Consider the following 230,686-nt stretch of genomic DNA (forward strand, 5'->3'; position numbering starts at 1 on the left):
GCGTCCTCCGTTTGCGTTAAGTACTTGTTCTGCTTCTTTTGCATCTAACCCCGATTTAATCATCATAATTGCCAACTTACAGTTCATAGATGCTTTTTCAAGTGTTTCTGCGGCGGTTGATGTATCTACACCAGTCGTGTTCATGATGATACGAATCGAGCGATCTACGAGCTTAAAATTACTAGCCTTCAGATCAACCATCAAGTTGTTGTACGTTTTTCCTAACTTGACCATTGTGCATGTTGTCAGCATATTAAGCACCAACTTCTGAGCAGTTCCTGCCTTTAATCGAGTCGAACCGCTAATGACCTCAGGTCCTACAACAGGTGTTATACAAACATCTACAATGGGTTCGAACTTTGAGCCTCTGTTGTTACAAACACCGATAGTGGCTGCTCCAAGTTCCTTTGCTTTCGCTAAAGCTGCAATAACGTAGTTTGCACTACCGCTTGCCGAAATCCCAATTAGTACATCTTTGTTTGTTACACCAATGCTTTCGATTAATGCGATCCCTTCATCCATATCGTCTTCACAGCCTTCAACCGCAGTACGCAAAGCAATATCACCACCAGCGATATAGCCCTGCACCAAGGAAGGATCTGTACCAAAGGTAGGAGGACATTCGGAAGCATCCAGAACACCTAATCTTCCTGATGAGCCAGCTCCTATGTAAAACATTCTTCCACCATTAGACAACCTATGATGTAGAATATCTACCGCCTTTGCAATCTGCGGAATCTCCTCAGTTATAGCTCTGGGGACCAGTGCATCTTGTTGATTCATTAACTGGATCATTTCTTCCGTAGTACATTCATCAATCATTAATGTGTCTGGATTCACAGCCTCTGTTGTCAATCCCGCAAGGTAGTCATTCATAGCCATCCTCCTTCTTCCCAGTCTCAATCTGTCACCTAGTTAACAAAACGTGTTATATTAACTTACAATTATTATGCTCTTATACTAATACAACACCATCGCTTCGTCAATAGATTTTGAAATATAATTTCATAAAGAAATTAAATTCTGATGTTTTATTTCATTTCTTACATACTATGTTATACCACATTTATAAAGCGCTTACAAGATACAATTTAAATTTTTACCAATTGCTTTGATCGCTATGGCTCTAAGGTTAAAGCGATTTAAAAAAATGTATTATTTGCTGATTACCGCTCCAAACGAAACATAAAGTTACATCATCCGCGTTCAACCGGATGATGTTTCGTCTTCGATTCCATTCATTTTCTTCCTCATTATTGTGTGCCAAGCTATTAATTATTGAATTAAACTACTTATTATATTCATTAGATCGACGTATTCATCATGTAGATAATCTAACATGGATTGATATGTAGTACATTTTAGTACACGAATAAGCGAATGGAATACAAAAAAAGGAAAGCATTGATCCATGATCAATGCTTTCCTTCACATTCATTCTATCAGAACCTAATTTCTAAGTTTTTTCTTTAATATATTATGCGTTTTTGTTAAGTAGGTTTTTACTTCTTCATATTCTGCACTTGCGACACCAGCAAATAATATGTCGATGATCGTAAGCATCGCAATACGCGAGCCCATAGCCCCACTGCGGATTGTTATTTCAGGTGTGGATATGCTCAGTACAATATCCGCCCGCTCCGCAAGCTCACTTTTATTGTACTTCGTAATCGCAATACATTTCGCTCTATTCTTTTGGGCAATTTCCAGTGCATCAATAATATCACTAGTTGCTCCAGAGTTAGAAATGAAAATGGCAACATCATCTTTCTCAAGTAAAGTTGCTGCCGTGAGCTGACTATGACCATCTGTATAGGCATGACACATCTTATTAATTCGCGAGAACTTCTGTTCCCCGTCCATACAAACGAGTCCCGAAGCACCTATTCCAAAGAAAACAATTCGCTTACTATGACATAGTAATTCTACAGCTCTTGTAATTTCTTTTCGATCAATAACACTAAGCGTATCCTCAATGGACTTGCAATTATTCAATGAAATATTTGATATAATTGTCGAGAGATCATCACCTGGCTGAATATCTGTATATTGAGCCTTTGAATCCTCATCACGAGAACCCAAAGATGCCGATATACTCACAATAAAATTGCGGTATCCGCTGTAACCCATCGTCTTACAGAAACGAAGGACAGATGCATCGCTTGTCTTACTCGATTGAGCCAATTCCTTAATCGACAAATGAGGGATCTCTTCCGTATTTTCTAAAATGTAATCTCCGACCAATCGTTCAACTGGTGTAAAACTCTCTCGCATATCACGAATTTTAATTAATACGTTGTCATTTAGACTCATAATCTACCTACTCTAGATTTAATTAACACCTTTATTAATATCATAAACAATATAAACAACCTATTTCAATAACAAAATACGTTTCGGCATATCAAAGCTAATATTAATTAATCTATTAAAATCATCCTACTCTTAGGTCATCTGGTGACTTTACGTTGATTATAGCGTAATAAAGTTGTAAGGTATAGTCGATAATTATATACTTTCTGATATGGTGAAACAAGGGACCACAAAGGTCCCCGAAGATTCTTTCTATTGTTCTCAGCATACGTAATACGCATGTATTTTTAAATTTTACTGCCGTCTAAATATGACTCGATTTGTCAACGACATTCTTTGATGTAGCACCGTACTTGAACCATTTAATTTGCTAGCAAGCTGCTTTAATGTAGTCAAGAACACCGGCATGGCCGCTACACTTAGTAATAATAGTGCAATGATTAATACGAATGCTACCTGTATAAGTGTCGTTACGCCCGAAGGAATCAACGCGGCGCAGGTGATCCAACATCCCCTTCAAGCTCGTTATACCGCATCATCAGGAAGTAATCAACGCCCAGGGCTGCAATCATAATGAAGCTGAAAAATGGAACGATCCAGCTCAAGATTTCACTGATTCCAAGAGAAGTAAGTACACTAGCACCAAGGAAGCAATAATGAACAGAGAACTGGACACAGAGCGCGTAATGACTATTAGCACAATTATGATTCCGACCAGCATAATCACGGCTGTACGTACAAAGTCATCCTGTGAAATATTCTGCAAATCAGCATTGGTTGCAGTTGTTCCTGTTAAGGCTGCTTGCACTCCTTGCAAGTCGCTGCAATCTATTGGCATTCCAAAAGCTGTCTGCAAGTTCTTCTTCGAGCTCAAGCGAATACAGTAACTCACCTTCTTCCATCATTTTAGCGAACATCTTCAAAGGGCCATATACAGTGCAGATCAATGCCATGGAAGGCAGGGGGCGTAACAATTTCTCCTCCTTACCTGATTTGTCTATATCTAGAATGAATTTTAATAAATGACCGAATATTGCTTTGCTATGTTCGTCTAAGTAATATCCATCTTCATGCAAGCCTTTCTTTTGCGATTTTTTTGCGCAAGAAATAAAGAGTTCTTTATAATGTAATAATGTACATAAAGACGGATTTGGAGGGAAATAAATGGCAAGTCGTAAATGGGTATTAATCATAGACGATGAAGATGATTTAGCGCGTCTGATGAAGGCTGTTTTACATAAAGAAGGTGTTCCAGACGTTGTAACTGCCGGGACCGTTGCAGAGGGTTGGGACAAGTTTCAGGAGTATAATCCTGAGCTTATATTGCTAGATATTATGCTCCCAGATGGAGAAGGATATGACTTATGCAGAAAAATTCGGGAAACATCAAATGCACCCATCTTATTTATGTCTGCAAAAGACGAGGAAATTAATAAGCTGTTAGGACTGGCGATAGGTGGCGATGATTATATTACTAAACCGTTCAGTCCGAAAGAAGTCGCTTATCGGGTAAAGGCACAACTGAGAAGAGCTGGCTTTACAGAAGAAAAAAAAGCTCCGAAAAGCTTACAAGCTGGCCCCTTTGAGCTTAGTGCCAATGAGACAGAATTAAAAAAGAATGGCGAGGTCCTCGTGCTAACCGCCAAAGAAGTCGGTTTAATGAGCTGTTTTATGCATCATCCCAATCAGATTCTAAGCAAAGAAACCTTGTTTGGACAGGCGTGGGGTGAGGACTTTTTTGGTTCCGATAATACAGTGATGGTACATATTCGGCGCTTACGCGAAAAAATTGAGGCAGACCCTTCAAATCCTTCCTTTATTTTGACGGTTAAAGGGTTAGGTTATAAATTAAATACCAAGGAGTGAGACTAGTTGAAATGGAAATTGACACTCCGCTTTTTAAGATCGGTTATGACTATTGTTGTGATCGTTGGTATTGTAAACGCGATTTTGTTCCTTTCCTTATTCGTTATAAAGGTAAATAATAATAACTTTGGCACTGAAGAAGCATCTGCAGAAACCTTTAGCCGGACCTTTTCACAATACGTAGAATTACAGGCTGGCAAACCTGTTGTGAACGAAGAAGGTCTCAAAAAACTGCAAGAAATGAGCGCCTGGGTACAATTCTTGAATGACCAAGGGGAGCAAGCAGCTGCCTTTTATACCCCTAAAGAATTGAAAACAGAGTATTCTCCTATTGAAATTGTACAAATGTATAAATATAAAGAATTAGATGCACGCACGACGGTTTTTGTCAGCGAAGCCCAACATTTCAGTTACTTTTTAGGGATTAATAATCCTAAAATAGGCCGCTACGTAATGACCTATGACTACGCTAAAATTTTCAAAGATGTTAATGTTTTTCTTTTCATTTTTTTAATCGTTGATGTGCTTATTGTAATCCTCATTGGATTTCTATTTGGGAAAAAGTTAACTGCACCCCTTCATACATTAATAGAGGGTATTCAACAGCTCAGGCAACGACGTTTTAAGAAAATGCCTACTCCCAAAGGTGTTTATGAAGATGTTTTTCGTAATATGAATGAACTATCTGAAAAGCTCGATCGACATGAAGAGGAACGTAAACGTCTCGATCAAATGCGTGAGGAATGGATTAGCAATGTTTCACATGACATGAAGACACCACTTGCTTCTATTCAAGGTTATGCAGAATTTATTAACGACAGTGCCACAGATTTAACAGCCCAAGAATTACAGGAATACACGTCAATTATCAAGAGTAAATCGATGTATATGAAAGATCTGTTAGATGACCTCAATTTAACGACACGTTTACGTAATCACCAGCTATCCCTGCAATTTGAAGAGGTGAATCTCGTTCAGTTTCTACGAGAAATGACGATTGAACTTTTAAATGACCCGACCTTTGGAGAACGGCAGATAGAGTTTGAGGCGAATATGGCTAAAGCAATGCATAAAGTAGATAAGAAGTTACTAAAACGAGCGATCCTTAACTTGATCTACAACGCGCTGGTGCATAACGATGAAAATGTCGTGGTGAAGATTCGAGTGGATACAGGTTCAGAATCTCATACCCGAATTTCGATTTCTGATAATGGCCAGGGTATTTCGGCTAAAGATCTGGAACAGATTTTCGAACGCTACTATCGGGGTACAAATACAGCCAGCAAGCATGGTACTGGTTTAGGAATGGCCATCGCAAGAGACATTATTTGGGCTCATGAGGGGAAACTCGATATGACGAGCATTGAGAATACCGGAACCACCATTACTATACTTTTATAATACAAATGCCTTACTTACTCATTAGGCAGAGAAAAGGGCTGTGCTCCATTACCTTTATTGGAGACAGCCCTTCTTCAATTTATTAGTTTTTTATTGCTTTTAGCGGAATATCCTCTACCTTCACTTCATCATACGAGGAGACTTGATCACCTTTTTTTACATACATTTTTAAGTAGGCGCCTTTACGAAGATTTTTTTGTGCATTAAATTCCAGTGGAATTGTATTCCCTTTGGCATTTGTAGCTTCTAGTGTATAGGAATAGGAAGTCATCACTGTACCATCACTCAGTTTATATTCATGGGGTTCCCCATCCTCTGTAATTTGTAAATAATAATTTTCGGCATTCATGCGATTGAAATCAATCTTTGCTAGAGCAAAGACACCTACAACCCCAATAACAAACAAAATACCCATAGTAATTAGAAATTTTTTCATCTCAATCATCCTTCTGTTCTATTATTTAGTGTGATAATACGATTGTATGAAGCTACGGTTAAGAAATAATACAACCTATAAATTATGGTATAAGCAATCATCCAGAGCAACACTGGCTTTGCTAAATCTATCATCAGTAGACTAGAGAATGCTTTTAAAGCCACTACACTATGCAATAACCCTACTATAAGCGGTACAACAAAGATAACGAATACCTGTGACGCAATGGATTTCCGCATTTCTTTTGCACTGACACCCATTTTATGCAGCATATTGTACTGTGCTTTATCTTCTTCTGCCTCAGTTAAAACTTTAAAGTAAATGATACTGCCTGTGGCAGCCAGAAATACGAGTCCAAGGAAACTTCCTATAAAAAGTAGAGAACCCACACTTTCCAAGCTTGATCGGTAATCTTGAGGCCTGCTTGAAAATAGCGCTTCTTCAGGTAATTGGTTTGCAATTTTTGCAGATAAATCCACAGAGGCATCCTCTACCCCAAGAACACGATAGCGTAGCACTTCTCCATCATTCCGTAATACTTTATACTGTTCATCCGAGACTACAACTGTTATACCTGCTGTACCTGCATTTAATACGGTTTGTGTTTTAAAGCTTTGGAATGTGAGTGGATGGCCGTTGCCTGTTGTTATAGTTTTTCCTGTATACATAGGTGAGAACCTTTTGTTATATCCGATATCTAAAATAACCGCGTAGCCATCCTTTACATTTAATTTTTCTTTATGCTGTACATTTGCTAAGTTGTTGTATGTTTTTTCATTGATAACTGTATACCCTCTTTTATCAGAGCTATCGAACGAGGATGGCGAGTTTAATTCTTTCGTATGAAACGTAATGGATAGCGCTTCGATATTTTCATCGTATTTTGTAGCTGGCAGTACAGCACTTACTTGTTTATCCATTTCTGCATCTGTTAATTGATACATAAAGGTATTCGGATTAATCGTTTTTGCCGAGTCATTCGTATTGTAATACAGGCTATAGACCGCTCCACCGGCAGTTACTGTTGTAGCACTCAACACAGCAATCACAGTTAATGTACGTGCATTCCCACGGATACGATAGAGCAGCTGCGAAATGGTTATTACATGAAGGCCCTTCCACAGCCACTTTTCATTTTTCTTAATCATTGCTAACACAAAGCCAGTCACACTGTGGAACAATAAAAATGTACCCACAATTACCGTTGTTAAAATAATTAATACGGTCATGAGAAATCCGATTTTTGCCCATACCTTAGAAGTGAAAAGGTCCTGCATTGCAAGCCAATAGCCCAAGACAATAAGTAACACTCCAAGAACAGCTACTATCATAGATGGTTTAGGCGCCACTTCTCCCTTTTTGGAAGCATGAAATAAATCAATCAGCTTAAATTGATAGATCAAACGGTAGCCTTGAAACGATGTCACTAAGAAAATAACCAGAAATACGATAGCCGTGTTCATCGCTGCCGCCATTGAAAAAGTAAAGGGTGCTACAACGTCATAACCCATTAAATGAATCAAAATCGTCATAAATCCTTTTGAACAAAGGAAGCCAAATACAATCCCTACTATTAAAGAGAATAATCCTAATAATAAATTTTCAAAAAAGAGCATAAAACCGATTTGACGATTACGTACCCCCAGCAACGCATACAGTGCGACTTCTTTTTTACGTTTTTTCATAAAAAATGAATTGGAATAAGCTATAAATATGAACACGAAAAAGATAAGAATGACTGCCGCCCCACTCATTAGGGAACCCAGTTTTTGGGATGAAGCCGTCTGTTCTGCTATCGTATCACTATATTTTAAGGTCACAAATGTAAAGTAAATGATGATACTAAACACCATCGATGCGATGTATAAAAAATATTGCGAGAAGTTTCTGGCTATATTTTTTCTTGCTAGACTAAATAACGTCATCTACCTCACCCCCAATGGCCGCATGAACATCTAAGATCTCTTGGAAGAAGGCTTTGCGTGTCTGATCACGACGATAGATTTCTGTTGAAAATGAACCATCCTTGATGAAAATGATCCGGCGGCAGAAGCTTGCGGCAAAGGCATCATGGGTCACCATCATAATGGTCGAATTGTTATTTTCATTTAAAGTACTTAAGCTTTCCAATAAATCTGTTGCTGATTTAGAGTCAAGTGCACCTGTTGGTTCATCAGCCAAAATCAGTGCTGGCTCTGTCACGAGCGCTCTAGCCGCAGCGGTTCTTTGCTTTTGACCCCCAGAGATTTGGTAAGGATATTTCCCCAGTAAATCTTCAATCCCAAATACTTTAGAGATCTGAGTCACAAGGTGATTAATTTTCTTCGCTGGAATTTTAGCAATCGCCAGGGGAAGCAATATGTTCTCCTTTACCGTCAAGGAATCGAGTAAATTGTAATCTTGAAAGATGAACCCGAGATGTTCACGCCGGAAGTCTGACAAAGCTGCTTCCTTCAGATCATGAATACTCTTGTTCTTCATATATATCTTTCCTTCTGTTGGAGAATCTATGGTTGCTAACAAATTTAGCAAGGTTGATTTTCCCGCTCCGGAAGGTCCCATAATCCCTACAAACTCACCTTCATGAATGTCAAAAGACACGTTTTCCAACGCTGTGTAAGCAGCACTTAACTTCCCGTACACTTTTTTTACGTTTTCTACTTTTAATAATGGTTCCATTCATTTCACCTCATAATTTGCTGATACTTATACTATAGGCACCGAACCTTACAGCAAATTCATGCCAACCTTACAACAAGCTTAAATCTACAAAAAAAAGATACCCAGTAGCCATTTAAGACTACGGAGTACCCCTTTACGATTGAAAAAAATTCATTTTTTTCTCGTTGTATATAAATCAGAAGCTTCATCAAAGTAAAAACGGCGTTTTTGTTTGCCAAACACGACTAATATAACATGAATGAACAACACGATCGTTAAGATGATAGAGGTCAATGCTGCACCTAACGTTAAGAATATAGATGCCTTATAAAATGGAGAATCCATTGATATTTCCACATTATTCAACGTTTTTGCAATGACTGTTATGAAATACATCGCGTAAATGGCACCAAAGCGTTTAAATAATCGCTTGTTAGTTTCCACTCGACTTATTTTACTGTCATAGCGATAACGCATTATTTTCGTACCGATTGTCGATCCATTCCAAATCATCGGAATAATAAAAAAGGTTACAGAAAATGTAATGGTGCTCGCAATAAATTCACTAACCATATTAACGTTGGTCATACTCAACACAACTTTAACTACTAGGTTGCTGATAAATAGATCAATAATAACAGCCAGTAACACAGACATCCCTCTTACTTCATCAAGCGCTAATAATCTTTCCGCTTTCTCCTTAATTTTCTTTTTTGACGGGAATAACGCCAACACAGCTGGAGCAATAAAGAACCCCAGTACACCGCCAGTAGTATTTAACAATAAATCATCCACATCAAAAATACGATAAGGGCAATTATAAATCCCGTAAATGCCGGTTACCTGTGTTATCTCATAAAATAAAGTTAATAAGAACGTGAAGCCTAGAGCTTTCTTCCAATATTTCTTATCTTGAAAAAAGTATCGCAGATAAACACCAAAAGGTAATAATAGTAAGAAATTAAAAAACGCTTGATAGAATGAGGGTTGGCTAAATAATAGCCTATAAGTTGCAGGCTGTGATAACACGATGCCACTATTTCCAAAGGTGCCCACTATAAATTGAAATGGCATAAGTGAATAATGTTGTGTACCCGGTTTTTGAAGAGAACAAGTGTTACGTATTTCCGGCAACGGCAACAATACTAAAAATAACGCTGCTAGAAAGTAAAAGATAAACGAAAACGAAATTAACGTGGTAGAAAAGGGAAGGTAATTATATTTTCTATAGGTATAAATGAGCCATGGGATAAATAAGGAAAATGCTAAAACCACAAAAAAGATCGCTGCCACAAAGATCGGTTGAGTATATGCTGACATTTCTAGTTCACACCCCAAAATGATTTAGTATTCATATTAACCATAAAACTGATTCTAATTCAACTGGAGTTGGAACATTTTATCAAATTTAAGGATCCTGTAATGTTGGCATCAATTTAATGTAAGGTTCGCAACTTATACTGACTCCTAGGCAAATAAAAATATTTTCAAAGGAGCACTATTAATGAATCCCTCCATTTCGCAAAAAGAAAGAATCATTTCACTCGACATCATTCGCGGACTTGCTCTTTTTGGCATTCTGCTTATAAATGTTGGAGCCTTTAAAGTTATTATGGAAGGAGATCCCTTACCAGACTATAGTGGCATTAATGGAATCATCCATAGCTTGATAATCATCTTCGTACAAAAAAAGTTCTTTTCTATTTTTTCATTCCTATTTGGTGTAGGTTTATACATTTTCGCCTCAAGAGCCGAAAGCCGGGGAGATAAACCCAGATGGCGTATGGCTAGACGTTTACTAATCCTTTTGCTGCTGGGAATCATTCATGTATTTATCTTTTGGGGAACCATTCTGCCCGCATATGCCATTATCGGATTGTTTCTGATCCCTTTTTATCACACAACGGTTTCTACACTTAAAAAGTGGCTTATGGGTATGACATCCATTTACATCATTTCCTTAGTGGTAAAAATATTCCTGCCTTCTCAAGGGGCAATCTCATCTATTCTTGATATTTTTTCTAATGACGCTATACAAATCTTTATTATGTTTTTAGCTGGTTTTTTAACCGCAAAGTCAGGTTGGCTGACACATATACAAGAATTAACAAGACCCATTAGATGGATTCAAATGGTATCATTTCTGTTGTTCATTGGTTTTTCACTATGGATTTGGAACGCTTCTCAAAATGGGAACAGCAATGTAGATTCAGTTACGGGCTTAGGATCTCTCCCAACCACTTTGTTCTACTTAACAACATTATTTCTACTATTAGAAAATAAACAAATGGTGAAATTCCTGAAACCCATATCACGGGTGGGTCAAATGGCGTTTACAAATTATGTAGCACAAAGCATTATAGGGACGGCAATCATTTCAATGATAGGTCTCGAAGTCGTTTCACCAAAAGATATTCTCTACATCGCAGTTCTGATTTATATGATTCAAATCATTTTTAGCACCATTTGGTTCAAGTTTTTTTCCATGGGCCCTTTAGAAAAGGTTTGGCGCTTGATGACCTATGGAACAAAGCCTGCAATAAAACGATAAAAGCTTCGCTTTCCTCGCCTCAATTCAAGTCGGAATTTCTTATCTAAACCCAAAAACCCCTTTTTAAAAGGGGTTCTCAAGTTTAAGCGCTTTAACTTTTAGGCGACAGATCACAACATGAACTTTAAGAATTAGAGAATTAAGTCCAAAGCATCCTGCGAAATCCACACTTTATCTTTAATCATTACTGTCAGCACATTTAGTTTCGTTGTTTTGCCATCCTGAATGGCGATATTTTTATCTATAGGCAGCTTGAGAACTTGGCCTGCTTTTTTCACTACAACCACCGGATTAGTCTTATCGGTCTTATCTAGGGTAATCGTAGCTCCTTTGGCCTTGAATTTATCACTGGATACGTACAGTGTATCCTGAAGCTGCGCCAGATTGAGTCCGGTTACTTCTTGAATATACTTATTCACATCCGTATTCTGGATTACACCGCTGTTCATGAAATCGGTCGGTTTAAAATTAGCCGGATGGTAGGCGAACAATCCAACTTCTTCCGATGTGTGATCATCCGTAGAGAAGGTTACTCCTATTTTATCCCCCAAAATTTTACCGATGACTGGCGAAAGGTTATCCTGCATTCCCAATCTGACTTGATCCGCTTCTTCTTTGGTTAGATCACTAAGTCCATAATTATCCGCAAGGACCTTTTTGAAATTGCTCTCATTAATACTGCCTTCAATGTAATAACTGGTGTGCTTCGCTTTCTTCAGCACGGAGATTAGGTCTTTGGTAGAATCATAGTTCGTCATATTGAGCCCGCCGGTAGCATGATCCGAAACCGATAAGACTGCTGTATTCCCGTCTTTTTCTGCAAAATCAACAGCGGCTTTGAAGGCTTTATCAAACGCTAAGGTCTCACTCATAATCCCCACTGGATCGTTATCATGACCATACCAGTCAATCTGGCTTGCTTCGACCATCAGAATAAAACCATTCTCGTTCTGTGACAACTTCTCTATCGCTACATTGGTCATTTCGGCAAGGCTCGGTTGCTTTTGCGGGTTCAGGTCAAAATCAGCATCCAGTGCTTCGGGGTTGAATAGTCCCCAGATTTTATTCGTTTTAGAATTCATTAAACCTGCTTTATCCGTTACGTATTCATACCCATTTGATTTCAGGATTTTGGTTAAATCTTCTCCGTCCTTGCGGTTAATGTCTTCTTTGCCGGGTACCAAATACCCGGAACCGCCCCCAAGTAGTACATCTACACCACTATAGACCATCTGTTCTGCAATAGACTGCGCATTGTCACGCGTGTATGCATGACTTAAAAATGTAGCTGGTGTCGCATCCGTTAATTCACAAGTGAATACTGTTCCTGTACTTTTCCCTGCCATTCTCGCTGCATCCATAAGGGTAGGCAGAGGTTTGTTCATGTCCTCTGGTTTAACTGCGCTTACGAAAGGCATCGTTATTCGGTCTGGAAGTATGGATACCGTCTCACTCTTAACCTTATGGCCTGTGGCATAAGCCGTAGCTCCCGCAGCGGAATCTGTGGTCAGTGAATCCGTAGAATAGGTTCTCACCAGCCCGCTGAAATACTTATCCATCGCAAGCGCCTGACCTCCCTGATACCATCTGGCCAAGTTCACATCGGATAAGCTCATCCCATCCGTAATAAACAGGATTACGTTTTTGACCGATTTGTTGGTAGGAGCATCAGAGTTATTGGCGTAGGATGTTCCGTTGCCTGCTGCAAGCAGACTGCAAACCATAACTGTACTGCAAATTGTCCCGATAACCTTTTTGCGCATTTGAATCCTCCTCTAGCAGATTTTGTTAAGTACGTTACTAGTTTAAAGGAGGATTGTATGCGGGAGCAGCACCTATTCTCTTATTTTATATTAAATTCTATGCATATTTTGTCTTGACCTGTGCTACTGATATTTGTAAAAAAGGGGCGCCCTAGGGGCACCCTTTGCATTATTATTGTCTTATTACGAGGACATCTCGAGGCGCTCTACCCGTGCTTTGAATTTGGGAAATTTCGGAGCTTGTAAGGATACGGTCTACCAATATCAACGAAGATGTGACATTGTTAAAGTTAAAATTATTCAAGTTCGCTACGTTTTGGCTGCCACGGAATACACGGAACGATCCCTGAAAGTTAATTCGCGAAAATAGTACAAGCGTTACTTGAGAGCTCTGCACAACATTTCTGAGACGGAAACTCGAGAGAACGTTGTTAAACCGAAACGCTCCAAGATCACGAACCGCAACTCCTCCACGTCTGAATCGAATCCGGCGATTGGTAAAATTAGTACCCGACCAAAGAGTAAGACGTATATCACTGTTAGCCAACTAAATCAACTCCTTCTCTGAGATTGATATAGTCTATTACTAACTTCAAAGAACGGTACAAGACAAATACAGTTGTACAAATGATTGTTTTTCAGATTTCCCTACAGTGGTATTATCCAAATCACCGGGTCGAGCCTCGGATAGGTTAGCAGTCGAAGTGATTTTCCAGTTATATTCATCTAACTATTAGGTAGTACAATGTTGGCTGCAGCTTTACTGTCATGGATCTGCGTATTTTTGATTCACGGCTTACCTGGGGTCTATGTATGGATGGCACTTAAATTTATCATCCCAATTCTAGGTTTCGTAGGACCCACCCCAAACCCTCTTGCCGATTCTGCTCATGATCTGGTAAAAAGTGAAGCTATCTTTCCGAGGAGTTACCCTAGGAGGAATGGACAGCTTCAACAACTATGAAAAAAAGGCGTTAACGGATGCCTAAGCCCCGTCAACGCCTCCTCTATCCATTCATTGCATTCCTGCCTCTGCTGGAAGCGAATTATTTCTTGTCCCCACTGCTTTAATCACGAAATTGTAGGCTTTAGCAGAATCTATGCCGTTTAATGTATAACTGTAACTCGTCTGACCGCTTACCGTCGGCACATACACGCTCCAATTTGTGCTGACTTTATCATTTTTCTCGTAAATCCGGTAACCTCGCACAGGCTCAGAGCTATTTGCTGGCGCTTTCCACGAAAGAACTGCACGGTTCCCTGACTGTCTTACTGCACTTGGATTTTCTACAATGCCGGGTTTGACGTCAGTCCGTTTAATACTGTAAGCATCATAGACGGCAAGAGGTTTATCTTTAACAGCTGTGTAGGATGTGAATTTCAGCACTTCGCTTGTAATGGAAACATCCACGAACATTTTCTTGTTGGGCTGGTCGTTTTTTGCTGCAAAAAAAGTGTCTGCATCTGGATTAATGGCATAAAATTTCGAAGCGGCCGAGTTGCCCATCAGATACACGGTCCCTTTGGGATTCAGCACATTTCCTTGCTCATCGGTAATAACATTCTTAATCGGAACATTGTTCAGCATTTGAAAAGACCTCATATACATATGGTCATGTCCCTCAAACACCATATCCACACCCAGCTCATCAAATACAGGAATTAGATATTTCCGGTAAAATTCTACCCGGTCACTTTCTGCCGAAGCATTATCCCCTGAAGAATACGCTCCCTTATGCATCGAGACGAATTTCCACTTCTTGTCGGTCTTTGCCACTTGATTCCGCATCCATTCCAATTGCTTCGTGAATTGAATATCCGCTTTATACGGCTTAACCTCCCCTTCGTACTGGGAATTGATCTGCATAAACAGGGCATCGCCGTATTCGAAAGCATATACCGACCCGTCATGAGCGCCCGTCCCGACATCTTTTGGAAGATTAAAATGGTTATAGAAGTTGTTATTCGGATAATCCTCTATCTCATGGTTGCCGATAATCGGTGCAAATGGCACATTGGCAAATTCTTTTTTCGGCACACCTAAGAACCACTGCCACAACTGCTCCAGATCACCGTCATCCGTTAGATCCCCTGTAAGAAGAACAAACTTGGGATCTACCGTTTTCTCAATAGCTCTCTTAAAAGTATCCTGCCACAGATCGAAATTCGATTTACTTGAGCCTTGGGTGTCGGTTACATAGAGGAAATGGAAATCCTGATTATCCGCCTTGTCCGTGGTAAAAGAACCCGCCTCGCTCCAGCCGTCCGCATCACCGTTACCGGCCCGGTAGATATACTTAGTTCCAGGCTTAAGACCGCTTGCAATAACCTTGTGGCTAGCGAACTTTTTATACTTTTTGGAGCTTCTGTCTCCTGATGTCATTAAGGTTTCAATAACTGTTACGCTGCCCTCATAAGAAGCTGCCAGTTGTTCCGGGAACTCGCTTCCTCCCGCATTGGCGGCCTCCACTACTTGCACTACTGTACCTCTGACGGTTTCGGCTGTATACCAGTCAAAGGCAATACTTGTCTTCGGGTCTCCATTAAAAGTCATGTTCAGAAGCGTTGGTGTTTTGATGCCGGTATCCGGAGACTTCGTCTTAAAGCTCCAGGTAATATCGTTCTCAGGTGTCCGGCCATCCGTAGTCCCCTTAACAAGCTCTTTAGGGACGGTCACGTTGTAAGTTTTGCCGGCAGTGAAAGTAGGGTGGCTGACTTTGACTGTGTCTTGACCGAGGAGTGAAGCAGAAATGTTGGTAAGAGGAAGATTGTTTTCTGTGATTACAACTTGATAACTACTGTCGAGACTGATGGCTTTGTTAAACTTCACGGTGATCTCTGCGTTAAGGGGAACATCTGCAGCCCCTGAAGCGGGAGTTTTGCTTACCTCAAGTGTGGGAGTGTTCCCAGGTTCGCCGCTGCTGCGTGTTCCTTTAATTATCACATCTTTGATTCTGCTTGAGCCTGAGCTGGACACCGTTCCCCCGCTTACGCTTTTCGCAGAGTTTACCACCCAGCGGATATAGAGTACATCTTGATTGTTTGTTCCGGCAGGTAAAGCGAGGTTAGTTAATTTGCAGGAATTATTGGAACAATTAAAATTGTTCTGGGCTAGAACAAGGTTGCCGCCCGTAACATCTATCCATTCCTGTTGATCTATACTGTATTGCACCTTAAAATCCCTGGGTCCTGTACTTGAAGAGGTTTGCTGGGAAGAGAGGAAGATACCTTCGAAGCCTTGGGTAGAAAGCGTGGCAAGCCAGTATTTTAGGCCCGTTCCTTCATGCCAGCCCTGGTTGCGTACGCTGTTCTCACTTGACTCATAGGTGTACGCATCCGTATTAGTTCCTACATCACGAATGGATGAAGACGTCTGATATACCCCGCCGGTAGCCGGAAATACACCGTTTTCGCCTTTGTCTTTAAAAATCCACTGGGCAATCGTTTCCTGAACTGCAGTTGCTTCACTTACAAGGTCTTCCTCAATTTCTTCCCTTCCTGCTGAGACAAAACCGGTCAATTCCACGGCAAGCAGCAAACCTATAACCATTAGACTGATTACCTTGTAAAATCTATTTTTGAGATAAGATTGGTTGTTATCCATTCAGCCCATCTCCCTCTTCCTTAATCTCACTTATCATCGAACCGCCGTCTCCGAGAAGAACGGCGGTTCTGCCCTTACCTTCCGGTTATTGGAGTTCCCAGTCAGTGACTTGAAGGATTGCCGAATCTGCACCCTTCAGGTCTGTCTCTCCCATGTTCAGCAAATTGCTCCACTGCTTCACACGGTTCTTGCCGTTAGGCGGAGAGTTGTACTCATTAGTATCCACAATCTTGGTCCGTTCTTTATAAAATTTGGTCATAAAAGTCTTCTCATCCGTGCTGCTTCCGGATTTACCCAAAAGCCCTTGAAGGGTCTCGGAGCCGCCGGTAGCTCCATGGTTCAGCGCTGCATCCACGAAGGAACCAATAGTTAATGCCGAGTTAAAGCCGCGTTTGCGGGCCTGCTCCACACTGTATTTAATATAGATATTGTAGAACGTTTTCCACATAGCCTCTCTCCACTCGGGATCATTTTGCAAATTGCCGATTTTTCTACAAAAGCTCTCTTCGCTTTCATTGATTTCGAGGATCTTCCCTTTCATCGAACCCTTAACACCGATCCGGGCCAATGCGCCTTTAACCGAAGGATTACTCGCGCCTTTGGCAGCGTCATATGCCTTGAACAGATCCGGACCGTCGGGACCGGTATCATTTGAGCCGCCTGTAGTCGCACCGAATATTCCAATCGTATACCCGCGGTCATCATCAATATCTTCACAATATCCGTAAAAATTGATCCAGTTCAGATCGTCCTGCTCCGGTTTGTTGACAAGCATCATAATATTGTTCCACTGCTCACCATCCAGACCTGTGTTGTCACGCAAGAATTGAAGTGTTGCCGGTGAGAAATTAGAATCAGGGTTCCCTGCCGCATAACTTTTCTGTTGAGATGTTTTGGACAGACAGCCATAAGAAAAAATCATTGAAAAACTGAGCAGAATCATCAATGAAAATTTCATCTTCTTGGAAACCTTACTCTTCGTTGAATTTAGCACAGCAATCTCTCCTTTAATTGAATAGTTTAAGCGCTTTAACTTTTAGTGGCAGTGAACCTTATCCCTAACCTATCTGAGCATGACAGCCCTCCTTTTTCCAACACTTGGTAATTCAATTTAAGCTTATCTCAAAAACTTTGTCCAAACAGCACGTATTTTCTTGTAAATATTAATTTTTATACATATGTTGCTACAAACCATAGATTAAGTCTACAATCCTCTTAGGAGGTGCTGAATGAAACCGGTATTTTATGAGTCTACTCTTTTTGACATCAGCCGCAAGAAACAGGTATACACCAGCATGCCTTCAAGACACTATCATGATGCATATGAGATTCTGTATTTAATATCCGGGGATTTTTATTATTTTATAGGGGACAGAACTTACCAGGTTGCGGGCGGAACACTGCTATTTATGGATATTCACGAAATGCACAAACTGGTCAATTCCGGCTGCAATATGTATGAACGGGTTACACTCCTGTTTAAAAAAGAATTCCTGCAGCATTTCTGCACCGGCAGTCAATGTGAGGAACTGCTCGAATTGTTCAAAAGTGATTACCGCGCTTTGAAGATGACCGGGATGGATCAATATTTCATCGAACAGCTTTTTCAGAAAATGATCCAGGAGGGGAAGAAGCAAGCCCGCGGATATGAACAGTACCAACAAATATTATTGGTGGAGCTGCTTCTCTATCTTAATCGTAAACTATTTGACAGCCGCGTAGCTTCATTTGTAGAATCCAATCGTACACATAAGAAAGTCCTGGACATCGTTAATTATGTAAATCAACATTATATGGAACCGCTTAAGCTCTGTGAGATTTCACGGCAATTCGAAATAAGCTCTTCCTACCTTTGCCGTACTTTTAAAGAATCCACCGGGTTCAGCTTCATTGAATATATCAATAACATCCGCATTAAAAAAGCGCGTGATTTGCTGGTTGGCTCTTCTTTTAATGTTACTGAAATTGCGGGAATGGTTGGGTTCGATAACACTTCCCACTTTGGACGAACCTTCAAATTAATAATGGGCATCTCGCCGCTCTGCTTCCGCAAACAATTTAAGTCTTAATAACAAATCACTGGAATACGTCAAGACATTTCATCAAGCCTAACAAATTGCAAGTTTCTTGCCTGTAGTTGGTTTAGCACTTCTTCTAAAGCTTGCAGCATAAAATAAGGAGCATGCCGGTCCGCGCCCGCAGTCTCTCCGCTGTCGTGAAGTAAAACAACGGAGCCATCGGTGATTCCACCTAATAAAATGGCCTGCATCCGGGTTTGACAGGCCCGGATGTTCCAGTCACTCGCCTTCAGCGACCATAGAACAATTCGATACTGCTTGTGCCGAAAGAAATCAAATAGATTGATTAATCCCCAGGGTGGACGGTAATGATTGGGTCTGATTCCGACAATAGACTCTATAATATCAGCGGAGCGTTCCAGATGTTCTCGCCTAATTGTACTGGGCAGCATCAGCCAATTAGAGGTATGGCAGTAATTATGGATGCCAATCTGATGGCCTTCCCGATCCATCCTTCTGATCAGATCTGGATACTGCTCCGCTCGCGATCCAAGCACGAAAAAAGTAGCCTTCACTTGATGTAACTTCAATAAATCCAGCAATTCCGGCGTATATTTCGGATGTGGCCCATCATCAAAAGTGAATGCCACCTGTTTTTCTACCGTTCCTTTGCGAAAAACACCAAAGCCGCTCACTCGCGTAATCAAACTTGGAATAAACATGTAAAGAGTAGCGGCACATAGTATTCCTCCTATCAGATATGTAAGTATGATTACACCTCCTTATAACAAGCATAAGACCTATCCAGAGTAGTTCTGTCCGGGTGAAAATCGATTTTTCAGTGAGGCGCGTGAATGGATCAGTAACATCGGGACCAGTTGCTCTGTTCGCCGATTGATTCTTTGTCTCCCTTCAGGATGCATGGCAGACAGCAGCAATCGAAGATAGATGGTGGTGATGCGTTCGAAAACGCCGGACTTTATATTTTGTTGTTCAAAACCAAGACCGTGCGTTAATCCCCGATGGAGCAGTGTAATCCCCAATAAAGCCTTGACCTGCCTGAACTCCGACTGCGATTCGAACGCTTCATTGATTTGCTGCATTGATTTGCGCAGCATGCGAGCCGTTTGCAGTGCGGCACGATCCGATCCTTCGGACCGGATCAACTTCAGGATTCTTTCATTGTCGAGGTGGAGTTCTCCCACCCACTCTCCCTGATTGATGACCGTGGCGTCTTGGCATACAATAGGCTGTCCCCGGTGCTTTTTTAGCATCACGGTACATATACCAAAGCGTGACTTATGTGATCCGCGAAAATGTGAAAGCAACGCAAAAGTTTTTTCCCACATCATCCAGACGGACTGCACCGTGGTTTTACGTATTTTGAAACCCAACTTTTTCACCATCCTTAAACCGGTTATTGTCTCTCATTTCATCCATTGTACCTAACGAAACTTTCTTTTTTCCTAACGTCTACTTCTATTTGACGCTATTCACCGGAATTTCTCTGCGTGTAAATCTAAATTTTTGGCATCTAGTTAAAAAAACTTTCTGACCTAAAAAAAGGACAAAATTTAGTAGGTCTTAAATTAGACAACTTCTGCAAGAAAATCCAACTACATAAAGAAAAACCCATGTCTCTTGGACATGAGTTTCGGATGTTATCTTTTTGACTAAATCAATCTGGTTTCACTATCATTCCAAACTACCCAACTCTACCACATCTCCGCTGGTGGCCTTCACGGCATAATCACAATCCAGCTTTCCGCACAGCACATACCTCTTCTGCCCAGGATCATACACATATACGGGTGTTAATTCGAACCATCCCTTGAGCTTGTCATAAGCTTCGTCATGGCTCACAGCAATTTTCCCTTCACTCTTGAATTCATCAAACGTATCGAGCATTAGCTTGTTATCCATATAATTTATAACCTTATAATTGTTCGTATCGATGAACAGAAGGAGCTTACGCTGAAAAATACGATTACTTGATACATTCTTCCTCAATGTCGCTTGAATATGTCCTCTTTCCCGATGTAAAGTCTTCAATATCCATTGTCCGGATTCTTCCGGATAGAGCTGGCTTAAACCAATTTCGACTGCGGTTATACATTGGGCTTGTTCTATGTCTGTGATTGAAAATGAATCTGGATGCGGCTCACGTGCTATTGCCTGTTCGATTGTAACCACTTCTTGCAGACGGATCTCCGTCCTTGCGAACTGTTTAGTGTCCGCTTGCTCCCACTGCATTACTTGATCAATATTCAGTCGTGCTCTCGTTCCTGATATCATCTCAAATGGAATTGTGGTTGTTCCATCATTTGTAATGTAGATTTCTTCTATCCCATAGATCGGCAGGAGATGCTTCATCTCGTACACTGGATATTCTATAAGCTGTAGTTGGTTTTTAGCCAGTAGCTCTACCGCTTGAAGCGTGAGAGAATAATCCTCTTTTTGCACAAGGGAGCTGGAAGGAAACTGGCCATAGACACTATAAAAAATAATCCTACCTTCCCCATCGAAGCGTAACTCCATTCGCCCGCCGGGAGAGATAGGTATACCGTCTATACATTCGGCAAAATAATATTCTCCTCTTTCTTCCTTCAATAGGTAGAATTGTTTACCATATTCAAGCCCTACTTCAGCTTCCATCCACTGAATAACGCCGTTTAATTCAATGTTTTGGAACGGTGTTCGATTTGCATAAGATTTCCCTCCAACAAAAATAACACTTTTATAGTTATTGGATAGCAAGTCAAGCGTAATGACTGCAGTTCCTTCCGGATTATAATCTTCCTTCCATTCCTTAATGTGAGAAGGAAACCATTCCATACTAAGCAAATAGTCGGTTTCTCCCAGCATCGTAACTTCGCGATAAATTTCATTTGTATGTAAATAGTAGTTGTCCAGTCCATAGGTTTGCTGTGTAGCATTAACTAGTTCTTTGATTCGGAAATCCATATCAGTGCACCCCACAAAATTGATACCTATATCATATCATTACTTAGCAATGATTATGAAGCGCAGCGAATCATATCTGCTACATATTCTACGATCTTATGTAACGGGTTTTGCTGGTGTTCAGAAAATGATCAGTAGCTTGGGGTTTAATAATGCAGAGTGTATCAATCGATTGGACAAGTCAGGAAAATTCACCCTGCTGACTCAGACCTTGCCAGAATACTAAACGTGTATAGTCAACACATATTTTAATGGAGGTATATCATCATGATTGACATCATCGACGGAAATGCTGCATTAATACATTTTTTTCCACTTCCGGCGCATCTTTATTCTAAGAATATTGCTTGTATTGTTGCTGTGGCGCATGCAGAAGAACGGGGTCCAAATTTAACAGGCCTCATAAATGCTCTATACTCGAAGGGATATACAGATCTTGAACATCTATTCAATTCCACATGGAAAAAACTATACCAAGTTCCGAGGTTGGGCCAGCAAAGACTGGTGCTTCTACTTAGTTTACTAGAACGAATTTCTGCAGATCCCAAGACTATAGAAACCTATACAGCTGTCCCTCATGTTACCATCCACAGTAAAAAGGAAATGAAAGAATTAACTTTAAAGAGGATCATTAAGAAGTATAACGAAACATCTGTAGAGGTATTAACTGAAGACACCGAAAAAGAAGCTCGTTTAAAGAAAATTAAAGATAGACTCCGAGAAATGGGGATGATCGTATAACAAAACCCCGTCAGTATAGTGAAGTGCACCCCTTAGAATAGACATTGGACAAACCTCTGGGTCATTCCGATTTCTATTCTAGGGGTGTGACTTTCAATTCATTTAGTAATCGCGCGCTGCATCGAACCAGCGTTGAGCCATCTCCTCTGTGATAGGCTGGCCAATCAGGTGGTCAGACTGGCTAAGTTGCCATACCGCTTCACCAAGGTCTTCTCGTTCGGTGGTTTCGATGCCCTTAAGATTGTTGAAGCGCACGGTGAAAGCGGTAATGGCGGCCTCGGCTTCAGCAAAGCTACGGGCTTCGGACAAGGTTACCTGTGCAACGTTGTAAGCTTCATTAGCCAGCTTGGCTAGACGTTTAGCCCAGGAGGAGAATGGGCGGCCAAACTCGGTCGTCCACCACTCTGGCTTTCGTAATTGGCTCACTGAAGCATGGTCGGTCCAAGGACGGGTTTCAGCGCGAGTTTTCATTTGCTTTTTTATACGCTTGCCAGCGCTTTCTTCGACATTGTAGGCGATGAATCTGTCAAGCAACGGCCACGCGTTCAAGGTCGGCAAGTCCCCCAGATCAGGCATGAAGCGCAGCTCCAGATTCGTTAACTGGGTATGATGAGCTAATAAATTCAGGTCGCAGAAGTTTCCCCACAAACTCAGTGATTTAAGGTTTGGATACCGGTTTAGACACTCTAGCGAGATGGGCTGTCCCAGCGGTGCGTTATGTAGCGTCAAACTCGTTACCTGGTGCAGCTCCCCCATATCGGGCAGCAAAAAAGGGGGATCATTCTTACGTCGGCCGGTGCGCGGTGCTAGTGTAAGAGAAGATGGCATATCGCCTGTGGCCGAGAAGCGTGATAGATCGCCGGACACACTCAGGCGGAAAGGCTGCTTCGGAAGTATTAGGCTAAGGGACCTCCCGGATGGTTCCAACTCGACATGCAAGCCATGCAAATTGGACTGACTGGCGTCCGCCACCGTGTCTGCAGACAGGATCGGAGTCCATGTCATCTCTTCAATGGGACGTTTCTGTGCCCAGTCAAAGAAGCCTGAATCACTGCCTGTATAATGCAGAAATCGCGGCCAGGGAGAGCCAGCCGGTGTGGCAAAGACATCGAATACGGTCCAATCGATAGGCGCATCAGACGCGACATGAAGGTCAACCTTTTTCCCCAATTGCGACGGACCCATGGATAGACTGCCCACACCGGGCTTAAGGACAAGAGTATGACTACGTGGACCTGTCAGGTTGATAGGATAACTACCAACTTCTCTAACAGAACCAGCTGAAGGACCAGCTTGGCTATCATTTGGCATTTCTATCATCCTTTCCTCTAATGCATATCAAGATCTAACCATTCACACCTGACTCTATCTTCTCAGTAATAAATTGTTTGAATCTTGTAAAATACCGCTCTGATGCTTCCCAGCGCCTAAGATCCAAATAGGACATGTCCTGCTTGCCATATTGATCGGGCGGCTGATAATGCCGGGAAACATAAGTTCCATTGTCCACTGTATAAAAATAATACGCTTCATCTGGAGTCCTGATTTCAATCCGACCATGTAGGAGGTCTCCGTCCTCGTCCGTATGCGTTTGACGGAAGCTGTAACATTTAGAGCCGTCCCAGAACCCGCCATTATCCTCCACTTCCGAATATAATTCCCGAATTACAGTGTGTTGCAAAATGTCTTGCACATACTGTACCTCAATGTTTCGTAGATAAAGCTCAGCCATATTAACGCAGGTCAGCAACATCGTCCAGCAATCGCTAATCTCTGCTAGTTGTTCCTGAGACTCTTCTGTAATGTCCTCCCACTCAGACCCTTCTTCTATGGTTCTCTTCAACAAACCGACAGAATGATCTTGCTCCAGCCAAATATAATAGTGATGCCGGTTATCATTCATATAAACGCTAAGATCCCGCTCATCCCCGTCAGCATCAATATGCTCCAGTTGAACTTTGAAAAAAACGTCTTGCTCCCGAAAATTAAAAGAAGGCTTGTCACTTGGCATTAAAATACACTGCGTCAACTTCAATATATTTTCTTCATTGATTGTGTTATGGGTGAAATATAAATGAATAGCTTTCTTGCTAGTGGGGGATTCCTTTATTTTTTTTAGAGCAGAACGGCCTTCTTTAATTACGTTCACCAGTGTGCCAAAGGAAAAGTCCTCCTCATCCTCTTCCATATCCAAAAAAACTTCATCAATCAACACTTCATGAATGTCTACCGGAAGCTCCTGAAATACGCCGTCCCCCTCCCACACATTTACTAAGCAGGTGATCGATTTATGTCCGTCCACTTTGAAACTGTACTCGTCATCCTGAACCAAAACCGCAGCGCTGAGATCACCTTTAACAATCGTTTCCCCATGATTGTAGGAGCCACATAATATTTCCTCAATCATCAGGTTGCCCGAAACATAAATTTCCTGACCGCCTACAGCTATATTTTTCGCACTCATATTACCGGTCACCAAAAGCCCTATGGCACCATCCGTTTCTTTATTATAAAGATTGTCTACAGTAAAATTTCCTTCTATAAAAATGATGATTACCTCTTTTTGTTGCGGGAAAGGTTGCTCCCAATCTAGATTAAGAGAAGGCAGCGTCAAATCCCCTTCATAGTAAGCGGCAAGTTGCTCGTCACTAAAATCTTGGTAAAACTTCGCCCACCAAGATCCTTCGGGAAATTTATCTGCTAGTTGGCTAATAGGAATGAATCTGAAAAGATTGCTCATAAATTATTTTCCTCTCATTTTAAATCCGAATATAGTAGACGATTTCCGAAAGCGGAGGCTTCTACTCCGCCGCTTCCGCCAACCATACTTGCATAGCTGGAGATTCTGCCCGATTCAAACGGAGGGCGATTTCAGTATTGATCTCATCCGGAGGCATGACTTCGACAAGGACGCATACTGACTCTCGCAGTTGATTCAAGGCAAACACACCTTCATCATCGAGTATTTTCATCGCTAGTTCCATGGCTTTCAGCCTCAAATCAAACTCGCGATTCCCTTCGTCATCCTCAAGAACCGCAATGAAAGAACGATCGGTAAATCGTTGTTTAACATTATCAAAGTTCTCATCGCCGAAACAACAATAGGGCGAATCCGCATAAGACCATTTGATAAGTTCCGCAATCGTCGATGCCGGTGTGTCACTTTCGACGCCTTGCCTGGCTGCTTCTAACTCCAAAGCTTCCCACGACCAGGCGGAGATACTTGGCGCATGTCCCTCACCAGTAGTGTAAAGGGTACAGTAATAGTAACGTTCGCCATTTTCAAAAAGAGCGCGAAAAGACGTTCTAGCAGCATCGGCGATCTCTATCGCCAGCCTCTCTATTTCTTGCATCTGCTTCCTCCTTTCCGTTAGTGGATCCGTTCAGGCAGGATGTCTTCTATTTGCTCCAGCCTTCTAGAAATGATATGGCGGTGCTTTTTCTACTACAAGGTTATCAGGATGAACATCAGTTGGCTCATAGTCATTCATACGGAGAAGGATATACTCAATCTCTTCTAATGGCATCTGCAATTTCTGGCTGACTTCATAAAGATCCATGTCTTGCGAAAGTAGGTCCCGTGCTTGATTTAACTTTCCATTTAGCCAATTGTTTTCGAGCATCCATTTTTTCACTAGGTCCAGTAGTTGATTTTGGTTTTCCTTAACTGCATGCTTATTATATTTAGCAACTGACTCTGACAAATAGTTAAAAAGGTGAATACCTAATCCCTCACGTTGCTCATGCTTGGACATCCGTTGGTACTGTTCATAACTTATGCTGATATCTAATTCGAGGGTATGATCCCTGCTATCAAACCGTCTGGATGTTTTTCGACCATAACCTTCAGGTAAAACACGCAACACAAAAAAGATATCATAGGGAAACTCCCATGTATTTGCTAATTCCTCTAAGGGCAGCAGTTCATCTCTCAATTGACCCACACACGTTCCATGTGTATCCAAAGTAAAAACTAGTTTCATGCATACCTCCCTCTCCCAGACTTATGGAGCCCCCAGATTAGCTGTTATTTTCTGAAATCGCTTCGCAGCCTTTCGACAAGAGCCACTGCTCCATTACGGCAAACGCCTGCCCCATATCCTGTTCATAGAAGATGGCCACCTCTTGCTGGTAGGCATAATTCAATCGTACATAGCCTCCCAGCTGCCGGTAGAACAGGAAACAAACATAGGCATTCTCAATAAACAAATCCGGCGGAAATTCATGTTGGCACAATCCAGCCAGTTCGGGTAGCGTAAGCTGGTCCTGCCCTTGTGGCAAACGCAAAAAGCGATGGCTGCGAGTGCCCGTCCACGGTTCATAATAGACGCTCTCCCCTTGACTGATTCCATACACCTGACGATAAATTTCGTCCAGCACCAAGGCGTACAACCCTTCGTCTTCCTGCTCCCCTGCTTGCAGGGAAATCGCCTTTACGTGCTCCGCATGCCGAGGTAGCCAAAGCAGCCCAGCTGTCTGGGGATGTATTGCCAGAAAATCTCCGTCCACCGTTGTACCTATAACGATACACTCACCGATCTGTTGCTCAGTAATGGGGCTATTCTCGTCATGCTCCCATAATCCGTACTCTGCAAAAGGTTTAAGCACCTCCGCATCCGGAAACTGAACATTCAGCCACCCTCTGTAAGTCCCTTCGCCGAATCGCCGCAAAAAACGGAGGTAGCCCGGTGGATAAACAGTGGCGTCTTCCTTTGCAAGTGCTTGGTTTTGACCATCAGACAGCGGTTTTGGCCGAGATACGATGTACATAAATACTCCTCCTGCTGCCCCCAACATGCAACTCTTCCAGATAAGAGAATTCTTTAAAATATTGCAGGTTGAGCAGCTTTTTTATCTAAGATAATACTGAAATTTTAGAGAGTGCAACATATCAATCCCAATTTTTGAATTCTCCAGCTTGGCCAATGCCTCGGTGTAATTTGCCCTGAACTATTTGCCACCCATCACAAGCCCATATTTATTGAAAATCCACGATTTGCTCAAATCGTGAATCGCACCATGGCTTATACGCACAGAAGGCTTTTGCTCCTTCATAGCATCTGCATCATGCGCCGAGAAGCGAAGCGGCTTTGTCATTTTTTTAATAGCACCCGTTATTTCATCGAAAAACGTATATGTTAACGGCTTATGATCCCGAATATCCTCATAGATATAATACTTCCCTTTTTCATCTTCCAAATCTATTTGAAAGCCTTTAGGAAATGATAGCAAGATACACGGCAGTTCATCCTCTGCCCATTGTCCGTAATATGGAAAATAGACACTCTCATTTCTCGCGAAAAATCCGGAGCTTTCATTATCAGACGTAACAGAAATGGAATAAACAAAGAAAGGGGGACCCTCATTCCTTTTTTTCTCTGCCGTAAAATAATGATAAAAGGTCTGATATGCTTCATACACCTGTTTCAGATCATGCTCTGTCTGGGCATAATTGGTTAGATGAAATTGCGCTTGCTTATGTTCAAAACGCTTCAAAACGCTTTCAAACTCTTCCGGCCTGATGAAGAATCTAAGTTTATAAAATCCGCTGTTCTTTAATTTATCCATTTCTTTTCGCTCACCGCCATGTATTAAAATGTCATCTCAGAGGTCCTTAGCCATTTACTCGTGTATTTTCAAAATTCATATTTCACAAATCGATTTTTGAGAGCTTCTTCGTACGGGATCCACTCCCAGTCACTCCATAAAGACATGCTTACGATTTCTGACAGCTTATCTACGGCTTGTCCCGGACTCGTAATGCCAATGAAGCCGTCAAAATCCTCATTACGGATATCCAACGCTTTTCGCAGGTAATCATCATTGAGACGCTCTTCCCGGAGTTGTTCATATTCATCCCTCGTCCACTGCTCACAAAAGATCTTTTCGGCTTGAATGTCTCCATTCTCGAACAACGACAACTCGAATATTTCCTCATTCATATATCCGGCGGTCATCACTGGCTCCCCGGTAAGCTGGGACAACGTTTTACCGGCCTTCTTCACCGTACCCCATACAAAATAATCGTGGAGCACGCTGATCCAGTTTTCGTTGCTTTTGCTTACATACATGACAACTTTGCTCTCTGGAGCTTCATGATTTTTCTTGCCTAATACTTTGGCATGCGCTTCGCTTAGCTCTCTTAATGCTTCGACAGTCTTCTCAAGGTTATTCGACTTGATATGCAAATTTGCAAATGATCTTCCCACGAAATGGCCTCCTCTAATCGCTTTTTTAATCAGCCGGATTCTTATTTATATCCTATTGATCGGTTCTATGAATGTCTCATATTTCCATTATAGTGATCGCTTGTCCTGAGTCTACCTACTTTTCACCTGGATTTTAGAAATAACCTTTGCACAAAAAGAATTATAAACTTGACCGTTCAGCACAATCTCTAGTCCCTTCCCCACTCCGCTCTTAAAAAAAGGAGGGTATCCCTCTGCCATTTTATGACGTTTAGGACACCCTCTGTCGAGCTATTCCGCACCCCCACAACACTCTTCATCTTTCCAAAACAAAATTTTTTCGTCGTCACTTATGGTAAGGATCAGCGCGCTGGCTGTAACGGCAAGTTCTGATTTTATATTACCGTTCGATCAATCCTTACTCTAGGCAGTTACCGACTCGCTGCCTCGATGATCCAGTCGGTCAAATCGTTGATTTGTCTTTTCACGGCGATTGGGTCGCGGTACCAGGATTGGTTCTCCGTCCATAAAAATACCCGATTGTTGCGAATCGGCTCTAGCGACCCCCAGATTGGATCAGCCTGCAGCGATTCCAAGCTGGCTTCCGTCGTCAGAATCAAATAATCACCCATGTACTCCGAAAGTTTCTCCAGCGAAAATTCATAGTAGGATTCCTTCAGCATAAATTCTGGAACCGTCGTCGGCGGCTTCAGCCCCATTATTTCATACATCAGCCGGCCGCCTCGTCCCGATTTCGGACCAAAAAGGCTCACGTTTCCATCGTACTCTTGCATAATCGAAAGCGTCTCTCCTTCGGGAACGGCTTGTTGGACTTTCTCCCGAATGTCTGCAATTTCCTTCTCGAATTGTTCGTTCCATTTCTCCGCTTCCTCACGTCTATCCAGCAACTCGCCAAAATACAGCATTTCTTCCTGAATGGATACAAACTGATTGTAAGGAACCGATACCGTAGGTGCGATCATCTGATATTTCTCGACTACCTCAGGCTGTGGATTATGCGTTATGATTAAATCCGGATTGAGTTCCAGCAGCTTCTCTAACGAGTCGCCTACATCCGTCACGACGTCCAGCATTCCCTCGAGATAAGGACTCGACATCAAGAACGATTCGGCTGCGATCGGCTGGACTTCCAGAGCAAGTACGGTGCCGAGATAAGAAATTGCCGCTACGCGCTGAGGGTGTGCAGGAACTTCGACATCGCCGAAAGCGGTCTTGACTACCTTGATCTCAGAAGATGCCAAAACCTCTGACTCTTGAGTAATCATGGTTGGAGAAGCGCTGACGGCAACCTGGCTGTTCGTTGCACCTCCGTTGTTCACCGACCCACCACAAGCTGTTAACATCACGGTCAAACATAACAGCATCACTGCATAAAAACTTCTGGTTGCTCTAGTCATTTTATTCGCCCCATCCTGTTGAAATTGATAATCAATATCACTCACATAAAAAGGATAGCTTAATGACCGGCTTAGAACAACGGACGATTGTGACATATTCCTTGCATAATCTGAAACGAACTGGCCGTATCGTTTACGATATTGACCTGGCGTCATGCCGGCATGCTTTTTGAACATGCGGCTGAAATAAATGAGGTCCGGATAACCGACATGTGATGCTATTTCCTGTTGTGTTGCTATCGTGCCGGCCAGCAGAGCCTTCGCATCTTCCATTCGGAAACGAATGACGTAGTCCAGCGGACTGAGCCCTGTCTGTTCTTTAAATTTTCGCGATATATATTGTTGGCTGTAATTCAATTGCCGAGCAAGCTCCTCAAACGAGATCGACTGGCGATAATTCCTGGACAAATGTCGAATAACTTGCTCCGATAAAGATGGCTCGCCGGCTCCGAACAGACGCTCCCTCAGGACAGCGTGAACGAAGCGGATAAAGTCTCCCTTGGCCGACAGCCGGGTCAATCCGTCGTCAGATTTAAGCCAACCGTCGCGTATCGTTTGAAGCAGCTCAAGCATGGCCAGCGGTTCGCCAGGCGGGAACCCCCAGCTTTCCAGAAACGGGTCGGATTCCTCCATCATCATATGAAATTCGCACGAGGCCGAAGCGGGGAGAAACGCTTTGTAGAGTACGATATATACATTCAGCGCTTCTCGGCTCCGAACCGTCACCAGAGAGCCTTTGCCGGCGTGCAGTACATGGAAACGATCGCACAGCCATACCTCATCGTCAACCCACAACTCGCCTTGTCCTTGAAAAGCGAATAAAAATGCGCTTGCCGGCAAACGGTATTGATTCAAATCGTTGTCGATTCCGGCCTGCTTTAGCCGTACGTCCAGTACACTCATAATCACCTGGTTCCATATTTGTATAAGTTTCAGAACATCCATAACTGATTCGCAAACTCCCTTTAAATTCTCAAGAGATAATCATTCTCAATTGAATCATGTTTCTAAACACAATAACGAATACGTCTAGCGCTGTCAATAAGGTGTTGCCGAATGAGACGAGGATGCGAATAGCGAGGCATACGGCTATTTTGCCGGAGCCTAGCCCAAAAGCAAAAGACGCTGATCCGCAAACATACGTGCGGAACTAGCGTCTATCAATGAATCGTGAGGGCCCTTTTTTTGATCTCACAATTATCGTAATCATTGGCATACTTTTATGTCGCCTGCTTAGTAAATGCCTGTCTCTTTCGCAAGGGAATTTTTGTAGGCTGCAATTTTGTCTTTCAACATCTTCTCTGTGGCTGTTAAGTTTCTGATTTGGCTCTGTATAGAGTTACTATGATTCTCAAGAAGGTTCAAGCGGGCTTGGGCCGTATGCTCTCCTTCTAAATATAACTGCGCATATTCTCTAATTTGTGAGATCGGCATTTGGGTTTGTTTCAACCTCATCACAAATCGCAGCCAAGCAAGATTGGAGTCATCATATATTCTTTCTCCATTCGCATTCCGTATCGGAGCAATAATCTTTTCCTTTTCATAATATCTCAGTGTATATGCGGTAATCCCTAGTAATTTGGCTACATCGCTGATCGTATACATACAAGCCCCCGAATCTATGTTGATTTTAAGAGTCCCCATAATTATAAAAAATATTTGACTTAGAGTAAACTCTAAGCTTTATGATTACATCGTTGTTGAAACACTAAATATTCTTGTAAAAACGGAGGAATTCACATGAAATATACTGTAATTACAGGCGCCAGTTCAGGTATAGGTTATGAAACCGCTCTAGCCTTTGCGGCTCGCGGTAAAAACTTAATTGTTACAGCCCGCAGAAGGGAGCAACTGGAGGAGCTAAAATCTGAAATCAATCATAACTACCCCGATGTAGATGTCGTTATTCGAGTAACTGACTTATCCGTTTCTAGTAATGCTTATAAGCTTTATGAGGATCTACAAGGGTTCGAAATCGAAACTTGGATCAACAATGCGGGGTTTGGAAATTTCGCTTCAGTGGCCAAGCAAGATTTAGATAAAATTTCTGCAATGCTGCATCTGAACATTGAATCGTTGACGATCCTTTCCTCTCTATTCGTTCGTGATTATTCCAATGTTGAAGGAACACAATTAATCAACGTTTCATCCGGTGGCGGCTATACGATTGTGGGAAATGCCATTACGTACTGTGCGACTAAGTTCTATGTGAGTGCCTTTACTGAAGGACTCTCTCATGAGTTGAAGAGTCAAGGTGCACTTATGCAGGCTAAAGTGCTAGCACCTGCCGCAACAGAAACAGAATTCGCGAAGCTTTCTTTCGATATCCCCGAATTCGAATATCATGGGACTGTGCCGAAATATCATACCGCGAAGGACATGGCTGGATTCATGCTTGACCTGTATGATAACGATCATGTTGTGGGGATTGTTAATGGTTTGACGTACGAGTTCGAGTTGAGAGATACCCTCTATAATTATGTGGCGAGCACGCGATAAGCTCATCTTGTAATGGCAAGTTAAGAAGCATTACCATCCATTACGGATCGCTATGCTTCGACAATGATGTATCACCTAAATCCCCTATCAAAAAAAGGCTGCCAATCCCTTATGGGCGGCAACCTTTGATTTTTACTCTACGACAACGCCAACATCGCGTTCATATCTTCTTCAGCAGTAGTAATTAGCTTCAATCCAAAAAGCTCTACCAGAACATCCAGTACACCTGGTGAAATGAACTCGGGTGGCTTTGGTCCGATGCGAATGTCCTGAATGCCGAGACTGAACAAGCCTAGCAGAATGGCTACTGCTTTTTGCTCAAACCAAGACAGCACGATGCTGACAGGCAGCTCGTTCACCGTACACTCAAATGCCTCAGCCAGAGCCATAGCAATCTTCACTGTAGAACCGGAATTATTACATTGCCCAAGGTCAATGTAACGTGGAATACCGGTGTCTCCAACGGTGCCATAATCTACGTCATTAAAGCGGAACTTTCCGCAAGAAGTCGTTAAAATGACAGTATCGTTCGGTAAGGAAGTCGCCAACTCACGGTAGTAATTCCCGCCAGTACCTGGCGCATCACAGCCAGCAATGACGAAAAACCGGCGGATATGCCCGTCTTTGACAGCTTGAATGATCTCTGGTGCTAACCCGATTACAGTTTCATGATGATATCCGGTCGTAAGTACCAGATCTGACTCTACATCAGCCGCAGGTAGGGACAACGCACGATTAATTAATGGGGAGAAATCGTCGCCCGTTATTTTCTCTACACCTTCCAGCCCCGCTACTTCATATGAGAAAAAGCGGTCTGCATACGTGCCTTTAATCGGCATTACACAGTTTGTGGTAGCAAGAATTGCACCGGGAAACTGCTCGAACAATCTACGCTGATCATACCATGCTTTGCCGATGTTGCCTTTCAGATGCTTATACTTTTTGAGTGCAGGATATCCATGCGCAGGCAGCATTTCTGAGTGGGTATAAATGTTGATGCCTTTCCCCTCTGTCTGCCGCAGTAATTCCTCCAGCGCATATAAATTATGTCCTGTTACAACAATACATTGACCTTCAATTTTGTTCTGACTGACTGTGATCGGTTGCGGAATGCCAAAGCGGTCCGTATGCGCACGATCCAGTACATCCATGATGCGAACCGCCGCTTCCCCGACCTTCATAGCCATCTCCAAATGTTCCTGTGTATTAAAGTTGGAATTGGTCAACGTCATATACAAAGCTTCGTGGGTGATACGATCCACCTCGGGATCGCTATATCCTAGCTGCCGGGCATGTGTCGCATACGCTGCAATTCCTTTTAATGCAAAAATCATCGTATCCTGCAAACTCGCAATGGTTTCATTTTTGCCACATACCCCTACAACGGTGCATCCGCCATTCGGTGTCTGTTCACATTGGTAACAAAACATATCGTTATCCTCCATATCTAGATAATCATTCGTTACTTCCAACGTAACAGAACACCAAAGCTTGAGTTGTGATTACACACACATTTTTTTAGATCAAGCAGATTTAAATGTCCTTCTATTTATAACAACCATTAATACAATAACGCTTAAACAAATGAAAATATTAATCTCAAAAACCAATTTGAACGCCTGCAACTGACTCCCTTGTCCTGTCTCTCCACTCATCACACCAAGTCCAAGTGCTGAGCCAAAGACCATACCCGCATTTCTTGTTAAAGCAATTAATCCGCCAATCGAACCCACGTGTTCCCGTGGTGTCTGCTGCATAATGAAGCTATTATTAGGAGAGGCAATGAGCCCCATACCAAGGCCAATAAGAGATAGAATCGCCGCGATTCCATAAATCGGTATATGATCTAAATACACCAGTAACAAGATAAACCCGCTTCCCATGCAGCTCAGTCCCATAAGCATCAAACGATGAGAGCCATAACGGTCGGAGCAGTAGCCTGCGAGAGGACCTGCAAACGCCAAGGCAATGGGATAAGCCGCCATAATATATCCTGTCGTAGATGACGAGAACGGAGCCGAAGTCCCCATCAAATAAAATGGAATGAGGACAAGCAATGTATTAGATAAAATAAAAGAGGCACAGCTAACGATCAAGCCTCCCGCTACAGTTGGAATTTTCAATGCTTGTAAGGGTAGAAAAGGATTCTTTTGCTTCCGCTCCCAGAATAGAAAAGTAATCAACAACAAGGAAACCCCCACCAAACTTGTCATTGTCCGCACGGACACCCAGCCCCATTTGCTCCCATTTGTTATTACGAGAAGGACCAAGGTGATGAATGCCATAAACAAGCTGGCCCCCACGAAGCTGATAGCACCCGGCTTGCGCTCTTGCACACGGTTCGGTATGTACCGATATGCCATAATTGTAGCCACAATCGCCACAGGAACATGGATTAAAAACAACCATTTCCAGCTCAGCCACTCTGCAATCAAACCTCCCGCTATAGGTCCCGTCATCCCGCCCAGCGCGACAGCTGTACTTAAAATTCCGAGTGCACGACCTCTTTGCTCTTTCGGCATATGAATGGTAATGAGTGCAATATTAGTTGCTTGAAACATTGCAGCTCCTACTCCTTGTACAACTCTGAGCGTTAGCAATATTGGCAGATTAGGTGAAAAAGCGACTAGGACAGAACCCACAGTAAAAATAATAAATCCAAGATTGTGAATCCGGCGAAAACCATAACGGTCGCCTAGTTTCCCCATAACAGGAAGAAGAGCCGTAATCACTAGCAGATAACCTGTTGTGATCCATAATCCCTTCCCAAGCTCTGTCTGAAAATAATTCACAATAAAAGGAAGCGACACATTCACAATTCCAGCTGTAAAATGGGAAATAAACGCCCCCATACAAATAGCCGCCATCATTCCCAGCCGCTGCCCGTGTGTGCTTTTAAACTCTATATCTTTTGCTGCCATCATGTTGATCCCGTCCCTACTCATATTGTTTAAGAATTACTAACAATTATAAGTAGATCCCTTGCAATAACAATCCCATAAAGATGGGATGGAAATGGTTTAGGCGAATATGTCTATCAGTATAGGTGAGGAAAATCAGAGGTCCTGCGAAACAGCAAAAAGCGGCACATTTAAGTGCCGCCACTGAATTATTATCTATAAGAGTCATGCGTTGGGCGAAACAAATCTTCTTCGGAACTTCTGACCATAGAAAAATGTTCGACATTGTAGTGCCCATGTAATGTTTTATTGTGATGCTTGATGATTTGTTCTGCACTTAAAACATCATTGTCCGTTGTAGAATGACCATCTCCGACCAATGTAACATCCATGCCGCTAACCGTAGCCGTCCGAACCGCAGTATCGATGCAGTGTTGAGTTTTACATCCCATAATCACCACATGCTCAATCTGCTGATCTTTCAGATATTGTAGCAGCTCAGTTCCGTGAAAAGAATTCGTTGCCAGCTTATCAAAGATTTTGGCATTTGCAGACCTGTTGATTTCATTGTGAACTTGAAAGCCTGTACCTGTTCCTTCAGCGACATCTAGATCCCTAACGAACACAACTTCGACATCGGCTTCTTTTGCTTGTTCAATCACTTTATTAATATTCCGGATAAGCTGCTCTTTATTGAATACTGCACTTTCCTTTTCGTTTCCATCCATTAATTCTTGTTGTGCATCGATGATTAATAATACCTGATTCAAATGATTTTCCCCTTTCGAATGGTGGGGAAACGTCAACACGCTTGATCAGTTAAACGTTATCCCCATATCATTTTGCAAGCTGACATTGTTTTTCATAATATCTACCTCCCAATAAAAATGGTATATAAACTTTAATCTTATAATTTAAGACTTTTTTAGTTTACCATATTTTTAAAATGTACTCTCTAAAAACTTTGATTGCTACATCCATTGATACATCATAAAAATGGTGGAAATCAGATTAGTCAGCCCGTGCAGAACCCAACCTGGAATGATCGAACCGCCGGATAATTTCTCATCCAACATTCCGATGCTCCAACCCACAAAACCTGTAAGAATCATTACAACAGCAGAATTCAATAATCCGGAACTGCTGTATAACAGTACAGCATGTACGACACCAAATAATAAAGCTTGAGCACAGTTTCCAATTCCGAATCCGAATTTCGAACTTAACCGTTTACCAATGAAGCCGCGGAACAGAATCTCTTCGGACAAGCTAGTCTGCAACCAAGAATAAATCAATGCCGGAATCAAACCTTTAAGACCTGTACCATAAAACTGTGAGCTGGCCAAAGTATTCTTATCCAGCATATAGATTGCTGTAAGCATTCCCAGGCTGGTGAATATAGTCATGGTAAGTATAAACCATAGTATGAACTGCTTCCTAGAAAGCAATTGGGGTTTCTTCCAGCCAATCCACATGGCAAAGGATGAAGTTGTTCTGCTTGTAAAAAACCAGTATGTATAGGGAATGATGCTGAATAAGATGAGCTGAAGGACTGCACTGATGAGCAATGACAATGTCAACGGAATACCCTCCCTTTAATAAGAACAGCCTCAATATATCATGGACCGCTGCTTACCAGCGGGAAGAGACCGTAACTTGCAGGTTAGGTGGAGTAGTTGGTTGCGGATTGCTACTCAGGCAGTGGTAATACCGCCAACATCATGAACTGCCCATTCTCATATCTGAAACTGACGCTTCCTTGAAGCTGTTGAACCGCATACTCAATGCTTTCGATTCCGAACCCTCTACGCCCAAAGTTCCGCTTGCTGGACAAAAAAGAGCCCTGCCCGTCCTCTGTAAGCAGAGATGCAGGATTCTTTAAAGAAATCACCAATAACCCGTCGCAATAAATCACTTCCAGCCCAATAACATTCTGCTCTGACTCTGGTAATCTCTGAACCCCTTCGATTGCATTATCTAATGCATTGCCTAAAATAATTGCAATTTCAACCTCTTTGCCTGCAAGTAACAGGTCTTGCGGGATGCAAAAATGAGATTGCATTGTAACTTGATGTAGCTCGGCTTTGGCGAACTTCTCATTATAGATGGCATCAATAGCTATATTTCCAGAAGAAATATACTTTTCTCCTGCCTCCTGTGTCGAAGCAAGCTCCGCAATATATCGCTTGGCTTCTTGTACAGCTCCTTCATCCAGCAGAGAATGAATAAGGATCAACACATGGTTCAGATCATGCCGCAAACGCTGTGCTTCCTGATTATCTTTCAGTTTACTCGTGTAATCCTTCACTTGCTGCTGAAGCAAATGATTATGCAATTCTATTTGCATCCGTTTCATTAACTTTTGATATATAAACATTACAGCCACATTAATTACAAGAATCCCAAGCAGGATGAATACAAAATCAAACGGAATATCAAAAGGTTTATCACTGGAATGTCTCAGATTCACAATAATAATAAGCAAAGAACCCGCCGAAACAAGATTCAGCACAGCCCAATCCTGATTCGACAGTAACGTTGTGGTATCCACTTTGAACAACCGCAGCAATAGCAGACATAACATGATGCTTAGCAAAACAACAAATAGGAAAGCAAAAGATAACCACCAGAAATTAACTGTATCTATTCCCTCGGCATTGAGTGGGATATGCTGAATCCCAGACCATACCAGCATCTCAATAACCACCGTAAACACTGTATAGAAACTGCTAAAGAACAGCTTTTGTAGCACACTGCCGCGGAAATAAATAATGGTAATCAGACTATACACAAGCAGGTGAAGGATGACCGAATCAACTAGAGGTAAGCTAGCAGCGGTAAGCGATTTAATTATATAAAAGATAATAAGACAACCTATAAATGACTGTTTGCTCCTGCTCAGGATCAGGAATTTCTTGAGAAAAATATAAAATGTGACCCCTTGCGGGACATATATAAGGACGAGCATAAATACACCAAAAAAGTAAGGACTAATCTCCCGGATGAAAGACATTTATCTTAAGAGCCTCTTTTCTATAAAGGCATGGTATGACCGTAAAGAATCAGAGCTTCTACTGCGGCTGACGGGAAGCTCCACCCCGTTCTTCAGCTGAATAAGTTCTTTGCTTAAAGAACGAACATACAGCCAATTTACTAGGAATCCCGTATGTACGCGACAAAAATCATGTGATCCCAGCTGTCCTTCCAACTCTCTCAGTTTGCCATAATACGAGTAAGTCCCTTGTTCAGTACAAAGGACCAATTTTTTGCCTCGTTCTACCGTGATATACATAATATCATCTACCCTTAAATTATAGCTCATATGATGGATTGAGAATGACAGCACGTTGTTTCTTTGCATGCATTGCTGAATGGCTTTGACTGTGGCGGTCTGCAGTTCATGTTCATCAATGGGTTTCAGCAGATAGCGATAGGGATGAACCGCAAAGCTTCTTCTCATATAACTTGTATGGCTGGTGACATAGATAATTAATACCCTGGCATCTTTGAGCCGGATCTTCTCTGCGACTTCTATACCGTTATACTCGGGCATCTCCATATCCAGATAAACTATATCGTATGCGGTATTCGTCATTGCCTGAAGCAGGGTTTGGCCTGATTCAAAAATCTCAATAGAGGCAGTCATCCCTTGCAGGCTGGTTATCTGCTTCATGAGTAATTCTTCCAACCGCGAGGCATCTTGCCTCTGATCGTCACAGATAGCAATGTGAAGATTCATATTATGTATCCCTCCAAGTGAACGTAATTCTATCATATTATAATTTGAAAAAATATGAAGAACCGCCAAAAAGCCGATCCTCTCGGACCGGCCTATAAACTCTTTTTTACAGGGAAGTTTTTACCCTAGTCAATTCATCGGAATCGCGGACGCCAGCCGCCGAAACTGGATGAAAATAAACAGAGCGGTCAGCATCACCACAATTCCTGAACCGAGGAACCATAGCTGCACACCGTATCGATCCACCACAGGTCCTGCCAACAGCAGCCCAATTGGCGAAGACAACATCATAATGCTGGTCACGAGTGAAATGACACGCCCAAGCATCTCGGGTTCAAAAGAACGTTGGATCATCGCCATGAAGGGACCATTGAAGAAGGGTGCCGCACTGCCCATCAAGAACGAGAGAATGGCAAAAATCACAAATGCATTCGGACCAATCAAACCACTGATCACACAGGTAAGACCGATGACTAGCAGACCTACGCTCATATAGCTAATGTCGCTCCATTTAGATGAGAACATCGACAATAGCAGACCACCTAAAATCATCCCGATGCTGAACACCGCTTCCACCAGGCTGGCACTGTATCCTCCACGGCCAAAATGAGACAATGTCATATAAGGAAACAGTGTCGCCAATGGCATAAATGCGATACTAAACACCGCAGTAGCCCCCGTAATCAACACAATGGGTTTCGCTTGAATGAGTGCGTTCCAACCCAAACGGAATTCTTGAACGAAAGACGGCGCAACTGTAGCCTCCACTTTAGGCTGATGGATCTTCACCATGAACAGCATCAGATTCGCAATCAAAGCCCCGGCCACATCGAGTAGTAATACTGCCCCGAGCGAAGTTGCCGAGTAAACCGCTATCCCAAGTGCAGGACCCATTACATTCGAGAAAGAGAACACCATCTGCTGCCAGCCCGCGACTCTTGTCAATTCTTCTTCAGGTGCAATCAACGGTACAGCCGCCTGAAAAGCCGGAGCATGAAAGGCTGATGCCGCCGAACGCAGGCTCAGAATGACATACACAAAGCCAAGTCCCGGTTCCCCCCACATGAAATAAATACCTAGTATCAGACTGAAGAGCGCAATTGCGCTATCAGCAATAATCATCGTTATTTTACGATTCCAACGGTCCAGCCAGACCCCTACAAAAGGACCCAAGACCGCTTGCGGCAAAAACGCTGCCAACCCAGCAATCATCAAAACTGCCGCTGACCCTGTCGATTCCGTCAAGTGCCAGATCACCGCGAATTGAACCATCGAACTCGTGAGAATCGAGAAAATCTGTCCGCTAAAAATAAGGGCGAAGGCTTTTTTCCATTGTATTTGCATAAGGTCATCTCCTTTGATTAAAAACTTAAATAAACTCATTCCATGAGCATAGGCACACTGAAACAGGCACATCACAAATAAACTCATTTCCATATCTCAAAAAAATGAATGAGTCCACTTGTCTTGCACCACTGATTACCATAAACGAATGGAATGGGTCACAAGGAGCACCTCCTGGAAAAAATTATGTTCATTATAACATCGCATCTCTTCCCTGAGCCAGTTCCAATTGTTCTTTTTACGAAAAATTTGATCTATCTCTATCTTCCGAATAAATTCCTAAATAAGGGAGAAGATAAAAATCACTTAACATCTCATTTATTTAAGGAGAATTGCATGCGGAAATTTTTTAACGCCAAGACACCTCCGTCTAATCCTAAGGTGCACCCTCAATTGGAAGCCGAAAATGAGCTTTCAATGAAGGATCTTTTTTCCCATGCTATCTCTGCGTCTCTCGAAGACAACTTACAGATTATTAATAAATGTTTTGCCAATTGTTCGGACCTAAAGGTTATTCCATGGCATTATGGCCCGGATCTTAAGTATGAAGCCTCATCCGTCTATTTCAATACACTTACTAAGTCTGACCCTACAAATTATTTTAAAGATGTCTTGCAGAATTTAGTTCCGCATGAGCTGGGTCCCACCTTGGACGTAACCGTTGAAGATGTCATCTCCTATTTTGAAAAAAATGGTGTTTCATCACCGCTGCTTGAATTAATGGACAATATCGGTCAAGCCATTAAGGGGATTCTTGATGGGAAAGTTGTCCTTTTCTTTACAGGTTGGCAAAAAGCCGTTGCCTATTATGCCTTCGATGTAGAACAGCGCCAAACCTCTGAGCCCATTTCAGAGCCTACTGTTCAAGGTCCCCACGTCAGCTTTATAGAAAGCTTGGAGCGTAATGTAGGTGTTATTCGTAGTTTGCTGAAATCTACTAATCTTAAGTTCGAGTTCTTTACCTCTGGTAAGCAGGTTCAAAGAACGTTGTCCTATGGTTATCTGGATGGAGTAGTCAAAGCAGAAACATTAAATCAATTCAAACAACGGATAGCAAGTATTGATCAGGAAGAAATTCTTGACGTCTCCTATCTCGAAGAGTGGATCGGTGATTCGCTCTACTCACCATTTCCACAAGTCCGCTATACAGAACGACCGGATACAGCTATAACAGCTCTGCTAGACGGGAAGATTATTGCTATGGTTAACGGAAGTCCTTCCATTCTGATCTGTCCCGGGAATTTCATGGAGTTTTTTACGAATAGCGAAGATTATTACTACCGGACTATTTTTTCATCATTGATAAGACTGATTAGGGTCGCTGCCTTCATCATCGCCCTGCTGTTACCCAGTACCTATATTGCCTTATCCAACTTCCATTCCGAACTAATTCCCACGGTTCTGCTGCTTGCTATTCTAAACACACGCGAAGGAATCCCCTTTCCGGCTATGGTTGAAGCTTTGATCATGGAGTTTTTCTTTGAGCTATTGAGAGAGGCGGGCATACGCTTACCCAGACCGATTGGATCGGCCGTCAGTATCGTTGGGGCTTTGGTCATTGGACAAGCTGCTATTCAATCGCAGATTGCCTCTCCGGTCATGGTCATTGTCGTCGCTTTGACGGGCATTGCCTCATTTGCGCTACCTCAATACAATATGGCAATTGCGCTGCGGATTTTACGGTTTCCCTTAATGATTCTCGCGGCAACATTCGGAGGACTTGGCATCATGGTCGGTTTTATTCTAATTTATCTCCATCTGGCTACCTTGCGCTCTTTAGGAGAACCGTATTTAGACTCGTTAGCTCCGTTAGATCTTAAAAGAGTACGTGATTCTATTTTTCTACTTCCGAGAAGACTGCTGCTTCATTCACCACGGAATCGACACCTATATAAAAAGACTTCGGGAAGGAAGTAGATATAGTGAAGCGGCTTACTACCATACTAATTTCCCTTCTTGTACTCACTCTAACTAGCGGATGCTGGGATAATAAAGAATTGGACGAGTATGGGTATGTGCAGGCGGTCGCCATTGACCAAAGCGAAGACAATCGGATTGTAATCACGACACATTTCTATAATCCTTCCACCAAAATAGAAATGGGACAAGCAGGGGATCCAGCGTCCAAGGGAATTAATATCGTTACGAGTGGAGAAACCTTTTTTGAAGCAATAAGGGAGATCCCGGCAAAATTTGGTCGAAAAGCCAAATGGGATCATATGCGTGTCATATTAATCGGGGAGCAACTAGCCAGAACCACGAACATCCGGGAGGTACTTGATTTTTTCTCCAGGGATCAAGAACCGCGTGGTACCGTTCTTCCTCTCATCGCTGAGCAATCTGCGGCACCATTTTTAGATATCAACCCGTTTATCGAGCAGACCATTGGTCAACAGTATAAGAGAATGGAGACGAGCGGTGCTCTATATGCCGCAAAAACTTCCAAGATTCCTCTCTATGAGCTGGCTATACAAATGTGTAGCCCCTCCAATACTTCCATCATCCCTTACCTGCATAAGACCAGTTTGGATCATAAACCATTGATATCTGGGCTGGCTGTAATTCATGACGGTAAAATGATTGACATTCTAAAGGAGAAGGATACCGAAGCATTCATGATGCTGACGGATAGATATATCTATGGAGTACTAGAATTTCCTTGCCCGGATGAGACCGAAGTACCGCTTCGGAAAAAAGAAACGCTTGAAGTGCTTACCTTCAACAGTACGCTTACTCCAATCGTAAAAAATGGTTCTGTGTCCGTCGGTGTAAACATTGCTATTGAAGGAATGATCGGAGAATTACGTTGCTCACATTTAAAAAACAATAAGGACATGAAGCTTTTTGAGCAGCGTATCATAACTCAGGTTGAACAACAGGTTGAGCACGCAACCAAGTTTTTGAAAACAAAAAAGATCGACGCACTCGGAATTGGCAATCAGATTTACCGGAAAAATCCGCAGCTGTGGAAACAACTAGAGCCTCAATGGAAGGATACATTCGCCCAGACTCAGTTCGATATCAACGTTGATGTCAAAGTGTTAAGCACTGGAATGAACTCAGGCACAATATTTGGAACAAAGGAGAAGTAGCTATGGTGGGAAAAATAATCTGCGTTCTCTTATTAGCTTCCGCTATGCTAGCCCATGACATCCCAAGGTTTAGACAAGCCTCCATCCGCGATCGAGTAGTTTATGGAGTATTATTACTACCCGTACTTTATCTCGGATTTATCTTTATTGCAGCTAAGCCATGGCCCAATTTAGATTCCATCTTCAATTTATTCACGGCTCCAGCTGAGCACATCGTCCATTGGATCAACCCTGCCATTTCATAAGCTTAAAGAATGAGGAGGAACGTATGAATAAGCAAGAACGTGTTAGTTCGATCCAAATGTCCATGCTGTTTCTCTTCTTTATGACCGGTTCCTCAATCGTTATCGTCCCTGCGTCACTAACTAACTTTGCTGGCAACGGAGCCTGGATATCCCTCTTAATCGCCTCTGCCATAGGAATGGCTCTGCTTTCCGGTATTCTATATTTGAACCGACGAGCGCCAGATCTTTCGCTTGTGGAACAAAGCCGCTCCGTACTTGGAAACGGACTGACCCTCGTCCTCCTGATTCCTTTCACTTGTGTGCTGTTTTGGAATGTCGCAGGAATTGTAATTGAGATCGGAACCTTTTTCAAAAGTACGATGTTAAAAGAAACGCCCACTTACGCGGTAAATACCATGTTTTTTATAACGATTGCGATGACAGCTCTAGCTGGAATCGAAGTAATTGCACGCATGGCAGCCGTCCTAATGTCACTAATGTTCGGATTTATCATCTTAGTCTGGATACTCGTAGCAGGGTTGTATCATCCCGAGTACCTACTGCCCATCATGCCTGATGGATTTAGGCCTATCCTAAGCGCTGCATATGTAGTCTATGGCTTCCCCTATTCCGAGCTTATCGTTTTTTCGATGATTTTACCGTTCGTGCGTAAAGAAGACAATTCTAAACTGGGAAAACAGATGTATCTTGCACTCATCATCAATGCCCTGACGTTAATTGCTTCTGTCATTAGCAGTATTATGGTATTGGGACCACTGTCCGGCAGCTTGAAATATTCATTATATCAGTTGGCGAGACTCATTTATTTTCAGGAAACCATTGAAAGAATCGAATCCGTGATTGGTTTTTCACTCATTATCGGCTTCTATTTCAAGGCTTCTATCCTGCTGCTTATTCTTATTAAAGTACTAAAGGAGCTTCTGAGATTGAAGGATGAACGTTTAATTGTTTTCCCACTTGCTTTTGTCTGCCTGCTGTTATCTGTAACGACTTACACACAGGAGTCTGAGCTTGAGAAAATCGTGAATACTACATGGCCCTTGATCACTAACCTAGCTTACATCCTGCCGTTTCTTCTAATTCTATTGGTCACTTTTATTCGTTATCATATAAATCAACACAAAAAATAACCCGTTCTAAACGGATTCAATATCCCCTATCTCATTTCGCAGACTTCAGCTTCTTCTTTTCTTGGATCCAGCCCGCCAGCAAAAGTATTGCTCAACATAATTGCTTGCCATCGCGATTGAAGATTCTGAGATTTCTGGACCCAGAGGACGTTATTTGCAATTTTTTGGCCTGTGGAGCAGAGTTTAGGACTCCACTGACGCTATCTCATATAAAAAGACTCATATTGAGTGTTTTTTTATGGGAATAGCTGCTATACAGTCCGCTAGGATGCAAAATATAGACCCATGACACGTTTAAGGTCAGCTGTGTCCGATGGGCTTGGTCTGTGCAAGTGTTATTGGATCAAACGAAGCAAAGTAGGGATGCCCAACAGCCACTTTTAGCTTATTAGGACACCCCTGTTAAGTTTATTACGTTACTCGCTCTAACCAATAAATTCTTGAACCCACTCGCTGTTATAGTAACCTATTCCAATTTCTGTAAAGCTACTATTCAGGATATTGGCACGATGACCAGGACTGTTCATCCATTGGTTCATTACTTCTTCTGCGCTCGACTGACCTTTGGCGATATTTTCCCCCGCTGAATTGTATGAGATCCCGAATGCTTTCATCATATCAAACGGAGATCCATACGTAGGAGACTGATGGTCAAAATAGTTATTGTCATACATATCCTGCGCTTTAGCCAAAGCCATTTTCGAAAGTTCGCTATTTAAGCTAAGAGGCTTCAAGCCTGCATTCGTTCTTTCTTTATTCACCAGATCCAATACTTGCTGTACCGATTGGGATGTATTGGTGGATGGTTGTGGATTTGCAGACTTCTGTGGGACAGCAGAATGTTGCGGATTTGCAGAATATTGTGGTTTCGCCGACTGCTGCGGATACGTTGTTTGATCTGTTGTGCTTCCTGTAGGTGGATTGGTACGGATGAACCCATCCAGCCATTTCGTTACATCGCCAGGAACTTGTTTAGTCTTAATTGTTGTATTCCCTGCATTCTCCGTGGAAATGGAAGATGCTTGCGTTAAAGTTGAACTTGAGGTAGTTTTACGAGCATGATTGTCAACCTTCGTTTGTTGAGTTGTCATTTGGTTGTTGGCCGAGTTATTACCCGAACAAGCAGTAACGAGTAATAGCGCTACTATTACGATAAATGGTTTAATAAGAACCCCTCCTGATTTGGCAAAGTAGTGACTTAATCGAATAAAGTTTTTGTAAAGTACCCCTGATTTATTCATCCCTAATTCAAAAATATAAAAAGCAAAAAAGTCCACTCGCAACATGGTTGCTGTGGACTTAATCTTAGTGGATATTTTAGATGCGTCGATATAGTTACATTTATAGTAAATTATAGAATTTTTTACTAATTAATGTTATGCTTTATTAAGATCATAAAGTATAACATCAAATAAGATTTGGACAAACAAGCTTATAGAAATAAGCAGGCTTTGTTAGGTAAATAGATACTTTTAGATTACTTAATGTAATGTGATTGCAAAATTATTACAAGGAGTGATCATGCTATGTTAGAAGGTATCTCGATAAAACAAGTCTCCATTTATTGTCCTGAAAGAGTGATTAACAACCAATATTTTATTGACCATTTTCAAAAGCAAGGTATAGATATTAAGCGGATTCTTAAAAAGACAGGCAGAAAAAACCGCCATGTTATTGAAGGAACGAAGGAGAACTCGTTGACGATGGCGATTAATGCCGCTCAACAGGCAATTGATGCTGCATCATTGAATTCTGCAGATATAGACCTGATTCTTTTTTCCAGCTCAACTCCGGAATATTTATCACCTACGAATTCATTGCTTATTCACAAAGCTATCAAAGGTAAAGATGATACGCTTTGCTATGACTTGAATGGTAATTGTATAGGAATGTTTATTGCGGTTGAACAGGCTGCTCGTACTTTATACGATGATCCTGATAGAGATAGAGCGTTGGTTATCGGTTCGGATTTTTTAAATTTATGGGCTGATCCTTCACATCCAATAACATATTCAATTTTTGGCGATGCCGCCGTAGCCCTCATTTTAGAAAAAGATCATTCAGAGAGTGGATTAATTGACGTAAGGTATCTTTCGGACAGCCGTTTTACAGAAGAAATTGTGTACCCCGCTCAAGGATTGGCTAAGTCTTTGCGTGATGGGGCTGAACACCGCTACTTACACTGGGGGAGATTCAGCGGAATAGACAGTGTACGATTTGCGGAAGCATCTATTGTTGAATTATTAAACAAACATCACCTAACATTCGAGGATATACAAGTTTTTTGTTTTTCACAATTTACATTGGCTAATATTAAATTACTTCAAGCTAAGCTGAACCTGGATCAACATAAAATTATTTATGTAGCCGACGAATATGGCTATACAGGCACAAGCAGTCCCTTTCTGGCCTTATATTGTGCTATTGAACATGGTTTGATCAAACGTGGCGACAACTTATTATTTTGGACATTGGGGTCAGGTTATCAAGCCGGTTCAATGTTATGGCGTTATTGACATGAGGCTCCATTCATTCATCCTATCACTATCGAAACTCCACAATACACTAACAACAATCCCATCAGTATATTAAATTGACTTCTATATTTAGATATCATTTTTTTGAAAAGAGAACCACATAAACACCAACTAAAAGTGCCCATAAACCCGATGAATGCTAAGACTATAGAGTAACTCAATAAGCTAAAATAGGAAGAATGAGAGGTAAGAATAAATGTAGATGTAACTGTGATTCCATATAATATCCCTTTAGGATTAATAAATTGTAAAAGCATACCCGCAATAAAACTGTTGTGTTTATCGCCACTTCCATCACTTTCTTGATGTTTACTTGTAATAATTTTAAATGCTAAATAAAACATGTAGACTCCGCCTATCACAGCCATAATAGATTCAATCTTAGGGATAAAATTGATAAGAAGTATATTAAAATAGCAACATAGCAATATAATCACGAAAAAACCTGTGCCCACTCCTAAACAAAATCTCATTGTTTTTCGTAAACCAAACTGGTTTGCAAAAGTCATTGCCATAATGTTATTGGGTCCCGGAGTAAAGCTAGCCACAAATGCATATAAAAACAAAGAAACAATCACTGAATTCCACCTCGTTGTATGTTATAATGTATTTATCAGACGCTATAACGTCCTTATGTGCGTTTTATTGTATATCCTGGTCGTTATAAAGTAAATAGGGATAGGAGAATTACCGTGGAAGAGATAAATCAAATCATTGCGGAGAATATAAAAAAGATTAGAAGAAGTAAAGATTTAAGCCTGGAAAAGGTGGCTGAATTAACAGGAGTAAGCAAAACAATGATTGGTCAAATCGAAAGAGGCGAATCGGCACCTACCATTACAACCATTTGGAAGATCGCCAATGGATTAAAAACTTCATTTTCTGCGCTGATAGATTACCCAAAGCCTGACACAAGAGTCGTATTAAGAAATGAAATTCAACCACTGCTTGAAGACAACGGAAAATATCGGGTGTACCCATCTTTCCCATTTGATGAAAGCAAACGATTTGAGGGTTATACAGTTGAGATAGACAAAGGTGGATACCTTGATGCCAATCCACATATGGAAGGAACTGAAGAATTAATCACTGTATTTGATGGTGAATTGTCTTTGCGTGTCAATGATAATGAATATCTATTAAAATCTGGTGATTCTATCACGTTTAACGCAGACAAACCCCATGTATATTATAATCCAGGACAATCATTGACCCGTTTAAGCATGATCTTATATTATTCTAGTTAGCAAAAAAACCAAGGTTCTTAAACCTTGGGATCAAATCTTACTATGATAACCTGCGGAGATAACACTCAGCCTCCCCATTATGAACCGTCCAGCATTAACTTATAAACCTTACCGTCTTTTGCATATTCATTATTAAAAAGCAGGGCATCCCCTTCTCTTTTCAGGAATTTCAGATTGTCTCCAAAAAAAGGAAGGTCGTTTGTTTCGGCATATTTTTGCTGCTCTACGTCAAGAAGTGCCTTGTACAACAATGTTTTGGCACCTGTTTTACGATCTATCATCATGAGGAAACCTTGCTGATTGGACCGAATCAGCAGAAAATCTTGGTTCTCCGTAAACATCTGTTACGGTCAGATAGATTAGGCCTTTCGGCGTCTTCTGAAAATCGAACTGAACAGCATCGAATAACTGCGAACCAAGGTTCGTTAGCAAACGAGTTTGTCCTGCGGAATCTGTTAGATATAAACCCCCTGTTTTTTTATCCACTGTATAAGTAGATCCAGCAAATTGTGCGCTGGCACTAGCATAGTTCAATAGCCCAGTTGCTGTATATATCCTCTTCGTCGCATCCCAGCTGACCGTTGTTCCTCCTAATGAATTTACAAGAAAACGGGCAGGTACATAGAGTTGACCATTAATTTCAAAAGGAACACCTTCTACACTTACCAATTTACCATCAAGGGCCCCCTGTTTACTTCCAATACGAACGGCTATCTTTTTTCCCCATCCAGTAAACTCCGCTCTTTGATGCGATTTATCCCATACAACCTTAAGTCCTGCCGCTTCCCAGTGACTGGCTGAAACATAAGTAATCCCATCCTTTACTAGTGCAGCGCTCGTACCTTTCCCGCCTCCATCCATAATGAAAGTGAAGTAAGCGGGCAATGCCGCATTCGCAACTGGAGCAGCAAGCAATGATGCAACAAGTATTGGAGCTAGCAACCATCTTTTATCCATATCTTGATCAACCTCCATGTTAAAAACATCATAAATTCTTCATAGGGTATAGACGCAGTTTAATTCCAAAGGTTCCTAGAAGTTAACAATAATAGTAAATTATAAGATCAAAGTCTCTCCTTCTATTCATCCTCTCATCTGCCTCTTTTTCTCTCATTTCGTTGTTCCCCCAAGAATCTGTGAAAGTTTTCTCATAAATTGATAGGGAGGTTGGCGCCAAACCTTAAACAAAAAAATTGAAAGAAGGCAATTACAATGGCTTTAGGTTGTGATACAGCTACAAATGTAACAGCAGCAAGATTAACTACACTTAAAAATAATAAATTCACATTCGTTTGCCGATATTTGAATCGCGTCGAAGGATACCAGGATGGTCTCACCTCAGCTGAGATTACACGGATTTCAGATGGGGGATTATATATCATATCCCTTTATCAAATCAGCAAATCGCTCGATCATTTTACGAAAGCCAATGGGGTTAAAGATGCTGAAACGGCTGTAGGATTAGCAAGTGATTTGGGACAAACCAGCAGCACTCCGATTTATTTTGCGATAGACCGCGATATGACCTCTACCGAAATCACAAACAATATAGTACCTTATTTTCAAGGCATAAAATCAGTGCTAGACAGCAGTACTAAAAATTCCAAAGGTTATAAAATGGGTATCTACGGATCACGAGCAGTCTGCTCTCATATTCGAGGCACTAATTCCGCCACAACACGTTACACCTTCATCGTAGATAATGACTGGCAGGGAACCTTCGAGGATTGGAACCTGCGACAATATAATTTCAACACTGAGGTAGGAACAAGCACTGGCAAAATCAACGTAGACTATGTAGAGTCCTCCTCACATAGCGGTGGAGGCTGGAAAAAGTAATTTATTCGACTTTTATCGGTGACGAGGCGGCGTTATACAAAAGCAGATGATGATAGATTTAAATAAAATCTCGTTATTATAAAAATAGTAAAAAGACAACCAGGCATGGATTATCCGATTAATGGAGAAGCTCTGCCTGGTGTTTTTGGTTTGTAGCGGTTTGTTTAAGCAGATAATCATAAATCGTAGCTATCCGATTTTAATGTCTTCTTTGGGCAACCCTCGGAGAAAAATACGCAGAATTTTCCAATTCCCAGCCGAATTACGATCGAGCATCCATTCCACACTGACAGCAACTCGCTTTCCTCACTGATAGCAGCTTGGTTTCTTCACTGACAGCAGCTTGCTTCCGCTATCCTCTCCCCGTATATTTTATCGCTGTAACTTTATGCAACCTATGAGATAACTGCACTTTATACACTTATTTCGTCTGTAAAAGGCTAACTTCTCACTTTAACTGTATTCTATACAATTAAAAATCACAGTTATCAAATTTAGCGGCAAAAAACTAAAAAATAGGTGTACAAAATACAACTATCTTCATGAGCGAGTTTTTCGAGCGAAAATAGCTGTACAAAATACAATTAAAAGCCGCTACATATTAAATTCGTCCGCTCTCCATATAAAAAAGGGGCGAGATCTTTGTAGATCACCCCCTGCTCCACTTGCTCCTATTTAGAATCGCCTATTTGATCATATGCTGGATCATACGTCCACTTCAGGCCGTTGTCCTTACTCGACAGATAGATGGTACCTACAGTGTTGCCCTCTTTGCTGAGCAGAATAGGATACAATCCTTCTTTTCCATTAAAAATAGGTGAAAGCGGCGTTTTTTGATATTCATTAAAGGTTTCCGGAAGGGATACCACGAGTTTTTCCCATGACTGTCCCTTATCTTTGGTCCAATAAATAACTGGCCCATTATCTTCATAATATCTGAACCCTAAGAATCCGATATCCTTGTTAGAAAACCCTGCCCCGGCTAAACTTTCCGCGTATAAATCGTTAGGATTTCCAAGCTCCGTCCATGTCTTCCCGCCGTCAGAGGTCTGGTATACATAATTTAATGAGCGTCCCACGCCTGCAGAACCTCCGGAGACGATCCATCCATTTTGTTTGTCGGTAAACCCGATGAACTTGGCGTCATAACCCTTGGCACCTGCAATGTTGTAGTTATTCCACGATTTCCCCATGTCATCACTGATTAATACATGTAGAGGGGATTCTTTACCATCCGCAAATCCATATACAATTGCAGTTTTGTCCTCGGAGATATAAAATCCGGTATCCGCTCTCCCCATCCCCATTTCTGTTCCAGTCGTATCAAGTTTTAAAGGCGTTTGCGCTTGGATCTCCCCTTTCCGATAGGAGACAGAGACATTACCATCCTCGTCCATGGAATACGCATTCCCAGCGTCATGCACAACCACTTGTTCGCCACTAGAGCTGTAGGAATAGATAGTACCTGGTTTGAGCGCGGTATCTGTAGATTGGCCGGTTAGGTTGGTACAGGCTGCTAGCACTGCTGTTACACTAACCACCATTAAGACCGCAAGAAATGCGCCTACTCCATTTCGTTTTTCTTTCATATTTAAAATACTGCCAAATCGCTGCTTCATCGAGTGTTTTCCTCCTGCAAAATTCGTTGATAAAGCTACATGCCGTGTAGCATTACTTTGCATAACCGATAAAATGGCTTCGCAGTATTTCTTTCGATATGCCGCATTTTGCTTACGTACAACGGTGTCATCACAATAAATTTCAATTTCGCGGACAGCTTCGCGTGCCATGAACCAGACCAATGGATTAAACCAATGCAGTGCCTGCACAATCAGTAGCAGTAGCTTATATATGATGTCATGCCTTTTGTAATGGACCAGCTCATGTTTTAAGATAAACTCCAGCTCTTCGTCACTATATTGATCATGCGGCAAGAATAGTGTTGGCTTGTAAAAACCCATTAGCATCGGATTCGGAACTTTACTGCTTATCAGAACCGGAATCGCGGGTGTTACATGCATTTCTTTAGCGACTTGTTTGAGCTTGGCGAACATATCCTCTCTCTGAAGAGGGCTGCTCCAACGTAATACCTGTTTTCTGAAAAAGAAATAACTCAGCAAATGATACCCTAAAAAAAGCACAGCTCCAGTAACCCAGATGTAAGCAAAAATATTAATTATAGAAGGGATATGGCTTACATCCCCTGTCTGGACCGGCTGAGAGATTACTGGCGTATCCGCCTGCAAATTCTGGGACACTGAGCTTTGAAAGACAGTTGCTATGGCCTGACCTTCGGGTAGGTGAATCGCCACAGGAGGATTGGTAAACGAAAAGTTGAATGGCAACAATAATCGCAGGGTTAGGATCAACCATATCCAATAGCTCAACTTAGCCGAATAATGTTTTCTTAACAAGGGAGTTAATGTGATTAAGCCGATAATAACTAAACTAAGGGTCACAGAAATAACCAGAAAATCTGTAAAAAGACCTGTTATCATCAGGATTCCTCCTTATCTACTCTATCGAGCATTTCCCGCAACTCAGCAAGATCGCTTTTATCAATCGCCTTCCCGTTGTATAAGGACATCACCATATCCTGCACAGAGTTGCCAAACAGCTTTTCAAGCGTAGACTTCCCTTCGCTCTCTTTATAATCTGTCTCAGAAATTGCAGCGAGATAACGGTTGCTCCGCCCTTCTTTTTCGCAAGATAGAAAGCCCTTTTCAACCAGCCGTGACAGCACTGTCATCAAAGTTGCAAGCGCCCACTTACGTTTATCCCCCAGTTGATTCAAAATATAAGAGGAGCTAACCCAACTCTCGGCTCGCCAAATCACCAGCATAATTTCCAGTTCAGCATCTGGCAAGCGTTTGATTTTGTTATTCATCCATATTTCTCCTTGTTATACATTTGTGTAATACATTCATTATACAAACGTGTAATTAAAAAGCAAGCACATTATTTCTAAAATATGTATACATTCTTAGACGTTTATTATTTTAATAAAGGTTTCACAAGTCCAGTAGCAAATAATAAATAGAACCCTAGGAATTTTTATAAGATTCCAACAATGATAACCAACGCACACTCAGCTGAAATTTATAACTATTTTGGAAACTAAGTGATTGGTCTGCATTATTCTTAAGTAAGGAGGTAGGTTATGAAAAAATTTAGTATTCTATCATTTTCACTGATAATTTTACTAATTTTATTATTTGTATTAGTCAGACCCACGCAAAAGATCGTAAGTGTCAATCTTGCATCCGAAACAACAGAAATTACTTATACTGACCGTGAAAGCCTTCAAATCTTCGAAGATGCTATAAGAACTGTAAAAAAAGTACGCGGGTCTGTTGATGTGGGTGAACCGACTTATCGAATGACCGTTACCTACGCTAATTCAAAGGTGGTCGGATTCAGCCTTTATATGGATTTTAAAACGAAAGATGGTTTCCTGATTAAAGCTAGCAATAGCGAAAAGATGCTGGATTTAAGAAATAAGAATTCGGTTGAGCTAGCTGATCTGTTAAGTAAAAAAAAGGAAGATTAAAATTTGGAAACTCAATCTAAAAATAGGCATGGTTATCATACAAATGTAAAAACAAGCCATCCTTTAGTACTAACTAAGGATGGCTTGTTCGTAATTATATTATTTTCCTGCGCTTCAGATATACTGTCCCGCTCCGCTCAGAGCGCTGCAATTCTCTGCTGGATGCGTGGGAATAATGCAAAGGCATTCTCATAAAATACTTTCTCGTGGTGCTGCTCAGGCACAAGCCGGCGGACGAACTCCGCATACAGGTCAATAGGCGCGAGTGGCCAATCGGTACCGAACAACATTTTTTCATAGTGATCAGAGTACACCAACGCCCGGCGAAAATGATCCATAAACAGGGTTTCATTCATGAACCGCTCAAAATGAGGCCGATCACCAACAACGAGACCGGACAAATCGGCATAGACGTTCGGATTCTTGGCGACCACTTCGGCAGCATCCATCACCCATGGATCGCCTAGATGGCAGATCATAAAGTTCACGTCGCGCCGTTGGAACGCCAGTTCGTCCACGGTAAGCGGATGCGCATACTTAAGCAATCCATTCATCGAATACGTATCACCGGTATGAATAACCACAGGTGTGCCGTACTTGGCGGCCAGCTCATAGATCGGCGAGTAGATTTTGTCATAAACGTAATGATGATAGTACCCGGCATAGAGCTTAATACCAGCTACCTCAGGAGCTTGCAGCCGTGCCTCAATTCGGTCCAGCTCATCCAAAGCATCCTTTCCTCCGAGCATATTCGGATTAATGCCCACGCATTCCATTAAGAATGGCGGCACACTGGCTTCCAAGTCGAGTCCCATCGGATTGGGAGAGGCAGAGTCAGGGAAGGCTCCCTTCGTCTGCTCCGTGACCCCCATACCAATGCCGAGAACAACGTCGTTCTTGTCAAACTCCGCTTTGAGCCCAGCAGCTGTGTAATCAACTTTGGAGAGGTCCAGTGCTGTCTGATGAAAGCTATCGATGTCCGACAGATGAATGTGAATATCAATGATTGGCATTTATAGTCTCCTTTTTGTCAGAAGCACTAGCAAAGGTCACCTTCATAAGATTACGAACTGCCTCTGGATCCAGAGCGAGCTCTCCCATGATCATGAAGGTCGGCTGTGTCCAAGCGGTTTCTCCGTTCAGAAGTAATAGATGGTGATTCACACCATATGTGAATACCTTATTGTTCACGTAAGACATAGCTCTCTGATTAGGATAACTATGCACCACATGCAGCATGTCTTTACGCGAAGTTGCACCGATTCGGATAAGCCCCTTGGATTCCAGATGGGCTTCGACCTTCCCGATAGGGAAGTTGCCTTCCTCTGGGAGCTCCATCCAGCCTTCCGAATAGATTGGTGAAGGCTTAAAGTAACTATCCTCGGATAGCGAATAATGCGGCAGCGTCATTCCACTTTCATTGGTTACTGAAATCAACACACAGAGCACAGGAACTCCGGGCAACATGAGGTAATGCTGATTGATCGTGATCTCCCGGTTTGCTTCCTGCTTCTCCATCGAAGTGGTCAGTCTCAATCCCTTCCAGACGTTACCGTGATCATCCATCTGCTCCGTCCAAGCTGCGCTTCTTGGCTCCTGCAACCGGCTAAATCCGCCTATGCCAGAAATACCCACACCGAGTCCACCATGCCAAGGATTCCACCAGGAACGTGGTTCAGCTTTCGGAAAGGTGCTGTCCAGCCACTCTTCTCCTTGGTGCTTCAAGGAATGCACAACGCTGCCGAAATCAGGAGCAGCTGCAATAGATAGAACTCCGTTGCTCACTGTGTAAATGGGACCCTCAGGTCCTTCTTCTATCCCACAAACAACGCTTGTTTCCGTTTGTGGAAACCAGAGGCCTGTTCGCTCTTGAATGCGATCCTCACCACGATAGACGACCCGGACCTTACGGCCAGATTCGTTGTGTTCTCGTGATTCTGTATCCTCAGTAGAGAGTTCAAAACCAGCGGAGTGCAAATTTTGTCCTCTTTGCAACTCCATCTCAGCGACACTTCGCTCCTCTTCTCCATCAGCCTGTACATACAATTCAAGGCTTCCATCAAGCGGTGTCATCTTTCGTTCGATTAGCTCGGCATGAAGTGCCCCTGCCGCAAAAGGATTTCCACCGCCGAGCGTTAGCTCAAGATGGTCATCCAACACCGGTATGACCGAATTCTGCTGTTTTAGGGCAAAGGCGCGGAATTCCGACCACTTAAGGAAGGTGTTAAGAGCAAACACCATAGTTTTTGTCCGTACGACATCTCCAGCGGAGATTCGGCCAAGATTATGCTCCAGCCCAAGCGGGTATTCCGGACGAAGCAATTTTAGCGAAGGATCCCAGCAGATTCCGCATGTGACGTTCTCTTCCTTGCAGAACAACCAGTTCTCCGTAATTTGTGCACTGTCCCAAAGACTTGGATCGCCTGAGTAAGCATCGCCCATGTCCACGTATTGGCCCTGATATGGCAAGATGAGCTGTTTACCGAAAAAGCCGAAATTCGTCAACAGATACATGTCTTCTTCCAGGATATCACTATTGGTATTGCAGACCTCACTATAAAACTCAGCGATTCCGTTGGCAAATAGCTTAGCCACTCTTTTTATCTCAAGACCCGGAAATTCTTCCGACTCGTAAAGAGCTTCGAGAACCTGACTCTCCCCTTCAGAATAGATCTTTACTTCTTTGGCCTGTTTCTTAGAGAATTCTTCTGCGAATGGCTTGCCTAACTTCGGATGGGTCAACCAGAAATTATGGCTCGAGCCGGGATATTCAATCCACATTCCATTGTCGGTATTATTAAGATGAATAGAGTAGGCGCCATTCACCGCCACCCACTGATCCCCGTTTTCCCCACCAAAGCGGCCATGCGTTCCCTTCATTAGAACGGATAGCTTGCTGATAAAGGTGACTGCCTTCTCTCCAACCGGAACGGCCGTTACCTCAATAGCCTGTGAATAAAGACCGTATGAATTTAGGGTAAAGGGTACTTGAATAGAAGCCTTACTCTTAGCTGGAACAGTAAAGCTTACTGTACGATCCGCCCACATCAGGAATTCGTCTTCGGGCAAATCAAAAGAAAATTCTGCTTCTGCAGCAAAATTATTCTCCACATTAAGGTACAGTTCCGAAGGAAGACCCAGATACAGTTCCCGGTGTGGCAGCGCTATCTTCATTTTGAGTGGGAATTTAGGAGCAACGCCAATGCGGAATTCAGCACGCTTGCCACCGATGATCCACTTGCTAAAAACAACAGGGTGTGTCTTCTTATCATTTTGCTCTTCCCGAACCGAATCAAGCTCAAAATCACCTTCCACGATAACCGTTTCACCTGGTGCTAATGTTCGCGCAGCAGATAGAGCAAACCGGATATTTTTATCGTTCTGGCCTTCGATCTCAATGGCCAGCTCAGACGTCGAACGATTCTTGATGCGATAGCGGATCTTGTAGGTCGAACCAAACACTAGATCATGATCATCTATCTCTGTAGAGATTTCATAGTCTGGTGTATCAAGAGCGGTCAGACCGCGGCCAGTCTTCTCGAATTCCGCCCTCAAGGAGAGTTCTCCCTTTTGCCAAGTGTAATCAAAGAAATCAAAGCCACGCTCCTGGCGGCCATCTGGCTGAATGGGAAGTTCACGGGTACTGTCTGCATACCAATCCAGTTCTTCAAAATAAGGAGCAAGTGCTTCCGTTTGCAGTACTGTTGGAATGAAGTTCATCAGATGGACGTAATCTTCATTTTTCTCCCAAAAAAATCCGCATTTCTTATACATTGGTACGGCTTTCGTATTACCTGCCCAAGTGAACAGATCAAGACGTGGCCAGCCCGCTTCTATTGTTTGGCGAACAGCGTTCAGAATCAGATTGCGGCCAACCTTGTATCCGTGATAATCGGGACGTACATTCAATAGCGGGACATACAAAGCCCCTTCATCTTGACGGTAGTGGGCGAAGCTGCAGAAGCCGACTACCTCTTTGCCATCAACGGCAAGAAAGGCATTAAGATTGGACGAGATCTCCATCTCACGGCGCACACTGTCCTCAGTTCTTTGATTGGTGCCTCCGCCCCAGCTTTCGTTGCTGCGGTTCCACATTTCTGCGACCGCCCCAGCATAAGAAGAATCGTATTCGATAATGCGGATTTGTTCCGCTGTAGTTTTTACAGTCATGTCTTCATCTCCTTATTCCTCAAAAAAATATGAGTATGTATTCGTATACAGTTATTCTGGATAACCTCTCTACAACATATTGAAATAACTCCTACGAGTTCTTATTATACTATTAACTGGAAGCTCAATACGAGGTAAAAAACTCTTTCTCCTTATTTTCTACATAAACTCACTGCCAGCAGAAAGCTACAAAAAAAGCTGTCGAGTCACCCTCGACAGCCTGAAGCTGCTATTAGGAGCAGCCTTTCTTCTTTAACAACTCTCCACACGATCCGCCGCTCTTTTCTTCATATTAGCGAGACCTACAATACATATCAACAGTACGCAGATAGAATAAGGAAGCGCCACATTAACGGTGTATAAGGCCGTACCTATAACTGGCCCTATGAATGACCCGCCACCTTGCAGGGCCGCAATAAAGGAAGCAACGCTTCTTTGCTCATGGTCTTGAACCGCCATTGAAGCACCCGCACTGTAGCCGAGCAGTGTAAAGCCGATGCCAATACCCAAGAATGTAAAGTCTACATACGCAAATCTGATGAACAATAACAATCCCAGCAAGCCTAAGGCAACAAATAAGAGTCCTACGAGCAGCACTTTTTTAGGATGCCATTTGAGATACTTACTGATTACAATTTGCGAGAGCACTACCATTATTCCCGAGATCGCCAGCCCCATTCCAATTAACTGAGTGGCTTGCTGAGTACTGTAACCCAAGCTATCCTGCACAAAAAATCCGATAGTAACCTGCACGATATTCAGAGCAAACGAAAGCAAAAGTCCAATCCATAAATAGAGGCGTATCCGTCGATCATTGGGGGAAAGTGAAATCGCCTGCCGCTGAATCTCAATATTCTTTTCTTTAGGAATAAACACCAGAAACAATATAGCCAAGGTGAACAATAAAATAGCTGCCGCGTACATTGGTGAGGTCAGGCCCAGTGAAGCCATTCCTCCACTCATTGCGGGTCCTACTACGAAACCAAGACCGTTGGCCGCTCCGAATAATGCCATTCCTTGTGTACGGGTTTCTTTTGTACTCCAGCCCATAACATAAGCTTGTGCTAATGCCGGAATTCCTCCAAAGAAAAAGCCAGCGATTGCGCGAAGTAAAAAGAAACTCCAAAACAGACTCTCTTTACTCTGTGCATTTACTGCATAATCAGCCAATAGTGCAAAAATGATGAGTGTGGCCATATAGACGAACATAATCGAAGCAAGCAGCCACTTTCGGCTCATAAACGTTTGTTTTTCCCAGAAATATCCTCCGAGCAGCCAACATAACCCCGCCACCGATACTAAACATCCTGATTGAATATCACTCAGCCCCAAATTTCGCGCAAGCGGACCAATAATCGGATTAAAAGCAGCTATTGAGATCATTCCTGTAAGTACGATTAGAAACATAATACCCCGTCTGTATTTCATAAAATCCCCTTCTCCTCTCAAGTAAACCAGAAACAATATACGATTCGTCATAATCGCTGTGTTTATGGTACTATGCATGGAAGTCAGGCCTCTACCTCTTGGCGGATTACTTTACTGGTTAGCGGGATTTATAGTAAAACAAACAAAAAACCCTGCTCTTAAGAGCAGGGTTATAGATGTTAATCCACCGTCCCAACATTCTCCAAGTGTAATGAGCTTTCGAAGCTGACGCCTGCTTCCGTACTCAGAGTAGTAAGTGCTTGTTTTAGATCCTCTTTATTCACATAGACATACGGACTCTTCCAAAGAGATTCCACATGTAAGGAATTAATATGCTCTGGTTTAAGTTTAGGAAAGTTGAATAACCACTGCTGCAGATCTGCTTGAGGAATATCCGTCTTCACATTTTCACCAATGATATCCAATACATTTCCCCATTGGGACACGCCTTGGAAATTTCCTAGCTTATCCAGAATCTGCTTGATTACTTGCTGCTGCCGATCATTGCGCTGGAAATCGGAGGATTCAGCCGTTCCTTGATTCGATTTACGGTACCGCACAAAATCAAGAACTTGTTGGCCATCCAGCTTTTGCAAGCCTTTCTTTAAATCGATGTGTGTACCATCTGCCGTATCGGTATATTTCATATCCATATCGACATCTATAGTCAGTCCGCCAAGCAAATCCACGGTCTCCTGCAACACATCAAAATTCACCACAACCATGTGATCAATCGGCAGACCGAGCAAATTGCTGAAAAACTCTTTTGTATTCGGAATAGCCTCTGTTTTGTCTTTTATGTAATGATAAGCATAATAATAATTGGCTTTACGGGAAGGTAACGATTTAGGTTTTAACAACAAATCCCTGGGTAAAGATAAGAAACTCGTCGACTTCGTGTCCGGATTGAAGCTAACAAGCATCAGAACATCAGTATTCATTACCCCACCGCCACCGTCCCGGCTATCTACCCCGGCAAGCAGAAAAATCATAGGTTCAACCGATACCGTCTCCTTTTTTTCCTCTGGAGCAGCAGTGGGTTGGATGGTGACTGGAGCTGCCATACGCTGTATCGCATCATCCGTCTTTTTGTATAAATACCCTGCATATACTCCAATCCCTATAATAGTTGCGCCTAAGACAAGACCAATGCTCGTCAGAATTTTACGGGTTGTTGTCCACTTGCGTTTGTTAGACATAATTTCCTCCACTCAGTTCCAATAGCTTATTCAATCAGCGCTTTCATCCTTATGAACTTTAACACTTAGCACTATGCCAATCGCTATCATATTAGTTAGCAACGAGCTGCCTCCATAACTAATAAAAGGCAATGAAATCCCCGTTAGGGGCAGTAACCCAATATGCATCCCAAGATTAACGGAAACTTGAAAGATGAACATAGCGATAAACCCGGTGACAATATAGGTACCCGCACGGTCCCTACTATCCAGCGCAATAAAGATCATTCGGTACACGAGCAGCAAATAAAGCATCAGCAGCACGGATGAACCTATAAAACCGTATTTTCCCCCGATGACTACATAGATCGAATCGGAATACGCATATGGAATATATCCTTTTCGCAAAAAAATACCTTCACTGCCCGATAATCCCCCGGAGCCAATGGCTATCATTGCGTTTTTTACATGCCAAGACTTATCTGGATCGCTCTGCGGGTCCAAAAAAGCTTGGATTCGTGACAGTTGATGGGGCTCGACAATCTTGGATAACAGGTCGAAGTTAGCATAATACAGCCATAGTATCGTGCCGATCGAAATAATCACAACACCAAGGATCAGAATCATATATAGAGCACGGATGTTACCAATCCACAGCATACTAAGTAATATGCCAGCAAATACGAGTGCTGTACCCAAATCGGGCTGATCCATTATTAAAATGAAAGGAATTAAAAAAACAAAACAAACCGGCACTAAATCTTGAAAAAAACGCAGCCGCTGGCCCTCTCGTGTACCTAATAGATGAGCAATGAGCAGCACCGTACATATTTTAGCCAGCTCGGAAGGCTGAAGCTGAAAGCTCCCAATACTTAACCAACGCACGGCACCATTGAGGTTTTCTCCAACCAGCTTGACTAGTACTAGTAAACCTATGCCCACGCCATAAAAGAGATAGGCTAACCTGCCTAATAGAATCTTATAATCTACCAAAGCAATGAATAACATGGGTAGGCAAAATAAAGCAAATAAATACAAATAACTTATGTAAAGACCGTCTAACCGCGTATCCGTAGTCGCTTCATAAATAGCAACAGTACCCATGCCAACTAAGCAGGTGGTGAGAAAAAGTACGGATCTGTCCAGCTTTGCAATTTTGGTAGAGATAAGCATTTACAACCTCTATTTAATTTCTGTAGTTTTCTTGTTGTGTAGGGGATATATACATGAAAATGGGCATTATAAATAATCCGCTGAGCACTTTTACTTCTTTTTTCTCAATGAAGCGCTGCGGATGATTAGGTTAAATGATTACCTCAGATCATATTTGCCCTGATACGCCTTCTTCGATAACAGCTTAAGTTTATCTTCACTTAGCGTATAAATATCCATACCATTACCTGCCTCACCCAATGACCAGCCCAGTGCAAGCTCGTTATGGCCATCTTCATCAACATCAAAGAATCCGGCATAATCTAGACCATACCCAAACCCCTCAACCTCGGAAATCTTCTGCCAAGCTTCATTTTCCTGCCTCAACAACATTGCTTTTATAGTGTATCCTTTGTTTTTACTGTACTCATACACAACTACAGCTTCGTCGATTCCGTCTCCATCCATATCGCCAAAGGAGATGGCATTATCTTCTTGTCCCTTCATCGGAGTTATCAATTGAGCTTTGTCTGGAAGCCACTTAATAAATTCCTGGCTCGTTTTGTCTCGCTGCAGATTTGCTTCTGATGATGGAGGTTTAATCAGCTCTCCGGGTGTCGCCGGGACTCCGCATCCTCCGAGCAAAAATAAAGTTGTCAACAGGGTACCTATTTTTATGAATTTGCTCGGCATTTGGATCATCGACTCCTCGCTTGTCCGCATATATAGTATTTTATCTGTGAAAGAGATGAAAGTGGTTATGAAATAGTTAAATTTGAATTCTTATTCTATCGGTAAGTCAAATTGGACAATCGTTCCTTTGCCTAAAGTGCTACTTATTCGCAGCTCTCCATGATGCAATTTAATGATCTGTTCCGAGATGGATAATCCCAAGCCGCTGCCCGAAGCCTGTTGATCCCCTTTGTAGAATTTTTGCCGCACATTCTCTAAATCCGTCTCAGCGATGCCTGAGCCTGTATCCTCTACAGAAATCACGACTTTCCCTGGAACCGTATGAGCGGTGATAAAGATTCGACCTGATGAACCAGTAAATTTGAGCGAATTATCAATGAGATTAATCATGACTTGCTTCACACGATTCTCGTCAGCTTGAATCACTGGCAGATGTTCTTCTATTTTTACATCTAGTGAGATGCCTTGTCGGGTCGCTCTAGGGGTAAGTTGTCTGCCGATATGCTGCAGTAGTTCTGTTAGATCCACAGATGTGAAGTGAACGGCGATTCTTCCGTTATCCAACTTGGAGAAATCCAATAATTCATCCACCATATGAGTTAACCTGTCACTTTCGGATTCAATAATATCAAGCCCATCATAAAACAGAGGTTGATTACTCACCTCACTCGCCTTTAAGGTAATTGCCCAACCTTTGATCGAGGTCAAGGGCGTTCGCAGTTCATGGGATACGGAAGCGATAAAATCATTCTTAAGCTGTTCACTCTTGGAGATTCGGCTTGCCATCATATTTAACGTATCCGCCAATGAACCAAGCTCATCTTGATAGCGCTTATGCACTCTGATGCTGAAATCACCTTCGGTCATCTGGTCTGCTGCCTGCTTCAAATCTTTAATGGATCTAGTTATGGTCCAAGACAGTAATAATCCAAGTAAGGTGACAATGCCAATGACGATGATCCCCACCCCGATCAGTAAAACCGTAATCTGTTTAACTGTATGTATAGTTTCCGTTAAGGACGTGATAAATCTGACTCCCCCCACGATGTTTCCATTCGCTTGTAAAGGATAGGATACCGCGTAAATCGCTTCCTCTGTGTTAGGGTCCGCACCTTTCCAACTGCCGGGCTGCCCTTTTATTGCTGCTTGCACATCTATGTACTCAGTCATAGTAAGATCGCCTTGAAGTCCATTTGAATCCTGCAACAGCCGGCCTTCAACATTAATAATCTGTACCTGTGCATCGGAATGACTCGCAAAACCCTTCAGTAACCTATCCGATTGTTCCTCCAGATCCTGGTCCCCAAAGTATTGCTGAAAAAAAGAAGCCGATAGCTCTGCTTGATTCATCAGGGTTTCCTCTATGTTATGAAAATAATAATATCGCACAGATACATTAAGAATGATTTCAAGAATGAGCACAGTAAGACAGATGACTACAAAATAGCTTCCTACTAATCTTTTCTGAATCCCCATTCTTCAACCATCCTTTCTAAAGCGGTATCCGAGCCCCCATACCGTCTCAATCCAAAGCGGATTAGAAGGATCAACCTCAATTTTCTCTCTTAACTTACGCACATGAACATCTACCGTCTTAGGATCTCCAATATAATCCTCTCCCCAGACAAGATTCATTAATTCATTCCTAGAGAGTGCTGTATCCGGATGCTCCAGAAAGGTCTTCATCATCTGAAATTCCTTCGGAGTTAATTCAATGCTGTCATCCTGCTTAAACATCTTGTTTGCATTCAGATCCAGCCGAATCGGTCCAGCTTGAAGTATCGTTTTTTGCGGCTTGAGAGCTGATTCTGTACGGCGCAAAATCGCTTTAATACGTGCTACCAATTCTAATGGATTAAAAGGTTTAACAATGTAATCGTCAGCACCCATTTCAAGGCCATTGATTTTGTCCATATCCTGTCCACGAGCGGTTAAGAAAATGATGATGACCCCAGCGTCTTTCTCTCTTAGCTTTCGGCATATTTCGAACCCATTAGAATCAGGCAACATGATATCCAGAACCAGAACATCTGGACGGCTCACCTCAAAGCTCTGCAAGGCTTCTTCTCCACAAGCAGCTTCACTAACCACAAACCCGTTATTCGTTAAATTTATAGATATAAAACGTCTAATATTATCGTCATCTTCCACAATAAGCACATGATTGCGATCAATAGTATCCACGATTTCCACCCCTATTACCCAGAGTCTAAACAAGTAAAAAACAAAAAAACTCTCCCGGTAAAGAGAGAGTCTTGTCTCAGATCCCTATAATTAAATCACAAGTGGATATTACTCTAAATCGCTATAGTTGTCAAAATCTAATCCAGATACACAGCCTTGCCGGTCTGCGCCGATTCATAAATAGCTTCCAATATTTGCGAAACAACAAAAGCCTGTTCAGGAGTTACAACCGGGTCCTTATCCTGTTCAATCGCTTCAATCCACTTTCTTAATTCTATATCCGGAGCACTTTCAGCTTTACCTTCATAATAGGCAACGCCGCCTGCCCCAAGCTCAATTTTATTAGTGTACAGCTTGCTGAATTTCTCTCCGTTAATTCTAAGTCCGTCCTTCATATCTGCGCCTGCTTCCGTCCCACTTAAGCTGCATTTCGCTTCATGTACGTCTAGTGAATTCAGAGCCCAGCTCGCTTCCAGCATGATTGTTGCGCCATTCTCCATTACGACCATTCCAAAGGCTGAGTCCTCCACGGTGAACTTTTTAGGGTCCCACGGTCCCCATGCGTTGGCGGCTTCTTCTTTTTGTGAAAGTTCATGATATTTAGTGCCAAGCACGACTTTAGGTTTATAGTTATCCATCATCCAAAGGGTTAGGTCCAGCGCATGAGTTCCGATATCGATAAGCGGACCGCCGCCTTGTTTCTCTTCATCAAGAAATACTCCCCAGGTCGGTACGGCTCTCCGTCTGATGGCATGTGCTTTTGCAAAATAGATATGACCAAGCTCTCCGGACTCACAGGCTTTTTTCAAATATAAGCTGTCTTCTCTATATCGGTTGTCATATCCAATGGTCAGCTTCTTGCCTGTACGTTTCGCTGCTTCAACCATTCGTTTGGCATCTGCCGCTGTCTTAGCCATTGGTTTTTCGCACATCACATGTTTTCCGGCTTCTAGTGCAGCGATTGATATTTCCGCATGGACATCATTAGGCGTAAGCACATGAATAATATCAATGGATTGATCTTTTAATAGTTCAGTGTAATCCGTATAGACAGTAGCTTTATTATTTCCGTATTTCTCCGCTGCTTCTTCAGCACGTTCTTTAATAATGTCACAAAAAGCCACGATCTCAACCTTACTTTGTCTGCTCAAGCTTGGAAGATGTTTGCCATTCGCAATACCACCACATCCAATAATCCCTACACGAAAAACCTTACTCATATCCTTCACCCTCACCTCTAATGGATTTGTTTGCTGTTTCGATAAGTTGCCGGTGTCATGCCTAACCGCTTGCGGAAGACAATATGCAAATAGGTAGCATTGGTAAACCCTTCCGACTGTGCGATTTGTTCTATCGGATAATTGCTTTCTTCAAGCTTGCGGCAGACCGCTTGCAATCGGATGTCCTCAAGCGCCCTACTGAATGATTGTTCTGCATTTACTTGCTTAAACACCCGCTGCAGCTGCCTTGAACTAATATTCAGCTTTTCCGCAACATTTTCTAAGGTAACCGTTCCTGAATAATTCGCTTCCATATATTGCATTGCGTATTGATACCGGTAAGTCAGCATATCTCTAACCGGCGCCTCCGTGCGGATCCCGCCTGAATCATACGCTCTAACGGCCTTTAATAAAATACTAATCACGAGATGCTTAATTGAAGTATAATATCCGGTCAACTTCCCATCGCATGCTTCGTACGCTTCTCGAAAACACTTCATAGCCCCGTGATAATCTTGTGCTGGGACCAAGGGTAAACACTTCAGCTTCTCCACACAGGTCTCAGCTTCCGCAACCTCCCAAAGATCAGCATCATCCCGGATCCTCTTCTTGATGTCAACATGCAGGCATAGCTCTTCCATGGATTCATCTGCGGCTGCCTCTTGACGATGCATGACACCTGGTCCGGTTAGATAGAACATTCCCTCTGACAGAGGATACTTTTGATCCCCAAGAATGACTTCTCCCTTCCCGCGCGGAATGAAATGAAACTCAAATTCAGAATGATTATGGAACTCGACTACTCTGCCCGGTGGAAAAGATGTCAAATGAAATCTAAACACTGTAATCTCGTAATGTCCCCATAGAATCGTGATATCCAATCTTTCAAGCATGTCCTGCTTCTCAAACATCATCTCATAGGGAAAGCTGCTCAACGTTAAGTCCTCCCAATCGGAATTACACAGCCTTCTTTAGCCGAGCGGTTCGCCGCCTCCATTAATCTGGTAAGCTCAACTGCCATTTCAACATTTTGAGTGGCGAGTGTATTATTTTGAATATGATCAACCCATTGATGGAAGGCGCTTTCACGATTGCTTTGCAGGGCTACTTCTTTCCAGCCTTCTTCTTTATCCGTGGATTTGTTCGTTCTAAGAAGAAGCTTATTCTCTGGTGTTCCGTAAAGCAGCGTTCCTTCAGTTCCATGCACCTCGATAGTAAACGGCGAATGACTATTCACGAAACCAGCCTCCACCACACCAATTGCTCCTGAATCCGTAAATAATGTCACTACAGCATTATCTTCCACTTCTTTACCGGTTACATACCCAAAATTAGCACTAACCCCAGTCACATCTTGATCTAAGAAAAGCTTCGCCAAATACATGGGATGACAGCCAAGATCAATCAAAGCTCCGCCTCCACATTGCTCCAAGCTAAAGAAATGATTAGGAAGCCAGCTTTCCGTTGCTCCGTTATGGGATAAGCGAACTCTAACGTAAGTAATCTTGCCGAGCAGCTCCTGACTTAGAATCTCTTGAATAGTTAATGTATAGCCGTCATTTAAACGAGGCAAGGAGACCGTTAGCTTCACTTTGTTCTCGTTAACTTCTGCGATAATTGCGTTAACTTCTTTTAACGTTGGGGCAATAACTTTTTCTGTGAAAATATGTTTGCCCGCCTTGGCCGCAGCCACGATTACGTCTCTATGCATATTCGTTGGTGCATCCACGATAACGGCATCTATATCCTCTTGCGCAAGCAGATCATCCAGTGATTCAAAAAAAGGAATATTCAAGCTTTCCGCAGCTTTGTTCCCACGCTCTACGTTTTCGTCCCAAACTGCAGCTAATACGGTATCTTCATGCTCCTGAGCTTGCTTGGTATAATCCCATGCATGCACATGCCAATAGCTGAGCTTACCAATTCTAATGGTCATTTACTTGTGCCTCCCGTATATATGTTATTCTGACATCTGCTATAAAAATAACACATAATAAACAGCTTTTTTAGTAGGAAAATGCGACAAAACATATATAATATTACGACACATAAAATCCGGAGTGAAATACGATCCCTAAAAAAAGAAACCCTTGCTATAAAAGCTAAAGGTTTCTTTATACTTGGCTTAATGGGTTAGTGGCTTATTATATCCTTTGTCATCAAAGGGCTGCAATTTCTCGAACCACTTCTTTTTCAATAGTTTAAGCTCCCAGCGCACGTCGGTTACGTCTTCTGACTCCTTCTGCTCTAACACCTCATAGCTGAAAGCTTCTGCTCCAAGTTCCTTCCAGTCCTTTTGCAGCTCCGCATTTGCAAATCTGCCCATATCTAATTGCATCTGTATAGTCATCCATTTATTCTTCAGGTTGGGATAGCTGTCAACGAATATTTTCCCGCTTCTTTTGTTTGTAATTTGAATAGCAACCATGTACGTCTTGAGCTGCTTATATTGCTCCTGAAGTTCTTTACGTTTACTTTTGTCCATTATGATTTATGATTCTCCTTTCACAGGCCATTCTGCTAAATTTCAGTACCCCATTTCTTTTAATAAACGGGACAATACCGAAAGTCGTTCTCCGATCATTTCACCATCATCACTAAGCGCCTGAGCGAACAGCTTAATATCATTATCAATCATGGGATTGTCTGCACATACAGATACACTCATTGCATCTCCCTGCAGTCCAATACGATCAATCATAGGGCTCTCGGGATCATACATTTTCGGAAAACGATAGGCCTCTTGAAAATACAAACTACTTCTGCAAATCAAAATTGCCAGGTCAAGCACTCTGTGCATTGGCAGCTCTTCGGACTGTCTCGACCATTTGTCCCCTGTATGTCTCCATACCTTTGCTGAGATGTCGACCTTTCCTCTATCGTTCCATTGTGCTAATCCTAGGGATAGACCTTTTGCATCTGTGTCCCCGGCGTAGCGGCCATCAACCTGCTCGTAATTTTCTGACACGACTACAGGTTTATGTTTTAGAGTTGTTGGAATTTTCATGTTAGTCACTCTCCATTTTATGATTTACTAATTTACTCATTTACTAAATTACTAAATTACTAAATTACTAAATTACTAATTTACTAAATTACTAATTTACTAAATCTAAGATTCATATTACCCGGCAAAAGATCATCTGTCAAACGACATTACACCCGTTTTATCCAACAAAACAAAAAATCCCTCTGCGCGCAGCAAAGGGACTGTTATTTTCATGTAAAATATATTTCTAGCTTAAATGATCATTCACATTACAAAACCAAACCATATGGACAGAATCAGGTCCCCAATAGTCTTCTACTACTTTATAAGGCTGCCCAAATTTACGTTGCCACCTGACCTGTGCATGTTTATAACCGCTGTCCAGACAAAACTGCTCTACCCCTTGCTTTTTTAGAAATATCATCATTTCCTTAATTAAGGCTGAACCCACACCTTGGCCCTGATAACTTGGCATAATGTATAGACTGCCCAATTCCCCTATTTCATCTAACTGATGATCCGTGCAGGTTTGAATATCTTCGCCACAAGGTCCAAAGGAAATCGTACCGACAACCTGCTCTTCTATTTTTGCAAGAAGGAAGTAAGGCTCCCCAGTCGTAGTATCCAGTGAAGTCATCACCATTTGCTTTTTATGATCTATTTCACTTTGGATATCGTCTTGTAAATGATCAAGCCCTTCTTTTTCAAAGGCATCTTGGATTGAAGTTTCAAAAACAGAGCATGTGGATTCAAAATCAGCTGGAGAAAGCGTGCTTATGGTCAATTGATTACTCTTATTCATTGATTCGGACACCTCTTCTATTCCCGGCCGGAATTCTTAAAAATCCTGCAATAATATACTATCAGCATTCAGACTGAAAGGTTTATATTCATAGAACTACTTTACTGGAGGTCATCATGAATATATTGTCCTTTCTGATCTATTGCGTTGTCGCTACATTTACACCCGGTCCTACCAATATTGTTATTCTTTCTTCCGTGCAGCATTCCGGGGCTAAAAAATCAATGGGGTATGTATACGGATCCACGCTGGCTTTTGGCTTATTACTTATCATTTCTACTCTGCTGAACCGTATTCTAGTAGAAATCATCCCAAATATCCTGATCATTATGCAAATCATTGGGAGTTTATATATGCTCTACCTTGCTTATAAAATCTTTAAAATGGGTTCAATGGAAGACCAGCCTGACCCCAATGCCAATTTCCGCTCAGGCGTGCTTATGCAGCTTGTGAATCCTAAAGTGCTAGTATTTACACTAACGGTTATTCCCAACTACGTAATGCCATTCTATACCTCTTCGCTTGCCTTGTTTATATTTGTTATAATTATAACTGTGATCGGATTTTTTGCATTTACGACATGGGTTGTATTTGGGACAATCTTCAGAACATTTATGAAAAATCATCAAAAAGTTCTAAATACCGTGATGGCACTGTTTTTAGTATACTCGGCCATTATGATATCGGGAATCCTATAAAGTCGCGGAGGTTAAGAACGTGGAGAAATTTAACTATAAAAAGTCAGCAGAGATCCTGTCCTTATCCGCCAGCCTTACTGATTTCACCTATAAAAAACATTGCCATGAGGAATATGCACTCGGCGTGACCCTTCGTGGCATTCAGCAATATAATCTTGACGGTAGTTTGCAATCCTCTCATAAAAATGGCGTAATGTTGTTTAATCCAGAACAAACGCATGATGGCAATGCGTATGATAAAGGTGGCATTGATTATGTCATGCTTTATATTAAGCCAACCCTAATGTTAGAGATATTAAGAAAAAAAGAACTCCGCTTCGCCACTCCTATCTTATACGATGACAAATTGGCGCAGTGCATATTAGCCCTAAACCATGCCATTCAGAATGGCAAAGAGGAGTCTTTGTGCAGTGAACTGCTATTCACTCTGGTTCATTTAGTCTCTAATACTGAAATAGTTACCGATCGTAGAACGAATAATAAATTTCTCAAAAAAGCAAAGGAAATGATGTACTGCAGTTTAGACCATGTGCTGAAGCTGGACGATCTCTGCACAGAGTTTGGTCTATCCAAATATCAGTTTATTCGCGAGTTTAAGACACATACAGGAATATCACCCTATCAATTTTTCTTAAATTGCAAGGTAGAGCGTGCCAAGCAGTCCATAGAGAGAACCAAGGATATCTATGCAGCTGTTGTAGATTGCGGATTTGTGGATCTAACTCATCTGAACAGGCATTTTAAAAGCGTGTTCGGAATAACCGCACATGAATACCGGTCACAGCTGTAAGATCTGCCCTCCTACCATTGTCCAGAGCACTTTGAATTCATTATCCAAGAGAACCAGGTCAGCATCCAAGCCAGAGGTGATCGTCCCCTTTTGTTGAAGTTCAAGAATATTGGCCGGTGTAGTTGAAGCCATTTGTACCGCATCTGTGAGCGAAATTCCAGTTTCGACAGTATAACGTAAGGCTTCATTCATGGTAACTGTACTGGAGGCCAGCGTGCCATCTTCCAATCGCGCTATGCCACCAGATACCTTAACCTGATGTCCTCCAAATATATAATTTCCATCCCCTAACCCCATTGCCTGTAAGGCATCTGTGATCAAGACCATTCCTTCCGGTCCTTTCATGGTATGCATCAAGCGGATAATTGCAGGATGCAGATGGACATTATCCACAATAGCTTGCAGGCTCACATGCTTCTCTTCGAAAGCGGCAACCACAATCCCCGGATCTCGATGATGGATCGGCCGCATGCCATTAAAACAATGCGTAACATGACTTGCCCCAGCGGCAAAAGCTTGTTTGGCTTCCTCATATGTGGCATCCGAATGAGCAATCGCTATCACTACTCCCTGTTCTTTCAAAAAGGAAAGAAGCTCCATGCCTCCCGGCAGCTCAGGAGCAATCGTAACCATTTTTATGAGTGATCCAGCTTCTTGGAAAATGAGCTTCATTTCCTCTAAGTTAGGATGCCGCAGATACTTTTCATTTTGCATTCCTTTTCTCTTGGGGTTTAGATAAGGTCCCTCTAAGTGAATGCCTGCGATCTTTGCTCCCACTTCATACCCAATGACACGTTTGACACTACGAATCATCTCTAAAAGATCCTCCATCGTAGAACTCACAGAGGTAGCCAGAAATGAGGTGCAACCAGAAGCTGCACAAGCCTTCGATACTTCTTGAATACTCTCTTCAGTACCGTCCATCATATCAAACCCGTTAGCGCCATGAATATGCACATCTATCATTCCGGGCACTAACAAATGCCCTCCGCCATCAATCCGTTCATACTCACCCTCTGGGATAGAAATATCTCCTGAGTCTATCCTCATCACTTTTCCTTCAGAAATCCATACATTGGCCGCTGAAACTATACTATTCTGAAGCACTACTTGTACATTTTGCAAAATATAAGTCATAAACATTCTCCTCCAGTCGTTATCACTCTTGATTTCGAACCTCTTCAGCTTCATCTAGGCACTCAATAACTGTGATGTTCTTCTGATCTAGAACTTCTCTGATCTCGATTGGAAGCTCTCGATTTGTAACTAAAATATCAACAAAATCAAAGTCTAGCCGATAAAAGGATTTAGCATTAAATTTGGTGTGATCCGCTACTAAAATCACTTGATCAGATCTTCGAGCCATTTCTCTTTTTACCCGCGCATCTTCTTCATAAGGATAATAGAGTCCATCAGCACAGATCGCCGATGCTCCAATAAAGGCTTTATCCGCACGAATTTCACTAAGTTTATCGATAATGGAAGAACCATATAACAAGCGGTTTTTCACATTCAAGTAACCACCAAGTACATAAATTAGCAGATCCTCGCGATGGGATAAAATCCCTACATTATCTATCGAGTGCGTGACAACCGTAATATCCTGCGCACTAATTTGTTCTGCAACAAACTGTACAGTGGTCGATACATCTAAAATCACAGTCTCACGATCTTGGATAAGCCCGGCCGCGATCTTCCCTATTCTCTGCTTACTCTCGGATTCATCGATCAAACGATCTTGATAAGATAATAATTCTTTTTGCAATTCAGGTAACGCTAGACCGCCATGCGTCCGAACAACGACGCCCTCTTGTACTAACCTAACAATATCCCGTCGGGCAGTATCTCTTGAGACTTCAAATTGCGTACAGATATCTTGAACACTCATCGATTGGTGTTGTTTCAAATATTCGAGTATTTTTAATAATCGTTCCTCTTGATACATAATGAAATTCACCTCCTAAAGTCATCATAAGTCATTTTATAAGTATTTACAAGCATTTATAAGTTAATAATTAAGTATATATAAGTATTAATGCGTAAAAAAAGACGAAAGCCAGATGCATGTGCATCCGCTAACGCCTTTAAAATGTCTATTCTTTAGGATTCACTTCACAATGTCACTTCACATCGCGGTTCCAGCTCTTCTGTATCTTTCGAATATAAACAATTTGGCCCACATGATAAGCATTATGTGTTGTTACATTTCCGAGAACTTCCCACCATTTACTGTCTGGAAATCCTTGAACATCAGCTTCCAATTGTTCTTTCTTAATCAATTCCTGCCAGTGTAAAAGAACCTCTAAAAGTTGTTTTTGCAGCGCTTCGAACGTTTTCCCTTCTGCAACGACAAAGGTATTATTATTACTATCCACTGGAGGAACCGCCTGAACACTGGCTTCTTTATACCTTGTTTGCCAAGTTTCATTCCAGTAAAGCAGATGCTGCACAATCTCAGCAATACTATTGCTTTCTTCCGTTACCTTCCAAAAAGCTTCTTCTTCACTTAAGTCTTTAACCGCCACTTCAAAGGGCACATACCAACTCGGATCATTCGCATTGGCCAGCAACTGGTTGGCTAGAACATCATAAGCATGAAACATTCTTCCTTCCCCCATTTTCCAGATAAATTATATGCAAATCAAGTACCGCAGAATGTACGATATGGACATGCGGATTCCTCAGGAAGTGCCGAGTATTCCTCTTGTTCAGAGGAGTAGGCGTATGGGTTAGTCAAAGCTTGAAGTAACCTCTCCATCACATCGTAATCTTCCCGCTCTACCGCAGCCTCAAGCGCTTCTTCTACACGATGGTTCCGCGGAATAATCGCAGGATTGCTGCTATGCATCAGCTTCTGTGAAGAGGATTGTGATTCCTGCTGCCTGCTAAGCCGCGCCTGCCATAGCTCATTCCATTGCTTAAATTCAGGGGTGCCAAACAGATCAGCATCTTCCGTTACGCCTAAAGTTAAGGACCGAAATGTATTAGTGTAGTCAGCCCGATATTTTTGCATCAGTTCAAGGAGGGTATCAATCAGAGCAACATCCTCTAACTCTTCGTTAAAGATTCCCAGCTTCGCTCTCATTCCCGTTAGCCAATATTGATAGGACCGCTCCGAAAAATCTGAAATTGCCTCCTCAGCCAGCTTAATCGCCTGTGCCTGATCGTCAGCCAGCAATGGCAAGAGAGTCTCGGCAAATCTGGCGAGATTCCATGCGCCAATCCCGGGCTGATTGTGGTAAGCATAACGACCCTGCTGGTCTATGGAACTAAATACTGTCTCAGGATTATACACATCCATGAAGGCACATGGACCATAATCAATCGTTTCTCCGCTAAGGGCCATATTATCAGTATTCATCACTCCGTGAATAAAACCTACAAGCTGCCATTTAGCAATTAGCGCTGCTTGACGTTCCATTACTTCCCGAAGCAGAACAAGATATGGATTATCTTCCACAGGAGCTTCTGGATAATGTCTTTGCAACGTGTAATCAGCCAGAATACGCAGATCCTCCACAGTCCCCCATGCAGCAACATATTGGAAGGTTCCAACACGCAAATGACTGGCAGCAATCCGGGTCAGAACCGCCCCCGGCTGTTCCGTTTCCCGAATTAGCGACTCCCCTGTAGCTACCACCGCCAAGCTGCGAGTCGTAGGAATCCCAAGTCCATGCATAGCTTCACTAATGATATATTCGCGTAACATCGGTCCAAGCGCTGCCCGGCCATCGCCACCACGAGAGTATGGGGTTCTTCCCGCACCCTTCAATTGAATATCCACACGATCACCTTGAGGGGTGATCTGTTCGCCCAGCAGCACTGCTCGACCGTCTCCCAACATGGTAAAATGTCCGAATTGATGTCCAGCATAAGCTTGCGCAAGCGACAGGGTACCTTCAGGAACTTCGTTGCCGGCAAGAATCCCAAGACCCTCCTTACTCTGTAGTGCGGTGCTATTCAGCCCAAGAGTAGCAGCCAATGGTTCATTAAAAATAATCAGTTCCGGTTTACCCACAGGCGTTGGCTTAATCCTTGTAAACATTGATTCCGGCAGTTGAGTATAACTGTTCGCAAAATTCCAGCCTATATCTATTTTCTCTGTCATATTATCTCCTTTTTATACCCTCAGTCTCTATGCCTTTATTAACTCAGAATAAGTTATGTTAAAATTTAATGCAAATCTTCTCGCAGACCTATGTTTTTGCCGAAGTGTTACAAAGACCGCCCGGCTTCCTGCCATTTTATGCAGGGAACCGGGCGGTCTTAATTATGATGTTCTATCTTGTTTTCAAATTATTTGGAAGCTAATTCGCTCCGCCTTTGGAGAGCATAATATTGAGAATGGTCTTGTCAGTATCCGCCAGCCCTTCCTGAACCAAACGCTCCATGTTGCGGATGGTATCTTCCACCTCTTCGAAAATCACACCATCCTTGGTTGTAGGAGCAATGTTGTTCATAGCCAGAGTGGCTGCCTGGATCGCCGTATTGGTGGAGGTGGAAATCTTCAGCGCACAGGTAGAATTCGCACCGTCACAGATCATGCCTGACAAAGAAGCTATCGTATTCTGTATTCCATGCTTGATCTGCTCAAGACTGCCGCCCATGAGATAAATGATCCCGCTATTTGCTCCTACTCCCCCTGCAATCCCTGAACCACATAATGGGGACAAACGCCCGATATAATGTTTGATGTGCACAGTGACCAGATTGCTCAGTGCAAGCGCCCGAGCTAGCATTTCTTCATCTTTGTCCAACAATTCCGCCAGAGCTATAACGGGAAGCGTACAGGCGATGCCTTGATTGCCACTGCCTGCAGTTGTCATCACAGGCATTGCACTGCCATCCATTCGAGCATCTGAAGCCGCTGCGGTAGCCGCGATAATTCTGTTCGCTACATCATTGCCGAACAGATTCACCGCAGATTGCTGATTCATTTTCTTACCTACTTGCAAGCCATAATCGCCTCGCAATCCCTCATCAGAGATCGCTTTGTTCATCCGCGCCCCTTCCAAGAGAAAGCTAAGGTCTGAAAAAGGAGCGGTACAGATAAACTCGAATATCTGGTCAACTGAGCCCGCATACTCTTCCGTGTCGGAAAGACCAGGCTTGCCACAGTCGGCTTTTGAATTCCGGGGTGTTATTTTCTCCCCGTCCAGAGCCAAATATTCTATATGGGTGTGCTCTCTGGCAATAATGGCAGTCGCCGTATGGTTCTGCGTAAACAATTGGGCTTCAATATATAATTTCTCAGGAGTGTCCTTTATCTCCACTTTTAGCAGCTTTCTATCCAGCAGGTCATTTGCCATCTTCAACTCAGCCTGCGTCAGACCTGACAGAATTTCCAGCTCCTTGTGAGAACGGCCGACCACCGCTCCAAGAGCTGCTGCGATGGGCAGGCCTGTCTGGCCTGTCCCGGGAATGCCCACTCCCATTGCATTTTTGATAATATTACCGCTGAGATGCAGCTGAATCCCCGTAATTTCTTCCTCGAGAAGCTCTGCCGCCAAGGAGACGGCATACGCAACTGCAATCGGCTCCGTACAGCCTTCTGCCGGCACGACTTCCTTGTGTAAAATTTCCAATAAGTTGCCCATGTATGCATTTCCCCCTTTTCTCTCGCTGTTGGACTTATTTATATATAGTAACTCAGAGAGAAGTTTCAGGGAATCCTTTTTCTTAGGAATCACTCCTTCATCCCCCTAATATAGTGTAGGAAAGAAAGGCGGGATGTACGTGAGTAAGAGGGATGAGCAAGAGCAAAGGGCGATCTTTCTAGCTGCAGTCTGCGGGCAAACCTATACACAATTTTCAAATATAGATGGAGTTTTCGTCATTCCATTAGATTATCAGCTATGTCATCCCATTGAAGCACAATCCTTCAATAATGTATGGGAACGTTTCGGCTTTATTTTGGAGTCTCCACAAGAGATTATTATCGCTTTTCGGGGAACCAGTACGACGACCAATTGGATATCCAACGTCCTCGCTTCACAGGAACGGTTCAAATATCTTAAAGAAGACTCTCTCACCCATCGTGGCTTCACCAAAATTTATTCTTCAGCTCGGGAAGGCATCTTCTCTGCGCTCTCCAAGCTATCTCCTGACAAGACCTTATACATTACGGGCCACAGCCTCGGTGGAGCGCTCGCCACCTTATGTACCTTAGATATTGCGGCAAATACCTCTTACACCTCACCTAACCTATATACTTATGGTTCCCCACGGGTAGGTGATCCGGACTTCGTTAATATTTTCAAACAATATGTGCGGAAGAGTTACCGGTATGCCAATCTTTTTGATGTTGTAACCTACGCACCTCCACATGTCTATAAGCTCCCCAAACGGGAAAAAAAGTATTATTACAATCATGTCCATACTTTTAACTCACTGTCTTTCCAGAATGGATCTACAAGTGGTAATCACGTAATCAGCAGCTATTTCGCCGAGCTCTCCAAGCTCCAACTGGAATTCGCTCAAGAATTATGTATAACGAACCCTGGATTCTGTCCACTCGTGGCTACGAAAGCAGAAGTATAATGTGAACACAAAAAGAAGGTGCCCAACAAGCCATATGCTGGCTGCCGGAACACCTCTTTTCTTCGTATGATTCGATGCCATCAGCAGTTACAAAGTCACTAACGGACTCCATCGACACTAACAGCAGTATATTTCCACTTTAAGAATTCCATCGGACCCCATGGCCACTATTGGCATAAAAACCCGTAATATAAGTCACTTTCTAACGAATAGCTGCACTGGAGTCCGAAACGCTGCCCAAAAGGCGATTATTTAGCAATTAACATCATCTGGGTCCGATACCGGTACGAATGAAACTAGATCAGAATATAAAATAAACTAATACCACACCTAGGACTAACAGAATAAGTGAAACTATGTGCTGTTTCGTATGTTTTAGAAATTTCCAGTCGATAAACGACTGAAATCCTATTGCTACTATTATAACTACAATCCAAAACCACTTCATAACCGTACCCTCTGGGCCATCGGCAATTATTATCACAATCCCCGTAATTAATCCCACAAGTGCAAGTATAAGCTTCCCTTTTATATTAAGCTCATAACCGTCCTCAGGAAGTTTTTCTTTATCCGGGCCAACAATCCATATCCTTAGAAATAGGTTAGAAAAAGCAAGGATTATAAGTATAAGTCCAATTTTCACTTTCGTTCACCTCCACTCTTATATAGAATTCATTCGTATTTATTTCTGATCATTAGTTCTTTGATTTCTCTTAACTCATTTAATATTTCTTTTGATAGTTGTGTACTTCTAGAGTTATCGATGCCTACTTTAATCACGAATATTCCAAGCAACAAATAGATGATTAGCATTACGATGATCCCCAATTCACGTTCACTCCTCTTATTTTTGTATATTTCATTAAAGATATAGTTAGCATTAGATTAATATTATTCCCATGATACCATAATAAGGATATCTAATTAACACTCAGGAGCTTGCCGTTGGCTTGACAAATGATCAGTATATTCGATAAAATATACTATATCTTGATAATCGAGATAATTGATATGCGAGACTTTTTTTCTATGCGGGAACGCGATTAATCTTAACTGAAAAGAGGGAACACAATGGCAGTACTTATTCTATACGCTACAAAATCTGGAGCAACAGAACAATGTGCAAAAGTATTATCAGAAGAGCTACCTCAGAGCAAAATTTGCAATATCGAACTAGAAAAGCCAGATATCGAGGCATTTGATAGCATTATTTTAGGAGCAGGAGTAAGAGATGAAAAAATATATAAAGCCATTCGTGACTTTATCAAAAAAAATAAAGATGAGTTACTGACTAAGAAGATGGGCTACTACATTTGCAACGAGAAACCTAAGAAAACCGAAGAATTAATAGAGAAAAATTTCCCTGATGATCTGAAAGAAGCTGCGATTTGTATTGAATCTTTTGGAGGTTATAAGGCCTATAAGGCTCCAAAGGAAGGTACTGATCAGCTAAAAGGGATTTTGGTAGATAAAATAAGAGAATTCTCACAAAATTTCAAATAAAAAATCCTGTTACCAAGACGAAAATCTTGATAACAGGATTCTTTTTTTATATACGTTTATTGCGCCTTGAGGGTCACTTGAAACTTCGCACCGACATCACCAACAAATACAATTTTGCCGTTGCTAGGAAGTTTGACTTGTTTAAGACCGCTAATGGTGAAGTAATTCACACATACACCATTCTCATCATAGACGGCAAAGGAACTTTTGGTTGGCAGCTCTACTGTCATTATCTTACCTGTTGCCGTTTCAGGAACTCCATACCATCTAGCATATCCATCTGATTGGATAGTTACCATAGATTGCGGGCCTGCATAAATAGGTTTAACCGCATCTTGATGTATAAACAATTGATTGCCAATCTTTAAATACTCCACACCATTTTTATTTTCAAAAATAAGATCCGCAAGATCGCGTCCAGCGATGGTTGGAATTTGCACGGTCATTTCTGCTTTATTAGGCCCAGTTATTTTATTCGAGCCCATATAACCAGGTGCGTCAGGGAACATAGCGATTCCAGCTACCGGCATACTCATGTAATATTGGGAGCTGTACTTCTCGCTGACATCAAAATACAATTTCCCTTGACGCTGCTGCCACGCAGTAGTGACCTCTTGAGATAGGGCATTGGGTTCAAGCTTCTCAGCTGCATATTGGGTAACGGCAGTTTCACCAAGTCCTGGAATCACCCCATACCCTTGACTCCAAAGATAGATACGGCCATTGCTCTCCTTCACAAAGCTAACTTTACTTGTACCCTCTGCATCTAAGAATTCACCGTTCGAATTATAGGAAAATTTCTGCGCAGGCATTGTAGGAGCTATAATCGAAGAAATACTCAATTCCCCAGCTTTACTAACCTCTATCTTCATCAGTTGCGTAGAATCACCATAGACACCCGCATTGTTTAGCAATTCTTGCGGCATATCCTCTTTGTTCGAAGTTTTAAATGTAGGTGTAGCTTTGAGTTCCTTAATAACTCCCTTTTCCTGTAAAGCGCTGAGTAAAATTTCGTTGGCAAGCATCTGGTCCGTTGTACTTGATCCGCCAGAAGATATTACTGCTGCTGCCATCCGCTGCTCGGGCAATACAACTAATGAGGTATGATACAGACCTGTATCTCCACCCTTTGTCAAAGCCTTGATTTCGTACTGATTAAATGGATATAAGTTCACACTGTCCCAGCCTAATCCATAAGCTAACGAATTATCGGCTCCTTTAGGCCATATTCCACGCTTATATTCCTCTTGTTCCATCGCTTTTACAGACTTTTCTGACAAAATGCCAGTCGATTGGCCTGTAAAAATAGTTGCAAAACGCACCAAATCCTCAGCAGTGGAATAGATACCACCTGTTCCAATCACGTTAATGGTTTCTTTTGGTAAAGCTGCTGAGTAGGTAGCATTATAGACACTAGCCAGCTGAGAAGAAGCTACAGAATCTACAGGCGTTTTCGTATGTTCAAGCCCTAGAGGTTCTGTGAAATTTTGATGAATGAATGTGGTAAAGTCCGTGCCACTGACCTTTTCAACAATCAACTCAGCCAACGTAAATCCATCATTACAATATACTGAGTAGGCGCCTGGATCGGCCTTCAGACGTTGTGTTGACAAAGTCTCTAGCAAACTATCTTTTGCAATAGGATCGGAATCATTAAATAAGAAAGAATTGGATAAGTTCGAGCCAGCAAGACCTGATGAATGATTCAACAGCATCCGTACAGTGATTTGCTTATAACGAGAATCTTCCATCGTAAAATTATTCAAATAAGATACGACTGAACCGTCCAAATCTACTTTTCCTTGCTCAACAAGCTTCATAATAGAAGCTGTTGTATACATTTTACTCGTCGAGCCAATACCATACATCGTTGTGACGCTTGGTGCTGTCTTACTCTCCACATGGCTAAATCCAGATTGACCGCTCACAACGATATTATCGCCATCAATAAGAGCATATTGGAGACTAGTCGTCCCCAGCTTCTCCGTTAAGAACGCCGCCTTCTCTGCTGCCACTTTCTGAGTGTTCACATACGTTTGCCCTTTGCTGCTATCCGCTGCTAAAACACTAGTAGGGACATACACCAATAGAAGCAATGCAACTAATAAGGATGCCAAATTTTTCTTCATACATAACCTCCCGATATGAAATCGTCATCCTTTAAAGGATAATTTATCCATGGAGTAATGTAAAGGAAGTTTATACTATTGGGATTATATATCTAATCTACTATTTCTACTCTATCTCCGATTCGAATTTCCCCTGTTTTGATTACTGAGGCATAGACTCCGAAATGCAAATCAAACTCTTTATGTAATTTTTTCAAAAGCACTGGGTCCTTCTGGAGACTATCCGGGTCCATCGTAATCACAACACATCTCTCACAAAAACTATCTACCTGTAGCTGTACATCCCCAATGTTGAGCCGGCGTCCAATCCAATCTCCTTCAAAAAGAGAATCATCATTCAGCGCGATAACAAAATTCCCGCGAAAACGACGTTGATCCAAGGAATGCCCCCAGGTTGCCTCCAGTTTTTTCAAGCTGGCATCCGTAATGAGTAGAATACTAGCGCCATCCACGGATAGGAGCTGCGGATGTTCTGGCTGTGGATGTGCAGCTTTTAGACCAGACATAGTGATTGGAGTTTTGGTTTGGCTTTGGATTTCTTCCAATAGATTATCATCCCATCCAAAGGTTCGCCCGTCTGATGCCGTTACATGGATTTGTCCATCTATAAATTGCGCTTGATAGGTAAGCATATTCGGTATATTTCTAGCGGTGATATATCTTCGCCAGCCCTCTTTTGACTCATCGTAAAAGGAGCAAAAACGGTCACCAAGCATTCCATACGGTTCAATCATACAGCTTTCTAATTTTTCACCCGCAAATGACTTGACCGGGTAACGATTAATTCCTTGAATTTCACCAACAACTGATAACATAATACAACGCCTCCACTTGTCTTAAAATGCAACGTATCTTCCTATTCTACCTGATTTTATTTATCTGTTGTATGAATATCTAATAACCCAGAAATTTTATATGTTTTATTGAGTTATATGTTTTATACTATGACTGTTAGACATATTGCATTTTGAAATAACACTCACTCCCCCATAAAGAAGAGAGGTAACCTGCTGTGCGGACAAATGATTTTCAAGGTTTTGACTTTGTTTTTACTCAAGCCGTGATGGGTATGGCCCTTATTTCGCTTGATGGAACGTTCCTAAAACTGAATTCAGCATTATGCGACCTCTTGGGGTATGATGAAACCGAATTAACGACACCCTCTCCAACCGTCCGTACCCTACTAGATCAGATTCATAAATTCAATTCATTAGGAAGTTCTCTTCCACCTACGAGCACTGATCCGCAGAGACTCGAAGTAGATTATTTCCATCCCACCGGACGCCGGTTATCTTTAAAGGTCTCCATATCTATCCTTCTGGGTGACAATGGTCAACCCATATATTATTTTACTCAATTCGAGAATAAGACCCTGATCAGGGAAATGGAGACTCAGCTTCAGGTTGTGAAGACCCATCTACTTGAAAAAGAGAGCTCTTTTCTACAGCTGCTGGAGGAACTGCCTCAGCCCGTGCTTATCACTAGGGGAGGGATTGTTCTGTACGCAAATTCGGCAGGTTTACAATTAATCCATGCGGAAAGCCTAGATCAAGTGCTTGGTCTATCGACTATGGATATTGTAGACTACTCTAATTATGAAATTCTCTCAGAACGAAGAAAGAAATTCAACACTGATAGAACAACAGGTTCTGTCTGCTACCTGATTAATTGTTTAAACAACCAGCAGAAATATGTAGATGGGATTACATTGCCGATCATTTATGAGGGAAACGAAGCCTACATTGGCATATTCAAAGATATATCCGAGCAAGTATTGGAAGATGAACGACTGATACAGTCCGAGAAATTATCCACAGCAGGACAGTTAGCAGCTGGAATCGCTCATGAAATACGGAATCCTCTTACAGCCATTAATGGCTTTATGAAGCTACTGCGCTCTTCCGAGCGGATGAATGATAAATATATTTCCATTATTGAGTCAGAGTTGAAACGCATCGAGTTCATCGTCAACGAACTGCTTGTCTTATCTAAACCCCAAACCACTCATATTAGTAAACCAGTGGATTTATTGTCTTTGCTGGAACAAGTCACCACACTAATGAATGGACAAGCTGCCCTAAAAAATCTCAAGATCCTCCCTGTCTGTACTGATCAATCCATTTGGATCAATGGTGAGGCTTATCAGATGAAGCAGGTATTTATTAACTTACTTAAAAATGCGATGGAAGCAATGAATCATGGGGGAAACATCTATATTCATGTGCAAACCTATGACAGAGAAGCCCGAATCAGTGTGCAGGATGAAGGCTGTGGGATGACAGAGGAACAGATCAATGCCCTCGGCAAACCATTTTATACGACCAAAGAAACAGGAACAGGCTTAGGTTATATGATCACACAAAATATTATACATAATCATGGCGGAGCGATCTCTATAGAAAGTATTCTGGAGCAAGGAACAACTTTTACTGTGAGTATTCCAACGATCATTACACCTGAGGAACCTATCATGTAGAAGATGAGGTATCGCAACATCATGCAAGAATGCCCCTAATTTTCACATTATAATGGTTATACATAATTGGAAAAGAAGGTGCAGCAATGACTCGTGAAGTTCGAACAGTAGTTTTCGATCGTGACTTAAAATTTGAGACCTATCGATTCGAAGGTATTATGCAGAAGTTTCCCAACCATTTTCATGACTATTATGTCATAGGTTTTATTGAACAAGGAAAGAGACATCTGCTATGTAACCAAGAAGAGCATATTCTTAACAGCGGAGATGTGGTCATCTTTAATCCGGCGGATCCCCATGCCTGTGAACAGATAGACGGGAGAACGCTTGACTATCGCTGCATCAATGTTCAGCCGGAAGTCATGCGTGAGTATGTGCTAGAAATTACCGGCATAGACTACTTACCGCGGTTCACACACAATGTTCTCTACCAAAGTGAACTGTCGAGCCCTTTACACGATCTGCACCAAATGATATTAGAGGATCAATCCGATTTTCAAAAAGAAGAGTTGTTTCTATTTCTCTTGGAGCAGCTTCTGAGAGAATACACGGAGACAGAAACCCTCTGTCCCGCTCAAGAGCCTACTTCTGAAATTAAAATCATTTGCGAATACATAGAGTTACATTATGCGCAGAACATTACGCTGAACCAGCTAAGTGAATTGAGCGGCTTAAGTAAATATCACTTGCTGCGTTTATTTACCAGACAGAAAGGAATATCACCTTACCGTTACTTGGAAACTATTCGCATCAACCACGCCAAAAGGCTTTTAGAACAAGGAATATTGCCAATAGAAGTGGCCTCTCTAACCGGATTCAGTGATCAGAGCCATTTCACAAATTTTTTTAAAAGACTCATAGGCTTAACCCCTAAGCAATATATGCGTATATTTGTTCAACAAACGGGAGTAAGGTCATCAATGGAACTTACGAAATGATAGATCAACGTAAGATTAACACAGGACATCTGCTGGCATTGCTTACGATTTTAATCTGGGGAACCACCTTTATCTCCACAAAAATACTGTTAAAAGACTTTACGCCTGTGGAAATTCTGTTCTTCCGTTTTCTTATTGGGTACTTTATACTCTTACTGATCTATTCACGTCCAATCCGAACTACATCCTTTAAAGAGGAATTACTCTTTATCTCAGCAGGTCTTTGTGGAGTCACGTTATATTTTCTTATAGAAAATATTGCCCTAGTCTATACCCTTGCATCCAATGTAGGTGTAATTGTCTCCATCGCTCCATTTTTCACGGCGGTTATCGCTCACTTCTTTTTAGAAGAAGAGAAATTTCATAGGCAGTTTTTTATAGGATTTTTGATAGCCTTGGCAGGAATTATATTAATTGGGCTGAACGGGAGTTATCTTCTGCAACTGAACCCCATCGGCGACTTGCTGGCATTGTTGGCACCTGTGGTTTGGGCAATATATTCAGTGTTGATGCGAAAAATAAGCCTACTAAAGGCTCATACTATAGGGGCTACCCGCAGAGTATTTTTCTATGGTCTGCTGTTTATGCTGCCTCCTTTGTTTCTGTTTGATTTCCAGCTAGGTCTGAGTAGATTCAAAGAGATTTCAAATGTAGCTCACCTGCTTTTCTTAGGTCTGGGTGCCTCGGCACTGTGTTTTTTGACTTGGAATAAAGCTGTAGGGATTCTAGGGGCTGTAAAAACAAGTGTATACATCTATATTGTGCCTGTAATTACAGTGGCAGCTTCCGCCCTTGTTCTGAATGAAAAGATCACCTGGGCGATCCTGACGGGAACTTTTTTAACGCTCACCGGTTCATATATTTCCGAACGCAAACCTAAATAACCACACCATCTTTAACATTTAATAAAAAGAAGCCCCAGCAGCGTGATGCATACTGGAGCTTCTTTAAGTTTCATTCCATACTCAGAACAGCGAGACAGGAATAAGCTTTCTTCCGCCCTTGATCAGGGTCGATTCTAGCATGTCCCCTTTGACGCCTCCAAAATAAAGCTGCCAATACACGCCAAAACGCACGCTGACATCATTCTTCACCAGCTCCGGCGGCGTAACAATCAGCCATTGGAATTTGAGCGCCTTGGAAATTTCGAAGACGGGGTCAAGCACGTTATTGGAGACCATTTCTCCGAAAGGATTGTCATATAAAAAGACCGTCCAGCCTTTATTCTCACGATTCACCCGTTTATGCGTCATGATCATCATTGCGACCAGCAGCTGTACAGATTGACGTTGCCCACCACTGCCGACTGCTTCATCCAGTGCGCCGCGATTAATAATCTCCCAGTCCGAATAATGATAATCTTCCGGTGCGGCGTAGAGGAAATAATTCTCCGTTACCGGTTTATACACTTGAAGTATCGGAAAGCGGTTCTGCAGCGCCGCATAGACAATTCGTCCGTCATTAATAACCTCTTTGATTACCAGCGCCGGCACTTGTTCTATCTTGGGATACTTTTTGAGCAATTCATTGATGCATTGATTGAAGTAGTCACTCACCATCGGCTCTACCTCATCGCTTGTTCTTGGCACATTGATATTCTTGTAGTTCAGACGTACCAGCGGGAAGGCATAATTATTCTCGTTATGAATAATCATCCGGCGTTCCATTCGCTTCATAATATCAATGATTTGAACCACTCGTAGAGATGCCCGGCCAACCCACATCTTGCGGGAGAGATCCATGCCTTCCTTATCGCTTTGAATGCTCTCGATCTGATCGCGCGAACTGCGTAGCATGGAATCTAGGACTTGCAGTGCAATGGCGAAATTATCCCAATGGACCGTATTCAATCGATCTAGAATCTTGGTCTCCAGTTCGGGATTCCGTTCATTTTTCGCAAGTTTTTCGGTTAAGGAATTTTTCTCTTCCTTCACCTTTTTGGAGATCTCATCCTGTCTAATCCGGCTATCCTTAATGCGGAGAAGCCAGTCGGCTACTAGAGGCTCGCAGCTTTCTCTAACCCTCAGCGTTATTTCTTCTGGCACACTCCGTAGGTTGACGCGATCCTCAATATGCGCGTTCATTATTTTGATTTGATTGGATAAAGTCTGAAGGAGGACATCGATTCGGTCCAAGGATCTTTTACACTGATTAAGCATAAGCTCATTCGCTTGGCAGCGCTCCTGAATTTCTGTCTCCTTATCCCCTAGCGCCTCATTCCAAAGCTCCACGGCACGTTCATGTTTCTCTTTGATCCCCTTCTCTACTTTGCGCAACTCTTTCTGCAAGTTCTCCAATTCAGTCTGGCAGCGGATATAACCGTCGTGAACAATCTGATAGTCTTCCTCCAACGAAGTAGTATCCGTCTTTTGGTGATTTCTTGCAGCCATAATGGTCTCGGACGTTTCCGTAGGTTCGGTCGCCTTCCGCCAATTCACATCCACTTGATTCAGGCTGGATTCAAGCTCAGCCAGATTCTCGCTTGCTGCTTTAATCTGTGCAGCTCTTGTCCGAACTTCCAGTTCATTTTCAGTTAATGATTGCTGTAGGCTTTCCACGGTACTGAGCTGCTGCAAGAGAAGATTCTGCTCTACAGGATCTATAGGTATGACTTCTCCTTCATCAGAAAGCTGGTGATCTGTTGGGAAAACAATCTCAGGAAACCATCGTTGCAGTCTAGGGAACATCGCATATTCGGTTTCTCTCGTCCATTTATTGCGTTGTCCACTCAAGCTTTCCATTTGCACCTTTAGGTGTTCAAGCTGCTGATCTTTACCTGCTAACTCTTTGCTCACCAGATTCTTTCGTTCGATTATTTTTTGTTTTTCCTTATAATCTTGTTCCTGTTTCTTCGTCCGTTCAATCCAAGCTTGCAGAACCCCCGCTCTCTGCTCATGCTCCACACTTAGAACTTTGTTCTCAGCGAGCTCCCGTCCGATCCGGGTAAGCGTCCCTTCGTTCTCATCCATCTCATGGCTCAGATTGTTAATGCTCTGCTGAAGTTCAGCCTGCAGTTTAATAAGGGCATCCTGCTTGGCTGTAAGCGTCATGGTATTCTCAGTTTGGAATAAACGTTCATATTCTTGACGCACCGATTTTAACTTAGATAAATAAGCTTCAGAGTCCTGAAGGATCTGCTCCTGTTCTTTGAGCTTCCCCTGAATACTGCTCTTCCAATCCTGGAAACGATCCGGCTGCAAGACCATTTGCGGCCCTTGATTCGCAAAAAGCATGAAGGATGCTTGATGCGAAGCTGCCATCTCTTCACGGATAAAGATCGGCACCGCTGATTTAAGCAAGGTGTCCTTCATCAGTTCCGGCTGAATTTTATCAGCTTCGCGCCGGGTCATAATCAAACTATATGGAAGTAACGGATATTGCTCCAGTTCTTCCTCACGTTCAAGATACGGACGGTCATTTAAGTAGGAACTACCTAGTGTTGATTGAATCTTTAACGAATCGAGTGTATCTTTGACCGTCAGAATATCTGAATTGGGTAGCCAGTAGGATTGGTTCTGAAGTTCCACATCCATGAGCTGATTATAGTAATCCCTTCTGGAACGTTTAGTCTGTTGCTCTACTTCATCTATTTTTCGGATAAAACGTGCCGGGATAACATCTTGTTCTTCAAAAAGGCCAGTAGCTCCTAAACGATTATGCTCTTCATACATTTCCAGCAGTACAACGAGCTGTGACCATAATTGGGATTCTTTCTGAGTCTGTGACTCAAGCAGAACCCCAAGCTCGTCCGCTTCACGCTCATAAGAACGCCGTTTCTCACTCAGCTCAGCATGACTCTTATGCAGTGCCAGCTTCCGAATCTCTTCCTGCTTGTGCTGTTCTTCCAAGTCTCCAATGTCTTGAAGAATCGTTTTGGCCGCTGAGATCGTACGCTGCAGGGCAGCTGCCGGAGAATGGGCGGCATCCTGCCCATATTGGGCTGCGAATGCTCCGAGTTCTTCCGTGTATTGCCGAATAGATAAGGTCAAATCATTGATCTGATTATCCAGCCCGGCCAGCTCTACCAAGAAACTTTCCCTTTCCTTGCGCAATCTTCTCTCTTCCGCCGTTAGGTCTTGCTGTGCTGTCCCAAACTCTCTGATCGTTTGCTGCCAGAAATTAAACACCACATCCCACTGTTTCCGCAGCTGTTCCTTGGCTGCCTGAATGACCTCCTGCCGTTCTTTCATCTCCAGAGAACCTTCGATAGCTTGAATTTCTTTTTGCCACTGCTCAATTTGCCGGGTATGGAGCAACCGTTTAGCCAGAAAATAAGCTACTTCAAGCTTCTTCTCTTGCGCTTTGGAATCCTCCAGCCGACCACGCGCACGGCTCTGATCATCACTGAGCTTCTTAAACTCTTCTTGCTTCAGTTCCGTTTCTTCCTTACTGCGTAAGTATTTAAGATTGTCTGTCTCAAAGCGCAATTGCTTCGCATCCTGATAACGTCCAGCCAGTTCATCAGCAATCTTACTTCGCTCAGCTTCTGCATTTCTCTGCTCTTCATAGATAACCGTATAGATTTGGCGTCCACGTAATTCAGTTTCTTGAACTACGTTTTCTGCTTCCACGCCTAGTTTTACCAGCTCATAAAGTGGTGCAGCCATACTAAGAAACTCTGTATAGACCTGCTCCCGCTGTTCAAGCATCGGCAAGCGCTGAGCCACTGTTGCTGTATCGATAAACATCCGCTGCAGCGTATTGTCGTCTTCCTTTAATCCTTCATTCAGACTAGATCCGATTTCAGGAATAATCAGCTTTTCGAACAAGTTATGATTGGTGAAGGCATCATTTTTTTTAAAATAACCTTTGATACCACCCTCTTCACCATTGATTCGCCGCATATTACGCCACTCGGCGATATGGATATCCCGGGTAGCCAGGAAGTCATAATATCTTTTCAAATCCGAGCTATGGCTGCCAAAAGGTACAATCTCTCCCCGCCGATCGCGCACAAATTGCTGGATCGTTTCAAAACTCGTAGGTTCAGCAGTCACCTCGTCAAATAACGGCAACGTTGATAGCGTAAGTTCAGCCGCTTCACCGTAATCTGTAAGTGCGTACAGCAAGTAATCCACTTTGATATCCTGCTGATCAAGCGAATTATGTGCCGTCATAGCGATTCCCGTGGTCATATACTCATTGCGCTCATTGTTGTCGAGATGCCATTCGATAGCTACGTGAAAAGTGTACGGTTTAAGTTGTTTTTTATGATTATGAAAGAATGCCTCAACCTGGTTCTCACTGTCTTTGCCCCATGGTGTTTTGGGCATCAATAGCTGGAAAATAGATTGCAGCAGTACGCCCTTTCCACCGCCATTCATGAGCGTAATAAGCGTATTAGCGGGTCCCTCTTCGTTGCAGAGGTCCAGAATCATGTCGTCGTATTTCTTGAGCATCTTCTCGTATTTAAGTCCTGTAATTCGTATGCGTTCAATCCGCGGCATAGGTAGCACCGTCTTTCTCAGCTAAAGTTCTTCCAATGAGGCTCTTTAATTCCTGGTATCGATCGACATCATGATATAAATAACGCATTCTCTCATAAAGCTCTTCCCGAGGAAAGATACGCTTCTCTGTTTCAGAGATGAATACGAGTTTCTCCTCTTCCAGAAGTTTCATGCCTTCATGAATCAGCCCAATTCGTGAGCCTGCGCCTCTGGTCAGAAGATCACTCTCTTCCTGACTCTTAGTCTGCATGTAAAGACTGGTCCATACCTTAAACATCGCTTGGATATCAAGCTGCCACTGCTGGCTGAATCGTCCTTCCTCATCCATCTGAATCCACGTCTGAAAGAGAGAGGACACCTGATCAGCAATTTGAATATAGGACATACTGTCCTGCCCCGACTTAAAATGAGTCTCATCCTGATCCATTTCGGCTAGAAAAACCAGGATAATAATATTGATAATATGTAAGTGAGTTTTACGCTCAACACGTGAATATTTGTTCTTCAACTGGGTGAAGTTGGTTGCAAACACTGATCCCAGCGGATTAACTAGCAGATGGAGACGGTGCCCGGAATTCATCACCCGACAGCCCCCTTCTTTAGCAACGTACTGAAGTGCATCATAAGTTCCTGCATCCTGAAGGCATTCTGCCGCTGCAGGGTCATCGAGAGGAATTACTTTTTTACGGAGCAATTCAAAAAATAGCCGCGAAGCTTGCTGTACCTGTTCTAATGTATAACTCATGTTAGTAACTTCTCACCTCTCCACGATCGTAATCATATATGGACTCATATCCAGACCAGGACACCGTACCCTTGAGGCTGGTTCTGGAGCAATGCTCGTCCGCAGCGTTTTGCCGCGTAAACTCTCCAACAGAAGATCTTCCGCAAGCACATATTGGATTAGCTGTTGGCATTCATCAGAAACGCCGCTACCACCTTCTGGTGCCTGTTCCTGCACTAAAATATCTGTATGAAAAAACTGCACCCACAGATCAACAGCATCCGGTGTGTTAGCCCACCCTGTTAGTTCTTCGGCGGAAAAAGCGTCTGCAGTAAAGGTAAAGCTTCCCTGCTCAGCCAAGGCAGCAAAAACCGGCATCCACAGCTCCACTACTTTTCTCCATGGAATACCTTTAGGAATATATTGAACAGGCTCAGTGTCCACCTCATCTTCGAAATCATCCATCATTAAGTCGGGGATAAACCCTACCTCTTGTTCCTCCCAAGCCCAAGGAAGCGGATAAACGAAGTCCTGATTCGGAGCGAATAATCCGCTGAGCAGCAGTTCAAGACTGTCACCGCTTGGCAGACCCTCCTCTTTCACCCATTCCTCCCATACATGTGTACGGAAGTTAAACCCGGCTGCTCCCCAGAATAATTCAGGGAAGTTCAACCTTAAATTGGTCTCCATCTCAAAAATATTCAACACTACCTCAGCCAGCTCATCGTGTACACGCCTAGAAAGCTCGACTCGTTCAGAGAGAATACGGATCTCATTGAAGTCGATCACGTCTTTCTCATCATTGGCCAGCCGGGCCAGAGAACGGTGAATACTGTCAAAATGTTTGCGTTCCTCCTCGAACTGATGATGAATCTCTTCGAGTCGCTGATGCCGAGCTACTCCGAATTCACTAAAAATATGCTTCGGATTGCGGCGTAACGCATTGCGGTATTCTTGCTGTTGCTGGGTCATCTTGCGGACACGGGAGATCAGTTCATTAACATCCTGAAGAGCCCGAGTTACGCGCCCATGCTTTATATGCATTTGAATCTCGAGCAGTTTGATGCTGATCTGAAATTCATCAATAATCTCATGGCTCATAAAAATGAGCTCCATTGCATATTCAGAGAGTCGATAGATGGTTCTGCCGTTCTCTTCCCAACTGCTGCGAGTCGCATCCTCATCCACCGTGAAATACTTATATTTCTGCACGGACATTTGCCGGGTCACATCATCATAGAAAAAGGATTCGAAATCCCCACCATTCCCGCTCCATAATAAACCGTCCACGAGACGCTCTACGGATTCGGTAGTCCCAAGATTGGCGATATTAAAACGTTCCAGCGCAGTCCAAGTAAGCTCAATAATATCCTCTTTGGATCTTCTCTCATTCGATTCTAGCTCCAGATAATAGACTTGCAGCAGAACGCTTAAAGATACCATTTCTTTGTAAGGTTGGATTTCGCCAAGGTTCATGCCAGCCCCCAAATTCCACAGGGGATTCAATCGTTTGTTTCGTTCGCCAAAATCCGACCAATTCATCTTTCTGCTAACCTCGCCATCACTTCATAATTTAAAATTTCCTGCGGAACTCTCCGGTCCTCTTCCAGCAATCGTTCCATATATGACTTTAGTTCGGGATAATTAGAGAATTCTTGAAGTACATTGTGTAGATGATCTGGGTTACAACTCTGGGGAACATTATACATATACGGTTCCTCAGTCAGTTTCATCATCTGCTCATAAATAGGGAGCGCCAGTCCAAGGTTTAAATCCGGATAACTAACCTTTAGTTTACCGTATATGTCCAAACCTGCTTTATCCATATCCCCGACATATAACAAGGTGGTTTGAAGGGGGTCAATATCCAATTCTTCAAGAAAGAGTAGGCTACTATCAATCTTCCAACCTTCACCGTAAATTAGCATGTCTGGAAACAGACCACAGATCTTCTTTTCACTAAGCATTAATCGTTTGGCTGAATGGAAAAATGACTTATTCTCCACAATAAGAATATTCCGAACGGGAACTAATGAACTGAAGTAAATAAATGGCTCCCTTGCGTTTACACTTTTTAAACTTTCCAGCGTAAGTTTAAGTCTAGTAAGAAATTGTTTACCTTCAGTTTCGGAGAGCCACTTCTCCTTACCAAACAGTTCCAGTGACCTTTCTTCTGTTGTAATGATTTCGCGATCCTTCGCCGTACGCAAAAAATTAGATACCTGCACAATCTGATCCCAAACCTCTTGTGTCTGAGTTTCAGGACGAATCAAGTAATAATGAAGATCCAGTAGATTCTGTACGCTTAACACGGCTGAAGGATCCCACCCCACTTGAGTTGAAACACTCTTATTTAACCAAAAATATGTATACATATAAGGCTGTTTAGAACTCATCGGACTGGACTTCACCGGTTCTAAGAAACCTTCAGCAACAAGCTCGTTTATACTATCCGCCAAAACACGAAATCCTCCGGCCCATAGATATTCTTCCTGTGTTTTATAAGCAGAACTAATGACTTCTTGTTCAATGCTGTCAAGATTTATTTTTCTTCTCCCTGTACGCACAGTTCCGTACTTATTCTCCAACAAATTAATTATAATTACTCTCAATTCATCACCCTCACTAAAAGAAATAAAACCCCTATACATCCTGTATAGGGTTCTGAAGCACGGGAATATATGTTTCTATTATAACAATCCTTCAAAGGTTATGCTATTTTTGTTAAACAAAATAATAGATTCTATTGTTTACACTTTCCTATCAAAAAAGAGGTTATACTACGGATTTTCACTTTAACACATAGACTATTTACAGTGTTAGGTATCGCTAGAACATAATTAGGGAAAAACTCCCTGAAAACAGTCGATATTCGCTCTAAATGATCTGAATTAGGGAATTGCTCCCTAAAAATCAGGGAAATCTCTTCATTTTCCACCAAATCAGCTAAATAATAGGGAGGTTTTCCCTAATTATTAGCCGGATGACAAAAGATCGCAGAATTACAGGGAGAAATTCCCTGATTTTTCTGTTGAAGCTTCATTAACCCTTATAGACTCCGCAAAAAAAGACTGCCCCAAAAACCATGAAATGGCTGAATGGGACCGCCCTTTTTTATTAACTACTCGGCAACTCCTGGCGTAAACGCCATACAATACTGCTCAAGTGTGCTATTAGGTAGAGGAATGACCTTAACCGTACGGAACTGATAATGCTCATAAATGGGCAAATTGCTCGGTGTCTGTGTCTCTAACGTACATAACGTATTGCTCATACGACATTCCGCGAGTAGCGGTGTCATGATTTTTGATACATATCCTTGACCTCGATATTGATCCTGCACTGCAAGCATATCCAAATGTTTATACTTCTGATCCCCAAACATTGATAACCACAAGGAACTCATACTACGCAAAATAGATAAACCACGTATAAATCCTCGCACCCCAATGATTCGGCAAATCGGTAATGACTTAATTATCGCAAAGACAATCTGTTTCATATACCTGACGTTCGAAATCACTGTCCCTGTCTGACGCTCCGAATGGAACACTAAAGCCACTGCTTCAAAGTTAGTAGAAGTCGTTAGTAAATCCGAATATGGATACAACATCTCAATGTAACGATGAAAAAAAATATTCAACACGCGTAATCGGGTTGATTCATCAGGCAAGATATGCTGATATAACGGATCATTTTTGGCAAATGCTTCGGCCAGAACACTGGCTGCTCTTGGAATATCATGCTGCTGAATTTTTAGTACTGTACTACAAATAGTTCCACCTCATTTAATAGTCTTACGAATTAGTATAACTCGTTCAATTGAATATGGCACGATGGTTCTATTGTCATTTCTTTATTGAATACGATATGATTGAAAAGATTACAAAAATACTGGGAGGTAAAATGGAAGATATTATACTGTGGCTTAAATACTTGTTTCTAGGGTTTGTTCAAGGGGCAACTGAGCCAATCCCCGTCTCTTCGAGCGGCCATTTGATCATCGCACAGAAATTGCTAGGCTTAAAACAAAATGGGCTATCATTTGAAATCTTAACAAATACGGCTTCACTAATTGCGATTTGTTTTATTTTCCGCAAAGATATCGGAAGATTGATCACTGGATTCGTTCAATTTATTCTGACCCGCAAAGAGGAATATAAGTCGGATTTCCTCTTCTCTTTGTACATCATCATCGGTACCTTGCCTGCGGTAATTGTTGCCTTACTCTTCAAGGATCAGATTGAGGATATCTTCTCGTCGGTTCATACCGTATCCATCGCCTTGCTGGTTACAGGGGTAGCTTTATGGTTGATCCGTAACCTTCGCGGACGTAAACAAGATGGTGACTTAAAAGCGAAGGATGCAGTTATAGTCGGACTTGCCCAAGCAGTCGCCCTTATTCCTGGGATAAGCCGCTCTGGTGCAACTGTCATCTCTTCCATCGCTGTGGGAATGAAGCAAGAAACTGCCTTACGCTTTTCTTTTATGCTTTATATTCCTGTCAGTTTGGGCGGACTTGTTATGGGCGCATCTGATATTGCCCACGATCCTAACCGCTCGCAGCTAGCCATTCCATACTTGATTGCATTTATTACTACACTTATCGTCACTTATTTCTCCATGCGTTGGTTTATGGGGATTATGGCTAAAGGTAATTTGAAGTATTTCTCTTATTACTGCTTCTTAGCTGGGATACTTCTCCTCATCTTTATGTAAGACATAACTTCAATTAAAAAACCTCATGACAATCTCTGAGATCACAGAGAGAGCATGAGGTTTTTTTATATTATTTCAACATGGATATTACTTCATCGCTCGACCGGATCTTACCTATGCGAGGGAAGATAGTTTTGCATACATAATCATGCTCTTCTTTAGCCATCGCGGTCATAGCATCTTCTACAAAAACTTGATGATAACCAAGCTGATAAGCTTCTCTAGCAGTAGTATCCACACCAATCGAGGTAGAAATACCACATAATACGATCGTGTCTATTCCGCGGCGTCGTAACTGCAAATCAAGATCTGTACCGAAAAATGCCCCCCACTGCCGTTTGGTAATCAGATGTGCATTTTTGATATTCGCTAATTCTGGTACGATGTCGTCCCAACCTTCTGGATAGGTCACGGAATTCATTTTCAAATCAGTTTTAGGTTTAAGCATATCTTGCCCATCTAGCCATGACACCCTCACCAGAACAACAAATCCTCCTTTCTCCGTAAAGGATTGGGCTAATTTGCTGGCATTCTCAACCACCTGAGCACTTGTATGCGGCCCCTGCTTTGGACTGTGGACAATTCCCTGCTGCAAGTCGATCACGACTAGCGCCGTTTTACTTGCCTCAATACTTTCAGATGCTAAGCTTGTTAATTCTTCCATTGTCTTCTCTCCGATTACTATCAATTTTTGTATACTACAATTACCCTATATTACCCAATAGGTGTCCCATTAGGTAATTTAATATCTGGCTTCAAGAGAACCACATCCCCTTTATCCGGTATTCCTCCAAGAACTAATACTTCTGATTGGAAACCCGCAATATTTCGAGCAGGAAAGTTAACTACCCCAATGATTTGTTGCCCTACAATCTCTTCGGCCTTATATCGTTTAGTAATCTGTGCACTTGATGTTTTGCTTCCGATATCTGGTCCAAAATCAATTTGGAGTTTAATCGCAGGTATTTTTGCTTTTGCAAAAAACTCCGCTTTAATAATTGTTCCAACACGAACATCAAGTTTTAAAAAATCATCAATAGTTACCATTTGCCATCCCCCTATTTAGCTAAAACATTTTCCAACTACTCATTCACTTATTTTGAATGTTGTACTTTAAAGATTTCGACCAAAAATACATTCCCATACCGAGTAAGGTTATTATGCCACCTAAAAACTGGAATAATGATATAGTTTCCCCTAATAATAGATATGCAAGGACTATAGCAAGAACAGGCTCACCAATAATCCCAACCGAGACAGTAGTTGCTCCAATCGACTTTAACAAAAGGTTAAAGATGTATTGACCAAAAATAGTTGGAATTATTGCAAGAAGCAAAAAATAAATCCAATCTGATGAAGCATAATTAATTAATGAGACATTATTTATCAAATTGTACACGAGCATAACAGTACCACCAATAAAAAAAACGAAAATGCTGTATATACTTGCATTGATTTTGCCGCTTACTTTTTGCCCGGCCAACAGATAGACTGAAGCAAAGAATGTGCCAATTAACGATAAACCATCGCCGATTAGTGCATCTTTCGAAACCCATATGTCTCCCCATGCAATAACAATCGAACCTAAAAGAGCAACAATCAGGCAAAAAACGGTTAGCAGGTTAACATGTTCTTTGAATAAAAAGTAAGACCCCATCATAACAAATAGCGGCTGTAACGATAAGATCACCATGGAGCTTGCAACTGAAGTATAGACCAATGATTCCATCCAGAATAAAAAGTGTAACCCTAGAAATAGGCCGGATAAAATAACGATGGCCCAATCTTTTTTATTCATCTCAGTAGAACGAGCCATTTTCCCAGATGTAAAACAGAGCATGATGATTACAGAAATAAACAATCTATACATCCCGGCCACTGAAGTAGGTGTATCTGAAAGTTTAATCATGATTGAAGAGATAGAAACGGACAAAATACTGATAAATAACAGAATAAACGGATGCAATAGTATAGGCGGTTTATTTGAACTAGCCATAGTTCCTCCAAAATGTGTGACAATCCCTGTGCACAGAATTGTATGATAAGTCTAGGCTGGATATAATAATATCACCGCCAAGATCAATATTGTGCAACTATATCTTTAATTTATATTGAAATATCGTCAAATAAGGAGAATAAGCACTTTGAAAAAGCAATTACACGAAGCCATTCAATTTCCTGATGATGCATTTCCATACATCATGTACACTCATACCAATTATGAATCTATTCCTAATGGCAGAGGGGTTAACGATCTACATTGGCACCAAGAACTACAAATTACTTTAGTGACCAAAGGGAAACTAACCATACAAGTCAACGGAATCAATTATGATTTAGAAGCAGGTCAGGCCATCTTTATTAATAAGAGCGTACTTCATATTGTTACGTACCTTAACCAAGAGGGTGAATATGTTAGTTTTAACTTCCCAGAGAAGTTACTCGCTTTTTATTCTGAAAGTGCAATGGAAAAAAAGTATGTACTTCCGTATACCAATTCATTCTTGTTAAGTTTAGAAATCAAAGGAGATAAGGACTGGCATAATCAAATCCTACAAATTCTTTGGGCTATGAAAAAAGAATTTGAATCGAAAAAAAAATGGGGATGGGAATACGAAGTTTCTATCAAAACTGTCCAGTTATGGTTAATCCTTATATCAAATTTTTCTCTATCCTCTGAGGAATCGTCTAAATATAACAGACTCCAGCAAGAGAGACTACAATTAATGCTTAGTTTTATTCACAAAAACTATTCTAATAATTTGACATTGAAGGAAATAGCAGATACAGCACATCTAAGTGTATCGGAGTGCACTCGAGGTTTTAAGAAAAGTATCCATATGACTCCGTATTTCTACTTAATTAAATATCGCATTAATAAAAGCTGTGATTTGTTAATAGCAACTGACTACACGATAACTGAAATCGCACAGCGAGTTGGTTTCAATAACGCAAATCACTTTATCCAGTCTTTTAAAAAACACTTAAACATAACTCCTAAGGAGTTCAGAAAAATTAGAAATGAACGAACTTAAAAAACAACAAAAGCAGAGTCGATCGCTTTGTCTGACTGCCTAGTGTTAGCGTAATTTCGATGTCCTTCGTAAATCTCGAATATATTTCCAAGACACAAGCTTAATGTTTTTCATTTTCTAATAGTCTATGATCTCGAGATCGCCATATAAACGATATCCCACTATTTTCCAATAAAGTTACGTTTATATCTTCATCCTTTTCGTCCTGCATGAATTAGTGTTCAATTCTCCTATATGATAAACTTGCAAGAAGTTATCTGCTATTTATCTATTAATAAAGGAGCGGAAAAATGAGATGGGCAAAAAGAAAAAAACATTACCCGCCAATTTTGCCGAGCTGGTTAAAACGAATGATATATCTGCCTTAAAAGAGGTATTTGAGCTATGCGAATGGGATGCCCGTGGGGGTTACAGCAAAGGTACCGCCCTCAGCTTCCGGCAAATACCGGATGAGATGGTTTCCTGGCTTGTGGAGCAGGGTGCTGACATCAACGCTGCCGACAACTATAAGCGTACCCCTCTTCATGCTCAGGCTGCAACCTGGTCCGGAAATGTCCCCTTACTCCTTGAACTAGGTGCAGATATGGAAGCTCTGGATTACCAAAATGAGACACCGCTGCACTCAGCAGCTGCTTCTTACAAAACAAAAGTAGTGCGTGATCTGGTGGTACGCGGCGCAAATGTCCATGCAGAAAATAACCGAAAAAACACACCTCTCGCCAAAGGATTATTACAATGCCGGAATATCGATATAGTTCACATGGCAGAAATCTCGCGAATTATGCTGGATGCAGGAGCAGTAATCACGCCGGAGATGAAGGAATCCGTGCGGCGTATCGGCAAGGATTTTGAATTCGTCAGAACAAATTACAATAAAGATCGACTGGATGAAACGGCAAATGCTCTCCTGGAGCTGTACCGGCAATTTGATGTCGAGCCTATAGCGAAACTGCAGAGACATGATGGAATCTCTCCTATCGAGGTAACGGAAGCCGCATGGCCCGCACAGCACCAAGAGCTGTGGGATTTTCTCGTCCCTGCTTCAGGACACGCGATAACGGTACAGGGTGAGGTTATCCGCATCACAGGGCGGGTGTCTCATGAAATCCTTAATAATGGCGGAGGAAACTGGGATGCCGATTACCGTAAAATGCTGGATGCACTGATACGGCATTTTAGCACGGGAACGCCTTTAGAGCCCGTCCTTCTTCAAGAGGCAGCTGTACTCGCCAAACGGTTCCGCAACATCGCTGGCAATGAGCAACCAGCCAGATTATGCGAGCTGGCGGTGCAATGGGTACTTGCCAATCCTCAGCCTATTTCTATGACACAACCCGATTATTCCCGTTAAGTCTATCCTGAATCCTTAACGTGTCTATTAGCTAACTAAAGAAAACAAAGAAACGCCCCGAAGAAAAAAACTTTGGGGCATCAGTTTACATGAATTCTATATCCAACAAGTTTTAAGGATAATGACGAGAAGAATGTAAAGCACAAGAATCGTACCCGTTGATGTCCAAGGATTAATACAAACTGGAGCCTTTTTTTGTTCTTGAACGCCCCCAACACAGTTATACCCCATTTAAATCCCTCCCTAATTAATTTTTTTAAATTTCACAACAGCATATGACTATGTATCATCAAGTGATTGGGCATTAAACAACTTTGCCGCTTGTATCTAAATCTATGATTCAATTCATTTTCTTTAACTTGACAAGCATACATAACTTTATGCTAATATAGACAAATCAATAACGTTGATATATCATCTATTCTTCAATTAGGAGAGATCATATGGATTCAAGAGAACCTTTAGGTTTGGTCATTCGAGATTTGCATTTAGAAATAGCAAATTATTTAACAAAGTTACTTGCTCCTTTTCGACTTGCACCTGAACAGCATCTACTTATGGCTCTGATGCTTGAGAAAGAAGGTCTATCTCAGAACGAGATTGCTGCTAATCTTGGTAAGGACAAAGCCAGTGTTGCCCGAATGATCGCCAGCTTAGAGAGCAAAGGTTACATACACAAAGTAACAAGTGCGCAAGATCGCCGAGCGGTAAATGTATATGTAACAGAAGAAGGACGGAAATTAGAGAATACTATAAATGAGGTGACGGTCAATTTAAACGAAATTATCGAGTCAGGATTATCTGCTTCAGATTACTCAACGTTAAAGACTTTGCTAACACATGTGCTGAATAATGTAAGAAGTGCTTAAAGCATTTCTCTCCCCCTTATAGTTGATATATCATCTATCATGCAAAAATAATACGAATCAAAATTCTGAAAAGAGGTTCATCATTATTATGGAATCATCATCAACTGTTCAAGTTAAACGTCCAGCCCTCATGGCCTTCTCGCTTATGTTAGGTGCATTCGTCGGGCTATTTAGTGAAACCGCCTTAAACATGGCTTTTACAAATTTAATGGATGAATTTTCAATCAACGCCTCAACGGTTCAGTGGCTAACCACAGGATATTTACTTGTATTAGGTATCCTCGTTCCAATATCCGCCCTATTAATGCAATGGTTTACCACTAGACAATTATTCACAGCTTCCTTGCTATTATCTATCGTCGGTACATTAATTGCTGCCCTCTCGCCTAATTTCACCTCATTATTAATTGCACGATTAGTGCAAGCCTTAGGGACAGGCTTATTGCTTCCATTAATGACCAATATTATTCTTATTATTTTTCCTGCACATAAACGCGGAACTGTCATGGGAATGATGGGGCTCGTTATTATGTGTGCACCGGCACTTGGGCCTACTCTATCTGGTTTAATTGTAGATCATTTTGGGTGGGAGTATATCTTTTGGATAAGCTTACCTTTATTGTTATTTACATTAGGTTTCGGATTAACATTCATTAAAAATGTAGCCAACATCACAAAACCTAAAATAGATATTTTATCCATCTTGCTTTCTACTTTTGGATTTGGTGGAATCGTCTTTGGTTTTAGTAACTTTGCTGATCATTCTTTGAGTGAAATCATTGTTTTGCTGCCTCTTATTGTTGGTTTCATCAGCTTAATCTTGTTTGTATTACGGCAATTTAAATTGGAAACCCCAATGCTGAATTTACGGGTATTTAAATATCCCATGTTTACGATAGGTCTTATAATGCTCTTTTTAGGAATGATGATCATTTTATCTTCTGCAATTTTATTACCTTTATATTTAAAAGGAGGTTTATTGTTATCGGCCACAATGGCTGGTACTCTACTTCTTCCAGGCAGTGTTATTAACGGGGCTATGGCTCCAGTTACGGGTAGAGTATTCGATAAATACGGTCCGAAATTATTGCTGCCGCTTGGATTTTTTATCGCAACCATTGCTGGTTTTCTATTTACAAGAAACTCTACTGAAACCAGTAGCCTAACCTTTATTTTAATACACTGCGCAATGTTTATCGGATTAGCTATGGTCATTATGCCCGCTCAAACCAATGGGTTAAATCAATTACCCGTGAAATACTATCCGGATGGGGCTGCTGTTATGAGTACACTTCAGCAAATTGCAGGTGCTCTTGGTACAACGTTCGCTGTTACGCTAATGTCTAGCGGACAAACACGATTCGCAAACACACATCCAACCGCTGCACAGCCTGAAATATTAACCGCTGGAATTACACATGCTTACTTATTTATCGCAGCAATTGCAGGTATTGGATTGATTATATCGTTATTTGTGAAGCGTATTCGAGTGTATTGATTTGTATGTGAAAAAGACAGTGGACATAAACTGCCCGCTGTCTTTTTTTTTAAGTATAACCCTAAGGCTTTAACTCATATGTTTTTCATAAAAAACTAATGTTAAGTTGTCATTTATTTTTTTGGTTTCCCCCGTGCTTCTATACCCTAACTTTTCATATAAATAGCAATTTCTTTGCTCCTGTATAATACTATCCAGCTCCCATTTCTTTGCATCTTTATATCTCTGTTCAATGATTGCAAAAACCTGCTGGGCAATCCCCTTCCCATGATGTTCTGGCAATATAAAGATGATGCTGACCCGATAAGTTTTATTATCCTTTTTAACGATACGGACACCGCACAGCAATATCAAAATACTTAATCATATAATAATCTGCAAAAGACTGATTAATTCGATCCCTGATTTGTTCCACAGATTCATTGGCTGGGCTGGTTTCATAATCTTTATATTTCTCCAGCAATGGCATAAAAGCTTTGACTTGCATTTCATGAATAAACGCTGCGTCGCTCGCGTCTGCTTTAGATAAAGAAATCTCCATAAAGTTATCCCCCTCCGAAAGTTAGTAAATATATAAGCTGTCAGATATTCTTTTTATCCACCGGTTTAGAGGAATCTCTAAAAGAGCCCAAGATCCCCGTAAACAGTCCAATTAATCCAATAAAAACGCCTATCCCGCGACCACCCTCATAGGCCAATATCACAACTACTCCAAACAATGTAATGTGAAGACCAAAAAGTTGAGTTTGTAGCACACTAGGCCGGATAAAATCTAATAATGATCCTGCGTGAAACATTACAACAACTAGCACAATTAGAGCGGTTAAGATCCATAATCCTAAACTAATCATCCATACCTCCATTAAAATTTATTATCCACTAGGCACTCCTGATTTCAAATAAAGACACTTGAGCCTCCCGGCTCCAGCGTCTCATCATGTTGATTTATGGTTTGTTTTTGGGAAGGATATAGAGTGTTCCGTCTTCTTTATATTCAGCATAGGCAATATCCTCAATGCAATTATAACCAGACTCTCTGACGCGTTCCTGAATCTGCTCCTTGTTCATCGATCTGCCCCGCATGGACTCTTCCAGTACCCTGCCTTTATCAATAACTGTTATGGAAAAAGCAGAAGACTGCTCAGCTTCAGACTTGCGCATAACCGATAGAGAGCCGTTCGTTTCAAGCAGAGCATACCGTACTTCACTTAGGGAGAAGATATTTTGTTGCCTCAGCATGAACAGCAGTTGGGTATACTCAATATCGTATTTCTCCAACAAATCCTGATTCACTTTGCCATCGTCAATTAGCAGCACTGTCCGGCCTTCCGCCATGTTCCCGAATTTCACAAAATGGGTGGTCACCTTTTCGAACAGATAAGATAATGCGGTCCAAATAAAAAGAGCAAACAGCAGATGCCAGATCTTCACCTCATCATCATATATCGTATTGCCGACAATTTCACTTAAAATCAATGAAGACAGAAAATCGAGTGGTGTCAATTGACTAAGCGTCTTGCGGCCGGTAATAAAGGTAATGATCCACAAACCAAAAAAGCTGATGACCAATTTGACGCCTATAGATACAAATATCTCCATTGCTGCACCTCCAGATGGGACTCGTACAGGCTCATTGCCCTTTTAACACGAAATCCATTCATGAGAGGTATTACACACTCCTAGTGGGGTATAAACAGCAAAAGATACTCTCTGCAACTTGCCTATGTTGGGATAGTTATAAGGAACGTTGTCCCTTTGCCTTTTTCACTATCGACTTCAATAGTTCCTTTCACTTTATCGACGGTACTGTAGACCATAAGCATACCCAGCCCCGTTCCTTCTGCTTTAGTCGAATAATACGGCTTACCGAGTCGCGATATTTCATCTTTAGTCATGCCGACTCCGTTATCTTTGATACTGATCATAATATTTTGTTTTTTTTCAAATATATCGATAAATAGCGTACCGCCATCGGTTTCCTTCATCGCTTCTATACCGTTTTTATATAAATTAATTAGACACTGCTGAATCTGGTTTCGGTCATAGTTTTTATTTAACGAATTATTAAAACTAAATTGGACATCTACTTTGTGCATAGTGGCATAAGGCATTATGATATTTTTAGTATATTCTGATTCTGCCTTCATATTGGAGTAAACCATGTTTTCAGATTGTGGCTTGGCAAAGGAGAGATAATCACTTACAATTTTTTCTGCTCGCTGTAGCTCTTGTAGAGATAACTCTACAAAGCCCTTTTCCTCTGGCGTCATCGTTTTAGATTTATTTAATAGCTGCAAAAAACCACTAGTCACTGTAAGTGGATTTCTGATTTCATGGGATACACTTGCCGCTAGCTCGCTGACGACATTTAATCTTTCTGATTGAACAATCCGTTCCCGATTTTTAATATTGGAGATAATCTTCTCAATCAAAATCATAATGACACTCATCACCCCAACATGAGTTGTCAACGCATTTAATGAAAGAATCCAAAATTGCCTGTCTAAGGAATCCTGAACAAAACCTAAAATTAACAGATAAACCCCCATAATTAGCAAAGCAATCAGACTTGCCGCAATCACACGGCCCTTCGATGGTAATTTTAAAAATCTATTTTTATATAACGGCACCAAAATCAGAATCGCTGTCGCAAATAGAAACGAATAAAATACGCCACCTCCACCCACATAGAATCTGTAAGCATTCAAAATAATATATAGAGGAAGAACGTTCCTGTATCCTCCAAACAGTGCCACAATAATAAACGGAATGTACCTTAAATCAAAAATATAGCCAATTTCAAGTCTGATAGGTTTTGCAATACAGAGACTCATGGTCACTGCAGACATAAAAACGAGAATCAATCTATTGTAGGAATAGGCCCGATTCTCAAAGAATATTAGAAATGTTAATACTGGAAAAAGCAAAAACAAAAAATTTAAAAGTAGGGTTTCAAACAAGAGATGACTTCCTTTCAGCCTTTTGCTGCGTAAATGAATATATTCAAGGTTATATTAAGAGTTTTAGATCATTACCTAAGCTAACATTATAAGTCACAGTATTGACTATACACTATGTATTTCTCAACCATTTTTCAAATAATCCCAAAAAATCATACTATAGAACCACAATTAGCAAAAAAATACAGACATCTGAAGTCTGTTTGGGGTCATCAATTTTCGTATTCCTGAATATCTAAATTGTAAACTGTACCTTCGTAGTTTTTAAGGGCGCATAAATCTAGAGCTGCCACCTTTCTGTATCTGAGAGAAGGAGAGGATTTCATTGCATCCCATAACCGTAATCGAAATTGTAACGTCGGTTGGGTTTGTCCTTGTCATTTTTGTTATAGTATTAGTTTCACCTACGAGGATTAGAAAACTCGGTTTAATCGTAGCCTCTATATTAACATTACTTTTGCTTTTATCCTTTGCGATTCGTCCCGTTTGGATTGAGTTTCAAGTTTCTAAAAAAACAGAACAACTTAATCAATATCTGGAGAAAAAATACCCTTATCAAGAGTGGGAGATTAGCCGGCCAGAAGGTAGACAATATAATCCTTATCATTTAACGGTTAGATTTAAAAATGAAGCGGGCTGGGCTTATACCTATTTAGTAGCAGACAATAATATTCATCAAATCGTTTGGATCCCACCAGAAGGCAAATCTCCTGAGGAAGGAACGCATTCGGAAATGAATCATTAAGTTGTCTTACACAGAAAACAGCCATCCCCTCAGGATGGCCGGTTTTTATTTCACTAAAAATCCGTTAACTGTGATATGGAGCGGAGTCAAACTAACTTCGCTCGGATCTCCACTTTTGATAATAGCAATGGAGATAGCTATAAGCAATATTTTCCGGAGAAGAAATAAGTACTACAGCCTAAAAACAATTTGATTTCCTGTCTCATTGTTCTTGAAGGGTTTACCATGTTCCCTGAACTCTAATATAACACCTGAAGGATCGTCAGAAAGCGGTGGAGAAATTACGTAATTATAAGAAGCTTGTCCGGTTGAACTTCCGCCATTCATCATTCGACTATCATATTCTTCGCCTATAAACAGCTCGAAAAAGCTATGGTTATGAGAATTTGTTGGAAGCTCAGTTGTCATGTCCCAATCTATATTAAGGGTGACCACACTAGCATTACTATATTGGCGTATAGAGGTCAGTGTATAAAAAAATCCATCTTTCTCAATTGATTTAAGAACTGCAATATGTTTTCTAAAATCAATTGGCTCAACCATCGGTTTAAAATGATCTTCACTTAGCAACGTCCCAAATACTGCTTTCAAAAAATCCTCATAGAGCTCATAATTTTCTGCCCATTTAGAGATAGATTCAAACGGTGGGAATCCTGGATTATTATTCGAGATTTTCTTTCGTTGCTTGATCAATGCACATATTTGCTCGTCAATATCCTTAATTTTCAGATCGTAATGTTCGGTTGGTCGTACAAAGGGCATCCTTTTCATTTTGAACCTCCTTTTTGCACAAATGCAAAAGAAATCTCAGCTTCACATACAAGCTCACTATTTACTGTTGCGGTGCCTTTGCCTTTTACAATTTCACCTTTCATCCGATTGACTTCGAATTCGAGAAGAAGCTGATCCCCAGGCGTTACTTGGCGCTTAAAACGGGCATTATCTATGCCAACTAATAACGCTATCTTGCCCATCAGCTTCTCGTTTTTGCACATTGTGATTCCGCCTACCTGGGCTAATGCCTCCACAATTAAAACACCCGGCATAACAGGATGCTCAGGAAAATGGCCGCTAAAAAACGGTTCATTAATGGATACATTTTTAATACCTACTGCTCTTTTGTTCTCCTCCAACTCTATAATTCTGTCCACTAAAATAAACGGATACCGATGAGGAATAAGTTCTACAATCTGCTGTATATTTAGCATAATTCCCGTCTTAGCCTCCTAAAATACTTTTTGGGTAATTTTAACATCAGAAGTGATTTTGTACTACTCAAAAATACCCGGACAACTGGCCTATAACATCACTTCTGGAGATCCTAAAAAAACAACGGCAACCCTGGACTAGAAAATAAAGTCCACGACTGCCGCTTTTTATTGATCTATTGTACCCTAGCTTAAGATTCAACTCGATTAACAAACACCTGTGTCTTTCTCCCTGCTTCAATTCGTTCAGTGAATTTTCCGCCAGTGTATTCCTCTATCACCTTTTTCCAAAAGCGTTGTGCGGGCTCGTTATTATCTATTTGGTAAACTTCCCATTGCCCCTTATGTATATTAAAAATATCTTTTGCAACTAGTCTACCTAATCCTACTCTCCGATACTTTTTTATAATAAAAAACTCTGCAATGGAAAAGTATAAATCATCATCTCTATTTTTTATTTTGACTAAAACGAATCCAGCATTTTTCCCATTCAGAGTTAACAGATATGGGAAATTCGAGTCCTCTGTCCAGTAATCATTGAGAGGATAATCATTAAATTTTCCGTTTTCTTCAAGGTGCAAATCCATATACTCGGAGAAATCATACATATAAAATTGCATTAGGTTGTTGAGGATTTCTTTTTCTTCAAGGGTCGCCCTTTTAATTTGATAGTTCATCTAAAAACCATCCCATATCTATATTTTATCTAATTAGTAACGGACTCTTCTATTTTCTCGGATAAGTTTCTTCGCATCCTTTTGAAATAAAATGATTGTTGTTGTACGCTTCAATGGATTGATTCCCAATTACTTTGCAGTAATATTTTACCACTCAAGAATACTCTCTTTCAACTTTACAAATTTTTACTTTGTAATTTTGGTACCATTCTTTCTTACCTTTCTCCTGAGCAACTTTGTGAGATTGATGCTGTTTCCAGTTCCTAATCGCGTCCAAGCTCTCCCAATAAGAAATCGTAATACCTGCTCCTGAAGAATCCCTGACACTTTCCACTCCTAAAAACCCAGGTTGCCCGGACGCAAGCTGCTCCATTTTTTCAGCCATAAGGTTATACCCGTTATCCCCCTCCGTACGTTGACTTGAAAATATGACTGCATAATAAGATCCGTTTGATTCATGAACCATTCCGCTCAAACTCCCCTTTAATCGTAGATGTTTTTATATAAAACAGATTATACTATTATAATTAAGATAAAAATAATGAATATTAATTGTTAGTTTAATGAATTTTTTTCATACATTATTGAGGAGAGAAATCATTATGAATCTTTTAAAATATCAAATTTTCAGTAAGGTAGTTGAGATCGGCAGCATTACCAAAACAGGAGAGATATTAAATTTAACACAATCAGCCATCAGTCATGCGCTTTCTAGCTTAGAAGCTGAATTCGGACTGTGTCTTCTCATAAGAAACAGATCGGGTATCCGGTTAACCAACGATGGCGAACGTTTAATCCCACATATCAGAGAAATCCTCCAACTTAATGAAAAACTCAATCAAGAAGTAGCTGCATTAAAGGGTGTCGAAATCGGCACTGTGAAAATAGGTGCTTTCTCTAGTGTATCGATCCAATGGATGCCCCAAATCATTAAACAATTTCAAAATCAGTTTCCACATATTGAAATAAAACTACTTGATGGTAACTACTCTGAAATAGAAGAATGGATTGCCGATGGAACCGCTGACTTGGGATTTGTTAATCTGCCTACTCGAGATGCTTTTCATGTGGTCCCTCTTCAAAAAGATAGGATGGTCTGCATTATGTGGCAGAATCATCCTCTCGAGCGCCAATCAACCATCCGCCTTGAGCAATTGATTGATGAACCTTTTATCATGCCCATTGCGGGTTGTGACACCGATGTAAAGCGAATTTTCTCGCAAAATAAACTCACACCCACGATCAAATATGAATTAGAAGATGATCATGCCATAATAGCCATGGTACAAAATGGTTTAGGGTTAAGTATTCTCCCAGAAATGATTTTGTCACATCTCCCCGACAATGTATGTTATCGCCCATTGGAAGGCGAGTATTATCGTTCTATTGGTATTGCAGCCGCCTCCATTAAAAATGCCTCTCCAGCGGCAAAAAAACTAATTGAATTCATAACACAATGGATCACCAACGTGCCCATCCCTCCGCATTACCGTGATTTATGAGATGGCTCAACGCGCTGTCTGTAACGGCAAGCTTTAAGGCTATCCTTCGCAGAGTAGTCCTTTTTTTTCCAGCATTAACGTTAGCGTCAGGGGAAACGATTCTTCACTATGTATCTTTTGCGTAATTCACAACTCCGGGGACACGATAATTTGCACAACATAGAGAACAGCCTGCTGGCTGTTCTCTATCGCTGTCTACCTTAGAAGCACGTGAACGAGCTAATCCGATTCAAATCAATGCCGAAGTACGACCAGAAAAAACCATTCCATCTGAACCCTGCAATAGAATTACGTCCGACGAATACCGGAAAGAACCAGAATTGCTCGCCGTTGTTCAGCCAAATGTATGTGTTGCGGAACAGGCAGCGTCTGATCCCGCCGGGATCAATGGCAAATGTGGTAGACGACATTTGTGGCACGAATTGCGGTGGAGGAGCCGTCGGCGCTTGAACGCCTCCCGGTGCACCCCCCGGAAATTGTCCGGGGGTTCCACCCGGAAACCCTGGTCCCCCTGGTCCTCCTGGTCCTCCCGGCACGCCAGGTCCGCCTGGGAATCCTGGAAATCCCCCGCCGGCTCCCGGTGTTGGAAAAAATCCCATATGTGATCGCTCCTTTCAATGAGTAGGCATAATCATCATATGCATTCGCGGAGAGAGCGTTTGGGCGCAATAGGCGTTTTTCCAAAAAATGAAAATCAACAATAAGATCTAACATAGGCACTATCAGAAACCTAACTTGCCTACTTATGGTACGTTCAGCGCATCATAGATAAACTGACCAATTACACTCAGCTTTACCTGCTGAATTTATTCCGTCCACATCACCTTGCTAAGTTATTAACTTTAATATTGAATCTTCACTGATGTGATGTAGATGCCTGGTCAGCCTTCACACAATCAATAGCGACAACGAACGCAATCATGAGCGTTTCCATCTCATCATTCAATATTTGAACCTTATAGCTATCACCCCAAGTGAACCACTCTTTGTTCACTTTACCGATGACTACACCACGCTGTAAAACCTGAAAATCCATGTCCCACCAGTTACCATGTACCTCAATGTCAGCCGCATCAATCGTATAACGTGCTTTAAAGAAAGAAAACTCCTTCTTAATCGTCAATACCTCTCGACCATCTACTTCTACAAAAAACTTTGGTAAAAAACTGAACACTTTTTTCGTAATAAGTGCGACTTCATCTCTTGTTGTATTCATGATGGAGAATGTCTTGGGAATTTGCATAAAACTGCCCTCTACGTAATAGACATCTTGCTCCTGCTGATTCTTTACCGTGAATTTACCACTTAGACTGAATACCTTTTGTTTTATATAAAGTTGCTTCATTCTAAGCCTCCTATCGATCCTCTTAGTTAACATCATTTTAGACAAATGTTATAGTTGTTTTGTCATAATAAAATCTATTTGTTCTTCTTCACCCATATAAAAAGAATGAGTTCCTGTATGAACAAACTTCATTTTTTCATAAAAGCTAATAGCGTTCTTATTCTTTTCCCAAACCCCTAACCAAATCTTCTCTTTATTACATTGTACCGCTATTTCTATAGCTTTATTTATTAGATATTTCCCAAGCCCCTGTTTATGAAATTTTTTTCTAATATAGATCCTCTCGACTTCAAGTGAATCATTACCCATTACTTCAGATTGAGCATCCTCGGTGTTTACCTTTAAATACCCAGCGATTTCTTCATTAAAATAAATAAAATAGAATTCTGATGAGCTATCCGACAATTCTTTTTCTAATTGTTTTAAGTTAAATGCTCTATCCAGGTAGGCCTTCATATTTTCAGGTGAATTTTGATTACTAAATGTCTCATTAAATGTTTCAACACTAATTCCTTGAAGTGAACCTAGATCTTCGACCGTGCACTTTTTTATATTGATAGCCATATTGTTTTCTCCTTTTAAAATATCAATTTACAAATAAACTCTTATTTTGAGCTCTAATTATATGGTGTTATGCAGATGTGACAGGAAAATAGTATAACATAATTGTTGTATTTGCAACAAAAAAACTAAGGATTTACCATTCATTCTACCTATTAGCGTATTGGGGTAATCAGTCTCTCTACGGCAGTCAGAACTCCAAAAGGAAGCGAGCGAGGTTTGGGGATTCGATGATGGATGGCGGTTACTTTCGGACCCAGATGACGTTATTTGCGAATATTTCGGCTTTGGAGCAAGGTTTCGGACCCCAGTGCAGCTATTCCCTCGAAAAGGCTGCTTTTAGGGTGTTTTTCAGGCCAATAACGGCTATGCGGTCCGTTAGGATTCCAAAAGTGGGATATGGCGCGTCTAAGGGTCATCTGAGTCCGTTAGATGCTTCCGGGCGCGCAAACGTGATCGAAGAAAGTGTGGCTTGGGAGTTTGATGATGGAAGATGGTTACTTTCGGACCCAGATGACGTTATTTGCGAATATTTCGGCTTTGGAGCAAGGTTTCGGACTCCAGTGCAGCTATTCCCTCGAAAAGGCTGCTTTTGGGGTGTTTTTTAGACCAATAACGGCTATGCGGTCCGTTAGGGTTCCAAAAGTGGGATATGGCGCGTCTAAGGGTCATCTGAGTCCGATAGATGCTTCCGGGTGTGCAAATGTGATCGAAGAAAGTGTAGTTTTTTTTGGGGGATAGCGGAGGTGACAAAAGTAGAGGGTTCTTGATGATGGAGGAAGCAAACGAAGTTTCAGGATTCGCGGATGGAGAAAACGAGCGACGTTTGGGGGACGATGATGGAGCAAAAAAAATGAGGTGCCCCAGCAGCCATTTTCGGCTTTTAGGACACCCATCCTTTCCGCTGTGCGCATAAAGCGCGGTATGGTGGACTGGTAAGAGCCCGGTTAAAGCCATCTCATAAATCTTTTTTTAGATAGTTTAATCTGATTACTTTCGGCCCATGCGGTTAGTTCTTTCATTCCCTTGTATTCTTCGTCAAGAAAACTAAAACATAATCTATAGGGAGGAGATTTGTGATCTACAGGTTTAATGCCTATTACGGGTATGAAATAGCCCTTTACATAAATATTCTCAATTTGATTCGCTTGAATTTCTTTGTTTTCTACTATTATAGCGTCCGGAAGAATCCGAACCTCAATGAACTTTCTAATCGTAATGATCCTATAGAGCAATATGATTACAACAATCAGACAGAAAGCCAACCATATATAACCAAAATAAAGTAATACTTTATACTCCGTATTATTTCTGGTATTTAACAATAGTATGCCACTTGAAAAAATCATAGAAAACAGAAGCGACATTAACGACGGACGACTCACCTTATAAGCACCTATATTTTCCATAACCCCCTCACTTTCTCAGACTATTATAACTTACTATATTTCATAAATTATGGATATGGCACTTCTTTTTAATCCACAGGAATCTCAATCACCTTGTTATATTCCTTCATATAATGTATTCCTTCTATCAGAATACTTTCAGGTTTCGTTTGTGTATCAAATAATAAGGTGCGTTCCTTCATGAGTTTACCGTTCGTTTGTTCTGACTCTTTTTGATTAATTGTTGTTTTTAAAGCCGTGTTTTCGTTAGCATTTTCTATAGACACACCATCCAGCATTACATCCTCATCTGTAGCAATAGTTATTTCAATCCCTTGAGCGGTCTTGGTCACATCTTTAATCCATAATTCTTTATCCCCTAGTAGAATCGGCTCATTACTATCAGCATTTAGAGGATACTTCTCTTCCAGCTTCTGATATCCAACAAACTCTTTAACAACCAGCTGCAATGAATGTAATTCTTTTGGCAAGGTGTCATAACGAATATCAAATGATCTCCCACCCAACGAGGTTTTATTGCTACTACCTAATATTTCTACAGGCTTTCCATTGGCAATTAATTGAATGCCTTCTAACCCTAATCTTATTCGATCGAAATTCTCGACATTCATACTCCCTTTAATCACAGTCATGGTGGGTGTGGCCGTGATCGACTTGAAGGTAATTGATCCTTTGTCGGCTTTGACCTTTTTATTAATCGACTGTTTGATCTGAGTCACCATCGCTTGATTTGGATTATAAGAAAACGTTATGCTCCCTTCACTCATCTGCCCTTTCTGTGGAGGTCCCCAGTAATGAAGTGTTAGTTTTTTCGAGAATGGGCTTACGCTATCAAATGTCATCGTGCCTTTTATTTCTGTATGTTCGTCGTTGATTAAAGATACGCCGCTTCTTATGTTGGAATTCGTGAGAAACCCTTCTATTTTTGAAGGACTAAAATGATCTCCCGTCTCCTCTAGTCCCTTAGGATTGTTTAACGTGTAATACACAATAAATTGATTGGCATCTGCCATAATTCCGTTAATCGTAAGTTCTGTTCCATCTGCTAACGTCGTCTTTTTGTCTATGCTTTGTCCCATTCCTTGTTCATTGAGTTGTTGTAAAGTTCCCTCTAACACCTCATCAAAACCAAATAACTTTTTTCCATAATAAGCGAAGGCATTATAGCTGTTTCCAGAAACTACTATCACTAATATAATGACGGCTGCAATCTTCCAGAGGGGCAAGCTTTTTCTTTTTATTCTTTTTGGAGGTGCCGAGTCTAAAGCATTTCTTAATCTCATTTCTAAACCCTCAGGTGCAGTTATGGACTCTAAGTTCCTCTTCTCATCCACTAATCGTTGTTCGACGTTATTGTTCATCAACATCACCTCTGTAATGATTTTTCAGCGTTTGTAATCCATTGTAGATCCTTGATTTAACAGTTCCGATCGAGACCTGTGTGATCTCAGCTATCGTTTGATAATCGAGATCATGAAAATATTTCAATTGAATTGCTTCTCTTTGCTGCTCGTTCACATGTAACAATAACGCCTGCATATCCATTTGCTGTTCACTTTTATGATAAGGATCGCCTGATGTAACATCGGCTTTTTCCTTCTCGTCAGTGATGCTCCAGTCCTCTAATAACACCAGCTTGCTTCGCTTATGAAGTTGCCTTTTACAGCCGTTTACCAAAATCGTCTTACTCCAGCTGTAAAAAGACTCCTCTTTCTTAAGTTGGTCAATCTTCTCGTATAACGTAACTATCATTTCCTCCATGGCATCCATAGCATCATGCGCATTTCCCATATAGCTGTACGCAAGCCTATAAAAAACATCCTTTTCATACATGATTAATTGCAGCAAAACTTCTTTATTTCCCTTTTTAGCTTTTTTCACCAATCGAACAACATCCATGCCTTCACCTCTCTCCCCTATATGAGTCAGGAGCAATGTAAAAAGTTCATCTTCATAAATTTTTTTTATATATCGTGAACTATTCAATCCACCTAAACTGTAATATTCAGGAAATTTTCACTCAGACATACCCAAATCTAGTTGATTTTAAACGCTTCAATGTAATAGAATGAACTAATCTAAAAAGAAAAGGATGGGCATAAGCAATGCCGTTTAAAGAACCTCGTACACTTAGTAAAAGATCTCTGCTATTCTTCTCTCTCATTATGCTTGTAAAAAGCTATTTTGCCTGGTATTTTCTATTTGAAGATGGCCCTACTTGGACCACTTGGCTTAAAGAAATCCCTTTTGTACTTCTAGTCTTTTGCTTGATTGAATGGTTCGCTACGAAACGAAAAATTGCAATTTACATGCTTGTCAATGTATTGATTACTACTCTATTTTTCTCATTAATTGTATATCATAATCATTTTGGCATCATTGCTACTTCGCAAGTATTAGATCAGGTCAAACAAGTGGGAGCCGTAAAGAAAAGTATATTTTCGGTCCTTCGTCCTCAATATATGCTTATCTTTGTGGATATCATTGTCATCAGCTTGGTGATGTTTAGAAAACAGAAAGCGCTGGATTGGAAAAAAGCCATGTCGCGCAAAAGTAACCGTAAAGCGGTGGCAGTCCTGTTCTGTATTTCCATCATCATTTGTGCAATGAATATTTTTCCAAACCGTGCCAGTATGAACGAAACGATTAAAGCGGAACAAATGGGCATTCTTAATTATGAAGCCTACTCTCTGCTAGCTGATCAAGAGGAAGAACAAATTGACGTTTCTGAGATTACGCAATCCACTATTGATAAAACTAAAGGAATTCAAGCTAGCTCTAATCCGGTTTTATTTGGAGCCGCCAAAGGAAAAAATCTAATCATTCTGCAAATGGAGTCTTTCCAGAACTTCTTAATCAATCTAAAGATTGATGGACAAGAAATCACACCAAATATGAACAAGCTTGCCGCCAGCAGCTTCTACTTCCCGCGTTTCTACCAGCAGGTTGGACAAGGCAACACTTCAGATGCAGAGTTTATTGTGAACACTTCTTTTTATGTACCCCCTGATGGTCCAGCTACCCAAATGTACGCTCCTAAAGAGCTACCAAGCTTACCCAAGCTGTTGCAAGCACAAGGTTACGATACGGCAACATTCCATACGAACGAAGTCGACTTTTGGAACCGTGGTGAGCTTTATAGTGCTTTGGGATTCAATCGTTATTATGATAAAACTTACTTCGGGGAAGAAGACACTGTATTCTATGGCGCTTCTGATGAAGTTTTGTATGAAAAAACAGCTGCAGAGCTGGCAAGAATGGATCAGAATGAGCAACCTTTCTACTCCCATGTAATTTCGATGTCATCTCATAATCCGTTCTCCATCCCAGAGGATAAATACAAAATGACACTTCCAGAGCGATTCGAAGGAACGCTTGTTGGCGATTATATTCGGGCTCAGAATTATGCTGATTATGCGCTGGGACTTTTTATCGATGAGCTCAAACAAAACGGTGTGTGGGATAACAGCTTGATCGTATTGTACGGGGATCATCGTGGACTGCCTATCTTCTCTCTAAAAGAGGATGATCATCTCCTACTGGAAGAGATTCTCGGCCATGAATATTCGGAACGTGAATTGATTAATATTCCGTTGATCATGTCAGCGACAGGGATTACAACTCCTAGTGTAAAAGAACAACTAGGCGGGCAAGTGGATATTTTACCTACCGTATCTAATTTATTGGGTGTCTCTCTTGCAGATCATATTCATTTCGGACAAGATCTCTTGAATCAATCAACTTATAACTTACTACCACAACGGTATTACTTGCCTACAGGATCTTTCGTAAATAACGAAGAGCTCTTCTTATCCGGCAGTGGCTTCGAGGATGGCCAGCATTATACTTTATCTGGTAACGGCAACCAACCTCTGCAATCCACAGAAGACGAATTCGAGCGTGCCTTACAGCTGCTCCATTTGTCAGACAGCTATGTTACACAGCTACCGGATAGAGTTATTGAAGAATAAGCTGCAATGTATAGCAAAAAAGACTGTGCTCACCAAATCGGTGAGCGCAGTCTTTTTCTATAATGGTTATTATTTTGACTCTTTAACAACTAGTTTAAGCGGTGCCGCAATCAGCTTCTCTACGGTTTTGCCTTCTAATACATCCTTAGCGGCTTGAATGGCTAGTTGGCCAATTAATTCAGGCTGCTGCGCAACGGTTCCTGTTAATTTACCAGCTTCGATGGATTTAAGTGCATCTTCATTTCCATCAAAACCAATCACAGGGATATTCTTGCCTGAACTTTGAATGGCTTCAATAGCACCTAGCGCCATTTCATCATTATGAGCGAAAACTGCTTGTACGCCAGGATTTCCTTGTAGAAGGTTCTCCATAACGGTCAGGCCTTTCGTGCGGTCGAAATCAGCTGTTTGCTTAGCAATGACCTCTAGCTGGCTGTCCGCAATCTCATGGAATCCCTTACCGCGTTCCCGAGTCGCTGAAGCTCCTGGGGATCCTTCTAGCTCGATGACCTTTGCACCTTTCCCAAGCTGCTCTACAATATATTGTGCCGCCATAGAGCCACCCTTTACATTATCAGAGGCAACAAGAGCTTTGATATCCCCTTGATCTGCGGAACGGTCCAACGTAACGACGGGAATATTTAAACTGTTAGCTGTTTGCACTACTGTCGAGATCGCTGATGAATCCACTGGATTGATCAATAACGCATTCACACCTTTTTGCATCAAATCTTCGACGTCATTACTTTGTTTAGCAGAATCATTTTGGGCATCAATGACAAGGACTTCCAAGCCTTGCTTCTTAGCCTCGGCCAAAACACCATCTTTAACGGATACAAAGAAGGGGTTATTTAAAGTAGATATGGATAATCCAATCTTCATATTCTCCATGCTTCCACCACTGCGAGGCTTAGCCCACTCTGGAGGCTCCAAGGAACAACCTGTCATGAGAATTAATAGTAAGGAAGTAAGAATCAAAGTTAACTTTTTCATGTTGGAATCCCCCTTATACGGCTTTCTTACGGTCTATGAGTACGGCAATAGCAATAACGATCCCTTTGACCACCATTTGGTAAAAAGAGGATACGCCGAGCAAGTTCAATCCATTGTTCAAAATCCCGATAATCAATGCACCAATCAATGTGCCCACGATACGTCCACGACCACCAGTTAAGCTCGTACCGCCTAATACTACAGCTGCGATAGCATCCAACTCATAAGATGTGCCTGCTGTGGGTTGCGCTGAGTTCAATCTGGAAGTCAGGATCGCTCCTGCCAATGCGGACAACATACCGGTCAATGAATAGATCATTATTTTAATGCGGTCGACTTTAATCCCTGAAATAATAGATGCTTTTTCATTACCACCAATGGCATAGGTTTTACGACCAAATGGAGTTTTGTGCAATACAACCCATAAGACTGCGAAGACGATGATCATTGTTATAGCAGGTACAGGTATTCCCAGTAAATATCCACGGCCAAACAATTGGAAGGTCATGCTGTCTCCGAGACCTGTGATCGGATTTCCGTCTGTGTATACAAGTGTTAATCCCCGGAAAATCGTCATGGTCGCCAACGTAGCGATAAATGGCGCCATTTTACCTTTTGTAATCATCAGTCCGTTAACCATCCCCATCACGCCACCCGCTAAACAACCTACAATAATGGCTAAGACAGGATCCCAACCAGACAACATCAGGTTAGCGGTGAAGGCACTGGATAGGGCTAGAATAGAACCCACCGATAAATCGATACCACCCGTTAGAATAACAAAGGTCATCCCAAAAGCGATAAGCGCATTTATGGCAACTTGTCTAAGCAAGTTCAGGATATTAAGGGGCTCCATAAAGCTTGGGTTCAACACCGTAACGATAACAATTAGAATAATCAGCCCTAGTAATGGACCTAGCTTCTGTGTAATTTGCCCGATTTGAAAACCTTTATTTTCTCTCTCACCTTTGATAGTTGTCATTACTATTGCCCCCCTGTAGCTAACGTCATGATTTTTTCTTGCGTAGCTTCTTGTTGTGATAGCTCTCCACTAATTTCCCCTTCATGAACCACTACGATCCGGTCGCTCATTCCTAAGACTTCAGGAAGCTCTGACGATACCATGATTATGGCGACTCCACGTTCCGTTAATTCGTTCATGAGCTGATAGATCTCCCGTTTAGCTCCTACGTCCACTCCACGGGTAGGTTCATCGAGGATAAGCACACTTAAGCCGATCCCAATCCATTTGGCGATGACCACCTTTTGTTGATTCCCCCCGGATAAATTCCGGACTAAAGTGGAGGAAGACTGTGTCTTGATGTGCAGCCGCTTGATAAGTATGTCTACAAATTCTTGTTCTTTTTTATCAATGATTACACCCTTAGGAGCGAAGCTATATAAATTTGTAAGCACCATATTGTCTCGAATAGAGAAATCAAGCACTAACCCTTCATCTTTACGGTCCTCCGTAACGAATCCTATCCCCGCCTTCATCGCATCATTGGGATTTCGAATCGTGACCTTTTCTCCCCGCACCATAATCTCACCACGGTCTAACGATTCCAATCCGAATAAGGTTCTCATCATTTCTGTTCGTCCAGATCCCATTAATCCTGAGAAACCTAAGATCTCACCCGAACGAACGGAGAAATTAACATCTTTAAATTGCCCTTTTTTCGTGGCATTTTTAACTTCAAGAACAACCTCTCCGGGTTTGGAGGTACGCTCAGGAAACCGGTCGGTTAATTCACGCCCTACCATCTTCCGAACTACATCATCGAAGTTAGTCTCTGGAATGGGCTTCGTGTCTACTGTTTTCCCATCTCGCATGACCGTTATTCGGTCACATATCGTAAAAATCTCTTCCATCCGGTGCGAAATATACACGATGGAGACGCCTTCCTTTTTAAGGGAAGTTATGACTTCGAACAATTTCTGGATTTCCCGTTCGGTTAATGCCGCTGTCGGTTCGTCCATGACGATAACTTTTGCATGAGTCATAAGCGCTTTTGCAATCTCAATCATCTGTTTCTCCCCTACCGAACATTCCCCCGCCTCTTGATTTAAGGGAATCGTTACGGAGAGCTTACGAAACTGTTCATTTGCTAACGCTTTCATTTCTTTCATATTTAAGATCCCTAGTTTGGAGGTTCGTTCCTTACCAATAAACAGATTATCTAGAACTGTCATATCCGGCCACACATTCAACTCCTGATGGATAAAAGCGATCCCATAACGTTCAGCCTCTTTGGGATTGTTAAAGTATGTTTCCTGACCATCTATACTAATGGTTCCTTGATCACGCTGATGCAGTCCAATCAAAATGTTCATCAGAGTAGACTTTCCTGCACCATTCTCTCCCATTAGGGCATGAACTTCACCATCCTTCAGCTCAAAATCCACACCCGTCAACACACGGTTAGCCCCAAAAGATTTATAAATATCCTTCATCGTAATGTGCATATGCTTTGAACCCCCTTTTTATCAAAAATAGACCCCGGCTTGTAAAATACAGTTTGCATACGGCTTAGCTTCCCCCGTACGAATGATGACCTTCGCATGCTGGGTTAACAATTTAAATTGTTCATGTGAAATCGCCTCTATAGGTATTTCCTTAAATTTGTCATTCAAGTATTCAGAAGTGTCTTTATTTTTTGCTGCTAATTCCTCTGCCACGATAACTTTCTCTATGACCATATCCTCTGATATGATTTCGACAATCTCTTGAAAGCTGGGAACTCCCAATTTAAGCGCTAAATCAATCTTTGGAACACCAGATGGAACGGGTAATCCAATATCAGCAATGACAATCGTATCGGTGTGGCCTAAGTCAGTAAGCACTTTGGAAATATGACTGTTTAAGATTCCTTGTTTTTTCATAATTAAAGACTCACCTCCACCTCTACTCTTGTTGGCATGCCACCTTGGGCACCAAATTTTGTGACGGATAAAGAAGCGGCGCGATTGGCAAACTTTACACTAGTTCGAATAGACTTGCCTTCAGCTAGAGCAACAGCAAATGCCGCATTAAAAGTATCTCCTGCTCCAGTGGTATCTATAGCATTCACTTTATAGGTGGGAACTAAAACTTCCTGTTTACCATCGTAATAACGCACACCATTGCTGCCCTCGGTTATAAATAACTTATTGGGATATTTGCGTAAAGCTTCAGCAGTACTCATCTCAGGAAATAATATTGCACATTCATGTTCATTGGGAGTTAAATAGGTGGCATTGTTTATAATCGTTTCACTGATAGGCCGAGCAGGTGCTGGGTTAAGCAACATAGGCACATTGAATTTATAGCAAATCTCACTTACATAAGACACCGTCTCTTCCGGAATTTCTTGTTGGATTAATACCATGTCAGAGCCTTTAATATTCTCAAGTGCCCGTTCAACCAATGCAGGAGTAACTAAATCATTGGCTCCTTTTACAACGATAATGCTGTTATCGCCTTCCGCTAAAATGATGTGAGCTGTCCCACTTTCGACATGTGTAACCGGTTCCACATTGGCGGTAAAAACGCGATTCTTTTTCAGATTATCCATGATAGCGGTACCATAGAAATCATCACCTACACAACCAACCATCGTAACTTCTGCTCCTAGACGGGCAGCAGCGACGGCTTGGTTCGCACCCTTACCGCCCGGAACGGTGGAGAATTGTTCTCCAAGCACAGTCTCACCCGCGTGAGGCCGCTTATTCGAAGTCACTACTAAATCCATTGAACAGCTGCCAATTACACATATCTTAGCCATATTCATCAACCTTTCTCATGTTGTCATCTATTCTTTACTTCTTGTAGTTTCCCGCTCCACAAAGCTAACGGGTAGTTGAATAATCTTCTCTTCCACCTTATCTTGCTCAATTAGCTTAATAAGTAAACCCGCTGCTTCTCTACCCATATCATGTGCCGGCTGGCGAATGGTGGATAAAGCAGGTGACAACAAGCTGCTGAGCGGAATATCATCAAATCCGATGATTTGCAGATCCTGCGGCACTCTTTTACCTAAACGATGTGCTTCATGAATGACTGCCGTCGCCACAATATCATTACTGGCAATTACGCCATCCGTATCTATATATTTATCAAATAACTCCACAGCCCATTGTTCTGCTACTGTATGGGAGAAGGATGAAGTTTCGATCACATTATAGCTGATTCCCATTTCATTAAGGACTTCAATCGCCCCAAGAAATCGATCTTGTGCAGGTTTGATATGCGCCGGTCCTTGTATCACTGTAATTTTTTTGCTTCCCCGTGCGATAATCTCCTGTGCTGCAAGACGTCCGCCCTTTTTGCCATCTGCGTATACGGAAGGGCTATCATTAGAAGTACGGTCCAGAAATACAACCGGAATCTTCAAGTTAGAATAAACGTCACTCTCAGGGAAATTGGTTGACGATATCATGCCAATGACATTGTTTTGGATAAAGGTTTGAATATAATCCATCTCTTTGTCCTCGTTCTCATCACTATTGCCAAAGATGATCCGATAACCTTGCTCCTGCATCCGATCCTCTATCCCCCGCGCTAACTGCGGGAAGAACGGGTTAGTAATATCAGGCAAGAGCAGCCCGATTAATTTAGATTTCCGCTTGTATAATGATCTTGCAACCTCATTAGGGGTATAATTCATTTCTTTGATCGCTGCCTCAACCTTTTTGCGAGTATCGATATTCACATATCCAGATTCATTTATAACCCGTGAGACTGTTGCTACCGAAACTCCAGCTATTTTTGCGACATCTTTGATCGTCATCATTCTTTCATTCATCCCCCAATGTGTAACCGGTTACATGTATTACATAAATTAGATTATCACATAACCTTTTCATTTACAAATCTTTTTTTCGATCATAAAGCTAACAAAAGATACCAACTATATATCGATATCTTTTGTTATTTGAATTTATTTATCTGCAAAGCGATTTAATAATTTTATTGTATTGAAATGCATACCTTCATGGTAAAGTGTGAAATTTATGAATTCACCGATTGAATTTAAGGTTAATCCACTTCCTGTTGTAAGAGGGGTTACTTGCTCACTTAAGCGATTGTGAAAAGCTTCCTGGATCCGTTTGGGTTGCTCCGTAAGCATCTCAAGTAAAACTTCAAGCGTTGGCGGTTCCTCATTCCACTCGGCTGGTTTAGTCCCTTTCGCAAATAAGCGTTCAAAGCTTGCCGGCAATTGCATAAGCTCCCGAGCAGAATGAAAGGCAAACTTCTCTTGCACCAAATAAATATGTCCCAAATTCCATCGGATATTGTTATTAAACCCTTCTGGAATGCTATTCAAAGTTCCCTCAGATAGTCCCTCGACAGCACGCACAGTAACACTTCGCACAAACTTAATTTGTTTGAATACAATTTGATCCATTATGACCCCTCCTAATATTTCCATCCATAGTTTACCATGAGATTATCTTTAATTTCCTAAAATTATTTTATACTTAATTGTTTCATAACGAGCGTAATAAACGACTGCATATAACTTTCTTGAAGTTCCTTCTTTCTGTAGCCCATCCATATCGAATGCTTGGAGACTACATTTTCTACTGCTATTTTAGCTAATGTTCCCTGATCAAGATAAGGTTTCGCCAACAAAGCGGATACATAACTAATTCCATAACCGGCAATGACAGCTTGAATAACTTCATTCACTCCATTAAATTGAAGCCCAATCGTTGGCTGCTGTACACTTCTTTCTTCACACAACCGGACAAGCCGCTCTCTGGCTGCACTGCCCTCTTCCCTCATAATAAATGCTTCAGACATTACTTCTTCAAAGCTAGCCTGCTGATTGGCAATAGGGTGATGGGAAGAAACCACGAATACATACTCGTCCCTATATAACTCCCGATGTTCGAACACTCCTGTATTATGCGAAGGAAACTCCATATCACTGTAAATCGCCACGTCTGCTTCAAAATTATTTAATTTTTCCATGACACCATGAGAATTAGTAGTAGTGATCTGAATGTTAACTTCCGGAAAAGATTGTTTGAATAATGACGCCCACCGGGGAATGAGGATGCTTGTCGCTAAATAATTACCTGCAATCCGCAGATTCCCCTCAGGAAATTTGTGATAGTCTTCAATGATTTGCTGGACTTGATCACCCATGGCAAAAAACTTTTCAAGAGGTTCGATTAACCTTTTTCCTAAAGGGGTGAGCACCATCCTCTTTCCTTTAATTTCAAATAATAAAATATGATTCTCCCGTTCAAACTTACGGATTTGCGCTGATATAGCGGATTGACTGATATGCAAACGTTCAGAGGCTTTGGTCACACTACCTGTGATCGCAACGTAATAAAACAATTTTAATACATGATAGTTCATCGTCAACTCTTCCTCACTTCATAAAATAATATCTGTATTCGCCGCTTATCCTCAGCCATTTTACTATAACTATACATTATGGATGTTAACTATTATATATTGTTTATTTATATTTATTTATCTTATACTTACAACTATTCATAAGGGAGGTCACGTTAATGACAAAAACAGTATTCTACTTAACCCGCCACGGGCAAACAGAATGGAATTTACAAAAACGAATGCAAGGGCATCAAAATTCTGCGCTTACAGCCTTGGGCGAACAGCAGGCAGAATGGTTAAGAGATCGTTTGGAAGTAGAAAACTTAGGCGCAATTTATTCTAGTACTAGTCCAAGAGCATTGCATACTGCGCAGATTTTACGGGGAAAGCGGAGTTTACCTATTCATCAGCAAGTTTCTTTAATGGAAATTAACATGGGGAGCTGGGAAGGATTGAATACGGATCAGATACAACTAGAATCCCCTTTACAATATTCCCATTTTTTCACCAGACCCGATCTATATATTCCTCTAACCTCAGGTGAAACTTACAAGCAGCTTGAACAAAGAGTAGTGCCGACAATGGAGCGCATCATAAACGATAACGTAGGGCTAGAAGTGCTCATCGTCACGCATCGGATGACTTTAAAAGTCATTATGGCTTATTTTCTCAATAAATCATTGCAGGAAATTGGGGAGTTACCGGATATTCTCTCTACAGCATTATGTAAAGTAACCCTAACTGATAACAATACAACCATCGATCTGTATGGAGATACTTCACATTATCAATGACTATGGGTCAAAAAATAAAAAGGTAACTCCGATTAACGGGGCTACCTTTATAGGGTTCAACATTAAATATCCACACTTTTGATTATAAAACTGCGGACCTTCATCCATTTGCCTGAAATGAATTCATCAATCGTTTTCGTCTTTGGTCTAACGCAAAAGCGATGTTTTGCCCCTTTATCAAAGCCCACAGCTTCAAAAATTAGGCTATCCCCTATTTGCTCCTTGAAGAACACCTGCTTTAATCCCAACCTATTTAACATTTCAAGCTTTACGCTCTCAATATATGTGCGCGAATACTCCTTAGACATATGTGTTCCTCCTAGTAGTGGTAGTAATATTATAAGTCAATATGAAGAAAATCAACAATAGTTCATATATTCATCCACAAAAAACAACCAGGCAGCGATTCTCCGTTGGAGGTTCACTGCCTGGTGTTTTGGGTCTGCGGTGGTTTGCTTGAGTAGGTTACGAGCTAAGCTTAATCATTCGTAGCTTTCGGATACCCACTCCGTTGTAACGCACTATCTTGTTGAAATTTGTAAGATAACTGCATTCTATACACTTATTCCATATCCACAAGGGCTAATTCTAACTTTAAGTGTATTCTATACAATTAAAAACTAGAGAAATAGCCTGTAGAGTATTAAATCAAGAAAATAGATGTACTAAATACAGCTATTTTCATTGGCCGAGCATTTTGAGCATTTTAGTTGTACAAAATACAGTTAAACCCATCTACTGTACACTTCAATACTCCATTACTTGTTACTTCAAAGCTTCCGTCGGCTCTCATATGGTAACTAGATGGGGTGTAGTCCATTATGAGTTTGCCCATTCATACTGATTCCTTTTTCCTGAACCTATCCGGATAATTCTATCTATTTAGTCCTTCAACTTCTACATCTAACTAATCGAAAACATCACTAACTTATTTAACTTCAGTTGCCCCAGTTACTTTACCTTCAATCCCTGCAGTTGCTTTCACATCTTCGTTTGCGAAGTAAAGATTGCCATCAATAGTCGAGGTTTCATGCAGATTAAATCCGTTCGCTTCTACATAAACATCACCTTTAATGGTTCCGCCTTGAACTCGTAAATTTTCACTTTGTACAGTTAACTTAGGTACAGTGAGTGTGTAATTGGCAGTAACTTTGTGATCAGCGTCTTGGGCATAAAGAGCAATCTTACGGTAGATGTCGCCGTCTGCGGCCCCTTTATCATGGAATTCGCCTTCAACAACAACATCTTGGGCAATCGTCACATCATTTAGAATGGCAATAATCCAATTTCCATCTTTACTTACAGCCTTGGTAAACGCATCTGCTTGATTTACGATTGAAGCTGTAGTAACTGCATCCGTTTGCTCTGTAGTTGGAGCCGTAGTAGCCGCCGAATTAGTCGCATTATTATTATTCGCACCACAACCAGACAAGACTGCAACCGAGACGCCTGCTACTAACATCATTTTAAATAACTTCATTTGAAATCCCCCTTGTTTTTGATTATAAATTAATTATATATTAAAATTTTTAATAAACAGGTGAAAATTTTCACAATATTGTGTCGTTATCTGAAGCGGTTTCACAAAGATCACTCCTTTCCATCCGGAATCGTATCCATAAGTAACACCTCATCTCGCTGCCCGTTTTAAGTTCATAGATCTTAATACTTATTTACCCAAATTTTAAGAAAGGTCACAAAGGTGCTTAATTCCACACAAAAAGGACACTCCCAACAACTGCGGAAGTATCCTCATAGTCTTTATTACTATAATTTTTTAGATTAAATACCCTCTTGAAAAAGATATGGAACTATCATACTCTACGCTTACTTTTTTAATGTTAGGTTTATGCAAAACATCAGCATAAAAATAATACAGCGGAAGGATGACCATTGGGTTAATAAGCATTTTTTCAGCTTTTGCATAAAGCTTGTTTCGTATAATTTAGCTTAAGACGATTATCAAGCAGATCTTCCCAGGGTTGAATCTCAAGGGCTACATTCTTCCATTTCTAGCAACTTAGCAGGGTCATCTGACTGCTCACTCCCCCCCATTGACGCTTTAGAATCAGAATGTTAATCTTTAGAAAATATCACAAGGATAAGGGAGCTATTTACTGGTGAAAAAGACAACCATGAAGGACATCGCACTTCGTGCCAATGTCTCCGTCGCAACAGTGAGCTATGTTCTGAATCGTGTCGGCAACCAAACCATTCCTGAGAAAACGCGCCAGCAGATTCTTCAGCTTGCCGAGGAACTGCATTACATACCGAATCTGGCAGCACGTTCACTTGCGAATCAGAAAACAGGATTGGTCGGTGTGCTTGTTAACACATCAGCCCATACCCCACACTGGAAGCTCCATGCCCAGTTCTCATTTATACATGCCTTGGAACAACGGTTAACAAATGCTGGTTACCATACGCTGCTATATTCACTTGATGTTGACCAGCCTTCTTTGGATATTATCGTAGAAAGAAAACTGGAGGCTGTATTTCTGATCGATGTGCGTGAGGAAGCCTTTTATTCGATCTCTAAACATTTTGTAGAAGGAATTCCTTTGATTCTGATCGACAGCATGATTGAAGATAAACTCTTTAAGCAAGTCCTTTTCAACTATCGAGCAGCTCTGCAAAAGGTAAAACCACAGGACCTTTCACAGGTATGTTTAATTATGGAGAGCTTCAATAACTCTTTCCTCACCCGCTTTATTCAGGACAGTCTTCCATTACCTGAAGAAGCGATATTCACCGTTGTCAATTTGGAGGAATTAAATACATTCTTACAGGAGGGGGGCTATAAAGAGGCTATTGTCATTAATGAGTTTATTGGAAGTTACGTTGAAAAAAACGGGAGGTTCGAACAACTCTCTGTTCATTGCACCTGCAATTGCCCGGAAATATTAGGCGATGACGTTCATAAATTCATTTTCACAGGGGATAAAGCGGCTACTGCATTTGAACTCATGGACAAATTATTGCATCATTCTGACTACTCCGCACAAGAAAATAATTGTTATTTTGTAGAATAATTTTTTTGGCTATTCACTTAAGCGTTTAAGTTGAAGGGAGCATAACTTATGCCTGGTCCTGTATTAGTGAAACAAGTTCCCCCTGCTGTTCAAGCTCATCCCTCTCTTTGGGGAAATCGGAGATTCCTGCTGCTACTCAGTTCGTACTCCATTTCCTTATTTGGTAACACTTTTCATAGTATTGCATTAAGTTTATGGGTACTGCAAACGACCGGCAGCGCCAAAATGATTGCCATCATCACGATAATCAATTTAGTGCTCAGTTCTTTACTTGGATCAATAGGGGGAACTTTTGCGGATAGGGTCAATCGTCGAACCCTCATGCTGATCACAGATCTGATAAGTTGCGGACTCGTAGTGACACTTGCTTTAGCCATTTCCCTGCCTTCTACTTCGTTCATTGTCGTCGCTATACTGACGGGTCTTACGACCGTTTCAGCTTTATTCCAGTCCCCGGCATACCAAGCTTCTATCACTACTGTTGTTGGTAAAGAACATCTACAAAAAGCGGTAGGATTGTTGAACTTGTCTGAAAACATCTGCCGGACTATTGGTTATTCAGCCGGTGGGATTTTCGTAGCGAGTTTTGGAGCCGCCGACGCTATTTTATTTGATGGAGCTACGTTCTTTCTCTCCTTTCTGCTCGTTTTAGCGGTCCGCTCCCTTCCTTTGCCAACTCAATTGAATAACGTGCCCAAGAAAGAACGGAAATTCACACAGGATTTGATCGATGGAATTCGCTATATTTGGAGGTACCCTTTTGCACGCGCCGTTATGATTATGCTTCCTACCTTAACCTTATTTTTTGTCCCCTCCCTGATGTTGACCCAGGTTATGGCCGTCAAAGTGTGGGATTCTACTCCCTTTCAGTTTGGACTTATTGAAGCCTGTATTCCACTTGGTTATATGATCGGATCCGGTCTGATCTTGCTGCTCGGCTCCAAATTGAAAAACAGAGGTTTCCTTATTATGACTGGACTGCTATGTCTCGGTCCCCTGTACCTCCTGTTATCATTCGTCACTTCCGCTGCGATTGCCATTCCTATCATTCTTGTAATTGGCTTCATGTTCTCATTCTGCACGTTGCTGATTAATACAATCCTTAGGCTGGAAATTTCAGAAGACATCCAGGGTAGGGTGTTCGGTGTATTAGGTTCTATCATGAGTGTAGCCCCATCCATTGGTCTTACTGCTGTCTCGTCCTTGTCAGATTTCTTCAGCCCTGGTCCTGTCATGGGTTCAATCGGAGTCTTACTGCTGCTGTTTGCCTTATCAACTATCACTAAATTAAAGGTAATTCGAAACTACAAGTAATTTCAGAACGTACCCAGTCTTTATCGCCCTCTTTTTCTAATAACACGTCTAAAATGAAGCTCAAACAGTAAAAGAACAATCAGAAAAATCAATAACAATAGACCCGTTATACCAGTTAGAAACGGAAATAGGAGTGGGAAGAAAATACTAGGATAGGCCTTAGTAACATCTGAATAATAGCCCATACCCATAAGGGAGGTACCGGAGAACTCGATTAGCTTGACGCCTAAATGATTGTTGCTTCTTTGCGCATAGCTGAGAACCTCTTCGTCTACTTCTCCGTCTTGTGCAATCGTGATGATTTTCCATTTTCTTGTTTCCATGGGTTGACTATCGTCGGTCAGTCTTTGGACTATATTTATTTGATTCTCACCAGTCTTTCGGTCCTTTACTGTGAGAATATCTATCCACGAAAAATACCTGCTGCCTCTGTCCCGATTGGATAGCCATATTTCATCAGGGGTGGAGATTTTTTGATCATTTAATAAGAACTGAACTTTGACAATATCACCAGGCGGGACCTTCTCCTCTTCATCCCATGGGGTCAAATCTGCTTTTCTGCCTGTTTTTTCTTCCCTGATTTTAATATTCTTATCATCAACCGTTATCTCTTGTACGTTTATTGGGTTATATTCTTTTTCAGCATGCTTTATCTCATAACGCTGATTAATTTGATCAGAGATTATGTACTCACGTATATAGTTGAACAATGGGTTAAAAGAAATCGCCAGCAAAAATAGCGAGACGCCAGATATAACTATAAACTTCTTCATAAGTCCTCCTTTTTAACGTACAGTCAGTTTAAACTTTTGGCGTGAACCCCCTTCCGGTCCATCGGAACACACTCATCCATTTATATCTTCCATCGTAGCGTTAATAACATTCATAAATAAGTTCTCCTTTAATAGATTAGGCACTACCTTCCTCTAAATCTCCCAACCATAATAAACATTGTGGAATAAAATCAGCGTAGTCGTGTAATGCATTAATCGTACGGATTACCTCACGAGTACCCAGCTCCCGTTCTGCGTCATCCGAGCTCTCCAGTCCTAGCGAACGTCTGATATTGTAAGCTAACCATTCTAATTTTCCCAAAAAGCCATAGTTGAGCACAACCTGCCAATCCGCATAAATCTCTCCGCCATGCTCCAGATAGCTGTTAATCAAATTTGAGAATGCCTTTTTGCTTAAATCTCCCGATACAGAACCCGACCAATATAAAGCTACATCTATCAGCTCTAACGTCGGATGAATAGGTCCTGCTGCTTCCCAATCGATTATTATTGGAACTTTCCGCTCATCCCACAAGACATTTTTGGGGTCTAAATCCCGATGGCTGATAACATAATGATTCGTCAATAGACTCGCTGAAGAATGAATCAATGACTCCCAATTCTCTATCTTATGCAGGTGATCTGCCAGCAAGCTTGACCATTCTGCACCCTGCTGCTCTCCTTTGAGAGCAAGCTCCTTCCAATTGGCAACTGCAGCATTAGACGCTTTAAGCGTTTCAAAGTGATGATCATCCGTTCCCTGTGAGAAATCGATGATGTGGAGCTGCGCAAGAATTGCCCCAATCTTTTTACAACAATCTAAATCTATTTCATCTAAAGGTAATGCCTTCCCCTGAACCCATGGAAACAATAAATAAAATTGCCCTTCAACCTCATGCATACTACTGCCATTAGATACGATTGCCGGAACAGCATGGATCCCCTTTTGATAAGCCAGATTCGCAACCATTTCAGAAAAAATATAATTGGACATTGCTGTATCTCGTTGCATAATTTGAGGATTTAAGGCCTTTACTGCGTATTGCGCTTTATCCGTTTGCAGGCGATACATTCTGTGCAAGAGTCCGCCTGTTATCGGTTCAGGTTCATTCATCAACAGACCCAGATTATATTTGGCACAAAGTGTAGCGAATTTTAAATTATAGCTTATATTTTCCATGTTATGTATTCCTTTCTGTGTGAGTAAAGTCGTACTCATTTAAAATGGTTCAAGTAAATTTAAAACATATTTTTATCTTTATGAAATATTATGTACTGTTCACTATGACATCCTGTGTAACCCTCGTGAACCAAAAATGAAAAGGAGGCTTCGTTAATGAGTAAGCGGTTACATCAATCAGGGTATCTTGTAATCATTTGGTTTTTAGTCTTTACCTTAGGGACGGCAGCTTTTGGCTCTCTTTCCTCTGTGTCGGCAGCATCTGCCCGGCAAGCGGAAAAGCTAAATCGGGGACTAGTAGCAGTGAAGGTATCCAGCGGTATATTTGTGAGCTGGCGGCTACTCGGAACAGAAGAACTGTCGGTTTCTTTTAATTTATACCGCAATGGCACAAAAGTAAACGTTACCCCAATCACGGACAGCACGAATTATCAGGATAACGCCGGCACAACTTCGTCTAGCTATACAGTTCGAGCAATCGTTGGCGGTATTGAGCAATCTGATTCCCCAGCAGCAAATGTATGGGCCAACAATTATTTGGACGTTCCAATTCAAATTCCGGCAGGCGGCACTACGCCAGATGGCGTAAGTTATACCTATAGTGCCAATGATGCCAGCGTGGGCGACTTAGACGGTGACGGGGAATATGAAATCGTGTTGAAGTGGGATCCTTCCAATTCCAAAGACAACTCGCAAAGTGGATATACAGGCAATGTCTATCTGGATGCCTATAAGCTGAATGGAACTCGGATATGGCGAATTGATCTGGGTAAAAATATCCGGGCTGGCGCACATTATACTCAATTTCTAGTCTATGATTTCAATGGTGATGGTAAAGCCGAAGTAGTCTGCAAAACAGCAGACGGTACAGTTGACGGAGTTGGCGTAACCCTTGGAAACACAAGTGCAGATTATCGCAACTCCAGTGGATATATCCTGACCGGGCCTGAATATCTGAGTGTATTTTCCGGACAAACGGGCAAAACCTTAACCACGATTGATTATGTTCCTGCCAGAGGAACCGTATCCAGTTGGGGTGACAATTACGGCAATCGAGTAGACCGCTTTTTAGCAGGTGTAGCCTATCTGGATGGAGTACATCCAAGCATCATTATGGCACGTGGTTATTATACACGCACAGTCGTTGTAGCTTTTGACTGGAATGGCAGTGCTTTGACCCGTAAATGGACCTTTGATAGCAATAGCTCCACCAATGCTGGAACCGCCGGTCAAGGTAATCATAGCTTAAGTGTAGCCGATGTGGATAACGATGGTAAGGATGAGATCATTTATGGTGCCTTAACCATTGATAATAACGGTGCGACCTTATACAATACAGGGCTGGGTCATGGAGACGCGCTGCATGTAGGTGATTTAAATCCGAACCGCCCCGGTCTCGAAGTTTTTAAAGTCATGGAAAATACTAGTTCTCCCTATGGCGCTGCGGTATGGGATGCTGCAAACGGGACGGTCTTATGGGGTGTATACACGGGAAAAGATACCGGCCGGGGGATGGCTGCCGATATTGATCCCAATTATCCCGGGGAAGAGGTATGGGCTCACCGCGTTGGCCTATACTCCATTACAGGCACCAAAATAAGCAGCTCAATGCCTTCTGTGAATTTTGGGATCTGGTGGGATGGCGACTTGTCCCGCGAACTGCTGGATGGTGTCAAGATTGATAAATGGAACCCTGCAAGCAACTCCGTTACCAATTTATTAACCGGAGCGAGCGTAGCATCCAACAATAGTACCAAAGCAACGCCAAGCCTACAGGCCGACCTGCTTGGAGACTGGCGCGAAGAGGCTATCTGGAGAAAGTCCGATAACTCGGCTCTACGAATCTATACAACTACGAACATCACCACTAATAAAATATATACCTTAATGCATGATCCAGTATATCGATTAAGCATTGTCTGGCAGAATACAGCTTACAATCAACCTCCGCACACAGGATTTTTCCTAGGCAACGGTATGGCCACTGTGTCTAAACCCAATATCTACGTAGTGCCGTAAGCTTTCTAAAGAATCAGTAAGTGAACAAAAAAGCAATTGCTGTTATCCGGATGTGCCGGGGCAACTGCTTTTTTGTTCGGTTTATACCAGCATCAGCAATGATCGAGGTGCGTTAATAGTTTTTTTAATTGTTTAATGCCTTCGCATTGAGTGGTTATTATTGCATATAGGATAGGTTTTAGTGCTGGGCAGATATTAAACTGCAAAACGTTGTTTGACATTCGTACAGCGCTAGATCCCCAATTAGAACCCCAGCTTTAATAGCCAAGCTGCAAGCTTCTCCTCCCGCCTTTTCAATTCCCCATCTACGCGATTATATTTTCCAAGCCGTTGCTCAGCTGCAATGCTGCCATCTAGCATATACAAGACACGCTCAGCTTGAGCAGCGACTTTAGCATCATGTGTGGCGATTATAAGCGTTGTTCCTGATTGATTAATATCTGCTAATATGTCCATGATTTCACTAGCTGCTTTTGAGTTAAGCGCCCCGGTTGGCTCATCGCCAAATAATATATCAGGCTGATTAATGAGTGCTCTGCAGATTGCTGCTCTTTGTAATTGTCCTCCTGACACCTGTGTAATATCACGTTCAGCCAGCGCAGATATTCCTGTTTTGTTCATTAACTCAGCTGCTCTTTTATTGATAGTTCTACGGCTGCTGGTTCTCGCCCGATAAGCAGACAGGATGATATTGTCGCGGATATTCAAGTTTTTTAACAGATGCATTTGCTGAAAAATAAAGCCCATATGCTTTAAGCGCAGACCGGCTAATTCGTTCTCTGAAACTCCGCTGATCTCCTGCCCTTTAAAAATAACACTTCCCTCTGTCAACTTATCCATCCCGCTGATCGTATACAGCAATGTTGATTTTCCTGAACCAGAAGGTCCCATGACAGCTATGAATTCCCCCTGAGACACCTGAAGCTGAACATCCTTTAATATCGACTGCGGAGTTCCTTGCCCTGTTGAATAACTTTTTATTAACCCTTTCGTCTCTAATATGAACATTCTGCCACCTCCTATCATTCGGCAATTAGTTTAGCTATACTGGATTTTCTGATTGAGATCGTGCTTGTTACGGTGGTGAGCGCTACAATCAGCATGACAAGTAGAGGAAGCATAAGATAGGCTACCGCCGGATTGACTACAAACTGTATCTTAGAAGCCCCCATGAAAGAGCCTAGCATTTGAGCAATTTTTTGCCCGAGAGTGTTAGCCGCAAGAGTACCAAGAATGACGCCCAGCCCTGATATTATCAGCATCCTTACCAGGTATTGCCTACGAATATCTCCTAACGTAAAGCCAACACTTCTCAAAATAGCGGTTTGCGAAGAATCCTTGGCAAGCAGCATTTTCAGAAATAAAGAGGTAATCAATATCGAAATCGAAAATGCGATAACGATGGATAAGCCTGTAACCAGCTTCAATTGGCGAATTGTATTTCCTAATGTCTGAGCTAAATAGCTTTGCAGATGAGTGATTTTTGCTGGATAAAATAATTTGGTGTACTGATCCATTTTTGCCTGGACGGAAATTCCCGGGTTCACATCCAAAGCAACTACATACCAGAGAACCGTCTTCGGATCATATGGCAATTGCGCTTTTGCGGTTCGACCACCATTAGTTATATCCTGATAGATCCCGCTAACGGTCAATTTTTTTGCCACCCCAGCAACCTCTAAATGAACGATATCCCCCACCTTTTTATTCAGTTCCTTGGCGTTCAGGTCAGAAAGAGCGATCTCACTTGCACTTCTAGGAGTTCCTCCATGAACATACGAGAGCGGAAAAATAGTAAAGTCACCGGTTTCAACATTTAGCGATTCCCATACACCATCACTACCTAATACCTTAAATCTAGAAGTAATCAGTGGAGAAAATTTAGAGATGTCCGGGTCATTTTCAAGCTTGGTTATCATCTCATTAAAACGCTTCTCTATTTGGTTCGATTGCTGCAAATCAATGCGAATATCGCTCTGACCGACGCCCATATAAGAAACAAACCGGGGAGACTGAAGGGTATTCAATATATTCACTGGCACTAGAACGATAAACAAACTGATCACAAATACGAAGAACAATAATCCGTACATGGTGAAGCGCCCGTAAACATCTTTTACCCCGAGAAAAGCATTCACGTTAACAAATTTACGCTTGCTAAGTGAAAATCTGCTTGTGTTCATCCTTGCTTCACCCCTCGTACCTGACCGTAAAGCTTCTACAACCGTGATGCGATTAAAGCGTCTAAGAATCATCCGGCAAAAGAATACAACAACTCCAAAGATCAAACCTACCGCCAGGACAGGAACAAAATATTGAAGGATACTGGCAGGAGCAACGCCCAAATACAAAGTAATATTAGCTGTAAACAAACGAACCACACCTAAAGACAGTAAATATCCACATACAGAGGCGACGGCTGCCATCACGATATATTTTGCTAAATAAATGCTGCGAATATCTTGCTGCGTGATCCCAATCGCTTTCATGACACCTATCTCTCTGTAATCCTCTTCCAAGGTAGCGATCATCGTAAATCTGAGACATAAAATAGCAATCAGCATCAGCAGAACACTTACCAAAATAATAACAACTGCGATAATCCCGTCCGTCAGTGCATTCAGCGTTTTAAATAAAGGATAGTCAATGGAGGGGCCTTTATTGGGCAGATTTGAGGATTGATACTCATTGCGGAAATCATTGAGCTTAGATAGATCTGTAAGCTGAAATTCAATCAGGTATTCAGGTTCGCCGAGCTGTTGTTTAAGCGCTGTAAAGTCAGCAGCATTTACGACAAAACGTTTGGAGCTGACCATGGCTGGATTCATTTGGACATCCCTTACAAAATCAGTAATCACAAACTTTTTATCGAACTGTTCACCTAGAACGCTAACTACGTCGCCGATTTTCAGATTCTTTTGCTTCATATAATAAATGGGGACAGCGATTTCTCCTGCCGATACCTCAATCACCTTGTTCTCTAAATTCAGCAGCAAATCAAACGAAGGGTTCTGCTCTACAAAGCCGATATCCATCACGCTGTTTGCTTCCGAGCCTTGGTTACTGCCTAGGTAAACGTTAGATCCATCCAAGTTAAGCATCTCTACGGTTTGTTGATCTTTCACCAGTGGATTAGCGGCTGTAAAGCTCTCGATTGCTGAGCTGTCGATTTGTCCTGCGTGCATCTGCACGAAATGAGGGGCTTTGGATTTAATCAATAGCTGATTCAAGGACCCCGACAATTCTATAATCACTTGCGACGCTGAAGCAACAAGCAAAGCCGATAACATGATAAACACAAATAATCCGAAGGTAATGATTTTATTGCGTTGAAGGTCTCTTTTTACAATTCGTAGCAGCATTGACGGGCCTTCTCCTCTCTAATTCATTCAATTATTCACGTTCAAGGCAGCGAATTGATTTCATTCTGGGGATCACAAATGCCATAATAATGATGAGCAAACCAGAGATGATAAATAATAAACCGATTCCCCGTCCTTCCCCAGTGCCTATCACCTTACCTACTGATGAAGCAAGTAGACCTCCCTCTCGTAAAAGAGGATTAAACACTTGATCAGCCAATATGCCAGCAAAAGCATACGCAGCCACATAACCGAGTTGTGATAAAATGCCAATGATCCCCCATGCCCGCCCCTGTGTGTCATTTGGGATATGGTTGCGAATCATAACGTCAGCACTGGTATTAACAAAAGGCAACGTTGCAAAAAATAAAAAGCCAGCAGCTGTAATAAAAGCAACATTCGTGGTCAGACCCACCAAAGAAAAAAACAGTCCGGCGAATCCTAGGCCGAGCGCTAATACTTTGATATATTTACGATCGATGCTAAAAACTCCAATAATCAGACTGCCGATCAACATCCCTATAGCACTTACAGACAATACCGTGCCTAGAGTTTTCGTATCCGTAAAGGGTAGAAGCATAGGCGTATATAAGGTTTGGAGAAAACCCACATAAAAAGTAACGACAGACAAAATGATCGTAAGCTGCAGTACACCTTTCGTGTAAATAAGAGCATCCCAGCCCTCCTTCAAATCTTTTACAAACGACTGATTCGTTGGAACTCTGTGTTCAGTCTGTAGATTCCTGCGAACAGCCATCACTGCAAGAACTGTAACTAGAAAGGTTGAGATATCTATAAGCAGGATAGTTTTTATATCCATAAAGCTAAGCAAAATCCCGACAAGGATAGGGGAAAGAAGATATTTTGAGGACGCAGCAAGCTGAACTAAACCACTAGCCTTGGCAAATTGCTCCTCTGTTAATAAATCTGTAATGGTAGCTTTGTAGGCAGGTTCAAGCAAGGATACAAAAATCGAACTAAACGTCACGCCCAGACAAATCTGCCATAAATGAGGTTCACCCAGCAGCATGATGATGAGAACATATATAAGTCCAAAAGCAGACAACAAATCCCCTGCTATCATCATCAATCGCCGATCAAACCGATCCGCTAACACGCCGCCAAAAGGACTGAGCACAATGGAAGGGAGAAAAGCACATAAGGTTAAAAGTGCCACACTAGAGGCGGTCTGCGTCATCTGGAACACATAGACCCCTAAGGTGAAAGCCGTCAACCCGCTGCCAATACTGGATATCCACTCCCCCATCCAAATGATCATAAAATTTCCGAAGGATTTGTTGTTCAGAATATTCCCTCTCCCCTACTCAAACATTTGAAACACATAGTCGAAGCTACCTTTCTCCGCCCCTAGCGTAATTTCCATCGTATAGATAAAAGCTCTTATCTTCTGGATGATTTCCTCAGGCTGCCACTTGAATATCCCTTCATCAAAAAGAAATTGAGAGGTGATCAATAGAAATTCCATCGTCTCCCGGGGATACGGATTGTGAAACAGTCCCTCCTCTATGCCCTGCTCAATGACCTCCGTCAAAACAGGAGTTAGCCGCAAAATGGTTTCCACCAGGCTTTTCTGGTGCAGCTGTGCATTATCAGCCTGATGGAACTGCTCAATCATTTGGCTTTTTCTGTCCGTATCCGGCTTTTGCGCCATAATGATTTGCAGCAGCTTTTCATGAACAGTCAGCTTAGGATCTGCAGCAATTTGCTTAGCAGCTGCTACACCAGCATCAATAAATCGCAGCACAACAGCATCCATGACCTCTTCCTTCGATTTAAAATAATAGTAAAAGGTTCCCTTCGCAATACCTATAGCCTGCAAGACATCATTCACTGTCGTTTTGGTATACCCTTTCGTAAAAAACAGCATTTCTGCTGTATCCAATATTTCATTTCTACGTTCTTCCGCTTCTTTGGAAATTCTCATCTGCAACGTCCTCCATTCTATTGACCGACCGTCGGTCTATTCCAATTATATACAAATATTAGATCCTGTCAAGATTAATCCGGCATCACAAAAAGAGAGAATTCCAAAAGCTACGTTATAGCAGCTGGAACTCCCTCGTTTTGGGATATACTTTTGAGTTTTACTGTTTGGTTTTACTGTTTGGTCTTGCTGTTGAGTTTTAGTCTTACTATTTACTGTTTAGTCTTATTCTTTACTGTTGGGTTTTACTTTTGGTTTTACTGTTGGGTCTTACTGTTTGGTTTTACTGTTTGGTTTTACTGTTTGGTTTTACTGTTTGGTCTTACTGCTGCGTTTTACTTTTAGCTTGCTCTTTGATCTGATCCATGGAGATACCTTTGCTCGCGTTGTAACACTAAACTACTAAACTTCGTTTGCTTAGATCACATTTACACTTAAGACTCAGCATATCGGACACAGCTGACCTTATACGCTGCATTATCCCCCATTTGGATTCCTAACGGACCGCATAGCACCTATTAGCATCAAAAACACCACAAAAGACCGCTTCCTCAAGGAATAGCTGCACTGGAGTCCGAAAACCGGCTCAAAGGGCTATAAATTTGCAAATAGCGTCCTCTGGGTCCTTAAGCAACACGGGATAGGGATTCAATAGGTAATCAATAGGTAATCAATAGGTATTAATTACCTAAGTTCGGACTAAGTGGCTTCCGGCTGGAGATTTTGCCCCCAAACGGCTTCCCTGTATAGAATGCTGCTATTTCGCATGAGCTTCTGCAATCCCGTCTCAAATAGATTATCTAATCCGCCGGATTGTACTAATGTAAATTTGCTGCCCAAGGAATAGGCTATATAATAATCCGCCCAACTGCTATAACGTTCTTGTAGCTGCCTTGCGGCTTCTATTTTGTAATCCCAGGCTTCTTCCTTCTTCAAATAATCTTCAACATAACCAATCCGGCTCAGATAAATTACCCAAGCTAACCCAAAAGCAGAAATGTCACCAGAAGGCAACTGATGTATACCTTGTGCAACAACCTTCAGATTAACAAAATCCTCATGATCCTTATGTGCCTCAAGATATTTACTGCGTGAGGTTTCGGAAAGTGTGGCTAAACGAGCATGTAAAGATCTATATTCTGCACGGTTGCCATCTTCTAGAAGCCAGCGAATCTGGCGATGAAAGGAGTTAGCATCCTCGATATTCCATCTTTCACAAGCATTTTCGATTAAACCTCTTTTGAAGAAGACATTACTGAAATCAAACTCATAAACCACATAGTATCTCCCTAAGAGACCACGTATGCAGGTAGAGGAAAGACAGCGGAAATACATTTCCAATCGTTTTCTTTGCTTAACATTGTATTCCTTCAGCATATAGAGCCTCCTGATATTAGTTCGTGAATAGGTATGCTGTTTTGCAAATCTTCCTGATTTTCCATAGAAAAATAAGAATGAACACCGCATTGACAAGCGGGGGAAGCTCAGATACTGAAAAATAATATATGGTATATACCAAAATATAGAACCAGCTTAATTTCAGGAAAACCAATAGATAGAATAATATAGACCCAATAATGCTCTTTCCAATGCTTACGAGCGAAGAGATACGAAGACGTTGTGGATACAGTTTTTTGTTCTTCAACATGAACTTATTCGCAAGGTAACGAAAATGAATGAACTCGTCCTTTTTAGGCTCATTAGTCTCCGTTTGTGTAAGAGCTTCCTCAATTTGAGAACATGCAATCTTACATTCCAGAATTAAACATTGCACATCTCTATTTCCAGCATCCTCTTGCAGCAAATATTCACAATCTTTCATCGCTTCCTCATAACGCTGCAAATAGTAGAGAAGCCGGCCTCTTAATAAGTAACCGTCTCTTTCGTTAGGCCACATAGCGGTTACTTGGTCCAAACACACCAGCGCTTCCATATAATCAGCAGTATTCAGACAATACTTAGCTCGCAATAATTGCAGATCAGGATCATACTGAAACAGCTTATTTGCTTCGTCGAGCAGTTGACCCGCTTCAGTATGTTTATCCTCCATCAGCATGAATTGAGCGGATCGCCTCAGATTTAGATAGTGTTCTATGTCAAACTCAAGAGACTCCTGCAAAAGGAAACACTCATAACGCATTTCCATGCTTCCGTCGACCTGCCCTAGTATGTACTCAACTAACTTATTATCATAACGTTGAAGAAATATTTCCTTGTCCTCACGAAAATGAAAAAATGAATCCAAAGCCTCCCATACGGCATGAGGCAAATTTCGATACTGATCAAGGAACAACATAAGCTTATCCCTTAGCCGATCACGATGCTCTATACTCCACATGAAATCTTCATTCAAAAGTGAATGCCACGAAGCTTGTTGAATCCGCCGCGAGAAATCCGCATACAGTTCCCTAATTTGTCTGTCAAAAATATCTGCTGGCTCTTCTTGAAGATCAGCATCAAGTTGGATGGGAAGAGGGCGAAACAGCGCCCACTCGTTTTCATGTGGTATAGAAGTGGTCCCTTCTACTTCTTCCTCGGTGTCTTCCTCCGCAACTTCTTGTTCTTCTTCCTCGCTTTCTTCCTCCTCAGCTTCATCTACTCGTATTACTGTTTCTGCTTGTATCACCATTTTTTCTATTTCTTTTGATATTGCTTCTGCTATTTCTTTCTTATCCTCACCTATAAATGAAGGGACAGTGCTTGCTATACGCTGCCCGGAGCGGGCCCATTTCACGGCTGTATCATAAGCTTCTCTAAGCTGTTGGTATCCTTCAGGGTCATCTTCGGGGTGATGCGATTTCAGCTTTTTGGCATAGGCCTTCTTGATGATAGCTAGTTCATCTGTGGGTTCAATCTCCAACATACTCCAGATTGTCATGTGAAGTATGACCACCCTTCAATTTCCGCCAATTGCTCATTGAAAGCTTGTGCCGCTTTTTCAATCACTTTTTCGTTCTGAGTATATAACGCATCTTCGAATACTTTCAGACACTGTGCGATAAATTTCCGTTGGTCCCCAAGCACCTCTTCATATAAACGCTCACCTCTAGCAAGCAGAAGCCTGTTCTCGGTACGCTCACGCGGATGAATTTTGATACTCCGCAGTTCCAGTAAACGAGCTTCAATTTGCTTTTTCGTCATTGCACCAGCATTTTGCTCAATGATCATCTGATGCTTCTGACCTGTTGAAACGGTTGTAACCTCCACCTCAAGAATCCCATTCACATCATATGTATATCTGACATCTATACTTTCTTCTCCCCGAGGTGCTTGCGGAATCTGAAACTCCATTTCTCCCAGGAAAAGATTATTTTCAACGCGAGGACTCTCCCCCTGATACACATCCACACTTATGATCTTTTGATTATCTGCGGCTGTATATAGACGTTCTACCCGGCTAACAGGAATCGGAGTGTTACGTTCAATGATCGGAAAGTAATGTCCAGATGACGTTTGTCCGCTTGAACCTCTTCGCAGAACACTGGTTCCTAATGTATAGGGGCAAACGTCCGTCAAAATCATTTCATCCAGCGCTTGATCACGCTGCTTCAGCGCCACCTGAACCGCAGCTCCCAGTGCGACGGTCTCATCTGGGCTGATATTCGCATAAGGCATTTTCCCGAACATACGGCTGATAATTTGCTTAATCAGAGGCATTTTAGTCGCACCCCCAATCATCACAATCCCATCCAGATCGGAAGGCTGCAGAGATGCATCCCGCAATGCTCTTTCTATCGGCTGTCTTAGACGTATTAGTAACGGTTGTACCAATTGCTCAAGCTCTGAGCGTTCTATAGTCAGCATGTATTCTTCCTTCTTAATAACTATCCGCATAGTCGCAGCAGACTCTGTACCAAGAATTCGTTTACTCTGCTCAGCCTGCTTATACAACATCGACCTCGTTATTGGTGTTAACGATTCAGCGTCCAGCTTATTCTTTTGGATAAAATAGGCCACTAGTATCTCTGTGAAATCTTCCCCGCCAAGATAGTTATCTCCGGCAATCGACTTAACATCCATTACCCCTTCGAAAAGCTCCAGAATTGACACATCAAAGGTTCCTCCACCCAAATCAAAAACAAGAAATGAAGTCTCCTGATTCTGATGCAGGCCATAAGCGAGTGCTGCCGCCGTAGGTTCACTAATAAGCCGCTCTACTTGTAAACCAGCCAGCTCAGCTGCTTTCTTAGTTGCTTTCCGCTGAACATCATTGAAATAAGCCGGAACACTGATTATAGCTTTCGTTACGGACTCACCTAGATGATTTTCCGCATCCTCTTTCAGTGACCGCAGAACAAAAGAAGATAACTCTTCAGGAGTAAAAGTCATCGTACCTAGCGTGTATTTCTTTGCTGATCCCATAAAGCGCTTAAAAGTCGAGGCGGTTAGCTGTGGATGTGTAATCAGTCGTTCCTGTGCGATTCTTCCAACCAATACTTCTCCCCCTGCATCTACACTAACAATCGAGGGTGTTACATGCTCCCCGAGTACATTGGGAATAATTACAGCCTGACTGCCGTCCCAATAAGCAGCAAGACTATAGGTCGTTCCTAAATCAATTCCGATTGTTCTCACTACTATCTCCACTCCTTTTATATACAATAATATACAAAGAAAAGAGTCCAAGAATCGAAATGTCACTAATTCAACATATTTACATCCAGAGCATAATAATGAAATTGCACTTCTGCAATAGACATAAAAAAGGTATCTCAAAAGCCACAATGGCTGATGGAATACCTTCATTTTTTGGCGGAAAATATTTTTCTGTACATCATCTATAAAAAAACAGTCTCATTCGTTCTCTGGACGTCCTAACATCTGATCTATCTTCTCTTTTGCACCTTCCCATGAGGTCAATAATGGAAAAGCATATTGTTCACGGGCCCGCAAATTCCATGGATGCGGAATACAAAGCACTTTTCTTCCCTCCTGCAATGCCGGAACCAGGTTATGCACCCCGTCATCGATCAATAGATCGTAGTTAATAAGATTTTTTCGCTTACAGGTAAAGAAATTTTCAATCGGAATAAACGGCATATGCTTCTGCAGCCAGTTCCATTTTTCCACCACCGACTGGGGTTGGGCTGCCGTAACAATAATTACATCATAAGCGTTATGCAGTTTCTCCATTTCTCCTACGACATGTTCGTCAAACAGTTCAAGCTCTTCATACAGACCGGGCCGCCCATAGAAAATCTCTTGTGTACAATCCGGATGACGTAAATGATCCGTATTCCAATCAAGCATTTCCTCATACCGCAGCAGATGCGTGGGAAAATCATTATTATTATGGTATATGGCTCGCTTCACTAGATGGCAAATTGTATCATCCATATCTACTGCAATTATTGGCTTCCTCATCTGCGCCTCCATTATTTTTTTAGATTACACTTTAATTATATACAATGAAATTACGGTTTTCGTCGAGAGTTAATTAAAATCCCGGTTAATGTTTATTAAATGCTTCTACGCATTTTTGGCAGATACAAGCTTTCCCTCTCAGTTCTTCCGGGATCTGTTCTTGCAATTCGAGTGGAATTTCTGTATGGAAACACCAACAGTCACCGCTTTCAGCGCCACAACGATTCAATTCTTTACATAAAGGACAATGGCGTTCTTCAACCAGTATGTTCATCATATCCAAAATTTCTACTCCCCCAAAAATCACAAACTATTTTTCTTTGGAAAACCATATCAATAAAATAAATCCAACTTCAATTTCTCTATTATTCCTACACTTGTGAACTCGGTTCACTTGCATTAAGATAGTGAACATTACGAACTCAAATGGGAGAATAACAGATGAATGATAAGAAGCTGAGCTTTTTAGATACCCTACATAGTGACTTACTTGCTACCATGGAAGAAGTATATAATCCTTGCAGGTTTGATTGCTCCGAACCAATTCTTGAACCGCAAAATGCGGAATACGGAGCATATATCTTTACCTTAAATGTGCTGGCCATTAGATTCCGGGTGGCTAAAATCACACCCACTAAAGTCGGGCAATTTGTGACACTATGGGAGCGAATTGGAGATCATCCCATCCAACCCTATGACATCTCAGATCCTGCTGATCTCTTCGTTATAAGTACACGAAATGGGAATCACTTTGGCCAATTTATTTTTCCAAAAGCTGTCCTAAGAGAACAAGATATTCTATCTGATAAAGGTGAAGGTGGAAAAAGAGCTTTTCGAGTCTACCCGCCTTGGGACATTCCCACGAGTCGCCAAGCTCAAAAAACGCAAACATGGCAGTCGGAATATTTCTTGGATATCCCTGCAAATAAACCCGTAGACTACCTTCGTGCGCAAGCACTTTACGGTTTACCCGTAAATCTTACGGTCTGACCTATCTCCTCCACATGTTCCTTATCGCCCTGCAAAATAAAATAATAGTATACATCATCTCCTATTTTCACCGCTTCGGGATATTTAATTATAAGCGCCGCTTGATGATTCCATTCCTCCCCTTGGTCAGCAGAAGGCATAATCAACTTTGCCTTCTCTTCCTCTTTCAACCTCTCTAATGTCAGTTCAGTAATTTGCGGATTGGAGCCATAAGGCTTCAGCTGATGGGAGGCAACGATTTCAGCAACTTCATCTATTGATTGTCCCTCTCCAGACATAGCGGATAATTGAAAAAAACCATCCTCCCCCTGACCCTTCTTATCATCTGCTGAATCTACGACCCATTCCGTTGGATACTTCAAAGAGACTCCATAAGCATTGGAAGTAAAGGTTGCAAGCCCAGTTTGCGTAACCAGCATACCGATTACAGTACCTGCAAGTACAATAACCGCGATAACCAACACCCATAGCCACCGTTTTTTGTATACTCTTATTTTCACGATATCCCCCTAAATCAATAATTAGTTGACATGTACAATATTAGGAAATAAGATATAAACAAACATATGAGCAATCATTCATATGTATTAGTGAGGAGGAAATTAAAATGAGCGATCTTAAAAATATCCTATCTCTACTTCTTTTCTGCATCTTCCTAATTTCTTATCTATTAAAGCTCCTTATACTTTACAAGAAAAACCACATTAAAGGAAACGTTCTGGCTAAAGGCGCTAAACTATCTAAGATCCATTATACCGAGCTATTGGTAAAAACCTCTACTTTTTTATGGGGCGCAGCATGGTTTGTTTTTTCCGTAGCAGAGTCCTTTATGGTTACACTTGTAAACAAAACGTTTGATATTCCTGTAATTCACTTTAGCGGTGTGGGTGTAGCTGCCCTCGGGTGTTCCATTTTCATTCAAGCTATGATTGCTATGCGCACTTCATGGAGAGTTGGGATTGATAAGACTACTGTAACCAAACTCATCACACACGGTATTTATAAATATAGTAGAAACGCTGCATTTGTCGGGTTTGATCTCATGTTTTTGGGATTGTATCTGATGTACCCCAATCTATTAACACTCCTAATATTCATTCTTAACATTGCCGCGATTCATTTACTAATTCTTCAAGAAGAGCAACATTTAATGTCCGTATTCGGAGATGAATATATCCAATATGCCAATAATACACCCAGATATTTTTTATTTTAAATCTTTTATCAAGCTCCGATAATTTATACTCACTATATCATTTTACATTTTTTACAAGTCCAGAAAACATTCTCTTAATGTAACTACTATAATATGAGACTGTAAACATACATTAGGAGGGAAATTATGAAATCACCGAAAAAGTATGGCGTCAGAACAGCAATTGTAGCGACAGCGGCAACTGCTCTTTTTGTATCCAGCATAGTCACTACAAATGCACCTAATCAAGCAGACGCAGCATCTTCGAACACAAGAAATGTAATTCTGTTTATTGGAGACGGAATGGGTGCTGCTCAGCGTGATGCCATCCGGCTTGCCACCGTAGGTGAAAAAGGAAATCTAGCAATGGATTCCATGCCATACGTTGGATTAATTCATACAAGCTCCACTGTCCCTGTTACAGATTCGGCTGCTTCTGCTTCTGCTTATGCCAGCGGTGTGAAGACTTATAATGGTGCTATCGGAATGGATGCCGATAAAAAAAGTGTTAAGACCATTATGGAATATGCTAAAGATGCCGGGAAATCAACTGGTGTCGTTACCACTAGTCAGATTACAGACGCGACTGGCGCCGCATTTGGTGCTCACGTTGAAGACCGCTCAAAGCAAAGTGATATCGCTCTTCAGCTTCTGACAAAGAGCAAGGTTGATGTTCTGCTCGGTGGGGGTGAGGATTTCTGGTACCCGGCAGGCAATCCCGGCAAATTCCCAGATGAACCCGCTGAAGATCCTTCAGAAAAAAGCAAAGGAACGCAAGGTAACCTTGTGGATAAAGCTAAACAATTGGGCTACACCTATGTAACGAACAAAGCGGATATGCAAAAAGCAAAAGACGGCAAGCTGCTGGGAATATTCGCAAACGAGGAAATGTTCCAGCAAAAGCCTGAGGGTGAAGGAGATATTTATAATCCGGTGGTATCGCTGCCCGAGATGACTAAGAAAGCTATAGATACGCTAGCAACAAATAAAAAAGGATTTTTCCTTATGGTGGAAGAAGAAGGCACTGACGAATTTGCACATCAAAACAACGCTAAAATGACGATTAAATCAGGTCAAGAACTGGACAAATCCGTGCAAGTAGCCAAAGACTTCGCCAAAAAGAATCCAGATACACTGGTTCTAGTGCTTGCCGACCATGAGACCGGCGGATTTTCTATTGAAGCAGTTGACGCAGATGATGAGTCCGGTGACGGCATATCCAAAGAAGACGGTCCATTCGCCATCGCCAATTCCAAACACAATTTTGTAGTGGACTGGACGACCTCAGGTCATACTGCGGTTGATATTCCAATCACAGCTATGGGCAAAAATGCACAATTATTTACTGGAATCTACGAAAACACCGAAGTATTCACCAAGCTTATGCAAGCATCAGGTTTTAAAGCCAATAAATAAAAGCAAACAATAAAAGACTAGCCAGATTAAGTAGGATGATCTCTGTATTGGACAGGGGTCATCCTCACTTCTGATTACCTCGGGATTGACGTCACCGGCGTTGAGTTATTAATTATCCTTTTTTTCAATAGTTACTTCGTTTTGATCAATTTTCACTTGATACTCAACAACTTCGTCTTTTTTAAATTTGTCGCTAAATACTTTACTTACTGAGTAGTTTTTTTGAGGATTAAGAGTAATCTTAAATACCTGCTTTCCATTTCCAATCCTGAACTTCGCGACCTCTCCATGGTTGATATTAGCATCAATTAAAGCATTTTTTTGATTGTTATCTTTTTCTTTTTCTTCTTCAACAGTTACAACTACGCTTTTCAAAAATAACGGACTATTATTACTAATCAACAAATTATACTCATTATCGTTTGCTACTTTTGTATCACTTGAAACATCGGAGCTATTTCCTTTACATCCTGATAATAAGACTAAGAACATTAAGGATATAGTTAACCATTTCTTCACAGTCATAAGCTTGTCTCTCCTATCTTATATTCTATTGTACCTCCTCATATTTTAAAAAATGATTGGTTCATAGGGTGCTAAACTGTTTCCTTATGCTTCTAATTTACGTGACAGCTCCTTAATTAACTCGATCTCTCGTAAAACCATACTTCGGGTGTAAAAATAGAGCTCCTCAGAGTAATCCATATCCTCACTATTGCCAACTACTTTGGATAACTGCTGTAAATGGTCCAGCTTTTCGTTCATATAAGTCTCTCTGTAATCAAGCAATCTTCTACGTGTCTCCTGATCCAAAAGCTCATAATAAGCAAGACGAATAGACCATTCATTATCAATTCGAATAGTCTCCAGCGTAAATTCTGTTAAGCAGGTGTTAAACCGCTCCTCACCCTCAGTAGTTATAGAATATACATAACGTTTAGGCCGGCGTTCCTGAATTTCCGTTTTTTTGATTACCCATTTTCGCTTTTCAAATAATTTCAGCTTTGGATAAAGCGAGTTATTGTTTACGATTTTATCATTGCCCATTACAAAAATAATGTTTTTTTTAATTTCATAACCATGTTTGGCCCCTTTCATTAATTGGGCCAGAATCAAAACTTCAATATCCATAATCATCCTCCGGGCTTCCGGAATACGTATCCGGTTCATCATTTTCTTATATTACCTCAATTACTACATTCCTGCCAAATCACTCGTGATTTTTTGCACATACTTTCACCCTGCTCTTTCGCTAATATAGGTTAAAATAACCTATTTATTTTTAACCTATATGTAGAGAGGAAGTTATCATATGGATTTCACACATTTATTTAGCAAGGGCACAATCGGAAATATGGAGCTTAAGAACCGGGTCATTTTACCAGCGATGGGCACGAAAATGAATGCGCCGGGTGGATACGTCAGTGATCGTCTGATTGATTACCATGTAGCACGAGCTAAAGGCGGCAGCGGCTTAAATACTGTAGAAGTAACAACTATTCACCCAACGGCGGCCTCCGATGATGCTCCTGCCCTTTATGATGATAAATTCATTCCAGGTATGGCTCAATTAGCATTAGCTATTCGAGAGGCAGGAGGCAAAAGCTGTCTACAGTTATGGCATGGAGGTAAAGTAACTCCCAACCTAATTCAGGTCTCCTCTTCACCTGTTCCGTTTGAAGGCGTGACTCATATACCACGTGAACTTGCGCATCATGAAGTCGGCGAGATGGTTCAAGCTTACGCAGATACAGCATTACGTGCGAAGAAAGCCGGATTTGACAGTGTGGAATTCCATGCCGGCCATGGTTATTTGCCCCAACAATTTCTAAGTCCTGCAATGAATTTTCGTCAGGATGAGTACGGCGGTTCTTGGGAGAATCGCTGCCGCTTCCCGCTGGCTTGTATCCGGGCTATCCGGAAAGCGGTTGGACCTGGGTTCCCTATCTTGATGAGAATCTCTGCGATTGAGGATCTACCGGGCGGACTTACACTGGAAGATATGAAGCTCTTCTCAAAGCTCGCTGAAGAAGCTGGAATTGATGCTATTAATGTATCTCGTGGGGTCCCTGCTGGCGCTGCGATTAAATATGAAGTACCGCCGATCGATTTACCTGTAGGCTTCAATGTAGATAACGCAGCACAAATTAAATCTGTGGTTAACATCCCTGTTATTGCCGTAGGCCGTATTAATGATCCAGCAATTGCAGACCGGATTATTGCGGAGGGTTTGGCTGATTTTGTAGCCATTGGGCGTGCGCAGCTGGCAGATCCAGAATTCTGCAATAAAGCTTTAGCCGGACGTGCAGACACGATCGTTAAATGTGTGGGTTGCGATCAAGGCTGCTTCGATGGATTCGTGAATCCTAATGTTCCATTTATCAGCTGTGTGTTTAATCCTGCAACCGGCCGTGAAAGTGAATATGAATTGCAGCAAACGGGTATCCCCAAAAAAGTACTTATTGCTGGTGGTGGCCCTGGCGGATTAGAAGCAGCTGTCACCCTGAAACGACGTGGGCATCATCCAATATTATGCGAAAAAAATAACATTCTGGGCGGACAGCTTTATATTGCCGGTGCCGCACCACGTAAAGAGGAAATGGCTGCAGCCGCTCTGAATATGGGAGAAACCGCTAAACGAGAAGGTGTAGACATTCGAATGAATACAGAGGTTACACCTGAATTAATCCAGGAAATTGCTCCAGATGAGGTCATTCTTGCAATCGGATCTTCTCCTATTATTCCGCCTGTGGAAGGCATCGACAGTTCACATGTGGTCAATTCACATGATGTGTTATGGGGAACGGTTCATCCAGAAGGAAGAGTCGTTATTATCGGCGGTGGTTTAGTGGGGCTTGAGGTCGCAGAACTGCTTGTAGAGCGAGGACATCAAATCACTGTAGTTGAAATGCAAGCTGATGTTGCTAATGATCTAGGGCTTCTGCGGAAAATCTGTGTCATGGAAAGTCTATATGGACATGGCGTTGAATTAATGACCAACAGCAAATGTATGGCGATTCAAGGGGATAGCGTAATTGTTGAAAAAGACGGCGAACGTCACAGCCTACCTGCTGATTATGTAGTAATTGCTGTAGGTTCACGCGCCCTCAACAAACAAATCCTTCAGGATTTCTTGGAGGAAAGCTCTATCCCTTATCATGTAATTGGCGATGCGGTGCAAGCGCGAAGAGCGCTGAATGCAATTTGGGAAGGCGCTGAATTAGCTAGACGAATCTAATTAAGCTAACTATATGCTTCATGAAAATAACCCGGCAGGTCCGCCCTGCCGGGTTATTTTTTACTCAGAGTGCATTCGTGAAATGTTATTCGGTAATCGGTATCCATTCAACCCTTCACCCTTCACCCTTCACCCTTCACCCTTCACCCTTCACCCTTCACCCTTCACCCTTCACCCATTATGCCGTTCGGACTCAGGAGACGCTATTGAGCTAAAAATAGCCTTTTTACGAATCTATCGGACCTAGATGCCGCTATTCCGCAAAAATAGGGGTCAAAAGAGGTGCTGCGACGGGAATAACTGCATTGGAGTCCGAAAAGCTTAGCAAATCAGCATTTAGGTGCTAATAAGTGCAACGGTGTCCGTTAGCGAGAAAGAAGCACACAAAAGTATGGTAAGAAAGATGAAAATGGTGAGAATGATCAGAATGGTGAGAATGGTGAGAATAGTGAAATACTCATCTCAATGACCACTCACATTCATTTTGAGTATCGGCAGCCCAATAAATGCCGCATATCGGTCAGCTTCTTTAAGTACCAACTTTTCCGTATCGCCCAGCTCGGCAAAAGGATGGATCATAATCTCAATCCCCTTGGTCTTTAAGGTTCTTTTCCATGTACCCACCACCTGACCCTCCACAACAATCGTCGGAAGAAAAACACCATTATTCCCCGGAACTATTAAAGGAGCAACGTCGGGCTCTAGAACGGCACTTCGGTCTTTATAACCCAGAATGTACTCATCAAAACCCGGAACCAGATGAACGCCGGAGTCCTCAGCAGCTGGCTCTAGCCGATCAGCAGACATCCAATACTCACTGCCATCAATAACCTCTGATTGCAGTTGACTTTTGGCCGCTTCCAGACCTCTTCTAGCATCGGTAAGGGTTATGCCTGCCCACCAAGCAAAATCTTGAACAGTTGCTAAACCATGTCCGGTGAAATATCTCCGAGCGAGTTCATACAATGATTCATCGTAAGAAAGTTCTCGAAACTGTGGCACCCATTCCTCTAACAAAACAATCGTTTGCTGCTTACCATTCATCGGTCCGAAACAAATCAACCCTTGGTACGCAACATTCCACAACATATGATAACCACGCTGGTTCCCTGTGTGAATACCTTCTTCTTCTATTAGCTGAAGTAAAAGAGCACGATCTAGCTGCTTTCCACCTTGTAAAGCATTAACTATAATATGTCTACAACGTTCTAGTGTCTGATCATCTAGCCCAAGCTCTGCATTCCGCCGCTTTGTTTGTCCTGCTAAACGCGGCACAGATAGCTGATGCATCCACTTTACATCTTCCGGTGGGACAAAATGAAGCGTACCTCGCAGCGTCCAATTCAGAATCATCTTGCGATCAGCGATAGCACGCTCTATATCAGCTAAACTCGAAGATGGAATACGTAACCCGATCGCCCACATCGCCTGCATGTAATCCTGCGCCTGTACTGCCCCTAATTCTTTAACGACCTGTTCGGGCTTGATTAGCTTGGAATCAACGATCTTCTGGTTATATAAACGTTGCGCAGCTATCATTTTATTCGTCACACTTTGCCTCCTTAAGTGATCCTTCTCAAACCATCGTTTAACCTTATTGGAATAATTTTAATATAATTTTTTCCAATCTCATAGTTTTTCTTATTTCTTAGCTGTGGCCCGTCTTACGGCTGGTGCGACTACCGATCCCAACAAATCAATGATTTGCTCAACCTGAGCATAAGGTAAACCACCAATATCAATCTGAGCCAGAAAACGATTGTGTCCGTACAGCTCATGTTGATAAAGGATTTTTTCAATAACCTGTTGTGGACTGCCTACGAGCAGCGCATTTCTCACACTCATGGCTTCAGCAAATTGGTCTTTAGGGTACGCTGATCCACGAAGCTCTTTCATCATGTGATTTAAATAAGGGTAATAGTTACGGAACGCTTGCTGTGAATCTTTATCGATATATAAAAGGGTGGTTGTACCCACCGGCAGCTCCGCCGGATTAAAACCTGATTGTGCGGCAACCTGGCGATACATATTCACAGAGGTCTTGAACGCTGAAGCAGGTCCACCTAGAACAGCCAGCATCATCGGGATGCCCATTCTTCCTGCCTTAACTGCACTTGCCGGAGGTCCTCCAACCGCTCTCCAGATGGGCAGTTTACCACTCAGTGGCTTCGGAAAAATCTCCATATCATTCAGAGCAGGACGGAATTGCCCTTCCCAGGTAATTCTTTTTTCGTTATTTATTTTCATAAGCAATTCAATCTTCTCTTCGAACAATTCTTCATAATCCCTCACGTCATATCCGAACAGTTCATAAGCTCCTAATCGTGATCCACGTCCAGCAACAATCTCTGCTCTGCCTCCGGATAACAAATCCAATGTCGAAAATTCTTCATGTACACGTACAGGATCCGCTGTGCTCAATACAGTCGCTGAACTGATGAGTTTGATTCGTTCCGTTGCGTTTGCTATAGCTCCAAGTACGACCGATGCTGCTGAAGTAATAAATTTCGGCTGATGACTCTCCCCCACTCCAAACACATCTAATCCAGCATCCTCTGCTAATTTGGCGGCAGCAATGATCTCTTGAATCCGTTGTCGTTCACTGATTGATTTACCTGTTAAGGCATCTGCAACATGATCACCTAATGTGTATAAACCTATTTCTAAACCCTTATTCTCGTCGATTCTATATTGTTCCATCATGATGATGTCCTACTTTCTTCGCTGTATTATTGGATAGGATGAAGCTTCGATGCAATCTCTTCCCGGCGTTCTTCCAGAAAAGAAGGCAAGGTCAAATTCTCGCCCAATGTGTCAAAAGATTCATCAATCTCAAACCCTGGACCATCTGTAGCAAGCTCGAAAAGAATATGGTTCGGATCACGGAAATACAAGGAATGGAAGTAATAACGATCAATGACCCCTGTGTTCTTGAACCCTGCAGCTGTGATTTTAGCAGCCCATGCGGTTAATTCTTCCAGATCCTTCACTCTTATAGCCACATGATGGATACTCCCTCTTCCCGGTCTTTCCCGGTCTTGATCATTAACTTCTTTGAGCTGAAGTTCAGTGTACAAGCCGCCTTTAGCTGTTTCATAAATATCCACCATTACCTTCGGGTCACCCATGGATGGCACTCTACGAACTTGTGTATAGCCTAAAATATCCTCCAAAACAGCCTTTGTACGGCTAGCCTCACGAACAGTCAATTCAACGGGACCCAATCCAACAATGGCATATTGTGGTGGAATATCATCAGTAATCCAAGGTTCTACCAGCTGAGTCACATTATCTTTTTCTGCGGACACCAGATGAACCGTTAATTCATCACTATCCTGAAAAGTAAGCGAATTGCGCTCCTCTATACTTACGATAGCTTCATGAGCGACTTCAAATGTATCTAATCTGCTAGCCCAATATACTAAAGCCTCATCGCTAGGAACGAGAAGAGAGATTGCAGAAATACTGTTCGTTCCTTTCCGGGTCTGGCCTGCATTTGGCATTTCAAAAAAGGATACCTCGGTGCCTGGAGCGCCATTAGAGTTGCCATAGAATAAATGGTACATGGTTGGATCGTCCTGATTTACGGTTTTTTTGACAAGTCTTAGTCCCAGTACTTCTGTATAAAACCATAGGTTTTGTTTAGCGTCTTTAGTAATCATTGATACATGATGTTGTCCGGTTATTTGTGGTTGGCTCATTTTAATTTCCTCCTAATATAATTATGGTTTACTAGTAAACTGATGCTGAAAAAAGGAAGCTTTATTCAGAATAAAGCTTTTACAATACTACTGAACTCCTCGTAGAATCCGATTCTCATTCAGGCTATGGCGGTGAATCTTCTTAAGCATGCTGTAAAATACTTTCTTCTCGTCGTCCGTCAGTGGATCGAATAACGAAGCTTGGAAATCCGATTGCAAAGGAAGCACCTTCTCGATAAGCGCCTGGCCCTTTTCAGTTAAAGAAATATACTTCACCTTCCAATCCTGCTTGCGTTCAATCCATCCTTCTTTTTCTAATCTGCCAAGCATATGTGATACTCCACCTTTAGTAATGGTTAAATGCTCGGCAATATCCATTTGTGTCACAGGCTGATGTAATAGTATTTGTACTAACGCATCAAACTGGCTGACCGTTAAATCAAACTGCTTCAAGAACTCATTGGAAAGATCGTTACTATTGTCATAAACTCTTACCAGCCGCAGCCAGATCAATAAGCTTAGTTTGTTGTCTTCAGTGAATCCATTGTCTCGCATTATGCCACATCCATTACTTTGGAATTGGATCTATTTGATTATCAGTTTACTAGTAATCTGATATGAAGTCAAGTTTCGTATTAACTTAAGAAATAGAGAAGCACAGATAAACCATTACTAAACATGTGCGCGCCTATAGGCACTAATATATTTTTTCTTTTCTCATATAGGTAGGCAAAGATTAATCCAGCAGCCATATAGGAGAAGATATTCCACATTTCGTTATAGTTACTCTGGAACACCACGGCTCTATAGACATGTTGAAAGCCAAATAAAAAGGAGGATATCAGATAAGCCAGAAGACGACTCTTCCTGCGGATCGTTCTATAAATGGTAACCCGATATACTAATTCTTCAATCAAGGGGCCAATCCATACCACGTTCACTGTAAAAATAAATGGATACGAGGACAACATTGCCCGTAAATCCACCTCATTAACAGACTTTGTAATAGGATGAAAAATGGAAATTAGTGTGGGGATCAACATACTTCCGATGATAATAATCAAACAAAGTCCCCAAACCATCCATAACATATTACGGACCCAGTATTGTCTGAAATCATGAATAGCTTGTTTATAGAATCTCCTAAAACCTATAATCACTCCTATGTAGATCAGACTATTCAACAGTAAGGCCATTCGATTTTGTTGTTCTGGCTGCCAAATAAAAACATGGTTAAGAATTCCCATAACCGGCCTGATCAAGAGAATGGAGAACATTCCTAAAAAGTACATTACTGCTAATATAATGCCCAAGATCAATTGCCTTTTACTTAATTTTTCATCAATCATTATATTCTAATCCCCCAAGTAAAATTGTTAATAGACTGAATATCAACCATTTTAGCATTGGGAAATTTCATACGACTTAATGTAATCTTACATAGACCTTAAATTTGCCGGTTCAGCTCAATTATAATTTCAAACTGGTTATCTTGCGTATTCAGCTGAACAGTCCCTCCATGAGCAGCTATTATTTTTCGAACAATGAGTAACCCTAATCCAGAACCTGCCGGGTTCAAGGCTGATGGTTGGCCGTAATTAATAAAAGTAAGCTTGGCTCCATCATTCATCTTTTCCAGCACAGCTTGAAACGTAGAACCTTGCTCCTGATAAGCGATGGCATTATAAAGCAGGTTTGAGAATACTCGATTCATTCTTTTTTTATCAAACTGTAGAATTATTTCTTCTGGCTCGATTACAAAATCAGGGATCAGACCCGCAGCCTCAAGCTCGGGCAACATATGTATCATTTCTTCTCTCAAATATTCTGAGAAATCATCTGTTGTAACATCCAAGCGGAATTCGGGACTTTCCATTCTCGATAATTCAAACAAATCCTGAATCAATACATTGGCACGGATACTATTTTCGTATATTATTTTGGCAAATTTCAAATGTTCTATCCGACCGCTCCCCTGTTCTTTTAGTTCAAGCTCTGCGTAACCCATAATACTTGTTAATGGATTTTTTAAATCATGGGATATATCCAATATTAGATTTTTTCGATTGTTTTCACTCTGTTCTTTTAACGAGGTCTGGATCTGAATCACTTCTGCCATATGATTAAAAGCCTGTTCCAGTTGACTAAACTCCCGATTCCCGCCTACCTGCACTCTTGCTGAATAATCCCCATTCTTAACCTTTTCAACAGCAGCGGACAACTGGTCTAAGGGTTTAATGAAACTAACCGCCGTAATTCTCGCATAAATCATCGTGCTTAGAATCAGAATCAACAAATAACCTAACCCAATAAACCCAAGCATTTGAAGGGTATGATCCTGCATAGGTGAATCTGAATTCCAATGGAAACTGCCTGTCATTTTCACTTGTATAGGTAAAGAGACGATCAGCCAAAATTGTTCCTGCTCATTATATTCAACAGTGATCATATCTTTGTTAGCGCCAGTATTCATTAGAAAATCCGTAAATTCTTTGACACTAATCTGCTTGGACGTAAATGGATTGTTGCCAATGGAGTGTATGACTTCGTAATTGGAATTCACAACCTGTAAACTGCCCCCGACATCATTAACAACACTAGTGTCAATTCTTTGATAGTCATTTTGCATAAGCTTAGCAGCCGTTAACTGATTATAAATAATGTCCTTAGATCCCAGCCTGTTCATGCAAAACAAAGCAACAATCACCAATATCGTTATAACCGTTGTTATAAGAAAGATCGCGATATAGTTTTTTAACAATTGATAGGATATATTTTGTTTTCTCATCTTATTTACCTGGGTTGTAGAATTTGTAACCTAGTCCACGCACTGTAACGATATATTCGGGATGGTGTGGGTCCCGTTCGATCTTATTCCTTAGACGGCTGATGGTAACCATAATCGTATTATTATCACTATAGAAATCTTCTTCCCACGCCGCTGCATATAACTTTTTGGGCGTGAAAATTTGATTAGGACTCTGCATCAGACATTGTAACACCTTATATTCCTTGGCATTTAGAAGAACTGGACTTTCATTTATGTACAACATACATTCCTTTAAATTCAGCTTCAATTCTCTATGTTGGATTGTTTCTTCAGTTATCGATTGGCTAAGATCGTATACATTTCTTCGTCTCAGTTGCGCCTCAACCCTAGCCACAAGCTCTGAAGCACTAAATGGCTTCACCATATAATCGTCTGCTCCAAGACCTAAGCCCACTATCTTATCAAATTCTTCACCGCGGGCAGTTAACAAGATAACCGGAATATGGCTTTTCTCTCTTATCTGTCGCAGCAGATTAAGCCCATCAAGCTTGGGCATTACAATATCCAGAATGGCAAGATTTATTTCATGTTGATTAACAACCTCTAAAGCCTCAATGCCATCCTTGGCTTCGAATACTCGATAGGATCGATCTTCTAAATGTATTTTCACTAGTTTTCTTATATCAGTTTCATCTTCAGCAATCAGTATATTCATCGCTTAATTCCCCTAACTATTCTCAAATAGCTGAGTCTTTTCACTCAGTATAACTTGCCAATACCACTTCGGTATATAAAGCCTAAAGAATACATCTGGAACATCATGATTAAAATACCCATGGATCACCATAATCAAATCTATTAAAATCAATAATTCCAAGTTCCTCGACTTCGTAATGATCATACTCCCGTTTTTTCTGATCATAATGGGAAATCTCCTCCGTTCTCAACAATAACTCTCTGCCCTTATGAACCGGTTCAACTACCTCCCATGTAGAAGCATTCGGGATGTCACTAAAAAATGGAATCATTTCACGACCTCCTTTTAATCAAACTGCTTCACAAAATAGAAAAATCTTCTTATTTATTTCTCAGAAGATTATTTTATTCAATTGATGTTGGAACAACAATAGTGTATGATGCATAGTATAGATCGAATACTGTATGACACATAGTAAGTATAAACAACTTCGACGTCCTCTTAAGGACAGCAAGCGTTTAAACCAAAAATATAAGAACAATTTATAAGAGATTATAAATTCTTATATTTTAAATAATGAGGTGGGTGAATGAGTACTTTATTAAATTCTTTAATCACAGAGCTTAGAAGAGGTACGTTAACGCTAGCCGTTTTAAGTCAATTACGAACGCCCCAGTATGGATATTCGCTCGTTCAATTGTTGGAGGAATCCAGCATCATCATCGATCAAAGCACCCTATATCCATTACTTCGCCGATTAGAGAAACAGGAATTAGTGACGAGCAGCTGGGACACATCCGAGAGCAGACCCCGTAAGTATTATGTTCTAAGTGACTATGGCGTAGAGATTTTTTTACAGCTAAAGGAAGAATGGCTTAAGAATTCGAAAGAACTCTACGGCCTATTACAAGGGGAGGATGACCATGAAGCTGATTGAGATTTACATTCATGAAGTTACTCGGAGGTTACCAGAACAAAATCGGGAAGACATCGCATTAGAATTACGATCAACCATCGAGGATATGTTACCGGATGATTATGACGAAAAAGAGGTAAAAGCCGTCCTTGCAAAATTGGGCAATCCAGCTATTTTAGCTAGTGAGTACCGCGATCAGCCCATGTATCTCATCGGCCCACGCTATTTCGATTTATATGTTACGTTATTAAAAATGATTATACCCATCGCTGTAGTTGTTTCTTTAATCGCTCTGGTTGCTGATTACTTGATTGGCTACAGCGGCGATAAAACAGTTGCGGATATTGTTACTGCAGTTATAAGTACAGGAATTGGAACCTTTCTTGAAGTAGGCATCCAAGTCTTTTTTTGGATAACTGTTGTGTTCGCTATTATCGAACGGGCAGATAAAGGAAAGGAAGGTCATCCTCTTACTACAAAATTAAGGAAATGGACTCCTGATGATTTGAAGGATATCGCGCTTGTCCATAAGAAAAAAGCAATTACAAGCTTCGAAGTGTTCGGAAGTTTACTGTGGACTGCCATTTGGGCTACTGTTTATTTTAATGCTGAACACCTGATCAGAGTCTATAGAGGCGGTGAAGGCGCACTTAACTTCGTAGCCCCAGCTTTTAATCAGCATGTGTTACTTGATTATTGGCCTATTATTCTTATTGTGATCGGATTAGAAGTCGCATTAACTATATATAAATTAATCAAGAGACAATGGACTAGAGAATTAGCATTATGTAATACGGTCCTTGAGCTCATTGTACTTATTGTATTCGCTGTTATCCTTATAAATCCGAGTGTATTCAACCAAGAATTTATTAATTACATGTCTAATTTATTAAACACTACAGCTAACCAATTTGAAACGGGACTAGTAGGTGGAGGAATAGCAATCTTGATTTTAGTCGCGGTCCTCAATATATATGAGGGCTTCCGCAAGGCTCGCCTTTAGTATTCACAGAACGGCGATTCTCCTGTTATTTGGAGAATCGCCGCTTTGTTTTCTGACTCGTTGAATGCCTGCTTCAAATGCAACAACTTCAACATTGTCAGCCCCCTCTGAGAGTTGCGGACCCAGATGACGTTATTTGCACATTTTCTGCCTTTGGAACAGGGCTTCGGACTCCAATGACGCTATTCCCTAGAATCAGCTCCATATCGAGGGTGTTTCAAGCCAATAACGACTATGCAGTCCGTTGGCATCCCAAAAGTGCGATATTTCTGGGTTTAGAGTCATCTGTGTCCGATAGGTGTTTCGTATGTGCAAATGTTGGCGAAGAATACGAAAAAAAGGAGTTGTCTCAGCAGCCATTCAGGGCATATGGGACAACTCCTTCTGATTTAATTAAATAGTTCAAGCTCTATAACCGTATCCATCTCATCAGGTAACATCGCGCCTTTTAATGTAATAAAAGCTCCACCGTCAACATCCGAATATTCCTCAGCCATCCACGGCGCCTCCACCTTTAGCTCGGTACCATCACGTAGTAATCTAGCCTTATTAATCTTCCCTTTCAAGCCTTGGAAATAGATCGGGCCAATTCCACGGTCGTAGACATGCGCATACAATTTATTGCCCTTTTGCGTATAACGTCCCCACTCTGGCTTAGGTAGCAAAGACTTCCCGCATCCATAAATACTATCTCCATTAAGGCGCATCCACTCCCCAACTTCGTCAAGGATAACCAGGGATTCCCGCGTCATTTCACCTTTGGCATCTGGTCCAACATTGAGGAGCAGGTTACCATTCTTACTGATACATTCGACCATCGTACGGATGACTTGCTTGGTCGATTTATAATTCTTATCCTCGGAATGATAACCCCAGTTGTCATTCAGGGTAATGCAGGCTTCCCAAGGGATGGATTGCCCGTTTACGTCAACAATGCCGCCAGGCGGAATGATCTGCTCGGGGGAGAAGAAATCTCCAGCATACTCCTCAGGTTCTGCCGCACGAATATTGCCACCTAATCGATTGTCGATAATAATATCAGGTTGTATGGAACGAATCATCCGGATAAGCTCCGTCGCCTTCCACTTCTCCCCTGTCATATTATCGTAGGAGAAGTCAAACCACATAATGTCGATTTTACCGTAATTGGTGAGCAGTTCCTTTACTTGCCCATGCATATACTCCAAGTATCTATCGAAATCAATCGGCTTATCTTTGACCGCTTCGTTATCCCGATCAGGATGTGCCTTATCTCCATAACCGGGATAATCCTCATGGTGCCAGTCTATGATAGAGTAATATAGACCAACTGCAATCCCTTCAGCACGGAAAGCGTCTACATATTCCCGCACTAGATCACGCCCAGCAGGCGTATTAGTCGCTTTGAAATCAGTCAGCTTACTATCGAACAGACAGAACCCGTCATGATGTTTGGTCGTAAGCACAGCATATTTCTGACCCGCAGCTTTGGCTGCACTTGCCCATTTCTTCGGGTCATATCGAGAGGCGTCAAATTCATCGAAATACGTCATGTAATGCTCTCTACTCATCCGCTCGTTGCCGCGTATCCATTCCCCTCTAGCAGGAATTGAATATAATCCCCAATGGATAAACATCCCGAACCTATCCTGTAAGAACCATTTCGTTCTTTCTTCTCTTGTACCCATCTCTCCAACTCCTCCGTTAATGAAAGCTGTGATCAATCATTCACTCCACCTAAGCGGTATGAAATAATGCAGCTGCTCCAATTAGGCCTACATCGTCTTTGAGCGCGGCAGGTTCAATTGTAAAAGTACCCTTATAAGGATCCATGACAAATAGCTCCGTCTTCTCCACCAGTGCAGGGAATAACAAATCTCCAGCCTTACTCACGCCTCCACCGATCACGATCCGATCAGGATTGAACGTATGTACTGCATTGGCTAGACCTAGTGCCATATAATGAATACTCCGGTCAATAACCTCGACGGCCACGGGATCGTTAAGTGCCATGGCTTCAAATACGTGCCGCGAAGTAATTTTTTCTCCATTTATATTAGCCAGTTCCGTAATCATCGACGGTCTGCTCTCCATACTTCGCAGCGCCATATCCCGAATCGCTGTGCCCGAAGCGAAAACTTCCCAGCAGCCGAATCTTCCACAGCTGCATTCCGTTCCGTTCGGGTCAATAATATTATGACCTAGTTCACCAGCAAATGAATTTTTGCCAAGAAGCAGCTTGCCGTCAATGACGATACCTGCTCCAATCCCTGTGCTAAAGGTAACATAAACCATGTTGTCTGCACCTTTGCCAGCACCTCGGACATACTCGCCCCAAGCCGCAGCGTTCGCATCATTCACTACCTTTACTTCAACGCCTAGCTCCAACTCCATCCAGTACTTCAGTGGAACATTATCCCACTCCGGAAGATTGGTGCCGTGAATAACGATCCCGTCCTGGCTATTTACAGCTCCGGGAGAAGCCAGACCCACTCCTGTGAGTGGTCGCCCTTCGGATACGGAGCGGATCATATCGATCATTCGCTGCACCACTTCTTTAGCGGTACGTGCCCCAGCCGTTTCCATCAATTCCCGTTTCAACACGGTCCCCTTTGAATCAAACAATGCTGCGGCAATTTTTGTGCCTCCTAAATCGATTCCAACTACGTAGCTCTCAACCTTCTGCATAACCCATTCACCTTTTCACTATCTATTATTAGCCGTTAGAATGAATACTCTCCGCTAACGCCCGTAAGGCTGCTGGATCGATTGGCGACAAAGCGTCTTTGTCATAACGTACAGCCGACCCAAAATGTACTTCTGTTACTCCAGTCTGATGTATAAATGAAGTAATACCTTCCGGCTTCAGACCGCTTCCAGCCAGTATACTTACCGATTTACCCTTTGATTCCTCGACTAGCTTCCGCATAGCAGGAATAGCTTCAGGTGCCGGACCTGGCCCGGCAGAAGTGAGCACACGCGTAATTTGCGGATACTTACAAAGCGTTCGATAACCTTCTATTTGATCCTTCAACTCATCAAAAGCACGGTGGAAGGTTACTTGCAATCCCTCGGTCAACGGCAATAATGTTTCAAGCGCTCGCTCGTCGATAGTCCCTTCCGGAGTTAACGCACCAAGCACAATCCCCGCCGCACCGCTGGCTGCAATTTGCTTTATCTCTGCTGCCATGGTCAAAATGTCATACTTTGAATAGCAAAAAGAACGGCTGTGCGGGCGAACCATAACAAACGCAGGAATGTTAACCGATTTGGCAACTTGTTGCACCAATCCTATCCCTGGTGTTAATCCGCCTTCCGTAATCGCAGTAATGAGCTCCAGGCGGTCAGCCCCATTCGCTTCGGCTGTAAGAGCATCGTCCATACAAGTAGCGATGACTTCCAATCTCATAACTTTCCTCCACTCTTCCGGTTGTTATTGTTGTGCCTGTTTCATAACATAATCAGCGAGCAGTCGAGCACCATAGCCCGTTGCTCCAGCTTCTGAATACCCGACATCCTGTTTGTACTGAACCGTCCCAGCCATATCAATATGGACCCAGCTCAGCGATTCCGCTACAAAGCGCCGTATAAAAAGCGCTGCTGTAATCGCACCTGCAAAAGGTGAAGTACTAACGTTGCGCAGATCAGCGTAATTGCTTCGAAGATCGACTTCGTATTCATCCATAAGCGGCATGGGCCACAGTCGTTCTCCATTGCGCTCACCGATTTCGACGAGGCTCTGCGTCATCTCTCCATCACCCCATATGCCGGCGATACCTAATCCTAACGCTGCGCCAACATTTCCAGTAAGTGTTGCAATATCAATGACCTTAGTTGCCCCGATATTAGCTGCATGAATAAGAGCATCCGCGATAATAAGCCGCCCCTCGCCATCCGTATTTGCAACCTGAACCGTCAGCCCATTAGGATAGCGTATAACAGACGATGGCAGCATTGCTTCAGCATCTGGTACGTTATCAACAACTGGGATCAACGCGGTCACATTTACATGAGCTTGATTCCGCACTAAAATATCCAGCGCCCCAAGAACAGCTGCTGCGCCACCCATGTCCATACGTGCATCGCTAATATCACTTGCGGTCTTAACATTCATCCCACCCAAATCGAAGGTAACACCTTTACCCACCAATGCCAGCATTGGCAATTCAGGGTTACTCTCATAGCGAATTTCAACGAGGACTGGGGAGTGTTTACTGCCAGCTCCAACCGCCAGCAACCCATTCATCTGTAGGTCAACCAGCTCCTGCCCCCGGTAGACATGAACTTTCACTGCTGCGTTATCACGCTCGAAATATTCGACCATCCATTCTGCGAACCGATCCGGATTTAGAGTCTCGGGCACCTCATTCACCAGATCGCGAGCAACCACTGCTCCTTCAGCGCGCATGCGGCCAGTACTTAGTACAACTTCCAGTTCAGGCTTAGTCAGTTCAGGCCAATCGGCTGTCTGGAGCAGCAAATCAACTGAAATGTCTATTTTAGTAACGCCACGATAGGTTTGAAAACGATATAATCCAAGAAGCCAGCCTTCAATCCATGCTTGCAGCTCATCCGCAGCGGAAATATTACTTTCTGCTGTCTTACGAACAAATGAAGCTGAATTTCGTCCTTCTCTTAGGGCTGTACGGGCGGCAGAGCCCGCTGCTCGGCGAACTTTCTCAAGCGTAAGAGCCCGGCGTTTTCCCATTCCAATTGCTATCACATCGGACTCTTCCTCAGAGCGAGCATATAACCATGTCACACTGCCACTCTGTTTGTGAGCTTCTCCCAGCCGAAGAGGAAAAGCCTCCTCTTCATAGGCTAAGTAGATAAGCGTATCCGCCCCATTAGCGGAATCGAACAAGATATTCATAGCTGTCCCTTCTTTTCCGTAAAGTGTACTCACATTTTAAATTATCGTTCTAGTTTCAACATTTCTTCATCAAAGAGATGACAAGCGAGCTCATGACCTGGTTCAACTTCCCGGAATACAGGCACATGTTGCTTACAGATTTCCATACAGGAAGGGCATCTTGTATGAAAACGACAGCCCGTCGGCGGATCAACGGGACTTGGAAGATCCCCTTTTAGAATAATGCGTTCCTTCTTCAAGCTTGGATCGGGCACGGGAACTGAAGATAGCAGCGCTTGGGTGTAAGGATGCAAGGGACGGTCATACAATGTATCCTTATCAGCCGTCTCCACAAGAGAACCCAGATACATAACCCCAATTCGATCACTAATATGCTCGACCACACTGAGATCATGAGAGATGAATAAATACGTCAGGCCATATTCCTCCTGCAAGTCCTGTAACAGATTCAACACTTGGGACTGAATCGATACATCCAGCGCTGACACGGGTTCATCCGCCACAATTAGACTTGGGCGAACGGACAGAGCCCGGGCAATCCCAATCCGTTGCCGCTGTCCACCGCTGAACTCAAACGCGAATCGCTCGGCGTAGAGACTGTTCAATCCAACGGTCTCTAGCAGTTCGCAAGCTAGCTTATCCCGTTCTTTAGAGGACAGCTTTGTATGAATAAGCAGGGGTTCGGCGACAAGATCCTTCACCTTCATACGGGGATTAAGTGAAGCATAAGGGTCTTGAAACACCATCTGCATATCTTTGCGCAGAGGCCGCATTTGGTTGTCTGAGATATGGCTAATATTTTGTCCCTTAAACCATACTTCTCCATGATTGGGTTCCAGTAAGCGAGTCACCAGCCTGCCCGTAGTCGATTTCCCACAGCCACTTTCACCTACAAGGCTGAACGTTTCTCCCTTACGAATGGCGAATGAAATCCCATCAACGGCGTGTAAATATTTAGTCGTTCCGAAGAAGCCCTTCTTCACAGAAAACAACTTCTTCAAACCCTTAACCTCAATTAATGGAGTCTCTTTCATAAACATCCCGCTCCTTCCGTGTCCTCCTGCTGTGTAAGCCAACAACGGCTTTTGCGCTCTAGCCCCTCAATCGGAAGTAGCTCAGGTTCTTGCGACAGACAACGCTCCATGGCAAATTCGCAGCGTGGCGCAAACTTACAGCCGGCAGGCATTTGTGAAAGGTCTGGCACATTCCCTTTTATAGACTCCAAGCGATGTACATTCTGGCGCAGCTTAGGTACCGATTGAATCAATCCCCTGGTATACGGATGTTGCGGTCTGGCGAACAGCTCCTGAACAGAGGCTTCTTCCACCACACGACCTGCATACATAACAACTACCCGGTCACATAATTCGGCAACTACTCCAAGATCATGGGTAATGAGCAGCATTCCCATATCCTGTTCATCTTTCAACTGCTTCATCAGATCAAGAATTTGCGCTTGAATCGTTACATCGAGTGCGGTCGTGGGTTCATCGGCAATCAACAGCTTTGGATGACAAGACATGGCCATTGCAATCATAACCCGCTGTCTCATCCCGCCGGATAGTTGATGCGGATATTCATCGATTAATTCCTCTGCGCGAGGGATACCTACAAGCCGCAACATATGAATCGCATGCTCACGAGCCTTCTTGCGTCCATAACCCAAATGCAGTCTAATCGGCTCTGTTAATTGCAGCCCAATCCGCAGCACTGGATTAAGAGAGGTCATCGGCTCCTGAAAAATCATTGCCAGATCATTTCCCCGGATTTGGCGCATCTCCTTCTCAGAAATCTTCGTCAAATCCTTTCCTTCAAAACGCACAGAACCTTCAGAAATTCTGCCCGGCGTATCTTTAAGCAACCGCATGATCGATAATGAGGTTACACTTTTGCCACAACCAGATTCACCAACCAGGCCTAACACTTCGCCTTTTTTAATAGCAAAGTCTACCCCCGCAACCGCAGTTATACTTCCACCGCCGCGTTTGAACTCCGTTTTCAGCCCTTGTACATCCAACAAATGTTGAGTCATGTCTTGTCCCTCCTTAGTTTTTCATTTTGGGATCAAGAGCATCACGCAGTCCGTCCCCGACCAGGTTAAATGCAAGTACTGTTAAAAAGATGGCTATCCCCGGAAAATAAACGATATGTGGAGCAATACTTAAATAATCACGTCCCATACTTAACATTGCGCCCCAATCGGGCTCTGTTGTTTTTGCACCCATTCCGAGAAAGCTCAATGAAGCAGCGGCCAAGATCGCTCCGCCAATCTTCATGGATAGATTAACGATAATGCTGGGCACGGTCTCAGGAAAAATATGACGCCAAATAATCCGGCGATGCTTCGCTCCCATGGAACGAGCCGCTTCCACAAACAATGTTTCTTTCGCAGACAGCGTTACGCTCCGAATAATTCGGGCGAACGATGGAGTACCAAAAACTGCAACTGCGATAACAACGTTGGATAGACCCGGACCGAGAATGGCGACGATCCCAATGGCAAGCAGCAAGTCAGGAAAAGAAAATAGTACATCACTGCCACGCATAATTATCCGATCTAGCCAACCGCCATAATATCCGCTTAACAGACCTAGGATAGTTCCAAGTACACCTGCGATTAAGACGGAACTGAGACTGACCGCTAAGGTTAAGCGAGTACCATCAATCAGACGGCTTAGAATATCACGGCCATATTCGTCTGTCCCGGCCCAATGTGCAGCAGAAGGACCTGCCATAAGAGCATCGTAGTTTGGTTCATCAGGATTATACGGGGTCAGAAATGGCCCGAAAATTGCAATTAGGAATAGCAATATAATAAAAAATGCGGCCACAAGGGGCATCTTTTGTTTACTGAACTTACGTAAAAAAACACCCATACGGCCTTTTGTTTTCTCCGGGGCCAGTACCTCTCCGGGTAATGGAGATTTTGCTCCCATCACCGCCGAATTGTCACTCATGATATCCCTCCTGATCCTAAATTCACCCTATAAATCTATTGAAATTCTGCTTCTTAGTCGCATTAGCTACTGAGAAAACCTTATTTTCGGATTAAGTACGCCATACAATAAATCTACTAATAGATTGATAAGAATAAATTGTGTAGCAAACAGAAGCAGTAAGGCTTGAATGACTGTATAATCCCGGAACAAAATGGAGTCTACTAGCAGCCTGCCAAGACCCGGAATACTGAATACCGTCTCAACCATTACAGAGCCGCCGAGCAGGAACCCAAACTGAAGTCCAGCTACGGTAACCACCTGAATCAAAGAGTTGCGCAGCGCATGCCTGCCGATAACAACATACTCGCGTAAGCCTTTTGCACGTCCTGTACGGATATAATCCTCCCGAAGAGTCTCCAGCATAGATGACCTAGAATAACGGGCCAACATAGACATAATCCCCATCCCGAGTGTAATGGAAGGAAGAATATAGGACTTCCAGGAATCAACACCACCCGTTGGAAACCAACCAAGCTCTACCGAGAAAATTTGAATGAGTACCAAGCCTAACCAAAATCCAGGAATAGACATCCCTGAAATGGCTGTCAACGTCCCTAAATGATCCGGCCACCGATTGCGATAAACGGCTGAAACCACGCCAATTAGAAGACCAATAATTAGAGCCCAGGCCATACTAAGAAAAGTCAGCCACAACGTAGGCATTACTCTGCTTTCCAGCATGTCAGTAACCGGGATCCCTGAACGGATCGAATTGCCCAGATTCCCACTTAGCAGATCACCCATGTAGTTTATGTATTGCTTCCACAAAGGCAGATTGAGACCCAGCTGCTCCTGAATTCCACGAATCTCTTCAAGCGTGGCATCTTTACCGGCAATAAGTCGGGCTGGATCGCCTGGGATTAAGTGAATAAACAAAAAGACAAGCACCGATACAATGAACAACAGCGGAATAACCCCGAGGAGTCTTTGTAAAGCATATCTACCCAACTCATAAGCCCCCTTCAGTATCGACAAATGATTTAGTGAGGCCGCTTCCCACCATACTACAGAAGCGGCCTCGTTCATTTCTTGGGATATTAAACCTAACGTTTGTTTAGCATTATTTCACTTCTGCATTCAGGACATTAATGGAACCATCCGGGAAGACCTTAACTCCTTCCAGATACGATCTTTTGCCTGAGATGATTTGGTCGACGCCCATGAATGCCCATGGAGCATCTTCCCAAATTGTTTTTTGAATATTGCCATAGATGGATTTAGCCGCTTCTGGATCAACAGATTTATTCGCCTCAGCGATCCATTTGTCTACATTTTCATTTTTGTAATAGGCTGTATTTGAGCCAGCAGGCGGGAACATTTCACTACTGAACAACCCTCTGGTTGCACCATCTGCATCACCTGAAGACGGAGACCAGCTGACATACCACATTTGAATTTTTGCTTCTTCTGGTGTCTTAGCAGAGTTAATTTGGTCGGACAATGTGCCGCCTTCCATGGATTTCACGTCTACCTTAATCCCTACAAGTGCTAGCTGTTGCTGAATAAATTGCATCCCCTTCATAGTTTCGGATTCATTTTCACCCCAAATTTCGGTTTCGAATCCATCAGGATAACCTGCTTCAGCAAGCAATTGTTTAGCTTTTTCAATGTCATAGTCATAACCTGTTTGCGGGGAATAATATTGTGTTTTGGAAGACATCGTGGAATCAAGCTTAGCACCAAGACCCGATTTCACAACTTTGATATAAGCTTCTTTATTGATAGCATAGTTAATGGCTTGACGAACCTTCACATCATCGAAAGGTTTTTTCATCGTATTCAACGTTACATAACGGACGATTGTCGAATCGATGGTATCTACAGTAATTCCTTCAAGACCTTCAACCTCAGATACTTGCTCCGTTGGCATTGGATAAATAAAATCCGCCTCGCCGGTTTTTAGCATGGCTATCCGTGATCCATTCTCTGGCACAGGTCTAAAGGTCACACTATCCACTTTTGGCAAGCCCGCTTGCCAGTAATCAGGGTTCTTAACGACAACCAAGCGGTCGCCTTGCACCCATTCTTTGAACTTAAATGGTCCCGTCCCTACAGGATTTTTCGAAATATCGGTGCCATTTTCTTCTAAAGCTTTCGGACTAATAATAGGTGCCATAGCTACTTTATTTAAAAATGCGTTGTACGGCTCACTGAGTGTAATAACCACGGTTTTAGCATCAGGAGTCTCCACTTTCGCTACCTTTGCGAAGCTTTTGCGCAGTCTCAGATTGTTCTTCTCATCTTGAATACGGGCGATGTTTACTTTAACCGCTTCAGCATTAAAGTCAGTACCGTCTTGGAATTTAACATTCTCTTGCAGCGTGAACGTGTAGACCAACCCGTCTTCACTTATGGAATGGCTTGCGGCAAGAACAGGAACCACGTTCATATTCTCGTCAAAACCCATCAGACCTTCGTACATCGTTCTGGCAGCGCTGATTGAATGCGTATCGCTTGCGTTATGAGGGTCCAGCGTAATAAAGTTAGAATTGATGGCAATTACAATGTCTTTATCATTCTTTGTAGTTGGGGTGCTAGTTTCAGTTCCACCAGCAGTATTGCCGTTTTGTCCCTCGTTGCTCGCTTTGTTGCCGCACCCTGCAGTCACTACTACTGTAATAAGCAGCAGCATGAACATTGACCATACTTTTCCTTTTGCTTTCATTTTTTACACTCCCCTATTCAAACGATGTATTAGAAAAGCTTCTAGTCCGATTAATCACCAAACTTGAAGATTATTCTTGACCTTATGCTCTAGATCTCCCATTGAAATACAGCACGGCGTTCGCCGACTACAGTACCGCCATCATTAACAATCGTGTTAGGCACGAGTGCATATAGGCGATCAATTGTGTCTTGATTGCTGTAACCAATACGTTCTAGAATCGATGCGATAATACATGGCCAGACTTGTTCTGATCCGTCGGATACTTTCAGTGATATACCCATTCGTTCCTTACGGAGTCCGATACCGTATACCCCTTTTGCTCCACCCTTAGCCGTCAGATTGTCATCCTTCAGGAGCTCTGAGCATACAAATTCCGTGTCAGCAATCATAACCGGGTTATCGTTCATAAGTTTTGCAATGGCAGCGGCTGCGTTACGTATATCCGTATCCTCAATTAAATCGGGACACGCTAGCTTTAGATAGGAATAAGCGATTTTATGAAGCGGAAGTGCGAAGATAGGAAGTCCACAGCCATCAATACCTTGCGGGATGGACGCTTTGGGAACTTCAGCGATATAAGCCATCATCTCAAGAATCTCCTGTTGTACAGGATGGTTAGGATCGTAATAAGTGTTTATATCCCAACCCATATATTTGCTAAGGCCCATTAACCCTGCATGTTTGCCTGAGCAGTTATGAAAGATTTTACGAGTGGGTTCATTTGCCCGGTGACGTTCTGCTTTGGCTTCTTCATTCAGCGGGTATGTAGAGCAGCAATGTAGTGACTCTTCTTTTAATCCCATTTTCTGAAAAAGAGCTTCAAGCGCTTCAATATGGAAGGCTTCTCCCCGGTGTGAAGCGGTAAACAGCGAAGCTTCTTTACTTGTCAAACCATATACTTCATCGATCCGGCGTTTCATTACCGGCAAAGCTTGGAATGGCTTAGCAGCAGAGCGAAGATAAGTCATATGCTCCGGATCGCCTGCTTTGTACAAAATGTTGCCCTTCTCATCAACTACACTAACTGCACCATAATGCACATTCTCCAGCAGGCCACCACGATATTCTTCTACCAATGTTGTAAATCCCATCTGTACAACCTCCCCAGCAGTAGTTAATTTAATCTAAGGCAAAAAATCGATTCTGCGATAAAAGTCCCGATCCAATAATTACACCCTTCTCATTTAGCAACGAGCGATGAATCGTAAAGGAACCACGAAGCGGCTCCCAGGTAAAGCGCGAGAGGTACAGCTGCTCAACTTCTTCGTATATATCCGGGAATTTGTCCACGAGTTCTCCACTTAAAATCACGCTGTCGGGGTTATACATGCATACGACATTATTAATGGTGATGGCCATATACATGAGTGCACGGTCGATCAAGTGAATCGCCCATTGTTCTCCTGCATGTTTTGCTGCGAATAACTCCTCAATCGTACGGATCGGGCGAATCCGATTAGCTTCAGATAATAAAGAACTGATATTTATATAGGTCTGTAAACAGCCCGCTTTGCCGCACTCACACATCATTCCGTTAGGATCCACTGTCGTATGCCCAATTTCACCCGCACTGTTCATCACACCTCGATAGATCTCTCCCTCGAGAATCATCGCAGAGCCCACGCCTTGACCGAAACCCAATAATGCCGTACGGCTGGAGCCGACTGCAGCTCCTTTAAGATGTTCAGCAAGAGCCCTTACTTTCAGCTCATTGTCCACAGCGATTTCAAAACCTGTCAGCTCTTTCAAGCGTTTGGCTAACGGCACATTTTTCCATCCTAGCTGAACAGAGAAGACAACAATTCCTTCTTCGTTATTCACAATGCCGGGAAGTCCAACGCCAATACCCACGATACGTGTTCTGTCAATCACATGCTGCTGGAACAATTGCTCAATGGCTTCATGAATCCGTTCCAGCGTTCGATCCGGGCTTTCGTCTGGTGTACGGGAAAATTGACTACTGCAGATAAGCTGTCCTTGTAAGTCCACAATTCCAATAGACATAAGACTGCGATCCAGTTCAACGCCAACCGATAATACAGAAGCGTCCATCATACCTATTAACGTTGATTTCCGACCTAATCCTGATGATACCTGCTCTGAATCGAGTAAATATCCTTCCTCCGTCAACTCTCCGACAATTCGACTTACAGTCGTAGGACTCATACCAGTCTGTTTAGCAATAGAAGCGCGAGAAATCGGTTGTTGATTTTTTATAATTTCGAAAACCGTTAAACGATTTTGTCGCTTCATAAAATCCTGATCGTGCTTTTTCACGGGCATTCTCCTAATTATTTTCTCCAGTGCATTAATTGGATTAATAAACCACAAAAACAAGAAATTATTTGCAAATAAAGCGCTGATAATGTATTCTTTGATTTAAATTTTAATTTAGTTTCTCCAGTGATGGGATTAATAATAAAGGGTCATGGTTTATGTGTCAATATAAATGACATATTTTTTATTTAAAAATAAATGTAAGCGGTTAACGAAAGATAACCAACACAAAAACCACTCAATATATAACACAGACATAACATATAAGCCCATGGATTAGCATTTAATTTGAATCTTGAACCTATTAATTGGAATAGAAAGACTGAAAGTGGTATTTTGCTTGGATTAATGTGAGGGTGTGTGAATCGATGGTAAATTGAAGGTAACACTCGCATCAAAAGGAAACTCTCAAAAAGGAGGTAGCTTTTGATGCGAAGTGAGTTAGTTACATCGAAGGTGCTAAAAAATCATTGAAACTCAACGGTCTTAACCGCTGCGTCCTCTTGGATCATCGATAACAATTGTACTGGATTAAATGATTCAGGCAATCTTACAACGATTTCTACGTTTAATTCGGATTCTACACTGTTATTTTCAGCATGAAAACTTAGAACAGCGATTTTGTGTTCTTTAAGCAACTCTTGAATTCGGCCCATAGCGCCTTCTGTGTTAGCTAGACTTATAACGAGCTGTTGGGTTTTTGGTGCGGCCAGCCAGCTGTTACGACTGTGTAAGATCTTTTGCCCAAGTAAAATGATTATCGTTGCTCCTACGCCAAGAATATAAAGACCAGACCCTATAGCCATGCCCACTCCGGCTGTTGCCCAAATCCCTGCAGCAGTAGTGAGCCCTTTGACTGTGTGTCTTTGCATAAAAATCATTCCTGCGCCCAAAAAACCTACTCCGCTTACTACCTGAGCAGCTATCCGAGCGGGATCAAGAGAAAGATTAGGCCAATCCGCTTGGTCCTGAAACCCATATTTGGAGATGACCATCATGAGTGCAGCACCTAAGGCCACAACAAAATGTGTTCTAACTCCAGCTTCTTTCATCCGGCTTTTGCGTTCATATCCAACTAATACGCCACAAATTCCCGCGCCAATTACACGAAGCAAATACTCAAACTCCATACCTTCACCTTCTTTCATCATGATATGTATGTTGGATTAGTACCACGTAGGATAAAGTCGATAATCTATTTATTGTATCACAAACAAAAAACCAAAATACGTCCTCTCGCATTATGGTTAACTCGCTTTTTTATAATTTTATACTTCTTAGTTCGTATCGGAAGCTAACAAAGAGCAAATCTCCGCATCTACAAATCTACCTTTTTCAAAAAAAGATTCGCGCAACAATCCCTCATACTTAAAGCCCGCTTTCAAAAGAGACTTCTTGGAGGCAATATTAGCCGGATCATAAAACGCCTCAATTCGATGGAGCTTCATATGCTCAAAGCCATACGCAATAATAGCTGTCAGGACTTCCGTCATCACACCCTGCCGCCAATAAAGTGGAGATAATTCATACCCAATCTCTGCTTTGAAATTTCTGTGCGCCCAGTTATGATATCCGCACGAACCCATCATTATATTATCCTCACGCCTGGCTATTCCCCAGCGAATACTTTGTTTGCCTTTGAAACGTTCATCCCATCTTTCGATAAGGTTGATCGCTTGCTGTATATCGGTAAAGCTATCCAGATCATAATACTGGGTCACTTCATCTTTTGAAAAATAATTATATATTTCTTTAGCATCATCCAGTGTAATTCTTCTCAAAATAAAGCGGTCTGTTTCGAGCACAGGAAATCCTTCAACGTTATCGATCATATTTTCCTTAAGTCTCCTCTCATTTCTCTAGTAGTACAGTTCGTCGTGGAAAGTGAAACTTCCTTTAGGATATAATGTATTTTATAAACTAGTGATTTTTTTCTCCTTGTAATCATTTGTTCATATTGCGTTCTTAATTGCTTGATACACTTCAATCATAACGATAACTACAAAGGAGATATTCTTATGAAAAAATTGTATTACACGTCTTTTTTCTATGCAATTCTTGGTTTGATAGCCGGAGTGGCCTATCGCGAAATTACTAAAATGAATGATTTCACAGGAGATACTATATTAGTTGCGCTTCACACTCACATTCTAGTCTTAGGATTCTTTTTCTTTATTATTGCTATGATCTTAGACAAGTTATTTAATATCCATGAGGCTAAATCTTTTGGTGCATGGTACATTGTCTATAACATTGGTCTTCTAATCACGATTGGTGCAATGGCTACACGTGGAATGCTGCAAATTAACGGCAGTGATATTAGCTTCCTGCCCCATATTGCGGGGCTTGGTCACGCCATTGTTGGGGCTGGAATCATCTGGCTGCTTGTGCTACTCGGTAAACGAATTAAATAATACAGAAAGAGCCGCCAGGATCACTCCAGCGGCTCTTTTAATTATCCCCTGCTTTCCGTTACGGAGCAATCCCCCATACGAGAGCATCACTTTGATAAAGCGTCACTTTATCCCAGTTAGTATAAGCAGTTTTAGTAGCATCAAAGGAGTAGTCATTGGCTTCGTTAAAATTAGTCCAATCTGATTTATATATTCTGAGTTGAATATCTCCGGACTGGCCTCCAGCTGGAATGGAACCAGCCGAAGAAGCAAACGAAAGTTCAACGTAAGTGTCTGCATTCGTGCCTGTGTTGTCTGCAAAGGCGACTTGAACATTATTATTGCCGATCTGTGCCCAATCAATTGTGCCATTTAACGTCTGATTACTATCTTTAGTGAAATAATAACGGATTTTAAGTTCGCTTAAGTTCACTGCGGTTGTGCCGTTATTTTTAATATTAAAATAAGGTTTGATCTGATTGTCTGTCGCATTAGTATCTCCCGCCCGATACTGCAACGTCAGACTAGTTGCTGCTGGAGCTTGTGGAACAGCACTTGCTTGTGCCGAATCCACACTTTCTCCTACACTGTTGATTGCGCTTACAACATAGTAATAGGCTGTTCCGTTCGTTAAGCCCGTGTTGATGTAGCCAGTTGCCGTTAACCCTGTTGCTACAGTGGTGTACGGCCCTCCGCTTGTGGTCGCACTTTTCACAGTGTAACTAGTCGCACCACTGGATGCGCTCCAGCTCAGGTTTACTTTTGCATCTCCTGCTGTCGCTACCAAATTGGTTGGCGCCGCGGGAACAGTCGCCACTGCTGCTGGAGCCGCACTCGCTTGTGTAGAATCCGCACTCTCTCCCACACTATTGGTTGCGCTTACAACATAGTAATAAGTTGTTCCGTTCGTTAGGGCGGTGTTAGTGTAGCTCGTGGTCGTTAGCCCTGCTGCTACAGTAGTGTACGGGCCTCCGCTTGTGGTTGCACTTTTCACAGTGTAGCTAGTCGCACCATTGGATGCGCTCCAGCTCAGGCTTACTTTCGCATCTCCCGCTGTCGCTAACAAGGTAGTGGGTGCCGTCGGAACAGTCGCCACCGCCGCTGGGGTCGCATTCGCTTGTCCCGAATTCACACTCTCTCCTACACTATTGGTTGCGCTTACAACATAGTAATAGGTTGTTCCGTTCGTTAAGCCTGTGTTGGTGTAGCTCGTTGCCGTTAGCCTGGTTGCTACAGTGGTGTACGGCCCTCCGCTTGTGGTCGCTCGTTTTACGGTGTAACTAGTCGCACTGCTGGATGCCGTCCAGCTCAGGCTTACTTTTGCATCTCCCGCTGTCGCTACCAAATTAGTGGGTGCCGCAGGAACTACAGTGCCCCCTCCGTTACTCAGAGGAATTACAGGGTAAGCATTCTGTACCAGCTGAACAAATTGATCATGGAACCAGTGGCCTGATACAGGCGCATTAGGTAATGCACCGGTCAGTGTGCCGCTTGAGCTGGTATAAGTCGGATCACACATTCTGTCAAAGCCCTTGCCCTCATTATTTGGAATGGCACTGCTGGAGCCGTCAGATTCTCCTGGAGGTTTCACCCAGACGAATGCATCCAAATGTGAGGCTGCATAACCTGCGGGTGCTGCTTGTGGAACTTCTCCAATTCCGGCACCGCTGGCATTACACCAATTGCCGCGATGGAGACGTTTATCAATCCGACCGGAATCCGCATAAGCGTTAACGGTTGTTCCGCTTGCACTAGTCGGACGATTTGGTCCTCCCCAACCGTTACGGGAAGTATCAATAAGGAAGCCGATCGTGGAAGGCCAACCTTTTGCTACAAAACCTGAATACAATGCTGCTGTGAAATCGGCTTCATCAAAATACGGATTCCATTCATAATAACTTGCAGAACGAAGCTGCTGGCTGCCTATCGTAAGATTCGGATCTGGAAGATTAGGTTCTACTAGTGGAGTGGTATTGGCTGTATTCGTAATGAATCCATCGACACTAGCAAGTCCAGCTGTAGTGCCTGACACAACCGAAGTAAAGAGGTCGATAGCGGGGCCACGGTTAGTATCCCATCCGAGCCAGCCGGAGTGACCAATATCCATGTAAGTATACACATTTGGAATGGCATGGAGAGCATTTAAAGTGTAACGTGTAGCATCACGGTAAATATTCGTGGAGTTAGCTTGAGCACACTGTGGTGTGCTGAGATTGGTAACTAGATTCGGAAGCGAATCCGGCTCTACGATAGTCACTATACGAATGTCACTATATTTGGGCTTTGCAAAAATACTGGCGATTACGTCAACATAATCTGATTTGTAGGTTGTCAAACCCGCTGCTGTCAGTGGCAGCTCGCCATTGGAGGCCAAAGCGTGGCAATCCCGCCCAGGCATATCATAAATTACGAATGTGGCTGTAATCGGCGTGTTTGGTTGCTTTTGCGCGAGTACGGAATCTAATGTTTCCTCAAGACTTTTTCTGCCTCCGTTTTCTGTCCCGCCATAAATTGCAGCAATTCGATCCAGCCATACGGCTGTCGGATATTTTTTAATGGTCTCCATCTTGGAAACTAAAGTACTATCGGTAACCTGAGCAATAGAGGTATCAATCAGTGCGGCATAATCAGGATTAACATATGCTGTAGCTCCTACAAACGGATTGTCAACATGCGCCTCACTGGCATACGTGGTAGAAGGAGCATATCCGGTGATAACTAAAGCCATGATCGTAAGCAATAACAACATTTGCTTCCTTAGTGCTTTTGTCATTTATTATTCTCCTTTCGACAATTAAATAAATTCGTAAATAATTTATTAATAGCCACGCGATGCTACAATTGCAGTATTCACTCCTTTAAAGAATGGTCACCTCCTCTATGCCTTACCCGCACTCATCATCACCTCCCCTCCGTTTTAAAAATCTAACAAGAGCCTAAATCCTCTAACTATTTAACATAAATATAATTTTATTTAATTTATAGAAAATTATCCCTTTTCTTGAATACTACCATATCCTATTTTTAATTAGAAGATAGTAGATGAAATAAAAGTTTAATAATGAGACTATAAGAATATTTGTTTATAAACTGGTAAATGATACAATGTGGAAGTGACAAGGTATTTTGAATTTTAAGTATTTTCGAAGTAACGCTAACAAACCTTTAAGGAGTGAAAAAAATGTCCATCGATGTTTATCTTAATTTCAATGGGAATTGTCGGGACGCAGCAGAGTTTTACGCAGAGGTGTTTGGCACTGAACGTCCACAAATCATGACCTTTGGTGAAACACCACCCGATCCCAATTTCACTCTTCCTGAGGAAGCTAAAGATTTGGTTATGCACACCCGCTTGAATATCGAAGGCAGTAATGTAATGTTTTCTGATGTTTTTCCAGGTATGCCTTTTATCGAAGGAAACAATATTAGTCTTTCCGTAGTTAGTAAGGATTTAGATAACATAAAGAAATATTTCGATAAGCTTCAAGAGGGCGGTAAAGTAGTTATGGAACTGCAAGAAACCTTCTGGAGCTCTTGTTATGGTAGTCTAAAAGATAAATTCGGCATCGACTGGCAATTCAATTATGATGACGGACGAATAAATATGTAATAAAAAAACAACGGGCATGGAGTAACTAACCTCCTGCTCGTTGTTTTTTTGTTTTTCGCTTAAATTAGTCCATAATCAAATCGTACACACTAACCTTCCGAATTCGCCGGGCAACAAGCATAGACACCGCATAAGCGACTGCTAGAATGGCTGCACACAATAGCAATACTTGAGGCAAACTAACCGCCAGTTGGACATTATAAATCCCTAAACTCGAGAGCAATAGTACAAACGCTGAGTCTGAGAAAAAATACCCCCCTATGCTCCCCAAAGCTACTCCCACCACAATCACCGGAAACAGACTAAAGGTAATCTGCGTCATCAGATTAAAAGTGGTGTAACCCATTCCTTTAAGAATGCCGAACTCACGTTTCCGCTTCAGAATCAAAGTCTTAATCACTAAATACAAAATCAGACTGACTACTATAATCGTCACCACAGTGATGACTGCTGTCATAGAAGATACTGCGGCAGTGAATGTACTGAGCGTACTATCAACCGTTTCTCGAATGTTAGTAATGTTCCATTGCTTAGGGAAGCGTGCTTCCAGATCCTTCACAAAAGCTTGCGCATCTCCCCCCTCTTTCAGATACACATTGATGGACAGAGGGGTGTACTCCGGTTGAAGTCTTCTCATTCCATCACCGGTCATACTCGCCACCATTCCAAGTTGGCTAATCTGCTGGCTTAAGCCAGTAACCAAATAATTCTCCGTCACACCATTAAAAGTGATCGGGACCTCGTCCCCTATTTCTGAATTTTCCAACTTTGCAATAACACCGGAAATCACAATTTCATTATCATAAATTGGCTCTCGCCCTTTGTATATGGTTTGTGTCTCCAGCTTGCTATAATCGTCAGATACCCGGAGCATAAAGCTGGTGTTCTTAATCGAAGCGACCATGCTATCCAATACAGTCAACTTTTCAACCCCTGGCATGGCTTCTAATTCTGTAAACTTCCCCTGCTGTAGGTCACCGTTTTTCGGCAATAACAAAAAGTCGCTGCGTTCTATACCTACCAGTTCTATAACTGCTGAGGTGTCTCCCTTAAAGTTGAAATTCAATATAGAGCAAAAAATACTAGAAAAGGTTAATCCGGCAACGATCAATACGATCATCATATTCTGCTTCATCTGCCTTACTAAAGCTTTAAGGCTTAAGCTGAATTGCAGATTCATCCGGGATGTTTCGAGTGGAATTGGGTTCCGCTTGAAATTGTGAGTGAGGATTCCGCTCTGCAGAGCTGTAATCGGAGTAATGTTCCGAATTCGCCGGCTCGACAGATAGGTAACAAGTAGCACTAGTCCAGAGACAATAACCAAACTAAGCACTGCACTGACCCCTTCAAAGGATATTGGCCACAGAAGTCCGATTGAAGACGAAATCATATTCCCTACCAACGGCATAACCAGCCCAGATAACCCGCCTCCCGGTATAGCTGCAATGATGGAAACTGAGGTGAACTGTAGCAGAAGCGCATTTTTAATCTGCCATGAAGTATAACCGTTAGCTTTTAAAATACCGATGTTCGTTAAATTGTCTTCAATATGCCCCAATATTTGAAACCTGATGACAATAAGCGAGATTAGAACCATAATCAGTGCAAACACGATCAGAATGGCTGCTAAAAGATTAACAAAAACACGGTTCCCTTCGAGCCCAACCTCTGCCCGCATGACTTGAAATTGATCCGTACTTCCTGAGGCAAAAATCCGCTCACTAAGCATTTGCTCCAGCTTTACATCCTTTGAAGGATCGGTTAAATCTGCTGATAGAAAGCTGTACTGAGCTTCAGTTCCAAGACGTTCCCCCAACTGTTTATAACCTTCATCATTCAAAAATACTTTTAAAGCTCCATTAGTTAACGTCCCTAGCAACGGCTCCTCAATAAAGCCACCTATGGTATAAGAAAATGAGTTATTATCGTATACAAAAGTAAAAGTATCCCCAAGGTTATACCCCGATCCAACATGGAACAAATAAGGCAGATAGATCATATTCGCATCCTTAGATCCTAGTGGAGTCGTTGTCTTGAACAGTCCCTTGGTCCGCGGTGTATCCATGTTAAGAATTATAAAAGCTACCGTAGTGTCCGTTTGTCCGTACTTCATTTTAGCATCTGCTAACAGAATTGCTGCTTCATTCTCCCAGGATTCTGTATATGAATAACTATCCACAAGCTCCTCATACTCTTCTAGATAATCATCTTTTGGAAAATATGCACTTATTTCTGGAGTCCTTAATTCAGTCATTTTTTCTTGCTGGAAGGAATTGAGCTTCAAAATGACCGTAAGACCAATGTTCAGCAGCAGCACAGCTATCATGATAAGAATGAAGAGCGTAACCGTAGCACTTTTTCTTTTACGAATATTGGACCAAGCTAATTTTCCTATTAGGCTGCTCATCCCTACCACCCCAATTCGGTTAGAAAGGACTGTAATTGCTGCTGCCGTTCAGGTCCGTTATCTTCGCTATAAGGGGTAAGACGCAAATCTCCCACGATGACTCCATCCCGCAAATACAATATCCGATTTCCACGCAACGCGGTTTTAAGATCATGAGTAACCATAATTATACTTTGCCCTTGTCTATTCACCTCAGTAAGGACGCGCAGTACACCTATTCCTGCTGAACTATTTAACGCACCCGTCGGCTCATCGGCGAAAACCGCTTTTGGACTGTTGATCAATGCCCGGATAATCCCCGCCCGCTGAGCTTCGCCACCTGAGATTTGCGCCGGAAACTTGCCCCAGACAGAGTCATCCAGACCTACATCAGAGAGTAGCTTTTTGGCTTTTTTTACAGCCCCTGCTCTATCCTTTTGTACAAGAAAAGCACTTGATAATACATTGTCGAGGACACTCATCGTATCCAGCAGATGAATCTGCTGAAACACGAACCCACAATTCTTCCGCCGGAATATCGCAAGCTGATCATTACTCATGGCTGTGATATCCTGACCTTCAAATAGAACCTCTCCAAGTGTTGGCTTATCCATACCCGAAATGGCATACAGCAGTGTTGATTTACCAGAACCAGAGCTGCCCATGATAATCGTAAAATCACCATGATATAAGGTCAGATCCAGATTTTTCAAAACATGCTGCTGAGTTCCTCCATGGGAGAAGGTTTTTCCAAGCTTATTAGTCTGCATCAGCACTTTATTATTCACTTCGCTCATGTTGAACACTCCATTTACATTCATGCTCATTAATTGCGCTAAAAAAAATCATAGCTCTACGCGAAATATAATGGCTGCAATCTCAAGCTCATTCGTAATTGCAACCTTATCGTACGTTAAATGTTCTTAACATGTCTTTGTGCAATCCTTAGCTAATTCTTAATTCTGTCCTACTAAAGGAATTAGCAGTTTGACTGTAAATCCGTCCTCCCGATTGGAGCACAGAATGTCGCCTTGCATTTTTTGCATCATATAACGGGAAATGTACAGGCCTAGACCTGCACCATTCTGGCTCACGGCCAGAATGCCCCGAAAAAATTTATTGAATACTAAAGGCAGCTCCTCTTCAGGAACCCCGGGACCATAGTCCAGAATATCTACCTCCAGATAATGATCCGTGATCTCGAACTTAATATCTATGGGTGTGTCTGTGTAGGCATATTTGTAGGAATTATTCACAACATTATCGATCACCTGCTGCAACCGCAAGGGGTCCACCGTAATGAGACAGTCAGGCACAGATGCTGCTGAAATCCGTTCATAGAAATTCACATTATTTATAATTTGGATCAGCAGGTGGCTTTGCTCTTCCGTTAAGCTGACTTTAAGTTCATTTAGTTCCTCCAAGGTCGAATGGAACATATCAGTCACCAGACGATCAATCTGATCTGCTTTGGAGTACAAAGTGTTAAGCTGTCTGCCGGTCTTCTCATCCCTTGCGCTTAATAACATCAGTTCCGTGATCGCCTTTAACGAAGCAACGGGTGTTTTAATGTCATGACTGAGACTAGCAACCAGTTCCTTTTTACTTTTATTCGCCAAATATTCGCTGTGTCTAGCCGCTGCAAGCTCTTCCCGCATCATATCAAAGCTTTCGGTAAAAGCACCAAACAGATGATTACGATCCATCTCCAGCGGCACTTCCAGATCACCTCTCGCGATATGCTTCGCGAATTGCTGCATTTTGCGGAACGGACGGAGAACCGATCGATTCAGGAACCAAATATAGAGAACGCCTAGAACCGTAAGCAGAAGCAGCATCACAATAGAAACTTGTATAAATTGTTTTTTCATATGTATAAAGATCGCACGGTAATCATTATTAATAATCACCTTCCCCACCATCTTATCCTGAACAAAAACGTCCACTAGAGTATCCCGATTATTGATGGCTTCGTTAACAGTAACGGAAATCGCATTTCCCGTCTGATATTTAAGTACTCCCGTGGTATCTATAATGGCAAATTCATAAGGACTTTCCTTGTACAGCTTCGGATCAAGCTTGTCCCAGTTCTGTTCCGTGAGCTTCACAATGGTATTGATCGCCACTCTATCTGTTCCTGTCTCCACCTGCAAATTAAGAATTAGGAAGGTGAGCGCTAAACTTGCGGCAAATATAGTAAGCAGAAGGGCCAACAGCAGTTTTTTTGTCATAACTATTTGTCCTCAAAAGCATAACCGATGCCCCATACTGTACGGATGTACTGAGGATCATTAGGATTCTGCTCAATCTTCTCACGTAGATGACGGATATGTACATTTAAGGTGCCATCCCCCGCAAAAACATCTCCCCATACCTCAGTAAATAACTCCTCTTTGGGGATTACCCTATTTTTCTGCTGAATCAAATAGCTGAGCAATTTATATTCCATCGTTTTCAGCTTGAGAGCTACGCCATTAAGGCTTGCCCTCCTAAGTTCGGGGTCTATCTGGATAGGGCCGGCTTGGAGGATAGCTGCCTCAGCTATAACTTCGTTATTGTGGCGTTTAAGCACCGCCTTCACTTTTGCGAGCAGCACTCGCAGGGTATACGGCTTATGAATATAGTCATCTCCTCCGATATCAAGAGCAATCAATACATCATCTTCACTGGAGCGGGCACTAATAAACAAGATGGGAATCCCCATCGTCTGACGCAGCTCTTTGCATAACTGGAAGCCGGATTCACCGCCTAAATTAATATCTAGCAGTAACATTGAGACCTGATGCTCACGTAAAAAGCTTCGACAGGCATCAGCGCTTGTAACAAACGCGGTTTGAACATCGAACAAATTAAAATATTCGCAGGTGGTCTCCGCAAGTTCAGTTTCATCATCAATAATTAAACAATCATATCTCATGGATTTCTCTCCGCTTCAACAGAATTTAGTATTATGTTAGAATATGCCTTTAAGGAGGGGTTACCTGTGGATAAACAATCCCAGCGTCTGGAGCAATTTTTAGATAAATACGAACAAAGCTGGCCATTGAGCGGCACAGTCTTGATAGCTCAGCATGGAGAAATCAAGCTACAAAAAGCATATGGATATGCGAATCTTGAACATCAGGTCCCGAACGCTATAGATACCAAATTCCGGATCTGGTCACTAACCAAGTCATTCACTGGCATGGCGATTCTGATGCTAAAAGAACAAAAACGTCTGCGACTGGAAGATCCGATCCTAAAATATCTTCCTGAACAGCATGCATTCGAGGGGATGACCATCCTTCATCTGCTGGGGCATACCTCGGGTATAGCCAACTACACTTCTCTACCCGAATATAATCAAAAATTAAATAAGCTTAAGCTGACTCCACTGGAGATGTTACAGCTATTTGTGAGTCAACCGCCTGCATTTATGCCCGGCACATCGTTTTCCTATAATAATTCAGGCTATTATTTATTGGGGATGATCATTGAAAAGATTACTGGCATGACATTTGAAGATTATATCACTACTTTTATATTACAGCCTCTTGGCATGGTAAATACAGGAGTTTATAACAATCAGCAAATCATTTCAAAATTAGCCTCACCTTATCATTCCTCATGGGGAGAGTATACTCAGGGTGAATACATACATATGAGCTCTATCCTGTCAGCGGGTGCCATGTATTCGACGGCTGCTGATCTTTTCCTGTGGGACCAAGCGTTATACTCCGATCAATTAGTATCCCACGATACTCTGGAGATGGCTTTTCATTCAAGTAATCTCAAATATCGATTTGGTTGGTTCTTGGACGAACGTTATGATCGCAAAAGAATGTATCATGGTGGCGCTTATCGCGGCTTCCGAAGTGAAATGCACAGATATCCAGAAGAGCAGACAACCGTCATCATGTTGACCAATTATGATTGTGTCCCCATTACCAAGTTAACGGAATCTCTATCTGGATTAGTATTCGGTGAGCCTGCCGAAATGCCGATATTCCCGCGAGCCTTTCCACTTGATGATAGCATGTATGCTGAATATATGGGGACCTATGAGGGATTTGGCTGCAAAGCGAGCGTGGAGCGTAGGGGCCAGGACTATTATTTTGTCTGGAATGATGAAGAGGTTACACCGTTCTATTCTATCTCAGAAACAAGATTCCATCATACCAAGCATGACAGTGAATTTGAATTTAAACGAAATGAACAGGGTGAGCTTTCATTTCTGGGGATGAAAAAAAACAAACGAGTGCCGCATAAGCCATGAAATGGCTGCTGGGGCACCCGCCTTTTTTTCAGCTAAAGCCTAAGCCTTAGCCAAAATAATAAATTGTGTGAGCATCACGATTACCGCTGCAGACACCCCCAGCGAATTAATGATTGTTAAAGCATTAGGATAACTTTCTTTCCGAAACTGTGAGAACAAAGATACCGTCCATAACACGCTGAAAAATAACGACGACAACCCGGATACAGCTTCACTATCAATTCGTCTGCTCCGGAGAAACAATCCGGCAAGGGTGGCGACAGTATAAACAATATATATTACTAGCTCTATCGATGTGATAACGATCGCCTCGCCGGCAGAGAACAAACGCATTAACAAGTATTGAAAACCTAAACAGATAAACACAAGCTGGTTAAAAGATAGTCTCTTCACTCTCATAGCTTAGCTCCTTTAGGATATATTTTCACAAAAGATAACGCTTACATTGTACTAGTGATTGAATATATCTTCTGTGACTTTCCATACCCTGCCAAATATTAGTCGGATAATATCCTCACATACAAAAAAGGAAGTACACTTTGCGAAAAAGATCCGCAAGGCATACTTCCTTTTTTTTACGATTCGATTGTAGATTTAGACGGAATGGGACATCTTAGTTCCAAAATAGAATGAACAGTGGATTTATAAGATGTTTTCTTAAAATTAGGAGGTCATTGCTGTGAGAAACAAACAATCCATTGTCTTCGTGACCATTCCATTATCCGAGATCAAAAAATTCATCCTTATTGATATTGTTGCTGGATGGGTCTTTTATTTTGCTATAAAATTCCCCTTCCATTCCTTAATTGCCGCCTCTGCCGGAAGCATGTTTGGTCCTATCCTCATACGCCAATCCATGAAGTTAGTCCAAAATCGCGCCAAGTTTTAAGGTTTTAAGAACTGCTCAATCTGTTTTTTATGATGCTTATCATGTGGGATAAAACTTCTCAAGTACTTGCGAACGCTGAATTTTTTGCGATCTCCATCCTTATATTCCTGATTGAATTCCTCTTCCGTTAACCCTGCAGCTACATCTATGATTTTAGTTCTATAACGTACAAATTGTTCAATTAATGTTTGTTCAGATAATAATTTAGCATATTCTACAGCGTTAGCATTAAACTCGTTAAAATCCAAATGCTTGGTTGTGATCGGTTCCCGGAGAATTATTTTCTTAATCGCACCTTCATAAAAATATTTATCCCATAACATGAGATGACAGATGATATCCTTTAAAGTCCATTTACCAGCTGCAATAGGCTGATTCCAATGTTTAGCTGATACTTCACCTAAAGATTCTACGAACGGGATGAGGGACTTAAATTCGAGTAACATTTGCTCATTTGTTTTTGCAGCCAGAGAGATCAACCTCCACATGAAAAATAAAATAATTCAGTCACAACATCTATGCTGCGTCATCCGCAGAAGCTGCGGCCAGATCCGTATCGGTAGAGTCAGGATTCAGCCAAATCTCAATCAACTCATGGGTACGCTTCACATCATTTTCGTCAAGGATGTAATACCATTGATCCTTCCGTCTGCCCTCACCCTGCAACATATGGCTTGTGATCTCAGGAGTACCCCCTTCAAGAATTACTCTTTTCGCCAAATCAAGAATAAAGTCTGACTTCATATTGGTTTGGAAATTACTGCCTGCTATTTCGATGATTTTCTGTATATTAAGGATATTATCTACTCTCTTCATCCGTTCAAGCGCAGATTTCAAAAAGATCCGCTGCCGCTCCGTTCGTTTAAAATCAGAATCCTCCCGGTATCTTACATACATTAATGCTTCAGCGCCAGAATAAATCGGTTTGTTCGGTTCAATTCTTAATTTCTCATGATCCGGGCTCTTGTTCTCAATCACCTTGGTAATCGGAAGTTCAACACCCCCTAGAGCATCTGTAACGCCCACAAGACCGTTAAAATTAATAGTAGCGTAATATTCGATAGGCGCGTTTAATAAATTTTTAACGGTGTCTACACTCATCTGAGGACCGCCATAGGAATGAGCTGCATTAATCTTGGTTTCTTTCCTAGCTCCTTTAACCTTTTCCGCTCCGATAATTTCTGCATAGGAATCACGAGGGATCGACACGAACAATACTTTATGATCAACTGGCCGGATCACAGTATATATAATCGAATCAGAAAGCCCGTTCTCTTTTCCCCGCTGATCAGTACCCAGTAGGAGGATAGAAAATGGACGATCCTTGTTATCCGCCGTTGGTTGTAATCCAGGAGCTTCAGCGTTTTCATTATTTTCTAAAGGAACGTATGATCCATCAAGCGTGTGTTCAATAGTCGGAGCCACAACATTATTAAATCCGAAAATCAGCAGTTCTTTACGAAAAACATAAGATCCTAGCCCAGCAATAAGTACGATAGCAAGCGTAAATAACCAGATCTTTTTTTTCTTGCTGGTCTTAGTTTTCTTCTTCACCTTTTTTTTCTCAATTCTACTTAAAGAAAATGAAGAAGCTGAATGGGTAGTCTGTTTATTTTTCATTCGGATCCTTAACCCTTCCTGATGACGGATTCTACCAGCCGATAATAGGGAATCATGTAGGTTGTCTCAAAGCCTAATCTATGCGCTAAGTTGAAAGAACCCTCGTTATCCAGACGACACGCCCACACCGGCTCAAGCTGATGTTCTAGACAGTATTCTATTAAGGCTGAACAGACCGCGTAGGCATAGCCCTTCCCCCGATGTGCTTCTGAAGTTTCTATGCCAATTTCCAGTTGATGCTCATTAACAAAACCCGAAAATGCCGTAGAGGCAATTTCCCCAGCGTCAAGAATATTGAAGCCCAGCCCCTCAGCAAGAAATTGCTCTTCATTCCTCCAAAACGCCTTAGGATTGACACCTCCTGTTACCGCCAAAAACCGTTCTTTGTTCATTCGCACCACTTCAAGGTCTTGGTTAAGATAAGAAGCTTTCTGTTTCAGATATTTCTCGCGGTTAAAGCTGAAGTTGACCCTTGTATTTCTATGGAGCATTTCCTGTTCACTCCAATGAGCGATAACTTCCGGCCAGCCTCCCGCTGGATCAGCCTGCAGCAACTCTTGATGATGCCGAATCATATTTTTATTGGTTATGTAATCAAAAAGATCGCGCTTGAACTCTTCATTATCCGACTCTCCAATTAATAAAGACATTCCACAAGGGTGTGCAATGTAAAAAGCACGCGGGTTAACGATATCGTCAACATATACGCTGCCAGGTATGACTTGTTTAACCACTGACTCAGCAAACATCGTATTTATTTTCACTTTTCCTAAAGGCTCAATAGCTTTGTAATAATCTTTACGCTCTAGTCGTTTCATAATTTTCTCCTTAGATCTCACGTAATGTTTTGATAGATAACCACCAGTATGTGAGGATATTTTTTGCCGGATGACACTGTTACCTAAAATATCCCATTATTATAGACGATCTTAGGGTCGATAAGTTTCTATTTATAAGAAATTTGTGAGACAAAAAAAGACCATATCCTATCAAGGATTGGTCTACCCTATTTATTAATGATGATCTTAGGTTTTTTTCACAATCATATCGATCTCACTCTTGAGTAAAAGATATCTGACGACACTTCTCATGATCGGAACTTTAGTCAACTTATGCTGATCTACATAACTTTTCATTTGGTCTTTAGACAGCCCGAGCAAGCTTCCCGCTTCAGACACCGTCAATACTTCTTTGTTACTTGTAGCGTTAAAGGTTTTCTTAACTTTTAAATTCCAGTCTTCAAACACCTGCATTTACATCCGCCACCTTTCTATAAAAAAATCCCCAAACGATACGTTTGGGGATTCATTTTACTACTTACAGTTTTACAACATTCTCAGCTTGTTGACCACGATTACCTTGAACTACGTTAAATTCTACACGTTGTCCTTCATCCAGGGACTTGAATCCGTCACCAGTAATAGCGCTGAAATGTACGAATACATCTTCTCCACCTTCAACCTCGATAAAACCAAAACCTTTGTCTGCGTTAAACCATTTCACTGTTCCTGTTTGCATAATATAATTACCACCTTATTTTTATTTACATGTTATTCTTATCCTCAAAAAATCTCTTGCAAAATCTCTAAAAAAATAAAAATTCACATATGGTACAAGGTTATTAACGTCTAAAGAATAACCCTCTACGCTATGTGAATTCGCCAGGTAAATACTTTCGATAGATTGATTATAACACAGCTAACACCAAATAGATACTCTTCTGCATTATGAAGAAAATGGGAAGAAAGAAGGAGCTGTGCCATAAGTGATTCTACGAGCGGAGACTGACCTCCTCACTTTCAAAATCCTAAAATCAACAAAACAGCGATTCTTCTGTTATCGAAGAATCGCTGTTCAGCGTTTTTTGGTCATTTGCGGCCTGCTACGACTACACATTCATTATCCTACGGGGCTTTCGGACTCGGTAGACGTTATTTACATGTTTTTATTCTTTACCGCTAGATTTCGGACTCCAGTGACGCTATTCCTTGGAAAGAGGCTCATAATAAGCATTTTTCGGTCCAATAGCTGCACTGGAGTCCGATAACATACCAAATATCGGATAATCGTACTTTTAAGGACCACTGTGTCCGTTAGCAGGTTACTAAGCGTATTTTCAAGTGACTAAGCATCTGCTTTCGACACAGCAGTCATTTTCATAGTTTTAGGTGACAGCCCTTCTTTAAATTTGAAAAGGGAATCTAAATTTTAAAGTAAGATAATTTATCCAACAGGTCTTGCACCATTGAGCTTAGTGACTCCGACGAGGCTGAGATCTCTTCCATAGAAGCAAGCTGCTCCTCAGAGGCTGCTGCTACACTTTGGGAGTCAGTGGAAGCTTCCGAAGCAAGATCGGCTAATTGTTTAACGGTAACTGAAATTTGCTCCGTTCCCGCGGTCATCTGCTGTGCAGCTGCTGAGACCTCTTGGATCTGATCGGTTACCTGTGTCATCTCTGTCAGAATCGACGTAAATAAAAGATCACTATCAGATACACTCTGCACACCAAGAATTACTTTTTCATTGCCGACAGCCATCGCTTGTGAAGCTTGATTAGTATCTTGCACCACATCTTCAACCAAAGCAGTAACTTGTTCGGCAGCTTTTTTAGTCTGATCTGCCAGCATGCGAATTTCTGAGGCCACCACCGCAAAACCTCGGCCATGTTCACCCACTCTGGACGCCTCAATAGCCGCATTTAGTGCCAACAGATTGGTCTGTTTACTTATGTTCGAAATCAAGCCGATAATCCCGCTGATCTGAGCAGATCGTTCGCCTAAACGTTCAATCGCCAGACTCGTCTCATCTACAGACAGCTTTAACTCCGACATTTGATTCACTGCCATTTGCAGCTGGGCACTGCCCTTTTTCGTCTGATCGGTAACTTCATCTGCAGACGCAGACACCGATGACGAAGAGTCAGCGATCCGTTGCACTCCAACATTCAGCTCGCTCATCGCCATTGAAGAATCACCCGCATAATCATTCTGCAGCTGCGCTCCTTCGGCTACTCGTCCAATTGCCACAGCAATTTGTTCAGCAGCTTTCCCAGTCTGCTCAGCGTTAGCTGTCAGCTCTTCAGAGGTAGCTCCGACGGACATTGATAGATCAGCGACAAGTCCAAACATTTCTCGAAGCTTATGGGTCATATGATTAAAATGTGTAGCCATTTTGCCGAATTCATCATCATTTCGAACCTGCAGGGTTTGAGTCAAATCCCCCTGAGACATTAGCTGCAATTTCTCAGATAACAAGCGAAGCGGTTTAACTACCATCAACCATAGTTGAAGACCAACAATAACAGCTAAAATCAAAATCCCAATAATCATAATGATAAAAAATTCTGTTTTAGCTTGTTCATAATCAGCCATGATAACATCCTTAGAGATCGCTGTCTGTGTGTACCAGACCTGGTCACTTCCAGGCATTGGTATCGGAACAAAAGTCCGCAGCACGTCTTCTCCCTTGGAATTTATCGTGTATCCCAGTTTGGCCTCCCCATTCTTCACACGCTTCCACAGTACTGTTTTATCTTCTGTATCACCGAATTCTTTGAGTACACTTTGAGGATCATTTGGGTTGGCTGCATATTTGCCATTACCAGTGATTAAAGAAACATAACCTCCCAGAGGTTTATAGTTAACGGCTTCTTCCTGCAATTGGGTTAACGAAACATCGAACCCTACAGTCCCCAGAAATGCACCCGTTTTATCCAAAATTGGCAGCATGACCGAAATCATCTCTATAGCTCCACCAGTCGTCTCATAGGAGTAGGGTTCAATATAGACCGGTTTTTTCTCTTTTTTTGGTAAAAGGTAATAATCACCCGCACCTTCTACATCATAATTCTTTAAGGGTTCAACCTTTATTGCACCTTGATTTCTAAAGACATAAGGAATAAAACGCCCCGTACCATCATCATATGGCATCTTATTTATATTAGCCTGATCGTTCTGATCAAAAGCATTGGGTTCCCATAATATGCTCATCCCAAAAATTTCTGGTCTGTGCTCAAGCATAGTTTTCATTGTAGAAACAACATCTTCACGGTCCAAGGTTTGACGTTCTCTTGATTCAAGGAGTACTTCAGCGAGCGCTTCACCCGTCGACTGAATGTCTATCATTCTATTCTGAATGGTCTCCGCATAACTTTTTCCTGCGACCTCTGCCTGAAGTTCACCGTTGGATATGCTCACACTACGCAGATTAGCCAGGTTTGCGACTAAACTAAAGAAAAAGATCACAATAATTACTAAACTTACCACCATAACAAATTTAAACGTTAATGAAAGCCTTCGATACAATGCCATCTGAACAACTCCACTCTAGGATAATATATCTTTAATCGACAAAATACGACCTCTATTCAATAGGACTTATTACCTATAATTCAAGGGGTGAAAATTTAAAATTCTATCCATTCCAAAAGTATGTTTAAATAAAAGTAGCCTAATCAAAAAATAACATAATACAAAGGAGTTCATGCCGATGGAAATATCCTCTTTTTTGTTGCCAAAAGATCAAGTCGCCTATATCACTAACTCACTATCCATGCTGGAAGCCTTAGAACAATTAGAACAGCACCATTACACGGCTATCCCTATTATTGATAATGAAGGAAAATATGTAGGAACACTTTCGGAGGGTGATCTATTGTGGAAGCTGAAAAACACAGCAGATTTAACCTTTGACAATATAGGGGAAGTTCCAGTAAGCGACATCCAAAAGCATGTTCATAACGAAAGTGTTCTCATTAATGCAGAAATGGAGGATATGCTGACGCTTGCTGCGGATCAGAATTTCGTTCCTGTGATTGATAATGAGGGTGTATTTGTTGGAATTATTAGGAGAAAAGATATCATTGAATATTACACTCGCAACATTACAGATTAATAAAAAATGACCAATCTCCATTACGGAGACTGGTCATTTTATTTTCATCAAAATTACAGTTCAGTCAGGATAATCGTTCCTTGTGGGGTAATCGCTAAAGTATGCTCATATTGTGCTGACAATCCGCCGTCAATGGTACGCGCAGTCCAACCATCCGCATCAATTTTTGTTCTGTAACTGCCTGTGTTCAGCATGGGCTCAATGGTAAATACCATCCCCTCTTTAAGACGAGGCCCTCTCCCTGCTGGACCATAGTGAGGTACTTCCGGAGCTTCATGCATTTCTGAACCGATCCCGTGGCCAATAAAATCACGCACTACAGAAAACCCGTTAGACTCTGCATAAACTTGGATGGCATGCGCAACATCGCCAATACGGTTGCCTGCAACCGCCTGCTCGATTCCACGGAATAAAGATTCCTTAGTAGTGTCTAGAAGTTTGGTCGCCTGTTCACTAATATTGCCAATCCCGTAAGACCAGGCCGAATCTGCCAACCAGCCGTTTAAGTTAACAACCATGTCAATGGTTACGATATCCCCGTCTTTTAGCGGCTCTTTTTTCGGGAATCCGTGGCATATTACATCATTTACAGATGCACAGGTTGCGTACGGGTACCCATTATATCCTTTTTGCTCAGGAGTAGCTCCTTGAGACAATATAAATTTTTCTGCAAATTCATCAATTTCCCAGGTCGTAATACCAGGCTGCAAAATTTGCGCAATTTGACGATGACATTCAGCGAGAATTTTTCCCGCCGCACGCATTTTTTCGATCTCTTCCATCGTTTTCATGATAATCATAATATCGCCTCTTCTGTACAGAACACATCGCTCTCGGGCAACGGTTCTTCTTTTGTATTTAGTTTACCCTTTATATTATGAAAGAAAATCGCGAGAAATCCAAATCATTAGGCAAAAAAAATTATATTTTCCTTCCTGAATCTAAAAATAACATCATTTCTTATGAGAATGTTAGATGAAAGACGAGTGCCTTATCAGCAATTTCTCTTATCTTTCTAATAAAACATAAAGTTATTGTTATCGTTAAATTATTTATTATTCCTAAAAATTCCTTTATATGTTATATTCAAAATAACTGAGGAGGTGATACATGCCTGTAATTGAGTGCATTTACTGCAACCACCTGGAGGATACGCATAATCAAAGAAGCAACCCTATTTGATTAAGGAGGAAATGTTGATGAAATTCAGAAAGCATTTTTCGTTCCGGAAAATCAGTTTGTTAGTATTAATTAGTATCCTTACTCTTTCTATTTCTTTACCTCAACAGCAGGCAGCGGCTGCGAACACTTCTGTTAAAGGTTTTTATGTAAGCGGTACCACTTTATACGATGCTACTGGCAGTCCTTTTGTAATGCGTGGGGTGAATCATGCACACACTTGGTACAAAAACGATCTGGCTACTGCAATACCGGCCATCGCAGCGACTGGCTCCAATACCGTCAGAATTGTACTTTCTAATGGCAGCAAGTGGTCTCTCGATACTTTAGCTGATGTCCAAAATATTCTAAAGCTTTGTGATCAGTATAAAATGATTGCCATGCTGGAAGTGCATGATGCTACGGGCTCAGACAACACCTCTGATCTTAACGCTGCAGTAAACTATTGGATCAGCATCAAGGATGCTTTGATCGGTAAAGAAGATCGTGTCATTGTGAATATTGCTAATGAATGGTACGGTTCTTGGAACACTGCAACATGGGCCAGTGGATACCAAGCGGCAATTCCTGCGTTAAGAAATGCGGGCATTAAGAACACTTTAGTTGTAGATGCAGCGGGATGGGGTCAATACCCACAATCTATTTTCACTAGTGGTCAGGCTGTATTTAATTCAGATACCTTAAAAAACACTATTTTCTCAATTCATATGTACGAATATGCTGGAGGTAATGCTGCTACAGTCAAGAGTAATATCGATAGTGCCTTGGCTATTGGAGCCCCTGTGATTATCGGCGAATTCGGTGACAAGCACACGGGTGGAGATGTCGATGAAGCCACCATTATGAGCTACACGAAGGAAAAAAAGGTGGGCTGGCTCACCTGGTCCTGGTATGGTAATGGCGGAGGCGTTGAATATCTGGATCTAGCCAGCGGTCCAGCAGGAACACTCAGCAACTGGGGAAATACAGTCGTTAATGGAGCAAACGGAACCTTAGCACCCTCCGTGCTTAATAAAATTTACACAACACCTGGTTACCAACCTGTGCCGGATGGTGGCACTACACCAACACCAACACCTACACCAACACCAACAGCTACAGCTACACCTACGCCTACACCTACGCCAACACCTACACCTACACCTACGCCAACAACTACACCTACGCCAACACCTACACCTACACCTACGCCAACAGCTACAGTAACACCTACAGCCACTCCTACCGGCTCGCCATCCAGTAATCTGGCACTTTACTACCGTGCAGCAGATACCAATGCTACTGATAACTCAATCAAGCCCTACTTCAACATCTATAACAACGGAACAACGGCAGTCAATTTAAATGGACTGAAAATTCGTTATTACTTTACTAAAGATGGAAGCGCCTCTCTCAATGGAGTAATCGATTGGGCGCAGGTCGGTGCTTCTAATATATCGGTTGCCCTCGGGTCCACAAGTGGGACGAACGCCGACTCTTACGTTGAGCTTACTTTCAATGCTAGCGCGGGCTCCATACCTGCCGGTGGGCAGTCAGGAGAAATCCAATTACGCGTGCACAAAAGCGACTGGTCTAACTTCAATGAAGCAAATGACTATTCGTTCGATCCAACCAAAGTTTCCTTCAGCACTTGGAACAAAGTAACCCTGTATCAAAACGATGTACTGATCTCCGGTATCGCTCCTTAAACACATAAACCAGCGAGCCTCCCGGAATTGGAGACTTGCTGGTTTTTAAATTGAATCTGTTGTAGCGCAGATGTTGGGATCTTACTAGATTATTGTAGATCAAATGAAGGCTGTTGCTAGATTTGTCAGTCAACGGTGATCTACTGCTGTTAGCCTGCTCCCGGAATGTTACTACTCTGATGTTAGTCTACCGCTGGACTGTTACTACTTTGATGATAGTTTACTGCTGCTCGTCTATTGTTCCGCTAGTCGTTTGCTGCTCTTTTGTTTGGCTGTTCTGCGTTACTTCACTATTGCTCCTGCTGTTCTGCGTATTACTCTACAATTGCTCCTACTGAGCTAATTTCACTCTGTCCCACTATCTAATATGAGCCTTTCACTACTCTAATGTTAGTCTACTACCGCTCGTCTGCGCTCATCTGCCGTTCTTTACCTTTTGAGCGCTTTGTTGTGATTTTCGGACTCAGATGACGCTATTTTTGCGATTTAAGCCGTTTTGAGCAACTTTCGGACTGGAGAGCCGCTATTCCTCTGAAAAAGGCCTGTTCCTGTCTCTTTTCATCCCCATAACGGCGCTGGTGTCCGAACACTCGGCAAATTGGCAAGATTTCAGGAAATAAGGGCTCCTGAGTCCGTCACCTTGTTAGTCTACTGCCGCTCGTTGCGCTCATCTACTGCTCTACTATTGCTCATCTACTACTCTTCTACTACTCTTCTACAACTCTTCTACTTCTCTTCTGCACTCATCTGCTGCTCATCTGCCGTTCTTTACCTTTGGAGCGCTTTGTCGTGATTTTCGGACTCAGATGACGCTATTTGTGCGATTTAAGCCGTTTTGAGCAACTTTCGGACTGGAGAGCCGCTATTCCTCTGAAAAAGGCCTATTTCGGCCTCTTTTCATCCCCATAACGGCGCTGGTGTCCGAATACTCGGCAAATTGGCAAGATTTCGGGAAATAAGGGCTCCTGAGTCCGTCACCTTGTTAGTCTACTGCCGCTCGTTGCGCTCATCTACTGCTCATCTACTGCTCTACTATCGCTCATCTAATACTCATCTGCTACTCGTCTGCGCTCATCTGCCCCTCATCTACTACTCATCTACTACTCATCTTCTATTCGTCTGCGCTCACCTACCGTTCTTTACCTCTGGAGCATTATGTGTACGACACGACACCTCGCGCATCTAACTACGACCAAACCACAAAAATCCCGGCAGCCATCAACTGGCCCCGGGACATTTTTAAATCTACTTTCATTTAGTCATGGAAATTAAGTCCAGAGGTAACGGCTTTAACATAATCTGCACGGATCACGAAATCTCCAAAATGCTCGCCTTGTTGACGTTCTTTGGCATATCGGTGAAGAATAGGTTCAAGCGTCTCTAGGATCTCCTTCTCATCTATGTTTTCTTTATACATTTTATTGAGGCGATCACCCGTAAAGCCTGCTCCTAAATACATATTGTATCTGCCAGGAGCCTTGCCGATAAACGAGATTTCACCCAGCGCCGGTCTAGCACAGCCATTAGGGCAGCCGGTCATTCGGATCACAATTTCCTCGTCACGCAAACCAGCTTTATCTATAACAAGCTCCAGCTTATCTATCAGCGAAGGCAGATAGCGTTCCGCTTCAGCCATCGCAAGTCCGCAGGTTGGCAGTGCTACACAGGACATGGAGCTGCGCCGCAATGCAGAAAGATGTGCTCCATCTGTTAGTCCATGCTGTTTAGCCAGCTCAGCTACTTTGCGTTTTTTGGCAGTAGTGACGTTGGCAATCGTTAGATTCTGATTCGGCGTTAGCCGGAAATCTCCAGTATGAATCTTAGCAATCTCCCGCAAGCCAGTCATCAAGGTGTATCCTTCTTGGTCATGAATCCGTCCGCTTTGGATATAAAGTGTCAGATTCCATTTTCCGTTGGTACCCTTCACCCAGCCGTAACGGTCTCCGTTGTGATCAAAATGATAATCACGTGCTGCTTCAAGCTGCCATCCGAGTCTTTCATGCAGTTCGTCTACGAACCATTCCAGACCATGGCGGTCAATTGTATATTTGAACCGTGCATTTTTGCGGACAGAGCGATTGCCATAATCCCGCTGGATTGTTACGGTCTTTTCTGCCACATCAATCAACTGTTCCGGACGGCAAAAACCAATTATACGTCCCAACTGAGGATAAGTACTGGTATCGCCATGAGTCATCCCCATACCGCCGCCTACAGAAACGTTGAAGCCGACTAGCTTCTCATTTTCCAGAATGGCGATAAAACCCAGATCTTGCGAGAATACATCCACATCATTAGAAGGAGGCACCGCTAGACCAATCTTGAATTTACGCGGTAAATATACCGGACCATAGATCGGTTCTACTTCCGCACGTTCGCCTAAGCTATCTACTACCTTCTCACCGTCCAACCAGATTTCATGGTAAGCAGGCGTACGTGGTGATAAGTGATCACTTACTTTGCGCGCCCATTCGTAGACCTCTGCATGCACCTCTGACTGGTAAGGATTCGGATTACTCATTACGTTACGGTTAACATCGCCGCAAGCTGCCAGCGTCGTCATCAGCGTATCATTAATGCTGCGAATGGTTTTCTTAAGATTCCATTTGAGTACCCCATGCATTTGAAACGCCTGTCTGGTAGTCAGACGTAAGGTTCCATTGCCGTATTTTTGTGCCAGATCATCCATCACTAGCCACTGCTCTGGTGTCGCTACCCCGCCTGGGGCAACTACACGAAGCATGAACTGGAATGCAGGCTCCAGCTTTTGCCGTTCGCGCTCGTTGCGTAAATCCCGATCGTCCTGCATATAGCTTCCGTGAAATTTCAGCAGCCGATTATCATCTTCCGGCAAGCCTCCGGTAATCGGATTGCTTAATGTCTCAACAAGCGCGCCCCGCAGATAGTTACTCTCTTGCTTAATGTGCTCAACATCGCTTGGAGGCCCGCCGATCGGCTTAACCTTTTCATTGTTTGCCATTGTTGTTATCTCCCCCCGAAGTCATTCGATAACTTTCCTCTATCCATTAGTAAACATCACGTTGGTAGCGCTGCGCCTGCTGCATATTATCCAAATAAGCTGCCGCTTCTTCAGGACTCAGACCACCCTCATGCTGGATGACAGTAATCAGAGCAGAATGAACATCATGTGCCATATGCTTCTCGTCTCCGCAAATGTAAATATGAGCTCCCGCTTGCAGCCATTCGTAGACCTCGCGGCTCTTTTCCAGAATGCGATGCTGAACATATACTTTCTCTTCGGTATCACGGGAGAAAGCAACATCCAGCTTAGTTAACAAGCCGTCTTTAAGCATTCTCTGCCAGTCCGTCTGATAGAGGAAGTCCGTCACAAAATGCCGATCTCCGTAGAACAGCCATGATTTACCTTCCGCCCCAAGCTCGCCACGTTCCTCCAGGAAAGAGCGGAAGGGTGCAACACCTGTGCCCGGTCCAATCATAATGATCGGTGCATCAGGATTCGTCGGAAGCTTAAAGTTCGGATTATGTTGAATGTAGATGGGCAACGTATCTCCCGGCTGGACTCTTTCAGCACAATGTACCGAGCAGACCCCATAACGCTCACGGCCATGTGCCTCATAACGTACAGCTCTAACCGTTAAATGAACCTCATCTGGATTAGCTTTATAGCTGCTGGCAATTGAATAGAGTCGTGCCGGAAGCTTGCGCAAAATAGTCACAAAGCTACTGGCCGAACCCTCCCATGGAGAGAAGTCCTGAACCAAATCGAGCAGATCGCGGCCTTGAATATATTCCTTAAGCTGTTGCGCACGTTCTGGCGACAATAGATCACTTAATTGGTTAGAAGAAGATAACTTCGCCGCTTGTTCAAGTAACGGTTTGGTCAATACAGTGATTTCATAGTGGTGAAGAAGGGCCTCACGTAAGGTGCCGTCTTCCCCTTTTTTATTAAATGGAACAATATCATTAGGATTCCAGCCCATAGTATGAATAATAGCGTCTACCAATTCAGGATGATTCTCCGGATAGACACCCAGCGCATCCCCTGGCTCAAATTGTATGTTAGAACCTTCTAGGGATAGCTCCAAATGGCGGGTCTCACGGTCAGAACCACGTCCGTTCAGATTTAGATTCTCCAATACTTCCGCTTTAAAAGGATGGTTGCGGGTATACAAAGGCTCCTGAGAATCTGCGTCTTCCGCAGCTTGAACCGCTTTTGCCGCAATGGCCGGAGCATTTAAATGTGCATTTAAGGCACTAATCACGCCTTCAAACCACTCGGTAACCGAATCATCATAATCAAGATCACAATCCACACGCGGACTTAACCGCTTGCCGCCAAGTTCCTCAAGCCGCTGATCGAAGTCCTTGCCGGTCTGACAAAAGAATTCATAGGAGGTATCCCCCAGTGCCAGCACTGAGAACTTCAGATTCTCTAATTGAGGAGCTCTTTTGCTATAGAGAAATTCATGGAACATCCGTGCATTATCTGGCGGCTCGCCTTCACCGTGTGTACTGACCAGCAATAGGAGGTTCTCAACCTTCTTAAGCGCATTGGGCTTAAAGCTGTTCATCGCAGTGAGTGTGACCTGAAATCCTTGCTCCTCCAGCTTGCGGGACAAGCTCCCAGCCAGCCGTTGGCAGTTCCCTGTCTGGGACCCAAACAACACGGTCACTTCACGTGAAGCTACTGGTTGACTAACGGCACTACCTTCCACATTTCCTATCGTATTTGATTGTACTAATTGAACCTCGGCACCTGCCGATAGTGCAGTAGTAAGGCCCATGGCTGACAAATAACCGCTAAGCCATATTTGCTGTGTCTCCGTTAAGGATGGTAGAAGACGATTGAGTAGCTCGACTTGGCTCTCGTTAAAAGGACTGTTCGTTACCTGTAGTTGCAACAATATCCACCTCTCCTAAACATGAAATCTTCTGATGATCCGTACCTCATGAAATCAGGCTATCACAATAATTGTAAACGATCAATGATGTCGATTTACCCTAATAATTGTAATTTATTGAAAAAGTATCTATAAAGTACGTAAAAACCGATCAAAACAGTATGATTTAACCTGTTTTGATCGGTTTCATTATAAAAAGTGATACTATTTATAAAATATTGTGATAAATAAAAGCTATAATTTTTGCTGACTTTCGGGAAATAACACCTCGCCGATCCCCGTCTTAATCTTCACTATCTCCTCAAGCGTATTCGACAGCTCGCCGGGCGGATAAGGTTTAGTTAAATATTTTTGAATTACATCGTTTAGTTGGTTCTTATCCGATTGATCCAGAGCAGAAGAAATAACGATAGGTATATTTTCAGTTCTTGGATCTTCTTTAAGCATTCGGATCAAATCCCAGCCATCCAGTTCTTCACCCAACATCAAATCTACCACAATCGCCACAAATGGTGTTTTCAAGGCCTGATCAAAAGCTTGCTGTGGATGGTAATGATGGGTAACACGGAAGCCCTTCCCTTTAAGCTCTTCTGATAAAAGCAACGAAAGACTGTAATCATCTTCAACGATCATTACATTAGGCTTGAGCTCTTTATCGGTGCTCCATTTATTAAGCTCATCCTGTTGCCGGCTCGCTTCCGCATGGAGGATAGGGAGGCTAAACCAGACGGTAGTGCCCTCTCCTTCTACGGAATCTATACCGATATTTCCCTTTTGTTTCTCAATGATCTCCTTACAGATAGCAAGTCCGAGTCCTGTTCCTCCAATTCTTTTAGAGGCGCTATTATCCACTCTTCTGAATTTTTGGAATAGCTGTCCTATTTGATCCTTAGGAATGCCAAGACCATTATCCTGGATACGTATAATAATTCTATCCGACTCGTTATGCAGCAGTACTTTAACTTCATTGTTATCAGGCGAGAATTTAATCGCATTACTTAACAGATTCGTCAGAACTTGGACAATCTTGTCCTTGTCCACATCAACATCCGCATTTAAAGCCTCATCCACTAGGAGCACATGATGGGTACTGCTCAGTTTATATTGATCAATTACACCTAATACAATTTCACTGAGATTCAAATGCTCCGTGATATATTGCTGCTTACCTGACTCCATTCTCTGCAAATCAAGAAAATCATTAATGAGCTCCGTCAGTCGTTTAGCTTCTTTATGAATCGTCTCCAGATATTTAAGCTGCTTCTCAGGCTTCATGGTCTTAGACAATAACAGTTCTGTGAAACCAAGCACACTCGATAGCGGTGTTCTTAGCTCATGACTTACCGTACTGACAAGATCAGATTTCATAAGGTCCAGCTCATATTCTCTAGTGATATCTCTGTAGACAAACAATGTACCAATACGCAGCTCGCGACGGAATACAGGGATCGCATACACATCAATATGCTTCTTCGATTCAGTTCCAATGGAGTATTGCATGCTGCTGGATTCCAGAGCATCCTCAGCAATCGCTTTTTCAAAAAACATCCGAAGTTCATGATTCTCATTAGAGTGCTCAATGAAATAATCCATCCATTTCTGACGGGGAATCAAAGCTCCTTCTGTCCACTCATAATTAAAAATGTTGCTCAACGCTTTATTCATCTGCAGGAGCATACCTTCTGTATTCACAAATTGTATGCCCTCGTTCACATTATTTACGATGTCCCGATTCAGCTTTCGTCCATGTTCAATCTCTTCATACATGAATAAACGTTCAATCGCCAGCGCTACGCGGTTCATCATCCCCTGAACCTCATTAATCTCTTCTTTGCTGAAGGAATGACCAATCCGGCTGCCACAGAACACTGCAAGAATCTCATCCTCTGCGTTCACAACAGTAGTGTAGAAGTCGTAAACATAGACCTCACTCGCAGAAATCCCTTGCTCTGATTGTGTGGCCAGGCGCTTGATTAGGTACGTTTTTTCCGCTTGCAAGCGATATAACATCTCATTATTCTCATGATCAAGATAACGCTCCACATTCTCCTGTGGAATGCCTTTCACAGCCGCAATATTATCTTTCACAAGCAGGAAGAAACTCGAATCAAAGGCATACAGGCGATGCATAAACTCAATAAACTTATCGGCAAATTCATGTTTATCCAAAGTATAAGTAATATCATGATTCAGCTGATTATTAAGTTCAAGCATCATCTTGGTCTGTTCTGTGTTTTTTAACGTTTCGGCTAGCTCCTGCTGCACGCTTTTCATTGAGGTGATATCGTTCGCAATAAGGATGTATTGATAAATCACACCCTCTTCATTCAGGTACGGCACAATCGTCAGATGCAGCCAGATGGGCAATCCGTCTTTGGCTAGAATCTGCAGCTCATTGTTCCACACTCCGCCTGTATTTAATTTGTTAAAGATTTTCTGATAACCCTCATCAGAGAGATTATAAAGTTCAAATAACTTATAGGTGTAACCGATAATCTCAGACTTTTTATAGCGGGTATATCCACTTAAATTATCATTCGCGTAGGTAAAGACACCTTTAGCAGTAAGGATCCCCACCGCAGACGATTGATCCAAGGCTTTCATCATACTCTCAATTTCACTAAGCGAGCGCTGCAGCCTATATTGCTGATCCTGAAGTTCATCCTGCTGCGCATGCAGCTCTTCATTCTGCATCATCAATTCTTCTTCTTTATCTTGAATACTTCTAGCCATATTTAGAAAAGCATCATAAAGTCGGCCAATTTCATCTTGATTCTTAAGCTTGCCCAGAAGAATTTCTTCTCCTGCAGCCAGGGAATGGGTTGCCCCTTCCAGCTTCAGAATAGGATCTATTAGGTTCTTCAGAATCCGCCAGATCATAAAGGTGAAGATTAGCAGAATAATCGTGCTGAAAAAGAATGCGATAAAGGTAAACTCATTGGCACGTTTGATGTAATCCATAGCCATAGTATTTAATGCGGCATCGGATCGTTGCTTGTACTCTTTTGTATACGTTAAAAAATCATTTACTGATTTCGTGTTGCCATCTGCGGATAGAGCTCTCAAAGACACATAATCGTCTGCCTCGACAAACCGAATCGCTTCAGGTAAAACTTTAGTTTTGTACTGAACATAAAATGCTTTCAAACCATCTCTAAACAAGGCTTCTTCCGGAGATAAATTGAGATTAGAATAGGTATCCAGAATCTTATCAAAGTTAACAAGTCCTAAGTTTAGGAGATCTAATTCATTGTCACTCTTAAGTGCGCTGAATCCCCTCGCTCGGAAAAAAACCTCATTTAACGCAGTCGCCAATTCGTTAATCGTGTCCGCCTTATTTTGCAGAACTTCACGGTCTCTACTTAATTTGTTCTGCTCATTATTTATGAAAAATAAAAATACAGATCCCATAATAATGATTAACGAAAAAACCAAGGCAATGATACGAAAATATCTATTTTTAATACTGTGATTAGAGCTGCTTCCCTTTGTCACTTAGGATCCCCTCCACAATCTGCAAGAGTTCCATAGGACTAAAAGGTTTTGGCATAAAATAACGTGCGCCTGCATCTACCGCTCGAAGACGGTCTACATCTTGGGCTTTGGCTGTTAACATTAAAATAGCTGTAGCCTTCTTTTTCTCATCATCCAGTTGGCCTAGGACTTCAATCCCTGTCATTTCAGGCATCATATAATCCAATATCACCAAATCATAATGATCCCGTGACAATTTTGAAAGCGCCTCTAATCCGTTCTCGGCAGTGTGTATCTCCACGTCTTCCAAATCTTCTAAGGTGTCTACGATTAACATTCGTAATACTTCTTCATCATCCACTACCATTACCTTTTGCATAGCTGCCTAGTTCCCTCCGCTTTAGATCTCTCCTGGTGCTCACAACATATTCAGAACCCAATTAGAACAAAAATCTATGAGCCAACCGCTCTATCCTCGACAATAACTCAGGCATATGGACCGGCTTCACTACATAATCATCGGCACCCATCTGCAGGGCATGTACAATATCCGCCTGATTATTTCTTCCCGTCAACATGATCACTAATATATTTACTTCCGGATACGTTTTGCGGATTCTTTCCAGAACTTCTACCCCATCCAGATCAGGCATCACACCATCCAGCAAAATAATATACTTCTCATCCACGGCATACCAATCCGATTGCAGGAAATCAAGCCCATTCGCATAGCTGCTAACCTTCACCTCAGCAATATTCTCCGGCTCCCAAATGGCGAACTGACTGGTCACAATTCTCCGAATTAGCGTATCGTCATCCACAACAATCACATTCAGAACCGAATGCTTTTTAGTAGTGGATAAATGGTCCGAATAAAGCGTTGTCTGATTCCTTCCAGCATGCTTACTAGCATAAAGAGCCTGATCTGCTTCCTCAATCAATTTATCGGCTATATTCTCGGCATCTGTTACCTCAGAAATCCCGCTAGAGATAGTCACATGAAAGATTTCATTTTTCGCAAAAAAGTCAGTCGCCGCAAACCGCTCTTGAATACGTTGTATAACCAACATTGCAGATTCCGCATCCGTGTGAGGTAAGAACACTGCAAACTCTTCTCCCCCATAACGGCAAAAGGTATCCTCCAGACGGATGGAATTCTTCACAAGCTCGGAAAAGCCCTGCAGAACTTCGTCTCCGATTAGGTGACCATATGTATCATTAACGTTTTTAAAATAATCCAAATCAATCAGCGCTAACGAAAATACGCGGTTGGTCCGCTTAAAATCACCAATCAGCTGCTTCATGACTTGATTAAAGTGTTTGCGATTGAATGCGCCGGTCAAATCATCCACGATGATGGACTCCTGCCATTCTCTCTTGAGCTGAAAGCGATTTTTGATCAATACCAGAAATAAATCAATATCTACAGGCTTCGGTAAAAAATCCATCACCCCCAGCGAATACGCCTGCATTTGCGTCGCTTTGGAGTACTCCCCGCTTATAATGATAATGGGAATTCGTTCTTTTTTAGCCTTGCCGATAATTTGGTTCAACACCTCAATCCCGCTTTTATCAGGTAAAAGAATATCCAGCAGAATGAGATCTGGTTTCGTTTCATAAAAGATTTTGAGTCCCCGTTCAGCAGATAAGGCAATGCTTACATAGTAATTCTGCCTCTCCAACGACTCTTTCAGATAAGCAACTAGCTCTACATCATCGTCGATAAGAAGAATATCATTCTGTGTGAGCGTCTCAGCAGGTCCCTTTTTATCCAATGCTTTAACAGAGCTTGAAGCTGCCAATGAATGGACATTAAACAATGGAATCAGTGGATATAAATAATCCCCCCATTCCTCGACTGACCAACTCTTAAGACTGCTTTCCATGAAATAGGGCAGCGTATCCTCGGCAAATTGTTCGACATCCGGTAATCCGACAGTACCAGCAGTGCCTTTTAAATTATGCAAAAAACGATAAATGTCCTTTTCCTTCACTTCCGACTGTTCCGTCCATTCCTGGAGGGTCATCTTCGTTCTTTGCTCAACCATATCTTTATATTTTTGTGTAGTCATATTTACTCCTTCAGACTAGCATATCAAACTCTCAGTTCATCACATTTTTTATAGGCTGTCAAATGAATTTTCTATAATTTCAGCTGCCAAAATAAATATTTAATCAAACTGACAAAAAACCTTTGGTTGAAGCTTGTTTCATCATTTGCAATAATAGTTGGAATGGTTCATTCCGTATACACGGTGAAATCAACAAATACAAAGGGAGGCTGTATTCATGAAGGGGATTATTACTGTATTAGGAAAAGATAAAGTAGGGATTATCGCTAAAGTATGTACATATCTAGCCGAACACAATTTGAACATTCTGGATATTTCGCAGACGATTGTTCAAGATTATTTTAACATGATGATGATTGTAGACATTTCTAGCTCAACTAAAGCTTTTGAGAATATTGTAGAGGAATTACATTTGCTTGGCGAATCGATTGGCGTGGAAATCAAGCTTCAGCATGAGGATATTTTTAATATTATGCACCGAATCTAGGAGGATGGCTGACCATGATATCACTAGTGGAAGTACAAGAAACGAATAAGATGATTCGTGAAATGAATCTGGATGTGCGTACCATAACGATGGGGATCAGCCTCATGGATTGTGCCCACACGGATATGCGCACCTTTAATCAAAATGTATATGACAAAATCACCAGATCCGCTGAAAAGCTCGTAAAGACGGGTGAAGATCTGGAAAGACAATTTGGGGTTCCTATCGTTAACAAACGGATTTCTGTCACACCCATCGCTATTGCCGCTGGTGCGGTGAAGACAGATACCTATGTACCTGTTGCTGAAATCCTGGACAAGGCTGCAAAAGAGGTAGGCGTTAACTTTATCGGCGGCTTCTCTGCACTTGTACAAAAAGGCTGCACCAAAGGCGATCGTATTTTGATTGACAGTATTCCTGAAGCATTGGCAGTCACTGAAAGAGTCTGCTCTTCGGTCAATGTCGGTTCCTCCAGAAGTGGAATCAACATGGATGCTGTGAAATTAATGGGCGACATCATTATCCAAACTGCGGAACGCACCAAGGATCGGGATTCCATCGGCTGCGCCAAGCTGGTAGTTTTCTGTAATGCCGTTGAGGACAACCCTTTTATGGCCGGAGCATTTCACGGGGTTGGTGAACGGGAATGTGTCATCAACGTTGGCGTCAGCGGTCCTGGGGTAATCAAACGTGCGCTCGAAGAGGTTAGAGGGCAGGATTTTGAAACCTTATGTGAAACCATTAAACGGACAGCCTTCAAAGTCACACGTGTCGGTCAGCTAGTTGCTCAAGAGGCTTCCAAACGGATGAATGTTCCTTTTGGGATTATCGATCTATCCTTAGCTCCTACTCCAGAAATCGGAGATTCCATTGCCGAAATCTTTCAAGTCATGGGTCTGGAGGAAGCTGGCGCTCCGGGAACGACCGCTGCTCTGGCGATCCTAAATGACAATGTTAAAAAAGGTGGCGTAATGGCCTCCTCCTATGTAGGTGGACTTAGTGGAGCCTTTATTCCGGTCAGTGAAGATCATGGCATGATTCAAGCGGTTCAGCGGGGTGCCCTTACACTAGAGAAGCTGGAAGCTATGACCTGTGTGTGTTCCGTAGGACTGGATATGATCGCTATCCCAGGAAGCACTACCAAGGAGACCATTTCCGGCATCATCGCGGATGAAGCTGCAATCGGCATGGTGAATAACAAAACCACTGCGGTTCGCGTGATTCCAGTAATCGGCAAGGACGTTGGTGAAATGGTCGAATTTGGCGGCCTGCTCGGATATGCACCAGTTATGGCAGTGAATGGCTTCAATTGCGCGAACTTCGTTAATCGTGGCGGACGAATCCCTGCTCCAATTCATAGCTTTAAGAATTAACAGAAACCTCAAACAGCAAGTCCCTATTTGTACATAGGAGACTTGCTGTTTTTTTATTAATCGGATGCTGAGCATGTTAGTTTACCTTGATTAAGCCCGTTGGATGCCGATATTAGGTGTTCCGCCAGTCAAATCGATAAATAATACATAATCATTTCCATCTGTGCCCTTCAGCACGAGACCAGTCTGACCTACAGCACCTACAGAAAAGTATCGAACCTGTTGCAGGCTGGTAGGAGCGCCTGGTGGCAATGTTGCTTGGTTCGTAGCGATCAACCGGGTTGCAGCTCTGATGGTGCCTGCCCCGCTAATTTCACCGGTTACCCCCAGATGACCGAGTATGGATTCACTGCCGTTCACATTTAGGCTTCCCATTATAGTCTGACTACCATTCAAATGCAGATTCGAATCGATAGTCTCATTTCCATTAACGTGCAGATCATTTTGAATGGTCTGACTTCCTGTAACTAGAACGCTATCGAAGGTTGGCAAGGCGATCATCCCTTTCAGGTTTTATAGTATATCTTATGTTAAACAAGCCAGCCCTGTCATAGATAGATATACAGCTTTCACTAAATCCGCTTTTTATCTTCGAGACTCTGATTAATGGTCTTATACCTAAAGTCAAAATAACCCCCTACACATATAATGATTAGCAAGACTCGGTGCTAGAGCGGACGACTGGCTCCACAGAATACAGGAGGAATTATGAAGAAGACAGCTAATAGGCTCACTCCTGAAAGGCCTTCAAGTCACGAAGTCACCATCAGCCAAGTTAATCCATCGCAACACCATAACCTCATCCTAGAGATGAACTCTTATAGAGCAGAGCCTTTGCAACGGGAACTCAAGCAATTAAGAATATTGCTGCTGGTTCCTACAGTGGCAAGTGATAAAATGCCTAATGTACGACTTTTTAAGGATCAACTAAGGCATTTGGTCAAAGAAGTACTTGCTATTAAATTCCAGCATAATCTGGAGGAATATTTAGCTCATTTTCAACCTGATCTAATATTAGCTCTAGGATCGGAGACCCTATTTCCGGAGGAGAACCTCCCTGCTCTGAAAGCTTCCAACGTTCCCAAAGCGGTATGGATGGCAGATGCCGCTTGTCTTACTCCAACAGAACGTAATCTGGCATTGTTGTTCGATTACATTTTCACACAGAACATAGCTAATCTGATCTATTATCAGGGTTTATGGGGCAAACATTCCAGCTTTCTCCCATATGCTGCGGATACGGATCTCTATTATCCAAGACGTGTGGAGGACTGTTATCAGAGTGACGTACTCATTCTTGGCGATTTCCAAATCGATAGTGTGCTTTACACGTTGGCGTATTCAGACCTACTTCAAGGCCTTAAGGTAATGATCGCCGGGCGTGGTTGGGAACCCCCCAGAAATTTCATTGATATCACCCATAGTAAAGAAATGTCCAGCTATTATAATGGAGCAAAAATCGTCATCAATTGCACTGGTTCTGTGCAGCAGATTATGGAGGTCACCGCTTGCGGCGTATTTCAGTTAGTGGAGGATCATCCCCATCTTCATAATTACCGAATTGCAGAAGAAGATCTCGTTCGTTTCCAGAACTTCAAAGAGCTCTCCGATAGCTTTAAGCACTATTTTTCACATAGTGAAGAAAGAAGAATTTCTGCCTCTCGTGCCCTAAAGGAACTTAAATATAACCATTCTTATATCCAGCAAGGAAAGTTACTGCTGAGAAAAATATTCAAGGAACCATAGGGGGTGACCTGACTTGAAATGCATTGCTTTTGTATTGCCTCAGTTTCATCAGATCTCAGAGAACGATTCCTGGTGGGGTGAGGGTTTTACAGAATGGACAAATGTCAGGAAGGCTGCAGCCCTTTATCCTGAACATGATCAGCCCAAGAAGCCATTAAATAATAACTACTATGATTTAACGGATCCTAAAGTGAAACAATGGCAGGCAGAGACGGCAAGGGCTCATGGCATTTACGGTTTTTGTTATTATCACTATTGGTTTAATGGCAGGCGGCTACTGGAACAACCGGTTCAGCAGATTCTTGCGAGCAAAGAGCCTGACTTCCCCTTTTGCCTTTCTTGGGCTAACGAACCCTGGACACGTAGCTGGGATGGTACCGAAGAGGATGTCCTGATGCCACAGGAATACGGAGAAGAACGGGATTGGCGAATGCACTTTTTTGCTTTGCTGGAAGCCTTCAAAGATGATCGTTATATCCGGGTGGAGGATAAGCCTGTCTTTATCATTTATCGATCTGCTAGTATCCCGCACTGTGAAGAAATGCTTCAATATTGGCGCGAATTGGCTCTGCAGAACGGACTTAAAGGACTTCATCTGGTCCGGACACTGGGCGGTTTCCCCCTAAAGAAAGAGCAAGGATTCGATGCCAGTCTGGAATTTGAGCCGCATTACACATTCGCACATGGCGGGGTTAAGCATTTATGGAGCTCAAAGCAGGTGGAGGATCAGAGGCATATCGTAATTGATTATGATGAGTTATGGGAATCCATGTTGGAGCGGACACCCCATAGAGACGGAGAAATCATATATCCGGGAGCCTTTGTCAACTGGGATAACACACCACGTAAAGGCCCTGCCGGACAAAGCACCTTAGGCGCTAATCCTCAAAAATTCGGCCAATACCTTTCACGACAAATTGAGCGCGCCAAAAAAATGTTCAAAAGTGAATATATTTTTATCAACGCCTGGAATGAATGGGCTGAAGGGGCCTACCTAGAACCGGATGTACGTTATCAATATCAATACTTGCAAGCCGTTAAGGAAGCCTTACAGTTTCATCACAAAGAAGATCCTTCTTAGCCGTAGCGCCAGAAGGATCTTTTTCATTTTATGTTATCTTTCAGATGACTGCACTTTGGCACTTCTTGCACTCACCAATCTCCAGCCAGTTAATAAAGCAGCCACTAGACATATCGATGCCGAGGTTACAAACACTACATGCATGCCCTCGATAAATAACTCTGGCCGACCAGGAACTAGCCCTGTCACCCTATAGCCGGCTTTACTGCTCATCACTTGAAAAAGTATTGTAGTAGCAATTGTTATGCCGACAACCATACCAACATTACGAACTAACGAATTGACACTACCCGCAGAACCAAGCTGTGTTCTTGGTACCTTAGACATGACAAGCGAATTGTTCGGCGATTGAAATAGACCACTTCCTATCCCCAGCATAGCGATCCACACACCTACCAGCACAACAGAGCTTCCTACATGAAGCTGTGCTAATCCGAACTGCGCAATAACCATGACCACCAGCCCTGCAAAAGTCAAAAATTCCGAGCCTATTTTATCCGATAGCGCTCCACTCATTGGAGCCACGACTACCATACATATCGGCAGCAGCATTAACAAAAAGCCTGCATAGAATGGCGATAAATTAAGCATGTTCTGTGCATAAAACGGCGCGATAATATTGAAGCAGAAATTCGCTGTAAATACGAGAAAACCACATAAGATACTTAAAGAAAACAACGGATTCTTAAATAATGACAGCTGCAACAGCGGTTCTTTTCTGCGAAGCTCCATCCATATGAAAGCAACGAAGCTGACTACAGCAACAATTATTGATGTAACAATTAAGCTGTTACCATATCCAAGCTGTTGACCTAGTAATAATCCTGCGAACAAAGTAATAATAAAGACAGCGAACAGTAAACTGCCCGGCACATCAATCGAAGATTTCACTCTCGTTAAATCCTTAGGCAATACCTTCCAGCCAAAAAATATAGCGATCAGGCCAATAGGGACGTTTACCCAAAAGATATACTCCCAGCCTAAGGTGGAAACCATAATCCCGCCTAAACTTGGGCCAGCTATACTTCCCAGAGACACGAATGTACCAATGAAACCAAGGGCTTTGCCACGCTCCGTGGCAGGAAAGATATCCGTAACAATTCCCTGACTGTTCGCCATGGTCATCGAAGCACCTAAGGCTTGAACAACGCGTGAAGCAATTAAGGCTGGTAAGCTTACACTAAGCCCACACAGCATAGATCCAATAACAAATACAATCGTGCCAATCTTAAAAATTCGAATCTTTCCTACGATATCTCCAAGCTTGCCGAAGAAAAGGATCGCCGCACAGATCGCCATTAAATATCCTGTTGTTACCCATTCGATTTGCGCCATGGGCAGCTTCAGTTGTTTGGATAGCTCAGGCAGAGCAATATTGACAATACTACCATCAAGGGTGGACATGAACGTAAAAATATTCAGAACAATTAAGATCATCCAGCGTTTCTTCTGAATTTCTTTATCCTCCTGATAGGTTGCACTTACAGAACTCATAACTAACACCTCATTAAATATTAATAATCACTGTTTAGTTGCGCACGCAACCAAACTCACCATACCCAGTGTACAACAATTTAGTTGCGTGCGCAACGACTTTATTGTACACTTTATTTCAAGGCAACAAATGAGCGAACATATAACCCAAAGAGGTGTCTATATTGGCAAGAGAGCCTATCGGGAAGCTAATTTCCCATCTTCACCGTCAAAATCAAAAGAAACTGGTTAAGCAATTTGTCCCCTATGGAATCGGTAGTGGTGGACAGCATAGCTTTCTTAAATTGATTCTTTCTCGGCCAGGCATTACTCAGGATCAGTTAACTGCCGAATTGAAGTTCGATAAAGCAACTACAGCACGTTCTGTGAAGCAATTAGAGAACTCGGGATATATCGAGCGCAAAGACGATCCTAATGATCGACGCTCTCACCTTCTATATCCTACCCCGAAAGCCATCGATTTCTTCCCAGTTTTACAGTCCATCTTAGATGAATTTAATAAAAGCCTTGTGGGCCATTTAACCGATGAAGAAGTAGAGAAACTACATTTCCTGCTGCAAAAAATCAGCAAAAACGAAGAATAGAACATAAGAAAAAGGATGTCCCACAGCCATTAGGCTGTTGAGGCATCCCACGTTTACTTTTGCTTTACGAGCTCAGTAACTTCTTCCGTAATCTCTTCTCCGCCCATACTCTTCCATTTAGCTACAAACGCATCAAAATCACTAAGCGGTGAATCACCCACAATGATATTTAAGAACGTCTCATTCTCCAGATTCTGCAGTTCCGACCATTTAGTCTTCATAAGCCGGGTGTTCCCATAAAAGACCCCACGCACTCCCTCTATAGCAGTTGAGGTTAACACAGCTACTCCGTATTTATACGCATTCGCTGCTTTCCAGCCTTCAAGATCTTTTTTGGGCTGCTCTGTTTCCGCTACCCATTGATCATAAATGAGCCGGGTATCAGAATTTAATGTATCCGGGTCTATCTTTCCGTGCAAAGCCTGCTGGATATCAGCATAATGTTTCTCAATCGCATCCCTATAATCTATCAGAAGATCGAACGGATAATAAGCACGCAGCTGAATGCCTGTCTGCGCAGAGAAATCACCCAGCTTTTTTACCTCCTCTTGATTAGGATCCTGTCTTCTTTCGAGTCTTGTAAACACGTTTAATTGCTTGATTACAGCCTCAGGATGTTCAAACCCTTTACGCACAACAAGATATCGATCTGTTACCGGCGCTAAATGAGCGACAAACTTACCGGAATCGTCAACTGGAGCTGCATATGCTCTCCATTCTGCCTTCGTATCCAAAGCCACTGCCTCTGATAAAGGATAATAAGGCATCCACCAAGGACCAAAAAACATCCCAGATTTACCTGTAATAATAGGCTCCTGAGTTTCCTTGTATAGTGCAAAGTCCGGATCCAGCAACCCGCGTTTATACCAATCAGCAAGTTTAGCAAGCGCTTGTTTGGTCTCTGGTGTAATGGAGCCATACACGATATTGCCGTTGTTATCCTTAATCCAATTCGTGGGGAAAGCGTGAAATGCACTAAACACAGCATCCAGACCATTAACTAATGGTTTAGTTCCATATACGATATTTTTGTAGCCGCTTAGACCGACAGTATCTCTTTTTCCATTTCCATCAGGGTCTTTTTCAATAAAAGCTTTGGCAATTTTCTCGATGTCTTCAAAAGTTTGAGGAGGCCGCAGCTCCAGCTTCTCCAGCCAATCCTGACGTACCCAGAGCAGCACGGGAGAGTCAGCATCAATAGCTACATTCGGTAATCCATATAGTTTACCATCGCGGGAAGCGTCCTCTAATGCCTCACCCTTTGTAGAATTGTACATATCCTTGATAAGTTCAGATCCATATATTTTATAAGTCTCTGTCAAATCTTCAATCATATCATTATCAATTAATTTCTTCAGTTGATCCCGATCCACAACCATGGCATCAGGCAAATCGTTGCTATCAATGGCAAGCTGTACCTTTTGCGTAAAAGCATCCTCACCCTTCGCTTCCCAGGAGTGAACCACTTTGATATTCGTAATGCTCTCTAAATAACGGGTGATTGGATTGTTATCGTTGCTGTCACCTGTATTAAGTCGCGAGTCGGGAACCTTAAACCCTACTCGTATCACAATCGGATCCTCATATTTGCTATAAGCGATAGAAGTATCTTCATCCCCTGCCTGAGGGCTTGCAACCGAATCTACAGTACCGATATTGTCACGACATGATGTCATTCCAATGACCATAAACACTAGGAGGATAGATTTCCAAAATTTCATATTTGGTTTTTCCCCTCCGCACGGAATTCACTTGGTAATTTACCAATACGTTCTCTGAACAATCTGCTGAAATAACGATCATCCTCAAAACCGGACCGCGAAGCAATCTCACAGACGGGAAGAGTAGTCTCCAGCAGCAGTGATTTGGCGAGTTCCAGCCGCATTCCCCGTAAACATTCACCAAATGTCTCTCCGGCAAAACGAGCGAAACATTGGCTGAAATAACCACGGCTCATATTAATGACGGCTGCTACGTCGCTCTGATTGATTTTGTCACCTGCATGGCTCTGCATATAACGAACTGCACGAATAAGACAGGACATAACCTCTTTAGTTAATCCAAGTTCCAGCATTCTTCGTCCCACATGATCAGAAAATCGCCGCAGCCAGTTCTTCCAATGGCACCAGTTCAGATTATGGGAGATGTCCCTTTCCAGTTGAGCAGCATCTTCAGGCTTTAATAGTAAAGAGCTCCAGCTTTGTATTAGAGAGTGTGCAAACGCCAGAAACTGATCAGAACGGGGTTTCTGCTGAAGTATGTTTGCTACAAATTTCTCCCACTCATTTCCATCAATTGTCCACTTCAAATTCTGTGCTTGCTCCAGCAGATTATCCGCCTCTTGTTTTGAGTAGGGAGCCGCTGCTTCCTTCTTTATGTCTTCATATTTCAATGAGGTCAAATCCTCTGGTTCAGGATGATAAAATAGAATACGGCGTAATTTCGCAGTGAGCTGTTCCTCCAGTTCCTGCAAGGGTTGATCTCTCAATCCACTGATCAGCGCGGTCTGCCATCGTCCGGATAGCTGGATCTTAAGCTCACGTTTGCTCTCATCTATTGAGAAACGATGTAATAAGGGCGACATCCACATCTCATGAAAAGTAATGAGCGGATTATTTTTCACGCTGGACAGCTGAAATAATTCTTCTTCATTGCACTGATGATTTAGGGGCAAATACAGCAGAGCCTTATCAGCAGCCATACGTTTACTTTCCCCACGAACCAGAGCATCCCGTGTATTGTCCTCCCATTTAATACGATCGACAAGACGTCTGATGGTTTCATCCGCATTTTCCATCTCAAGCAGTGTTTTTACAATATAGTCAACGGCTCCTAAACGCATAGCCTCCTGAACATAGTCAAATTCATGATGACAAGTAAGGACAACACAGCGAATGCCTGCGAACCGTTGTCTAACCATTTTAATGAGCTCGAAGCCTGAAATGCCTGGCATGGTCAAATCCACAAATAATAAATCTACTTCCTGCTGTTGAAGCAGCTCCAAAGCAGATTTACCATCACCTGCCTCCCCAACTATAACAATCCCTAAGGATGACCAGTCGATCAGGGAAATGAAGCCTTTTCGCACGAGTCTCTCGTCATCGACAACTACAGCCTTAATCATCGAAGTCCTCCTTACCTTTCCTCGGAATCACAATGGATACAACCGTACCTTCTCCTGGATTACTGAACATCTCTAGCTTCATTTGTTCTCCATAATAGGTTCTAAGCATCCGGTTCACATATGAAAAACCAATTCCAAGTCCCCTTTTTTTCGCTCCATCATCAGACAACAGCTGATCTAATGTATCTGCATCCATCCCAGCGCCATTGTCTCTCACACATAGCTGAACCTCTCCTTCACCATGTTTCGTTATCTCAACATCTACCTTGCCATTATCGCTTAATCCATGATAAATCGAGTTCTCCACCAGAGGCTGAAGCAAAAATCTCGGGACAGCCACAGACAATACATCCTCATCAGCTTCAACGTTAAATTCAAATTCATAATCATAACGAATACGCTGCAGCTCCATATAATTTCGAATCGCTTCAATTTCCTCGCCAATGGTAACAATGATGCTTTGCTTGCCCAGATTATAATGCAGCACCTTTACAAGAAGAGTGACCAGCTTGTCGATCTCCTTCTGGCCGTTTAACCGGGCCATCCACTGTACCGTATTTAAGGTATTATGCAAAAAATGAGGATTGATCTGGCTGAGCAACTTCTCAATCTCAAATTGGCTTTTCTGTTTCTCATTATGGGCAACCGCAACAATCAGCTCATTCACCTGTTTTTTCATCTGCTGAAAGTTGGTAAGCACGAAATCAAATTCTTCCACATTCGTATAGGCTACCGGAGCGGTAACATTTTCCGCCATTCGGTTGATTTCAAGGTTGACCTTACGCAACGGACCATAAATTTTCCTCCAGATGATCCAAGCCAGAAATCCGGCAAAAAGAAGGGTGGAGAAGGCAAGTAAGATCATTTTATAAAACCAAGAATAAATTTCACTGTTGAATTCTGATTTTTTCACAACAGCAATAAGTTTCCAGCCCTGAGGACTCGCGTAACGAAACAGATGATATCCGCTTAGCGTTTCATGGGTGAGATTGGAGTTGCTTCCCGCAGCTTTAATAATACTTAGCGGAAGTTTGCCGTCGATCACTTTTGTACTATTACCTTGCTGATTGACCAGCAGATGATTTACTTTCATCCCGTAGGACTCCTGATTGAAGATTTTGCGAAACAAACTATAATTCGTCTCCAAATAAATATAAAGCTTATGCTGGCCCGGCACACGGACAATCCGCTGCTCCGAGAATACGAGATTATCACCAACAGCGTACATAGTGGGATGTGGTCCATAATAGTCAGCCCCGTTATATCGCATAAAAGACGGCAATGTACTGATATCAAAATTTCTGCGTGCGCTCATGTTGGTGAACAGAACGGGATCATCGCTGTCCGGCATAATGTAGGCTGTAAGTCCAATATAAGGGTTCGTAAAATTGACTAGATTGATCTTCTGGTTGATGGAATTCATCATTTGCGATTTGCGAAAAATTTGTTTTTCCTGAATAAATGAGGACATCTCCTGCACAATCTGACCGTCCAGAGCAAACTGTTTGGAGGCAAAATCCATATTGTCGATGGCATTCTCCAGGCTTGAGGCTTCCTGTCTCAGACTAGCGCTGATCCCGTTGCCAATTTTACCTGAAAGGATGGAGTAAATAGAGGTGTAGGTTACGAATCCTACTAAGAGAAGCGGAAGTAGTGTTCCGATTACTAGATAGATAAATAAGGTATTACGTAAGGATTTGACAGCTGGAGTATGACTCCGCAGGGGTACTCTTACCATCTGGATTATCCTCTTCTTTCTATCTGAAAGCGTTTTATATTAATGTGAGGATACCACATTTATCCTTAATTGAATAGAATAAGGCAGAACAGCCTCCACGCCGCCCCGCCTTATTTTATAGTTACTAGCCGTGTTTATTTAACGCTTTTACGAGCCTCGAACAATTCCTCAGCCTTTTTAATCGAGAAATCCATAACTTCGGAATACCCAAGACCATTTACCTTATCATGCATTTCTTTATTCAATTTATCGTATTCCGCTTGATCTTTAGCAAAGACCATTTTCCAGGAAATCTGTTGAATAACCGTACCGATTTGTTTATTCTTTTGTTCCACTGTTTTATCCATGGTTAATGGCTCTTTGCCAGTGAAGCCTTGTGGTGCTACAGCCAATAGATTGTTTTTCTCAAAATACTCCTTAGGAGTCAGAACGCCCATTTTCGCTCTCCAGTCACTATCAAGCTTGGATGGGTTACGCTCTAGGGTTGTTGTCCACAGATTATGATCGAATGGCTCACTATTCTCTGGATTCACCATCGCCGGAACCACAAACGAGAAGTTCATTTGATTGGAGCCATAGTAGTAGTCACCACCGCCGTATTCAGCAGGAACTTGAGTATTCTGTTGATCAGTATAAGCTTTCCAACCAAAATCAGTCACTGCAGGTTTGCCGTTTGCATCAATATCCCAAGTCAGACCTTGAGGTCCGTTAGGTACTGCTGTACCACTTCCTGCAGAAATCATTGCACCTTCCGGTGTGTACATCCAGTTAATGAATTCCATAATTCTAGCAGGCTCCTTAGCTTTTGCGCCGATTGCAATAATACCGTTACCACCGTAAACATTGAAGCCTGTGGAATACATCAATTCATCTTTGAACGGAACCAGCGCAAAACCTTTACCTTCGGCTGTTCTTTCTGGTGTATTGTAGTTGGCAGCTCCAAGCCAAGGGAACCAAGAGAACAATAGACGACCATCTTTGTATTTCGCTACAACATCGTCAAATTTTTGCGTCATAGAGTCCGGATCAACCAGACCCATTTGGTTAGCTTCAAAATACAGTTTGAGCGATTTCATGTACCAGCTATCTTCGGATAAGAAGTCATAATACTTTTCTTCATCTGCCTTAACATACACAGCAGTATCAGGAATTTCGTCATAGCCCATCATGTTAGCGAACTGTTTAGCCAATGTCATTTTATAGTTGCCATCCCAATCAGACCACATCGAGAAAGCATAGGTTTTTTTGCCTTGTTCATTCTTAGGCTCGAGCTCTTGCATTTTTTTCAGCACAGGCAGATAATCTTCAATCTTTGTAATTTCTGGCGCTCCAATTTGTTGGTAAAGATCAAAGCGCAGGTCTGGACCCCAAGTCATATCTTTTCCTTCAGAGGGTCCGGATGGATTAGAAGCTACGCTGTTCCCCATACCAAAGACTGATGATCCACCGCCAAAAGCTACCTTTGCTTTCTCAATAGCTTTTGGAAAAGTGCTAGAAATGTCTTTTCCGTATTTGTCCAAAAGACCGTCCTGTGTCCAGTCCAAGAGCAGCTTTCCTTTGATGGCGTTTGGATAGTGGTTCTTGTCGTCACCGAAAATGATGATATCTCCAAGATCTCCGGAAGCCATCATTGCAGAGATTTTGGTATCTCCACCAGTCAGGTTTGAAGCTACAATGTCCATTTCGATGTTGAACTTATCCTTGATGATTTTTGCAAACCATCCGGTCTGTGGACCGGCATAGTTAGCGGTTGTTGAGAATACAGTCAGCTTCAGCGGCTTGGAATGATCAAGCGCTCCGTCATCCGGTGCTGCTGTCTCTTCCGCCGGGGCATTCGTGGCAGCCGACGTAGGTTTCTCTGTGCTCGTGTTTTTGCCCGAGTTAGCCGTATTATTCCCCCCGCCACATGCTGCAAGAACGAAGACCAGGATTACGGATAGCATGACAAGCGATGCTCTTCTTATTCTCATTGCTTTATACCCTCCCTTTCATCTCTTCACTTATAGTTCAACTCTGCTTATTGCAGAGGAAAACCCAGTTCTGGTCCAGAGCGGCAACCCATCAGCCTTTAACCGCACCGATCATAATTCCTTTGACGAAAAAGCGTTGGAAGAACGGATACACGATCAAAATCGGCAATACGACGATCATCGTTACAGTCATCCGCACAGAGGTTGGAGTCTGCATATTCGCTGCACTAGCGGCCATATCTGGCGAATTACGAATTAAGGCTGCAAGCGAGCTGGATTCGTTCAAATAACGCCATAATAAGAACTGGAGCGTAAAGTATTTCGTATCTGTCATCAGAAACGCCGTATCAATAAAGGCATTCCACTGATTCACCGCTGAGAAAATCGTAATCGTAGCCAAGATAGGTGTCGTAAGAGGAACAATGATACTCCAGAACACCCGGAAGTAACCTGCTCCATCCATTGACGCCGACTCCTCAAGTGAGGGCGGAATTGCCTCGACGAAGGTTTTGACCAAAATGATATTAAAAGGAGTAATAATGGTTGGCAAAATATAAGCCAGATAATTATTAGTCAGATGCAAGTTATGCATGGTGATATACCATGGGATCAGCCCTGCGCTGAAATACATCGTAACTACAACACTGCGGTACCAAATACTCCGGCCCCACATTTCCTTTTTGGTGAACAAGTACCCAAGAAATGCCGAAGATCCAACGGTGAGCAAAGTACCAACAACTGTTCTATAAATAGAGACTGTCGCCGCATGGCCTAAACCACTGATTCTTAGAACCTTACTATAGTTATCAAAATGGATCTGCCTTGGATAAAATTTGATATACCCTGCTGCGCTAAGATCATTCGAACTGATCGTATTAATGAACAAATAGTAGAATGGATAAATGCATGACAGGGTGAACAATCCAAAGAGTGTGTAGATAATAATTTGAAAGATTAATTCTCCAGAAGTTAGTTTTTTCTTTCTCAAATGGGATCACCCCTGCCTTAAATGATAGATTCGTCACGCACCATCTTGGATAATGTGTTTGCCGCGAACAGTAGAATTACACTGACAACCGACTTCAGCATACTGACAGCTGTGGCAAACGGAAAGTTGTTAGCGAACGCAATATTGTATACATAAAGATCCAGCACTTCTATGGAATCTTTATTCATCGCATTTTGAAAGGCAAAGTACTGCTCCATCCCGTTATTGACCAAGTTACCTATGGAGAGCAGCAGTAGGACAAAGAAGGTTGGGATAAGACCCGGAATGGTAATATGCCAGATTTTACGGAATCGGCTTGCACCATCCACCTCTACGGCTTCATACAACTCCTGATCAATGCCTGCGATTGCAGCAAGATAGAGAATGGCACCCCAGCCTAACGATTTCCACCAATACCAAATGATCATCGTGACCCAAATATTTGAGCTGGAGGCTAAAAAGTTATAACCCTCATCAACGATTCCAAGCTGCACTAAAATGTGTGTGATGACCCCGTTATCAACGGAAAACAACGAGAAGGCCAATGCATATACCAGAATCCAGCTGATAAAGTTCGGAATCGTGGTTAGCGTCTGCACCATCTTGCGATACCAGCCTGACTTAATTTCGGTCAGGAAAATCGCAAAGATCACTGGAAATATCGAGGTGATTAGTCCAAGTGAACTCATGGCAAGAGTGTTCTTCAGCACGCGCACAACCTCTGCGGTCTGTGTTGGATTGGATACAATCGTCTTGAACCATTTCAACCCGACATATGGCGTGTCAGACAACGGTATTCCGGGAATGAAATCATAAAATGCATAAATCCATCCGCTGATCGGCAGATAATAGAAAATAAAGGTGACAACAAGAAACGGAAAAGCCATGAAGAACAACTTATGTTTGTTCTTCATCTTCCAGCGGGATCGATGAACCGGATCGACGCTGGGAAGTAATTCACCAGAAGGTACCCCCATGTCGGAATCTCCTATACCCAGATTTTGATTACGTTTTCATAGTATCAGAACCTTTACGTATGACGAGATAGATCACAGAACGGCCTCACTGGAGAACCGTCTGATGCTTGTGAACCAAATTCGCATCTATTTCGACCATTTTCTACCTAATCGCTGTAGGTCTAGTGATGGAGAGCCTACATGCCTTTTGGCTTATAAAAAGCGGCAGGATGACGGAAATTCCCGTCATCCTGCCGCTGAAAGAGATGGTTTGCTAAGGAGCGCTTGGGAGCTATGGGCAACTAGACTCTCCTCGTTCACTACATCAACTATGGTGCGCTTTGTCCTCTTCATCTGCTACATCAAACTATGGTGCGCTTTGTCCTCTTCGTCTGCTACATCAACTATGGTGCGTTTTGTCCTCTTCGTCCGCTACATCAACTATGGTGCGCTTTGTCCTCTGCATTTGTTATGGTCTTTCACACTTCATAGTTTTGGCATCGGACCCAGATGCACTTATTTCCGGAATTCAGCGCTTTTCCTCGTGCTATCGGACTCAGGTGCAGCTATTCACTCAAATATAGTCCAAATATGAGTAAATTCATGCCGATAAGAGCTATACAGTCCGAAACTACGGCAAAGTAGCTCAAAAATCAGCAATAGCGACTATGCGGTCCGCAACACTCCATCCATCATTCTTGGGCGCACTTCTATCTAGAATCCATCACATTTGCTCATGCTGTCGGACTCAGGTGCACTTATTTCCGGGTTTCAACACATTTTCTCGTGCTATCGGACTCAGGCGCAGCTATTCACTCAAATATAGTCCAAATACGAGCATATGCATGCCGATAAGAGCTATACAGTCCGAAACTACGGCTAAGTAGCTCAAAAATCAGCAATAGTGACTATACGGTCCGCAACACTCCACCCATCATTCTTAGGCACACTTTTCTCGAGAATTCATCGCATTCCCTCATGCTGTCTGACTCATTCTTGAATCCATCGCATTCCCTCATGCTATCGGACTCAGATGCTCTTATTTCCAGAATTCATCGCATTTACTCAACCTTCGAACTCAGCTCCTTTACTTCGAGGGTTCATGCTCATTTGTACTCCCAACCACACATAAAAAGCAGCCTCTCAAATGAGAAGCTGCTCCATCACTTTACAACCCTAGTTTGTTTACAACCAATCCACTGCATTCCGCATAATGCGCACTACATTCCGCTCGTCATTCGAATGCCCGCGCCTTCCGCCATTGCCTAATGCCCGGGCGCCTGATCTTTCCCCTCCGCGGAGGCATCCATTTTCTGGCGCCCCATAAAAAAGGAGGCCAGCAAAGCTAACGCAGCAGGAATAACCGCCCAAGCGAAGGTGTTCGCAATGGAAGAGGAAAGTCCCTCTGTAATTTTGCTCAAAATTTCCGGTGGAATCAGTGCTCTAGTCTCAGGCGACAGCAGGGAATGCGGATCTTTAAAATCCATAACCCCAGCAGCCCCCGCAGAAGCAGCTCCTCCTCCATTTGCTGTGAGCAACTTAGTTAGACTGCCCGAGAAATAATGGCTTTGAATAATGCCAAATGTGGTTATTCCGATGGTCATGCCAAGCGAACGAATGAAATTCAGTGTTGCGCTGGCGGAGCCGCGTTGCTGCGCAGTCAGACCATGAATGGCTGCCGTGCTTAACACAGAGAAGGAAGCGCCAATGCCTAATCCGATTAAAATCATATACAAGGTAACCAAGAGACGTGAAGCTTCCGGAGTAAGCGTTGCTACCAGTCCTGTGCCGATCACCAAAAGTACAAACGTAGGAATCAGCAGATTGCGGTAACTGGTTTTTGCCATCAGGAATCCTCCCGTTGTGGCGGTAATTACTGAGCCGACCATCATCGGCAGCAGGACAAGTCCCGAATTGGTAGCCGAACCCCCTAATACACCTTGGATAAAGATCGGGATATATACGGAAGCCACGATAAATGCAGCACCACTAAATAGCGCGCACAGAATGCTGACGGCGTACAGTCTTTTTTTGAATAACGCAAAGGAAATGATCGGCTCTTTCGCTCTCGTCTCTACAAAAAGGAACACTGCCGCCAATATAGCAAAAGCTGCAAATAAGCCGAGGATCATCGATGAGCCCCAAGCGTATTCTTTTCCACCCAGCTCCAACGCAAACATTAAGCAGATGACAGAGCCCAGCAATGTGCCCGCACCCAGCCAATCAATAGGTTGTTTGGAATGCTCATGTGACTCTTTATAAAAGAAAACGACCATCACAAAAGCCAACAGTCCAAGCGGTAAGTTAATATAAAATATCCACTGCCAAGCAATATGATCGGTGATATACGCGCCTAGCAATGGACCAAAAATACTTGATAATCCAAATACCGCACCAAATGCACCGCCCAGCTTGCCCCGTGTCTCCAGCGGTACGGCGTCGAACATTATGGCAAAAGCAATCGGCACTAGCGCGCCGCCTCCAATTCCCTGAATCGCCCGATAAGCAGCCAGCTGAGTAATCGTATCTGCCGTCCCGCAAAGCGCTGAACCCGCCATAAATACAATAATCCCAAAAACAAAAAACTTTTTACGCCCATACATATCAGACAGCTTGCCAAAGATAGGCATCCCCGCCATCTCAGCTACGAGATAAGCTGATGTTACCCAGACAAATTTGTCCATACCGCCTAGTTCCCCAACAATATTGCCCATTGCTGTAGCAACGATGGTGCTGTCCATGGAGGCCATCAGTATTCCCAACAGCAGACCTGCGATTACAATGCCCAGATTGGGCGCTTTGGCAGAACTCATTTATTCCACTCCCCATTGTCAAAAGATCTATAACTATGTGTTACAGCTTTACTTGATGCCTCACTATTGCATTCTTGTGAATCTCCAAAGCACTACGGTATTCCACAGTATCAATCTCACAGTCCACACCGATGATTACCCGATCTCCTCTGACAATATTTGCTTTTGTATTATTCAGCTCTATCGTATCGCCTTCAATGAGCCCAGCCTCAAAAAGCACTTTAGGATTCTGCTTCATCAAATGCAGGAATTTTCCGGTCTTGCTTTTTTTGATCGTTAAAGCACTGCCTCCAACCTCTTTCGCTCTACTTAGACCATATAAATTGATCTCCAGTTGCTCCGCACTTAGCAGTCCTGCCACATTGAGAGCGCCTGAAATACGCAGATGTTCACCTTCACAATTACCATTAACCTCCAAATTACCGTTAAGATGAATATCGTCGATTTTTACGGAGGCTGCTTTAATTTCCCCCTGCCCCCGCAAGGAATCACCTTCAAGATTACCCATAAGTGTCATCTCACCGGTTATTTTCATTTTGGTCATTAGCAGGTTTCCATCTACCCTGGCATTTCCAGTCAGGCTCAGCTTCTCACAATCTACATCCCCTGCAAAATGACCTTCCCCAGTAACCTTAATATCCCGAAAAAAGCCTCCCGCTGAGGTCGTTGTGCCCATTATTTTCAAATTACTCCGAATTGTTTCTTCAGTCACCGATCTTCTCCACCTTTCCAACCTTTGCTTCAGGATGTACTGTGATCTGATCACGATACTCTATCCGTTCGACAGTACAGCCTGGACCTACAATCACAATATTGCCCCTGATAACATCAGCCGTTGTATATTCCAAATCAATAAAATCTCCTTCAATAGTCCGAGCCCGCAGCTCCGATCTTAATTTAGGGATGATTCCACTTAACATTTTGCTCCAGACTCCACTATTCGTTTGCCGGATCACTAGACTCTCCACACCAATTTCATGTGCCTTTCCCTGCCCTTGCAGTTTGAAGTCTACATGTCCTGCACTAAGTAAACCTCCGACACTAAAGCTTCCTTCCCCCGTAAAATCCTCAAGCTCACAATCACCCTTGATATTCAGCATTCCATGAAGAGTGCAGCTTTCTCCCCGAATGCTCTCTCCGACAGTAATCATTCCGTCCACTTTTAGGGAGTTAAAACGCAAATGGCCCAGCACTTTCATCGTTCCATTGCATTCCGCTTCTTCCGCCGAGAGATCATTCTTCAAATTCATATGCCCGTTTCCTTTAAAAATTCGTGTCACGATGGGTCCCGTTACTTTGCCTACACCATCGATTCGCACGCTGTTGTAAGTACCTCCTGCCCCCCCGCTGACTCCGTTTATAATCAGATCCGGCAGCTCTCGTTTGTCCATTACACTAACCCCCTATTCAACAAGCTTAAAAGCAAGCTTACCTTTCAATTGTTCTATTACATCTGCACTTAGTATTTTACTGACCAGCTTTACCCCTTCATCGAACCATAACTCCGCTGGTGCCTGAGCCAGAATAAAGGATGACACCCCCATTTTGCGGATAAAAAATAACTCCCAGCTGCCACTCTCAAGATTGGAGGCTTTATCCATTAAGGTTCGAAACAGCAGCTCTGCTTCCTCCATACTCATCTCCCCTGCACTAAGCAGGCGATCTACAGCCAATAAATAAGTGAGTTGATCGAAGCTATATCCATTCTTGACACCGAGCCTCTCTCCAAATTTCGCCAGCGTCATCGACGAAACAATGTTACGTTCTATAATTTCCGCAGCAGATACACTTACTCTGTCAAAAGAAGCCTTATCTGATAGCTTATCAGCCATTTCATCCAAAGAAAGTCCATCTTTCATATTCACAATATTATCGATACGGGACAAAATCATGTCTTTTGGAAAAAAAGTCTCCTGTCCAGTAAACGTAGATTTACGGATAAACCATTCCTCTGGAATCAACTGCTTCCGCTTCCAGCGGTACAATTGCCCATAAGATATACCGGTTAAATCCAATAGCTGCTTCTTTGAGATCAAATCCTCTTCCATGCTTATCACTCCTTGAAGCCATCGTAACATAACACTGTTACGTTGTAAAACCAATAAATTAAACTCACCTCATACCTACCTACGCTAGCAACCATCGTGTCCTAACGTCTCCCCCAAAGATTTTAAAGCATACCTTAAGAGCAGACCTCCGTCTTGAGAAGGATTTAACGGTCATTCACTATTTTTCCACCCAAAAAAAGACTGCCCCCGCCGCTATAAATGGCAGCATGGAACAGCCTTCTCTTAGAATGATTTTTACGATCTGCTAATCTTACTGAACAAAAGTATAATGTGCTGAATCATATTGCGGACCGGATTTCTCATAAGTGAACCAGTACTCAATACTGCTGCCAGCGCTTAATCCACTCACCGTCTGCTTCCATGTTCCTGAATTATTAGTCATCCTGTAATTAAGCTGGGAACCCCCGTTAATCTTGTAATGCACATCTACATAAAGGGCACTGGTTACAGGTGTGATATAGATACTCGCCTCTGTAGCAGAAAGTCTCGTTACCCCTGCTGTAAAGTCAGCCGTCACATGATCACCGCCTCCGCTGCCTCCAGTGGGATTAGTAGTAACTGTTGCGGTATTACTAGCGGAGGATAAATTACCTGCTGCATCTGTAGCTTTTACTGTAAACGTATAGGCTGTGCTTGGAGTAAGTCCACTAACAGTAGCTGTAGTTCCCCCCACAGTGGACACCTGCTGTGTTCCGCGATAAACAATATAACCTGTAACGCCAACATTATCGGTAGAAGCGGACCAGCTTAAGCTAACTCCTGTATCCGTCTTACTGGTTACCGCTAGATTAGCGGGAGCGGTTGGCGCGGTTGTATCCCCAGTATTACCACCACCCGTCAAATATTGACCTGTGAATGGATTAAACCGGTGCAGGGACATTATTAACCAACCTGTGCTGGAAACACAGTTTTGCTGCGCCATCACCCAATAACTATTGCTGGACCCTTTCAGCGAGTAGGGAATACCCCCAAGCGAAGCACCGCTTGTGCCTTGTTTTTTAATAATCTCTGTATTAATAGCGTCTGCCTTCGAGGCATTGCCTTGCAGATAATAAGCGAGCGACATGAATGCGCTTCCTTCAAACCATACGTCAGCACCCGTATTGCCAATTTGATTTCCGTTATCGTCATACGCTGGCAATACTTCATCTGTCCAGTCAAAATCATATCCGGTGAGCGTATTCCCAGCATCATTGTAAGTAAGCGTCTGCTTGTAACGCGGATTCGCAAGTGTTCCCGGGGTGCCGGAGGCATTTTCCACATAGGTTAAGCTTGCGCCGTAGTTATGTGTTCCGGATACGCCTAAAGCTAATACTCCCCAAGGATTCACGTCTAAAGGTATTTTGGGGTCGATCAGATTTGTATCGTTTTTCCAGCCCCCCTTGAAACGTTTGACTGTGTCATCCCACACATAATTATCCAGGAAGGTTTTGACTCCAGAAGCCGCACTGTTATAAGTGGCTGCCTTTGAGGAATCCACCGAAGCATAATACTGCAATACCCGGTAAATATCGATATTGTGCTCGGTTGAGCTCCAAGGCTCATCGGAATTACTCCAACCACTCCATCCCCCTGCGATACTGCCATTAGCCTTTTTATACTGTAAACTCCAATCTAGTGCTTTGAGCGCCATTGGACGATACCGTGAATCATTATATTGCTTCTCATAAGCCATAGCAGCCATTGCCATCCATACAACGGGTCCCACATGTTTACGGATTTCTTCTCCGAAGCCGTTGTTATACCAATAAGAATTCAGCCAGAAGCCTGATGGATCTTGAATGTCCCGCATTTTGTTCAAAACCTGCTCTGCCCGCGTCCGTTCACCCTTTACAAGAAAGGCGATAGCTGCAACCGCTTGATCATATGTGTATACAATCTGTTTGGGGTTGTTTGGTCCCCAGAAATCTTCAAAGCTATCTACCAGTCCCTCAAAAGCATACCCCGCTGTTGCATCCTGCTGGGCCTTCAGCCAGATTAAAGCACGATTTGAAGCGTCACTTGCAGCATCTGCATTCGCTTTTCCACCAAAGGGTAGAGCTACCCCAAGCACCAGCAAACTTGTAATTAAGATCGAAAACAGCTTCCTCATCTTCATAACTTTCCTCCTCTTAATCATGATGAACTAGGCAATAAGAGTTCTTTGAAGCATAAAAACTAAAGCGTTTTCAAACAGCAACAACAGGGACTTTTGAATATTTTACCATGGTAATTGTCCTCATTTTCAGGCTTAGAAACCCGTTCGTCAACGATTTTATGTAAATTTTTAACTAAATGAGGCGAAACAACCAAAATTGCCATTTGAGAAATCATACGAAAGACCAGCATCATTTTTATAAATTCATATTTATGAAGACAAAACAAAAAGAGCAGACAGCTCCTTTATAAGGATTCTATCTGCTCTTTACTATTTATCTCTATACTATTCTGCTTTATCTTCGCCAGCAGTTTCAGCTACAGCGGGTTCAGCAGTATCTTCTTCTGTTGGCTCTTGCGCTGCTGGAGGTGAAATACGGACAATCAATGTGTCCTCAGGCGTCAATACTTCCCAGCCTTCATGCTTCGGCAAATCAGATACCAGCAATTGATCACCAATATCTAGTCCACTGATATCCACTTCAAAGGATGCAGCTATTTTATCTGGAAGTGTGCGAATATCCAGCTCATGCAATTCAATTTGTTGCACGCCGCCGCTCTTCACACCTACTGGTTCACCTGTAAAGTGGAACGCTACTTTTGTATCCAATTTGGCCTTCATATCAATCTGCTGAAAATCAATGTGCAGCAGTTGTTTGGAAATTGGCTGACGTTGGATTTCTTGAATAACCACGTTCTTTTTGCCCGAGTCTGGCAATTCCAAAGTAAGAACAGCCCGTGGGTTGCTGGCTAAAATACCTGAAATTGTCTTAGCATCCGCTGTAAAGGACTGGCTATCTGAACCTGCACCGTACACGACTACCGGTACAAAGCCTTTTCTGCGCTGTGAAGAAGTGGAGCCGGATCTTTCTGTCAAACGTACTGTTGTATTCACGATGATTCCTCCTAAGTAGGGATTTTATACTAGACCGATTAGATATGTACGCCTAACCTAACCACTCTCTAATTACCCCATTGACCTGGCTTTGAAACCTCTCACGACTTTTGAGCCCAGGCAAAAATAAGGTCAAATTGTATTATTATACAATTCAACATTAATTATTCATGTCTTAGGTGTAAATCATTGCTATATTTGTGACAACTATTAAACTAAATGACAAGCTACAAAATGGTTACTGCCAACATCACGAAATACCGGGATTTCAGATCTACAAACCTCTTGCGCAAAGGGACAACGGGTATGGAATTTACAGCCAGAAGGCGGGTTTACCGGACTCGGAATATCTCCCTTAAGTACAATTCTTTCCCTTTTCAGCTTTGGAATAGGAATCGGAACAGCCGACAGCAGCGCTTTGGTATACGGGTGGAGCGGATTCTTAAACAGTTCATCTCTTGAAGCCGTCTCCATCATAGAGCCCAGGTACATGACACCGATTCTTGAACACAAATGCTCCACAACACTCAAGTCATGGGAGATAAACAAATACGTTAACCCTCGACTCTGCTGGAGCTTACTGAATAAATTAATAATCTGTGCTTGGATGGAAACATCCAGTGCTGAAACTGGTTCGTCTGCAATGATCAGCTCAGGATTCAAAACAAGCGCACGGGCGATCCCAATCCGCTGCCGCTGCCCCCCGGAGAATTCATGCGGAAAGCGATCAATATGATAAGAAGATAACCCGCAAGCCGCTAGCGCTTCAAGCACCAGATCTCGCACCTCGGACCTTGAGCATAGACCATGATCCAGTAAAGCTTCACCAATGGCATCACCTATACGAACCCGTGGGTTAAGTGAGCTATAAGGATCTTGGAAGATCAACTGCATTTGGGGTCTAATATTGCGCAATTCAGCGGGCGACAGGGAGTGAATGTCTATCCCTTTGAACTTGATCTCACCTGCCGTTTTATCCGTTAGCCGTAAAATCGTCCGTCCGACTGTACTTTTGCCGCTCCCAGATTCCCCTACAAGCCCAAACGTTTCCCCAGGTTGAAGTGTGATGCTAATATCGTCAACAGCCTTTACATGCCCAAC

At 42.3% G+C, this 230,686-nt stretch carries 206 protein-coding genes and 2 pseudogenes (2 of these 208 cut by a window edge); 49 read left to right on the forward strand and 159 right to left on the reverse strand.

What is annotated here, in order from left to right:
* The 4 genes and pseudogenes from murQ to NSQ91_RS32080 all read right to left on the reverse strand — a co-directional run.
* On the reverse strand, positions 1-876 hold the 5' portion of the coding sequence (gene murQ / locus NSQ91_RS20040; RefSeq protein ID WP_076278682.1) for an N-acetylmuramic acid 6-phosphate etherase. It extends 30 nt beyond the left edge of the window; the window shows 876 of its 906 coding nt (coding positions 1-876); the start codon lies at positions 874-876; the stop codon falls past the left edge of the window.
* 573 nt (positions 877-1,449) lie between these two features.
* A complete protein-coding gene (locus NSQ91_RS20045) occupies positions 1,450-2,313 on the reverse strand; it encodes a MurR/RpiR family transcriptional regulator (protein ID WP_042129113.1) in 864 nt (287 codons plus the stop codon).
* A 294-nt stretch (positions 2,314-2,607) separates the two neighbouring features.
* A pseudogene (locus NSQ91_RS20050) lies at positions 2,608-3,136 on the reverse strand (MMPL family transporter); the annotation flags it as partial.
* Positions 3,081-3,506, reverse strand: coding sequence for a hypothetical protein (locus NSQ91_RS32080; RefSeq protein WP_081386402.1), 426 nt, complete (start codon positions 3,504-3,506; stop codon positions 3,081-3,083). The pseudogene NSQ91_RS20050 and the gene NSQ91_RS32080, both read right to left, overlap by 56 nt.
* On the opposite strand from NSQ91_RS32080, the gene NSQ91_RS20055 reads away from it, so the two are divergent.
* Together NSQ91_RS20055 and NSQ91_RS20060 are read left to right on the forward strand one after the other, a co-directional pair.
* Positions 3,478-4,179, forward strand: a complete 702-nt coding sequence (locus NSQ91_RS20055; protein ID WP_076127196.1) for a response regulator transcription factor — start codon at positions 3,478-3,480, stop codon at positions 4,177-4,179. The two genes, NSQ91_RS32080 and NSQ91_RS20055, sit on opposite strands and share 29 nt — an antisense overlap.
* 6 nt (positions 4,180-4,185) lie before the next feature.
* Positions 4,186-5,580 carry a sensor histidine kinase gene (locus NSQ91_RS20060; protein ID WP_076304562.1) on the forward strand — a complete coding sequence of 465 codons (1,395 nt, stop codon included), beginning with the start codon at positions 4,186-4,188 and terminating at the stop codon, positions 5,578-5,580.
* An 82-nt stretch (positions 5,581-5,662) separates the two neighbouring features.
* Here the strand turns inward: NSQ91_RS20060 and NSQ91_RS20065 are convergent, their stop codons facing one another.
* From NSQ91_RS20065 to NSQ91_RS20080, 4 genes are all read right to left on the reverse strand, one after another.
* Positions 5,663-6,016: a YxeA family protein gene (locus NSQ91_RS20065; protein WP_036688737.1), complete on the reverse strand. Its 354-nt coding sequence runs from the start codon at positions 6,014-6,016 to the stop codon at positions 5,663-5,665.
* A 5-nt stretch (positions 6,017-6,021) separates the two neighbouring features.
* The gene (locus NSQ91_RS20070; protein WP_076304561.1) at positions 6,022-7,941 is read right to left on the reverse strand and encodes an FtsX-like permease family protein; all 1,920 of its coding nucleotides are present in this window, start codon (positions 7,939-7,941) and stop codon (positions 6,022-6,024) included.
* Positions 7,928-8,695 carry an ABC transporter ATP-binding protein gene (locus tag NSQ91_RS20075; protein ID WP_038572078.1) on the reverse strand — a complete coding sequence of 256 codons (768 nt, stop codon included), beginning with the start codon at positions 8,693-8,695 and terminating at the stop codon, positions 7,928-7,930. Before NSQ91_RS20075 ends, NSQ91_RS20070 begins: the two co-directional genes overlap by 14 nt.
* 153 nt (positions 8,696-8,848) lie before the next feature.
* On the reverse strand, positions 8,849-9,997 hold the full coding sequence (locus tag NSQ91_RS20080; protein ID WP_076304560.1) for a VanZ family protein: 1,149 nt from the start codon (positions 9,995-9,997) through the stop codon (positions 8,849-8,851).
* Between the two features lie 184 nt (positions 9,998-10,181).
* Between NSQ91_RS20080 and NSQ91_RS20085 the strand changes: the two genes are divergently transcribed.
* Positions 10,182-11,228, forward strand: coding sequence for a DUF418 domain-containing protein (locus tag NSQ91_RS20085; protein WP_076182853.1), 1,047 nt, complete (start codon positions 10,182-10,184; stop codon positions 11,226-11,228).
* A gap of 131 nt (positions 11,229-11,359) precedes the next feature.
* On the opposite strand, the gene NSQ91_RS20090 is transcribed toward NSQ91_RS20085, so the two are convergent.
* The 3 genes from NSQ91_RS20090 to NSQ91_RS20100 all read right to left on the reverse strand — a co-directional run bounded on the left by NSQ91_RS20090 (position 11,360) and on the right by NSQ91_RS20100 (position 17,553).
* Positions 11,360-12,991 (reverse strand): alkaline phosphatase, encoded by a 1,632-nt coding sequence (locus NSQ91_RS20090; protein ID WP_076127207.1) that lies wholly within the window; start codon positions 12,989-12,991, stop codon positions 11,360-11,362.
* Between the two features lie 1,015 nt (positions 12,992-14,006).
* Positions 14,007-16,595, reverse strand: a complete 2,589-nt coding sequence (locus tag NSQ91_RS20095) for a metallophosphoesterase (protein ID WP_076304559.1) — start codon at positions 16,593-16,595, stop codon at positions 14,007-14,009.
* Positions 16,596-16,680: 85 nt separating this feature from the next.
* The gene (locus tag NSQ91_RS20100; protein WP_076127377.1) at positions 16,681-17,553 is read right to left on the reverse strand and encodes a chitosanase; all 873 of its coding nucleotides are present in this window, start codon (positions 17,551-17,553) and stop codon (positions 16,681-16,683) included.
* A 271-nt stretch (positions 17,554-17,824) separates the two neighbouring features.
* On the opposite strand from NSQ91_RS20100, the gene NSQ91_RS20105 reads away from it, so the two are divergent.
* On the forward strand, positions 17,825-18,664 hold the full coding sequence (locus NSQ91_RS20105; RefSeq protein ID WP_076190747.1) for an AraC family transcriptional regulator: 840 nt from the start codon (positions 17,825-17,827) through the stop codon (positions 18,662-18,664).
* Between the two features lie 20 nt (positions 18,665-18,684).
* Here the strand turns inward: NSQ91_RS20105 and NSQ91_RS20110 are convergent, their stop codons facing one another.
* The 3 genes from NSQ91_RS20110 to NSQ91_RS20120 all read right to left on the reverse strand — a co-directional run bounded on the left by NSQ91_RS20110 (position 18,685) and on the right by NSQ91_RS20120 (position 21,577).
* Positions 18,685-19,335, reverse strand: a complete 651-nt coding sequence (locus tag NSQ91_RS20110; RefSeq protein ID WP_175618995.1) for a polysaccharide deacetylase family protein — start codon at positions 19,333-19,335, stop codon at positions 18,685-18,687.
* A gap of 78 nt (positions 19,336-19,413) precedes the next feature.
* Positions 19,414-20,019: a YkoP family protein gene (locus NSQ91_RS20115; RefSeq protein WP_405168412.1), complete on the reverse strand. Its 606-nt coding sequence runs from the start codon at positions 20,017-20,019 to the stop codon at positions 19,414-19,416.
* 289 nt (positions 20,020-20,308) lie between these two features.
* Positions 20,309-21,577 (reverse strand): hypothetical protein, encoded by a 1,269-nt coding sequence (locus NSQ91_RS20120; RefSeq protein WP_076278690.1) that lies wholly within the window; start codon positions 21,575-21,577, stop codon positions 20,309-20,311.
* Between the two features lie 267 nt (positions 21,578-21,844).
* Between NSQ91_RS20120 and NSQ91_RS20125 the strand changes: the two genes are divergently transcribed.
* Positions 21,845-22,318, forward strand: coding sequence for a hypothetical protein (locus NSQ91_RS20125; RefSeq protein WP_076127219.1), 474 nt, complete (start codon positions 21,845-21,847; stop codon positions 22,316-22,318).
* 102 nt (positions 22,319-22,420) lie between these two features.
* Here NSQ91_RS20125 and NSQ91_RS20130 read toward each other — a convergent pair whose 3' ends face one another.
* The 9 genes from NSQ91_RS20130 to NSQ91_RS20170 all read right to left on the reverse strand — a co-directional run bounded on the left by NSQ91_RS20130 (position 22,421) and on the right by NSQ91_RS20170 (position 31,529).
* Positions 22,421-23,629, reverse strand: a complete 1,209-nt coding sequence (locus NSQ91_RS20130; protein WP_076278691.1) for a hypothetical protein — start codon at positions 23,627-23,629, stop codon at positions 22,421-22,423.
* 34 nt (positions 23,630-23,663) lie between these two features.
* Positions 23,664-25,058, reverse strand: coding sequence for a hypothetical protein (locus NSQ91_RS20135; protein WP_076304558.1), 1,395 nt, complete (start codon positions 25,056-25,058; stop codon positions 23,664-23,666).
* 61 nt (positions 25,059-25,119) lie between these two features.
* On the reverse strand, positions 25,120-25,671 hold the full coding sequence (locus NSQ91_RS20140; RefSeq protein ID WP_076278693.1) for a DUF4303 domain-containing protein: 552 nt from the start codon (positions 25,669-25,671) through the stop codon (positions 25,120-25,122).
* Positions 25,672-25,734: 63 nt separating this feature from the next.
* The gene (locus NSQ91_RS20145) at positions 25,735-26,301 is read right to left on the reverse strand and encodes a hypothetical protein (RefSeq protein WP_076127226.1); all 567 of its coding nucleotides are present in this window, start codon (positions 26,299-26,301) and stop codon (positions 25,735-25,737) included.
* A 37-nt stretch (positions 26,302-26,338) separates the two neighbouring features.
* Positions 26,339-27,088 (reverse strand): hypothetical protein, encoded by a 750-nt coding sequence (locus tag NSQ91_RS20150; RefSeq protein ID WP_076190734.1) that lies wholly within the window; start codon positions 27,086-27,088, stop codon positions 26,339-26,341.
* 180 nt (positions 27,089-27,268) lie between these two features.
* Positions 27,269-27,886: a hypothetical protein gene (locus NSQ91_RS20155; protein ID WP_076304557.1), complete on the reverse strand. Its 618-nt coding sequence runs from the start codon at positions 27,884-27,886 to the stop codon at positions 27,269-27,271.
* Positions 27,887-27,954: 68 nt separating this feature from the next.
* Entirely contained in the window at positions 27,955-28,527 is a 573-nt protein-coding gene (locus tag NSQ91_RS20160; protein ID WP_076304556.1) for a hypothetical protein, read from the reverse strand.
* Positions 28,528-28,937: 410 nt separating this feature from the next.
* Entirely contained in the window at positions 28,938-30,869 is a 1,932-nt protein-coding gene (locus tag NSQ91_RS20165; RefSeq protein ID WP_076304555.1) for an AraC family transcriptional regulator, read from the reverse strand.
* Positions 30,870-31,157: 288 nt separating this feature from the next.
* Positions 31,158-31,529: a MerR family transcriptional regulator gene (locus NSQ91_RS20170; RefSeq protein ID WP_076127234.1), complete on the reverse strand. Its 372-nt coding sequence runs from the start codon at positions 31,527-31,529 to the stop codon at positions 31,158-31,160.
* 135 nt (positions 31,530-31,664) lie between these two features.
* Here NSQ91_RS20170 and NSQ91_RS20175 point away from each other — a divergent pair, with 135 nt between their 5' ends.
* Entirely contained in the window at positions 31,665-32,423 is a 759-nt protein-coding gene (locus tag NSQ91_RS20175; protein WP_076304554.1) for an SDR family NAD(P)-dependent oxidoreductase, read from the forward strand.
* 137 nt (positions 32,424-32,560) lie between these two features.
* On the opposite strand, the gene hcp is transcribed toward NSQ91_RS20175, so the two are convergent.
* The 7 genes from hcp to NSQ91_RS20210 all read right to left on the reverse strand — a co-directional run bounded on the left by hcp (position 32,561) and on the right by NSQ91_RS20210 (position 40,406).
* A complete protein-coding gene (gene hcp, locus NSQ91_RS20180; RefSeq protein WP_076182902.1) occupies positions 32,561-33,853 on the reverse strand; it encodes a hydroxylamine reductase in 1,293 nt (430 codons plus the stop codon).
* Positions 33,854-33,946: 93 nt separating this feature from the next.
* Positions 33,947-35,347 carry an MFS transporter gene (locus tag NSQ91_RS20185; protein WP_143762721.1) on the reverse strand — a complete coding sequence of 467 codons (1,401 nt, stop codon included), beginning with the start codon at positions 35,345-35,347 and terminating at the stop codon, positions 33,947-33,949.
* Between the two features lie 188 nt (positions 35,348-35,535).
* On the reverse strand, positions 35,536-36,093 hold the full coding sequence (locus tag NSQ91_RS20190; RefSeq protein WP_076127240.1) for a cysteine hydrolase family protein: 558 nt from the start codon (positions 36,091-36,093) through the stop codon (positions 35,536-35,538).
* Between the two features lie 201 nt (positions 36,094-36,294).
* Positions 36,295-36,903: a CPBP family intramembrane glutamic endopeptidase gene (locus NSQ91_RS20195; RefSeq protein WP_076190720.1), complete on the reverse strand. Its 609-nt coding sequence runs from the start codon at positions 36,901-36,903 to the stop codon at positions 36,295-36,297.
* 110 nt (positions 36,904-37,013) lie between these two features.
* Positions 37,014-38,336, reverse strand: coding sequence for a sensor histidine kinase (locus NSQ91_RS20200; protein ID WP_076304553.1), 1,323 nt, complete (start codon positions 38,334-38,336; stop codon positions 37,014-37,016).
* Complete coding sequence (locus tag NSQ91_RS20205; RefSeq protein WP_076304552.1) at positions 38,337-39,062, reverse strand: LytR/AlgR family response regulator transcription factor; 726 nt, start codon at positions 39,060-39,062, stop codon at positions 38,337-38,339.
* A gap of 129 nt (positions 39,063-39,191) precedes the next feature.
* A complete protein-coding gene (locus NSQ91_RS20210) occupies positions 39,192-40,406 on the reverse strand; it encodes an MFS transporter (protein ID WP_076304551.1) in 1,215 nt (404 codons plus the stop codon).
* A gap of 336 nt (positions 40,407-40,742) precedes the next feature.
* On the opposite strand from NSQ91_RS20210, the gene NSQ91_RS20215 reads away from it, so the two are divergent.
* The 3 genes from NSQ91_RS20215 to NSQ91_RS20225 all read left to right on the forward strand — a co-directional run bounded on the left by NSQ91_RS20215 (position 40,743) and on the right by NSQ91_RS20225 (position 44,873).
* Positions 40,743-42,323 (forward strand): spore germination protein, encoded by a 1,581-nt coding sequence (locus NSQ91_RS20215; RefSeq protein ID WP_256715792.1) that lies wholly within the window; start codon positions 40,743-40,745, stop codon positions 42,321-42,323.
* Positions 42,324-42,328: 5 nt separating this feature from the next.
* Positions 42,329-43,498: a Ger(x)C family spore germination protein gene (locus NSQ91_RS20220; protein WP_179088187.1), complete on the forward strand. Its 1,170-nt coding sequence runs from the start codon at positions 42,329-42,331 to the stop codon at positions 43,496-43,498.
* A gap of 268 nt (positions 43,499-43,766) precedes the next feature.
* Positions 43,767-44,873: a GerAB/ArcD/ProY family transporter gene (locus tag NSQ91_RS20225; RefSeq protein ID WP_076127252.1), complete on the forward strand. Its 1,107-nt coding sequence runs from the start codon at positions 43,767-43,769 to the stop codon at positions 44,871-44,873.
* A 425-nt stretch (positions 44,874-45,298) separates the two neighbouring features.
* Here the strand turns inward: NSQ91_RS20225 and NSQ91_RS20230 are convergent, their stop codons facing one another.
* Positions 45,299-45,964, reverse strand: coding sequence for a CAP domain-containing protein (locus NSQ91_RS20230; protein ID WP_081391877.1), 666 nt, complete (start codon positions 45,962-45,964; stop codon positions 45,299-45,301).
* A 435-nt stretch (positions 45,965-46,399) separates the two neighbouring features.
* Here NSQ91_RS20230 and NSQ91_RS20235 point away from each other — a divergent pair, with 435 nt between their 5' ends.
* Positions 46,400-47,389, forward strand: coding sequence for a ketoacyl-ACP synthase III (locus NSQ91_RS20235; protein ID WP_076217871.1), 990 nt, complete (start codon positions 46,400-46,402; stop codon positions 47,387-47,389).
* A gap of 17 nt (positions 47,390-47,406) precedes the next feature.
* On the opposite strand, the gene NSQ91_RS20240 is transcribed toward NSQ91_RS20235, so the two are convergent.
* Positions 47,407-47,988, reverse strand: coding sequence for a LysE family transporter (locus tag NSQ91_RS20240; protein WP_076304549.1), 582 nt, complete (start codon positions 47,986-47,988; stop codon positions 47,407-47,409).
* A 114-nt stretch (positions 47,989-48,102) separates the two neighbouring features.
* Between NSQ91_RS20240 and NSQ91_RS20245 the strand changes: the two genes are divergently transcribed.
* A complete protein-coding gene (locus NSQ91_RS20245; RefSeq protein WP_076127257.1) occupies positions 48,103-48,657 on the forward strand; it encodes a helix-turn-helix domain-containing protein in 555 nt (184 codons plus the stop codon).
* Positions 48,658-48,734: 77 nt separating this feature from the next.
* On the opposite strand, the gene NSQ91_RS20250 is transcribed toward NSQ91_RS20245, so the two are convergent.
* Entirely contained in the window at positions 48,735-48,941 is a 207-nt protein-coding gene (locus tag NSQ91_RS20250; RefSeq protein WP_076190702.1) for a hypothetical protein, read from the reverse strand.
* Entirely contained in the window at positions 48,925-49,614 is a 690-nt protein-coding gene (locus tag NSQ91_RS20255; RefSeq protein WP_076304547.1) for a copper amine oxidase N-terminal domain-containing protein, read from the reverse strand. The genes NSQ91_RS20250 and NSQ91_RS20255 overlap by 17 nt, the downstream gene beginning before the upstream one ends.
* Positions 49,615-49,869: 255 nt before the next feature.
* Here NSQ91_RS20255 and NSQ91_RS20260 point away from each other — a divergent pair, with 255 nt between their 5' ends.
* Positions 49,870-50,496 carry a glycoside hydrolase domain-containing protein gene (locus NSQ91_RS20260; protein WP_076190697.1) on the forward strand — a complete coding sequence of 209 codons (627 nt, stop codon included), beginning with the start codon at positions 49,870-49,872 and terminating at the stop codon, positions 50,494-50,496.
* Between the two features lie 671 nt (positions 50,497-51,167).
* Here the strand turns inward: NSQ91_RS20260 and NSQ91_RS20265 are convergent.
* Both NSQ91_RS20265 and NSQ91_RS20270 read right to left on the reverse strand, forming a co-directional pair.
* A complete protein-coding gene (locus tag NSQ91_RS20265) occupies positions 51,168-52,994 on the reverse strand; it encodes a M56 family metallopeptidase (protein WP_076304546.1) in 1,827 nt (608 codons plus the stop codon).
* A complete protein-coding gene (locus tag NSQ91_RS20270) occupies positions 52,994-53,383 on the reverse strand; it encodes a BlaI/MecI/CopY family transcriptional regulator (RefSeq protein WP_036688814.1) in 390 nt (129 codons plus the stop codon). Before NSQ91_RS20270 ends, NSQ91_RS20265 begins: the two co-directional genes overlap by 1 nt.
* Before the next feature lie 273 nt (positions 53,384-53,656).
* On the opposite strand from NSQ91_RS20270, the gene NSQ91_RS20275 reads away from it, so the two are divergent.
* The gene (locus NSQ91_RS20275; RefSeq protein WP_076304545.1) at positions 53,657-54,046 is read left to right on the forward strand and encodes a hypothetical protein; all 390 of its coding nucleotides are present in this window, start codon (positions 53,657-53,659) and stop codon (positions 54,044-54,046) included.
* 137 nt (positions 54,047-54,183) lie between these two features.
* Here the strand turns inward: NSQ91_RS20275 and NSQ91_RS20280 are convergent, their stop codons facing one another.
* From NSQ91_RS20280 to NSQ91_RS20345, 14 genes are all read right to left on the reverse strand, one after another.
* Positions 54,184-55,059 carry an amidohydrolase family protein gene (locus NSQ91_RS20280; RefSeq protein ID WP_076304544.1) on the reverse strand — a complete coding sequence of 292 codons (876 nt, stop codon included), beginning with the start codon at positions 55,057-55,059 and terminating at the stop codon, positions 54,184-54,186.
* Positions 55,046-58,216, reverse strand: a complete 3,171-nt coding sequence (locus tag NSQ91_RS20285) for a GNAT family N-acetyltransferase (protein WP_076304543.1) — start codon at positions 58,214-58,216, stop codon at positions 55,046-55,048. The genes NSQ91_RS20280 and NSQ91_RS20285 overlap by 14 nt, the downstream gene beginning before the upstream one ends.
* A 252-nt stretch (positions 58,217-58,468) precedes the next feature.
* Positions 58,469-59,644, reverse strand: a complete 1,176-nt coding sequence (locus NSQ91_RS20290; RefSeq protein ID WP_076304542.1) for an MFS transporter — start codon at positions 59,642-59,644, stop codon at positions 58,469-58,471.
* A 179-nt stretch (positions 59,645-59,823) separates the two neighbouring features.
* Positions 59,824-60,843, reverse strand: coding sequence for an LCP family protein (locus tag NSQ91_RS20295; protein WP_076304541.1), 1,020 nt, complete (start codon positions 60,841-60,843; stop codon positions 59,824-59,826).
* A 30-nt stretch (positions 60,844-60,873) separates the two neighbouring features.
* Complete coding sequence (locus NSQ91_RS20300; RefSeq protein WP_076278706.1) at positions 60,874-61,995, reverse strand: FtsW/RodA/SpoVE family cell cycle protein; 1,122 nt, start codon at positions 61,993-61,995, stop codon at positions 60,874-60,876.
* 138 nt (positions 61,996-62,133) lie between these two features.
* Positions 62,134-62,667 (reverse strand): hypothetical protein, encoded by a 534-nt coding sequence (locus NSQ91_RS20305; RefSeq protein ID WP_076182931.1) that lies wholly within the window; start codon positions 62,665-62,667, stop codon positions 62,134-62,136.
* 90 nt (positions 62,668-62,757) lie between these two features.
* On the reverse strand, positions 62,758-64,143 hold the full coding sequence (locus tag NSQ91_RS20310; protein WP_076301712.1) for a sensor histidine kinase: 1,386 nt from the start codon (positions 64,141-64,143) through the stop codon (positions 62,758-62,760).
* A 3-nt stretch (positions 64,144-64,146) separates the two neighbouring features.
* Positions 64,147-64,851 (reverse strand): response regulator transcription factor, encoded by a 705-nt coding sequence (locus NSQ91_RS20315; protein WP_076127275.1) that lies wholly within the window; start codon positions 64,849-64,851, stop codon positions 64,147-64,149.
* A gap of 137 nt (positions 64,852-64,988) precedes the next feature.
* Entirely contained in the window at positions 64,989-66,071 is a 1,083-nt protein-coding gene (locus NSQ91_RS20320) for a Gfo/Idh/MocA family protein (RefSeq protein WP_076190679.1), read from the reverse strand.
* Between the two features lie 17 nt (positions 66,072-66,088).
* The gene (locus NSQ91_RS20325; RefSeq protein ID WP_248548564.1) at positions 66,089-67,006 is read right to left on the reverse strand and encodes an AraC family transcriptional regulator; all 918 of its coding nucleotides are present in this window, start codon (positions 67,004-67,006) and stop codon (positions 66,089-66,091) included.
* Positions 67,007-67,008: 2 nt separating this feature from the next.
* Entirely contained in the window at positions 67,009-68,007 is a 999-nt protein-coding gene (locus tag NSQ91_RS20330; RefSeq protein ID WP_076190676.1) for a Gfo/Idh/MocA family protein, read from the reverse strand.
* A 189-nt stretch (positions 68,008-68,196) separates the two neighbouring features.
* The gene (locus tag NSQ91_RS20335) at positions 68,197-68,556 is read right to left on the reverse strand and encodes a GIY-YIG nuclease family protein (protein WP_340919572.1); all 360 of its coding nucleotides are present in this window, start codon (positions 68,554-68,556) and stop codon (positions 68,197-68,199) included.
* Positions 68,557-68,598: 42 nt separating this feature from the next.
* Positions 68,599-69,078, reverse strand: a complete 480-nt coding sequence (locus NSQ91_RS20340) for a DUF6530 family protein (protein WP_038572158.1) — start codon at positions 69,076-69,078, stop codon at positions 68,599-68,601.
* Positions 69,079-69,307: 229 nt separating this feature from the next.
* On the reverse strand, positions 69,308-69,862 hold the full coding sequence (locus tag NSQ91_RS20345; protein ID WP_076304893.1) for a GNAT family N-acetyltransferase: 555 nt from the start codon (positions 69,860-69,862) through the stop codon (positions 69,308-69,310).
* A gap of 116 nt (positions 69,863-69,978) precedes the next feature.
* Between NSQ91_RS20345 and NSQ91_RS20350 the strand changes: the two genes are divergently transcribed.
* Positions 69,979-70,560: a LysE family translocator gene (locus NSQ91_RS20350; protein WP_076218422.1), complete on the forward strand. Its 582-nt coding sequence runs from the start codon at positions 69,979-69,981 to the stop codon at positions 70,558-70,560.
* Positions 70,561-70,579: 19 nt separating this feature from the next.
* Complete coding sequence (locus tag NSQ91_RS20355; RefSeq protein WP_076127284.1) at positions 70,580-71,350, forward strand: AraC family transcriptional regulator; 771 nt, start codon at positions 70,580-70,582, stop codon at positions 71,348-71,350.
* Here NSQ91_RS20355 and nagA read toward each other — a convergent pair.
* The 5 genes from nagA to NSQ91_RS20380 all read right to left on the reverse strand — a co-directional run bounded on the left by nagA (position 71,339) and on the right by NSQ91_RS20380 (position 76,947).
* Entirely contained in the window at positions 71,339-72,487 is a 1,149-nt protein-coding gene (nagA, locus tag NSQ91_RS20360; protein ID WP_076304892.1) for an N-acetylglucosamine-6-phosphate deacetylase, read from the reverse strand. The genes NSQ91_RS20355 and nagA overlap by 12 nt on opposite strands.
* Before the next feature lie 22 nt (positions 72,488-72,509).
* On the reverse strand, positions 72,510-73,295 hold the full coding sequence (locus NSQ91_RS20365) for a DeoR/GlpR family DNA-binding transcription regulator (protein ID WP_076182961.1): 786 nt from the start codon (positions 73,293-73,295) through the stop codon (positions 72,510-72,512).
* Between the two features lie 175 nt (positions 73,296-73,470).
* On the reverse strand, positions 73,471-73,953 hold the full coding sequence (locus NSQ91_RS20370; protein WP_076190662.1) for a DinB family protein: 483 nt from the start codon (positions 73,951-73,953) through the stop codon (positions 73,471-73,473).
* Positions 73,954-73,991: 38 nt separating this feature from the next.
* Positions 73,992-75,458, reverse strand: a complete 1,467-nt coding sequence (locus tag NSQ91_RS20375) for a protein adenylyltransferase SelO (RefSeq protein WP_076190660.1) — start codon at positions 75,456-75,458, stop codon at positions 73,992-73,994.
* 199 nt (positions 75,459-75,657) lie between these two features.
* Positions 75,658-76,947, reverse strand: coding sequence for an L-cysteine desulfidase family protein (locus tag NSQ91_RS20380; RefSeq protein ID WP_076191029.1), 1,290 nt, complete (start codon positions 76,945-76,947; stop codon positions 75,658-75,660).
* 139 nt (positions 76,948-77,086) lie between these two features.
* Here NSQ91_RS20380 and NSQ91_RS20385 point away from each other — a divergent pair, with 139 nt between their 5' ends.
* Positions 77,087-77,890, forward strand: coding sequence for a lipase family protein (locus tag NSQ91_RS20385; RefSeq protein ID WP_370510794.1), 804 nt, complete (start codon positions 77,087-77,089; stop codon positions 77,888-77,890).
* A 301-nt stretch (positions 77,891-78,191) separates the two neighbouring features.
* On the opposite strand, the gene NSQ91_RS20390 is transcribed toward NSQ91_RS20385, so the two are convergent.
* Positions 78,192-78,533: a DUF4181 domain-containing protein gene (locus NSQ91_RS20390; RefSeq protein WP_076127294.1), complete on the reverse strand. Its 342-nt coding sequence runs from the start codon at positions 78,531-78,533 to the stop codon at positions 78,192-78,194.
* Between the two features lie 428 nt (positions 78,534-78,961).
* Between NSQ91_RS20390 and NSQ91_RS20395 the strand changes: the two genes are divergently transcribed.
* Positions 78,962-79,393 (forward strand): flavodoxin domain-containing protein, encoded by a 432-nt coding sequence (locus NSQ91_RS20395; protein WP_076182970.1) that lies wholly within the window; start codon positions 78,962-78,964, stop codon positions 79,391-79,393.
* 56 nt (positions 79,394-79,449) lie between these two features.
* On the opposite strand, the gene NSQ91_RS20400 is transcribed toward NSQ91_RS20395, so the two are convergent.
* Positions 79,450-81,522, reverse strand: a complete 2,073-nt coding sequence (locus tag NSQ91_RS20400) for a serine hydrolase domain-containing protein (protein ID WP_076304890.1) — start codon at positions 81,520-81,522, stop codon at positions 79,450-79,452.
* A 92-nt stretch (positions 81,523-81,614) separates the two neighbouring features.
* Positions 81,615-82,337 (reverse strand): MOSC domain-containing protein, encoded by a 723-nt coding sequence (locus NSQ91_RS20405; RefSeq protein WP_076127299.1) that lies wholly within the window; start codon positions 82,335-82,337, stop codon positions 81,615-81,617.
* 197 nt (positions 82,338-82,534) lie between these two features.
* Between NSQ91_RS20405 and NSQ91_RS20410 the strand changes: the two genes are divergently transcribed.
* The 3 genes from NSQ91_RS20410 to NSQ91_RS20420 all read left to right on the forward strand — a co-directional run bounded on the left by NSQ91_RS20410 (position 82,535) and on the right by NSQ91_RS20420 (position 85,820).
* Positions 82,535-83,998: an ATP-binding protein gene (locus NSQ91_RS20410; RefSeq protein ID WP_256716561.1), complete on the forward strand. Its 1,464-nt coding sequence runs from the start codon at positions 82,535-82,537 to the stop codon at positions 83,996-83,998.
* A gap of 86 nt (positions 83,999-84,084) precedes the next feature.
* A complete protein-coding gene (locus NSQ91_RS20415) occupies positions 84,085-84,936 on the forward strand; it encodes an AraC family ligand binding domain-containing protein (RefSeq protein ID WP_076304889.1) in 852 nt (283 codons plus the stop codon).
* Positions 84,936-85,820 carry a DMT family transporter gene (locus tag NSQ91_RS20420; protein WP_256716564.1) on the forward strand — a complete coding sequence of 295 codons (885 nt, stop codon included), beginning with the start codon at positions 84,936-84,938 and terminating at the stop codon, positions 85,818-85,820. The genes NSQ91_RS20415 and NSQ91_RS20420 overlap by 1 nt, the downstream gene beginning before the upstream one ends.
* A gap of 81 nt (positions 85,821-85,901) precedes the next feature.
* On the opposite strand, the gene NSQ91_RS20425 is transcribed toward NSQ91_RS20420, so the two are convergent.
* From NSQ91_RS20425 to NSQ91_RS20445, 5 genes are all read right to left on the reverse strand, one after another.
* The gene (locus NSQ91_RS20425; protein WP_340919583.1) at positions 85,902-90,383 is read right to left on the reverse strand and encodes a hypothetical protein; all 4,482 of its coding nucleotides are present in this window, start codon (positions 90,381-90,383) and stop codon (positions 85,902-85,904) included.
* Complete coding sequence (locus NSQ91_RS20430) at positions 90,370-91,128, reverse strand: DUF6063 family protein (RefSeq protein WP_076190642.1); 759 nt, start codon at positions 91,126-91,128, stop codon at positions 90,370-90,372. Before NSQ91_RS20430 ends, NSQ91_RS20425 begins: the two co-directional genes overlap by 14 nt.
* Positions 91,129-91,140: 12 nt before the next feature.
* A complete protein-coding gene (locus NSQ91_RS20435) occupies positions 91,141-92,649 on the reverse strand; it encodes a hypothetical protein (protein ID WP_143761875.1) in 1,509 nt (502 codons plus the stop codon).
* Positions 92,646-93,719 (reverse strand): Wadjet anti-phage system protein JetD domain-containing protein, encoded by a 1,074-nt coding sequence (locus NSQ91_RS20440; protein ID WP_076304886.1) that lies wholly within the window; start codon positions 93,717-93,719, stop codon positions 92,646-92,648. The genes NSQ91_RS20435 and NSQ91_RS20440 overlap by 4 nt, the downstream gene beginning before the upstream one ends.
* 509 nt (positions 93,720-94,228) lie before the next feature.
* Positions 94,229-94,609 carry a GNAT family N-acetyltransferase gene (locus NSQ91_RS20445; protein ID WP_254847664.1) on the reverse strand — a complete coding sequence of 127 codons (381 nt, stop codon included), beginning with the start codon at positions 94,607-94,609 and terminating at the stop codon, positions 94,229-94,231.
* Between the two features lie 404 nt (positions 94,610-95,013).
* On the opposite strand from NSQ91_RS20445, the gene NSQ91_RS20450 reads away from it, so the two are divergent.
* Positions 95,014-95,826, forward strand: coding sequence for an undecaprenyl-diphosphate phosphatase (locus tag NSQ91_RS20450; protein ID WP_036688882.1), 813 nt, complete (start codon positions 95,014-95,016; stop codon positions 95,824-95,826).
* A 70-nt stretch (positions 95,827-95,896) separates the two neighbouring features.
* Here the strand turns inward: NSQ91_RS20450 and NSQ91_RS20455 are convergent, their stop codons facing one another.
* The 3 genes from NSQ91_RS20455 to NSQ91_RS20465 are packed head-to-tail and all read right to left on the reverse strand — an operon-like array spanning position 95,897 to position 97,822.
* Positions 95,897-96,490, reverse strand: coding sequence for a hydrolase (locus tag NSQ91_RS20455; RefSeq protein WP_076127313.1), 594 nt, complete (start codon positions 96,488-96,490; stop codon positions 95,897-95,899).
* 50 nt (positions 96,491-96,540) lie between these two features.
* Positions 96,541-96,873, reverse strand: a complete 333-nt coding sequence (gene csaA / locus NSQ91_RS20460) for a chaperone CsaA (protein ID WP_076134367.1) — start codon at positions 96,871-96,873, stop codon at positions 96,541-96,543.
* A gap of 43 nt (positions 96,874-96,916) precedes the next feature.
* Positions 96,917-97,822 carry a DMT family transporter gene (locus NSQ91_RS20465; RefSeq protein WP_340919592.1) on the reverse strand — a complete coding sequence of 302 codons (906 nt, stop codon included), beginning with the start codon at positions 97,820-97,822 and terminating at the stop codon, positions 96,917-96,919.
* Between the two features lie 148 nt (positions 97,823-97,970).
* Here NSQ91_RS20465 and NSQ91_RS20470 point away from each other — a divergent pair, with 148 nt between their 5' ends.
* Entirely contained in the window at positions 97,971-98,861 is an 891-nt protein-coding gene (locus tag NSQ91_RS20470; RefSeq protein WP_076301723.1) for an AraC family transcriptional regulator, read from the forward strand.
* A gap of 295 nt (positions 98,862-99,156) precedes the next feature.
* Positions 99,157-100,212, forward strand: a complete 1,056-nt coding sequence (locus NSQ91_RS20475) for an ankyrin repeat domain-containing protein (protein ID WP_340919595.1) — start codon at positions 99,157-99,159, stop codon at positions 100,210-100,212.
* Positions 100,213-100,308: 96 nt separating this feature from the next.
* On the opposite strand, the gene NSQ91_RS20480 is transcribed toward NSQ91_RS20475, so the two are convergent.
* Positions 100,309-100,389, reverse strand: coding sequence for a YjcZ family sporulation protein (locus tag NSQ91_RS20480; RefSeq protein ID WP_232061537.1), 81 nt, complete (start codon positions 100,387-100,389; stop codon positions 100,309-100,311).
* Between the two features lie 266 nt (positions 100,390-100,655).
* On the opposite strand from NSQ91_RS20480, the gene NSQ91_RS20485 reads away from it, so the two are divergent.
* Both NSQ91_RS20485 and NSQ91_RS20490 read left to right on the forward strand, forming a co-directional pair.
* On the forward strand, positions 100,656-101,081 hold the full coding sequence (locus NSQ91_RS20485) for a MarR family winged helix-turn-helix transcriptional regulator (protein WP_076183004.1): 426 nt from the start codon (positions 100,656-100,658) through the stop codon (positions 101,079-101,081).
* A 79-nt stretch (positions 101,082-101,160) separates the two neighbouring features.
* Positions 101,161-102,579, forward strand: coding sequence for an MDR family MFS transporter (locus NSQ91_RS20490; protein ID WP_370510795.1), 1,419 nt, complete (start codon positions 101,161-101,163; stop codon positions 102,577-102,579).
* A 69-nt stretch (positions 102,580-102,648) separates the two neighbouring features.
* Here NSQ91_RS20490 and NSQ91_RS32085 read toward each other — a convergent pair.
* The 4 genes and pseudogenes from NSQ91_RS32085 to NSQ91_RS20515 form a co-directional block, all read right to left on the reverse strand.
* Positions 102,649-103,120, reverse strand: a pseudogene (locus tag NSQ91_RS32085) (GNAT family N-acetyltransferase).
* Between the two features lie 40 nt (positions 103,121-103,160).
* The gene (locus tag NSQ91_RS20505) at positions 103,161-103,430 is read right to left on the reverse strand and encodes a hypothetical protein (protein ID WP_340919606.1); all 270 of its coding nucleotides are present in this window, start codon (positions 103,428-103,430) and stop codon (positions 103,161-103,163) included.
* A 94-nt stretch (positions 103,431-103,524) separates the two neighbouring features.
* The gene (locus tag NSQ91_RS20510; RefSeq protein WP_076190621.1) at positions 103,525-104,178 is read right to left on the reverse strand and encodes a DUF421 domain-containing protein; all 654 of its coding nucleotides are present in this window, start codon (positions 104,176-104,178) and stop codon (positions 103,525-103,527) included.
* A gap of 122 nt (positions 104,179-104,300) precedes the next feature.
* The gene (locus NSQ91_RS20515; protein ID WP_076127331.1) at positions 104,301-105,539 is read right to left on the reverse strand and encodes an ATP-binding protein; all 1,239 of its coding nucleotides are present in this window, start codon (positions 105,537-105,539) and stop codon (positions 104,301-104,303) included.
* A gap of 325 nt (positions 105,540-105,864) precedes the next feature.
* Here NSQ91_RS20515 and NSQ91_RS20520 point away from each other — a divergent pair, with 325 nt between their 5' ends.
* Positions 105,865-106,284 carry a hypothetical protein gene (locus NSQ91_RS20520; protein ID WP_076127333.1) on the forward strand — a complete coding sequence of 140 codons (420 nt, stop codon included), beginning with the start codon at positions 105,865-105,867 and terminating at the stop codon, positions 106,282-106,284.
* 171 nt (positions 106,285-106,455) lie between these two features.
* Here NSQ91_RS20520 and NSQ91_RS20525 read toward each other — a convergent pair whose 3' ends face one another.
* The 4 genes from NSQ91_RS20525 to NSQ91_RS20540 all read right to left on the reverse strand — a co-directional run bounded on the left by NSQ91_RS20525 (position 106,456) and on the right by NSQ91_RS20540 (position 108,635).
* Positions 106,456-107,055, reverse strand: coding sequence for a chorismate mutase (locus NSQ91_RS20525; protein WP_076304879.1), 600 nt, complete (start codon positions 107,053-107,055; stop codon positions 106,456-106,458).
* Positions 107,052-107,492, reverse strand: coding sequence for a 3-hydroxyacyl-ACP dehydratase FabZ (gene fabZ / locus NSQ91_RS20530; RefSeq protein ID WP_340919613.1), 441 nt, complete (start codon positions 107,490-107,492; stop codon positions 107,052-107,054). The genes NSQ91_RS20525 and fabZ overlap by 4 nt, the downstream gene beginning before the upstream one ends.
* Before the next feature lie 191 nt (positions 107,493-107,683).
* Positions 107,684-108,169, reverse strand: a complete 486-nt coding sequence (locus NSQ91_RS20535) for a GNAT family N-acetyltransferase (protein WP_076304877.1) — start codon at positions 108,167-108,169, stop codon at positions 107,684-107,686.
* A gap of 154 nt (positions 108,170-108,323) precedes the next feature.
* Positions 108,324-108,635 carry an antibiotic biosynthesis monooxygenase family protein gene (locus NSQ91_RS20540; RefSeq protein WP_076127341.1) on the reverse strand — a complete coding sequence of 104 codons (312 nt, stop codon included), beginning with the start codon at positions 108,633-108,635 and terminating at the stop codon, positions 108,324-108,326.
* A gap of 136 nt (positions 108,636-108,771) precedes the next feature.
* On the opposite strand from NSQ91_RS20540, the gene NSQ91_RS20545 reads away from it, so the two are divergent.
* Complete coding sequence (locus NSQ91_RS20545) at positions 108,772-109,671, forward strand: LysR family transcriptional regulator (protein WP_076127343.1); 900 nt, start codon at positions 108,772-108,774, stop codon at positions 109,669-109,671.
* A 200-nt stretch (positions 109,672-109,871) separates the two neighbouring features.
* Here the strand turns inward: NSQ91_RS20545 and NSQ91_RS20550 are convergent, their stop codons facing one another.
* From NSQ91_RS20550 to NSQ91_RS20575, 6 genes are all read right to left on the reverse strand, one after another.
* Complete coding sequence (locus NSQ91_RS20550; RefSeq protein ID WP_076304876.1) at positions 109,872-110,270, reverse strand: transporter; 399 nt, start codon at positions 110,268-110,270, stop codon at positions 109,872-109,874.
* A 257-nt stretch (positions 110,271-110,527) separates the two neighbouring features.
* Complete coding sequence (locus tag NSQ91_RS20555; RefSeq protein WP_076127346.1) at positions 110,528-111,016, reverse strand: LURP-one-related/scramblase family protein; 489 nt, start codon at positions 111,014-111,016, stop codon at positions 110,528-110,530.
* 48 nt (positions 111,017-111,064) lie between these two features.
* Positions 111,065-111,580, reverse strand: coding sequence for a GNAT family N-acetyltransferase (locus NSQ91_RS20560; protein WP_076127348.1), 516 nt, complete (start codon positions 111,578-111,580; stop codon positions 111,065-111,067).
* 944 nt (positions 111,581-112,524) lie between these two features.
* Positions 112,525-112,986 (reverse strand): hypothetical protein, encoded by a 462-nt coding sequence (locus NSQ91_RS20565; RefSeq protein WP_076278723.1) that lies wholly within the window; start codon positions 112,984-112,986, stop codon positions 112,525-112,527.
* Between the two features lie 68 nt (positions 112,987-113,054).
* Positions 113,055-114,347 carry a DUF4179 domain-containing protein gene (locus NSQ91_RS20570; protein ID WP_076278724.1) on the reverse strand — a complete coding sequence of 431 codons (1,293 nt, stop codon included), beginning with the start codon at positions 114,345-114,347 and terminating at the stop codon, positions 113,055-113,057.
* The gene (locus NSQ91_RS20575) at positions 114,337-114,885 is read right to left on the reverse strand and encodes an RNA polymerase sigma factor (RefSeq protein ID WP_076278725.1); all 549 of its coding nucleotides are present in this window, start codon (positions 114,883-114,885) and stop codon (positions 114,337-114,339) included. Before NSQ91_RS20575 ends, NSQ91_RS20570 begins: the two co-directional genes overlap by 11 nt.
* A 206-nt stretch (positions 114,886-115,091) precedes the next feature.
* Between NSQ91_RS20575 and NSQ91_RS20580 the strand changes: the two genes are divergently transcribed.
* Positions 115,092-116,957: an LTA synthase family protein gene (locus NSQ91_RS20580; protein ID WP_076218177.1), complete on the forward strand. Its 1,866-nt coding sequence runs from the start codon at positions 115,092-115,094 to the stop codon at positions 116,955-116,957.
* A 69-nt stretch (positions 116,958-117,026) separates the two neighbouring features.
* Here NSQ91_RS20580 and rbsB read toward each other — a convergent pair whose 3' ends face one another.
* From rbsB to NSQ91_RS20620, 8 genes are all read right to left on the reverse strand, one after another.
* A complete protein-coding gene (gene rbsB, locus NSQ91_RS20585; RefSeq protein WP_076304874.1) occupies positions 117,027-117,950 on the reverse strand; it encodes a ribose ABC transporter substrate-binding protein RbsB in 924 nt (307 codons plus the stop codon).
* A 13-nt stretch (positions 117,951-117,963) separates the two neighbouring features.
* Positions 117,964-118,932, reverse strand: coding sequence for an ABC transporter permease subunit (locus NSQ91_RS20590; RefSeq protein WP_076127362.1), 969 nt, complete (start codon positions 118,930-118,932; stop codon positions 117,964-117,966).
* Between the two features lie 2 nt (positions 118,933-118,934).
* On the reverse strand, positions 118,935-120,416 hold the full coding sequence (locus NSQ91_RS20595) for a sugar ABC transporter ATP-binding protein (protein WP_076218180.1): 1,482 nt from the start codon (positions 120,414-120,416) through the stop codon (positions 118,935-118,937).
* Positions 120,417-120,437: 21 nt separating this feature from the next.
* A complete protein-coding gene (rbsD, locus tag NSQ91_RS20600; protein ID WP_076304873.1) occupies positions 120,438-120,833 on the reverse strand; it encodes a D-ribose pyranase in 396 nt (131 codons plus the stop codon).
* Between the two features lie 2 nt (positions 120,834-120,835).
* Positions 120,836-121,714, reverse strand: coding sequence for a ribokinase (rbsK, locus tag NSQ91_RS20605; RefSeq protein ID WP_076201458.1), 879 nt, complete (start codon positions 121,712-121,714; stop codon positions 120,836-120,838).
* Positions 121,715-121,741: 27 nt separating this feature from the next.
* The gene (locus tag NSQ91_RS20610) at positions 121,742-122,722 is read right to left on the reverse strand and encodes a LacI family DNA-binding transcriptional regulator (RefSeq protein WP_076127368.1); all 981 of its coding nucleotides are present in this window, start codon (positions 122,720-122,722) and stop codon (positions 121,742-121,744) included.
* 147 nt (positions 122,723-122,869) lie between these two features.
* Positions 122,870-123,337 (reverse strand): DinB family protein, encoded by a 468-nt coding sequence (locus NSQ91_RS20615; protein WP_076127369.1) that lies wholly within the window; start codon positions 123,335-123,337, stop codon positions 122,870-122,872.
* A 62-nt stretch (positions 123,338-123,399) separates the two neighbouring features.
* Positions 123,400-124,302, reverse strand: a complete 903-nt coding sequence (locus NSQ91_RS20620; RefSeq protein ID WP_076304872.1) for a LysR family transcriptional regulator — start codon at positions 124,300-124,302, stop codon at positions 123,400-123,402.
* A 158-nt stretch (positions 124,303-124,460) separates the two neighbouring features.
* Between NSQ91_RS20620 and NSQ91_RS20625 the strand changes: the two genes are divergently transcribed.
* On the forward strand, positions 124,461-125,078 hold the full coding sequence (locus NSQ91_RS20625) for a histidine phosphatase family protein (RefSeq protein ID WP_076304871.1): 618 nt from the start codon (positions 124,461-124,463) through the stop codon (positions 125,076-125,078).
* Between the two features lie 62 nt (positions 125,079-125,140).
* On the opposite strand, the gene NSQ91_RS20630 is transcribed toward NSQ91_RS20625, so the two are convergent.
* Together NSQ91_RS20630 and NSQ91_RS20635 are read right to left on the reverse strand one after the other, a co-directional pair.
* Positions 125,141-125,386, reverse strand: a complete 246-nt coding sequence (locus NSQ91_RS20630; RefSeq protein ID WP_036688955.1) for a hypothetical protein — start codon at positions 125,384-125,386, stop codon at positions 125,141-125,143.
* A 620-nt stretch (positions 125,387-126,006) separates the two neighbouring features.
* Positions 126,007-126,558 carry a polymer-forming cytoskeletal protein gene (locus NSQ91_RS20635; RefSeq protein WP_076183054.1) on the reverse strand — a complete coding sequence of 184 codons (552 nt, stop codon included), beginning with the start codon at positions 126,556-126,558 and terminating at the stop codon, positions 126,007-126,009.
* A gap of 640 nt (positions 126,559-127,198) precedes the next feature.
* On the opposite strand from NSQ91_RS20635, the gene NSQ91_RS20640 reads away from it, so the two are divergent.
* Both NSQ91_RS20640 and NSQ91_RS20645 read left to right on the forward strand, forming a co-directional pair.
* On the forward strand, positions 127,199-128,110 hold the full coding sequence (locus NSQ91_RS20640) for a LacI family DNA-binding transcriptional regulator (RefSeq protein ID WP_076304870.1): 912 nt from the start codon (positions 127,199-127,201) through the stop codon (positions 128,108-128,110).
* Between the two features lie 48 nt (positions 128,111-128,158).
* Positions 128,159-129,424 carry an MFS transporter gene (locus tag NSQ91_RS20645; RefSeq protein WP_076304869.1) on the forward strand — a complete coding sequence of 422 codons (1,266 nt, stop codon included), beginning with the start codon at positions 128,159-128,161 and terminating at the stop codon, positions 129,422-129,424.
* A gap of 20 nt (positions 129,425-129,444) precedes the next feature.
* Here NSQ91_RS20645 and NSQ91_RS20650 read toward each other — a convergent pair whose 3' ends face one another.
* Positions 129,445-130,197, reverse strand: coding sequence for a hypothetical protein (locus tag NSQ91_RS20650; protein WP_076304868.1), 753 nt, complete (start codon positions 130,195-130,197; stop codon positions 129,445-129,447).
* Positions 130,198-130,333: 136 nt separating this feature from the next.
* On the reverse strand, positions 130,334-131,377 hold the full coding sequence (locus NSQ91_RS20655) for a phosphotransferase (RefSeq protein WP_076304867.1): 1,044 nt from the start codon (positions 131,375-131,377) through the stop codon (positions 130,334-130,336).
* A 156-nt stretch (positions 131,378-131,533) separates the two neighbouring features.
* On the opposite strand from NSQ91_RS20655, the gene NSQ91_RS20660 reads away from it, so the two are divergent.
* Positions 131,534-133,396, forward strand: coding sequence for a rhamnogalacturonan lyase (locus NSQ91_RS20660; protein WP_179088212.1), 1,863 nt, complete (start codon positions 131,534-131,536; stop codon positions 133,394-133,396).
* Positions 133,397-133,639: 243 nt separating this feature from the next.
* Here the strand turns inward: NSQ91_RS20660 and NSQ91_RS20665 are convergent, their stop codons facing one another.
* From NSQ91_RS20665 to NSQ91_RS20705, 9 genes are all read right to left on the reverse strand, one after another.
* Positions 133,640-134,404, reverse strand: coding sequence for an ABC transporter ATP-binding protein (locus NSQ91_RS20665; protein ID WP_076304866.1), 765 nt, complete (start codon positions 134,402-134,404; stop codon positions 133,640-133,642).
* A 14-nt stretch (positions 134,405-134,418) separates the two neighbouring features.
* Positions 134,419-136,758, reverse strand: coding sequence for an ABC transporter permease (locus NSQ91_RS20670; RefSeq protein ID WP_076304865.1), 2,340 nt, complete (start codon positions 136,756-136,758; stop codon positions 134,419-134,421).
* A gap of 31 nt (positions 136,759-136,789) precedes the next feature.
* The gene (locus NSQ91_RS20675; RefSeq protein ID WP_179088211.1) at positions 136,790-138,037 is read right to left on the reverse strand and encodes an MFS transporter; all 1,248 of its coding nucleotides are present in this window, start codon (positions 138,035-138,037) and stop codon (positions 136,790-136,792) included.
* A 42-nt stretch (positions 138,038-138,079) separates the two neighbouring features.
* Positions 138,080-138,703 (reverse strand): TetR/AcrR family transcriptional regulator, encoded by a 624-nt coding sequence (locus NSQ91_RS20680; RefSeq protein WP_076129871.1) that lies wholly within the window; start codon positions 138,701-138,703, stop codon positions 138,080-138,082.
* Between the two features lie 699 nt (positions 138,704-139,402).
* A complete protein-coding gene (locus NSQ91_RS20685) occupies positions 139,403-140,080 on the reverse strand; it encodes a DUF1266 domain-containing protein (RefSeq protein ID WP_076304863.1) in 678 nt (225 codons plus the stop codon).
* Positions 140,081-140,096: 16 nt separating this feature from the next.
* Positions 140,097-141,581: a J domain-containing protein gene (locus tag NSQ91_RS20690; protein ID WP_076304862.1), complete on the reverse strand. Its 1,485-nt coding sequence runs from the start codon at positions 141,579-141,581 to the stop codon at positions 140,097-140,099.
* The gene (locus tag NSQ91_RS20695; RefSeq protein WP_076304861.1) at positions 141,578-143,278 is read right to left on the reverse strand and encodes a molecular chaperone HscC; all 1,701 of its coding nucleotides are present in this window, start codon (positions 143,276-143,278) and stop codon (positions 141,578-141,580) included. The genes NSQ91_RS20690 and NSQ91_RS20695 overlap by 4 nt, the downstream gene beginning before the upstream one ends.
* A 219-nt stretch (positions 143,279-143,497) precedes the next feature.
* The gene (locus NSQ91_RS20700) at positions 143,498-144,067 is read right to left on the reverse strand and encodes a 5' nucleotidase, NT5C type (protein ID WP_076129874.1); all 570 of its coding nucleotides are present in this window, start codon (positions 144,065-144,067) and stop codon (positions 143,498-143,500) included.
* 85 nt (positions 144,068-144,152) lie between these two features.
* A complete protein-coding gene (locus NSQ91_RS20705) occupies positions 144,153-144,344 on the reverse strand; it encodes a cysteine-rich CWC family protein (protein ID WP_076141099.1) in 192 nt (63 codons plus the stop codon).
* A 164-nt stretch (positions 144,345-144,508) separates the two neighbouring features.
* On the opposite strand from NSQ91_RS20705, the gene NSQ91_RS20710 reads away from it, so the two are divergent.
* Positions 144,509-145,057: a MepB family protein gene (locus NSQ91_RS20710; protein WP_076304860.1), complete on the forward strand. Its 549-nt coding sequence runs from the start codon at positions 144,509-144,511 to the stop codon at positions 145,055-145,057.
* Here the strand turns inward: NSQ91_RS20710 and NSQ91_RS20715 are convergent.
* The gene (locus NSQ91_RS20715) at positions 145,027-145,557 is read right to left on the reverse strand and encodes a hypothetical protein (RefSeq protein ID WP_076129876.1); all 531 of its coding nucleotides are present in this window, start codon (positions 145,555-145,557) and stop codon (positions 145,027-145,029) included. The two genes, NSQ91_RS20710 and NSQ91_RS20715, sit on opposite strands and share 31 nt — an antisense overlap.
* A 107-nt stretch (positions 145,558-145,664) precedes the next feature.
* Here NSQ91_RS20715 and NSQ91_RS20720 point away from each other — a divergent pair, with 107 nt between their 5' ends.
* Both NSQ91_RS20720 and NSQ91_RS20725 read left to right on the forward strand, forming a co-directional pair.
* A complete protein-coding gene (locus NSQ91_RS20720) occupies positions 145,665-146,273 on the forward strand; it encodes a methyltransferase family protein (RefSeq protein ID WP_076304859.1) in 609 nt (202 codons plus the stop codon).
* 126 nt (positions 146,274-146,399) lie between these two features.
* The gene (locus tag NSQ91_RS20725; protein WP_076219598.1) at positions 146,400-147,668 is read left to right on the forward strand and encodes an alkaline phosphatase; all 1,269 of its coding nucleotides are present in this window, start codon (positions 146,400-146,402) and stop codon (positions 147,666-147,668) included.
* Positions 147,669-147,776: 108 nt separating this feature from the next.
* On the opposite strand, the gene NSQ91_RS20730 is transcribed toward NSQ91_RS20725, so the two are convergent.
* A complete protein-coding gene (locus tag NSQ91_RS20730; protein WP_076304858.1) occupies positions 147,777-148,193 on the reverse strand; it encodes a hypothetical protein in 417 nt (138 codons plus the stop codon).
* 84 nt (positions 148,194-148,277) lie between these two features.
* Positions 148,278-148,799 carry a PadR family transcriptional regulator gene (locus tag NSQ91_RS20735; RefSeq protein ID WP_036688994.1) on the reverse strand — a complete coding sequence of 174 codons (522 nt, stop codon included), beginning with the start codon at positions 148,797-148,799 and terminating at the stop codon, positions 148,278-148,280.
* A 181-nt stretch (positions 148,800-148,980) separates the two neighbouring features.
* On the opposite strand from NSQ91_RS20735, the gene baiCD reads away from it, so the two are divergent.
* Positions 148,981-150,906, forward strand: coding sequence for a bile acid Fe-S flavoenzyme BaiCD (gene baiCD / locus NSQ91_RS20740; protein WP_076304857.1), 1,926 nt, complete (start codon positions 148,981-148,983; stop codon positions 150,904-150,906).
* Between the two features lie 462 nt (positions 150,907-151,368).
* Here the strand turns inward: baiCD and NSQ91_RS20745 are convergent, their stop codons facing one another.
* The 8 genes from NSQ91_RS20745 to NSQ91_RS20780 form a co-directional block, all read right to left on the reverse strand.
* Positions 151,369-152,457, reverse strand: a complete 1,089-nt coding sequence (locus tag NSQ91_RS20745; protein WP_076304856.1) for a winged helix DNA-binding domain-containing protein — start codon at positions 152,455-152,457, stop codon at positions 151,369-151,371.
* A gap of 90 nt (positions 152,458-152,547) precedes the next feature.
* Positions 152,548-153,609: an LLM class flavin-dependent oxidoreductase gene (locus tag NSQ91_RS20750; protein ID WP_218640534.1), complete on the reverse strand. Its 1,062-nt coding sequence runs from the start codon at positions 153,607-153,609 to the stop codon at positions 152,548-152,550.
* 26 nt (positions 153,610-153,635) lie between these two features.
* Positions 153,636-154,607, reverse strand: coding sequence for a ring-cleaving dioxygenase (locus NSQ91_RS20755; protein WP_076190569.1), 972 nt, complete (start codon positions 154,605-154,607; stop codon positions 153,636-153,638).
* An 87-nt stretch (positions 154,608-154,694) separates the two neighbouring features.
* A complete protein-coding gene (locus tag NSQ91_RS20760) occupies positions 154,695-155,162 on the reverse strand; it encodes a MarR family winged helix-turn-helix transcriptional regulator (protein ID WP_076304855.1) in 468 nt (155 codons plus the stop codon).
* 80 nt (positions 155,163-155,242) lie between these two features.
* Positions 155,243-155,956, reverse strand: coding sequence for a CPBP family intramembrane glutamic endopeptidase (locus NSQ91_RS20765; RefSeq protein WP_076304854.1), 714 nt, complete (start codon positions 155,954-155,956; stop codon positions 155,243-155,245).
* Positions 155,957-156,054: 98 nt separating this feature from the next.
* On the reverse strand, positions 156,055-157,395 hold the full coding sequence (locus NSQ91_RS20770; protein WP_076304853.1) for a sensor histidine kinase: 1,341 nt from the start codon (positions 157,393-157,395) through the stop codon (positions 156,055-156,057).
* A 1-nt stretch (position 157,396) separates the two neighbouring features.
* The gene (locus tag NSQ91_RS20775) at positions 157,397-158,092 is read right to left on the reverse strand and encodes a response regulator transcription factor (RefSeq protein ID WP_076304852.1); all 696 of its coding nucleotides are present in this window, start codon (positions 158,090-158,092) and stop codon (positions 157,397-157,399) included.
* Between the two features lie 109 nt (positions 158,093-158,201).
* Positions 158,202-158,405 (reverse strand): hypothetical protein, encoded by a 204-nt coding sequence (locus NSQ91_RS20780; RefSeq protein WP_076304851.1) that lies wholly within the window; start codon positions 158,403-158,405, stop codon positions 158,202-158,204.
* Positions 158,406-158,663: 258 nt separating this feature from the next.
* Between NSQ91_RS20780 and NSQ91_RS20785 the strand changes: the two genes are divergently transcribed.
* Together NSQ91_RS20785 and NSQ91_RS20790 are read left to right on the forward strand one after the other, a co-directional pair.
* Positions 158,664-159,011: a PadR family transcriptional regulator gene (locus NSQ91_RS20785; protein ID WP_076129886.1), complete on the forward strand. Its 348-nt coding sequence runs from the start codon at positions 158,664-158,666 to the stop codon at positions 159,009-159,011.
* Positions 158,998-159,993, forward strand: a complete 996-nt coding sequence (locus tag NSQ91_RS20790; RefSeq protein WP_076129887.1) for an HAAS signaling domain-containing protein — start codon at positions 158,998-159,000, stop codon at positions 159,991-159,993. Before NSQ91_RS20785 ends, NSQ91_RS20790 begins: the two co-directional genes overlap by 14 nt.
* A 389-nt stretch (positions 159,994-160,382) precedes the next feature.
* Here the strand turns inward: NSQ91_RS20790 and NSQ91_RS20795 are convergent, their stop codons facing one another.
* From NSQ91_RS20795 to NSQ91_RS20855, 13 genes are all read right to left on the reverse strand, one after another.
* The gene (locus NSQ91_RS20795; RefSeq protein ID WP_340919649.1) at positions 160,383-161,660 is read right to left on the reverse strand and encodes an alpha-L-fucosidase; all 1,278 of its coding nucleotides are present in this window, start codon (positions 161,658-161,660) and stop codon (positions 160,383-160,385) included.
* A 49-nt stretch (positions 161,661-161,709) separates the two neighbouring features.
* Positions 161,710-162,660, reverse strand: a complete 951-nt coding sequence (locus NSQ91_RS20800; RefSeq protein ID WP_076304850.1) for an ROK family protein — start codon at positions 162,658-162,660, stop codon at positions 161,710-161,712.
* A 28-nt stretch (positions 162,661-162,688) separates the two neighbouring features.
* Entirely contained in the window at positions 162,689-163,381 is a 693-nt protein-coding gene (locus NSQ91_RS20805) for a copper homeostasis protein CutC (protein ID WP_076304849.1), read from the reverse strand.
* A 24-nt stretch (positions 163,382-163,405) separates the two neighbouring features.
* Positions 163,406-164,845, reverse strand: coding sequence for a leucyl aminopeptidase family protein (locus NSQ91_RS20810; protein WP_076304848.1), 1,440 nt, complete (start codon positions 164,843-164,845; stop codon positions 163,406-163,408).
* 41 nt (positions 164,846-164,886) lie between these two features.
* Positions 164,887-165,879: an ABC transporter ATP-binding protein gene (locus NSQ91_RS20815; RefSeq protein ID WP_143763909.1), complete on the reverse strand. Its 993-nt coding sequence runs from the start codon at positions 165,877-165,879 to the stop codon at positions 164,887-164,889.
* On the reverse strand, positions 165,876-166,877 hold the full coding sequence (locus NSQ91_RS20820; RefSeq protein WP_076183115.1) for an ABC transporter ATP-binding protein: 1,002 nt from the start codon (positions 166,875-166,877) through the stop codon (positions 165,876-165,878). The genes NSQ91_RS20815 and NSQ91_RS20820 overlap by 4 nt, the downstream gene beginning before the upstream one ends.
* Positions 166,878-166,890: 13 nt before the next feature.
* Entirely contained in the window at positions 166,891-167,721 is an 831-nt protein-coding gene (locus NSQ91_RS20825; protein WP_370510612.1) for an ABC transporter permease, read from the reverse strand.
* Positions 167,722-167,868: 147 nt separating this feature from the next.
* Positions 167,869-168,792, reverse strand: a complete 924-nt coding sequence (locus tag NSQ91_RS20830) for an ABC transporter permease subunit (RefSeq protein ID WP_036689023.1) — start codon at positions 168,790-168,792, stop codon at positions 167,869-167,871.
* Positions 168,793-168,904: 112 nt separating this feature from the next.
* On the reverse strand, positions 168,905-170,509 hold the full coding sequence (locus NSQ91_RS20835; RefSeq protein ID WP_076141089.1) for a glutathione ABC transporter substrate-binding protein: 1,605 nt from the start codon (positions 170,507-170,509) through the stop codon (positions 168,905-168,907).
* An 89-nt stretch (positions 170,510-170,598) separates the two neighbouring features.
* On the reverse strand, positions 170,599-171,603 hold the full coding sequence (locus NSQ91_RS20840; RefSeq protein WP_076304846.1) for an asparaginase: 1,005 nt from the start codon (positions 171,601-171,603) through the stop codon (positions 170,599-170,601).
* A gap of 28 nt (positions 171,604-171,631) precedes the next feature.
* Entirely contained in the window at positions 171,632-172,789 is a 1,158-nt protein-coding gene (locus tag NSQ91_RS20845) for an ROK family transcriptional regulator (protein ID WP_340919656.1), read from the reverse strand.
* A 467-nt stretch (positions 172,790-173,256) separates the two neighbouring features.
* The gene (locus NSQ91_RS20850; protein ID WP_094903188.1) at positions 173,257-173,919 is read right to left on the reverse strand and encodes an MgtC/SapB family protein; all 663 of its coding nucleotides are present in this window, start codon (positions 173,917-173,919) and stop codon (positions 173,257-173,259) included.
* A gap of 147 nt (positions 173,920-174,066) precedes the next feature.
* Positions 174,067-174,621, reverse strand: coding sequence for a GNAT family N-acetyltransferase (locus NSQ91_RS20855; RefSeq protein WP_081387118.1), 555 nt, complete (start codon positions 174,619-174,621; stop codon positions 174,067-174,069).
* A 186-nt stretch (positions 174,622-174,807) separates the two neighbouring features.
* On the opposite strand from NSQ91_RS20855, the gene NSQ91_RS20860 reads away from it, so the two are divergent.
* Positions 174,808-175,203 carry a DUF2871 domain-containing protein gene (locus NSQ91_RS20860; RefSeq protein WP_076129897.1) on the forward strand — a complete coding sequence of 132 codons (396 nt, stop codon included), beginning with the start codon at positions 174,808-174,810 and terminating at the stop codon, positions 175,201-175,203.
* A 58-nt stretch (positions 175,204-175,261) separates the two neighbouring features.
* Here the strand turns inward: NSQ91_RS20860 and NSQ91_RS32090 are convergent, their stop codons facing one another.
* Positions 175,262-177,955, reverse strand: coding sequence for a glycoside hydrolase family 6 protein (locus NSQ91_RS32090; protein WP_143763908.1), 2,694 nt, complete (start codon positions 177,953-177,955; stop codon positions 175,262-175,264).
* Between the two features lie 408 nt (positions 177,956-178,363).
* Here NSQ91_RS32090 and NSQ91_RS20875 point away from each other — a divergent pair, with 408 nt between their 5' ends.
* On the forward strand, positions 178,364-178,792 hold the full coding sequence (locus NSQ91_RS20875) for a VOC family protein (protein ID WP_076183122.1): 429 nt from the start codon (positions 178,364-178,366) through the stop codon (positions 178,790-178,792).
* Positions 178,793-178,856: 64 nt separating this feature from the next.
* On the opposite strand, the gene NSQ91_RS20880 is transcribed toward NSQ91_RS20875, so the two are convergent.
* The 4 genes from NSQ91_RS20880 to NSQ91_RS20895 all read right to left on the reverse strand — a co-directional run bounded on the left by NSQ91_RS20880 (position 178,857) and on the right by NSQ91_RS20895 (position 184,095).
* Positions 178,857-181,199: an ABC transporter permease gene (locus NSQ91_RS20880; protein ID WP_076304845.1), complete on the reverse strand. Its 2,343-nt coding sequence runs from the start codon at positions 181,197-181,199 to the stop codon at positions 178,857-178,859.
* A 2-nt stretch (positions 181,200-181,201) separates the two neighbouring features.
* Complete coding sequence (locus tag NSQ91_RS20885) at positions 181,202-181,975, reverse strand: ABC transporter ATP-binding protein (RefSeq protein WP_076183127.1); 774 nt, start codon at positions 181,973-181,975, stop codon at positions 181,202-181,204.
* A 159-nt stretch (positions 181,976-182,134) separates the two neighbouring features.
* Positions 182,135-183,409, reverse strand: coding sequence for a HAMP domain-containing sensor histidine kinase (locus tag NSQ91_RS20890; protein WP_340919665.1), 1,275 nt, complete (start codon positions 183,407-183,409; stop codon positions 182,135-182,137).
* A gap of 2 nt (positions 183,410-183,411) precedes the next feature.
* Positions 183,412-184,095, reverse strand: coding sequence for a response regulator transcription factor (locus NSQ91_RS20895; protein ID WP_076129903.1), 684 nt, complete (start codon positions 184,093-184,095; stop codon positions 183,412-183,414).
* A gap of 66 nt (positions 184,096-184,161) precedes the next feature.
* On the opposite strand from NSQ91_RS20895, the gene NSQ91_RS20900 reads away from it, so the two are divergent.
* The gene (locus NSQ91_RS20900) at positions 184,162-185,433 is read left to right on the forward strand and encodes a serine hydrolase domain-containing protein (RefSeq protein WP_076304843.1); all 1,272 of its coding nucleotides are present in this window, start codon (positions 184,162-184,164) and stop codon (positions 185,431-185,433) included.
* A 39-nt stretch (positions 185,434-185,472) separates the two neighbouring features.
* Here NSQ91_RS20900 and NSQ91_RS20905 read toward each other — a convergent pair whose 3' ends face one another.
* Positions 185,473-185,832 carry a hypothetical protein gene (locus NSQ91_RS20905; protein WP_076129905.1) on the reverse strand — a complete coding sequence of 120 codons (360 nt, stop codon included), beginning with the start codon at positions 185,830-185,832 and terminating at the stop codon, positions 185,473-185,475.
* Positions 185,833-186,112: 280 nt separating this feature from the next.
* Between NSQ91_RS20905 and NSQ91_RS20910 the strand changes: the two genes are divergently transcribed.
* Positions 186,113-186,322, forward strand: coding sequence for a hypothetical protein (locus NSQ91_RS20910; protein WP_076100132.1), 210 nt, complete (start codon positions 186,113-186,115; stop codon positions 186,320-186,322).
* On the opposite strand, the gene NSQ91_RS20915 is transcribed toward NSQ91_RS20910, so the two are convergent.
* The 6 genes from NSQ91_RS20915 to NSQ91_RS20940 form a co-directional block, all read right to left on the reverse strand.
* Positions 186,319-186,801, reverse strand: coding sequence for a DinB family protein (locus tag NSQ91_RS20915; protein WP_340919670.1), 483 nt, complete (start codon positions 186,799-186,801; stop codon positions 186,319-186,321). The genes NSQ91_RS20910 and NSQ91_RS20915 overlap by 4 nt on opposite strands.
* 37 nt (positions 186,802-186,838) lie before the next feature.
* Entirely contained in the window at positions 186,839-187,942 is a 1,104-nt protein-coding gene (locus tag NSQ91_RS20920) for an LCP family protein (protein WP_081386408.1), read from the reverse strand.
* Between the two features lie 8 nt (positions 187,943-187,950).
* Positions 187,951-188,760 (reverse strand): GNAT family N-acetyltransferase, encoded by an 810-nt coding sequence (locus NSQ91_RS20925; RefSeq protein WP_076304841.1) that lies wholly within the window; start codon positions 188,758-188,760, stop codon positions 187,951-187,953.
* A 207-nt stretch (positions 188,761-188,967) separates the two neighbouring features.
* Entirely contained in the window at positions 188,968-189,195 is a 228-nt protein-coding gene (locus NSQ91_RS20930; RefSeq protein WP_038572358.1) for a hypothetical protein, read from the reverse strand.
* A 64-nt stretch (positions 189,196-189,259) separates the two neighbouring features.
* The gene (locus tag NSQ91_RS20935) at positions 189,260-189,460 is read right to left on the reverse strand and encodes a cold-shock protein (RefSeq protein WP_036685790.1); all 201 of its coding nucleotides are present in this window, start codon (positions 189,458-189,460) and stop codon (positions 189,260-189,262) included.
* A 683-nt stretch (positions 189,461-190,143) separates the two neighbouring features.
* The gene (locus NSQ91_RS20940; RefSeq protein ID WP_340919676.1) at positions 190,144-192,252 is read right to left on the reverse strand and encodes a methyl-accepting chemotaxis protein; all 2,109 of its coding nucleotides are present in this window, start codon (positions 192,250-192,252) and stop codon (positions 190,144-190,146) included.
* 178 nt (positions 192,253-192,430) lie between these two features.
* Between NSQ91_RS20940 and NSQ91_RS20945 the strand changes: the two genes are divergently transcribed.
* Entirely contained in the window at positions 192,431-192,835 is a 405-nt protein-coding gene (locus NSQ91_RS20945; RefSeq protein WP_038572361.1) for a CBS domain-containing protein, read from the forward strand.
* A gap of 53 nt (positions 192,836-192,888) precedes the next feature.
* Here the strand turns inward: NSQ91_RS20945 and map are convergent, their stop codons facing one another.
* Positions 192,889-193,635, reverse strand: a complete 747-nt coding sequence (gene map / locus NSQ91_RS20950; RefSeq protein ID WP_036685786.1) for a type I methionyl aminopeptidase — start codon at positions 193,633-193,635, stop codon at positions 192,889-192,891.
* Between the two features lie 399 nt (positions 193,636-194,034).
* Here map and NSQ91_RS20955 point away from each other — a divergent pair, with 399 nt between their 5' ends.
* Positions 194,035-195,702, forward strand: coding sequence for a cellulase family glycosylhydrolase (locus NSQ91_RS20955; RefSeq protein WP_340919679.1), 1,668 nt, complete (start codon positions 194,035-194,037; stop codon positions 195,700-195,702).
* A gap of 1,255 nt (positions 195,703-196,957) precedes the next feature.
* On the opposite strand, the gene cysI is transcribed toward NSQ91_RS20955, so the two are convergent.
* From cysI to NSQ91_RS20980, 5 genes are all read right to left on the reverse strand, one after another.
* Positions 196,958-198,682, reverse strand: coding sequence for an assimilatory sulfite reductase (NADPH) hemoprotein subunit (gene cysI, locus NSQ91_RS20960; protein WP_076130761.1), 1,725 nt, complete (start codon positions 198,680-198,682; stop codon positions 196,958-196,960).
* 46 nt (positions 198,683-198,728) lie between these two features.
* The gene (locus NSQ91_RS20965) at positions 198,729-200,585 is read right to left on the reverse strand and encodes an assimilatory sulfite reductase (NADPH) flavoprotein subunit (protein ID WP_340921530.1); all 1,857 of its coding nucleotides are present in this window, start codon (positions 200,583-200,585) and stop codon (positions 198,729-198,731) included.
* Between the two features lie 234 nt (positions 200,586-200,819).
* Positions 200,820-204,080: an ATP-binding protein gene (locus NSQ91_RS20970; RefSeq protein ID WP_076305548.1), complete on the reverse strand. Its 3,261-nt coding sequence runs from the start codon at positions 204,078-204,080 to the stop codon at positions 200,820-200,822.
* Positions 204,058-204,438, reverse strand: coding sequence for a response regulator (locus NSQ91_RS20975; protein WP_076301769.1), 381 nt, complete (start codon positions 204,436-204,438; stop codon positions 204,058-204,060). Before NSQ91_RS20975 ends, NSQ91_RS20970 begins: the two co-directional genes overlap by 23 nt.
* 61 nt (positions 204,439-204,499) lie before the next feature.
* Positions 204,500-206,131, reverse strand: a complete 1,632-nt coding sequence (locus NSQ91_RS20980; RefSeq protein ID WP_076219812.1) for a diguanylate cyclase — start codon at positions 206,129-206,131, stop codon at positions 204,500-204,502.
* A 217-nt stretch (positions 206,132-206,348) separates the two neighbouring features.
* On the opposite strand from NSQ91_RS20980, the gene NSQ91_RS20985 reads away from it, so the two are divergent.
* Positions 206,349-206,618 (forward strand): ACT domain-containing protein, encoded by a 270-nt coding sequence (locus tag NSQ91_RS20985; protein WP_036685776.1) that lies wholly within the window; start codon positions 206,349-206,351, stop codon positions 206,616-206,618.
* A 17-nt stretch (positions 206,619-206,635) separates the two neighbouring features.
* Positions 206,636-207,991, forward strand: coding sequence for a PFL family protein (locus tag NSQ91_RS20990; protein ID WP_248548616.1), 1,356 nt, complete (start codon positions 206,636-206,638; stop codon positions 207,989-207,991).
* Between the two features lie 90 nt (positions 207,992-208,081).
* On the opposite strand, the gene NSQ91_RS20995 is transcribed toward NSQ91_RS20990, so the two are convergent.
* A complete protein-coding gene (locus NSQ91_RS20995; protein WP_248548519.1) occupies positions 208,082-208,492 on the reverse strand; it encodes a hypothetical protein in 411 nt (136 codons plus the stop codon).
* 207 nt (positions 208,493-208,699) lie between these two features.
* On the opposite strand from NSQ91_RS20995, the gene NSQ91_RS21000 reads away from it, so the two are divergent.
* Positions 208,700-209,737, forward strand: a complete 1,038-nt coding sequence (locus NSQ91_RS21000; protein WP_076305547.1) for a glycosyltransferase family protein — start codon at positions 208,700-208,702, stop codon at positions 209,735-209,737.
* A 13-nt stretch (positions 209,738-209,750) separates the two neighbouring features.
* Positions 209,751-210,818, forward strand: a complete 1,068-nt coding sequence (locus NSQ91_RS21005; protein WP_076301772.1) for a glycosyltransferase WbsX family protein — start codon at positions 209,751-209,753, stop codon at positions 210,816-210,818.
* 33 nt (positions 210,819-210,851) lie between these two features.
* Here the strand turns inward: NSQ91_RS21005 and NSQ91_RS21010 are convergent, their stop codons facing one another.
* Positions 210,852-212,312: an MFS transporter gene (locus tag NSQ91_RS21010; protein WP_076190510.1), complete on the reverse strand. Its 1,461-nt coding sequence runs from the start codon at positions 212,310-212,312 to the stop codon at positions 210,852-210,854.
* A 164-nt stretch (positions 212,313-212,476) separates the two neighbouring features.
* Between NSQ91_RS21010 and NSQ91_RS21015 the strand changes: the two genes are divergently transcribed.
* A complete protein-coding gene (locus tag NSQ91_RS21015; RefSeq protein ID WP_076305545.1) occupies positions 212,477-212,896 on the forward strand; it encodes a MarR family winged helix-turn-helix transcriptional regulator in 420 nt (139 codons plus the stop codon).
* A 53-nt stretch (positions 212,897-212,949) separates the two neighbouring features.
* Here the strand turns inward: NSQ91_RS21015 and NSQ91_RS21020 are convergent, their stop codons facing one another.
* From NSQ91_RS21020 to NSQ91_RS21080, 13 genes are all read right to left on the reverse strand, one after another.
* Complete coding sequence (locus NSQ91_RS21020) at positions 212,950-214,617, reverse strand: extracellular solute-binding protein (RefSeq protein ID WP_076305544.1); 1,668 nt, start codon at positions 214,615-214,617, stop codon at positions 212,950-212,952.
* On the reverse strand, positions 214,614-216,020 hold the full coding sequence (locus NSQ91_RS21025; RefSeq protein ID WP_076305543.1) for a response regulator transcription factor: 1,407 nt from the start codon (positions 216,018-216,020) through the stop codon (positions 214,614-214,616). Before NSQ91_RS21025 ends, NSQ91_RS21020 begins: the two co-directional genes overlap by 4 nt.
* The gene (locus NSQ91_RS21030; protein WP_076215698.1) at positions 216,013-217,758 is read right to left on the reverse strand and encodes a sensor histidine kinase; all 1,746 of its coding nucleotides are present in this window, start codon (positions 217,756-217,758) and stop codon (positions 216,013-216,015) included. Before NSQ91_RS21030 ends, NSQ91_RS21025 begins: the two co-directional genes overlap by 8 nt.
* Positions 217,759-217,892: 134 nt before the next feature.
* On the reverse strand, positions 217,893-219,728 hold the full coding sequence (locus NSQ91_RS21035; RefSeq protein ID WP_076301774.1) for an ABC transporter substrate-binding protein: 1,836 nt from the start codon (positions 219,726-219,728) through the stop codon (positions 217,893-217,895).
* Positions 219,729-219,819: 91 nt separating this feature from the next.
* On the reverse strand, positions 219,820-220,716 hold the full coding sequence (locus tag NSQ91_RS21040; protein WP_036685756.1) for a carbohydrate ABC transporter permease: 897 nt from the start codon (positions 220,714-220,716) through the stop codon (positions 219,820-219,822).
* A gap of 17 nt (positions 220,717-220,733) precedes the next feature.
* Positions 220,734-221,693: an ABC transporter permease gene (locus NSQ91_RS21045; RefSeq protein ID WP_076130774.1), complete on the reverse strand. Its 960-nt coding sequence runs from the start codon at positions 221,691-221,693 to the stop codon at positions 220,734-220,736.
* 1,244 nt (positions 221,694-222,937) lie between these two features.
* A complete protein-coding gene (locus NSQ91_RS21050; RefSeq protein WP_076305542.1) occupies positions 222,938-224,485 on the reverse strand; it encodes an MDR family MFS transporter in 1,548 nt (515 codons plus the stop codon).
* Between the two features lie 40 nt (positions 224,486-224,525).
* On the reverse strand, positions 224,526-225,197 hold the full coding sequence (locus NSQ91_RS21055; RefSeq protein ID WP_076305541.1) for a hypothetical protein: 672 nt from the start codon (positions 225,195-225,197) through the stop codon (positions 224,526-224,528).
* Positions 225,190-225,876 carry a hypothetical protein gene (locus NSQ91_RS21060; RefSeq protein WP_076305540.1) on the reverse strand — a complete coding sequence of 229 codons (687 nt, stop codon included), beginning with the start codon at positions 225,874-225,876 and terminating at the stop codon, positions 225,190-225,192. The genes NSQ91_RS21055 and NSQ91_RS21060 overlap by 8 nt, the downstream gene beginning before the upstream one ends.
* 12 nt (positions 225,877-225,888) lie before the next feature.
* Positions 225,889-226,533 carry a YhbD family protein gene (locus NSQ91_RS21065; RefSeq protein WP_076301777.1) on the reverse strand — a complete coding sequence of 215 codons (645 nt, stop codon included), beginning with the start codon at positions 226,531-226,533 and terminating at the stop codon, positions 225,889-225,891.
* A 271-nt stretch (positions 226,534-226,804) separates the two neighbouring features.
* On the reverse strand, positions 226,805-228,652 hold the full coding sequence (locus NSQ91_RS21070) for a fibronectin type III domain-containing protein (protein ID WP_179088258.1): 1,848 nt from the start codon (positions 228,650-228,652) through the stop codon (positions 226,805-226,807).
* 324 nt (positions 228,653-228,976) lie between these two features.
* Complete coding sequence (locus NSQ91_RS21075) at positions 228,977-229,585, reverse strand: 50S ribosomal protein L25 (RefSeq protein WP_076130800.1); 609 nt, start codon at positions 229,583-229,585, stop codon at positions 228,977-228,979.
* 210 nt (positions 229,586-229,795) lie between these two features.
* Positions 229,796-230,686 carry the 3' portion of an ABC transporter ATP-binding protein gene (locus NSQ91_RS21080; RefSeq protein WP_036685744.1) on the reverse strand. Its footprint extends 75 nt past the window's final position, so the window shows 891 of its 966 coding nt (coding positions 76-966); its start codon lies beyond the right edge, outside the window; the stop codon is at positions 229,796-229,798.

Origin of the sequence: Paenibacillus sp. FSL R7-0048, assembly GCF_038004505.1 — a bacterium.
GTDB lineage: Bacteria > Bacillota > Bacilli > Paenibacillales > Paenibacillaceae > Paenibacillus_AQ > Paenibacillus_AQ odorifer.

Excerpts from the sequence above, each read along its gene's own strand:
- NSQ91_RS20080 (WP_076304560.1), bottom strand. The coding sequence starts at position 9,997 with ATGTCAGCATATACTCAACCGATCTTTGTGGCAGCGATCTTTTTTGTG.
- NSQ91_RS20855 (WP_081387118.1), bottom strand. The coding sequence starts at position 174,621 with ATGATCGATAACGTTGAAGGATTTCCTGTGCTCGAAACAGACCGCTTT.
- NSQ91_RS20895 (WP_076129903.1), bottom strand. The coding sequence starts at position 184,095 with ATGAGATATGATTGTTTAATTATTGATGATGAAACTGAACTTGCGGAG.
- NSQ91_RS20445 (WP_254847664.1), bottom strand. The coding sequence starts at position 94,609 with ATGAAACAGATTGTCTTTGCGATAATTAAGTCATTACCGATTTGCCGA.
- NSQ91_RS21060 (WP_076305540.1), bottom strand. The coding sequence starts at position 225,876 with ATGGACAAACGAGAGCTGCCGGATCTGATTATAAACGGAGTCAGCGGG.
- NSQ91_RS32090 (WP_143763908.1), bottom strand. The coding sequence starts at position 177,955 with ATGACAAAAGCACTAAGGAAGCAAATGTTGTTATTGCTTACGATCATG.
- NSQ91_RS20705 (WP_076141099.1), bottom strand. The coding sequence starts at position 144,344 with ATGATGAACATACTGGTTGAAGAACGCCATTGTCCTTTATGTAAAGAA.
- NSQ91_RS20215 (WP_256715792.1), top strand. The coding sequence starts at position 40,743 with ATGCGGAAATTTTTTAACGCCAAGACACCTCCGTCTAATCCTAAGGTG.
- NSQ91_RS20260 (WP_076190697.1), top strand. The coding sequence starts at position 49,870 with ATGGCTTTAGGTTGTGATACAGCTACAAATGTAACAGCAGCAAGATTA.
- nagA (WP_076304892.1), bottom strand. The coding sequence starts at position 72,487 with ATGACTTATATTTTGCAAAATGTACAAGTAGTGCTTCAGAATAGTATA.
- NSQ91_RS20370 (WP_076190662.1), bottom strand. The coding sequence starts at position 73,953 with ATGTTTCATGCTTATGATGTTCTAGCCAACCAGTTGCTGGCCAATGCG.
- NSQ91_RS21000 (WP_076305547.1), top strand. The coding sequence starts at position 208,700 with ATGAAGAAGACAGCTAATAGGCTCACTCCTGAAAGGCCTTCAAGTCAC.
- NSQ91_RS20765 (WP_076304854.1), bottom strand. The coding sequence starts at position 155,956 with ATGATTGATGAAAAATTAAGTAAAAGGCAATTGATCTTGGGCATTATA.
- NSQ91_RS20210 (WP_076304551.1), bottom strand. The coding sequence starts at position 40,406 with ATGCAAATACAATGGAAAAAAGCCTTCGCCCTTATTTTTAGCGGACAG.
- csaA (WP_076134367.1), bottom strand. The coding sequence starts at position 96,873 with ATGGTAACTATTGATGATTTTTTAAAACTTGATGTTCGTGTTGGAACA.
- NSQ91_RS20755 (WP_076190569.1), bottom strand. The coding sequence starts at position 154,607 with ATGAGCCAACCACAAATAACCGGACAACATCATGTATCAATGATTACT.
- NSQ91_RS20335 (WP_340919572.1), bottom strand. The coding sequence starts at position 68,556 with ATGGACAAAAGTAAACGTAAAGAACTTCAGGAGCAATATAAGCAGCTC.
- NSQ91_RS20620 (WP_076304872.1), bottom strand. The coding sequence starts at position 124,302 with ATGAACTATCATGTATTAAAATTGTTTTATTACGTTGCGATCACAGGT.
- NSQ91_RS20550 (WP_076304876.1), bottom strand. The coding sequence starts at position 110,270 with ATGGGATTTTTTCCAACACCGGGAGCCGGCGGGGGATTTCCAGGATTC.
- NSQ91_RS20435 (WP_143761875.1), bottom strand. The coding sequence starts at position 92,649 with ATGAATTGGTCGGATTTTGGCGAACGAAACAAACGATTGAATCCCCTG.
- NSQ91_RS20230 (WP_081391877.1), bottom strand. The coding sequence starts at position 45,964 with ATGACAACTCAACAAACGAAGGTTGACAATCATGCTCGTAAAACTACC.
- NSQ91_RS20860 (WP_076129897.1), top strand. The coding sequence starts at position 174,808 with ATGAAAAAATTGTATTACACGTCTTTTTTCTATGCAATTCTTGGTTTG.
- NSQ91_RS20365 (WP_076182961.1), bottom strand. The coding sequence starts at position 73,295 with ATGTATCAAGAGGAACGATTATTAAAAATACTCGAATATTTGAAACAA.
- NSQ91_RS20985 (WP_036685776.1), top strand. The coding sequence starts at position 206,349 with ATGAAGGGGATTATTACTGTATTAGGAAAAGATAAAGTAGGGATTATC.
- NSQ91_RS20300 (WP_076278706.1), bottom strand. The coding sequence starts at position 61,995 with ATGCTTATCTCTACCAAAATTGCAAAGCTGGACAGATCCGTACTTTTT.
- NSQ91_RS20890 (WP_340919665.1), bottom strand. The coding sequence starts at position 183,409 with ATGACAAAAAAACTGCTGTTGGCCCTTCTGCTTACTATATTTGCCGCA.
- NSQ91_RS20575 (WP_076278725.1), bottom strand. The coding sequence starts at position 114,885 with ATGGATGTTGTTCGATTGGTGAAAAAAGCTAAAAAGGGAAATAAAGAA.
- NSQ91_RS21030 (WP_076215698.1), bottom strand. The coding sequence starts at position 217,758 with ATGGTAAGAGTACCCCTGCGGAGTCATACTCCAGCTGTCAAATCCTTA.
- NSQ91_RS20380 (WP_076191029.1), bottom strand. The coding sequence starts at position 76,947 with ATGGGCAACTTATTGGAAATTTTACACAAGGAAGTCGTGCCGGCAGAA.
- NSQ91_RS21020 (WP_076305544.1), bottom strand. The coding sequence starts at position 214,617 with ATGAAATTTTGGAAATCTATCCTCCTAGTGTTTATGGTCATTGGAATG.
- NSQ91_RS21035 (WP_076301774.1), bottom strand. The coding sequence starts at position 219,728 with ATGAGAATAAGAAGAGCATCGCTTGTCATGCTATCCGTAATCCTGGTC.
- NSQ91_RS20780 (WP_076304851.1), bottom strand. The coding sequence starts at position 158,405 with ATGATTCCATTTTTTAGTGACATCCCGAATGCTTCTACATGGGAGGTA.
- NSQ91_RS20850 (WP_094903188.1), bottom strand. The coding sequence starts at position 173,919 with ATGGAGTTTGAGTATTTGCTTCGTGTAATTGGCGCGGGAATTTGTGGC.
- NSQ91_RS20375 (WP_076190660.1), bottom strand. The coding sequence starts at position 75,458 with ATGACAGAGAAAATAGATATAGGCTGGAATTTTGCGAACAGTTATACT.
- NSQ91_RS20525 (WP_076304879.1), bottom strand. The coding sequence starts at position 107,055 with ATGAAAAGGATGCCCTTTGTACGACCAACCGAACATTACGATCTGAAA.
- map (WP_036685786.1), bottom strand. The coding sequence starts at position 193,635 with ATGATTATCATGAAAACGATGGAAGAGATCGAAAAAATGCGTGCGGCG.
- NSQ91_RS21070 (WP_179088258.1), bottom strand. The coding sequence starts at position 228,652 with ATGAAGATGAGGAAGCTGTTTTCGATCTTAATTACAAGTTTGCTGGTG.
- fabZ (WP_340919613.1), bottom strand. The coding sequence starts at position 107,492 with ATGCTAAATATACAGCAGATTGTAGAACTTATTCCTCATCGGTATCCG.
- NSQ91_RS20905 (WP_076129905.1), bottom strand. The coding sequence starts at position 185,832 with ATGAGAGTGAAGAGACTATCTTTTAACCAGCTTGTGTTTATCTGTTTA.
- NSQ91_RS20540 (WP_076127341.1), bottom strand. The coding sequence starts at position 108,635 with ATGGTTCATGAATCAAACGGATCTTATTATGCAGTCATATTTTCAAGT.
- NSQ91_RS20140 (WP_076278693.1), bottom strand. The coding sequence starts at position 25,671 with ATGCAAGAAATAGAGAGGCTGGCGATAGAGATCGCCGATGCTGCTAGA.
- NSQ91_RS20700 (WP_076129874.1), bottom strand. The coding sequence starts at position 144,067 with ATGAGGAAGCCAATAATTGCAGTAGATATGGATGATACAATTTGCCAT.
- hcp (WP_076182902.1), bottom strand. The coding sequence starts at position 33,853 with ATGTTTTGTTACCAATGTGAACAGACACCGAATGGCGGATGCACCGTT.
- NSQ91_RS20305 (WP_076182931.1), bottom strand. The coding sequence starts at position 62,667 with ATGCCGAGCAAATTCATAAAAATAGGTACCCTGTTGACAACTTTATTT.
- NSQ91_RS20940 (WP_340919676.1), bottom strand. The coding sequence starts at position 192,252 with ATGGCATTGTATCGAAGGCTTTCATTAACGTTTAAATTTGTTATGGTG.
- NSQ91_RS20075 (WP_038572078.1), bottom strand. The coding sequence starts at position 8,695 with ATGGAACCATTATTAAAAGTAGAAAACGTAAAAAAAGTGTACGGGAAG.
- NSQ91_RS20570 (WP_076278724.1), bottom strand. The coding sequence starts at position 114,347 with ATGAACAATAACGTCGAACAACGATTAGTGGATGAGAAGAGGAACTTA.
- NSQ91_RS20110 (WP_175618995.1), bottom strand. The coding sequence starts at position 19,335 with ATGTTTATTCCAAGTTTGATTACGCGAGTGAGCGGCTTTGGTGTTTTT.
- NSQ91_RS20665 (WP_076304866.1), bottom strand. The coding sequence starts at position 134,404 with ATGTTCATATTAGAGACGAAAGGGTTAATAAAAAGTTATTCAACAGGG.
- NSQ91_RS20155 (WP_076304557.1), bottom strand. The coding sequence starts at position 27,886 with ATGGATAAATTAAAGAACAGCGGATTTTATAAACTTAGATTCTTCATC.
- NSQ91_RS20535 (WP_076304877.1), bottom strand. The coding sequence starts at position 108,169 with ATGAACTATCAAATTAAAAGGGCGACCCTTGAAGAAAAAGAAATCCTC.
- NSQ91_RS20565 (WP_076278723.1), bottom strand. The coding sequence starts at position 112,986 with ATGGAAAATATAGGTGCTTATAAGGTGAGTCGTCCGTCGTTAATGTCG.
- NSQ91_RS20590 (WP_076127362.1), bottom strand. The coding sequence starts at position 118,932 with ATGACAACTATCAAAGGTGAGAGAGAAAATAAAGGTTTTCAAATCGGG.
- NSQ91_RS20815 (WP_143763909.1), bottom strand. The coding sequence starts at position 165,879 with ATGAAAGAGACTCCATTAATTGAGGTTAAGGGTTTGAAGAAGTTGTTT.
- NSQ91_RS20615 (WP_076127369.1), bottom strand. The coding sequence starts at position 123,337 with ATGGATCAAATTGTATTCAAACAAATTAAGTTTGTGCGAAGTGTTACT.
- NSQ91_RS20310 (WP_076301712.1), bottom strand. The coding sequence starts at position 64,143 with ATGGGGATTCAGAAAAGATTAGTAGGAAGCTATTTTGTAGTCATCTGT.
- NSQ91_RS20285 (WP_076304543.1), bottom strand. The coding sequence starts at position 58,216 with ATGACTGTAAAAACTACAGCGGAACAAATCCGCATTATCGAATACGAT.
- NSQ91_RS20250 (WP_076190702.1), bottom strand. The coding sequence starts at position 48,941 with ATGATGATAGATCGTAAAACAGGTGCCAAAACATTGTTGTACAAGGCA.
- NSQ91_RS21050 (WP_076305542.1), bottom strand. The coding sequence starts at position 224,485 with ATGAGTTCTGCCAAAGCGCCCAATCTGGGCATTGTAATCGCAGGTCTG.
- NSQ91_RS20145 (WP_076127226.1), bottom strand. The coding sequence starts at position 26,301 with ATGAAACTAGTTTTTACTTTGGATACACATGGAACGTGTGTGGGTCAA.
- cysI (WP_076130761.1), bottom strand. The coding sequence starts at position 198,682 with ATGGCAAACAATGAAAAGGTTAAGCCGATCGGCGGGCCTCCAAGCGAT.
- NSQ91_RS20790 (WP_076129887.1), top strand. The coding sequence starts at position 158,998 with ATGAAGCTGATTGAGATTTACATTCATGAAGTTACTCGGAGGTTACCA.
- NSQ91_RS20090 (WP_076127207.1), bottom strand. The coding sequence starts at position 12,991 with ATGCGCAAAAAGGTTATCGGGACAATTTGCAGTACAGTTATGGTTTGC.
- NSQ91_RS20795 (WP_340919649.1), bottom strand. The coding sequence starts at position 161,660 with ATGGGTACAAGAGAAGAAAGAACGAAATGGTTCTTACAGGATAGGTTC.
- NSQ91_RS20135 (WP_076304558.1), bottom strand. The coding sequence starts at position 25,058 with ATGAGCAATCTTTTCAGATTCATTCCTATTAGCCAACTAGCAGATAAA.
- NSQ91_RS20680 (WP_076129871.1), bottom strand. The coding sequence starts at position 138,703 with ATGAGAATTTCCAAAGAAGCGGAAGAACGTAGAAATGAAATATTGGAT.
- NSQ91_RS20610 (WP_076127368.1), bottom strand. The coding sequence starts at position 122,722 with ATGATGACGATCAAAGATGTCGCAAAAATAGCTGGAGTTTCGGTAGCA.
- NSQ91_RS20095 (WP_076304559.1), bottom strand. The coding sequence starts at position 16,595 with ATGGATAACAACCAATCTTATCTCAAAAATAGATTTTACAAGGTAATC.
- NSQ91_RS20425 (WP_340919583.1), bottom strand. The coding sequence starts at position 90,383 with ATGCCGCGGATTGAACGCATACGAATTACAGGACTTAAATACGAGAAG.
- NSQ91_RS20880 (WP_076304845.1), bottom strand. The coding sequence starts at position 181,199 with ATGAGCAGCCTAATAGGAAAATTAGCTTGGTCCAATATTCGTAAAAGA.
- NSQ91_RS21045 (WP_076130774.1), bottom strand. The coding sequence starts at position 221,693 with ATGGGGGTACCTTCTGGTGAATTACTTCCCAGCGTCGATCCGGTTCAT.
- NSQ91_RS20255 (WP_076304547.1), bottom strand. The coding sequence starts at position 49,614 with ATGGATAAAAGATGGTTGCTAGCTCCAATACTTGTTGCATCATTGCTT.
- NSQ91_RS20055 (WP_076127196.1), top strand. The coding sequence starts at position 3,478 with ATGGCAAGTCGTAAATGGGTATTAATCATAGACGATGAAGATGATTTA.
- NSQ91_RS20150 (WP_076190734.1), bottom strand. The coding sequence starts at position 27,088 with ATGTACATCGTATCTCGGCCAAAACCGCTGTCTGATGGTCAAAACCAA.
- NSQ91_RS20070 (WP_076304561.1), bottom strand. The coding sequence starts at position 7,941 with ATGACGTTATTTAGTCTAGCAAGAAAAAATATAGCCAGAAACTTCTCG.
- NSQ91_RS20465 (WP_340919592.1), bottom strand. The coding sequence starts at position 97,822 with ATGGCTAGTTCAAATAAACCGCCTATACTATTGCATCCGTTTATTCTG.
- NSQ91_RS20555 (WP_076127346.1), bottom strand. The coding sequence starts at position 111,016 with ATGAAGCAACTTTATATAAAACAAAAGGTATTCAGTCTAAGTGGTAAA.
- NSQ91_RS20450 (WP_036688882.1), top strand. The coding sequence starts at position 95,014 with ATGGAAGATATTATACTGTGGCTTAAATACTTGTTTCTAGGGTTTGTT.
- NSQ91_RS20045 (WP_042129113.1), bottom strand. The coding sequence starts at position 2,313 with ATGAGTCTAAATGACAACGTATTAATTAAAATTCGTGATATGCGAGAG.
- NSQ91_RS20975 (WP_076301769.1), bottom strand. The coding sequence starts at position 204,438 with ATGCAAAAGGTAATGGTAGTGGATGATGAAGAAGTATTACGAATGTTA.
- NSQ91_RS20775 (WP_076304852.1), bottom strand. The coding sequence starts at position 158,092 with ATGAATATACTGATTGCTGAAGATGAAACTGATATAAGAAAACTAGTG.
- NSQ91_RS20670 (WP_076304865.1), bottom strand. The coding sequence starts at position 136,758 with ATGCTGCTACGAATTGTAAAAAGAGACCTTCAACGCAATAAAATCATT.
- NSQ91_RS20345 (WP_076304893.1), bottom strand. The coding sequence starts at position 69,862 with ATGAATAAGAGTAATCAATTGACCATAAGCACGCTTTCTCCAGCTGAT.
- NSQ91_RS20660 (WP_179088212.1), top strand. The coding sequence starts at position 131,534 with ATGAGTAAGCGGTTACATCAATCAGGGTATCTTGTAATCATTTGGTTT.
- NSQ91_RS20485 (WP_076183004.1), top strand. The coding sequence starts at position 100,656 with ATGGATTCAAGAGAACCTTTAGGTTTGGTCATTCGAGATTTGCATTTA.
- NSQ91_RS20935 (WP_036685790.1), bottom strand. The coding sequence starts at position 189,460 with ATGCAAACAGGAACAGTGAAATGGTTTAACGCAGACAAAGGTTTTGGT.
- NSQ91_RS21025 (WP_076305543.1), bottom strand. The coding sequence starts at position 216,020 with ATGATTAAGGCTGTAGTTGTCGATGACGAGAGACTCGTGCGAAAAGGC.
- NSQ91_RS20175 (WP_076304554.1), top strand. The coding sequence starts at position 31,665 with ATGAAATATACTGTAATTACAGGCGCCAGTTCAGGTATAGGTTATGAA.
- NSQ91_RS20200 (WP_076304553.1), bottom strand. The coding sequence starts at position 38,336 with ATGTCTTTCATCCGGGAGATTAGTCCTTACTTTTTTGGTGTATTTATG.
- NSQ91_RS20340 (WP_038572158.1), bottom strand. The coding sequence starts at position 69,078 with ATGAAAATTCCAACAACTCTAAAACATAAACCTGTAGTCGTGTCAGAA.
- baiCD (WP_076304857.1), top strand. The coding sequence starts at position 148,981 with ATGGATTTCACACATTTATTTAGCAAGGGCACAATCGGAAATATGGAG.
- NSQ91_RS20130 (WP_076278691.1), bottom strand. The coding sequence starts at position 23,629 with ATGCCAAATGATAGCCAAGCTGGTCCTTCAGCTGGTTCTGTTAGAGAA.
- NSQ91_RS20630 (WP_036688955.1), bottom strand. The coding sequence starts at position 125,386 with ATGTCTAAGGAGTATTCGCGCACATATATTGAGAGCGTAAAGCTTGAA.
- NSQ91_RS20980 (WP_076219812.1), bottom strand. The coding sequence starts at position 206,131 with ATGACTACACAAAAATATAAAGATATGGTTGAGCAAAGAACGAAGATG.
- NSQ91_RS20685 (WP_076304863.1), bottom strand. The coding sequence starts at position 140,080 with ATGCTGAAGGAATACAATGTTAAGCAAAGAAAACGATTGGAAATGTAT.
- NSQ91_RS20655 (WP_076304867.1), bottom strand. The coding sequence starts at position 131,377 with ATGGAAAATATAAGCTATAATTTAAAATTCGCTACACTTTGTGCCAAA.
- NSQ91_RS20270 (WP_036688814.1), bottom strand. The coding sequence starts at position 53,383 with ATGAATAACAAAATCAAACGCTTGCCAGATGCTGAACTGGAAATTATG.
- NSQ91_RS20120 (WP_076278690.1), bottom strand. The coding sequence starts at position 21,577 with ATGGATTTCCGAATCAAAGAACTAGTTAATGCTACACAGCAAACCTAT.
- NSQ91_RS20785 (WP_076129886.1), top strand. The coding sequence starts at position 158,664 with ATGAGTACTTTATTAAATTCTTTAATCACAGAGCTTAGAAGAGGTACG.
- NSQ91_RS20675 (WP_179088211.1), bottom strand. The coding sequence starts at position 138,037 with ATGATCATTTGGATGGGGGAGTGGATATCCAGTATTGGCAGCGGGTTG.
- NSQ91_RS20955 (WP_340919679.1), top strand. The coding sequence starts at position 194,035 with ATGAAATTCAGAAAGCATTTTTCGTTCCGGAAAATCAGTTTGTTAGTA.
- NSQ91_RS20170 (WP_076127234.1), bottom strand. The coding sequence starts at position 31,529 with ATGTATACGATCAGCGATGTAGCCAAATTACTAGGGATTACCGCATAT.
- NSQ91_RS20805 (WP_076304849.1), bottom strand. The coding sequence starts at position 163,381 with ATGAGATTGGAAGTCATCGCTACTTGTATGGACGATGCTCTTACAGCC.
- rbsD (WP_076304873.1), bottom strand. The coding sequence starts at position 120,833 with ATGAAAAAACAAGGAATCTTAAACAGTCATATTTCCAAAGTGCTTACT.
- NSQ91_RS20225 (WP_076127252.1), top strand. The coding sequence starts at position 43,767 with ATGAATAAGCAAGAACGTGTTAGTTCGATCCAAATGTCCATGCTGTTT.
- NSQ91_RS20205 (WP_076304552.1), bottom strand. The coding sequence starts at position 39,062 with ATGAATCTTCACATTGCTATCTGTGACGATCAGAGGCAAGATGCCTCG.
- NSQ91_RS20510 (WP_076190621.1), bottom strand. The coding sequence starts at position 104,178 with ATGGAGATATTTGTATCTATAGGCGTCAAATTGGTCATCAGCTTTTTT.
- NSQ91_RS20105 (WP_076190747.1), top strand. The coding sequence starts at position 17,825 with ATGAAACCGGTATTTTATGAGTCTACTCTTTTTGACATCAGCCGCAAG.
- NSQ91_RS20560 (WP_076127348.1), bottom strand. The coding sequence starts at position 111,580 with ATGGCTATCAATATAAAAAAGTGCACGGTCGAAGATCTAGGTTCACTT.
- NSQ91_RS20885 (WP_076183127.1), bottom strand. The coding sequence starts at position 181,975 with ATGAGCGAAGTGAATAATAAAGTGCTGATGCAGACTAATAAGCTTGGA.
- NSQ91_RS20125 (WP_076127219.1), top strand. The coding sequence starts at position 21,845 with ATGATTGACATCATCGACGGAAATGCTGCATTAATACATTTTTTTCCA.
- NSQ91_RS20415 (WP_076304889.1), top strand. The coding sequence starts at position 84,085 with ATGACTCGTGAAGTTCGAACAGTAGTTTTCGATCGTGACTTAAAATTT.
- NSQ91_RS20770 (WP_076304853.1), bottom strand. The coding sequence starts at position 157,395 with ATGAGAAAACAAAATATATCCTATCAATTGTTAAAAAACTATATCGCG.
- NSQ91_RS20350 (WP_076218422.1), top strand. The coding sequence starts at position 69,979 with ATGAATATATTGTCCTTTCTGATCTATTGCGTTGTCGCTACATTTACA.
- NSQ91_RS20720 (WP_076304859.1), top strand. The coding sequence starts at position 145,665 with ATGAGCGATCTTAAAAATATCCTATCTCTACTTCTTTTCTGCATCTTC.
- NSQ91_RS20760 (WP_076304855.1), bottom strand. The coding sequence starts at position 155,162 with ATGCGAGACAATGGATTCACTGAAGACAACAAACTAAGCTTATTGATC.
- NSQ91_RS20280 (WP_076304544.1), bottom strand. The coding sequence starts at position 55,059 with ATGCCAATCATTGATATTCACATTCATCTGTCGGACATCGATAGCTTT.
- NSQ91_RS32080 (WP_081386402.1), bottom strand. The coding sequence starts at position 3,506 with ATGATTAATACCCATTTACGACTTGCCATTTATTTCCCTCCAAATCCG.
- NSQ91_RS20455 (WP_076127313.1), bottom strand. The coding sequence starts at position 96,490 with ATGGAAGAATTAACAAGCTTAGCATCTGAAAGTATTGAGGCAAGTAAA.
- NSQ91_RS20475 (WP_340919595.1), top strand. The coding sequence starts at position 99,157 with ATGGGCAAAAAGAAAAAAACATTACCCGCCAATTTTGCCGAGCTGGTT.
- NSQ91_RS20925 (WP_076304841.1), bottom strand. The coding sequence starts at position 188,760 with ATGAAACGACTAGAGCGTAAAGATTATTACAAAGCTATTGAGCCTTTA.
- NSQ91_RS20400 (WP_076304890.1), bottom strand. The coding sequence starts at position 81,522 with ATGAAGAAAAATTTGGCATCCTTATTAGTTGCATTGCTTCTATTGGTG.
- NSQ91_RS20825 (WP_370510612.1), bottom strand. The coding sequence starts at position 167,721 with ATGGGTGTTTTTTTACGTAAGTTCAGTAAACAAAAGATGCCCCTTGTG.
- NSQ91_RS20405 (WP_076127299.1), bottom strand. The coding sequence starts at position 82,337 with ATGTTATCAGTTGTTGGTGAAATTCAAGGAATTAATCGTTACCCGGTC.
- NSQ91_RS20800 (WP_076304850.1), bottom strand. The coding sequence starts at position 162,660 with ATGCAGAAGGTTGAGAGCTACGTAGTTGGAATCGATTTAGGAGGCACA.
- NSQ91_RS20710 (WP_076304860.1), top strand. The coding sequence starts at position 144,509 with ATGAATGATAAGAAGCTGAGCTTTTTAGATACCCTACATAGTGACTTA.
- NSQ91_RS20320 (WP_076190679.1), bottom strand. The coding sequence starts at position 66,071 with ATGAGTAAGGTTTTTCGTGTAGGGATTATTGGATGTGGTGGTATTGCG.
- NSQ91_RS20690 (WP_076304862.1), bottom strand. The coding sequence starts at position 141,581 with ATGACAATCTGGAGTATGTTGGAGATTGAACCCACAGATGAACTAGCT.
- NSQ91_RS20725 (WP_076219598.1), top strand. The coding sequence starts at position 146,400 with ATGAAATCACCGAAAAAGTATGGCGTCAGAACAGCAATTGTAGCGACA.
- NSQ91_RS20945 (WP_038572361.1), top strand. The coding sequence starts at position 192,431 with ATGGAAATATCCTCTTTTTTGTTGCCAAAAGATCAAGTCGCCTATATC.
- NSQ91_RS20595 (WP_076218180.1), bottom strand. The coding sequence starts at position 120,416 with ATGCACATTACGATGAAGGATATTTATAAATCTTTTGGGGCTAACCGT.
- NSQ91_RS20930 (WP_038572358.1), bottom strand. The coding sequence starts at position 189,195 with ATGCAGGTGTTTGAAGACTGGAATTTAAAAGTTAAGAAAACCTTTAAC.
- NSQ91_RS20430 (WP_076190642.1), bottom strand. The coding sequence starts at position 91,128 with ATGAGTTATACATTAGAACAGGTACAGCAAGCTTCGCGGCTATTTTTT.
- NSQ91_RS20165 (WP_076304555.1), bottom strand. The coding sequence starts at position 30,869 with ATGGATGTTCTGAAACTTATACAAATATGGAACCAGGTGATTATGAGT.
- NSQ91_RS20275 (WP_076304545.1), top strand. The coding sequence starts at position 53,657 with ATGAAAAAATTTAGTATTCTATCATTTTCACTGATAATTTTACTAATT.
- NSQ91_RS20235 (WP_076217871.1), top strand. The coding sequence starts at position 46,400 with ATGTTAGAAGGTATCTCGATAAAACAAGTCTCCATTTATTGTCCTGAA.
- NSQ91_RS20735 (WP_036688994.1), bottom strand. The coding sequence starts at position 148,799 with ATGGATATTGAAGTTTTGATTCTGGCCCAATTAATGAAAGGGGCCAAA.
- NSQ91_RS20835 (WP_076141089.1), bottom strand. The coding sequence starts at position 170,509 with ATGAAAGCAAAAGGAAAAGTATGGTCAATGTTCATGCTGCTGCTTATT.
- NSQ91_RS20645 (WP_076304869.1), top strand. The coding sequence starts at position 128,159 with ATGCCTGGTCCTGTATTAGTGAAACAAGTTCCCCCTGCTGTTCAAGCT.
- NSQ91_RS21065 (WP_076301777.1), bottom strand. The coding sequence starts at position 226,533 with ATGGAAGAGGATTTGATCTCAAAGAAGCAGCTATTGGATTTAACCGGT.
- NSQ91_RS20065 (WP_036688737.1), bottom strand. The coding sequence starts at position 6,016 with ATGAAAAAATTTCTAATTACTATGGGTATTTTGTTTGTTATTGGGGTT.
- NSQ91_RS20840 (WP_076304846.1), bottom strand. The coding sequence starts at position 171,603 with ATGGGATTTACAACATTGGTAGAAGAATATCGTGGTGGCCTGCTGGAG.
- NSQ91_RS20185 (WP_143762721.1), bottom strand. The coding sequence starts at position 35,347 with ATGATGGCAGCAAAAGATATAGAGTTTAAAAGCACACACGGGCAGCGG.
- NSQ91_RS20625 (WP_076304871.1), top strand. The coding sequence starts at position 124,461 with ATGACAAAAACAGTATTCTACTTAACCCGCCACGGGCAAACAGAATGG.
- NSQ91_RS20115 (WP_405168412.1), bottom strand. The coding sequence starts at position 20,019 with ATGGTGAAAAAGTTGGGTTTCAAAATACGTAAAACCACGGTGCAGTCC.
- NSQ91_RS20995 (WP_248548519.1), bottom strand. The coding sequence starts at position 208,492 with ATGATCGCCTTGCCAACCTTCGATAGCGTTCTAGTTACAGGAAGTCAG.
- NSQ91_RS20810 (WP_076304848.1), bottom strand. The coding sequence starts at position 164,845 with ATGAATATCTTGTTCGATTCCGCTAATGGGGCGGATACGCTTATCTAC.
- NSQ91_RS20750 (WP_218640534.1), bottom strand. The coding sequence starts at position 153,609 with ATGATGGAACAATATAGAATCGACGAGAATAAGGGTTTAGAAATAGGT.
- NSQ91_RS21010 (WP_076190510.1), bottom strand. The coding sequence starts at position 212,312 with ATGAGTTCTGTAAGTGCAACCTATCAGGAGGATAAAGAAATTCAGAAG.
- NSQ91_RS20635 (WP_076183054.1), bottom strand. The coding sequence starts at position 126,558 with ATGAAGTTATTTAAAATGATGTTAGTAGCAGGCGTCTCGGTTGCAGTC.
- NSQ91_RS20265 (WP_076304546.1), bottom strand. The coding sequence starts at position 52,994 with ATGATAACAGGTCTTTTTACAGATTTTCTGGTTATTTCTGTGACCCTT.
- NSQ91_RS20085 (WP_076182853.1), top strand. The coding sequence starts at position 10,182 with ATGAATCCCTCCATTTCGCAAAAAGAAAGAATCATTTCACTCGACATC.
- NSQ91_RS20580 (WP_076218177.1), top strand. The coding sequence starts at position 115,092 with ATGCCGTTTAAAGAACCTCGTACACTTAGTAAAAGATCTCTGCTATTC.
- NSQ91_RS20100 (WP_076127377.1), bottom strand. The coding sequence starts at position 17,553 with ATGAAATTTTCATTGATGATTCTGCTCAGTTTTTCAATGATTTTTTCT.
- NSQ91_RS20295 (WP_076304541.1), bottom strand. The coding sequence starts at position 60,843 with ATGTCTAACAAACGCAAGTGGACAACAACCCGTAAAATTCTGACGAGC.
- NSQ91_RS20820 (WP_076183115.1), bottom strand. The coding sequence starts at position 166,877 with ATGACTCAACATTTGTTGGATGTACAAGGGCTGAAAACGGAGTTCAAA.
- NSQ91_RS20650 (WP_076304868.1), bottom strand. The coding sequence starts at position 130,197 with ATGAAGAAGTTTATAGTTATATCTGGCGTCTCGCTATTTTTGCTGGCG.
- NSQ91_RS20730 (WP_076304858.1), bottom strand. The coding sequence starts at position 148,193 with ATGACTGTGAAGAAATGGTTAACTATATCCTTAATGTTCTTAGTCTTA.
- rbsB (WP_076304874.1), bottom strand. The coding sequence starts at position 117,950 with ATGAAAAAGTTAACTTTGATTCTTACTTCCTTACTATTAATTCTCATG.
- NSQ91_RS20290 (WP_076304542.1), bottom strand. The coding sequence starts at position 59,644 with ATGAAATACAGACGGGGTATTATGTTTCTAATCGTACTTACAGGAATG.
- rbsK (WP_076201458.1), bottom strand. The coding sequence starts at position 121,714 with ATGGCTAAGATATGTGTAATTGGCAGCTGTTCAATGGATTTAGTAGTG.
- NSQ91_RS20330 (WP_076190676.1), bottom strand. The coding sequence starts at position 68,007 with ATGACCATTAGAATTGGTAAGCTCAGCTATTGGCATGTGCATGCATGG.
- NSQ91_RS20920 (WP_081386408.1), bottom strand. The coding sequence starts at position 187,942 with ATGAAAAATAAACAGACTACCCATTCAGCTTCTTCATTTTCTTTAAGT.
- NSQ91_RS20395 (WP_076182970.1), top strand. The coding sequence starts at position 78,962 with ATGGCAGTACTTATTCTATACGCTACAAAATCTGGAGCAACAGAACAA.
- NSQ91_RS20505 (WP_340919606.1), bottom strand. The coding sequence starts at position 103,430 with ATGATTAGTTTAGGATTATGGATCTTAACCGCTCTAATTGTGCTAGTT.
- NSQ91_RS20875 (WP_076183122.1), top strand. The coding sequence starts at position 178,364 with ATGTCCATCGATGTTTATCTTAATTTCAATGGGAATTGTCGGGACGCA.
- NSQ91_RS20545 (WP_076127343.1), top strand. The coding sequence starts at position 108,772 with ATGAATCTTTTAAAATATCAAATTTTCAGTAAGGTAGTTGAGATCGGC.